171 protein-coding genes, 2 tRNA genes, 1 other RNA gene and 3 pseudogenes are annotated in these 179,164 nt (G+C 48.1%); 90 read left to right on the top strand and 87 right to left on the bottom strand.

Annotation, left to right across the window (positions count from 1 at the left end; translation table 11 throughout):
- Positions 1-149 precede the first annotated feature (149 nt).
- Positions 150-268, top strand: a pseudogene (gene yidD, locus NC994_RS11140) (membrane protein insertion efficiency factor YidD); the annotation flags it as partial.
- Here yidD and NC994_RS11135 read toward each other — a convergent pair.
- Positions 251-532, bottom strand: a complete 282-nt coding sequence (locus NC994_RS11135; protein ID WP_190435365.1) for a hypothetical protein — start codon at positions 530-532, stop codon at positions 251-253. The pseudogene yidD and the gene NC994_RS11135 overlap by 18 nt on opposite strands.
- A gap of 42 nt (positions 533-574) precedes the next feature.
- On the opposite strand from NC994_RS11135, the gene NC994_RS11130 reads away from it, so the two are divergent.
- The 6 genes from NC994_RS11130 (at position 575) to murQ (ending at position 4,754) form a co-directional block, all read left to right on the top strand.
- The gene (locus NC994_RS11130; RefSeq protein WP_190435324.1) at positions 575-1,087 is read left to right on the top strand and encodes a GNAT family N-acetyltransferase; all 513 of its coding nucleotides are present in this window, start codon (positions 575-577) and stop codon (positions 1,085-1,087) included.
- Positions 1,088-1,447: 360 nt separating this feature from the next.
- Entirely contained in the window at positions 1,448-1,693 is a 246-nt protein-coding gene (locus NC994_RS11125; RefSeq protein WP_190435322.1) for a hypothetical protein, read from the top strand.
- A 35-nt stretch (positions 1,694-1,728) separates the two neighbouring features.
- On the top strand, positions 1,729-2,064 hold the full coding sequence (locus tag NC994_RS11120; protein WP_190410305.1) for a DUF6176 family protein: 336 nt from the start codon (positions 1,729-1,731) through the stop codon (positions 2,062-2,064).
- Positions 2,065-2,411: 347 nt separating this feature from the next.
- A complete protein-coding gene (locus tag NC994_RS11115; protein ID WP_190435319.1) occupies positions 2,412-3,119 on the top strand; it encodes a M15 family metallopeptidase in 708 nt (235 codons plus the stop codon).
- Between the two features lie 228 nt (positions 3,120-3,347).
- Positions 3,348-3,740 carry a DUF3110 domain-containing protein gene (locus tag NC994_RS11110; RefSeq protein ID WP_190410303.1) on the top strand — a complete coding sequence of 131 codons (393 nt, stop codon included), beginning with the start codon at positions 3,348-3,350 and terminating at the stop codon, positions 3,738-3,740.
- A gap of 84 nt (positions 3,741-3,824) precedes the next feature.
- Positions 3,825-4,754: an N-acetylmuramic acid 6-phosphate etherase gene (murQ, locus tag NC994_RS11105; RefSeq protein WP_190410302.1), complete on the top strand. Its 930-nt coding sequence runs from the start codon at positions 3,825-3,827 to the stop codon at positions 4,752-4,754.
- 102 nt (positions 4,755-4,856) lie between these two features.
- Here the strand turns inward: murQ and NC994_RS11100 are convergent, their stop codons facing one another.
- Both NC994_RS11100 and NC994_RS11095 read right to left on the bottom strand, forming a co-directional pair.
- On the bottom strand, positions 4,857-7,520 hold the full coding sequence (locus NC994_RS11100) for an EAL domain-containing protein (RefSeq protein ID WP_190435317.1): 2,664 nt from the start codon (positions 7,518-7,520) through the stop codon (positions 4,857-4,859).
- A 380-nt stretch (positions 7,521-7,900) separates the two neighbouring features.
- The gene (locus NC994_RS11095; RefSeq protein ID WP_190435314.1) at positions 7,901-10,435 is read right to left on the bottom strand and encodes a PAS domain-containing protein; all 2,535 of its coding nucleotides are present in this window, start codon (positions 10,433-10,435) and stop codon (positions 7,901-7,903) included.
- 196 nt (positions 10,436-10,631) lie between these two features.
- On the opposite strand from NC994_RS11095, the gene NC994_RS11090 reads away from it, so the two are divergent.
- Positions 10,632-11,537: a sugar ABC transporter permease gene (locus NC994_RS11090; protein WP_190435311.1), complete on the top strand. Its 906-nt coding sequence runs from the start codon at positions 10,632-10,634 to the stop codon at positions 11,535-11,537.
- A gap of 21 nt (positions 11,538-11,558) precedes the next feature.
- Here NC994_RS11090 and NC994_RS11085 read toward each other — a convergent pair whose 3' ends face one another.
- A complete protein-coding gene (locus NC994_RS11085) occupies positions 11,559-12,152 on the bottom strand; it encodes an HAD family hydrolase (RefSeq protein WP_190435309.1) in 594 nt (197 codons plus the stop codon).
- Positions 12,153-12,243: 91 nt separating this feature from the next.
- Positions 12,244-13,203: a glycosyltransferase family 9 protein gene (locus tag NC994_RS11080; protein ID WP_190410297.1), complete on the bottom strand. Its 960-nt coding sequence runs from the start codon at positions 13,201-13,203 to the stop codon at positions 12,244-12,246.
- 95 nt (positions 13,204-13,298) lie between these two features.
- Between NC994_RS11080 and ispD the strand changes: the two genes are divergently transcribed.
- Positions 13,299-13,985 carry a 2-C-methyl-D-erythritol 4-phosphate cytidylyltransferase gene (gene ispD, locus NC994_RS11075; protein ID WP_190435307.1) on the top strand — a complete coding sequence of 229 codons (687 nt, stop codon included), beginning with the start codon at positions 13,299-13,301 and terminating at the stop codon, positions 13,983-13,985.
- Between the two features lie 2 nt (positions 13,986-13,987).
- Here ispD and NC994_RS11070 read toward each other — a convergent pair whose 3' ends face one another.
- Together NC994_RS11070 and NC994_RS11065 are read right to left on the bottom strand one after the other, a co-directional pair.
- Positions 13,988-14,431: a hypothetical protein gene (locus NC994_RS11070; protein WP_190435304.1), complete on the bottom strand. Its 444-nt coding sequence runs from the start codon at positions 14,429-14,431 to the stop codon at positions 13,988-13,990.
- A gap of 314 nt (positions 14,432-14,745) precedes the next feature.
- Positions 14,746-15,540, bottom strand: coding sequence for a glycoside hydrolase family 16 protein (locus NC994_RS11065; protein ID WP_190435301.1), 795 nt, complete (start codon positions 15,538-15,540; stop codon positions 14,746-14,748).
- Between the two features lie 490 nt (positions 15,541-16,030).
- Between NC994_RS11065 and NC994_RS11060 the strand changes: the two genes are divergently transcribed.
- Together NC994_RS11060 and nfi are read left to right on the top strand one after the other, a co-directional pair.
- Entirely contained in the window at positions 16,031-17,011 is a 981-nt protein-coding gene (locus NC994_RS11060) for a glycosyltransferase (RefSeq protein WP_242032530.1), read from the top strand.
- A complete protein-coding gene (gene nfi / locus NC994_RS11055; RefSeq protein ID WP_190410292.1) occupies positions 17,008-17,670 on the top strand; it encodes a deoxyribonuclease V in 663 nt (220 codons plus the stop codon). Before NC994_RS11060 ends, nfi begins: the two co-directional genes overlap by 4 nt.
- A gap of 98 nt (positions 17,671-17,768) precedes the next feature.
- Here the strand turns inward: nfi and NC994_RS11050 are convergent, their stop codons facing one another.
- The gene (locus NC994_RS11050) at positions 17,769-18,389 is read right to left on the bottom strand and encodes a serine acetyltransferase (protein WP_190435296.1); all 621 of its coding nucleotides are present in this window, start codon (positions 18,387-18,389) and stop codon (positions 17,769-17,771) included.
- Positions 18,390-18,974: 585 nt separating this feature from the next.
- On the opposite strand from NC994_RS11050, the gene NC994_RS11045 reads away from it, so the two are divergent.
- The 4 genes from NC994_RS11045 (at position 18,975) to NC994_RS11030 (ending at position 22,502) form a co-directional block, all read left to right on the top strand.
- Positions 18,975-19,526 (top strand): FHA domain-containing protein, encoded by a 552-nt coding sequence (locus tag NC994_RS11045; protein WP_190435293.1) that lies wholly within the window; start codon positions 18,975-18,977, stop codon positions 19,524-19,526.
- Positions 19,527-19,532: 6 nt separating this feature from the next.
- On the top strand, positions 19,533-21,542 hold the full coding sequence (locus tag NC994_RS11040) for an FHA domain-containing protein (protein ID WP_199299589.1): 2,010 nt from the start codon (positions 19,533-19,535) through the stop codon (positions 21,540-21,542).
- 199 nt (positions 21,543-21,741) lie between these two features.
- On the top strand, positions 21,742-22,050 hold the full coding sequence (locus NC994_RS11035; RefSeq protein WP_190410289.1) for a hypothetical protein: 309 nt from the start codon (positions 21,742-21,744) through the stop codon (positions 22,048-22,050).
- Positions 22,051-22,076: 26 nt separating this feature from the next.
- On the top strand, positions 22,077-22,502 hold the full coding sequence (locus NC994_RS11030) for a hypothetical protein (protein ID WP_190429611.1): 426 nt from the start codon (positions 22,077-22,079) through the stop codon (positions 22,500-22,502).
- Positions 22,503-22,634: 132 nt separating this feature from the next.
- On the opposite strand, the gene NC994_RS11025 is transcribed toward NC994_RS11030, so the two are convergent.
- Positions 22,635-23,120, bottom strand: a complete 486-nt coding sequence (locus NC994_RS11025; RefSeq protein WP_190435290.1) for a hypothetical protein — start codon at positions 23,118-23,120, stop codon at positions 22,635-22,637.
- Between the two features lie 98 nt (positions 23,121-23,218).
- Here NC994_RS11025 and hetZ point away from each other — a divergent pair, with 98 nt between their 5' ends.
- The 3 genes from hetZ (at position 23,219) to NC994_RS11010 (ending at position 27,747) form a co-directional block, all read left to right on the top strand.
- Positions 23,219-24,361 carry a heterocyst differentiation protein HetZ gene (gene hetZ / locus NC994_RS11020; protein ID WP_190435353.1) on the top strand — a complete coding sequence of 381 codons (1,143 nt, stop codon included), beginning with the start codon at positions 23,219-23,221 and terminating at the stop codon, positions 24,359-24,361.
- Complete coding sequence (locus tag NC994_RS11015) at positions 24,354-25,373, top strand: hypothetical protein (protein ID WP_190435288.1); 1,020 nt, start codon at positions 24,354-24,356, stop codon at positions 25,371-25,373. Before hetZ ends, NC994_RS11015 begins: the two co-directional genes overlap by 8 nt.
- 73 nt (positions 25,374-25,446) lie before the next feature.
- A complete protein-coding gene (locus NC994_RS11010; RefSeq protein ID WP_199299587.1) occupies positions 25,447-27,747 on the top strand; it encodes a DUF3488 and DUF4129 domain-containing transglutaminase family protein in 2,301 nt (766 codons plus the stop codon).
- Between the two features lie 142 nt (positions 27,748-27,889).
- Here the strand turns inward: NC994_RS11010 and NC994_RS11005 are convergent.
- The 3 genes from NC994_RS11005 to NC994_RS10995 all read right to left on the bottom strand — a co-directional run bounded on the left by NC994_RS11005 (position 27,890) and on the right by NC994_RS10995 (position 29,287).
- A tRNA-Leu gene (locus NC994_RS11005) sits at positions 27,890-27,971 on the bottom strand.
- A 94-nt stretch (positions 27,972-28,065) separates the two neighbouring features.
- Entirely contained in the window at positions 28,066-28,848 is a 783-nt protein-coding gene (locus NC994_RS11000) for an SDR family NAD(P)-dependent oxidoreductase (protein ID WP_190435285.1), read from the bottom strand.
- Positions 28,849-29,002: 154 nt separating this feature from the next.
- On the bottom strand, positions 29,003-29,287 hold the full coding sequence (locus NC994_RS10995; RefSeq protein WP_190410277.1) for a DUF427 domain-containing protein: 285 nt from the start codon (positions 29,285-29,287) through the stop codon (positions 29,003-29,005).
- Positions 29,288-29,487: 200 nt separating this feature from the next.
- Between NC994_RS10995 and recQ the strand changes: the two genes are divergently transcribed.
- The 3 genes from recQ (at position 29,488) to NC994_RS10980 (ending at position 32,976) form a co-directional block, all read left to right on the top strand.
- Positions 29,488-31,650 carry a DNA helicase RecQ gene (gene recQ, locus NC994_RS10990; protein WP_190435282.1) on the top strand — a complete coding sequence of 721 codons (2,163 nt, stop codon included), beginning with the start codon at positions 29,488-29,490 and terminating at the stop codon, positions 31,648-31,650.
- 209 nt (positions 31,651-31,859) lie between these two features.
- Complete coding sequence (locus tag NC994_RS10985) at positions 31,860-31,997, top strand: hypothetical protein (protein ID WP_190435279.1); 138 nt, start codon at positions 31,860-31,862, stop codon at positions 31,995-31,997.
- A gap of 166 nt (positions 31,998-32,163) precedes the next feature.
- Positions 32,164-32,976 carry a hypothetical protein gene (locus NC994_RS10980; protein WP_190435277.1) on the top strand — a complete coding sequence of 271 codons (813 nt, stop codon included), beginning with the start codon at positions 32,164-32,166 and terminating at the stop codon, positions 32,974-32,976.
- Between the two features lie 337 nt (positions 32,977-33,313).
- Here the strand turns inward: NC994_RS10980 and NC994_RS10975 are convergent, their stop codons facing one another.
- On the bottom strand, positions 33,314-33,703 hold the full coding sequence (locus NC994_RS10975; RefSeq protein ID WP_190435274.1) for a hypothetical protein: 390 nt from the start codon (positions 33,701-33,703) through the stop codon (positions 33,314-33,316).
- Positions 33,704-33,957: 254 nt separating this feature from the next.
- On the opposite strand from NC994_RS10975, the gene NC994_RS10970 reads away from it, so the two are divergent.
- The 3 genes from NC994_RS10970 to NC994_RS10960 all read left to right on the top strand — a co-directional run bounded on the left by NC994_RS10970 (position 33,958) and on the right by NC994_RS10960 (position 36,978).
- Positions 33,958-34,236: a hypothetical protein gene (locus tag NC994_RS10970; protein ID WP_190435272.1), complete on the top strand. Its 279-nt coding sequence runs from the start codon at positions 33,958-33,960 to the stop codon at positions 34,234-34,236.
- 175 nt (positions 34,237-34,411) lie between these two features.
- Positions 34,412-36,391, top strand: a complete 1,980-nt coding sequence (locus NC994_RS10965; protein ID WP_190435269.1) for a long-chain fatty acid--CoA ligase — start codon at positions 34,412-34,414, stop codon at positions 36,389-36,391.
- A 137-nt stretch (positions 36,392-36,528) separates the two neighbouring features.
- Complete coding sequence (locus tag NC994_RS10960) at positions 36,529-36,978, top strand: YlqD family protein (RefSeq protein WP_190414598.1); 450 nt, start codon at positions 36,529-36,531, stop codon at positions 36,976-36,978.
- Positions 36,979-37,052: 74 nt separating this feature from the next.
- On the opposite strand, the gene NC994_RS10955 is transcribed toward NC994_RS10960, so the two are convergent.
- Positions 37,053-37,568, bottom strand: coding sequence for a hypothetical protein (locus tag NC994_RS10955; protein WP_190414597.1), 516 nt, complete (start codon positions 37,566-37,568; stop codon positions 37,053-37,055).
- A gap of 198 nt (positions 37,569-37,766) precedes the next feature.
- Between NC994_RS10955 and NC994_RS10950 the strand changes: the two genes are divergently transcribed.
- Entirely contained in the window at positions 37,767-39,104 is a 1,338-nt protein-coding gene (locus NC994_RS10950; protein WP_190435266.1) for a dihydrolipoamide acetyltransferase family protein, read from the top strand.
- A gap of 75 nt (positions 39,105-39,179) precedes the next feature.
- Here NC994_RS10950 and NC994_RS10945 read toward each other — a convergent pair whose 3' ends face one another.
- Positions 39,180-39,671 (bottom strand): Uma2 family endonuclease, encoded by a 492-nt coding sequence (locus NC994_RS10945; RefSeq protein ID WP_347276940.1) that lies wholly within the window; start codon positions 39,669-39,671, stop codon positions 39,180-39,182.
- Between NC994_RS10945 and NC994_RS10940 the strand changes: the two genes are divergently transcribed.
- Complete coding sequence (locus tag NC994_RS10940) at positions 39,664-40,014, top strand: hypothetical protein (RefSeq protein ID WP_190435362.1); 351 nt, start codon at positions 39,664-39,666, stop codon at positions 40,012-40,014. The two genes, NC994_RS10945 and NC994_RS10940, sit on opposite strands and share 8 nt — an antisense overlap.
- Complete coding sequence (locus NC994_RS10935) at positions 39,972-41,654, top strand: GspE/PulE family protein (protein ID WP_190435261.1); 1,683 nt, start codon at positions 39,972-39,974, stop codon at positions 41,652-41,654. Before NC994_RS10940 ends, NC994_RS10935 begins: the two co-directional genes overlap by 43 nt.
- 72 nt (positions 41,655-41,726) lie before the next feature.
- Here NC994_RS10935 and NC994_RS10930 read toward each other — a convergent pair whose 3' ends face one another.
- From NC994_RS10930 to NC994_RS10920, 3 genes are read right to left on the bottom strand one after another with little or no spacing between them, the layout of a single operon-like run.
- Positions 41,727-42,104, bottom strand: a complete 378-nt coding sequence (locus NC994_RS10930) for a hypothetical protein (RefSeq protein ID WP_199299586.1) — start codon at positions 42,102-42,104, stop codon at positions 41,727-41,729.
- Between the two features lie 2 nt (positions 42,105-42,106).
- Complete coding sequence (locus NC994_RS10925; RefSeq protein ID WP_190435258.1) at positions 42,107-42,316, bottom strand: hypothetical protein; 210 nt, start codon at positions 42,314-42,316, stop codon at positions 42,107-42,109.
- A gap of 55 nt (positions 42,317-42,371) precedes the next feature.
- Positions 42,372-42,527: a hypothetical protein gene (locus NC994_RS10920; protein ID WP_190435255.1), complete on the bottom strand. Its 156-nt coding sequence runs from the start codon at positions 42,525-42,527 to the stop codon at positions 42,372-42,374.
- A 66-nt stretch (positions 42,528-42,593) separates the two neighbouring features.
- On the opposite strand from NC994_RS10920, the gene NC994_RS10915 reads away from it, so the two are divergent.
- From NC994_RS10915 to NC994_RS10905, 3 genes are all read left to right on the top strand, one after another.
- Entirely contained in the window at positions 42,594-42,842 is a 249-nt protein-coding gene (locus NC994_RS10915; RefSeq protein WP_190435252.1) for a helix-turn-helix transcriptional regulator, read from the top strand.
- Between the two features lie 88 nt (positions 42,843-42,930).
- On the top strand, positions 42,931-43,158 hold the full coding sequence (locus NC994_RS10910; protein WP_190414607.1) for a type II toxin-antitoxin system HicB family antitoxin: 228 nt from the start codon (positions 42,931-42,933) through the stop codon (positions 43,156-43,158).
- A complete protein-coding gene (locus NC994_RS10905; protein ID WP_190435249.1) occupies positions 43,151-43,375 on the top strand; it encodes a type II toxin-antitoxin system HicA family toxin in 225 nt (74 codons plus the stop codon). The genes NC994_RS10910 and NC994_RS10905 overlap by 8 nt, the downstream gene beginning before the upstream one ends.
- A gap of 194 nt (positions 43,376-43,569) precedes the next feature.
- Here NC994_RS10905 and NC994_RS10900 read toward each other — a convergent pair whose 3' ends face one another.
- Positions 43,570-46,752, bottom strand: coding sequence for an efflux RND transporter permease subunit (locus tag NC994_RS10900; RefSeq protein WP_190435246.1), 3,183 nt, complete (start codon positions 46,750-46,752; stop codon positions 43,570-43,572).
- Between the two features lie 78 nt (positions 46,753-46,830).
- Positions 46,831-48,189: an efflux RND transporter periplasmic adaptor subunit gene (locus NC994_RS10895; protein WP_190435242.1), complete on the bottom strand. Its 1,359-nt coding sequence runs from the start codon at positions 48,187-48,189 to the stop codon at positions 46,831-46,833.
- A gap of 186 nt (positions 48,190-48,375) precedes the next feature.
- Between NC994_RS10895 and NC994_RS10890 the strand changes: the two genes are divergently transcribed.
- Positions 48,376-49,383, top strand: a complete 1,008-nt coding sequence (locus NC994_RS10890) for a zinc-dependent alcohol dehydrogenase family protein (RefSeq protein WP_190435239.1) — start codon at positions 48,376-48,378, stop codon at positions 49,381-49,383.
- 2 nt (positions 49,384-49,385) lie between these two features.
- Here the strand turns inward: NC994_RS10890 and NC994_RS10885 are convergent, their stop codons facing one another.
- From NC994_RS10885 to lgt, 3 genes are all read right to left on the bottom strand, one after another.
- Entirely contained in the window at positions 49,386-49,997 is a 612-nt protein-coding gene (locus NC994_RS10885) for a hypothetical protein (RefSeq protein WP_190435236.1), read from the bottom strand.
- A gap of 166 nt (positions 49,998-50,163) precedes the next feature.
- Positions 50,164-51,018 carry a precorrin-4 C(11)-methyltransferase gene (cobM, locus tag NC994_RS10880; RefSeq protein ID WP_242032529.1) on the bottom strand — a complete coding sequence of 285 codons (855 nt, stop codon included), beginning with the start codon at positions 51,016-51,018 and terminating at the stop codon, positions 50,164-50,166.
- Between the two features lie 385 nt (positions 51,019-51,403).
- A complete protein-coding gene (gene lgt, locus NC994_RS10875; protein ID WP_190435233.1) occupies positions 51,404-52,288 on the bottom strand; it encodes a prolipoprotein diacylglyceryl transferase in 885 nt (294 codons plus the stop codon).
- A gap of 402 nt (positions 52,289-52,690) precedes the next feature.
- Here lgt and NC994_RS10870 point away from each other — a divergent pair, with 402 nt between their 5' ends.
- Together NC994_RS10870 and rlmN are read left to right on the top strand one after the other, a co-directional pair.
- Positions 52,691-55,600: an ATP-binding protein gene (locus NC994_RS10870; RefSeq protein WP_190435230.1), complete on the top strand. Its 2,910-nt coding sequence runs from the start codon at positions 52,691-52,693 to the stop codon at positions 55,598-55,600.
- Positions 55,601-55,628: 28 nt separating this feature from the next.
- Positions 55,629-56,756, top strand: coding sequence for a 23S rRNA (adenine(2503)-C(2))-methyltransferase RlmN (gene rlmN / locus NC994_RS10865; protein WP_190435227.1), 1,128 nt, complete (start codon positions 55,629-55,631; stop codon positions 56,754-56,756).
- A gap of 31 nt (positions 56,757-56,787) precedes the next feature.
- Here the strand turns inward: rlmN and NC994_RS10860 are convergent, their stop codons facing one another.
- Entirely contained in the window at positions 56,788-56,970 is a 183-nt protein-coding gene (locus NC994_RS10860; RefSeq protein ID WP_190414604.1) for a replication restart DNA helicase PriA, read from the bottom strand.
- Between the two features lie 698 nt (positions 56,971-57,668).
- Positions 57,669-60,005: a glycoside hydrolase family 31 protein gene (locus tag NC994_RS10855; protein WP_190435224.1), complete on the bottom strand. Its 2,337-nt coding sequence runs from the start codon at positions 60,003-60,005 to the stop codon at positions 57,669-57,671.
- Positions 60,006-60,454: 449 nt separating this feature from the next.
- On the opposite strand from NC994_RS10855, the gene NC994_RS10850 reads away from it, so the two are divergent.
- From NC994_RS10850 to NC994_RS10840, 3 genes are all read left to right on the top strand, one after another.
- A complete protein-coding gene (locus NC994_RS10850; RefSeq protein ID WP_190435341.1) occupies positions 60,455-61,291 on the top strand; it encodes a dienelactone hydrolase family protein in 837 nt (278 codons plus the stop codon).
- Positions 61,292-61,662: 371 nt separating this feature from the next.
- Positions 61,663-62,145 (top strand): flavin reductase family protein, encoded by a 483-nt coding sequence (locus NC994_RS10845; protein ID WP_190435219.1) that lies wholly within the window; start codon positions 61,663-61,665, stop codon positions 62,143-62,145.
- A gap of 116 nt (positions 62,146-62,261) precedes the next feature.
- Complete coding sequence (locus tag NC994_RS10840; protein WP_190435216.1) at positions 62,262-62,615, top strand: phenylpyruvate tautomerase MIF-related protein; 354 nt, start codon at positions 62,262-62,264, stop codon at positions 62,613-62,615.
- 221 nt (positions 62,616-62,836) lie between these two features.
- On the opposite strand, the gene NC994_RS10835 is transcribed toward NC994_RS10840, so the two are convergent.
- The 3 genes from NC994_RS10835 to NC994_RS10825 form a co-directional block, all read right to left on the bottom strand.
- The gene (locus tag NC994_RS10835) at positions 62,837-63,787 is read right to left on the bottom strand and encodes a pentapeptide repeat-containing protein (protein ID WP_347276939.1); all 951 of its coding nucleotides are present in this window, start codon (positions 63,785-63,787) and stop codon (positions 62,837-62,839) included.
- Between the two features lie 73 nt (positions 63,788-63,860).
- The gene (locus NC994_RS10830; RefSeq protein WP_190435208.1) at positions 63,861-64,817 is read right to left on the bottom strand and encodes a type II secretion system F family protein; all 957 of its coding nucleotides are present in this window, start codon (positions 64,815-64,817) and stop codon (positions 63,861-63,863) included.
- A gap of 70 nt (positions 64,818-64,887) precedes the next feature.
- Positions 64,888-65,040, bottom strand: a complete 153-nt coding sequence (locus tag NC994_RS10825) for a hypothetical protein (RefSeq protein WP_190435206.1) — start codon at positions 65,038-65,040, stop codon at positions 64,888-64,890.
- 62 nt (positions 65,041-65,102) lie between these two features.
- Here NC994_RS10825 and coaD point away from each other — a divergent pair, with 62 nt between their 5' ends.
- Positions 65,103-65,654: a pantetheine-phosphate adenylyltransferase gene (gene coaD, locus NC994_RS10820; protein WP_190414577.1), complete on the top strand. Its 552-nt coding sequence runs from the start codon at positions 65,103-65,105 to the stop codon at positions 65,652-65,654.
- A complete protein-coding gene (locus NC994_RS10815; RefSeq protein WP_242030367.1) occupies positions 65,564-66,274 on the top strand; it encodes an ATP synthase F0 subunit B in 711 nt (236 codons plus the stop codon). Before coaD ends, NC994_RS10815 begins: the two co-directional genes overlap by 91 nt.
- Positions 66,275-66,471: 197 nt before the next feature.
- Here NC994_RS10815 and cysC read toward each other — a convergent pair whose 3' ends face one another.
- Entirely contained in the window at positions 66,472-67,005 is a 534-nt protein-coding gene (gene cysC / locus NC994_RS10810) for an adenylyl-sulfate kinase (RefSeq protein WP_190435203.1), read from the bottom strand.
- A 121-nt stretch (positions 67,006-67,126) separates the two neighbouring features.
- Here cysC and gor point away from each other — a divergent pair, with 121 nt between their 5' ends.
- From gor to NC994_RS10785, 5 genes are all read left to right on the top strand, one after another.
- Positions 67,127-68,527: a glutathione-disulfide reductase gene (gor, locus tag NC994_RS10805; RefSeq protein ID WP_190435200.1), complete on the top strand. Its 1,401-nt coding sequence runs from the start codon at positions 67,127-67,129 to the stop codon at positions 68,525-68,527.
- Positions 68,528-68,818: 291 nt separating this feature from the next.
- Positions 68,819-69,400, top strand: coding sequence for a sigma-70 family RNA polymerase sigma factor (locus tag NC994_RS10800; protein ID WP_190435338.1), 582 nt, complete (start codon positions 68,819-68,821; stop codon positions 69,398-69,400).
- Complete coding sequence (locus NC994_RS10795; RefSeq protein ID WP_190435197.1) at positions 69,397-69,756, top strand: hypothetical protein; 360 nt, start codon at positions 69,397-69,399, stop codon at positions 69,754-69,756. The genes NC994_RS10800 and NC994_RS10795 overlap by 4 nt, the downstream gene beginning before the upstream one ends.
- Before the next feature lie 129 nt (positions 69,757-69,885).
- Positions 69,886-70,398, top strand: coding sequence for a Spy/CpxP family protein refolding chaperone (locus tag NC994_RS10790; RefSeq protein WP_190435195.1), 513 nt, complete (start codon positions 69,886-69,888; stop codon positions 70,396-70,398).
- Positions 70,399-70,431: 33 nt separating this feature from the next.
- Complete coding sequence (locus NC994_RS10785) at positions 70,432-71,052, top strand: YqiA/YcfP family alpha/beta fold hydrolase (RefSeq protein WP_190435192.1); 621 nt, start codon at positions 70,432-70,434, stop codon at positions 71,050-71,052.
- 579 nt (positions 71,053-71,631) lie between these two features.
- On the opposite strand, the gene NC994_RS10780 is transcribed toward NC994_RS10785, so the two are convergent.
- The 7 genes from NC994_RS10780 to NC994_RS10750 form a co-directional block, all read right to left on the bottom strand.
- Entirely contained in the window at positions 71,632-72,654 is a 1,023-nt protein-coding gene (locus NC994_RS10780; protein WP_190435189.1) for a hypothetical protein, read from the bottom strand.
- 865 nt (positions 72,655-73,519) lie between these two features.
- Positions 73,520-74,341: a peptidoglycan-binding protein gene (locus NC994_RS10775; protein WP_190435187.1), complete on the bottom strand. Its 822-nt coding sequence runs from the start codon at positions 74,339-74,341 to the stop codon at positions 73,520-73,522.
- Positions 74,342-74,491: 150 nt separating this feature from the next.
- A complete protein-coding gene (locus NC994_RS10770) occupies positions 74,492-75,772 on the bottom strand; it encodes a pitrilysin family protein (protein ID WP_190435184.1) in 1,281 nt (426 codons plus the stop codon).
- A gap of 111 nt (positions 75,773-75,883) precedes the next feature.
- Positions 75,884-77,152 carry a pitrilysin family protein gene (locus tag NC994_RS10765; protein ID WP_190435181.1) on the bottom strand — a complete coding sequence of 423 codons (1,269 nt, stop codon included), beginning with the start codon at positions 77,150-77,152 and terminating at the stop codon, positions 75,884-75,886.
- A gap of 196 nt (positions 77,153-77,348) precedes the next feature.
- A non-coding RNA gene (gene ssrS, locus NC994_RS10760) (6S RNA) lies at positions 77,349-77,530 on the bottom strand.
- A 218-nt stretch (positions 77,531-77,748) separates the two neighbouring features.
- Positions 77,749-78,921, bottom strand: coding sequence for a 5-(carboxyamino)imidazole ribonucleotide synthase (locus NC994_RS10755; protein ID WP_190435178.1), 1,173 nt, complete (start codon positions 78,919-78,921; stop codon positions 77,749-77,751).
- Positions 78,918-79,409 (bottom strand): pentapeptide repeat-containing protein, encoded by a 492-nt coding sequence (locus NC994_RS10750; RefSeq protein ID WP_190412943.1) that lies wholly within the window; start codon positions 79,407-79,409, stop codon positions 78,918-78,920. Before NC994_RS10750 ends, NC994_RS10755 begins: the two co-directional genes overlap by 4 nt.
- 121 nt (positions 79,410-79,530) lie before the next feature.
- Between NC994_RS10750 and NC994_RS10745 the strand changes: the two genes are divergently transcribed.
- Positions 79,531-79,881, top strand: a complete 351-nt coding sequence (locus NC994_RS10745; RefSeq protein ID WP_190412944.1) for a phage holin family protein — start codon at positions 79,531-79,533, stop codon at positions 79,879-79,881.
- Between the two features lies 1 nt (position 79,882).
- Here NC994_RS10745 and cobJ read toward each other — a convergent pair whose 3' ends face one another.
- The 4 genes from cobJ to NC994_RS10725 form a co-directional block, all read right to left on the bottom strand.
- Positions 79,883-81,835 (bottom strand): precorrin-3B C(17)-methyltransferase, encoded by a 1,953-nt coding sequence (cobJ, locus tag NC994_RS10740; RefSeq protein ID WP_190435175.1) that lies wholly within the window; start codon positions 81,833-81,835, stop codon positions 79,883-79,885.
- Between the two features lie 92 nt (positions 81,836-81,927).
- A complete protein-coding gene (locus NC994_RS10735) occupies positions 81,928-83,235 on the bottom strand; it encodes a C1 family peptidase (protein WP_190435173.1) in 1,308 nt (435 codons plus the stop codon).
- 273 nt (positions 83,236-83,508) lie between these two features.
- Positions 83,509-85,125 carry an NAD(P)H-quinone oxidoreductase subunit N gene (locus NC994_RS10730; RefSeq protein ID WP_190435169.1) on the bottom strand — a complete coding sequence of 539 codons (1,617 nt, stop codon included), beginning with the start codon at positions 85,123-85,125 and terminating at the stop codon, positions 83,509-83,511.
- An 83-nt stretch (positions 85,126-85,208) separates the two neighbouring features.
- Positions 85,209-85,400 carry a hypothetical protein gene (locus NC994_RS10725; protein WP_190435167.1) on the bottom strand — a complete coding sequence of 64 codons (192 nt, stop codon included), beginning with the start codon at positions 85,398-85,400 and terminating at the stop codon, positions 85,209-85,211.
- 12 nt (positions 85,401-85,412) lie between these two features.
- Here NC994_RS10725 and NC994_RS10720 point away from each other — a divergent pair, with 12 nt between their 5' ends.
- On the top strand, positions 85,413-85,973 hold the full coding sequence (locus NC994_RS10720) for a Uma2 family endonuclease (RefSeq protein ID WP_190435164.1): 561 nt from the start codon (positions 85,413-85,415) through the stop codon (positions 85,971-85,973).
- 85 nt (positions 85,974-86,058) lie between these two features.
- On the opposite strand, the gene NC994_RS10715 is transcribed toward NC994_RS10720, so the two are convergent.
- From NC994_RS10715 to NC994_RS10705, 3 genes are read right to left on the bottom strand one after another with little or no spacing between them, the layout of a single operon-like run.
- Positions 86,059-87,408, bottom strand: coding sequence for a GGDEF domain-containing protein (locus NC994_RS10715; RefSeq protein WP_190435161.1), 1,350 nt, complete (start codon positions 87,406-87,408; stop codon positions 86,059-86,061).
- A gap of 20 nt (positions 87,409-87,428) precedes the next feature.
- Positions 87,429-87,557, bottom strand: a complete 129-nt coding sequence (locus NC994_RS10710; RefSeq protein WP_277878246.1) for a hypothetical protein — start codon at positions 87,555-87,557, stop codon at positions 87,429-87,431.
- Positions 87,544-87,837 carry a hypothetical protein gene (locus NC994_RS10705; RefSeq protein WP_190435158.1) on the bottom strand — a complete coding sequence of 98 codons (294 nt, stop codon included), beginning with the start codon at positions 87,835-87,837 and terminating at the stop codon, positions 87,544-87,546. Before NC994_RS10705 ends, NC994_RS10710 begins: the two co-directional genes overlap by 14 nt.
- A 369-nt stretch (positions 87,838-88,206) precedes the next feature.
- On the opposite strand from NC994_RS10705, the gene topA reads away from it, so the two are divergent.
- From topA to NC994_RS10690, 3 genes are all read left to right on the top strand, one after another.
- Positions 88,207-90,879 carry a type I DNA topoisomerase gene (gene topA / locus NC994_RS10700; protein WP_190435154.1) on the top strand — a complete coding sequence of 891 codons (2,673 nt, stop codon included), beginning with the start codon at positions 88,207-88,209 and terminating at the stop codon, positions 90,877-90,879.
- Positions 90,880-91,071: 192 nt separating this feature from the next.
- Positions 91,072-91,302: a hypothetical protein gene (locus NC994_RS10695; RefSeq protein WP_190427668.1), complete on the top strand. Its 231-nt coding sequence runs from the start codon at positions 91,072-91,074 to the stop codon at positions 91,300-91,302.
- Positions 91,299-91,712: a PIN domain-containing protein gene (locus NC994_RS10690; RefSeq protein WP_190435151.1), complete on the top strand. Its 414-nt coding sequence runs from the start codon at positions 91,299-91,301 to the stop codon at positions 91,710-91,712. The genes NC994_RS10695 and NC994_RS10690 overlap by 4 nt, the downstream gene beginning before the upstream one ends.
- Positions 91,713-92,047: 335 nt before the next feature.
- Here NC994_RS10690 and NC994_RS10685 read toward each other — a convergent pair whose 3' ends face one another.
- The 5 genes and pseudogenes from NC994_RS10685 to NC994_RS10665 all read right to left on the bottom strand — a co-directional run bounded on the left by NC994_RS10685 (position 92,048) and on the right by NC994_RS10665 (position 96,860).
- Positions 92,048-93,709, bottom strand: coding sequence for an ATP-binding protein (locus NC994_RS10685; RefSeq protein ID WP_242030368.1), 1,662 nt, complete (start codon positions 93,707-93,709; stop codon positions 92,048-92,050).
- Between the two features lie 143 nt (positions 93,710-93,852).
- Positions 93,853-94,827 (bottom strand): ABC transporter substrate-binding protein, encoded by a 975-nt coding sequence (locus tag NC994_RS10680; RefSeq protein WP_190435148.1) that lies wholly within the window; start codon positions 94,825-94,827, stop codon positions 93,853-93,855.
- 50 nt (positions 94,828-94,877) lie between these two features.
- Entirely contained in the window at positions 94,878-95,081 is a 204-nt protein-coding gene (locus tag NC994_RS10675) for a hypothetical protein (protein ID WP_190435359.1), read from the bottom strand.
- A gap of 41 nt (positions 95,082-95,122) precedes the next feature.
- Positions 95,123-95,648: pseudogene (locus NC994_RS10670) on the bottom strand (hypothetical protein).
- A 102-nt stretch (positions 95,649-95,750) separates the two neighbouring features.
- Complete coding sequence (locus tag NC994_RS10665) at positions 95,751-96,860, bottom strand: AAA family ATPase (RefSeq protein WP_347276549.1); 1,110 nt, start codon at positions 96,858-96,860, stop codon at positions 95,751-95,753.
- A gap of 312 nt (positions 96,861-97,172) precedes the next feature.
- On the opposite strand from NC994_RS10665, the gene NC994_RS10660 reads away from it, so the two are divergent.
- The 7 genes from NC994_RS10660 to NC994_RS10630 are packed head-to-tail and all read left to right on the top strand — an operon-like array spanning position 97,173 to position 101,102.
- The gene (locus tag NC994_RS10660; RefSeq protein WP_190435144.1) at positions 97,173-97,508 is read left to right on the top strand and encodes an NADH-quinone oxidoreductase subunit K; all 336 of its coding nucleotides are present in this window, start codon (positions 97,173-97,175) and stop codon (positions 97,506-97,508) included.
- The gene (locus NC994_RS10655; protein ID WP_190435141.1) at positions 97,505-98,938 is read left to right on the top strand and encodes a cation:proton antiporter; all 1,434 of its coding nucleotides are present in this window, start codon (positions 97,505-97,507) and stop codon (positions 98,936-98,938) included. Before NC994_RS10660 ends, NC994_RS10655 begins: the two co-directional genes overlap by 4 nt.
- The gene (locus NC994_RS10650) at positions 98,935-99,324 is read left to right on the top strand and encodes a Na+/H+ antiporter subunit E (protein ID WP_190435138.1); all 390 of its coding nucleotides are present in this window, start codon (positions 98,935-98,937) and stop codon (positions 99,322-99,324) included. The genes NC994_RS10655 and NC994_RS10650 overlap by 4 nt, the downstream gene beginning before the upstream one ends.
- Before the next feature lie 8 nt (positions 99,325-99,332).
- Positions 99,333-99,584 (top strand): hypothetical protein, encoded by a 252-nt coding sequence (locus tag NC994_RS10645; protein ID WP_190435332.1) that lies wholly within the window; start codon positions 99,333-99,335, stop codon positions 99,582-99,584.
- Positions 99,581-99,862, top strand: a complete 282-nt coding sequence (locus NC994_RS10640) for a monovalent cation/H(+) antiporter subunit G (RefSeq protein WP_190435135.1) — start codon at positions 99,581-99,583, stop codon at positions 99,860-99,862. Before NC994_RS10645 ends, NC994_RS10640 begins: the two co-directional genes overlap by 4 nt.
- The gene (locus NC994_RS10635) at positions 99,859-100,446 is read left to right on the top strand and encodes a DUF4040 domain-containing protein (RefSeq protein ID WP_190435132.1); all 588 of its coding nucleotides are present in this window, start codon (positions 99,859-99,861) and stop codon (positions 100,444-100,446) included. The genes NC994_RS10640 and NC994_RS10635 overlap by 4 nt, the downstream gene beginning before the upstream one ends.
- A complete protein-coding gene (locus NC994_RS10630; RefSeq protein WP_190435129.1) occupies positions 100,443-101,102 on the top strand; it encodes a Na(+)/H(+) antiporter subunit B in 660 nt (219 codons plus the stop codon). Before NC994_RS10635 ends, NC994_RS10630 begins: the two co-directional genes overlap by 4 nt.
- 12 nt (positions 101,103-101,114) lie before the next feature.
- Here NC994_RS10630 and NC994_RS10625 read toward each other — a convergent pair whose 3' ends face one another.
- Complete coding sequence (locus NC994_RS10625) at positions 101,115-101,825, bottom strand: cytochrome b/b6 domain-containing protein (protein WP_190435126.1); 711 nt, start codon at positions 101,823-101,825, stop codon at positions 101,115-101,117.
- Between the two features lie 252 nt (positions 101,826-102,077).
- Here NC994_RS10625 and NC994_RS10620 point away from each other — a divergent pair.
- The 3 genes and pseudogenes from NC994_RS10620 to NC994_RS10610 form a co-directional block, all read left to right on the top strand.
- Positions 102,078-102,804 (top strand): annotated as a pseudogene (locus tag NC994_RS10620) (STAS domain-containing protein); the annotation flags it as partial.
- 119 nt (positions 102,805-102,923) lie between these two features.
- Positions 102,924-104,360: a cation:proton antiporter gene (locus tag NC994_RS10615; protein ID WP_190426611.1), complete on the top strand. Its 1,437-nt coding sequence runs from the start codon at positions 102,924-102,926 to the stop codon at positions 104,358-104,360.
- Positions 104,338-104,466, top strand: coding sequence for a hypothetical protein (locus tag NC994_RS10610; protein WP_277878942.1), 129 nt, complete (start codon positions 104,338-104,340; stop codon positions 104,464-104,466). Before NC994_RS10615 ends, NC994_RS10610 begins: the two co-directional genes overlap by 23 nt.
- Here NC994_RS10610 and ald read toward each other — a convergent pair.
- Positions 104,455-105,543 carry an alanine dehydrogenase gene (ald, locus tag NC994_RS10605; protein WP_190435124.1) on the bottom strand — a complete coding sequence of 363 codons (1,089 nt, stop codon included), beginning with the start codon at positions 105,541-105,543 and terminating at the stop codon, positions 104,455-104,457. The two genes, NC994_RS10610 and ald, sit on opposite strands and share 12 nt — an antisense overlap.
- 381 nt (positions 105,544-105,924) lie before the next feature.
- Here ald and NC994_RS10600 point away from each other — a divergent pair, with 381 nt between their 5' ends.
- The 6 genes from NC994_RS10600 (at position 105,925) to NC994_RS10575 (ending at position 114,472) form a co-directional block, all read left to right on the top strand.
- Positions 105,925-106,143 (top strand): TOBE domain-containing protein, encoded by a 219-nt coding sequence (locus NC994_RS10600; RefSeq protein ID WP_190410950.1) that lies wholly within the window; start codon positions 105,925-105,927, stop codon positions 106,141-106,143.
- A gap of 104 nt (positions 106,144-106,247) precedes the next feature.
- Complete coding sequence (locus NC994_RS10595; protein ID WP_190410951.1) at positions 106,248-106,418, top strand: hypothetical protein; 171 nt, start codon at positions 106,248-106,250, stop codon at positions 106,416-106,418.
- A gap of 247 nt (positions 106,419-106,665) precedes the next feature.
- Complete coding sequence (locus NC994_RS10590) at positions 106,666-106,959, top strand: hypothetical protein (RefSeq protein WP_190435121.1); 294 nt, start codon at positions 106,666-106,668, stop codon at positions 106,957-106,959.
- A gap of 27 nt (positions 106,960-106,986) precedes the next feature.
- Positions 106,987-107,421, top strand: a complete 435-nt coding sequence (locus NC994_RS10585; RefSeq protein ID WP_190435118.1) for a heavy metal-responsive transcriptional regulator — start codon at positions 106,987-106,989, stop codon at positions 107,419-107,421.
- The gene (locus tag NC994_RS10580) at positions 107,418-108,512 is read left to right on the top strand and encodes a WD40 repeat domain-containing protein (protein WP_190435115.1); all 1,095 of its coding nucleotides are present in this window, start codon (positions 107,418-107,420) and stop codon (positions 108,510-108,512) included. The genes NC994_RS10585 and NC994_RS10580 overlap by 4 nt, the downstream gene beginning before the upstream one ends.
- Positions 108,513-108,604: 92 nt before the next feature.
- Positions 108,605-114,472 carry a PAS domain S-box protein gene (locus NC994_RS10575; RefSeq protein WP_190435112.1) on the top strand — a complete coding sequence of 1,956 codons (5,868 nt, stop codon included), beginning with the start codon at positions 108,605-108,607 and terminating at the stop codon, positions 114,470-114,472.
- 6 nt (positions 114,473-114,478) lie between these two features.
- Here the strand turns inward: NC994_RS10575 and NC994_RS10570 are convergent, their stop codons facing one another.
- From NC994_RS10570 to NC994_RS10555, 4 genes are all read right to left on the bottom strand, one after another.
- Positions 114,479-114,679, bottom strand: a complete 201-nt coding sequence (locus tag NC994_RS10570) for a hypothetical protein (protein ID WP_190426623.1) — start codon at positions 114,677-114,679, stop codon at positions 114,479-114,481.
- Positions 114,680-114,701: 22 nt separating this feature from the next.
- Positions 114,702-114,785, bottom strand: a tRNA-Leu gene (locus tag NC994_RS10565).
- Positions 114,764-115,639, bottom strand: coding sequence for a M48 family metallopeptidase (locus NC994_RS10560; protein ID WP_190426626.1), 876 nt, complete (start codon positions 115,637-115,639; stop codon positions 114,764-114,766). Before NC994_RS10560 ends, NC994_RS10565 begins: the two co-directional genes overlap by 22 nt.
- 364 nt (positions 115,640-116,003) lie before the next feature.
- A complete protein-coding gene (locus tag NC994_RS10555; protein ID WP_190435108.1) occupies positions 116,004-116,423 on the bottom strand; it encodes a hypothetical protein in 420 nt (139 codons plus the stop codon).
- A gap of 9 nt (positions 116,424-116,432) precedes the next feature.
- Between NC994_RS10555 and NC994_RS10550 the strand changes: the two genes are divergently transcribed.
- Positions 116,433-116,603, top strand: coding sequence for a hypothetical protein (locus NC994_RS10550; protein WP_190435105.1), 171 nt, complete (start codon positions 116,433-116,435; stop codon positions 116,601-116,603).
- A gap of 24 nt (positions 116,604-116,627) precedes the next feature.
- On the opposite strand, the gene NC994_RS10545 is transcribed toward NC994_RS10550, so the two are convergent.
- A complete protein-coding gene (locus NC994_RS10545) occupies positions 116,628-116,984 on the bottom strand; it encodes an iron-sulfur cluster assembly accessory protein (protein WP_190410960.1) in 357 nt (118 codons plus the stop codon).
- Positions 116,985-117,282: 298 nt separating this feature from the next.
- On the opposite strand from NC994_RS10545, the gene NC994_RS10540 reads away from it, so the two are divergent.
- From NC994_RS10540 to NC994_RS10530, 3 genes are all read left to right on the top strand, one after another.
- Positions 117,283-118,935, top strand: coding sequence for a hypothetical protein (locus tag NC994_RS10540; protein WP_190435102.1), 1,653 nt, complete (start codon positions 117,283-117,285; stop codon positions 118,933-118,935).
- A gap of 136 nt (positions 118,936-119,071) precedes the next feature.
- Entirely contained in the window at positions 119,072-120,541 is a 1,470-nt protein-coding gene (gene zds / locus NC994_RS10535) for a 9,9'-di-cis-zeta-carotene desaturase (protein WP_190435098.1), read from the top strand.
- Between the two features lie 49 nt (positions 120,542-120,590).
- The gene (locus NC994_RS10530; RefSeq protein WP_190435095.1) at positions 120,591-121,037 is read left to right on the top strand and encodes an SRPBCC family protein; all 447 of its coding nucleotides are present in this window, start codon (positions 120,591-120,593) and stop codon (positions 121,035-121,037) included.
- 93 nt (positions 121,038-121,130) lie between these two features.
- Here the strand turns inward: NC994_RS10530 and NC994_RS10525 are convergent, their stop codons facing one another.
- The 4 genes from NC994_RS10525 to NC994_RS10510 all read right to left on the bottom strand — a co-directional run bounded on the left by NC994_RS10525 (position 121,131) and on the right by NC994_RS10510 (position 125,232).
- Complete coding sequence (locus NC994_RS10525) at positions 121,131-122,786, bottom strand: site-2 protease family protein (RefSeq protein WP_190435092.1); 1,656 nt, start codon at positions 122,784-122,786, stop codon at positions 121,131-121,133.
- Between the two features lie 27 nt (positions 122,787-122,813).
- Positions 122,814-123,053: a 2Fe-2S iron-sulfur cluster binding domain-containing protein gene (locus tag NC994_RS10520; protein WP_190435089.1), complete on the bottom strand. Its 240-nt coding sequence runs from the start codon at positions 123,051-123,053 to the stop codon at positions 122,814-122,816.
- A gap of 73 nt (positions 123,054-123,126) precedes the next feature.
- Entirely contained in the window at positions 123,127-124,632 is a 1,506-nt protein-coding gene (cobQ, locus tag NC994_RS10515) for a cobyric acid synthase CobQ (RefSeq protein WP_190410966.1), read from the bottom strand.
- A gap of 192 nt (positions 124,633-124,824) precedes the next feature.
- Positions 124,825-125,232, bottom strand: coding sequence for an Npun_F0494 family protein (locus tag NC994_RS10510; protein ID WP_190426582.1), 408 nt, complete (start codon positions 125,230-125,232; stop codon positions 124,825-124,827).
- A 248-nt stretch (positions 125,233-125,480) separates the two neighbouring features.
- Here NC994_RS10510 and NC994_RS10505 point away from each other — a divergent pair, with 248 nt between their 5' ends.
- Positions 125,481-125,921 (top strand): peroxiredoxin, encoded by a 441-nt coding sequence (locus NC994_RS10505; protein ID WP_190410968.1) that lies wholly within the window; start codon positions 125,481-125,483, stop codon positions 125,919-125,921.
- Positions 125,922-126,016: 95 nt separating this feature from the next.
- On the opposite strand, the gene NC994_RS10500 is transcribed toward NC994_RS10505, so the two are convergent.
- The 4 genes from NC994_RS10500 to NC994_RS10485 form a co-directional block, all read right to left on the bottom strand.
- A complete protein-coding gene (locus NC994_RS10500; RefSeq protein ID WP_190435086.1) occupies positions 126,017-126,406 on the bottom strand; it encodes a hypothetical protein in 390 nt (129 codons plus the stop codon).
- 135 nt (positions 126,407-126,541) lie between these two features.
- Positions 126,542-127,438 carry an ABC transporter permease gene (locus tag NC994_RS10495; RefSeq protein ID WP_190410970.1) on the bottom strand — a complete coding sequence of 299 codons (897 nt, stop codon included), beginning with the start codon at positions 127,436-127,438 and terminating at the stop codon, positions 126,542-126,544.
- A 62-nt stretch (positions 127,439-127,500) separates the two neighbouring features.
- Positions 127,501-128,520 carry an ATP-binding cassette domain-containing protein gene (locus NC994_RS10490; protein WP_190435082.1) on the bottom strand — a complete coding sequence of 340 codons (1,020 nt, stop codon included), beginning with the start codon at positions 128,518-128,520 and terminating at the stop codon, positions 127,501-127,503.
- A gap of 237 nt (positions 128,521-128,757) precedes the next feature.
- Positions 128,758-129,519 carry a 3'-5' exonuclease gene (locus NC994_RS10485; protein ID WP_190435080.1) on the bottom strand — a complete coding sequence of 254 codons (762 nt, stop codon included), beginning with the start codon at positions 129,517-129,519 and terminating at the stop codon, positions 128,758-128,760.
- A gap of 226 nt (positions 129,520-129,745) precedes the next feature.
- On the opposite strand from NC994_RS10485, the gene NC994_RS10480 reads away from it, so the two are divergent.
- On the top strand, positions 129,746-130,939 hold the full coding sequence (locus NC994_RS10480) for a pentapeptide repeat-containing protein (protein WP_190435077.1): 1,194 nt from the start codon (positions 129,746-129,748) through the stop codon (positions 130,937-130,939).
- On the opposite strand, the gene NC994_RS10475 is transcribed toward NC994_RS10480, so the two are convergent.
- The 3 genes from NC994_RS10475 to NC994_RS10465 form a co-directional block, all read right to left on the bottom strand.
- On the bottom strand, positions 130,936-131,112 hold the full coding sequence (locus tag NC994_RS10475) for a hypothetical protein (protein ID WP_190435075.1): 177 nt from the start codon (positions 131,110-131,112) through the stop codon (positions 130,936-130,938). The genes NC994_RS10480 and NC994_RS10475 overlap by 4 nt on opposite strands.
- The gene (locus NC994_RS10470; protein WP_190435072.1) at positions 131,109-132,095 is read right to left on the bottom strand and encodes a heme o synthase; all 987 of its coding nucleotides are present in this window, start codon (positions 132,093-132,095) and stop codon (positions 131,109-131,111) included. Before NC994_RS10470 ends, NC994_RS10475 begins: the two co-directional genes overlap by 4 nt.
- A gap of 112 nt (positions 132,096-132,207) precedes the next feature.
- Positions 132,208-133,134 carry a heme A synthase gene (locus NC994_RS10465; protein WP_190435070.1) on the bottom strand — a complete coding sequence of 309 codons (927 nt, stop codon included), beginning with the start codon at positions 133,132-133,134 and terminating at the stop codon, positions 132,208-132,210.
- A gap of 609 nt (positions 133,135-133,743) precedes the next feature.
- Between NC994_RS10465 and NC994_RS10460 the strand changes: the two genes are divergently transcribed.
- The 4 genes from NC994_RS10460 to NC994_RS10445 all read left to right on the top strand — a co-directional run bounded on the left by NC994_RS10460 (position 133,744) and on the right by NC994_RS10445 (position 138,472).
- Positions 133,744-134,835, top strand: a complete 1,092-nt coding sequence (locus tag NC994_RS10460) for a cytochrome c oxidase subunit II (RefSeq protein WP_190435068.1) — start codon at positions 133,744-133,746, stop codon at positions 134,833-134,835.
- A 131-nt stretch (positions 134,836-134,966) separates the two neighbouring features.
- Complete coding sequence (ctaD, locus tag NC994_RS10455) at positions 134,967-136,730, top strand: cytochrome c oxidase subunit I (protein WP_190410977.1); 1,764 nt, start codon at positions 134,967-134,969, stop codon at positions 136,728-136,730.
- Between the two features lie 83 nt (positions 136,731-136,813).
- Positions 136,814-137,443, top strand: coding sequence for a heme-copper oxidase subunit III (locus tag NC994_RS10450; RefSeq protein ID WP_190410978.1), 630 nt, complete (start codon positions 136,814-136,816; stop codon positions 137,441-137,443).
- A 201-nt stretch (positions 137,444-137,644) separates the two neighbouring features.
- The gene (locus NC994_RS10445) at positions 137,645-138,472 is read left to right on the top strand and encodes a pentapeptide repeat-containing protein (RefSeq protein WP_190410979.1); all 828 of its coding nucleotides are present in this window, start codon (positions 137,645-137,647) and stop codon (positions 138,470-138,472) included.
- 65 nt (positions 138,473-138,537) lie between these two features.
- Here NC994_RS10445 and NC994_RS10440 read toward each other — a convergent pair whose 3' ends face one another.
- Positions 138,538-140,433 (bottom strand): DnaJ domain-containing protein, encoded by a 1,896-nt coding sequence (locus NC994_RS10440; protein WP_190435065.1) that lies wholly within the window; start codon positions 140,431-140,433, stop codon positions 138,538-138,540.
- Positions 140,434-140,873: 440 nt separating this feature from the next.
- On the opposite strand from NC994_RS10440, the gene NC994_RS10435 reads away from it, so the two are divergent.
- On the top strand, positions 140,874-141,155 hold the full coding sequence (locus tag NC994_RS10435) for an HNH endonuclease (RefSeq protein ID WP_190435063.1): 282 nt from the start codon (positions 140,874-140,876) through the stop codon (positions 141,153-141,155).
- 26 nt (positions 141,156-141,181) lie between these two features.
- Here NC994_RS10435 and NC994_RS10430 read toward each other — a convergent pair whose 3' ends face one another.
- Positions 141,182-142,015 carry a tetratricopeptide repeat protein gene (locus NC994_RS10430; protein WP_242030376.1) on the bottom strand — a complete coding sequence of 278 codons (834 nt, stop codon included), beginning with the start codon at positions 142,013-142,015 and terminating at the stop codon, positions 141,182-141,184.
- A gap of 420 nt (positions 142,016-142,435) precedes the next feature.
- On the opposite strand from NC994_RS10430, the gene NC994_RS10425 reads away from it, so the two are divergent.
- Both NC994_RS10425 and NC994_RS10420 read left to right on the top strand, forming a co-directional pair.
- The gene (locus NC994_RS10425; protein WP_190435056.1) at positions 142,436-144,481 is read left to right on the top strand and encodes an elongation factor G; all 2,046 of its coding nucleotides are present in this window, start codon (positions 142,436-142,438) and stop codon (positions 144,479-144,481) included.
- Positions 144,482-144,580: 99 nt separating this feature from the next.
- Positions 144,581-144,769: a DDE transposase family protein gene (locus NC994_RS10420; RefSeq protein WP_190435053.1), complete on the top strand. Its 189-nt coding sequence runs from the start codon at positions 144,581-144,583 to the stop codon at positions 144,767-144,769.
- Positions 144,770-144,818: 49 nt separating this feature from the next.
- Here the strand turns inward: NC994_RS10420 and ctpC are convergent, their stop codons facing one another.
- The 4 genes from ctpC to NC994_RS10400 all read right to left on the bottom strand — a co-directional run bounded on the left by ctpC (position 144,819) and on the right by NC994_RS10400 (position 149,948).
- Complete coding sequence (ctpC, locus tag NC994_RS10415; protein WP_190410985.1) at positions 144,819-146,102, bottom strand: carboxyl-terminal processing protease CtpC; 1,284 nt, start codon at positions 146,100-146,102, stop codon at positions 144,819-144,821.
- Between the two features lie 256 nt (positions 146,103-146,358).
- On the bottom strand, positions 146,359-147,585 hold the full coding sequence (gene ispG / locus NC994_RS10410) for a (E)-4-hydroxy-3-methylbut-2-enyl-diphosphate synthase (protein WP_190410986.1): 1,227 nt from the start codon (positions 147,583-147,585) through the stop codon (positions 146,359-146,361).
- A gap of 410 nt (positions 147,586-147,995) precedes the next feature.
- The gene (locus NC994_RS10405; protein WP_190435050.1) at positions 147,996-149,441 is read right to left on the bottom strand and encodes a phosphoglucomutase/phosphomannomutase family protein; all 1,446 of its coding nucleotides are present in this window, start codon (positions 149,439-149,441) and stop codon (positions 147,996-147,998) included.
- 147 nt (positions 149,442-149,588) lie between these two features.
- Positions 149,589-149,948, bottom strand: a complete 360-nt coding sequence (locus tag NC994_RS10400) for a hypothetical protein (RefSeq protein ID WP_190411053.1) — start codon at positions 149,946-149,948, stop codon at positions 149,589-149,591.
- Between the two features lie 241 nt (positions 149,949-150,189).
- Here NC994_RS10400 and NC994_RS10395 point away from each other — a divergent pair, with 241 nt between their 5' ends.
- The 7 genes from NC994_RS10395 to psaI all read left to right on the top strand — a co-directional run bounded on the left by NC994_RS10395 (position 150,190) and on the right by psaI (position 158,576).
- Positions 150,190-151,029 (top strand): photosystem II manganese-stabilizing polypeptide, encoded by an 840-nt coding sequence (locus tag NC994_RS10395; protein ID WP_190410988.1) that lies wholly within the window; start codon positions 150,190-150,192, stop codon positions 151,027-151,029.
- Positions 151,030-151,446: 417 nt separating this feature from the next.
- The gene (locus NC994_RS10390) at positions 151,447-152,223 is read left to right on the top strand and encodes an RNA polymerase sigma factor SigF (protein WP_190410989.1); all 777 of its coding nucleotides are present in this window, start codon (positions 151,447-151,449) and stop codon (positions 152,221-152,223) included.
- A gap of 212 nt (positions 152,224-152,435) precedes the next feature.
- Positions 152,436-153,422, top strand: a complete 987-nt coding sequence (locus tag NC994_RS10385) for a hypothetical protein (RefSeq protein WP_190435047.1) — start codon at positions 152,436-152,438, stop codon at positions 153,420-153,422.
- A 38-nt stretch (positions 153,423-153,460) separates the two neighbouring features.
- Positions 153,461-153,727, top strand: coding sequence for a hypothetical protein (locus NC994_RS10380; RefSeq protein WP_190410991.1), 267 nt, complete (start codon positions 153,461-153,463; stop codon positions 153,725-153,727).
- 168 nt (positions 153,728-153,895) lie between these two features.
- Positions 153,896-155,179, top strand: coding sequence for a histidine--tRNA ligase (hisS, locus tag NC994_RS10375; RefSeq protein WP_190435044.1), 1,284 nt, complete (start codon positions 153,896-153,898; stop codon positions 155,177-155,179).
- A gap of 122 nt (positions 155,180-155,301) precedes the next feature.
- Positions 155,302-158,364 carry a hypothetical protein gene (locus tag NC994_RS10370; RefSeq protein ID WP_199299585.1) on the top strand — a complete coding sequence of 1,021 codons (3,063 nt, stop codon included), beginning with the start codon at positions 155,302-155,304 and terminating at the stop codon, positions 158,362-158,364.
- Between the two features lie 95 nt (positions 158,365-158,459).
- Positions 158,460-158,576 carry a photosystem I reaction center subunit VIII gene (psaI, locus tag NC994_RS10365; protein WP_190410993.1) on the top strand — a complete coding sequence of 39 codons (117 nt, stop codon included), beginning with the start codon at positions 158,460-158,462 and terminating at the stop codon, positions 158,574-158,576.
- Between the two features lie 117 nt (positions 158,577-158,693).
- Here the strand turns inward: psaI and NC994_RS10360 are convergent, their stop codons facing one another.
- From NC994_RS10360 to NC994_RS10335, 6 genes are all read right to left on the bottom strand, one after another.
- Positions 158,694-158,813 carry a photosystem II reaction center protein J gene (locus NC994_RS10360; protein ID WP_190410994.1) on the bottom strand — a complete coding sequence of 40 codons (120 nt, stop codon included), beginning with the start codon at positions 158,811-158,813 and terminating at the stop codon, positions 158,694-158,696.
- A gap of 47 nt (positions 158,814-158,860) precedes the next feature.
- Positions 158,861-158,983, bottom strand: coding sequence for a photosystem II reaction center protein L (locus NC994_RS10355; RefSeq protein ID WP_190410995.1), 123 nt, complete (start codon positions 158,981-158,983; stop codon positions 158,861-158,863).
- Positions 158,984-158,996: 13 nt separating this feature from the next.
- Complete coding sequence (psbF, locus tag NC994_RS10350) at positions 158,997-159,131, bottom strand: cytochrome b559 subunit beta (protein ID WP_190410996.1); 135 nt, start codon at positions 159,129-159,131, stop codon at positions 158,997-158,999.
- Between the two features lie 369 nt (positions 159,132-159,500).
- A complete protein-coding gene (gene psbE, locus NC994_RS10345; protein ID WP_190410997.1) occupies positions 159,501-159,746 on the bottom strand; it encodes a cytochrome b559 subunit alpha in 246 nt (81 codons plus the stop codon).
- 110 nt (positions 159,747-159,856) lie between these two features.
- A complete protein-coding gene (locus NC994_RS10340; RefSeq protein ID WP_190426782.1) occupies positions 159,857-160,861 on the bottom strand; it encodes a photosynthesis system II assembly factor Ycf48 in 1,005 nt (334 codons plus the stop codon).
- A gap of 99 nt (positions 160,862-160,960) precedes the next feature.
- Positions 160,961-161,296, bottom strand: a complete 336-nt coding sequence (locus tag NC994_RS10335) for a rubredoxin (RefSeq protein ID WP_190410999.1) — start codon at positions 161,294-161,296, stop codon at positions 160,961-160,963.
- 319 nt (positions 161,297-161,615) lie between these two features.
- Between NC994_RS10335 and ndhC the strand changes: the two genes are divergently transcribed.
- The 4 genes from ndhC (at position 161,616) to NC994_RS10315 (ending at position 165,179) form a co-directional block, all read left to right on the top strand.
- Positions 161,616-161,978, top strand: a complete 363-nt coding sequence (ndhC, locus tag NC994_RS10330; RefSeq protein ID WP_190411000.1) for a photosynthetic/respiratory NAD(P)H-quinone oxidoreductase subunit C — start codon at positions 161,616-161,618, stop codon at positions 161,976-161,978.
- A complete protein-coding gene (locus tag NC994_RS10325; RefSeq protein ID WP_206753379.1) occupies positions 161,975-162,721 on the top strand; it encodes an NADH dehydrogenase subunit K in 747 nt (248 codons plus the stop codon). The genes ndhC and NC994_RS10325 overlap by 4 nt, the downstream gene beginning before the upstream one ends.
- Positions 162,714-163,253, top strand: a complete 540-nt coding sequence (locus NC994_RS10320) for an NAD(P)H-quinone oxidoreductase subunit J (RefSeq protein WP_190435038.1) — start codon at positions 162,714-162,716, stop codon at positions 163,251-163,253. Before NC994_RS10325 ends, NC994_RS10320 begins: the two co-directional genes overlap by 8 nt.
- 528 nt (positions 163,254-163,781) lie before the next feature.
- Positions 163,782-165,179: a DNA phosphorothioation system restriction enzyme gene (locus tag NC994_RS10315; protein ID WP_199299592.1), complete on the top strand. Its 1,398-nt coding sequence runs from the start codon at positions 163,782-163,784 to the stop codon at positions 165,177-165,179.
- A gap of 203 nt (positions 165,180-165,382) precedes the next feature.
- Here NC994_RS10315 and dndD read toward each other — a convergent pair whose 3' ends face one another.
- Positions 165,383-167,368: a DNA sulfur modification protein DndD gene (gene dndD / locus NC994_RS10310; protein ID WP_190435032.1), complete on the bottom strand. Its 1,986-nt coding sequence runs from the start codon at positions 167,366-167,368 to the stop codon at positions 165,383-165,385.
- 58 nt (positions 167,369-167,426) lie between these two features.
- Positions 167,427-168,983 (bottom strand): DNA phosphorothioation system sulfurtransferase DndC, encoded by a 1,557-nt coding sequence (dndC, locus tag NC994_RS10305; protein WP_190435027.1) that lies wholly within the window; start codon positions 168,981-168,983, stop codon positions 167,427-167,429.
- Positions 168,984-169,132: 149 nt separating this feature from the next.
- On the opposite strand from dndC, the gene NC994_RS10300 reads away from it, so the two are divergent.
- Positions 169,133-170,308 carry a DNA sulfur modification protein DndB gene (locus NC994_RS10300; protein WP_190435024.1) on the top strand — a complete coding sequence of 392 codons (1,176 nt, stop codon included), beginning with the start codon at positions 169,133-169,135 and terminating at the stop codon, positions 170,306-170,308.
- Positions 170,309-170,329: 21 nt separating this feature from the next.
- Here NC994_RS10300 and dndB read toward each other — a convergent pair whose 3' ends face one another.
- Positions 170,330-171,418 carry a DNA sulfur modification protein DndB gene (gene dndB, locus NC994_RS10295; RefSeq protein ID WP_190435021.1) on the bottom strand — a complete coding sequence of 363 codons (1,089 nt, stop codon included), beginning with the start codon at positions 171,416-171,418 and terminating at the stop codon, positions 170,330-170,332.
- Positions 171,419-171,547: 129 nt separating this feature from the next.
- Here dndB and NC994_RS10290 point away from each other — a divergent pair, with 129 nt between their 5' ends.
- The gene (locus NC994_RS10290) at positions 171,548-173,149 is read left to right on the top strand and encodes a DGQHR domain-containing protein (protein ID WP_190435016.1); all 1,602 of its coding nucleotides are present in this window, start codon (positions 171,548-171,550) and stop codon (positions 173,147-173,149) included.
- Between the two features lie 121 nt (positions 173,150-173,270).
- Here NC994_RS10290 and NC994_RS10285 read toward each other — a convergent pair whose 3' ends face one another.
- From NC994_RS10285 to NC994_RS10260, 6 genes are all read right to left on the bottom strand, one after another.
- A complete protein-coding gene (locus tag NC994_RS10285) occupies positions 173,271-174,131 on the bottom strand; it encodes an endonuclease/exonuclease/phosphatase family protein (protein WP_242032528.1) in 861 nt (286 codons plus the stop codon).
- Positions 174,132-174,516: 385 nt separating this feature from the next.
- The gene (locus NC994_RS10280; protein ID WP_190435009.1) at positions 174,517-174,987 is read right to left on the bottom strand and encodes a DNA phosphorothioation-associated protein 4; all 471 of its coding nucleotides are present in this window, start codon (positions 174,985-174,987) and stop codon (positions 174,517-174,519) included.
- A gap of 240 nt (positions 174,988-175,227) precedes the next feature.
- Positions 175,228-175,476 carry a DUF4926 domain-containing protein gene (locus tag NC994_RS10275; RefSeq protein WP_190435006.1) on the bottom strand — a complete coding sequence of 83 codons (249 nt, stop codon included), beginning with the start codon at positions 175,474-175,476 and terminating at the stop codon, positions 175,228-175,230.
- 19 nt (positions 175,477-175,495) lie between these two features.
- A complete protein-coding gene (locus NC994_RS10270) occupies positions 175,496-175,855 on the bottom strand; it encodes a DUF6883 domain-containing protein (protein ID WP_190435329.1) in 360 nt (119 codons plus the stop codon).
- Between the two features lie 434 nt (positions 175,856-176,289).
- On the bottom strand, positions 176,290-178,236 hold the full coding sequence (locus tag NC994_RS10265; RefSeq protein WP_190435003.1) for a DUF3370 family protein: 1,947 nt from the start codon (positions 178,234-178,236) through the stop codon (positions 176,290-176,292).
- 247 nt (positions 178,237-178,483) lie between these two features.
- A complete protein-coding gene (locus NC994_RS10260; protein ID WP_190434999.1) occupies positions 178,484-179,065 on the bottom strand; it encodes an SAM-dependent methyltransferase in 582 nt (193 codons plus the stop codon).
- Positions 179,066-179,164: the final 99 nt, after the last annotated feature.

Below are 179,164 nucleotides of genomic sequence, written 5' to 3'. Positions count from 1 at the left end.
GATCACTTTCTGACGAAAGTCGTAACTGTAAGGTTTAGGCACGGCAGAGCAAACGGTAACAAGTCACAATTACACCTTCATTCTACGTCCTAACCATCTTGGCGGTTGCTATATCTTGCATTTGAGAGAGTTGAAGGCAATGAAACCTTATTAGCAGCTCCCTAATTTGGGTGGTCGGGGCTACCAGGTTCTGATTTCTCCGTTGTTTCCACCAGTTTGCCAGTTTCAACCCACTTGTTCCAAGTACGCTTTAGAGGCTATAGATCGATCCAAAGTCTGTGCCAAAATTTAGCGCTGTAGTTCGATTGATGGCGATCTCGCCTTGTCGCTTTTCCACAATCATCCAGTCGGGTGAGTCAACTGGAGGAAGTGCAGTTCCCGCATCATACATCAGACTTTGTTCAAGCAAACCCGAACCTTTTGTGAGCGTGAATCGCTTCTCGATTGGGGTTGGGGAAGCGATCACTTTCCCCAAACCAAAACAAACTTGACAAAGATGGGTTTCGCGCCAGCGCCGAATCAGTGAAACCAAGAAAACTTCGTAGAGTTCAAATCAGACAGGCAAACATAAAATATGGCGATCGCGATTCGTAACGCCCTGTCACAGGATTTCACCCAAATCGAGCAAATCTCAGTTGCAGCTTACCAGGAGTACGCACGCGCCCTAGCGCCCGGTGACTGGGAGGTGATGCAGGGGAATTTGTCCCAAGTCGCAAAGAGAGCCGAGGTAGCTCAGTTAATCGTGGCACAGGAGGATTGTCACCTCGTCGGGACAGTGGCGTACTTTGCTCCTGGTAAGTCTGACGGCAGGCTGTTTCCGCCCCAGTGGGCATCCAGTCGCTTGCTGGCAGTATCGCCTTCTCATCGCGGAAAGGGAGCCGGACGACTGCTCACCCAGGAGTGTATTCAGCGTGCAAAAGCAGACGGTGCCTGCGAAATTGGAGTGCATACGAGCGAGTTGATGACGGTTGCCAGAAAAATGTATGAGCGAATGGGATTTCAGCAGGACATCGAACTCCCATCTATGTTTGGTCTTCGGTATTGGCGTTACGTGCTACCGCTGACCAAAACGCACGAACCATGCTAGCGATCCAGAAAATCACCCGATCGGGTGAGTCCATAGGATGAGGTTTACTAGAACCGCTTCTTTTACACTAGGTAGGAAACTTCTATAGCCCTTCGGGGAGTAAAAGTTTCCTACCTAGTGTGGCAGATTAACAGGATGACCCATCTAAAAGCCGGTTGAACAGCCAGCCATTTCTGAATCGCTAACGGCTAATAATTCGTTGCTATTAGCATTCGCAAAACCAGAAATACATAAAGCTGCGATCGCCCAAGTTTATTAAAAGAACGGTTGAAAACACTGAATTTTTCTGGCTGGCGCGAACTGATAGCTACTTAGTTTTCCGGGTCATATTGTTAATATAAAAATTTTTGAGGGGTGAATATGTCTCTGATCCGCGACCTTGTACAACAGGCTCTGGCAACAGGTTATTTAACCATTGCAGCAGAAAATCAACTGCGACAGCTTTTAAGAACTAAGTATGGTCTGGAAGACTTCAACGCTTTCATGGCTTTACAGACAGCTGCAATGTCTGGTCAGGTGAAGCAAGAATCGCGGGAATTAAGAGGGTTACAGCAAACTTTCTGTAAAACGAATAAGCAACCTAACACGCAATACGCAATTCGGTAATTTTTCAATTTTATCCATCCATAAAGGGCAAGTTAATGGCGGACACCCAATGCTTAAAAATTCGGATTAAGCCAGGATTGACCCTCCCTGTAATTGGTTGGCTCAAGAACTTGAACAATCAATTGGATGAAGTGCGGGAATTGCTCAGGAACGAAGGAGTCATTATAGAATCCATCTTTCTCGAACGCAGCCAAGATGGGGACTATTTAATTTTGTATCAAAAGGCAAAAGATTTAAGCAAAGCTAGCGAAACATTCCATCAGTCAAGCTCTCCACTCGCCTTGGCTACTCAGAAATTCATCAGCGAAACTTGGGGAGACATCCAGCCCCTAGAATTGGTCATCGACTTAGAGGGGATGACAGAAGTTTAGGTATTGCGGAAATCAACTATCAAGATTACGCTGGATACAGCAATTTTTTGATGAACCGCGAAGTCGCGTTGGCGTAGCCTGCGCGTTAGCGCTTAGGACGCGAAGAAAGAAAAGAAAGAAGATTTTAAGGGATAAATTAAGATTGTTATTGTGGATTCTAGCACTGTTAATTTTTTATTAATAGTTATTTTCTAAGTTTGATATAGAGAAACGTTAGCTTTTAAATCTTTTTATCTCGTTATTTTGAAGCGTCGATTAAACTTGTCTAAAACTACTGATAAAAATACTGCATATTTTGAATATTTCACGCCAGACGGCAAAATAAGGTCAGTCTGAAAGAGCGGAATATGAAACCTTATCAGCAGATTGTAATTGTAGAGTGTGGTGAGCCGCTCACTGCCATTCCTTTGGAACAATTTGCGGTTGTCTCTCCCCATCCTTATGAAAAATTGGGTGCGACTTATGGCGATCGCTCACCTTATTATCTCCGTCAGGGTGTCCTCGAATCCCTAATTGCCGCCCAACACCAGTTAGCTGTCACGAATCCAGATTGGCGGATCGATCTCTTTGATGCCTTTCGACCCGTGGAAGTCCAGCAATTCATGGTAGATTACACCTTTGCTGAAGTGGTTCAGGCTCAAGGTTTAAACTTGATTGAGTTAACAGAAGCTCAGCGTCAAGCAATTTGGGAGATAGTTTATCAATTTTGGGCACCCCCCAACCTCGATCCAGCAATGCCACCGCCTCACAGTACGGGGGCTGCGGTGGATATCACCTTAGTAGACAATACTGGCAAGACGATAGATATGGGGGGAGAAATTGATGAAATATCAGCGCGATCGCATCCTGATTATTATGCCAATAGCATCCAGCCAGTAGAACAGCAGTATCATTCTCATCGGCAGCTATTAAATGATGTCATGCTCCAAGCTGGGTTTCGCCGTCATCCCAACGAGTGGTGGCATTTCTGCTTGGGCGATCAGATGTGGGCGTGGTTATGCAATCAAGAAAATCCCCATCATCCTGTGACTGCCCGTTACGGTAGAGTTGCTTGAGCTAGGAAAGGATATCTATGGCGATCTGAAATGTCTTAACATCTATTGGTTGGGGGTAATTTAGCTTTTTTGCTGATTTCCTCGCAATTTCATTTGAATCTTCTCTCTTGAATTTCTCTTTCCCTCTGTCTTTATTGCTCCGCATCGCTAGCTAGCAAAGGAAGAGCAACTAGACGTGATATCAGGGAAGCCAGTTAGATATCCTAAGTTAAGAATGGATAAAAAACGATGACTACATCTAGGCGCGTATTCGTTTTAATATTTAATCCTCGGACTGACAACGAGGGGATTCACTCGATTCAGATTGGCGATCGCAACTGGATACTCATGTTTGAATCAGAAGACGATGCGACTCGCTATGCGATGCTGCTAGAAGCACAAGATTTTCTCAGTCCCAGTGTTGAAGCCATCGATGCAGAGGAAGTCGAGGCATTTTGTGAGGGTGCAGGTTACGAGTGCAAGCTAATTCCGGAGGGATTTGTTCCCGAAGGAGATGCGGAACGTCTTTTTCTGGTTCCGCCAGAAACGAATCTGGAGGAAACAGACTGGAAACCAGATGCTCCGCAAGCGGAAGTTTCCGATCTAGACAGAATTCGCCGTCAATTAGAAGGACTGTTATGAAAGGATCGAGGATGTTAGCGATCGCGTAACCCATAGCGGCGCTTTCTTGGCAGGATGAACGATAAAAAAAATGAAGGATCGAGGATGAAGAATCTGGAGGAGCGGGGACATCTTTTAACAGAACAGGTTAATCCCAATAGCCAGAATCTCGACCAGATGAGTTCTCTGGAATTGGTAGATTTGTTCAATCAGGAAGATGCTCAGACGCTAGCAGCGATCGCAATCGCCAGAACTCAGCTCGCTGAAGCAATCGATAAGACGGCTGAGGCGTTACGTCACGGTGGACGCCTGTTTTATGTGGGAGCTGGGACGAGCGGGCGTCTGGGCGTCTTGGATGCAGCCGAGTGTCCGCCCACCTTTTGTACGCCGCCAGAACTGGTACAAGGGATTATCGCCGGGGGTGCGGGGGCGTTAATCCGCAGCTCAGAAGATTTAGAAGACAAAGATGAAGACGGGGCATCTGCGATCGCAACTCGGCAGATTACCCATCTCGATGTCGTTGTCGGCATCACCGCCGGGGGAACAACACCGTTTGTCCACGGTGCAATCCAAGCGGCACGTCAGCGAGGTGCAACCACGATTTTGATTGCCTGTGTCCCAGCCGAACAAGTTACCATCGATGCAGATTTAGATATTCGCCTAATTGTAGGGCCAGAAGTAGTGGCAGGCTCGACGCGACTGAAATCCGGAACCGTCACTAAAATGGCTTTAAATATCCTCTCCACCGGCGTGATGGTGAAGCTGGGCAAAGTCTACGGCAATCGCATGGTAGATGTCGCCGTTACTAATAAAAAATTGCACGATCGCGCCCTGCGAATGCTGCAAGACCTCACGGATTTAAATCGAGAAGACGCTGGATATTTGCTGGAGCAAAGTGGGCGTTCTGTCAAGTTAGCGTTGTTGATGCATTGGACGGGTTTGGAGAAGCAAGAAGGCGATCGCCTCCTTGCAGAACACAAAGGTAATCTCAGAGCAGCTGTTTCCAGCTACAACCACCCCAGCGACTCTCCCTAAATTTGAGATTTGAGATGTTGGAATTCTATTTCAACTCTCAAATTTTTCCCAGTTTCAACGGCTGATATTGCCTTGCCGATTTGAGGCAATTTTTGATTTTTATCACCACTGGGGCTGTGCTGCCAATAACGCCTCAGCTGCCGGTGCATCTACCGGCTTAGAAAAAAAGTATCCCTGTCCGTATTCACATTGCAGCCGCTTGAGCTGAAGCATCTGCTCTGCGGTTTCGATACCTTCGGCAACCACATCCATCCCCAAATTGTGAGCCAGCGTCATAATTGTCTGGACAATTTCCCAGCGATTTTCCTCATCCCCCATGCCGCTAATAAAGGAGCGGTCAATTTTCAAAGTATCAATTGGTAAGCAATGCAGACGCCCCAAGGAAGAATAGCCAGTGCCAAAGTCGTCAATTCCCACTTTCACTCCTAAGGCTCTGAGCTGCTCAAGCATAGCGGTTACGGCATCGGCATCTTCTAGCAAGCAAGTTTCAGTAATCTCTAGCTTTAAACTGCGAGTTTCCAAACCAGTCTCCCGAACAATTCGATCGATCTGCTGAACCATGTCAGATTGGGCAAACTGCATCGCAGAAAGATTTACGCCAATTGTTAATTGTTCATAGTTGGATGTTGAGGGTTCACTATTCTGAACGAATCTTTCTTGCCAAGCACGCATCTGGCAGCAGGCTTCGCGCAATACCCACCAATCCAGTTGCGCCATCAGTCCGGTTTCTTCTGCAACGGGAATAAACTCAAGCGGAGAAACTAACCCTCTCTTAGGGTGCTGCCAGCGCACGAGTGCCTCAAAGGCAGTAATTTTGCCGGTTGAGAGGGAGACGATAGGCTGGTAGTAAACCCGAAACTCAGAGTTAGGTAAAAGTTTTAAGTTTGGAGTTTGGAGTTTTGAATTTTCATCTTGTAAAGGAGAACTCAAAACGGAGAACTCAAAACCTTCCTTAGATAAAGCCCCAATTGCCAGACGCAGGTCGGTTTCTAATTGTAAAAGTGCGATCGCGCGTGCATGTAAAGTCGTGTGGAACACGGCATAACGCCCTTTTCCCATTATTTTTGCCTGAGATAGGGCAATGTCGGCATCGCGCAGCAAGTCCCACTCCGGGTTAAGTACGGGTTCTTGCCTCTTTTGAGTGTTGGGTGAAGGAAGGGTAGAAGGCGTGAGGAAGGGAATTGTCTTACCGTCCTGTCCCACTCTCCGATTCTCCGGCTCTCCGGCTCTCCGGCTCAGGGCAATGCCAATACTGGCGGCGGCGAATACTTCATGTCCATCGAGGTAAAAGGGTGATGCGAGGGCTTCGTGGATTGACTCGGCAACGCGGGTCGCGTCACCCAGTTGCTGAATCTCCTCCAGCAGGATCGTGAACTCGTCTCCGCCAAGACGTGCCACCGTATCTCTGGGGCGCATCAGAGTACAGAGCCGATGCGCGATCGCGACAAGTAGTTTATCTCCGACCGTATGCCCCAAGCTGTCGTTAATCACCTTAAATCGGTCGAGATCCACAAACAGTACCGCAAATAGATAATTTTCAAACTGATAGGTACGTTCTAGGGCAACCTCCAACCGCTCCATAAATAAGGTTCGATTAGGCAAACCCGTCAGCGAGTCATAAAGTTGCCGTTGCTGCTGCTGCTGCTCAATGTGTTGAAGCTGCGCTTTCATTCGCAGACGCTCTTGGATGCTCAAGCTCGCTGCCGTTAAACAAAATAATCCCACGGGTGACACTACCGGCATCAAGTAACTCACCCGCAAAAGCACTACACTGACAATGACCCAGCCGCTACAAAGACTAACGACTGCAATCAGCTGGTGTCTCGTCCGATAGCGGTTGAGCGTGAAGCCAAGCATTGGCCCGCCCAGCAACAGGAAACCCAGCAGCCACTTGGGGTCTGGGGTTTTCAGAAAGTTTTCTTGCAAGAGATTATTCAGAACGGTAGCGTGCAGGTGAATTCCACTCGCGGGTGGATGATTGTCAAACGGAGTGTTTAGAGGATCGAGAGCGGCTGCTGTGACGCCCACCATCACAATCTTTCCCTTGAATGCCGAGGCAGGCACTTTCCCCTGAAGGACTGAAACAAAGGAATAGTGCGGTGCCTGAAGCACCTCACCGGGCCAGTTCACGAGCAGCGGTTGATTCATCGGTGGGAGTTTTACCGGCTCTTTCACCAGTGAATAAACCTGGGAAGCCGCGATGCTTAAAAGAGGCACGCCTTCAAGTTGCGGTACAACTTGGCGAGTTAAACCATCGCTATCCTTGTGGTTGGCAATATGTCCGATTGCGATCGCGCTTTTACTCAATTCTGGAGTCGGACGCAAAGGGGTAGTTGTCCGATCCCACCCCTGCGCCAACACTACCTGACCCACTTTTTCCATCGCCACCGCCATCTGTGCATCTTCCGGACTACTTTCGGGCATCAGCACGTCCAATACCACCACACTAGGCTCTGCTGCGGACAGTTGATTCAGCAACTGGGTGTATTGCTTGCGAGGCCAAGGAAAGCGACCCAGTTCCGTTAAACTGGCATCATCAATGTCAATCAACACCACCCGTTCATCCCAAGGCATCGTTCCCCGGAGGCGGAATAAACCCCGATAAGCAAGCTGTTCCAGTGGTTGCCAAATCCCTAGCACCAAACCACTTGCAACGATTAAAGAAGGAAAAAAGAAAAAAGCAAAATTAGCAATAAAGGATTTTTTTTCTTTTTCTTCTACTTTTAAACTTTGAATTTTGGACTTTTCAGGGAATTGCCAGTTCATACATCTGCTGTTTTCCCAAAGGAGTCGCAACAGCGTTGATGCGACCGTTTATAACAATTTTGCTTAATGCTGCTAGGTTTAATTTTTTCCAACTCTCAATTTGGTAGAGACGCGAACTGACTCTTTCAGCGCTAGGCTAACGCCTCGCTGTTTTCATGCCCAAAGGGCTATACGCGATCGCCTTTAGTTCCCTTGCGAATTTAACCTCAATCCGAAATCTACCATCCAAAATTTTCTAAAAGGTTTTGTTAAATGGATACCCAAATTTGTAATTGCGCTCAACTGCAACAGCAGCATCTCAATTATAAAAATTGATTGGGAACCATCTCTATCCCCCACCCCCCTCCGCTGGAGAAAGGAAGACCGGGAATCATTTCCTTTCACCGGGCACTTGAGTGCATCGTTTGGTCAAACACCTCATACCGTCCCTTTCCTAGCGCTTTGGCACGATACAAGGCTGTATCGGCATCGCGCAGGAGGTCTTCAGGTCGATCGTAGCCGCTGCTGAGAACAATGCCAATACTTGCGGCAGTAAAAACTTCGTGTCCGTCGAGATAGAAAGGCGGTATCAGTTCTCGGTTGATTCGTTCGGCGATGCTGGTGGCGTGACTCAGGTCGTCAATAGCTTCCAAAAGCAGGGTAAATTCATCTCCCCCCAAACGAGCGACGATGTCTTCAGCACGCACGCAGGTTTCGAGACGGCGAGCGACGCAGCGAAGCAGCCGCTCCGCTAACGCCACCAATAATTTATCCCCAACCAGATGCCCCAAACTGTCGTTCACTTTTTTGAAGCCATCCAAATCTACAAACAGCAGCGCAAACTGAAAATCTTGACACTGTTTGGCTCGCTCCACCGCTTGACTGAGGCGCTCCATGAACAAAGCTCGGTTGGGCAAGCCGGTTAAGATATCATAAAACGCCCGCTCCCGCAGATGCTCCTTTGCCCGTTTGCGCTCGGTAATATCTTCCACCGTGCCTTCGTAGTAAAGCAGCGTACCTTCACAATCGCGCACCGCACGGGCATTTTCTGCAATCCAGATAATGCTGCCATCTTGACGGGAGACTGCGGATTCAAACTCTGAAACGGCATCGTGTTCTTGCAACAGGCGCGTAAACTCAGCACGCCGGTTTGGGTCAACGTATAGTTGCTGCTTAATATCCGTCAGACGCGCCATCAGTTCTGTCGGAGACTCATATCCATAAATGCGTGCCAGAGCGGGATTGGCACTAATATACTGTCCATCGGGCGTCGTCTGGAAAATCCCCTCAATTGCATTCTCAAAGATACTGCGATATTTGGCTTCTGCCTGCTGTAGAGCCTCTTCTGTCCGCTTGCGCTCGGTGATATCGGTGATGAAGCCTTCCAGTCCGAGGACTTTACCGGCGCTGTCACAAACTGCCGCTCCTTTTTCCCAAACCCATTTTTCTACACCTGATTTGGTAAGAATGCGATATTCCACAACATAGGGTTTTAGAAGCGTGATGCCCGTAGCGATCGCCTCTAAAACCTTGGGTAAATCCTCAGGATGAGTAATGGAATCATAAGACACCGCGCGATCGCCAATCAATTCTTCACTGTGATACCCAGTCAGCTTAAAGCAACCTTCACTAATGTAAGTCATCGACCACGCTGGGTCATTTCCACAAGAAAACACAATCCCTGGCAACGAGTCAATCAAACTTGCAAGACGGCGCTGGCTTTCCCTCAGGGCAGCTTCCGCTTGTTTTTGCTGCATCACGGTTCCCAGATGCGCTGCTACTGCTGACACCAGCTCAACCAGTCGCTTGTCCTTAGGGCGAGATTCAAACAGGAAGAAAGTGAGAACTGCCACTACCCGATCTTTAGAGAGAATCGGCACGGCAAATCCAGCTTTGAGTCCGCAATTTCTGGCGAACTGAGTCCGGATAAAAAATGGGGGCGGCTCAATCGAAGCATCGGGAATCCACTCTGGCTGCTTGGATAACCAAACTCGTCCCGGTAGCCCAATTCCCGGTGAAAACTTCAACATTTCGCTCTGCCGCCGGAACTCGCTCAGGGTTAGGGGCAGTTCTGATGGCAGGTTAGTCGGTTGAAGTTGATTTAAACCTTTCATCAACCTTTCAACCTCTAACGCTTGTAAACTTTCAACCTGTAGCTCTAAAGTGCTGCTGTACCATGCGGGAGTGCATTCTAAAACAGTACCGTCTGAGGTGGGTATCCAAGCTTCACCAAAATTCCAGCCGGTTGTTTCACACACTTGACGTAGCGCGACTGAAAGTGCCGTATGAAAATCAGGCGCAGCACTAATTGCCTGGGTTAGGATTTGCAACAGTTTAATTTCTTCTTCAGCCCGCTGGCGCTCGGATACGTCTATTGACGTATTCGCAAAGGGGTGTAGAGTGTTAGCGGGGCGGGGGTCTAAATCCCGATTAGGGATTGAAATCATGATCAAGCCCTCCAGCGCCAGCAGTTCTCCCGATTGGGAGAAAACTCCACAACCCTGTTCCCAGACAAATTTCTCTTCTCCCGCCGCTGTGATGATGCGGTAGACAAGCTGGAAGGGTCTATATTCTTGCACGGCGGCTTGTATGGCGTTCCACACCTGCTCTCGGTCGTCGGGATGAATCAGTTGGGCATAGCAGATTTCTCGGTTGCCAATGAGTTCAAACGGAGAGTAACCAGTGAGCTGATAGCAGTCCTCGCTGACCGCTTCCATTGTCCAGCTCTGGTCGTTGCGGCAACGGTAGGCCATGCCAGGTAAGTTACTCATCAGGGTTGAAAGGGGACGAACTCCGGATAGGGATTGTCCCGTTGAAACAGGGCACTCTTGTAATGCATCTTCTGTCTGCAACGTATAAGTCATTTCAAACGGTGTTCCCAGTCCCCTGATGTTTTCCTTGAGATCAACGAGATCAACTGGTTCTAACCGCTCCACTCTCGGCGTCTCCTACAGAAATAATGTAAAGCTGGGAGAAAGCTCGTCAGCTGCGGCGAGGCAGCGAATTGCTGCTCCTTTCAGGATGGTTAGTGTATATTAAACTACCCTGAAGTTTCCAACAACAGTAAAATAGACTACACTCGAATCGCTAATTGAAGGATTTCTAATTACTAATTGCTAATAGTTTTTTAATATGCAGCATTGGATGCCAAAAGATGGGATTTTCGCTAAACAAAGATTAACGCCTTATCTGTTTTTGCTGCCTGCTTTGTTGTTTTTGGGACTAACCGTTTTCTGGCCTGCCTTACAAGCGTTTTACCTTTCTTTTACGGAATATACTCTGATTGGTCAAGCGCCAGAATGGGTGGGTTTTAAGAATTTTCGGCGTCTGTGGACCGATACAGTGTTTTGGCAGACGCTGTGGAATACTCTGCTTTACCTGATTTTTGTAGTGCCGATTTTAGTTGTGGCATCGCTAGGACTAGCGATTCTGGTTAACCAAAAACTACGTGGAATTAGCTGGCTTCGGGCAGCTTATTACACACCTGTAGTCATTTCAATGGTGGTGGCGGGGATTGCTTGGAACTGGCTTTATGCAGAAAACGGTCTGGTGAATCAGGTATTAGTCAACACTAAAATTATCCCGTTTCTCCAAAATGGTATTCCTTGGCTGACTAGCCCGCGCTTTGCACTTTTTAGCGTGATGGTGGTGACGGTTTGGAAGGGATTAGGCTACTACATGGTGATTTATTTAGCTGGCTTGCAATCAATCCCAGCAGATGTCTATGAAGCGGCGGCGATTGATGGCTCAGACGGGATTGCTAAGCATTGGGACATTACGATCCCATTGATGAAACCGTATTTAGTGCTAGTGGCGGTGATTTCTGCGATTTCTGCCACGAAAGTATTTGAAGAGGTTTATATTATGACCCAAGGAGGGCCGCGAAACAGTTCTAAAACGATTGTTTATTATCTCTATGAGCAAGCTTTCCAAAATTTAGAGATGAGTTATGCTTGCACAATTGGATTGGTGTTGTTTTTGGCAATCCTAGGGCTATCAATCTTGAATTTAAAGCTATCAAACTCAATTAAAAATTAGAAATAAAATTAAAAATAATTTTTAATTATTCTGCTGGCAAATCCACTCAACCGCCGCGACTAAATCCGCTGCGATGAAATCCGGGCGAGTGTGGTGTTGATACTCGCCACCCAAGACGCGATCGCCAAATCCAGTCTGCACTAAAATCCCGGTACAACCGGCATTGTGTGCCATGTCGATATCGGTGGCTTTGTCCCCCACCATAAAACTGCGCGACAGATCCAGATCGTGTTCCCAAGCAGCCGCCACCAGCATTCCCGTATTCGGCTTGCGCCAGGTACTCCAGCGGCTGAATTCTGGATTTGTCCCTCCTTCCGGGGGACTGAGATAAGGGCAGTAATACAAAGCATCTAAACGCGCCCCTGCTTCAGCTTGCAAGAGGTGGCAGAGGCGCAGATGCAGAGCATCCACATGACTAGCCGGATAGTAGTCTCGGGCGGGGCCTGATTGATTGGAGACGAGACAGCAAAACATCTGCCGGTCGTTGAGCAGCCGTACCGCCTGAGCCACCCCCGGTATCAGGTGTAAATCCTCAACTTGATGGATATAACCGGCTTCGACATTGAGGACGCCATCCCGGTCAAGAAATACTGCTGGTTTGGCAGTTTTAGACATGAATTGAATCAACAGAGAATAGTTTGGAGGGGCGGGAAAATTAAAAATTAAAAATTTTGTTTTGCATTTTTAATTTTTAATTTTTCAGGATTTAACCGCCCCAGATTTGCTGGAGAACGTCTGCTGGGGGAATGTCGGCTATCGAGCGACTAGGGGATTGCAAACCGCGAACGCGATCGCTACTCGGTAGCAATTTTTTCGCTTCTGTCGGGCCAAACAGTGCAATCGTGTAAGTCCCAACGGCGACGGCTAAGTGCATGGGCGCACTATCCGTACACAGCATCAAGTTGGCACCAGCAATCATTGCCGCCAACTTCCCGATATCTCCAGGCGAAGTCACCTTTAAGTTAGGCGAGGACTGCATCAATTCGCTAACAAACGCCTTATCCTCAGGCCCTTTGAGGAGGACAATCGGTAAATCAGGCTGTCGCTGTTGAGTTTCTTGAATAATCTGCTGCCATTTCTTGACCGGATAGATTTTATCAATCCCTTTCGCCTGAGCCAAGGCGCTAGAACCGCCATGAATCAGAATGTAGCCAGTTTCCTGAACACCCAGTTGTTTTTGTTCTTTTTCTGCCCACTCAATATCTGGTTTAGGTACATTGACCGCCAGCGGTGGACAAGGAGAATTTATTCCTAAACCTTGCAGCAAATCGTGATACATATCAGCGGCATACTGCTCGGTTTTTAGCGGAACTGGGTTGGTGAGAAACCAGTTTCCTGGCCCGTTATAGCTAATTCGAGTGGGAATGCCGGTCAGCCACAGCAGCAGCCCTACACTCCACCTGCGCCCCAGAGATAGGGCGATATCATACTCGCGATCGCGGATTATACCCAGTAAATTTCCCCAGTCTGCTGGTCCGGTACGGTCTTTGAAGTCATAGGTGAGGATTTCATTAACCGACTTGCAAACCCGGTAGGCACCCTTTGCCCTGGGTTCTACAATGACATCAATCTGAGCTTCCGGGTAATACCGCTTCAGGTCATCCAGGGTAGGGAAGAACAGAATTTGGTCGCCAATCCCGCCGGGGACAAGGGCAAGTATTCGCATTACTGTTGATTGAGGTTACTTATCAGCTTCATTTTAGGGGAAGATATACTTAGCGCAACAAGGATTAACAAAGCGGTCAGCAAAAGAGGAAGCGTGTGCATTTATTGATTCCAGCAGCAGGGATGGGGCGTCGGATGGGGAGCGAGCGAAATAAACTCCTTTTGACGTTGCTCGGTAAACCCTTGATTCACTGGACTCTCCAGGCGGTTGAAGCTTCCCGTCACATCAGTTGGATCGGTTTAATTGCTCATCCAGATGACTTTTCTGACTTCAAGGAGATTCTCGCTGACCTCTCCCTCACTAAGCCCGTGCAATTGATCGTTGGTGGGTCAACCCGTCAAGAGTCGGTCTACAACGGCTTGCAGGCGCTCCCATCCGCCCACCACGTCTTAATTCATGATGGCGCTCGGTGTCTGGCGACGCCCCAATTACTGGATCGGTGTGCTGAGGAACTGATGAATTGTCCTGGCTTAATTGCAGCGGTGCCGGTGAAAGATACGATTAAAGTCGTGGATGCGGCTGGGTTCATTGAAAGTACACCCGATCGACAGCATCTATGGGCGGCTCAAACGCCCCAAGGTTTTAAAGTTGATTTGTTGCAACAGTGTCATACGGAAGCCCGACGCCAAAATTGGGAAGTTACCGACGATGCGGCTTTATTTGAAAAGTGCAATTTGAAAGTCCGGATTGTCCAGGGAGAAGAGACGAATCTGAAGGTGACTACGCCGGTGGATTTGAGCGTAGCAGAGTTTATCCTGCGCGATCGCTTACCAACAGGATGATATTAATAACGGCGTGACTCTGGTGCGCGATCTCTGTGAGCGCTCTCTTGCGGATCGGAGTTCAATTGGCTGCTGGGTTCATATTTCTTTTGAACCTCTTCCAGCTGCTTAGTAATTTGATTAATTCTTTGCTTAACCGTCTGAAAGTCAATATTGCGCCAATGAATAATCGTATTTTTTACTTTTTTCTGTTCTCTGTCAGCCACAGCTTGCATTCGCCCCCCCTCACAAATTTTTTTTAACCTGTCTTGTAAATTAATGTAACTTGTGATATTGAACAGTCCACTCCGTCTTGCGGAGGAAGCCAAAGTAAATATCTCCGTATCTTGTACCATTTTTAAGTCGGCGGTTTCAACCACGTCTAAAACGCTGAAACCCTTGCACAATCGGAGGTCGGGTAGAGCGTAAACGTAGGTGTGTTCGTGCCGTAAGGCTTGAGCTTTCAAGGGAGAGTAGCAGGGTAAACTGCCCTAGTGCTGGGTAACGCGCAACTCAATCGCCATGCACCCCGCGCCCAGAGGTGGCTCCCCAGCCTACACATCCGCGATTTGGATTAGTTTTTCACGAGAGCTTAAGATCGTTGTTGTTTCTTGTTTGCAACCGATGGACTTCTTAACCCCCCAATAAATTGGGGGGTTGGGGGAATCAATAATGTAGCGCCTCACAACCCAAATGGTATTCGTTTGTGTAGTCGCGACTTTAGTTGTCAGGCGTTTTTATTGAACCCAAAAAGTGAATTGGATTGACGAGAAAACATCTATTAAGCCTTTTTATAGATGCGGATATAGTCAACATCCAAGTAAGTCGGAAATAGGGTGGTGGTGAGAGGACATCCCGCAAAGCTGTTGCAGCTACCCACGAGATTGCCCACCGCCAGAACCATTGGAAAAGCATCAAACTTTTGCGTGGTGGTAAACTTTTGCACGCCATCGACGAGCCATGTCAAGCGTCCGGGTTCCCAAATTACAGTGTATTCGTGAAAGTCGTCGGTGTAGTTAGTTTCGTACAGCTTGGAAACTTCTGACTTCTTTTTACCATCCAGCAAATAGTGCTGGGTAAAAATATTTTCGTTAGGGATGTTTCCCCTAAGTTCAGCAAAGTCGATTTCCGGAGGCCATTTAAAGTCCTGTCGCCACAGCGAAATGTAACCTTGGGTACCTTCTCCCTTTTGAAAACGCGCCCGAACTACCCAACGCCCGTAAGTTTGAGCCGTAAGTTGGGTAAACCCGCCTGCGGTATAAGGAAACGTGACTCCATCCTTAGTTATGGTTTCCTTGGCAATTTTGAGGCGCAAGAGTCCGTTTTGTACAATCAGTGCTGAGTTTCCATTCCACCAGGAAACTGCTCCTGCTGTACTCGGTTTACCCCAGTATCGAACGTAATTCGCTTTATCGAGAGAAGTTGAGTTGAACTCATCTGCGAAGGTAAGAGTCCAACCCGGAATATTCGGAGCGCTTCCGGTCGTGGCAGTGATTGCAGAACCTGTTTGGCTCAGGCTCAATATTGGCACGAGCGGTAGCACAAACAGGAACAAAAACACAAGAATTCTTTTCATTTCGATCGTAACGAATTGTTCATGGCTGTTCCTTGCAGGGGATCAGCCTATTTACTCTTCTGACTTGTTGCGATCGCACCGGACACTATCAGGAACCGCCTGCTTGTCTGGGTAATGCTAACTGTCAAGGAATATATTGTTGTTTACGAGTAGTAACTAGATTTCACTCTCAGGAAGCTTCCGTAAATACTTGATAGAAATGTAGTAATATTTAAACAAATTAAGTAGAAATACTTCGATTAATCGCTCAATAATTTGTTGGTTGAAGCAGCCCCAGAGAGCAGCTAGAGTATCTAGCTAAGAAAATCAGCAAGATAAAGACCCAAATTAAATTTCATAGCTGCTAAATTTCAGTTGAAATGACGTTCTTTTTAATGGCAACAAAGCCATGTTGATAACTAAACACGACTCAGAAGCGGTTATACAGCACCCTGCTTTGGCATTCGCAGGCTTGCTATGGTGATTTCAGGTAAATATGAATTCCCACCCTATGACACAGCCCTTTCTGCCCAGGGTTTCCGTAATTGTCCCTATCTACAATGGTGAGGCGGACTTGCCAGACTTAATCGACTGCTTGCGATCGCAAACTTACTCTGCTGAGTCTGTCGAATATTTGCTGGTCGATAATAATAGTAGCGATCGCACTGCCACCCTTCTCCAGTCAGCCGCCGCCTCAGCCGCCGCTGACGGCTTAACCATTCGCCCGATTGCGGAAAACCAAATCCAAAGCTCTTACGCGGCTCGAAACGCCGGAATTCGGGCATCAACGGCTGAAATTTTTGCTTTTACCGACGCCGATTGTCGTCCTCAACCGCAGTGGTTGGCAGACCTGATTGAGCCGTTTGCCAATCCAACGATTGGCATCGTCGTCGGTGAAATTATGGCTTTGCCAGGGAACACCCTGTTAGAACAGTACGCTGACCGAGAAAATGTTTTGTCTCAAAAACATTCTTTAGCAAATCCGTTCTGTCCTTATGGTCAAACGGCTAACTTGGCAATTCGGCGGAAAGCTTTGGAACAGGTAGGTTTGTTTCGCCCTTATCTAACCACTGGCGGCGATGCTGACATCTGTTGGCGTATCCAACGCGAAAGTGACTGGCAATTGCATTTTGCGCCAACTGCTATTGTCCGCCACCGTCACCGCTCCACGTTCCAGGAACTTCAAAGTCAATTGCGTCGGTATGGTCGCTCAAATCGATACTTGCACGAACTGCATGGTGTCAAGCTGACAGCAAACCTGAGTCCAAAGGAATATCTATATCGATTCAGCCGGTGGTTGGTCAAGGAAGTGCCGGTGACAGGTGTGAAAGCGATCGCGGGGAAAGCCGCGCTTGTAGACTTGTTAAGGACTCCGATTAATTTGATCAATGTCCGCGCGAGAGCCGCAGGGCAAAATGAAGCTAGGCTTCCAGAAGCAGCCAAAGTAATTGAGTGGCTGGAAAAACCCCAGGATGTGGAAGTAAATCCATGAAAATCCACCAACGCCACGCATGGCCTGATACAGCTGAGGAAGCGATCGCTATTCAGCAACAACTGAGCAAAGAAGTGATTACTTCAGACCAGTTGGAATCGGTGCAGTATGTCGCCGGGGTCGATATGGGTTTTGAGGAGTCAGGTACCATTAGCAGAGCAGCCGTTGCTGTTCTGAGTTTTCCAGATTTACAGTTACAAGAGCAAGCGATCGCCTTCCGTCCCACTACGTTTCCCTACATTCCCGGATTTCTCTCCTTCCGAGAAATTCCAGCCGTGCTAGACGCCTTAGAAAAAGTCAGCATCACGCCTGACTTAATCCTCTGTGATGGTCAGGGGATTGCCCATCCCCGCCGATTTGGCATCGCCTCCCATCTCGGAGTTCTAATCGACCTTCCCACGATTGGCGTTGCCAAATCTTTGCTCGTTGGTAAGCATGATGAGTTGCCAGTTGAAAAAGGCGCATGGCAACCGTTGCGGTATCGCCGCGAAATCATTGGTGCAGTATTGCGGACGCGCACGGGTGTAAAACCCGTTTATGTTTCTAGCGGACATCGGGTGAGTCTAGAAACGGCGATTGATTATGTGATGCGTTGCACTACGAAATATCGCTTACCAGAGACAACTCGCATTGCTGATAAATTGGCGTCAAATCGATAATGCAAGCTTGAGGGGGATGCGATCGCCGTACAGATTGGTTGCCTAGGGCGATCGCTTCATAGAGCGCCTCAATATAAGCCTTAAATTCAATTCCTAACTTAAACCAATTCTTCTTTTACTTTGATGCCATTCTTTTTCACAATATAAGCGGGAACGCCGACAACTACACAATTATCAGGAACATTTTTAACGACAACTGCGTTAGCTCCAACCGTAACATTGTTCCCTATCGTTACTCCGCCAATTACTTTAGCACCGGCAGTAATGCGGACATTATCCCCGATTTTCGGACGACTGGTTTTATCTCTATAACCAATTGTCACTTGTTGATTAATCCAGCAATTTTCGCCCATGTCTGCCATAATGATTGTGCTGAAGCCATGCTGGATAAACAGTCCAGGACCAAAAGTAGAAGATGTATCGATAAAAAGGTAAGGACAAGATTTATAAAAATAACTGAATAAATACATAAATATCCTGGCGGATAAGTTTCCTTTAAATAATCGATGATAATACAAGTTCCTAAATTCTTTTTGACGATCCAGCAAAGAAAGTAAATTTCCTAAATTTGATTCGCCTTTCCAGCCAAATACGTTTACCCAACGCTTTACATCTGCATCAATAATTTCTTTTTCGCTGGTTAAAAAGAAAGGAATTAACAAAGGAGAAACAAAAATTATTCCTAGGTTATATAAAGTTTTTCTAAAAAAATCTTTCATGGGTGTTAGAGAGGAAATCTTAGTTAGCGTAAATCATAGCAAAGGTTTTTACGACATACCATAGTTTATTAAGAGGTGTTTCCAATCCGGGGATAATATGACCCCAACTAGATTGCAGTCATATTATCAACAATGCAACTACTTTTTTTAGGTTCAATCTAGGCGGTGAGGAGTCAGAAATCATCAACAGGGCAGGAGTTGACGTTTTCAGTTTCCCAACCTTGCAACTAAAAGAGCAAGCGATCGCTAATTGGTATCAACGCCAGCTATAATTTTATATTTTGCTTCCGTTGACAAAATTATTAAACTGTGCAAGCAAGGTGGTTGGTGCCACCATGAATGCCTAAAGTTAAACGAATTATACGAGAACGACATCGGGAACATAGACAAAGTTTGCCCATAAGTAACGCCTTCTCCTGAAGTAAAGTTGAGCAAAGATAGCGGCTCATCGTCATTTCCCGTAGATTTTCGTTTTTTTAAACTTCCTACACAATTTCAGATTTTTCTTCCAGGTCATGTTAGAAATCAGGACATTAAGACTTGAAGCAGTTTATAGAAAGAAACAATATATAAAGGCTAAGCAATATGAATGAATTAACTTTAGAGTGGCAAGAAGCCGGTCGGGGACAAACCCAAACAATTCACGATCGACAAATCGCTAAACATCCCGGTACTATCCGGATCGGTCGTGACCCAGCTCGATGCGATATCGTTTTGACAGATCCCACGGTATCTGGGCTGCACGTCGAAATATTTTTTAACCCACAGCAGCAAAGCTTTTACTTGCGGAACCTGCGAGAAAGTAATCCGCCGCTAGTGGATGGTCACACCCTCATCCAAGGCGAAGTGCCTCTGAGTCAGGGTAGCACCATCTGTTTAGGACAGATAGAAATCCAGGTGACAAAGGTTTCCTTGGCAGTGGTGGGCGTTCCTCCGACGGTTTTGTTGTCACCGCTGTCACCCGCAGCAGGCAAACCAGCCCCCACCGCCCCTAACCCAGCGGCTGTAACCTATGGTTTGGAATGTTCCAGTTGCCATCGCGTTTCACCGTATAACTTAATGAATTTGGGGTGTCCGTGGTGTGGCACATCCCTAGCAGCAGCATTGAGCGTTTTAGTCACTCCTAGCAGCAACTAATCAACCATGAATCCAGCACCCATGCGCCTTCGCCTCAGCTGGGACGATCCAGGAACGGGAGAACGGAAAGAACCGACGCTGGCAGTTCCAATCGCACTGGGACGGGAATTTAATCAGATGCCAGGGGAAATGAATGGGCATCGCGTCTCCCGATTAACCCTCAATAGTCTTGAGGTTTCCCGCTTCCACGCCCTGATTGATATGGACGCTGGCGGGTTGGTGGTTATTGACCAAAACAGCAGCAACGGCACCTTGATTAATGGACAACGTCAGACGCGCAGTGTTCTGGGGAATGGCGACTCGCTGCAAATTGGCCCTTATTACATCAGCGTTACCTTCGCTGCCAATCCACCTGCGTCGCCCCCCTCTGGCAATTCTCAGATTTTCTTTCACCCAGACACGGATCTCCCTGACCCCAGGATTAGTCATCCGGCACCCCTGCCTCCGCTTGCTTCCCCCGTGCAACCAGGGGGAACGGCAGCGTTTCCTCCACCGGCTTTTCAGGCGCAGCAAGTCGTCGTACAAGACCTCCATGCCACCGGGTTGCGAGTCGATGAAGTGGACTATGCCGCCGTTGGGGGCGGTTTGGGCAGCTTTGTCTGGGTAGATTTATTAAGAATTTACGGGGTGAAAAGCAGTCAGATTGTGGCTTTGGGAATGGAACCCCAACCGTATGCTCGTTACAAGCGGCTGTGCATGAATTCGCAAATTCCTCTGTACGAACGCCTGCGGTCAAATTCAGATTCTTGCCCCGATAATATTTGGGGTTGGCCTAGTTATGCCTTGCGGGAAGCTGGGCACGATTTGCTCAAGGGAAGCATAGGAACAGCATTCGGGTATTTGTGGCAGGTATTTGCCGAACCGGCTTTTGCCCAAACTTATACCCCTCGTGCGGGTAATGTCTTTGACGCCATTGATCGGGAAGCAAAACGGATTGGTTGGGAACAGATGTTTCGTTACGCCAGCGTCCGTTCGATTCGGAAAACTGAGGATGGACGATATGCGATCGCTTATTCTCGTACCAGTGCCAACCAGCGCGACCATGCCTTCTTAATCGCCCGCAACGTACAACTCGCCACCGGCTACCCGGCGATTCAGTTTCTCCCGGATTTGCAAGCTTACCGGGAAAAAACCAATGATTTTAAGTCCGTCGTCAATGCCTACGAAGAACATAACCACGTCTACGAGCATTTAGAGAAATTTGGCGGTACCGTGATGATTCGGGGGCGGGGGATTGTCGCTTCGCGGATCGTACAGCGAATTTATGAAGCGAGGGCAAAAAACCCAAATATCTCGCTGCTACATTTAATGCGATCGCCGAAACCCCAAGGCAACAAGTTTGGGCGATCGCAACGGGCTGTCGAAAATCATTACGAATTTCAACCCTTTAACTGGCCTAAAGCCACTTGGGGCGGTGAATTGCGAATCATGCTTGAAAAAGCAGCACCCGAACAGCGAAAGCGCCTACTCGCAGATTGGGGCGGCACCACCACCGCTGACCGTCAGGATTGGCGACGCATGGTTGAAGAAGGCATCCGTCAAGGCTGGTATCAAATTACCTTTGGGGAAGTGGAACGAGTCGAACGCAACCCTCACTCGTCAGGAATTGAGCGCACCGTTACCTATATTCAAGAAAAGGGATTAAAAGGACAAATTCGCCTCGAAGCTGACTTTATCATTGACGCCACCGGACTCGATGCCAAAGTCAAAGCGAATCCCCTCCTGAACGACCTTGTCACCCATTACAAACTCCCCCTCCATGAAAATGGGCGGATAGCTGTTGCCAACAATTTTGAACTTGTCGAAATGCGATCGCCGCAGGGTCGGATGTATGCTGCTGGTGCCATGACCCTCGGTGGGCCTTACGCCGCTGTTGATAGCTTCTTAGGGTTGCAATATGCAGCACTTTGTGCCGTTGATAGTCTGTCGGCAGCTCGTGCCCCCGGAATCCATCGATTGAACTTTTTGAGTTCTTTTGGGCAGTGGATAAAATGGGTCGCGAACCAAGCACCGTAAATTTACTAAATTTGCTCTGGGCACTCAACGGATTGTCAGAGTAGATTTCAGCAATATTGCTGATTCATCTAGAAGGGGGCAAGCAGAAAATATAGATAGATACTGAAAGAAAGTTGACTCCATCAATAACTGCCGTCATAGCCCTGAGCGAGCCAAAAATATGCGAGTCCATTGCACTTATCGGAATGGAGGCCATAAAGTGCGAAAACTCAAAATTTTTAACGAAGTTTTACCTGAAGTCAGGCTGTTCAAGTGTAAAGAAGCCGAGATGAGCAGCAGCTACCTTCTAGAAGATTTAACGATGAAGGAAATCGCTGACTACATGGGTTTTGGCTGTATTTCCGACCCCGAAGAAGCAAATGTCATGTCTGAAACGACAGGGTTGCCAATTGTTGGAAATTCTGTGTGGGTGAAATGCCCATCTAAGCTAGAAGTCGGAACAGTCTATGAAGGTCATTTACGCAAGAAAGAAACGTCCGGACTGCCCGAACTGAAGCTTGAAAACTGATGCGGTAAGTGGATTAAAAATTTACCATGACTCCGACACTCTTCGGTCGTTGGCAAACCCGATTATTTCTACTAGCAACACTGGGCACGTTGGTAACGTTGCCCTTTGCTTTGGGCGTCATTGGTCCCGGTGCCGACTCGCTTTTTTTCTGGATACTAGGGTATGTTGCGGTCTTTGGACTCGGCTGGGATCTCCTATATGACTATATCCAGAAATTCCGTTGGGATCGAGATTGGCCTGGAGCTTTACAGTTGCTTGCCGGTATTTGGGAAGCAGTTTTTATCGGGTTGCTGGTGAAAATATTTAGCTTACCGGGTGTAGGACGGGATCTGCCGTTGCAATGGTTTGTGCTGCACTACAGTCTCGTGTGGCTGAGCGTCTATCTGGCGTCGCATACCATCATGCGAATTTTATTTCCGCGTTGGCGTTTCCACGGGGGTCAGTTAATCTGACGAACGTTGCAGCGGATTGAATCCGGTTTATTAAAAAATCTAAAAATTAGCAGGGTTTATTCGGCGTTACACGCTCAAAGAATCATAATGATTCGTAGGGCGGACAACACCACCCTACAAAAAGCCCATGACTCAAGCGATATCGGGGGGCAGATTTCTGGGATTAGAGTTGAAGGAAGGCCAGTGTTGTTGCCGGTGTTCTTTAATCCGGTTCAGCAAATTTTCCCGAAAAATTTCAGCCCCGGTGGTACGATTACCGGGAGTTTCAAAGAAAATCGTGCTATCAACAATATCTCTGCCAACCATTTCAAACAAAATGTGAGTTACAGGTTCTGGCAAGGCAATAATTTCCGGATCTGGCACGGAAGAGAAAAGGTTGGCGTCTTCTAAAGTTGAAAAGGCGTGTATCACATTTTTTTCGAGATTAACTTGGGCGCGATTGCTAAGGGTCGTCAACAGCCAACCATCTTCCTGACTTTGGAGAATGTAATACTCGGAATGTTGCAGGCCAGTCGCATAGTCTACAAGAACGGGTGCAATTTCCGTAATCCACTTAGGTGGGATGCGATAGAGGGGCGCTTTATCAATCAGAGCTTGAATTTGTTGGTCTAAGTTCATAAGGACTATTTGGGGTCTTCTGCCGTTAACGTGTCGTAGTTGGGTATGCTAGGGTTTTGACAACAATCAGCCATTGTGGGGAAATCTACCAGAGAGTGGTGGATGCAATCTTTCAACTACTATTTAACGAACTCCGAGAGTCATCCAAGGCGTCGGAGCAGAACTGTCGTGAGGTTGCGGCGCGCATCTCTAGCGAAGTCGCCCGGATTTGCACTGAGAGTAAGCGCATCCAGGACTCAGGAGACATCGAAACCTGGGCAACAACACTGGCTCGTCTTCGCCTGAAACAATGTCTTCATTATTACCAAATGGGGGCACACCGGGGACGAGTAGAATTACACAGCACCCTCAGTGCGATTATCTATCGCTACATTACACCGTCGCAGGTGCCTACGAGCTACCAGGCGCGGCTGACTCTGATAGAAGATTTCTTACAGGGATTTTATGCTGAGTCCTTAAATGCATTTCGACGAGAAAGCGGAATGGGTCCGGCGTATCGTCCTCATACCTTGTTAGAACTGGCAGAGTATATGGCTTTTGCTGAGCGCTACGGCAAGCGGCGCATTCCTTTGCCCGGTCATCGCACTCAGCAATTAATCATCCTGCGGGCGCAAACTTTTTCGCAACAACAACCCCCGGAAACTTCCGTAGATATGGAGCAAGCGGCAGAGGGGTCTGCCACTGATTCCGACTCGGTTTGGAATGAAGCGACGGTGCAGCAGGTGCGGGAGGCGATGGTCGCTCACGAATCCGAACCCCTGGAAAAAAGCCTGCGCCAGACGGTGATTAAGGAGTTGCTGGCTTATCTGAAAGAGCGCCAGCAAACTGAATGCGCCGATTATTTTACTTTGCGCCTGAAAGATTTATCCGCCGGGGAAATTGAAGCAATTTTAGGTTTGACGCCGCGCCAAAGGGATTATTTGCAGCAACGCTTCAAATATCATTTGATTCGATTTGCTCTTTCCCAGCGCTGGGAACTGGTGCATCAGTGGTTGGAAGCGGATTTAGAACGGAATTTGGGTTTGACGCCGCAACAGTGGCAAACATTTCAAGGAATGCTGAGCCAAGAGCAGGCGGAATTACTACGATTAAAGCAACAGGGATTCCCAAACACAGCGATCGCTCAAACTTTGGGTTGTACGGTCTCCCAGGTTGAGAAGCGGTGGTTCAAGCTGCTAGAGATTGCCTGGGAAATTCGCAATCGTTCAGTATCCGGAGCAAGTGCATCTCAAGATGAATAGTGACCTAGACAACAATTCCGAAGCGATCGAAAACCGCTTTCTGGCAAGTCTGCTAGAGGATGGCGATCCTCTAGCAGCGCCACCACCCCAAGAGCCGCCTGCTCCTACAGACGACTTGGTGGCGGCAGAGCTGGAATTGGATGCGTTAGACCCACTGGATTCAGAAGACTTGAGCGTAGTGACCGACCACTTCGGTGAAGCGACCCAAGGCTGTCAACCACTCAACTTGGGAGGAGAAATACCGACTGTGCAAAATCGTTTCCATGCGCTTTTGAAGCGCAAACTACAAACAGAAATTGAACGGAATCCGCCCCTGTTTCCTTGGGAGACGGAAATTCGTAATTATGAACCTGACTATTCAGACAGCGAAGTAAACAGCTGGGTTCCCCTATGGGCACCGCAGCTCTCTAACTTCAGTCTGCCAGTCACCCTACCCGAAACGGTTTTAACACAACTGCTAAACTCTTGCCAGGAGGCGATGCAGTCGCCGCTGCAACAGGGCGCAAAAATGGTGCGTGCCGCCAGTGCCTTATTTCCAGGGCAACCCCAGGCACTGAACCAGTTAGCAGGATTGGTGCTGCTCTATCCGACCCGTTCTCCTCAAGAGCAGCAACTGTTTACAAATCGTTATGAAGAGGCAACAGACAGCCAACAAATGGCGCTGTCCTTATTGGCGGCTAGAGAAATCATCAACGCGCTGACGCTGCCTGTATCGCCGGATCGGCAGCCGGTAGAGCGGCAGTGGCAGACGACAGTTGGACTGATGACTCTCAGGGCGGAATATCAGTTAGAGGGGCGGGTTCCCAGATGCCGGATTGAGACGCGCTTGCCTCGCGGCGGTAGGTTAACCTTACGAACCCCGCAAGGCTCGGCAACGGCACAGCGCACTTATCCGGGCTATTTGAGTGTAGAATCCTTTGATTTGGAAGCCAACCAGACTTATCCTCTGGAGATTCAGTTTCAGGAACTCGATCGGCAACCGCTGATTTTTGCGATCGCGGTCGGTAACTAAATGGCGAATGGCGAATGGCTAACTGTGATAGAACAATTAGCAATGAGCAATTAGCGATTGACCAATCACCAGTATGCGGCGTCTACCAGTTTTTAATCAGTTTAGGCAGCGGCTAGCGGCGATGCCGATGCCCGAAACGGAAGAATCCATTCTGTTGCGGGTGCTGGTGCAGGCGCTCGTGGTGGTAGGAATCATTGCGACGGATGTGGCAGCCGAGACGCAGATTAGCTTGTGGGCTGTGCCGCTCAGCATTGCCGGTGCGACGTGGAGTTGGTATCGACGACGCGATCGCAATGTGCCAGTGAAGTTCTTACTGGCGATTGGAATGTTGGTGGCACTGGCAGTTTTCTTGAGAAATCTGTTCGGTCAATTGAACGATACCCGGCTGGTGCTGGCAGAGTTGTTAATTCATCTGCAAGTGCTGCACAGCTTCGATCTACCTCGTCGCAAGGACTTGGGCTATTCGATGGTGATCGGGCTGATTTTGTTGGGTGTTGCTGGGACAGTGAGTCAGACGTTCGCTTTTGCACCCATATTGCTGTTGTTCTTAGGCATCGGGCTGCCGGTGTTGGTGCTAGATTACCGTTCGCGGCTCGGTTTGGAACAATTAAAAATGAAAAATGAAAAATTAAAAAAGGGGAATTCCCCCATTTTTAATTGGAAATTTTTCACTATAAATTTTTTAGGGATTGTGGGACTGGGGCTGACCATCTTTGCCCTGATGCCTCGGTTTCCTAGCTATCAGCTACAAACCTTTCCTGTCAGTGCCCCTAGTAATCTCGCACAAAAGGATTTTCCCAGCAATAACCGTGGCATTGTCAACCCTGGCAAACAGGGTAACGGAGGTTCTGGTGGCGGGTCAAACCAAGACACTGGCCCTGGCAATGTAGATGATACCTTTTACTACGGCTTTAACAGCAAGATTAACCAGAACCTGCGGGGCGAGATGAAGCCCAAGGTGTTGATGCGGGTACGCTCCCAGTCAGAGGGATTTTGGCGGGTGCTGGGGTTCGACCGCTACACGGGTCAAGGTTGGGAGATTTCGCGCGACAATCAAACGCAGACGGTAGAACGTCCACCTTGGTCATACCGATTCTTTATCCCCAGACAGTTCATTACTGGGAAAACCAGGGAAGTAATTCAGACCTACACGGTGGTGTCTGATATGGCGAATCTGCTGCCAGCCCTGGCCTTTCCCAAGGAACTTTACTATCCCACGCAAAGAGTGGCACTGGATACAGAAGGTAGCGTGCGATCGCCTGGACTGTTGCAGGAGGGACTCACCTACACGGTGGTTTCAGAAGTCCCTTACCGCGATCGCACTCGCTTGGGGCAGGCGTCCACGGACTATTCCAAACCTATCCGAAATTACTATCTGCAAGTTCCTCCCCAAATTGCGGACAAAGTGCGGCAGCTAACGGAAGAAATCTTAGCGAAGTCCAGAAAACCCATCACCTCGCCTTACGAAAAAGCCCTCTACTTGGCTCAATATCTCAAACAAAACTACACAATTCCATCCGATCCCAATAGCTTGCCATTTTTGGGTGAAAATGAAGACTTAGTAGAAGCATTTCTTTTCAAATACAAAGGCGGCTATCCAGACCACTTTTCCAGCGTCCTCACGATCATGTTGCGTTCGATTGGTATCCCAGCGCGACTGGTGGGGGGTTTTTCTCCTGGCGAGTTCAACCCCTTCACTGGCTTATACATCGTCCGCAACACTGATGCCTATATGATGACGGAGGTGTATTTTCCGAGTAACGGTTGGTTTGCTTTCGATCCGATTCCTACGCATCCACTCATTCCCCCGTCGATTGAAGAAGACCAAACTTTTAGCGTGCTGCGCCAATTCTGGAAGTGGGTTGCTGGTTGGTTGCCTTCGCCAGTAACCAGTTGGCTGAATAACGTGTTCGGTGCAATTACTACCTGGCTGATTGGGGGAATCATCTGGCTGTGGGCACTGTTATCCAGGGGTTGGGTGGGCTTATTCGCCGGTCTCATCTTAGCCATTTGCCTAGGTTTCTTGGGCTGGCTGGCTTGGAATGGTGTGCGTGTATGGCTGTATCGTCGCTGGTTAGCGAAGCTGCCTCCAATGGAAAGTCTTTATCAGGAAATGTTGGCAAATCTACGCACTCAGGGATATGCCAAACATCCAGCCCAGACGCCCTTGGAGTACGCTTATCTGGCGTATCAACACCAGCCACCGGAATCTGCTAAGGCAATTGACGAGATTACCCAAGCTTATGTCAGTTGGCGCTATGGTAAACAGAATCCTAATGTGAATCAGTTGCGGCTGCGGCTGCGAGAGTTGAAAAAATCTCAGTTGAAGAAGCGTTGGCAGCAGCGCCAAGATTTAAAGCTGAAGACTCAATAATATTATTCCTGGCGCGATCGCTATTTGCCGTTGAACTGGAAATCGCGATGGCTTCGCCTCGGACTCCGTCCTACCCAACCCACTCAAAACAAAACCGAGGCTAAAAGCCTCGGTTAGTTACGGAGTTATCGATCGTCACTCATGCGGATGAAAGGACTTGAACCTTCACTTCTTGCGAAACTAGAACCTAAATCTAGCGCGTCTGCCAATTCCGCCACATCCGCTCATGGCGTTTACTATCATAGCAGAAACTATCGTCAATACCAGCATTTTATGAGATTTGTTCTTGCCCTCCCGATCAAGGGGGGCTGGGATGTTTTAGCCAGCCAGTAAGGATTCGGCACCATCAATCCACATTTCCGTCCCGCTAATCAGGCTGGAGGCGTCTGAGGCTAAAAATAGCACTAGGTTGGCAACTTGTTCAGAGGAGCCAGGTTTACCATCAGTTAGCGGGATTTTTCCTGCCGGATACTCCACGGGTTCACGAGCTTGTTCCAAGCTCCGTCGTTCGGTGCTTTGGTCAATATTGGTTTCTATGGCACCCGGACAAATCACATTGACGCGGATGCGGTGTTTGGCTAGTTCTAGCGCCACCATTTTGGTGAATGCGACTTGAGCCGCTTTAGTGCAGGAATAGGCTGTCGCACCGCTGTTGCTGAACATCCGCGTGCCATTGACGGAGGAGGTGATAATGACAGATCCGCCTTGTTTCTTGAGATGAGGCACGGCATATTTAACAGTGAGGAACGTGCCTCTCAGATTGACTTTAATCGTTTTGTCCCATTCTTCTGGCTCTAGCTCTTCTATCGGTGCCCAGACGCCATTAATTCCAGCATTCGCAAATACAATGTCGAGGCGTCCCCATTGATTTATTATTTGTTGCACCGCTTGTTGCATCTCCTCTGTTTCGGAGATGTCAGCGAGCACCGGGATGGCTTCTCCACCGGCTTGTTGGATTTGGGCAACGACTTCGTTGAGTTCGTCTTCAGTTCTTCCTAGGGCTGCGATTTTTGCACCTTCTTTCGCCAATAACACTGCTGCTGCTTTGCCGATGCCCGAACCCGCACCTGTAATCAGTGCTACTTTGTCACCAAGTTGCATTGCCCCTCCTCTACTTTGACCTGTTTCCTATTGATGGTTGAACAAAGGAAGGGACACTACATCCGTCTTCTGGAAGACGTAGTTTGGAATCGTGCAAGGTGATAGGTAATTCCTTCCAGGCTTGGGGGCACGGCAATGCCGTGCCTCCACTGGCTTATGCTTCGACTTTGACGCCTTTCCAGAAGGCAATGTATCCTTCAATGTTTTTGGCGGCGTCCTTGGCTTGGGGATAGTACCAAGCCGCATCTTTATTGACTTGCCCATCGACTTCGATGGAATAATAACTGGCTTTGCCCTTCCAAGGACAGCTGGTGTGAGTGTCGCTATCTTTGAAATATTGCTGGTTGATAGCATCAGCGGGGAAGTAGTGGTTGCCTTCCACGACTTCGGTGCGATCGCTTTGGGCTAAAACCGTACCATTCCAGATTGCTTTCGGCATGGGTTAATTTACTAATAGACTTTCCAAGTATCATTATGATTCGTAAAGCAGGCTCTCGTTAGCGCAACCAATTTCGGGCAGCAGTTTTGGATGCCCACAGCACTCTGAAACTCCCTTGCGGAGAATTCGGAATTTCTTCATTCATCCTTTTGATCCTGCGCGGATGCGCCGCTTTGCTAACATCCTTCATCCTTCGGAAGATGCCCCAGTTTCATTCTCTCGAACAGGCACTCAAACATTTCTTTGGTTACGACAGCTTTCGCCTAGGGCAACGTCAGATTATTGAAGAAGCGCTACAAAACCAGGATTTGCTGGTTGTGATGCCTACAGGCGGAGGAAAATCTTTGTGCTTTCAGCTACCTGCACTACTGAAATCCGGCTTAACCGTGGTAGTGTCGCCGTTGATTGCCTTGATGCAAGATCAAGTGGAAGCGTTACGTGATAACGGCATTGGCGCGACGTTTCTCAATAGTAGTCTCAGTTGGGGACAAGTGCGATCGCGCGAACAAGATATCCTCAATCGTCGCATCAAACTACTCTACGTTGCCCCAGAAAGACTTTTGGGAGAAAAATTTTTGCCCTTTTTAGATTTGGTGCAACACCAAATTGGAATTCACTCGATTGCCATTGATGAAGCGCACTGCGTTTCTGAGTGGGGACATGATTTTCGCCCGGAATATCGGCAATTGCGACAATTACGCCAACGCTATCCGAATGTGCCCTTTTTAGCCCTTACCGCCACCGCTACCGATCGCGTCCGTCAAGATATTATCCAACAGCTGGCGCTCAGGCAACCCAGTATTCACATTGCCAGTTTTAATCGCCCCAATCTTTACTACGAAGTTCAGCCAAAAGAAAAACAAGCTTACTCCCAACTCTTAAAGCAAATTCGCACAACTGAAGGTTCCGGGATTATTTATTGCCTCAGTCGTCGCCGTGTAGATGAAATTGCTTTTCGATTACAAAAAGATGGCATTTCAGCGCTACCGTATCATGCAGGGCTAGATGATGAAGAACGGACTTCCAATCAAACTCGCTTTATTCGAGATGACGTGCGAATAATGGTAGCAACGATTGCCTTTGGCATGGGAATTAATAAGCCAGATGTGCGCTTTGTCATTCATTATGACTTGCCGCGCAATTTAGAAAGTTACTATCAAGAAGCTGGAAGGGCAGGAAGAGATGGAGAACCTGCGCGTTGTACAGTCTTTTTTGGCTACGGCGATTTGAAGACGATTGAGTATATTATTGACCAAAAAACTGACCCGCAAGAGCAAAGGATTGCCCGTCAACAATTGCGACAGGTAATTGATTATGCGGAAGGAACAGACTGTCGCCGCACAATTCAATTGGGTTATTTTGGCGAACGTTTTGCAGGAAATTGCGGCAACTGCGACAACTGCCGTTTTCCTAAACCCCTGCAAGATTGGACAATTGAAGCGCAGAAATTTCTTTCTTGTGTCGCTAGATGCAAAGAAAGATACGGGATGAATTACATTATCGATGTGCTGCGCGGCTCAAAAAATCAGAAGATTTATCAGAATGGACATCAAGAACTTTCTACCTATGGCATCGGCACTGATAAGAGTGTAGAGGATTGGAAGATGTTAGGGCGATCGCTTTTACATCAAGGACTTGTCGATCAAACCACTGACGGTTATTCCGTCTTGAGGCTCAATACTTTAAGCTGGGAAATCTTGCGGCGTCAGCGTGAGGTGCAGATTGCTGTTCCGATTGTTACTGCAATTGATGAATCACCGCAAATGGCAGTAGAAGTAGAAATGCTCTATGAACAATTGCGCCAGCTTCGCAAACAACTCGCTGATGAGCAATCCGTGCCTCCCTACGTCGTCTTTGCGGATTCTACCCTAAAGCTGATGGCTCAGATGCAACCTCAAAGCTTACCCGAATTTGGCAAAATTTCCGGTGTTGGAGATTATAAATTAGCTCAATATGGTGAGCGATTTGTTGCTGAAATCCGAACTTATTGTAAAGAACAAGGAATTTTAAAGTCCACTTCTGTTGCGGCAATTCCTCAAAAAAATCACCCTAGCTACACCCAGTTAGCGACGCTGGATTTGTATATGCAAGGTTTGAGCATTGAAGAAATTGCTCTAAAACGTAACTTGCGGACAGGCACTATTTTAGATCATTTAGCTGAACTGATTTCGATGAACCAGCCTGTCGATTTAAACTCGTTAGTACCCGTAGAACGTCAAGAACCCATTTTAAAAGCGATTCAAGAGGTGGGTGCTACCTCACTCTCAAAGATTCGAGATTTTCTGGGTGATATCTATACTTTTGATGAGATTCGGCTGGTAAGGGGACTGTGGAAACGAGAAAATAAAGAAAGGTTGATTTAAATTTTTAACGCAAAAATACGCAGAGTAATCCGTTTGTTGAGATGCGAAGATGGCGGATGATATGTTATGGCGATCGCAAGCATCGCCATAACAGAAGATAGTCTCTCACACTCTGAAGCCGTTGGGTTCTTCGACAAGATAAAGCAAGAAAAGCGCTTCATGAGAGGTATTTAGGTGTGCAGTTGCATTTCAAGCAAGTCATCAAATAAGTGCAAAAAGACAACCACTCTGAAGCTGAATGCTGGCTCAATCGGGTGCAGCATTCGTCTGATAGTCAAGCATCGGTTAAAGACGCGACTCAGCCGTTGGTTGAGCGTCTAAAATTTATGGTTGAACGCTTGAGCTGAGGGAGTCAGGCGGCTTCGCCAACCTTTTTAACGCCAAGGACAGGAGCTTTCTCACTCATCTAGTGTTAAAACCAATAATATTGCCCGAATCCTCAAGGACGGGTGTGAAGTTAAGTTTAAGCTACTCAATGACGGATTTCGCAAGCTCTTTAGGAGAAGTTAAGAGATGACCCATCACGTCAATCAGCTTGGCGAAACTATCCCCCAAACGCTCAATGGATATGACCCCAACGTGTTTCCAGCATTTCATGAAACGCTGCAAACTCACTTTCCAGGGGCAGTCCCCATGAGCAAGTACATGAGAAAGACTTTCCAAAGCTTGAGCGCCTACGGTTTTTGTGACGAAAACACGATGGGAATGATCGCAATTTGTCGGGATGAAATTGCCGAACCCCTATTTATTGAAGTAATTCGATACTGGGGGAAAACTTTTAATTGTTGCAGCCTAGCCGGGTTCGTCATGATGGGGAAAACTGGGTTGGCTGCTGCGACTGACCATACTCCTATCGTTGATGGTGTCCGTCGTTTTACCTTCTATGCGATGCCCCATATCGCTATTTCTAGACATGGCGAGATTGGTAAGGTTTATCGAGATGGTGTCCAAAAAGTTTCCCATGCTTGTGGAGCATTAGAAACAGTCGTCAAAGAATTGGCATCTGGTCATCTGAAACTAGAAATGGATATGCAGGATATTGAACAAACAATAATCCGCCAGAAAATTCTTTCAGCCCTTACCTATGGCGACAAACCCGATTTGATAGAAATTACAAAATTCGCGTCTCAAATTATTTCCGACGATGTCGAAACCCTCTTAAACACTCTGGATCGCTCTGTGTTTAACTACGCCGTCATGACCGGAATTCAAATTCATGGCCCTTTAGGTACTCACTGGATCTATCCACAAGATTTTTATGTCGTCGGCTCTGACCTTCCTGGGGGGAAAGAACAGATAGAAGCATTTCAGCAGGCGCAAAATTAAAGAGGAAATGACAATGCGATTTTTAGATACAACAGTTGTATGATAAATCTGAAGTATTCAGTTTGGAATAGCTATAGGAGTGAGGAGCCAGGAGCCGAAATTCATAAGCTTCCTAACTCTTGAGTTTCGTCAGAATCGTCTGTTGTACTTACGTTACAAATAGCATTATATTTGTAACAAAGAGGGAAACCATGTTGAGCGCAACCTCGTCTGAGGCAACCAGATACCAAAATGCAGGAATCTCTCTTAAAGAAAAATCAAAAAGGGTGGATATTGTCCACCCTTGTTAATCATTCAGGCGCACTTAAAAAATAATTTCGGTGCTTACAGGTAACACCTACCAGAACTTCAACTGCTTACCAATCCAGTTTCCTGACTGATATACGCCATAAGCAGTTGCCGCAGCTCCACCAGCTAGGATTGCACCCATCACTACTGGTCCACCTACAGCCGAAGTAACAACCGCGGTTGCTGCTGCTCCAGCCACATTAGTTCCCATAGCGCCAGCAATTGCAGTTGTGACTCCACCCAGTCCCATTGATGAAACTGCGGAAGCCATGCCAGCGTAACCTGCAAGGGAACCTGCACCTGCGGCAGCAGCAGAAGCAACAGACGTTCCGACAATAGCAGCAGTCTGGATACCAGCCTTAGCCGCCTTTTCTGCCGATCTGTCACTTCCATCTAAACCATCGGTCAATCCATCGAATGCGTCTTTGAGAGGTGCCATAAGTTACACTGCCGTATCCTACAATAATCTAGGTCAGAAATTAAGCGAAATTTGTAACAGCCTAAAATATTTATTCTGAAATGTCAGTATATTTTTTAGAATTAAGTCCTTACACTGAACCCCTTGATAGCTTTATAAAGCTTTTTAAATATTGTTGCCATTGGATTTAAAGTTAGTGTTAAGCAATAGGTTAGAAAGTTAGTTTTACAGTGTTTTGAGCAGCAATTTTTAACAGAGAGAAGGCATTATGCTACATGAAGGCTACGTTATCAGGTTTTGACGATACAAAGGTAATAGAGGTGTATTTTGATAGCGATCGCAATTATCATCAGCACAACGAGAAATTGTTGATTGAGATTACGCTACTCAACATTTTTTACCAAACAGGAATGCGGCGAAACACCTCACAGATTGAGCGATCGCATTCTTTCGCTAACCCGTATTTAAATGCGATCGCACATTCGGGACTTGAAAAAATTTTATGGGTGCGGCTCTTTCAGTTTTTTTTGGGCACACAGATTTCCATTATCTAAGAATATACGGTCAAACAGCAATAGTCAAGTATCAATTATTACAAAATAATCCTGCGCGATCGCTCTGCACAGATAGCATAGACACAATCAATTCTGTCCCTAAAACCTGTTATTGAAGCAACAGAGGAGTATTTTGGAAAAAGAGCTGATTAACGATTGCAGCGATTAATAGAATATGTCAAAAGCCCCTAGTTCCTTCCAACTCAGCGAGCGAGACCGTGCTAACCTTAGCCGCATGGTAGATTACAGTTCGGTGGAATCTCTACCGGCTATCTGGCAGCTAGCGCGATCGCACTTTGGTAATACCATTGCCCTCCACGACCCCCACGCTCAACCAGAAGTAGTCATAAATTACACCGAACTAGCTCAGCAAATTCAACAGTTTGCCGCTGGGTTGCAGGCATTAGGAGTACAGCCAGAATCTCGCCTCGCTCTAATTGCCGATAATAGTCCGCGCTGGTTTATTGCCGACCAAGGGGCGATGACCGCTGGGGCAGTTGATATCGTGCGTAGCTCTCAGGCAGAGCGGGAAGAGTTACTATTTATACTGGCAGATAGCGGCAGCACTACTTTAGTGGTGGAAGACCTGAAGACGCTGAAAAAACTCAGGGAACGCCTGAACGACCTCCCGATTCAGCTAGTCGTCTTGCTCTCCGATGAAGAACCACCCGAAGAATCCACCCTGAAAATGCTGAACTTCTCTGGAGTCATGGCAGCAGGGGAAAATCAATCCTTGCAGCCGGTGAAGCAAACCCGAGAAATGCTAGCGACGCTTATTTATACTTCTGGTACGACAGGCAAGCCCAAAGGCGTGATGCTGACGCATGGCAACCTGCTCCATCAGATTACCAACTTGGGAACCATCGTTCAGCCGCAACCGGGCGAACCTGTCCTGACGATTCTCCCCACTTGGCACAGCTTCGGGCGCACTGGCGAATACTTTTTCCTCTCCCACGGTTGCACCCAGATTTACACGAGCATTCGCCACATCAAAAAAGACTTTAAAGAATTCCAACCCCACTATTTAATCGCTGTTCCCCGGCTGTGGGAGTCTATCTACGAAGGGGTCCAGAAGCAGTTCCGCGAACAACCAGCAAACAAGCAGAAACTGGTTAAAAATCTGCTAAGCATAAGTCAGCGCTACATTGAAGCTCGCCGTACTTGGCAAAACTTGCGCTTACAACCCCAACCTCCCTCCATGCAAGAACGGCTATTAGCTGGAAGCCAAATGCTTGCCTTGGCTCCTGCCCATGCGCTTGCCGAGAGATTAGTGTATGGAAAAATCCGAGAAGCCACTGGAGGCAAATTAAAGTACCTCATCAGTGGCGGCGGCTCCCTCGCCATGCACCTAGAAAACTTCTTTGAAATTATTGGACTTGAGGTGCTGGTGGGCTATGGTCTTACAGAAACATCCCCCGTCTTAACAGCTCGTCAGCCTTGGTGCAATTTGCGGGGTTCATCTGGGAGATTTCTGCCAGGGACAGAAATTAAAATTGTTGACCCCGAAACCCGCAAGCCCCTTCCGGCTGGGAGTCGCGGTCTGGTTTTAGCACGAGGGCCACAAGTGATGCAGGGATATTATCAAAATCCCCAAGCGACTGCCAAGGCAATTGACTCTGAAGGTTGGTTTGATAGCGGCGATTTGGGTTGGCTAACAGAGGCGAATGACTTAGTGCTGAGAGGTCGGGCGAAGGATACGATAGTTTTAACCAACGGCGAAAACATCGAACCCCAGCCGATTGAAGATGCCTGTCTGCGGAGTTCTTATATTGACCAAATTGTGTTGGTGGGTCAAGATGAGCGATCGCTTGGTGCGTTAATTGTCCCCAATCTGGAAGCTTTGCAAAAGTGGGCAGCAGATAACAATCTGCACTTGCGTCTTCCAGAGGAAACTTCTTTACCCAGCAATATCCCTACTGCATCCACTCAAGAAATTGACCTGAATAGTAAGATTGTTCAGGAATTATTCAAGAAAGAATTAAACCGGGAGGTGCAAAATCGCCCTGGTTATCGCCCAGATGACCGGATAAGTCTCTTCAAGCTAATTCTGGAGCCGTTCTCCATTGAAAATGGCATGATGACCCAGACGTTGAAAATCCGCAGACCTGTCGTAATGGAACGCTACCGCGATATGATCGACGGGATGTTTGCCTGATTTGGTCGGAAAGTTGGAAAAAAGCCTGAAGGATGAAGTGTAGTGCGAACTACACACACCGCCTTCATCCTTTAGCTCTCACCCTGAGCGCCTTTCCTACAAACCTTTACTCTTTAATTTTTCCAAGCAAAACGGATATGGATGTTTCTCAATCACACCTGCTGCTGAAGCGACCCGTTACAATCAAGGCCGTTGTTACTCCTCGTTGGAAAGAGGAAGCACAGCAGCAACTCCAGGCGCAAATTAACCAGCTTGACTCTCAGTTGCAACAGCTTGAAATGCAAGGACAGCGGGCAATCTCAGAAATTCAAAAGCAGAATCTGCAACCCCCTGGCCCTCAAGTGATGCAACAAATTGACAATATCCAAATCCAGGTTAATCAAAAGAAAAGCGAACTGCTTGAGCAGAAAAATCAACTTCTGCAACAGTTGCAACAAGTGCAGCTGATAGAACTCAACGACGAAGTGAATCACGGTCAGATTGAAGGCTTCTTTAAAGTAGAGCCGGGAGATAATCTGATTCAAAAAATGCAGGTAGAAATTCTCCTGCGCGATGGAATTGTAGAAGAAATTCGCGGGGAAATTTAATGCGAATGGTTAATGGCGAATGGCGAATGGGTAATTCGGAGATTGCCATTCGCCATTCGTCGATATTGGGGCATCTACTGACAATTTTGAGTTGACCAATCTTGATGACCTCGCCCCACATGACACTTGACTTGGGAACCAGCCCATGCCAATTTCCATTCCTTGGGTGTTTGAGCTGATGGGGAGGTCGGCACTAATTCAACACGATGCCTGATAGCACCGACAGAATCATCTGCAACGCCGGTTTGGGTAATCGTTACAACCGCTAGATTTTGTTGCGGATACTCAAGCGTAACTTCCCGCGTCCCCCCCTCGGATTCAGTTTGACCGAAGTGAGCAATTGCGATCGCTTTGGGGTCAGTTCCCTTCAAAGAGTTAGCGGACTTAATCTCTTGTAGCGGTATCGGTTTATACTTAGTTCGCTCAGCTTCTGCTACAGGTGCATTTTGGCTTACCTGTTGGGAGGATTGCTCAACACTTGGACTGCTGGCAGGCGTGGGAGTTGATTGAGTGCTGTTGCTGATGCTGCAAGCACTCAAGCCCAGTGCCATACCGACTAACACCACAAGGGATTTAAACTTGCCAGACATCGTTATAATAGAGAGTTTGAATTAGTTTTCTCTATCCAATTCTATTCAGCAGCACCAACGTCCGGAGAATTCGGCGTTGAAGGATACAAACTCAATAGACTGTTGTAGAGTCGGATAGTTGTAATGACCATCGGTCAAGATACAATTCAATCTGGCTTTAATCTTGTTTATATAGACTGTCGATTCGGAAGACACCCCATGATTCACGAAGTTTTCATGCCCGCCCTTAGTTCCACCATGACCGAAGGCAAAATTGTCTCCTGGGTCAAATCTCCCGGCGACAAAGTGGAAAAAGGCGAAACCGTGGTGGTTGTCGAGTCGGACAAAGCTGATATGGACGTGGAGTCCTTCTACGAAGGATATCTCGCCACCATTATCGTACCTGCCGGTGAAGCAGCTCCGGTCGGGGCTGCGATCGCGCTCGTCGCCGAAACCGAAGCCGAAATCGAAACAGCCAAGCAACAGGCTCCTGGTTCTGCCCCCGCAACGCCATCGGTAAACGAATCCGCTCCCGCTCCTGCCCAACCTACCGCAGCCCCAGCCACCGCAGCCCCAGTCCCTGTAGAAACGACACCAGCCGCCGCCCGTCGCAATGGACGCAGCATTGTCTCCCCCCGTGCCCGGAAGTTAGCCAAAGAGCTGGGCGTCGATTTGAGTACCTTGCAAGGCAGTGGTCCCCACGGTCGGATTGTCGCAGAAGATGTGGAAGCATTGGCGAATAAAGGTAAACAACCCGTCGGTACAACTGCCACACCGACAATGACGCCCGTGGCTCCCCCTCCAGTAGCACCCGTCGCACCCGCGTCACCTGCACCCGCCGTCAAACCCGCCGCCGCAGCTACCGCACCCGCCGTTGCCGTTCCCGGTAGCGTCGTCCCCCTCAACACGCTGCAAAACGCCGTGGTGCGGAATATGGTAGCCAGTCTGCAAGTGCCTACCTTCCGCGTCGGTTACACTATCACCACGGATAATCTAGATAAGCTCTACAAGCAGATTAAATCCAAGGGCGTCACCATGACCGGGCTACTTGCGAAAGCAGTAGCCGTAACCTTGCAAAAACATCCCTTGGTGAATGCCAGCTTCTCAGACCAAGGAATTCATTATCACAGTGCGATTAACGTTGCTGTAGCTGTGGCAATGGATGGCGGCGGCTTAATTACCCCGGTTCTGCAAAATGCCGACCAACAGGATATTTACTCTTTATCTCGCACTTGGAAAGATTTAGTCGAACGCTCCAGAAGCAAGCAACTGCAACCCGCAGAATACAGTTCTGGCACATTTACCCTCTCGAATTTGGGAATGTATGGGGTAGACAAGTTTGATGCCATCTTGCCGCCGGGAACCGGGGCTATCTTAGCAATTGGAGCGTCCCGTCCTCAAGTCGTCGCCACGGAAGACGGGATGATGGGCGTGCGCCGACAGATGCAGGTAAATCTTACCGCCGACCACCGGATTATCTACGGTGCTGATGCCGCTGCTTTCCTGCAAGATTTGGCAAAATTGATTGAAACCAATGCCCAATCTTTAACCCTCTAATTTAACCTTCTAAAAAGGGTGGGCAGTGCCCACCCTTTTTGTTTTTTGACTTTTAAAAATTAAATAATCCACACCTCACCCCAATAATTCATCGACTGCCACGCTAAAGCCTTGTAGCACAACTTGAGTGCTAGCAATTTCGCCAGAAATAAATACAAGTCGTTGATTTTGAGTCACTACAATAATCCAAAGATTATCAGGAAACACTAGCCAAACTTCCTCAGCACCAGATTGTAAATATTCTTGAGATTTAGCAATTACATCTTCAGCAATATCCGTAGGCGAAACAATCTCAGCAATTAGCGGGAAACTCCTGGGAAATACAGCAGGTTCTCCAAACTGGTTAATTAGTTCTGCTGTCAGATAAGCAACATCCGGAGAACGTCCCTGCTGATTAGTGCGGCAAGGAACCTCTGTATAAACTTCTCCCCCTTGTCCGCTGGAGTCTTTGTAAATTCTCCAGTAAGAGCCTAGTTTTAACTGAATCCGACTATGCTTGAGTGTCACTCCGTTTTTCTCCACCAATTCTCCATCCACCCACTCTGTATTATCTGGGGGATTGAGCATCCAATCTTTTAGTGAGTATTCCTTTGAGATAATAGAAGTTACCATTGCTATCTACTCGCTGTTACAATACTTGCCTTTATTATTACTTAGCGGTTTCTTTTCTCACTCTGGGCAGCAAAAAAATGGTGTAGGGCAAAGTTTGGAGCTTTGGAGCTTTCGCGATCGCATTCCCTCCATTACAGAGCGATCGCTTCGCCTTAGACTCCGTTTTACGTACACTTCTGATGTCACAGAGCGATCGCCTAAGTTAGGCTGGTGTAGTCTCAACCCCCAGCTGTTGATTTTTCGCTGGAAACAAGAATGCAAACCTCCCCTTCTGCTTCATCCGCTTGGCAACGGCTGAAAAATCGTGAAATTAACTGTGAAGAAGCGCTAAAACTCCTGGTAGACGAGCAAGGAACGCTCCACTTAGCTCTGTTGGATCGAGAAGTCAGTTACCGATTTTTTCGGGAATTTCCAGATAGAAAGTTTTTGCCTCCGGTGGTTCCGCTGCTGCTGTGGCGAAACTGTTACTACCTGGGAAGTCCGATGGCTCTTTCTGTAGAGGCGATTAGAGAATTGAGCGATCGCACCTTTACCGAGATCAAAATTATCCCGATTGCGGACAAGAGCTATCGCACCTGGTATCACACCCAAAACCTAGACCCCAAACGCATTTCCTCGACTCCCTTAGTGAATCCCCTCACGGGTGAGCAAGAGCAAGAAAACATCAGTGAAACAACTGAGCTATACCTCTCCAAAGCAGTTGACCAGATTGGACGGCTCAAAACCCTGATTTCGGGGGCATTGCGGAACCGCGCCAGCGATATCCACATGGAACCCGCGCCAGAAGGCTTGAGAGTCCGCTATCGCATTGATGGCGTCTTGCGGGACATTACCACTCTGCCAGTCGATGTCAGCCGCAAGGTCATCGTCGCCCTCAAAGTCATGTCTGAAATCGATATTGCCGAAAGCCGCCGCCCCCAAGATGGACGCATTGGAGAGAAATATGCTTCTGGCGAAGAATTAGAACTGGGAATGGATATGCGCGTCAGTACTCTTCCCTGCGTGGGTGGGGAAAAAGCGGTGATTCGCTTACTCCCGCGCAAAAACCCCTTTTCTAAAATCCAAAACTTAGGTTTCACTCCCACAACCCTCGAAACCTACAAAACCTGGTTGGAACAGCCCCAAGGGATGATAATCCTCACCGGCCCGACAGGGAGCGGTAAAACCAGTACGCTGTACACCAGTCTGCAATCCGTCGCCAGGGAACACGTCAATGTGGTGACGGTAGAAGATCCGGTGGAGTACATTTTGCCCCGCATCACCCAAACCCAGGTGAATGAAGCGGCGGGGATGACCTTTGCGGCAGGCTTGAGATCAATTTTGCGCCAAGACCCGGATATCATCATGGTGGGAGAAATCCGCGACCACGAAACCGCAGAAACCGCAGTTCGGGCGGCGCTAACGGGTCACTTAGTTTTTACCACGCTGCACACGAACGATGCTCCCGGTGCAATTCCCAGAATCAAAGATATTGGCCCAGATCCTGGCTTAATTAGTGATGCTCTGTTGGGAATTGTGGCTCAGCGCTTGGTGCGCCGAGTCTGTCCTCACTGTGCGGCACCCTATAAGCCAACGGAGAAGGATTTGCAGGTACTGAGTTTGGAACCAAGTCAGGCAAATTCAACCACCTGGCGCAAGGGTAAGGGCTGCGCCAAGTGTTTCAATTCTGGTTATCTGGGGCGAGAGGCAATTGTTGAGTTGTTGGATATTGATGATACGGTGCGCGAAATTATCTATGACGGCACGATGACGCAGCTGAATCGCTACCTACGGGAAATCAAATTTTTCTCTTTCGGTATGGCAGCCGCAGAAAAGGTAACAAATGGTATCACAACGGTTGAGGAAGTGTTGCGCGTCCTACCCCGCAGTGCCTTCTCGCGCCGCAAGTCTCTGGCTGGAAGCCGTCCGGAGCAGTTTACGCCGTTGGGTGTGGGATAGCGATCGCGCTTTTGCGGTAAGGCTAGATAAGCTTCGCTCTCGCGCTTCTCCACAGGTACTATTTTACTGACTTTAGGCGGCGCTTTCCTTTCCTGGTAAGCTGCCCAGATAGTCTCGGCGTTTTACCCAAAGTTGGCGCAGGTCTTCCATCATCTCTTGGTAGTAGTCGGAGAATTTCTGACTGTCTTCTTTAATCTGAAGTCCGAGTTGTTGCAGTGCGGTAGGGGTGTGGCACGTTTGAAATAAAAGCGCGATGGCATCCCACCAGAGTCGCAATTGACGATAACTCACAAATTGTCCGCCGCGATCTGTGCGATGTACAAAAAGTACATTTTGCCAACACTCGAATCGCACAATGAAGGATTCTGGTATTTTCAAGTATTTCGCCAAGAGTACAACAGTGAGGCGAAATGTTTTTGGCGGTTGAATCCGGCGAAACAGCGTTGTCATAATCAATTCACTCTAGGTTTAACTCTTGAGTCGCTGGTTTCTGGGGTTGTGTTGAAAATGATGGAGTAGAGAACGTTTGGAGTATTCGCTTTCAGAATTTGCAACTGCGCTTCGGCATCGCTGCGACGACGAAAACGGGCGATAATCAGCGATCGCATATTCGGAAGCGATCGCACGATGCACCACGGATGTAGTTTGGAGTAATACGTCATAAAACTCTCCCAGTCATAGCTGCGAGTTACTTAGTTATGGGTTTTGAATGGATATTTACAAGGCTGTCGCTAACAAACCCAGCCAAAGATAGCGATCATGCGATCGCGTGACAGTTATGTAAGAAACTAAAGTTAGGGCAGGCATCTTGTGAAGCTCTGAAGACGACTGAACCAGATGGTGGCTTTTGAGTGACTTCGTTCGCTTCTGCATCTATCTTATATAAGCACTCTTAGAATTTATTTGTCAAGCATCTTTATATAAGCATTTTTATAGTACATGACCAAAGACCAACAACAGCAAGAATACGATGGAGAGTCTCCTCTGAAGCGGCGGAGAGAAGAATTAGGCTTAACTCAGAGAGACGTTGCATTAGCTCTGGGTAAGACTGTCCAGACAGTTAGTAATTGGGAGACAGGGCTTTATGAACCAAAGCTTACTCCTCGCGATTTAAAAGCACTTTGTAGGCTGTTGAAATGGACGTTAGAAGAACTGCCCGATTACTTCGGTTCAGCGCAACTACAGTAGCGATCGCGTTCTTAAGGTGAAGAGTGCGATCGCGCATTTTAAACTAGATGTACAGGTAATGGGTAAAGTATCCAAAAAAGAAGTAAATATGAAAAAAAATCAACAATTTACTGCCATCATCGAACGAGAAGGGGATGGATATGTATCGCTTTGTCCAGAATTGGATATTGCCAGCCAAGGTGATACAGTCGAGCAAGCAAAAAATAACTTAATTGAAGCATTAGAGTTATTCTTTGAGGTTGCCGATCCTCTAGAGGTACAAAATCGCTTGCGGACGGAAGTTTTTGTTACCAGGGTAGAGGTATCTGTTGGGTAAGTTACGAGTTTTATCAGCGCGAGAGGTTTGCCAAATCTTAGAGCAAAATGACTTTTTGGAAGTACGGCAAAGCGGTAGCCATATTATCATGCAACGGCAAACAGATGAAACTACGATTACCGCTGTTGTTCCAAATTATGCGGAGTTACGCATTGGAACTTTACAGTCAATTATCCGCCAGTCTGGATTACCGCGTTCTCTGTTCGAGACGATGTGATGGCTAAAGTATATTCATCTTGATGTTTACGGTAAACGTGAAGATAAATCCAAGCTTTTGTTAGAAAATGACGTTTATACAGTTGACTGGATAGAGGATGCGATCGCATTCCACTACACAAGGGCGATCGCTTCTATAAAATAAAACCCCGTAGGTTGATACTTACGGGGTTTTAGTTGTGAAATGCACTCTAACTACTTTTTACCAACTGGGAATTTATCTTGTTCTGGGTTGGGAGTCGTGGGAAGCGATCGCTTCTCCTGTGACTTTGTTTTACGTACCTCCCCATTTTTGTGCCCCCGTTTTCTGCCAAATCCGCGCTTCGGCAGTTGCACAAGCCAGCGCTGCAAGTTGTCCACATAGGTAAATAGTACTGGCACCACCACCAGCGTTAGCAGAGTGGAAGTCGTGAAGCCGCCCATCAGCGCGATTCCCATTGGAGCGCGGACTTCAGCCCCTGCACCAATTCCCAATGCAAGGGGAATCGTTCCCGCAATCGTAGCTAGAGAAGTCATCAAAATCGGTCGCAGACGATCCATCCCCGCGGCGATTAGCGCCTGATATTGCGACTTGCCTTCCTCCTGGTTAATCAAGGTATAGTCCACCAGCAGGATGGAGTTTTTCGTCACAATCCCCATCAGCAAGACAATCCCAATTAGCGCATATAACCCCAATGCTTCTTGGGCAATCATTAAACCCAACAGTGCGCCGCCTAAAGAAAGAGGCAACGCCACCATAATCGTCAAGGGATGGAGGAAATTATTGTATAGCAGCACCAGGATGGCATAGATACACATAATTGCCAGTCCGATTGCCGAACCAAAGCGACCGAAAATCTCTTGCATAATCTCAGCATCCCCAGCCGATTCCTGCATGACTCCGGGAGGCAGATTTTTGAGGGCAGGTAGCTGTTGCACCGCTTGCACCGCATCTCCTAGAGCAAGACCCTGTAAGTTCGCTTGTACCGAGACCTGACGAGCGCGATTAAACCGATCGATTTGCGCCGGACCGCTGCCAAAGCGGATATCTGCCACCGACAGTAAGGGAACCAGATTCCCGTTTTGAGTGGGCACCTGAAGATTTTTGAGGGTGTCGATATCCTGCCGTGCATCGGGATTTATCTGGACTCGAATCGGAATTTGCCGATCGGGGAGGTTAAACTTAGCCAGATTCGCTTCATTGTCGCCAATGGTGGCAAGGGATGCAGTACGCGCGATCGCTTGCACTGTCACTCCCAAATCCGCCGCTCGTGCCGCATCGGGAATAATCAGGATTTCTGGTTTCACCAAACTGGCAGTAGAGGTTGCTTCCACTAAACCGGGAACGCTTCTCATCTCCTTTTCCAGAGCATCCGCTGCCAAGTTCAAAGCTTCAGGGTTTTCACTTTTGAGGACAATGGATAAATCCTTGCTCGTGCCTCCGGCTCCCTGGCTTTGGAAACTAATCCGCGCTCCCGGCACTTGGGAGAACGCTTGGCGCATTTGTTTCTCAAACTCCTTCTGAGGAAGATCCTCTCGTTGTTCCTTCGGCTTCAGGTTGACAAAAAGATTGGCAGTATTGACTTCTGTCGTTGCCAAGACACTCTCAACGGCTGGGCTTTGCTGAATTAACCGAGTTGTCTGCTGTACAACTTTTTTAGTATCTTCCAGCGTCGAACCGGGAGGGAGTTGCACGGCAACTTCCGAGAAACCAATGTCCCCGTTATCAAATAAACCTTTAGGAATAAACGGGACTAGCGCCAGACTGCCCAGGAAAAATGCCAGAGCGATCGCCATCGTTGTCAGGCGATGCCGCAAAGCCCACTTCAGCACAAAGCGATACGGTTGAAATCGATTTTTTTTCCGGCTGTTAGCGCCGTTCCCGTTCCCATTTCCGGGTGCGTGATTGGCGGGTGAAGTCTTCTTCGGTTTGAGCAAATAAGCGCCCATCATCGGGGTAATCGTCCGCGCCACCAGAGTAGAGAAGATTGTCGAGACAGCAACCGTCACCCCAAACGGCTGGAAAAACTGCCCCGGAATGCCACCCATAAACGCCACTGGCAAAAACACCGCGATAATCGTCGCCGCGCTCGCCAGCACTGCCAAACCCACCTCCGCGGAAGAATCTAAAGCCGCTTGGAAGGGCGTTTTGCCCATATCCATGTGGCGATCCATATTCTCAATTTCAACAACGGCATCATCCACCAAGTTCCCCACCGCCAGCGCCAATGCCAGCAAAGTCATGTTGTTGAGGGTGTAACCTAGCAAATATTGCACGGCAAAGGTGGGCAGCATCGACAACGGCAGTGCCACGGCAGTAATCAACGTGGCACGCCAGTTCCGCAAAAAGATCATAATCGTCAGCACTGCCAGCCCGGAGGCTTGGATCAAGTCATCAATCGTGCCTTCGTAGGATTCGCGGATAAAGTCAGCGCGAGTAAAGATGAGTTTTAGCTGGACATCCGTCCCCAGGGTTTTTTGCAGTTCTTCTACTTTCTGGCGTACCCCTTCTTCCACCGTCACCAGAGTGCTGCCAGTGCTACGCAAGACGGAAAAAGACACCACGGGCTGATTATTCAGTAGTGCCGCCTGCCGGGGGTCGGAAGAACCATCGCGGATCTCTCCCAGACTGGATAAGGGCACCGAACCCCCGCCCGGAAGGATAATCTCATAGTTTTGCAATGCCTGGACATTCGGCGCACTACCTAAGGTGCGAATGCTTTGTTCGCTACCCCCTAACTCTGCTCGTCCGCCGGGTAAGTTGACGTTGAGGGCGCGGATTTGGTCGTTGACTTGAGTCGCTGTAATCCCCAGAGCTTTCAGACGATCGGGATCGAGATTGACGCGAATTTCGCGGTCAACACCGCCAACCCGCTTGATTTGAGCGACTCCCTCTACCGACAGCAGGGCGCGGCTAATCGTTTCGTCAACCAGATTACTTAATTCTTCTACCGATTTTTGCTTAGAAATGACGGCGTAGTTCATAATCGGCCCACCGGAGAACTCCAGCCGTTGCACGATCGGTTCGTTGATGTCTGCGGGTAAACTTTGGCGAATTTGGGCGACCGCATTGCGGACATCATTCGTCGCGCGATCGCTATCTGTCCCCAATACAAAATTAACGACGGTGGTAGAGACGCCGTCGTTAACTGTTGAATTTAATTGGTCTATATTTCCCAGACCCGCGACAGCATCTTCAATCGGTTTCGTCACCTGAGATTCTAGTTCCGCTGGTCCCGCCCCTGCCTGGGTGACGGTAATCGAAACTGTTGGTAGATCGATATTTGGGTTGATATCAATGCCCAAACCTGTAAAAGAAAACCAACCTACCACGGTCAAAATCAAAAATAAGACCAGGGTAGGGACGGGTTTGCGAATTGACCAGCCGGAAATGTTCATAAAAGGCGAATTAAAAGATTAAAAGATTGCTGATTGCTCGTGGCTAATCGCTGATTTTCCTTCGCGATTAGCCATTGGCTATTGACTATTGATGACTCGAACTTTGTCGCCTTCTTTGAGATACCCGGCACCGGCAACGACGACGCGATCGCCTGGTTTTAACCCGCTCTTAATCTCCCTTGTGTCCCCGCTCGCCACTTCTCCTAGTTCTACCTTCCGAGCTTGAACCGTGTCTTCACCCGATAGCAGGAATACAATGGCACTACCATCCGGCTGAGGGAGTATCGCCTTGGCAGGTACCGTTACCCCGGTCGTGGTAGTAGTCGTAATTGCGGCACGGGCAAACATCCCCGGTCGTAAAGACAAGCTTTCCCCACTTGAAGGTTGGGGCAGATCAATCGTGACGGTTGCTTCACGCCTTTGCGCGTTCACGAGGGGCGCAATTTCTCTGACTCGCCCCTGCAAGCGAATGCGGCTATCGTTATCCGAGGTGATCGTGGCGGGTGCCCCAATTTTTACTTGCGGCAGTTGGATAGCAGGAAGTTGTGCCTCCAGTTCCAGTTGTCCGTTGCGGATGATGGAAAAGAGCGGTTTACTGCCAGAAGTGACATCCCCAATCCGGGCTATTTGCTGAATTTCATCATCTACTTTTGGTCTGGTAACAATGCCGCTAGCCGGAGCGCGAACCTGGGTTTGCCCTAGCTGAGTTTGCAGTTGTTGCAGATTTGCCGCACTGCTCCTGACCTCGGCTTCGGCACTATTGATATTCGCTTGGGCAAGGCGAACCTCTTCTCTAGCGGTTGCGGCAGTGGTGGCGCGAGCATCTAGCTCTTGACGACTAATCGCGCCTGCCTGAGCCAGTTGCTGATAACGCTGGAGGTTCCGTTGGGCTTCTGCAAGGGTGGCTCGGCTTTGCGCTAAAGCAGCTTGTCTTTGCCGGACAGCAGCTTGGCTCGATTCTAGCTGTGCCTTTCCCCGATCGAGTTGCGCTTGTAGGACGGAATTATCCAGAACTGCCATTACCTGTCCAGCTTCCACGGTTTGTCCCTCGTCCACCAGAACTCTCTGGATTTGTAAGCCGGTTGTCTGGGACAAAACGGGGATGAGTTCGCGGGCTTCTACTGTGCCGCTGGTTGTCAGAGTGCGGGCAACCACGGCGGATTGGGCGACAGTTGCGGTGACACTTTGACTGGGTGGTGCTGCCTGTTGCGTGGCATCTGGCTTCTTCGCAGTCTTAGGCTGTGAAAGCAGTTTCATTCCGCCTGCGGTGAGGGCGATGCCTATCCCTACGCCAAGTGCCACACCCTTCCAACCAGACAGACCTCTTTTTTTGCGGCTCCGCTTCCAGCCGTCGTCGGAGGATTCTTCGTCACCGTCCCAGGTTTCATCTAATTCATCTAATTCATTAACTTCTATCTTTTTTGGGGCTTCGTCCATCACCGCGCTCCCTCCACGCTTTCACCTTACTGGCGGCAACCTTTTGCAAAGAAATGTTGCAAGGGCTACTTTAACTATGATGCAAAATTTCTGGTAAAAGATGCGATCGCAATGTGACGCTAGGAACCCAGACTTGCGGTAGAGTTCTCAATAAAAGACCCTTGGCTTAGCAACAAGAACGACCTGATGAAAGCAGTTTTGATGACAGCATCTGGCGCACCGGAAGTCTTGCAACTTCAGGAAGTCCCAAACCCGACGATTGAACAAGACACAGAAATCCTTGTCCGTCTTCGGGCAGCGGGAATCAACCCGATTGACACCAAGTTGCGGCAGCGGGGCACCTTCTACCCAGACCAAATGCCCGCTATTTTAGGCTGTGATGGGGCGGGAGTCGTGGAAGCAGTCGGTTCTGGCGTCCAGCGGTTTAAGGTTGGCGACGAAGTGTATTTCTGTGCGGGTGGATTGGGGGCAAAGCTGGGAAATTATGCTCAAATGGCGGTTGTCGATGAGCGATTTGTTGCCAAGAAACCCACCTCTATAAGCTTTGCAGAAGCCGCTGCTGCCCCTCTAGTTCTGATTACCGCTTGGGAAGCCTTATTTGAACGGGGGCGACTAGAACCCAAGGAACGGGTGCTGATTCACGCGGGTGCTGGCGGTGTCGGTCACGTCGCCATTCAACTGGCGAAGCTGAAAGGTGCGGAAGTTTGTACTACGGTTAGTTCTCAGGACAAGGCTGATTTTGTCCGCGAATTAGGTGCCGATGAGGTAATTTTTTATCAGCAAACTGACTTTGTACAGGCGGTTCTAGATTGGACCGGAGGAGAGGGCGTAGACTTAGCCTTTGATACGGTAGGCGGGGAAACCTTCTATAAAACGTTCCCCGCCGTGCGGGTTTATAGCGATTTGGTGACGATTTTGGAGCCAGACCCCGCTTACTATAATTGGAAGATTGCGCGATCGCGCAATCTCCGGATTAGCTTTGAATTGATGCTAACCCCTGCATTGCAAGGACTTCTGGAAGCTCAACAGCATCACGCAGAAATTTTAGAACAGTGTGCAACCTGGATTGATGAAGGTTCGCTGAAAATTCATCTGGCTAAAACTTTCCCCCTAGAAGCCGCAGCCGCCGCCCACCAACTGTTAGAAGCCGGATCGATTACAGGTAAAATCGCCTTGGCGATCGAGGGTGAATAAAACTAACCCTCATTGCGTGGCTTCATTAGCTGCAAAAGTGCTGTCAAAGCCTTGTCTTCCGAGGCATTGACCCGGCGATCGAGCAAGGCAATGCTGACCGCTTTGGGAAGTGCGATCGCAGCGATGTCTGGATCGAGTCCTTCCAGCAATTGCTCAAGCGACTGGGGCACTTTCAATGCCGATCTGACACCGAGCAGCATGGGTTCTTCTAAACCGAGTGCCTGAAGCTGACGAGACCAAACTTCCCAGCTGATCCTGACTTCCGGTTCCGCCGCCTGAATCAAATAAGCCAGCAACCGCTGTAGTTTACTTTGTTGCTGGGGCGTTAGCTGAGGCTGGGAATGCTCTTTTGGGTCGGCATCGACAGTTTCTTGGTTAAGGTTGCTGACAATTTGCTGCCAGTCTTGTTTGTCGCACCCTTCTGGTTGGTCTACCGTCAGCGAAATGCTAATTTTTTGGTCTGAACCGGCGTTGAGGTGCGTGACTTGGGCACGTACACCGAGAAAGCCCAGCCACTGGGCAATCGTCCCAATCAGTGTGGAACGAGTTGCCTGACAGCTAGCGAGTAACCGGATTTGAGTGCGAACCATTGGGCGCACGATTTGCGAAAGCATAGTTTACAAAATTGCCTCGATTATTATCTGGTTATTAACGCTTCATCTGCATTGGGTGCTGTTACCAATCAGACTTTTCTCACCTTACATTTTGCACCGGGAAACTTCTTCCCTACAGGTGTAGGTTTTTGACGATTTGGGAGCGTTAAATATTCAAAACTTACCCTTACAAGGAGGAGTTGGGGGAGAGGTTCGCGGATTTCTGGCGAAACAGATGAGTATGTTCAGGATCGTACAGACGCGAACGACGTTTCGCTGTCGCCAAAGACTCTGGCGTATTTTCCACCGTCCCCAAGGCGGGACTAATCACATAAAGCGTCGTCCGAATCAAATTTTCCTGCTGCGTCACAGTTGCCATTTGATCCAAAGGAACCAGGAAGATTTTCTCATCAGGCCAACCGACTCGAAAGCAAATCGCCACAGGTGTATCGGCGGGGTAGTGCTGCATCAGTTTCGCTTGCGCGTCTTCGACGTGACGCGCCGCTAGATAAAGGCATAAACTTGCCTGATGCGCTGCTAGGGAGGCTAATTCTTCTCGTTCCGGCACCGCTGAAGCGCGTCCGCTAATCCGGGTGAGGATAATCGTCTGCACCAGTCCTGGCACCGTTAGCTCAACTTTGAGCTTGGCGGCGGCTGCCTGGAAAGCACTGATGCCGGGGACAATTTCAAAAGGAATGTCAGCCTCTGCCAAGGCTTGCATTTGCTCGAAGACAGCACCGTAGAGGCTGGGGTCGCCAGAGTGGAGGCGGATCACAGATTTATGCGATCGCACTCGTTCAATCATCACTGGCAGAATTTCTTCGAGGGTTTTATTCCCGGTGCGAATAATTTCCGTATCCGCACGCACCCCCTGTAAAATTTGCACCGGCACCAGAGAATCGGCAAATAAGATTACATCCGCAACCGCAAGTAGTTTCTGCGCCTTAACCGTCAATAAATCTGGATCTCCCGGCCCTGCACCGACAATGTAAACGGCTGGTGCCAGGGGAGACAATGATTCGCCAATAAATTTAGTCGCCAATTCAGACAAACCTCTTCTAGAGTGTGTAACTTATCAGTCATCTGTTGATCGTTCTGCAATTTTGTCAAAATTGCAGATTGCTTCTGATTCCCGTACAGCGGTAGCTATCTGCGCCTACCGAGTCAAAAAAATTAAATTGATTACGGACACTTTCCGGATTCGTTCCTCTTCCCCGGTAATTAAGGAATGGTAGATGCACCCTGGTTTTGCTCTAGAGTTTGACTCTAGAGCATTTTTTTTGGGATTTTTTGGGAATAAATTCTCCTGAAACCTGGCTTTTTCTACCAATTCACTTGATTAACGCGACACTTCAATTCTTAAAGCCCGATCGGAAAGACGGTTGAGGCATCTGAGGTGTAATCTCACCCCCGTGAAATCGGAGGATTCATCGTTGGGTGTTCTCGCTGGTAGCATTGTCATTACTAAAAGCTGACACGACATCTGGCAGAGAACGACGCAACAAATAAACCCAAGCCAGACCCGCCAATCCCAGCGCCATTCCCAGTAAACTGATTGCTTGTGCCATTCGCAACGGCCCCAGCATCAAGCTATCGGTGCGTAACCCCTCAATCCAAACGCGACCGGCGCTATAAGCCACCATGTAAACCAAAAACAGCGTGCCTGCCTTGAGACGTGGTCTCTTCAAATCCCGAAAAAACAAGGTCATCAGCAACCCAAACACCATTAAATTCCAAAGAGATTCATAGAGAAAGGTGGGATGGAAGTAGGCAAAATTTTGGTAATCGGGCGGACGGTTCTCGACCGGAATCAACAGTTTCCAAGGCAAATCGGTAGGTGCCCCGAAGGCTTCAGAATTGAAGAAATTGCCCCAACGCCCGATGGCTTGACCCAAAATGACAGAGGGCGCGACTAAATCGGCAAGTTGCCAAAAAGAGATTTTTTGGATTCGGGCAAAAATCAAAGCTGCCAAAGTGCCACCGATGATCGCCCCATGAATGGCAATGCCTCCTTTCCAGATGGCAATGATGTCACCCGGTCTTTGGGCGTATTGTTCCCACTCAAACAAAACATAGTAGAGTCGGGCACTGGGAATCGCCGCTACAACTAGCCAGAGTGCGAAATCGCCCGGTATATCTGGGTTGATGTGACGGCGGGACGCCAGATATCGAGAAAGGGTGACGCCAATTAATACGGCTGAGGCAATTAATAGACCGTACCAGCGAATGGTAAACGGTCCCAGCTCAATGAGGATTGGGCCTGGAGAGGTAAATTCAAATGCCAAAGGCAGAGAGGAAATATCAAGAAGCATCGGCTTTGATTGAGTTCCAGCGTAGCCCGGACAAGACTCGCTGCTAGCACTTCATAGTTTATCGAATGCTTGATTCAAGTCTTGCATAGCAGCAGCTAGATCGCGATCGCTCACACGCCTCTAGCTAATTCTCAGTCCCCTGGTCTCAGTTCCGTGGAAATCTGGACACGCTGACACCCCTTTGAAAGGGCAATCAACATTCAATCAATCAAATTACTGCTGACCCTTGCGAAAACTGTCAAATTGTGCAAGTAAACAAGTTTCACGATCGCAAGCAGCAAGATTAAGACAAATAGCGGTAGCGAGTACCGATCCGATAGATAGATATTGATATTGCAACTGTACTTATATACGACCGTGATGGCAGCACTCGCGGAACCATCACGCTGAGATCGAACAGAGATGACTGAAGACCGAATTACTCAAAATCCTATCGTTAAAAATCGTAATCTGCGCCTAAATCAGCGTTCATCTATGCACCTGCCGCGCAGCCTGAGTGCCTTAGAAACTTGGGGTTTTGGGTTCACAGGTCATCTAGCCTGGATTGGCACAGCCCCGCTAATTCATGCAGCATTAGGATCATCTGCCATCTTTGTGTGGTTGCCCGCAGCGATTGTGGGGATGCTGCTGAACCTGCAAGTGAAACGCTTAGGGGAACACTGGCCTGAAATATCGGGAGGAACTCCAAATTACACGACTAAGTTACTCAAAAACTATCCCGGTCTAGCTCGTTATGCGGCGATCGCGTACTTCATCGGCTGGGCAGGATATCTGCCAATCAACCCAATTATCCTCACGAATCTCATCAAGACTAATCTAGAACCTTTAGGGATTGATTGTCCGGAAACGGCTCTGAAAATAGGATTCACGCTGATTGCTTATATTGTCGCGTTCAGCGGCACGCGAGCTTTAGCAATCTTGCACACGTTTTTCATTCTTCCAGCAGTCGGATTCTTATTGGTGTTTTGTCTTCAAGGTCTAGGATGGTTAGCCTTCTCGCCCGCGAGTCCCGGATTTTTTCCTAGCACCTGGTCAACCTTAAACTTTGTGGATTGGGCAAAGTGGTCTTTTTTCGCAATTTACATTGCCTACGCCTGCGAGACAGCCTCCGCATTTGTCGCCGACAGCCGACGCCCTGGAGAAACGCTGCGATTTCTCAGCTTGGCAGCTTGGCTAATGCCGCCGGTCATTCTGGGCGGTTCTTGGGTACTCATGCGCTTGGCAACTGTACCAGACTTGGGCGAAGACACGTTCTTGAACTTTTTCACAGCAGCAAAGCCCTTCTGGGGCGAGTCAGCTTCCTTAATCGTGACCCTCCTGATCGTCTCTAGCTGCCTTCTCGCTTGCGCGACTGCGGTTTCTAATTCTCCTCGCATTTTGTACCAACTTGCCCTAGACGGACACCTTTCACCCGTCTTCGCGGTCGTCTCCCGGCAAGGCGTTCTGCAACCTGCCCTAATATTTTCCCTTGGCATCAGCTTGATCTATTTGCTTTGGGGAGATATTTCTCGAATTGTGGTAGTAACGGGTACTGGCTATCTTGTCGCCATTATGTCAATCCAGCTGGGCTTGTGGTTGCAGCGAGGCAAACCCGAAGTGCGCTGGCCTTGGTGGTCGCTGGGCTTCTTCGCCCTCGAGGCGGTTGTTCTGGTAGTGGGGGGTTTAAGTTGGAGCTGGCAAGATGTGCTAGTTGGGCTGCTGTCTCCGATCGCTGTTTTGGCTTGTGATGCAGCGATTCGTCGGATCGCATTTGAGCCTTTCCACCCAGCCTGGTGGATTGAGCGTTACCGGGTGAAAAGCTTTCAGGTCAAAGATTTTGTTGCCTTTCAGGTGATCGTCCTGATTCTATTGGTTTGTAGTGCGACGGCGATCGCCTGGGTGCTTCGGAACGGGATTGGGCAGATTTCTGGGAATGCCAGTAACAATCTTTTAGTCATTTTGCTGATGACGCTCGCTTTTGTAGCGATCGCAGTTGCCTGCTGGACTAGCTTGCCTCAAGTGGCTGCGATCGCTGAAGCACGAGAACACGCGGAAAATCTTTTTATCACTGCCCTAGACACGGTTCCGGATACCATTCTCGTTTTGGATGAGAGCGGCGCGATTCGTCAAGCCAACCCAGCCGCGGTTGCCCTTTTCGAGATGGACGCTCATCAGCTGATTGGGCGTCGCCTCAACGATTTCCTCTCTGGGTTAGCTGGGTCGCCTGAGATTTGGCAAAGTCGCAGCGAACAGACATTCCGGCAGGATGAAACGAGCTTACGCACGATCGAGGTGACGCTTTCCCACCGCTCGAATCGCCAGCTTCAAGAGTATATTGTCATCCTACGGGACATCACGGAGCGCAAGCTCTCCGAAGAAACATTGCAACAATCGGAAGAGACTGCTAGAAAGCAAGCGATCGCTCTAGAACAAACCCTGCGAGACCTGCGGCAAACCCAAGCTCAATTAATTCAAACTGAGAAAATGTCTAGCCTCGGTCAACTCGTTGCGGGTGTTGCCCATGAGATTAATAACCCTGTCAACTTCATCTACGGAAACCTGACCCATGTGGGTAACTACACTCAGGATCTTCTCGGTTTAGTTAACTTTTACCAGCAGGGTTATTCCTACACTGATCCAAACATTCAAGGCTTGGTTGAAGAGATCGATCTTGATTTTTTAATTGAGGATTTACCGAAAACTTTGTCTTCGATGAAAGTAGGGGCAAACCGCATTCGGGAGATTGTTCTGACTTTGCGTAACTTTTCTCGGTTAGATGAAGCCGAGATGAAACCTGTCAACATTCATGAGGGAATCGATAGTACCCTCGTGATTTTGCACAATCGCCTCAAGCAGAAACCAGAGTTTCCGCCGATTCAGGTTATCAAGCAATATGGCAACTTGCCGCTGGTGGAATGTTATGCCGGACAAATGAATCAGGTATTTATGAATATCTTGAATAATTCGATTGATGCTTTGCAGGAGCAAGATAAAGCGCGAAGCTCAGAAGAAATTAAAAACAAACCCAGCACTTTAACAATTTCTACCCAACTTTTAGACAAGAATTGGGTGAGAATCGGGATTAAAGATAATGGGCCGGGGATGAGTGCAAGTGTCCTAGGGCAACTGTTTGACCCGTTCTTTACAACAAAACCAGTCGGTCAAGGCACTGGACTGGGTTTATCGATTAGCTATCAAATTGTTGTAGAAAAGCATGGCGGAAAGATGAAGTGTCTATCGCGACCTGGGGAAGGTGCAGAGTTTCAAATTGAGATTCCGATCGGGCAAACTTATAAAGTGAACCCCAGCGTCGATCGAGAGGTTCTAGGATAGAGATCCTAGCGAAAACTTTTGATTATTTATGTCTGCTACGTCCCGCTCTCAGGTTCAGTCTTCTACAGACAGTCAGCATCAAAATCAGTTTGATGAAACTGCTCCCGTTGCTAAACAGCGGGTAACGAATAAAAACCCAGCCAGAACGATTCCTCCCCTTTTAGGGGCAAATTTAGCTGAATTAACCCAATGGGTGCTTGCTCAAGGACAACCGGCTTATCGGGGACAGCAACTGCATCAGTGGATTTATGAAAAAGGAGTGCGATCGCTTTCTGAAATTACTGTATTTTCTAAGCAGTGGCGCGACCAAGTAGCAGATGTCCCGATTGGACGCTCTACGATACATCATCGTTCTGTTGCTCCAGATGAGACGGTGAAGTATCTGCTGCGGTTGGCAGATGGTCAAATTATCGAAACAGTCGGTATTCCCACAGAAAAGCGCCTTACGGTGTGCGTATCTTCCCAGGTGGGTTGTCCGATGGCTTGCGACTTTTGCGCTACGGGGAAGGGCGGTTTTACCCGCAATCTCGCACGTCATGAAATCGTCGATCAGGTGTTAACGGTTCAGGAAGACTTCAAGCGACGAGTTAGCCATATTGTGTTTATGGGGATGGGGGAACCGTTACTGAATACGGTAAATGTTTTGGGAGCGCTAGAGATCCTGAATAAAGATGTGGGAATTGGACAGCGTTCGATTACGCTCTCCACTGTGGGAGTACGCGATCGCATCCTCGATTTAGCGAAACATCACTTGCAAATCACCCTCGCCGTTAGCCTCCACGCACCCAATCAGGCACTTCGGGAAAAACTTATCCCCACAGCTCAGCGATATCCCCTGGAAGATTTGCTAGCAGAATGTCGGGAATATGTTCAATTAACAGGTCGCAGATTGACGTTTGAATACGTCCTGCTTGCAGGTGTGAACGATCTCCCCCAACACGCGAATGAACTTGCATCCCGCCTGCGGGGATTCCAAACTCACGTCAATTTAATTCCCTACAATCCTATCCACGATGCTGACTATCAGCGTCCGGATTCTAATCGGATTCAAGCTTTTGTGGCAGCTCTGAAAAAACAGCATATTGCTGTTAGCGTTCGCTACTCTCGTGGTTTAGAAGCCAATGCTGCTTGCGGACAACTTCGAGCTTCTAAATAATTCAGTAAAAGCAATTCTTTGAGGATTGCTTCTACAGACGACTTGCATCAAGACCGGGTGCGTATGCTTCGATTACTCTCCCGGTTCGAGAACAAGTCACCATCAAGTAGTCACAAGTACGGCATTGTGTCCGCGTTAGCTGGCTGCTAGAAATGTAATGCCGTTCACCCGGACTGCCACAGTTAGGACAGCGAATTGCTTGGACGAGCTGCATTGTTAAAGTTTTCATGTCAGTAAGTTTTTTAAAACAAGAGAATTGCTAGATTTGACCCCGATACCATCCGGTAAAAGTGTAGCTAAAGTAACAATTTAGCTACATACAATGAGTGAAAAATCAATTTACCTTTCTAGACTATTATGGCAACCTTTTTGATAATTATCCATAATCAATTGAATGATTTATATGAATCATTCTTTAGGAATATGAGTCTATCTAGCTTTGATCCCCATCGTGAACTTATGCAAATGCGGGAGGTTTGCACAGGCCTTTAACATCGTTTAGACATTTCTGACGTGTTGATTTTGTAAAGTTGGGCAGTTATTTAGCAATAATTTATAGAAGTTCTCAACATCTATCAGAATTAAATTTACAGCTAAAATAAAATTCTCTGGTTAAACTTTATGTGGATTTAAGGTTTAATAAATTTTGGCATCTGTCTATAGAGATATTTAGTTTTTCACAAAATAGGGTTGAGCGAGAAGATTGCAGATAGGGGCATCAGCGATCGCTCTGATGGAAAGTAAAGGATGCCAAAAAAAGCGATTCACCCTCAAGAGCAAATCGCTGACCGTTAAGGATTGAAATTAAATCCGGTTGATCGCGCCTCCCATTAGAAGCACCTCCTCACTCCGGCTCCGGCTCCCCTCTCCGTGAAGGTCGAGGGTCTGGGTGTGAGGTTCTATCAAGCCAATTTAAAAAGTCAGTTGACGCGCCGTACTATCGTCAACAAAACGCTGTTCGCCAACACCAACTAGCTGGACGATGGTTTCGCGAGTGGAGGGCGTCCAATTGCCTTCACGGGCGGCAATTTCAACCCTCGTTTGTTGCCCTTGGGAATAAACGCGGTAGGTTGTGGTGGCAAAGGCACCCGTTTGATATTCAAACGTATGCCCATCATCTTCATAGAGCCTAAACTCGCCATTTCCAGGCCAGATGCGGAGGGTGAGTTCGTCAAGGGGACGCTCATCCGTGGATTGCATCACCGGCTGCATGGGGATTATCGCTCCCGCACGCACATATAGCGGCATTCGCTCTAACGGTGCATGAGCTAAGATATGCGTCGCGCCTTGGTAGCGTTCTCCTGTCCACCAGTCGTACCAAGTGCCTTCGGGAAGATACACGGCACGGTATTCTACCCCTGGTCGATAGATGGGTGCTGCCATTAGGGAAGAACCGAGCAATACTTGGTCGTAGAGTTTATAGGTTTTCGGGTCGTTGGGGAAATGATAGAGTAAGGGACGCAAAATCGGTGCGCCAGTAGTTGCAGCTTCCCAGAAAAGCGTGTAAATGTAGGGCAATAGCTGGTAGCGGAGATTAATATATTCTCGGCAGATGGCTTCAACGCGATCGCCAAAAACCCAAGGTTCGTGTCTTGCCGTACTCATTGCCGAGTGACCGCGCATCAACGGGTAAAGCATTCCCACTTGCATCCACCGGGCAAATAATTCCGCTGTGGCATTGCCAGCAAAACCGCCAATATCGGAACCGACAAACGCCACACCCGATAGTCCCATATTGCAGAGCATCGGCAGGGACATCTCCAGATACTCCCACAGCGATTGATTATCGCCCATCCACACCGACGACCAACACTGAATTCCGGCAAAACCGGAACGTGTCAGCACAAACGATCGCTCTGTAGGACGCAGCCGCTTCAGTCCTTCGCAAGCCGATTGAGCCATTGATTGCCCATACAGGTTGTGAGTTTCGGCATGGGTAGTGCGTTCTTCCGGCGAACCTTGGGGGGCATCTAAGGGAAAGGATATTTTATTCCCCGGATCGCCAAACGGGCGATCGTCTATCGCCGGTTCGTTCATATCGTTCCAGATACCCGCAACGCCAACTTCAGTTAGGCTTTTGTGCAAGTCGCCCCACCACTGGCGAACTTCCGGACGCAGAAAATCGGGAAATACTGCTTTGTCGGGCCAAACGTAGCCGTGGAATAGCTCACCCTCTGCCTTACGGATAAAATAGTCATTTTCTATCCCTTGGTCGAAGACGTGGTAATCGGCTTCCGGCTCGTACTTGACGCCTGGATCGATAATTGTCACCGTCTTGAAGCCATCCTGCGCCAAGTCATTGACCAATTGGGCAGGATCGGGGAACCGTTTGGGACTCCAGGTAAACACCCGGTAGCCCTTCATGTAGTCGATATCGAGATGAATCACATCGCAAGGGATGCGACGGTTGCGGAATTCCTGGGCAAGTTCTCGCACCACCTCTTCAGATTCGTAACTCCAACGGCATTGGTGATAACCAAGCGACCATTTCGGTGGAAGTTGCATCCGACCTGTTAGCTGCGTGTAGGTGCTAAGAATTTGCGCCGGTTCCGGGCCATAAATGATGTAATAATCCAGTTCATCGCCCCGCGTTTCCATCCGATAGACGCCCGGTTGTTCCGCACCAATGTCGAACTGGCTCCAAAAAGTGGTGTTGAAGAAGATACCGTAGGCGAGTTCTGGACGTAGCGCTATGAAAAATGGAATCGCCTGGTACATTTCATCGGTAAATGAACTGTAATCGAGGGCGTCAACTGTCCAGTTTGTTTGGACTTCGCTGAGTTTGTCGAGTAGCTTAGTGCGTTCGCCAAAACCGTAGAAATGTTCATCGGCTTCGATGCGCTTCCAGGCAGCGATCGCGCCCATCCGTCCAGCCATCCCCATTCCGGTGTCTTGCGCGAAAGGTCGCCCAGTTTTATCAAAACACTCGATCCGACACCCTTGGCGGTGGATGTACACCCGCATCTGCTCGGTTTCAATTTCTACTGCCGCGTCAGTTTCCCGAACTTGGAAGGGGACGACTGACCATTCTGCATCATCCAAGGTCACTGCCCACGAACGACGCGGCATCAATTCCCCATTCGGTGCCCAGCGCACTCGGACTAAGTTCGGTGCCAGGATGCTAATTGCAAGGCGCGAATTCTCACAATCGCCGTAGATTCCTCGATCGTGGCGTTCTATGGTTTTTAGCGTTCCAATTGTTGACCAAGATGTCCCTGTCGTAGGCAGTTTTCCAAAATATTGCGGCATCACCCCTCCCGGTAAACTGTGAATTTGAGTAGAAGCGATTGATGTGTCCCTACAGCTAGCGATCGCTAATGAGCAAAATGCTTTTACTCACCTCGATCCAGCTTGTAACAGTTGATCGGCTGCGGCTTCTTCCAGGGGGAAGGTTTTGCTGCGGAGAAGCAGGGCTTTGAGAAGTCCGTTTAACATAGATCAGGACTTACGCTCTCGTTATGGAAAAACGAACCGCCAAGGACGCCAAGGACGCGAAGGAATAAGAGTTTTAGAGAGTTATTGCGTAAGTCCTCATAGGTGTCAGCATCAATTCAAAGCGTATGGGATATGATTGCGCGATCGCGTTAGCGAAGCGAGGCGTTAGCCTAGCGCTGAAGGCTGCTGCCGAGAACATCGGCGGTTATCCCCGCCCAACTGATGCACAATCTAGACTTGAAGAAGTTTTTTGGAGAAAACTGCTGATGAAATTCACGCGCCGCGAATTTATCATGGTCTCTACGCTGGCGGCAGGGTTTGCCGTAGCAGTTCGCCCCATTTCTGCCCAAGTCATCACGACCGATAAGAAAGGCTTGGTGGCGGGTGAAGTGAAGATACCCGTAGAAGATGGGCAAATCCCCGCTTATCGGGCGATGCCTGCCAGAGGTAAGAATTTCCCCGTCGTGCTAGTTGTGCAGGAAATCTTTGGCGTCCACGAACATTTGCAAGATATCTGTCGCCGCTTTGCAAAACTGGGTTATTTAGCGATCGCGCCGGAACTCTATGCGCGTCAAGGCGATGTTTCCCAGATGAGCGATATTCAAGAAATTATCACCAAAGTAGTTTCTAAAGTCTCCGATGCTCAAGTTATGTCAGATTTGGATGCAACGGTTGCTTGGGCAGCCAAGTCCAGTAAGGGCAACACTGATAAACTGGGAATTACAGGCTTTTGCTGGGGTGGGCGAATCGTTTGGCTGTATGCGGCTCACAATCCCACGCTAAATGCTGGCGTTGCCTGGTACGGACGCTTAGTAGGCGAGTCTTTGCCCCTCATTCCCAAATATCCTCTCGACCTAGTTGATGAGCTGAAAGCGCCCGTACTGGGACTCTATGGTGGCAGCGATACCGGCATTCCGAACGAAACTGTCGAGAAGATGCAGGAGGCACTAAAAGCAGCAGACAATGCTTCGGAAATTATCCTTTATCCGGACACGCCCCACGGCTTTTTTGCCGACTACCGCCCCAGCTACCGCAAAGAGGAAGCAGAAGACGGCTGGAAACGCCTACAAGCTTGGTTTAAGAAGTACGGGGTTGCTTAGGAAGCGATCGCTCATTCTACGATTCGGTTGCTTTTAAGTCTACTTAAGCCCTGGCGATTGGAAATCGCGGCTATACAAACGAAGTCCGCCTTCGCGGACTAAGAAAAAATCAGAAGCTTTAAACCTGCGTTAGCGAAGCGTTCCGAAGGCTAGGCAGGTTTTGTCTGTATAGCTGCGGTTTCAACCGCCAAGCGTGAAGTCTTTGAACCTGTGAAGGCAGGTTTTGTCTGTATAGCTGCGGTTTCAACCGCCAAATCTTAATTTGATACTCATGTGCAATGCCATGCCCCTATGGAACTATCTCCAGATTGATGTTTCTTCCCAAGACATTGATAAACTAAGCGATGTATCAGTAGCTGTCAGGTAAAACTTTGCTAGACGAACAAGCCAAAAAAACTATTCTGCGTAAGATTCCTCACGGACTCTATATCTGCGGTGTCAAAGATGGCGAAGAAGTTAACGGCTTCACATCCAGCTGGGTGATGCAAGGCTCGTTTAAGCCACCGCTGGTTGTGAATTGCGTTAAGCAGGATTCTAAATCCCACGCCATGATCAAAGCCAGTGGCGTCTTTGCACTTAGTTTCCTGGATGAGGGACAGCAAGACTTAGCGGAAAAATTCTTCAAGCCGCAGCGCCGCGTCGGTAATAAATTTGAAGATGTGGAATTTTATCTAGGACAAGAAACCGGCTGTCCCATCATCTCCGACTCCCTTGGTTATGTGGAGTGTAAGGTTGTCGGTGCTGTGGAACACGGCGATCATACGGTTTATGTCGGGGAAGCGATCGCTGCTGGCGTCCACCGCGAGGGTAAACCGCTTTTACTCGAAAATACCCCTTGGCAATATGGTGGGTAATCGGTAATTGGTAATCGGTAATTGGTAATTGGTTAGTAGCAAAGGACTAATAACGAATGACTAATAACGATTACCCATTACCTAATCCCTTTTAAAAGGAATTAGAGTAAAAGATTATGCCGCTAATCAAAGTTCAAACTTCTGTTGATTCTCCCGATCGGGGTGCTGTCGAGGGATTGCTGAAAAGTCTTTCTGCTAAATTAGCCAAGCATACAGGCAAACCGGAATCTTATGTGATGACAGCTTTTGAGCCGAGTGTGGCGATGACATTTGGGGGGACTCTCGATCCCGTCTGCTACGTCGAAATTAAAAGTGTCGGTAGCATGAGTCCGTCGCAAACAAAGGCAATGAGCCAAGATTTTTGTCAGCAAATTAATGAGAAACTTGGTGTATCTACAAACCGGATTTACATTGAGTTTGCTGATGCGAAAGGTTCAATGTGGGGCTGGGATGGGTCAACATTTGGTTGATTAAATCCTACTTGATAACGCCCACACCTAGAAGGCTGGGGCTACACAAATAAAGTCCGGCTGCGTGGGCTAAGAAGGTGGAAATATTGGGGTTTGCAATTGGGTGCAGTACATTGTGACCTCTCCCCAACCCCTCTCCTCGTAGGAGAGGGGCTTTTCCCCTTACCTTCAAGGGAAGGGGGTAGGGGGTTAGGTTCTATATTTGATTCAAATAACAAGCATTATATTGGGGCGATCGCATCTGTCTCTCCCCCAGATTGCGTCCAATGTGCAGGTCTTTCCATATTGTCCGGCAAGACAGTTTTGCGATCTCCAAATGCTCTTTCGATTTGCGCTTGTTTAAGGTTTTGAGCTAATCCAAGGTTTACCCCTTGCACGTTAGCTCCAAAGAGGGATGCCCCTTGCAGGTTAGCTCCAAGGAGGAATGTCTCTTGCAGGTTAGCTTCACGGAGGGATGCCTCTTGCAGGTTAGCTCCAAGGAGTAATGCCCCTTGTAGGTTAGCTCCAAGGAGTAATGCCCCTTGTAGGTTAGCTCCGTTGAGGTTTGCTCTCTCTAAGTTGGTATTTCGTAAATAAAGCCTTTGATTGTTCGGGTCTTTTTCTACGTCGCGACGTCCGATAACTGTAAGTGCTGCTTGAATATCCGTAGGAATTTTTGGTGATTGCTCCTGCTGTATCTCTTCTTCCTTTAATTCCTTCAAAGGAGCATTCTCTCGCACAAAAGCAGTTAGCACTTCCATAATTGTCCAATGGTCTTTTACGGAATCTTTAGCAATTCGTTCTAGAGCGTAAATTCCTCCTAAACGGATAGAGATATTCTCAGAACCAAGAAGTTCAATAGCTTTAGTAAAGCGTTCTGTGATTTGCTTGTCTTGTGCGGCCTCTGCATTTTTTAGGGCAGCCTTAGCATTATCCAAAGCTGCTTCAGCACTTTTATTGGCAGCGATCGCGCTATCATCCATCGCTTTTGCTCGCTTCGCTGCATAGAAAACGTTAAAGAGGATTGCGGTTCCTCCAAAGGTTGTTGCAACAATTTTTAAACCTTCAATAACAGAGTTGACGCCCTGCCTTTTAAGCTCAATAAACTCCTTTGGAGTCAGGATTTTAGAAGAATTCTTGAAGTGTTCAATGGGTACAACATCAATTTGCCATAACCACAGGAAAACTATCACTCCTATAGCAATAAATGTAAGTGACAGAATTATAAGCCCTTTTTTTAATCCCTCTGTTTCATCACGCATAAAGTTATCCTGGCAGAGAGTTTATCAGCGAATTAATTGCTCGAATTGCGACTAAAAGCACTAAACCTCCAATCGCTAATAGACTCAAAGGACGCAAGATTCCCTCCAACTGCCTCAAACGTTTCTCTAAGTCGCTTTGGTAATATTGCTCCAATTTTCGCAGCGCCGCATCTAGATTGCCGGTTTCTTCACCAGTGCGAATATATTGGATTGCAAGTGGGGGTAACTTGGTTTGCAGACTCTCGGTGAGGCTTCTACCGAGACGAATTTGCCGAGCAGCTTTTGCTACGTGGGTTGCCATCTGAGGATCGGGGATGCGATCGCGCAACAATTCCAGCGCGGCGAGAATCGTCACCCCACAACTTAAAGGCAAGGACAACTCAGTAAAGTAAAGGAGCGATCGCGCTTGCATGACTTTATCCAAACCGGGAAGTTGCGCCGCCAACCGTTGTAAACCGCGTCCGGGAAAGCGAGAATTGAGGACAGCTACCCCAACCAAAAGCAATGCCAAACCAAAACTGCACAGCCAGAAACCAGGATGGGTAAGCTTTTGAGGATTTCGCTTGAAAAGTGCGGCGGCGAGTACCAAGAGACTCCAAATCAGCGAGATCGCGGCGATTCCCACCGAACGATAGAGGCGTTGTCGTTTGGCTTTGGCTTCCGCCGCCGTTGCCAATCTCTCAAAAGTCTCTGCTAGCGAGCCGCTGTATTCTGCTAACCGAATTAGGCTAATCGTCCAACCATCAAAATATCGAGCGTCTAGGGTCAAAGCAGACGCCAAATCTTGCCCAGAATCCACCGCTACACTGACTGTTTGCAGATAGCGCCCGAAGGGAGAATTGCGATCGCGCTCAACCAAATTTAAACTTTGCTGTACTGAAATGCCAGAATTCAGCAAAGTGGCGAACTGCTGAAAAAATTGAGCCTTTTCCTGGTTTTTCAACTTAATGTGTAGATTCACTAATCGGATTTTAGCTTTTGCTGATTTTTAGAGAGAACCTCTTGAAAGTTAAGGAGTGGCGATGGTTGCACTAATAGAGAGACTCTCTGCGATCGCAGCAGAGGTCGATTGCTGGCTCGTGTATGCCACCAGAAGAGGCTGCTGATGCGATGAATCCTCTTTGGTTGCGATCGCTCTCGTTTAGTGGTCGGTGCTTCTCGCCAAAACCGGAGACTTTTAACAATTCGTAGTTTTAGGGGTACTGTATGAGTACAATTTCCTTAAGCTAGCTCACACACCTCTTCCGTGATTGCAATCTATCCTGGCAGCTTCGATCCAATTACTCTGGGGCACCTCGACATCATTAAGCGCGGTTGTCGGCTTTTTGATGGGGTGATTGTTGCGGTGTTGCGGAACCCCAACAAAACCCCCCTGTTTACAGTACAGGAGCGCATCGAGCAGATTCGTCTATCGACGCGATCGCTGCCGAATGTAGAAGTTGACAGTTTTGACGGTTTGACGGTCAACTATGCCAGAATCCGAGAAGCGGGCGTGCTGCTGCGCGGTTTGCGGGTGCTTTCTGACTTTGAACATGAGCTACAGATGGCTCATACGAATAAAACTCTCGACGATCGGATTGAGACGGTTTTTCTAGCAACCTCTAACGAGTACAGTTTCTTAAGTAGTAGCTTAGTGAAAGAGATTGCCAGATTCGGCGGCTCTGTCGATCATCTTGTTCCCCAGCACGTCGCCTTAGATATCTACCGATGTTACGCCAAGACTCTTCCCGCCTCGAACCCGATAGTAATGGACGCTTCCCCGAAGGTGAATTACCCGACAGTGGATCGGGAAGTGTAGATATTCAGCGGGAACTCGACCGCATCGAAGAAATGATTCTTGATAGTACGCGCATTCCCTTGACTAGCCTGCGCTTAGTCGATGAGAATCCGTTACTCGATCAGCTGGATTTGGTGCGGATCAATCTGCCACCGGCTTTTCAGGAAGCTGAAGAAATTGTTCGCCAGAAGGAAGAAATTCTTTTGCAAGCGGAGGATTATGCACAGCAGATTATTGAGACAGCAGAACGCCGAGCCGATCAGATATTGGATGAAATGGGCTTGATTCGGCAAGCAGAACGGGAAGCGCAAGCGATCCGGCAGGCGGTGCAGCAGGAGTGCGACGCCATCCAAGAACAAACGATCGCAGAACTTGAACGGATGCGCCTACAAGCCCAACAAGAGCTAGAGCAGATGCGATCGCTTGCTCTCCAAGAATGCGAGGATATTCAAAACGGAGCGGATGACTACGCCGACCAAGTTCTCACGAATATTGAGCAGCAGCTCAACGATATGCTCAAGGTCATCCGCAACGGTCGGCAACAGTTACAAAATGACGCTCCGCCTCCACCGCCGTCGCGAACCCCTACAGTTAGAGAAGTAGAGGGAGAAAGAGGTAGAGGCGCAGATAAGAAGAAGTAGGTGTTGGGTGGGTGGTGCCCATCCACGATACTTTTGTGCTTTAGCTCTCAAACCTTCCTATTAGATTTGTGTAATTATCCATAATAAAAGAACCCCACCCCCAGCCCCTCCCCGCAAGCGGAGAGGGGAGCCGGAGCCGGAGCCGGAGCCGCAGGTGAGGGCGGGGAGGGGTTCCGCTTAATTGCGGTTTATCCTTACTAGAGGTAGCCCAGTTCTTCCAGCTTTCTCAAAACTTTTTCTGTGCTTTCCTCTATCGTTTCTTGGTCTGTGTGGCATTCAATTTGAGGATGGAGGGGCGACTCATAAGGGTCATCAATCCCAGTGAAGTTTTTGATTTCCCCAGACCGCGCTTTCTTATACAATCCCTTCACATCCCGCTGTTCGCAAACCGCTAACGGTGCATTCACATAAACCTCGACAAAATCTCCAATACGCGATCGCACTTCTTCTCGAATTTCTCGGTAAGGCGAAATTGCCGAAATCAGTACGACCACACCGTTCCGAGTCAGGAGATGAGCCACAAAACCAATGCGCCGGATATTCTCATCCCGGTCTTCTTTACTAAACCCTAAGCCTTTGGTCAGATTTTGGCGCACCACGTCTCCGTCGAGGATTTCCACCTTGTATCCGCGTTTCTGCAATGCTTGCGCCACTTCCTGGCTAATGGTGGTTTTTCCTGCACCGCTTAAACCTGTAAACCACACGGTGACACCACGATGCTCTCGATCCATTGTTCTTCGCTAAAACTGACGGTATTCTCATCCGACTTTAAGCGATCTGCGGAAAATGGGAAAGCAGGAGCATCATCGTTACATCTTTTAAACTAAATGAAGAAAGAGAGGACTTCCAGTCATGGCATTTGATTACGATTTGTTTGTCATTGGGGCGGGTTCGGGAGGATTGGCGGCTTCCAAACGTGCGGCTAGCTACGGAGCAAAGGTAGCGATCGCAGAAGGCGATTTAGTGGGTGGTACCTGCGTTATCCGGGGCTGTATTCCCAAAAAATTGATGGTTTACGCCTCTAAATTTTCCCATTTGTTTGAGGATGCCGCAGGCTATGGCTGGACTGTGGGCGAAAGGAGCTTAAACTGGGAGCATCTGATAACGACTGTCGATAAGGAAGTCCACCGTCTCAGCCAGTTGCATATTGGGTTTTTGGAAAAAGCTGGGGTGGAGTTAATCAAGAGCCGCGCCACTTTAATAGATCCGCATACGGTGGAAGTGGATGGGCGCAAAGTTACGGCTGACAAGATTTTAATCGCCGTGGGTGGGGAAGCCATCAAGCCGAATTTACCAGGGATGGAACACACCATCACTTCCCGCGAGATATTTCTCCTCAAGGAACAGCCGAAGCACATCGTCATTATTGGCGCTGGCTATATTGCCGTAGAATTCGCCTGTATTATGCACGGACTCGGATCGAAAGTCAGTTTGTTGCTTCGAGGCGATCGCATTCTCAAAGGTTTTGATGACGATATTCGCGTTGGCATTCAAGATGCCATGTCCCATCACGGCATCAACATTATCACGAATCTTACCGGGAAAGGCATTGAGAAAACCCCAGATGGTCTGAAGGTCGCCTTTACCGAAAAAGGCAAAGACGCGGATACAACCCTCACGGCAGACCAAGTTTTAGTCGCCATCGGTCGCGCACCTTTGTTAGGAAAACTTGGTTTGGAGAATGCCGGCGTTAAGGTTGTTAATTGTGAAGACGAAGATTTACCCAGATTGCATGGGTACAGCGTCAACTGTGCCATCGAAGTCGATGAGTACAGCCGCACCAACCAGCCGAATATTTTCGCTGTAGGCGATTGCACCAACCGGATCAATTTAACGCCCGTCGCCATTGGTGAAGGTCGCGCTTTTGCCGATACTGAATTTGGCAATAACCGCCGGGTGTTTAATCACGAAAATGTTGCCTCCGCCGTATTCACCCAGCCAGAAGCCGCTACGGTGGGAATCAGCGAAGCCGATGCGCGGAAAAAGTTGGGCGATGACAACGTGCAAATCTATCGCGCCCGGTTCCGTCCTCTGTTCCACAGTCTCACCGGCGCGGAAGAGAAGGTCATGGTCAAGTTAGTCATTGACAAAAACACCGACCGCGTGCTGGGCGCTCACATGGTAGGCGAGTATTCAGCTGAGGTGATTCAAGGAATCGCGATCGCAGTCAATATGGGAGCCACCAAAAAAGACTTCGACGCCACCGTTGGCATTCATCCTTCCACCGCCGAAGAGTTCGTCACTCTGCGATAAATTACGCTTACTTGTGATTTTGTTAACCCGCTTCTAAAGCCTTTTTAGGGCGGGTTTTTGGTAGCACTCGGTTGGCATCCTCCAAGCGCAGATCCTCGTCATCAAGAGTAGTGCGATCGCTCTTATTTCTCATTTTCTCGATAGATGCGATCGCACTTTCTCTAGTGATTCACCGCATAGATGCGCTGCTTGCCTTTGAACCTTTTCCCCAGATGCCCAGTCTAAAGCATTAGAAATCCAACAGTGGTAAGAGAGAGCCAATCGGTGCCAGCTGTACCAATCAATGCGCTAATGGGCGATCAACCCAACGAAAAACTCCATCTCGACACCGATGCTTACCTGGTCAAGCGGTGTCAAGAAGGCAACAAGCAGAGCTTTCAGCAACTCTACCAGCGCCATCAGCAGCGCGTCAGATCGACTCTTTACCAACTCTGCGGTACCTCATGCTTAGATGATTTGGTGCAAGAAGTATTCTTACGCGCTTGGAAGGGATTACCAAAATTGCGGGAAACCGCTCATTTTTCGACTTGGCTTTATCGCATTAGCTGGAATGTTGCTTCAGATCGACGGCGGCAATTTGCTGTAGAAACCCGAAATTTCGCATCTTTACAGCAAAGCGCTACCAATGCCTTCCCAAGTCAGCAGGAATCTCCCACTCTGATGCACTTACATTATGAAGATTTAGTGCAGCGCGGACTGCAACAGCTAAGTTTCGAGCATCGCGCCGTACTGGTTCTGCACGACTTAGAAGACGTTCCGCAAAAAGAGATCGCAAATATCTTGTCGATTCCAGTTGGCACAGTAAAATCTCGCCTCTTTCATGCTAGAACCTCCATGAGGCAATTTCTCCAGCAACAAGGAGTCCACCTATGACTCAGTTCCCCGATGATGACAAACCCCTGGTAGAGTTTCTGCGCCAACACCGGGGTCATATTCCTCCATCTGCACCCGATTTAGAGAGCCAGATTATGCAAGCAGTAGCCTCTGCGCCTCCACAGCCGCAATGGCGACAGAGGTGGATTTTACCCTCTGCCCTTGTTGCTAGTCTGTTAGTTACTTGGGCAGGATATCGCGTGCTGGTGCCTAACACTGCATCGACTGCATCCACAAACACCGCCGAACTGGAAGCATTTCTGGCGACGAACTGGGATAGTGTTGTCGCGGGTGAAACGCCCGCTTCGTCGAGCAGCCAAGATGCAGAAGCTGATTGGTTGCTCTCAGAAAATTAGCTTTTTTAGGGAATCGGTAATGGTCAGTTATCTTTAATCAGCTCATTGCGACTACCTCATCAAGAATGGCTAATTGCGTTTTAACGAATTACTAATTACTAATTACTACTAACGACGGAGATTGTTTTCATGTCCCTAAATCGTATTTCTCTGTTAGCAGTTCTCATACTATCTGTAGGGAGTGCGGTTGCTCTTGCCGATCCCAATCCCCAATCTTCTCAAACAATTGCCCAAAATTCGCCGGGTGCCCGTCCTCAAAGAGGCAACAAGGATGGACTCCTTCAGCAACTCAATCTTACCCCACAGCAAATGCAGCAAATGCAGGCGATTCGGCAGAAGTATAGAACCCAGATAGCGCCGCGCCAGCAAACTCTACGTCAAGCTCGGCAAGAGCTAGCGACACTGATGAATAGTACAGCTTCCGCCAGCCAAATTCGCTCTAAAAATCAGCAAGTTGAAGAGTTGCAGCAGCAGCTACAAAAGTTGCGGTTTGAAAGTATGTTAGAAATGCGAGAAGTTATGACTCCAGAGCAACGCGCCAAATTTGTCCAACTGATGCAACAGCGACGACAACAAAAGGGGCAACGGGCGGGGAAAAATAGAGGACAAGGATTTCCAGGTTCGCTGGAGCGAAATTTTTAGCGGTTGATACGCCGGAAACTACTGCCCAATTGGATGCTTGATTATCTTTATCTGCATGGATTTGCCTCTAGTCCCCAGTCAACGAAGGCGATCTATCTGCGCGATCGCTTATCTTCTCTGAAAATCCCCGATTTCAACCAAGGCGACTTTTCCCATCTGACGATAACTCGGCAAATAAAGCAAGTCGCCGCTGAATTTCCCCCAAACTCAATGCCTGTTACTGTCATTGGCTCCAGCTTGGGGGGTTTAACAGCGGCTTGGGTGGGAGAAAAATACCCGCAGGTTCAGCGGTTAGTGTTGCTAGCTCCCGCTTTTGAGTTTCTGACTCACTGGTTGCTCCGACTGGGGGAAGAACAGCTGCAACAGTGGCAGACAGAGCAATATTTGCCGGTATATCACTATGGCGAGAAGCGATCGCTTCCTCTGCACTACCAGTTCGTTACCGACGCCGTCCAATATCAAGACGAACAGCTACAGCGCCCCATTCCTACTCTGCTTCTGCATGGGCGTCACGATGAAGTGATTCCGATTGCAGCTAGCCGCAACTACGCCGCCTCACGCCCTTGGGTTAAATTTATCGAACTAGAGGACGATCACAGTTTAGGAAACGTCCTGCCTGAAATTTGGGACTTGATAAAAGCTTTCTGCCAGTAATACTAATTTGTTTAGCCACGCCTTTAGGCGTTCCGCTTCAGTATAAAAACTAAAACCCGCCTAGGCTACTGGCGGGTTTATGAACGAGCTATAAATGGTCAGGTTAGTCAAACGAAAGAGGAAAATTTCAAGAAAAGTTGACGAAACCAAAAACTAACTCTACTAGGGTGGACTTAATTCGCAACAAACCTTTTCTAACTATCTTGCATTCCCTACGCCGATTCAGGCAATGATCTAGATCCGCGACTTAACAGTTCAAATCAAAAAGAAGCGAATGAACTTCAGCGCGATCGCTACATTTATTAGAGAAATACAACCGAGATTCGGTGTTGCGTTGGATAAGAGCGGGAGACACAGGCTCGAATCCGAAAACTTAGTGTCGAAGGTTCTTACTTCGTTGTGCCTATATTTAAATTAGCACTTGATTCTCCAACCTCACTCGTTCGTTAAATTAAATTCATATCCCTTTATGTGTCGAAATCTTTAAAAATGCTAGTTCAAAAATGAAAGATTTGCGATACACCGATAACAAAGCCCCCTCCAATATTAGGAGGGGGCTAGATTGCAAAGTTTTAGTCGTTATTGACCCGTACTGCTTGACCCACCAGTTGTCGAACTGCTTCCCGGTGTGGTGCCGGTGGTTCCGTTGGTGGTCGAACTGCTTCCCGGTGTAGTGCCGGTGGTTCCGTTGGTGGTCGAACTGCTTCCCGGTGTGGTGCCGGTGGTTCCATTGGTGGTCGAACTGCTCCCCGATGTGGTGCCGGTGGTTCCATTGGTGGTCGAACTGCTCCCCGATGTGGTGCCGGTGGTTCCATTGGTGGTAGCACCGCTATTCGGTGTGGTGCCAGTTGGATTTTGGGTGCCTGGGGTGGTGCCAGAAGTATTCGTTCGAGTTGAGTTCTGACGCACTGAAGGCGCGGTTAGAGTTGTACTAGGACTTGATTGAGTAGTCCCAGAAGTATTCGTTCGAGTTGAGTTCGACGGTTGAGAAGGCGTTACGTTAATATTTGTCTGATTTCGAGTCGGTTGTTGCCCGGAACTCGGAGGAACTGTAATGTTTACATTTGGCGCTCTTTGAGCAGGCGGTGCGTTTTGTGTCTGAGGAACCTGAATCACCGTAGGAGCCTTCTCAACTGTGGTTCTTTCGATAATTCTCTCTTGTGTAGGCTGTTGAGAAGCGCCCGATGAAGACGTATCTGGTGCAGTTGAGTTCGGTGCAACAGAAGCTGAAGGTGAAGGGGAAGGTACGGGAACCACCACAGGCGCAGGCGCAGTGTACTCTTCTACCTGCTGATTTCGTTGGTTGAGGAAGTAGAGGGCACCGAGGGTCAACCCTAGCAGAGAGGTGAGGGCAATCCCTATCAACAAGCCTCTGGCGGCATTATTATTATCGCGGATTTCTTGTCCTTCCTCGTTGACGCGGCGCTCGGAAACGCGACCGTGGACATAACCATCTCGATAGGAGGTCACTTTGCCTGGGTCTACAGTGCCATTTCCGTGAACCGTGTTAGTTGGGCCAACCGGATTATGGGGAGAAACCGGCTGATTTGGGTTCTGGGGAACTTCACGGTTATCGTTGTTGCGATTTTGTAGGTTAGACATGAGTATTACTACAACTCCTGAATGGTTTAAAGGCAGAAAAGGATGTTTAAAACTGTTTATGGTCAGTAGATTTGAGCAACGCTGTCTCAACCAAGCCTAGCTAGGAAGGTTAGGAGCCTACCTCGCGCAGAGTTAGAAACATTGTTTTCAATGTCCCCTGTCCTGCTTGTTATTGAGGCGCTGGAACGAGTTCCTGAATTTCCTGAATATTTATCTACAGTTCTTTCAAAGATGGTTGTCTTTTTCTCGATGCTTTGAGAGGGACTGTCATTGGGAACAGGCACAGAGGGTAGAGAAGATTCATTTCGCTGAGCAACGAAGAACAGAGTTCCAACGAGGAAACTTACAATCGATGTGAAAGCAAGATTCATCAGCAAATTAGTCAAGGCATTGGTATTCTCATCAACGAGATAGCTCTGTTCCTGAAAACGACGTTCAGAATTGCGACCTTTAGGGTACTCATTCTGGTAGGAAACCCGTTCAGAATTGCCTCTACCCTGATAGACCGATTTAGGCCTTTGATTGTTATCGGTTCTAGGGTGGTTGTACATGAATGTCGATCGAACTCTTTGTGTCAATCAGGAAACCGAGAAGACCCTGATTTTTTTAGATTGATTGGCAACTACAAGCTAAGGAAGTTAATACTCAGCTGTCTTGTCCTTATAAGCAATACGATATCCGTTAGTCTTGCCTGAATCTCTCTATCTGAGAATGGATTGTCTCCTCCATCCAAGGATTGAGATCGAAAAATCGAAAGGAAGAAGTCCGTGAAAACAGCACGCAGTTGTTCAAAAAAGCGTAAAAAAACCGTTTTCATCAAGAAAACGGATTTATGTCATTTTATTTTTTTATAATTGCTATTTAATTAACGCAGCAAAACGTTCCAAGTCGCTGGACCCACTACACCGTCGGCGTCTAGCTTAAATCTTTGTTGAGCAGCTTTGACCGCAGTTTGAGTCGTTTCACCAAAGACACCATTCACCGTTCCTTTGAAAAAGCCAAGGGTTCGCAGGCGCTGTTGCAAACTGGTAACGGCTGGGCCTTGCGTTCCCAGCCTCAGAACTGGAAAATCGAGCTGTCTGGGCTGCTGCGGGTTCGTCCGTGTCTGAGAGCTAGGAGCAGCAGTTGTGGAACGGTTAGCGGTGGTTCTGGCAGCGGTTGCCGGACGGTTGGGGGTTCTGGCAGTCGTTGCCGGACTGTTGGAGGCTGGAACATTCACACTGGGACGGGAAGTTGCCGCTGGTCTGGGATTGGCAGCGGTGTTAGTCGTAGTTGGGACGGGAAAAGATGCTGCCCCAGTGGTAGAAATTGTTGAAGCTGAAGGAGACGGGATAACCAGTGGCGTCGCGGCTGCTGTAGATTCCGATGGTGGGGCGACTGGAAATAAACGCTTCCAGGTTTCTGCACCCACGATTCCATCCGGTGCTAAACCAGCGGCTTGCTGAAAACGGGAAACTGCGATCGCGGTATTTTCCCCATACACGCCATTTACGTCGCCATTATAGTAACCCAATAGTTTAAGGGCTGCCTGGAGTTCCGCTACTTCAGTCCCTTGGCTACCAGGTCGTAACGTTTGCCGGGTGACGGTTGCGGATGGAAATGTCTGGGCGATTTCTTTGGCATCACTGGGGATCGCCATAAAAGGTAAAAGTAAAAAGGCAAAAGGCAAAAGAATGTTTTTTTTCATTTTTACTTTTTCCTCTTGAGTTTACAAAAAGGCAAAAGGATGTTTTTTTCATCGCTTTTTCCTCTTGACTTTACAACGCGATTGGAAAAAGCGAAAAGGTTCAAGAAAAAATCTTTCATTTTTACTTTGTCTTTTTACTTTTTTCCTTTTTTAATTTTTAATGTCTAATTTTTCGGCTGGGCCAACGAGAGAGACATAAGGTTCGGTGAAATACCGGGAAGCCACTTTTTGGATGAACTCTGGAGTGACGCTGGTAACTTTTTCTTGAAACTCGGTATCAAACTCAATTCCCAGACCCAAAATTTCGTACCAGCCGAAAACTTGAGCCAGCTGAGCATTAGTTTGTTTGCCGAGAGCGTATTGCCCAAGCAGCTTGTTTTTGGCAGCTTGCAGCTCCCGATCGCTCAGTTGAGTGGTGCAAAGGCGTTCCACTTCAGTTCGCAAGCCTTCATAGGCGATCGCGGTGTTTTCCGGTGCCGTGCCCATATATACCACAAACTGAGAGGTTTCTAGCCGAGTCGGATAAAAAGCTGAGACATCGTAAGCCAATCCCCGCTTCTCGCGCAGTTCCACAAACAAACGGCTAGAAAGACCGTTGCCCAAGTAAGTATTGAGCAGTTTCAGGCAGGCGTAGTCGGTTTCTTGCACGGATGGCGCGACGTAGCCTAGCATCACGATTGATTGTTGCGTATCTTGTGGGGTAGCGCAAGAGATGGGTTCAGAGGTGATTTGGGGCAGACTGAGGGTAGGTAGAGGGGTGGTTCCACTCTGCCAATCTCCAAACACTTGATTAACCAAATCAGTGGCGTCTTGGGGAGTCAGGCGACCGGCAATACTGATAACTAGGTTATCGGGACGGAAATACGTCTGATGGTAATGCTGGAGGTCAGCGCGGCTTAAACCAGAGACGGTAGCTTCGGTGCCCAGGCTGGAGAATCCGTAGGGATGATTCTGGTACATGGCTTGCCGCAGCTGGTCGAAGGCGATGGTGAACGGCTGTTCCTGCTGGGAGCGAATATCCTGCAAAGCGAGACGCCGTTCCAGTTCCACTTCGGCTTCTGGAAAGCTAGGCGATCGCAATAATTCTCCTGCCAGTTGCAACATCTCCGGAAAATCTGCGGATACTGTTTTGAGACTCAGCAAGAAATAATCCGCAGCCGCATCAGCACCGAGACTGGCTCCCACTGACTCTACTTGCTCGGCAATTTCTAGGGAAGAAAGGCGATCGGTTCCTTTGGTGAGTACCGTGGATAGCAGGTGAGAAAGTCCCGCTTTTTCTCGTGGCTCCCACCGACCTCCAACCCGTGCAAAAATTCGACCAGCAATAATATCAGCCGCTGGATTTTCCACCGTAATTAATACGATGCCGTTGTCCAAAACACTGCGGTGGATAGTTGGGTTGGCGAGCGATCGCGTCACACTTTGAGTCATTCGTTGTAGAGTCCTTAGTCATTGATCGTCGGCGATGAGTCATCGATCGTGAGTGCTAGGAACAACTTACGACTCACTAATGACGAATGACTCATCACTCCTCTCCCCAAGCTAACAAGGTTTGAGGATTGTGACCGCATAGCGGTACGGGGAGAGATACTGCTGCGCCAGCTGCTGAAGTTCTGTGTTCTGAAAAGACTGTATTTTTTCGGGATAAGTCGTGGCGACTTCAGCCGCTGCAATGGTGTTGTAATAGCCATACAACCCCGCTAGCTGGCTGGGTGCTTCTGTGGAAAAAGCATAGTCATTCGACAGCAAGCGTTTACAGCGAGAAAGTTCTCCCTCTGAAACGGGAGCGTTTTGCAACTCGGAGATCGCATCGCCAATGATTGCCTCTACTCGATCGAGATTCTCTGGAGCGAGGCAGGCACTAATCGTAAACAAACTGGAATCCCGTTGTAGGGAGAAACTACTACTAATGTTCTGGACTAATTGCTGCTGTTCTCGCAAGTTTCTGATCAGCCGGGAAGACCGCCCTTCTGCCAACAGTACCGAGATCAAGTCTAAGCCGTAGGCATTTCGCAACTGCTCTACACCCGGCCCCACCCATGCCATCATCAGACGAGCTTGTTCTAGCCTAGGTAAGTGGATTTCCTGACGCCGAATTTCTATCATTGGAGGTTCGGCTTCGGCTTCAGCCAGGGGACAATACAGGGGCGGAGCGAAGTGCTGGAACGAGCGATTTACCAGTTCTAGTGCGGGTTCTTTCTCAACTCCCCCCACAATGACTACCGTCATATTTTCCGGCTGGTAGTGGGAGCGATGGAAGCGACGCATCTCGTCGGGCGATCGCTCCATCAGATGAGCTTCTGTTCCTAAGATGGGACGCCCGTAAGGATGGCGCTGGTAAATGCTTTCTGTCAGCGCTTGGAATCCAATAAAATCAGGATCGTCATAACTCTGGCGGATTTCCTCCAAAACTACATCGCGTTCCCGGATAAATTCTTCTTCTGGGATCGCCGCGTTTAAGAGAATATCTGCCAGAGCAGGCAAGGTATTTTCTAAATACTGAGCGGCTGTAACAATAAAGAAATGGGCGTAGTCGTGGCTGGTCGCCGCGTTCGTCATGCCGCCGGTATTTTCAATCACTTGGTCAAATACACCGGGCGGCAGTCGGTCGGTGCCTTTGAAAATCATGTGTTCCAGAAAGTGAGCCATTCCCGACCACTCTTCTGTCTCAGCGATCGCCCCCGCCCGCACCCAAACATCTACCACAACCACTGGTGTCGCTGGGATGTGTTGATAAATCACTGTTAAGCCGTTGTCCAGCTTGAATACCTCAGCTGGAAATTTTGAAGTAGTATTTAAGAGTTGCAACAAACTTTTTATTTTCTAACTCTAGTTAGATACGAATTCAATTATCCTAGCGCCTAACGCTAAATAATTATCATTTGTCGATCCAAAGTTGGCAGCTTTGCATCCATTATTTAAGAAATACAATCAAAATTTAAAACTTTCAGCCAAGTAAGATACAAAAATCCCCTTATCTCTTGGACAAGGGGATTTTAATTCTATGAGGTTCACCGCAACGCCGTTTTACCTCAGTTTATGACCTGGATAAACCAGGTGGGCACCTAATGTCTGACTTAAAGTTTCCGGGTACTTGCCCGGTCTACTGCTGTCAAAGCTTTTTGGTTCCCGTTAGAACAAGGCAAGATCAAAAAACGTTATTGGCAGTCACCAACGCCGCAGCCTAACCTAAAAATTATTATAGCAAAGGAGCTAGGCTGTCGGGGAGTGGAAGAATCTCATTTAGTTCCCTCCTGTGCTCACTCCTAACCCCTACCTCCCAACCTCTAACTCCTAACTCCTCAGCCCTCAGTCCTCAGTCCTCAGTGCTAACTCCTAACTCTTCAGCCCTCAGTCCTCAGTCCTCAGTCCTCAGTCCTCAGTCTTCAGTCCTCAGTCCTCTTCCCTCATTCCTCTGAATACCAGATAGATTCAATGATTTGAGCGATCGCTTCTGCCTCAGAACGGTCGGCTGTTTCTAGCAAAACGGTGACGTGACCGAGTTTTCGACCGGGACGAGATTCGGTTTTGCCGTACCAGTGGACGTGAGTGTGAGATAACTCAGCTAGCTGTTGCCGTTTGGCAAGATAATTGCTCTGAGAATGCTCGTAACCGAGTAAATTTACCATGACAGCACCCGCACTTTTGAGAGCGGGACTGCCTAAAGGGAGACCGCTGACGGCTCTAAGTTGCTGCTCAAATTGAGAAGTTTCGCAGGCATCAAGGGTAAAGTGTCCGGAGTTATGAGTACGGGGAGCAATTTCATTCACCAACACTTTCCCAGATGCGGTTAAAAATAGCTCAATGCCAAAGACGCCAACCGCTTGCAGGCTATCGAGAAGCGTATGTGCGATCGCTTTCACCTCTTGTTCCACCGTTGGCGTAATTGCCGCTGGCACCAAGACGCGCCGACACACTTGATCTACCTGCTGAGTTTCTACGACTGGGTAAGTCACCACCTCACCTGCGGCTGAACGAGCGGCAATAATCGCTAATTCTCGCTCAAAAGGCACAAATTCTTCTAACAACACTGGCGCATATTTCAGTCGCTGCCAAGTTGACTCTAGGGCGTGGCTATCTTTAATAATGAAGGTGCCTTGACCATCGTAGCCGCCGCGTCGGGCTTTTAGAACGACTGGAAAATCCATGTCTTTAAGGTTCAAGGGGTGAGTGAAGGATTTGGGAAGATTTACTTCATGATTCCCAACTTCTCCCTCAAGCGTCATAAAACTGGGAGTTGGCAAGCCGATATTTTCTAAATAGCAGCGCTGATCGTATTTATCTAACAGCGGGGCTAATACTTCCAGCCTAGGACGAAAGCAGACGCCTTGCTGGACAAGGAAATCTAAAGCGTTCAGGTTAATAAATTCGTTTTCAAAAGTAATGACATCGCAGCGAGACGCTAACTCGGCTGTAGCGGCAGCATCATCAATGGGGGCAAAAATGGTGGAAGATGCGATCGCAACCGCTGGATCGCGATCGCTGGGCGTCTGCACCACCAATTCAATCCCCAACGCCTCCGCTGCGCCTGCCATCATCCAGGCTAGCTGTCCGCCCCCAATTACTCCTACACGCTTCATCGACACCCCAAAGACTCACGAGTTGCGATACCAGTTTTAGAATTTACACCAGATGCTTTAATACAGAGTTCTTTTATTTGCGCCCCATCTAAAATTGCATCGGTGAAGTCCGCACCAGCGATATTTACACCGTCAAATATAGTACGCAATAGGATACTTTCCACCAAAACGGCATCGCTTAAATCCGCGCCGTTGAGTTTTACCTGATCGACCATTGCATTGGTTAAATCTGCCCCGTGTAAATTAGCATTCGTCATCACCGATGCACTAAAAATCGCCCCTTTTAAGTCCGCACCCTCAAAGTTAGCGAGTTCCATGTTGGCGTTGGAAAACTCAGCCACTTGCAAAATTTGACCGGAGAAATCCTTGGCTTTCAGTTCGGCATTGCTATAGGACAAGGGAGGCGGGTAGTATCCTGCTTGGGCTGGGAATGCCCAGATGAAAAGAACGATTGTTAGTAGGAACGCAGCGAGTTGCCGAAAGGTCATAGAAAAGCGCTTCAAAACACGCTATAGAGTTGGCTATCTTTCAAGTTAGTGTATTCTGAAATCCTTCAGGATGTGAACCAGACCCTTAAAATTGTGAGTAAGCGAGGTTTAAGGAAAGCTTATGCCATACTTTTTAGTGACTTGGCTACTTACAGCGATCGCGCTAATGATTACTGCATACATTGTCCCCGGCTTTACAGTCACAAATTTTCTGGCTGCGCTGGTTGCTGCGATTGTTTTGGGCTTAGTGAATGCAATTGTCAAACCCCTTTTGGTAATTTTGACATTGCCGCTGACGCTCGTGACCCTAGGGTTGTTTCTGTTTGTGATTAACGCCATCACAATTTTGATTGCTGGGGCGATTACTCCCGGTTTTAGTATCGCTGGTTTCGGGCAGGCTTTGATAGGTTCAATTGTTCTGAGTCTAGTGGCTAGTGGGCTAAACTTTTTGTTCAACAGAGAAGCCGAATAAATTAACGGATTTTGGCGTCAAAACCGGCGTCAAAACCCAAGTAGCCGCGGGGGGTAATCATCCAATCAGCGTGGGTGCGAGTGCTGCTATTGCCAATGAGTACCGTTGTCAGCATATCAATCGGAGTATCGAGTAATTTCTCAAGTGTAATCAGAGTAATTTCTTCGTCTTCTCGATAAGCTGATTTCACGATCGCTACCGGCGTGTGGCGATCGCGATATTGCAGAAAGATTCTTTGGGCGATCGCGATTTGTTGGGTGCGAGTTTGCGATCGTGGATTATAAAGTGCGGTAACAAAATCTGCTTGCGCGGCGGCTGTCAGGCGCTTTTCAATCACCTCCCAGGGGGTCAGCAAGTCGCTCAAACTAATCGCGCAGAAGTCATGCATCAAAGGCGCACCCACCCGCGAGGCTGCGGCTTGTAGGGCGGTAATTCCCGGAAACACCTGCACCCCTGGCGTTTTGCCATCCCAGCCTTTGACTTGGAGTTCTTCCATGACTAACCCAGCCATGCCGTAGATGCCGCAATCTCCAGAAGAAACAACCGCTACGGTTAAGCCCCAATTCGCTAATTCTATTGCTCGTTCTGCCCGTTGACGTTCCTGGGTAATCGGTAACGCTTCTACAATCTGTCCTGGACGCAGCAAAGGAGAAATCAGATCGATATATAGAGAGTAGCCAATAATGGCGTCAGCGCAGGATACGGCGGTTTGAGCCGCTGGAGTCATTTGGTCTAATTTTCCAGGTCCCGTACCTACTAGGAGTAAACAGCCCGTGCGACCTGTATATTCTCGTTCGGATTGAGCGATCGCTACCGTTACCGCCCCTGGTTGACCTTCTAACTTAAAAACTTGTTTTGCCACTTTCAGCAGTGCAATGCCTTCCGCCCCTACAGAAGCCGCATGAATTGCTGCGGCTTCTGCAACACTGGGCGTTCCGACTTCTGCTTCCACAACCGCTGAGGGAGTAGGAACGCTAACGGAACGCAGGATATCAGCCGGGAAAGTTCGCAAAGGCAAGTGGCGATCGCGGCCTAATTCCACTAACCCAACTTCATCGGCTTTAATGTCGATGGTGGCAATCCCTGCGATCGCTTCTTGGGCTAAGTGATTTTTCTCAAACACCTGCCCAATCGCTGTTTCTATCAATGCTTTCGAGGTTCCTCGTTCGCAGCCGATTCCCACCCACAAGACTCTAGGATGCCACTGGACTGTTGGCAGCCTTGATTCTGAGGAAAATCGTTGCTGGGTGGGGCTAATCCAAATCCTCGCCTGGGATGATTTTGAACGATCGGGTTCCTGGTTAGATTGAACCATCTCTGATTGGCTAGCGAGATATTCTGGAACCCTAAAATCAAATGGATGTTTCTCAGAAAGATGACTTTGCCATAAAGTAGAACCCGCTTCCTGAATGACTTGTACTCGTTCCCCTCTCGCCACTGCTGCACTAACGCCCGTCCAGTCTCCCTCGCCTCGATTCCAGCCAAAAGGAACGCCCAGCATATCCACTGCGGGTAGTCCTAAACCAGCGGAGGCACCCGTCAAGACTGGTGTTGCCCCAATCGTAAGGGCGATCGCTTGTGCCAACCGATCCGCCCCTCCCTGATGACCGCTACATAGACTAATAACAAACTGACTATTTTCATCTACCACGACCACTGCTGGATCGCTGGATTTATCTTGCAATAAGGGTGCAATCAAACGCACCACGGCTCCAGATGCCAAGCAGAAAACAAAGCCCCGATGTGTATTCCACAAGGTCGCTAGGTGGTCTTTGAGGGAACCGCGATAAACTTTGGCTGACGCGATCGCCCTTGCCTCTACAACATCAGTGAGAGACTCTGGAACCCAAAGAGTAGCACCCGTGGATTGACAAAGCGGCTGTAGTTTTTGGGCACCCGTAGGAGTGGTCGCGATCGCGGCTAATGGTTGAAAATCACCTAACAGTAATACCATCGATTGTCTTGAGTTGTTTTGTGAGAGCGATTATTTTGCGCGATCGCAAAGCGTATGTCCAAAGGGCTATGGCACTACTCGCTCTCCGGATTTTACTCTTCTTCGAGGGTTTCTGAGTCGTACTCTTCGTCTAGCTCCTCGACATCTTCATCGTATTCCTCTACAGCTTCTTCGTCTTCGTCGTATTCCTCGTCTTCGTATTCTTCCTCTTCGTCTTCTGCGATGGCTTCTATATCTTCTTTCTCTTCGAGGTATTCTTCGTCTTCCTCTTCTTCGACAGCTTCTTCGTCTTCGTCGTATTCCTCGTCTTCAGATTCTTCGTCTTCGTCTTCGGCGACGGCTTCTATATCTTCTTCCTCTTCGAGGTATTCTTCGTCTTCCTGTTCGACGTATTCTTCATCTTCTGCGACGACTTCTTCGTACTCTTCCTGCTCATCCTCGACGTATTCTTCGTCTTCGGCGACGGCTTCTTCGTACTCTTCCTCGTCACTGCCGATGTCGTCGTCTGAAATATCGAGAGCATCGCTAATCAGCGGGATAATCTCATCCAAAAAGGAGGCGTCATCATCACTCCAAACGCCCCGGCTATAGTCGAGGTCGGTGACGCTGCGAATCGTCCAGCAGTCATCGCAATATTCGGGATTGGTCATGTAGTCGTAGGGAATGTAACAGTATCCCTTGTCTCCCCAGTGTGCGCCCCAAGAATTGCGAACCACAAATACCCGATCTTTGTCCGAGTAGCCGACGCACAACATCGCGTGACCGCCTTGAGACTCCTCTCGCTCCGGGTTAGGCATGGGAATCCCCTTATTTCCCTCTCTCATGAACGAATCGAAAAGCTGTAACCCAAAGGCAAACGGATAACCCTCGGCTAGACAATGCTTCATGGCGTACAAATCCACGTCAATTCGCTCAGCATCGTCGATCAAGAATTGGGTTGCTTCCTCATAAGCTTGGTCGTGGGGACGGTGAAACAACCGCTCTGGGTGATAGGGCCAGGTTAACTCAGAACAAGCGCCCATCTTTCGCAATACCTGGATGCAATTGCGAAGTGTTGCCCCGGCGTCTTCTTCAATTTCTCCGGCGAGCGATCGCGCATTGTAATAAATAAACAACCGGCTTACATCCCCGGCGGTACCGAGTTGGCGCATTGCCAGGTACTCGTAGGCTCCCGCCATCGCATTCCCCGTGCAACTTCCCACGTCCCCCTGATCTTCTACCGGAGTCAGGTAGTGACGCAAATCGACTCTTGGCGGCAGCTTTTCGGCTTGAAATCGATGAGCCTCGTATTTCTTATCGTTCGCATCCTTTGTGTCGGGTCGATAGCCGCCTAATTTCAACTTTTTGCCGGTCGAATGCTGGACGTAAGCAAGTTTGGGCGAATAGCGAAGATTCGACATAAAACAACCTCTTGGGTCAGCTATCGTTTTATCTGCTCATCTATCTAGGGATAGATTTATGCGCTCATTCTAACTGTCCGCCTGATGAGCGTCCAGGGATGGGAAGCGCCAGTGGATGCGATCGCTCGAAAGCCGAAATACACGCTACATTTCGCCCAAATAGTCGAAACCCGGCTTCTTCAAGAAGCCGGGTTTTCCTAAGAAAGGACTTTTTACGTTTTTTAGGCGAGAGGAGTCCTGCTTATCCCTTGTCCTAACCTTGATGCCAGGATGTTAAATCTTGGCGCTGAAATCAATCTGAGGTTGAATTTGACTAACCGAGTCAGCCGCAGGAAGCATAGATTCTAAGGGAGCAAGGTCTTGCGTCGCTACTGTGTTATGCACCGATGCTTGCAGCATTGGCGTGCGGATAATTGAATTATTCGCCAGGGTAAACAACGGGTTAGACAAAATCCCTGCCAAGGATGTCACCACTAACGACACCACTAAAGTCACTTGCAAAGGACGCATTCCCGATATATTCCAGCGAATTTCTGGATAATTCTTCACGGCGTCAGACATTTCTTGGGGTTCTTTTACCACCATCATCTTGACGACACGGATGTAGTAGTAAATCGAGACGACGCTCGTGAGCAACCCTAGTAAGACTAAGCCGTAAACACCCGCCTGCCAACCTGCCCAGAACAGGTAGATTTTTCCGAAGAAGCCAGCCAAGGGCGGAATCCCTCCCAAGGACAGCAGACAAATACTCAAGCACAAGGTCAGAAGTGGGTCTTTCTGATACAGCCCCGCGTATTCGCTAATTTGATCCGTACCCGTTCGCAGGGTGAACAGAATCACGCAGGCGAAGCCTCCCAAGTTCATGAACAGGTAAACCAGCATATAAAACACCATGCTGGCATAACCTTCTTCGGTGCCGGTAATCAAACCGATCATGACGAATCCAGCTTGGGCAATGGAAGAGTAAGCCAGCAGACGTTTCATGCTGGTTTGGGTAAGAGCAACGACGTTACCCAGTATCATGCTCAAGACTGCGAGGGCGGTGAAGACAAAATGCCACTCTTGAGTGACGAGGGGGAAAGCTGTCACCATTAGGCGGATGGCGAGGGCAAATCCAGCGGCTTTTGAACCGACGGAGAGGAAGGCTACAACAGGTGTTGGCGAACCTTCGTAAACGTCGGGTGTCCATTGGTGGAAGGGAACGGCGGCAATTTTGAAGCCAATCCCGGCGATCGCAAAGACTAATGCAATCAGCAACCCTAAGGATAAATCGGCGTTAGCACTGGCAATGCCAGTGGCGATCGCGCTCAACTTCGTTTCTCCTCCCGATAGTCCGTACAGCAGCGAGACACCGTAGAGGAAAATTGCTGTACTCGAAGCGCCAATCAGCAGGTATTTTAACGCTGCTTCATTGGAACGGGGGTCGCGCTTCATGTATCCCGTCATCAGGTAGGACGAGATACTGAGGGTTTCTAAGGCGACAAAAATCGTCACCAACTCATCTGCACCACACAGAATCATTCCCCCAATGGTGGCGCTGAGCATAATCCCAATAAATTCTGCCAGGGAGGTGCCGCTTTGCTCTACGTAGCGGATCGACATCAAAATGGTGACGGCGGTAGACAAGGCAACGATGCCGCGAAAGACGACGCTCATGGCATCGCCGTTGAAGCTACCCAAGAAGCCGATGGTGTTCGTGTTCCCCCATTGATAGTACAAGGCGACGATAGAGGCGAGTAGACCCGCGATCGCGATATAGGGGGTGAAGCGCGAGGACGACCGTCCGATAATCAAGTCAACGACGAGAACTGCCAAAAGGGTGACAATTAAAATCCCCTCAGGCCAGATTGTCCCAACATTCAACTGGGCTGCAAGTTCAGCAAAACTCATGAGATATATAGTTTTGGGTATTTAGGCAGAGAGACTGAGACTCTTAATATTATTTAATTTTATGGCGTTCGGGGTTGCTTGGATTATTGATGAGGGCGATCGCTTTTGGCGTCATGAACCCCAAAGACGCTAAGAACAAGGAAAAAAGGCAGGAAAGAGGCGAACTGACTTGTCAGCGCAACGCGCGATCGCGCTGTCGCTAAAATCTCAGTATGGCGATCGCGTGTCTTCGATTCTGTAACGATGACGCCATTGATTTTTTCGAGATTCTGCAAGGGCAAAAACCGATGGTACAGTCTTCTTGGGCTACTGTAACTGATGAAGAATTGATGCTCATCAGTTCTAAAAATCCAGATTTACAATTTGAGCGGAACGCTGACGGGTCATTGGTAATTATGCCGCCAACTGGAGGAATTTCTGGGAATCGAGAGGCGAAAGCAGTGGCTTATCTGCTGAATTGGGTGGAAACTCACGATTTAGGAGATGTTTTTGGTCCCAGTACGGGGTTCAAGTTAGCGAATACAGCGATTAAATCGCCGGATGCTGCTTTTGTTGCTAAAGGACGCTTGGCAGAAGATTGGGATCGGCAAGAAGATAGGTTTTTAAATTTGGCTCCCGATTTTGTTATCGAAATTCGTTCTAAATCTGATAGTTTAGAAACGCTCCAGGCCAAGATGCGCGAGTATATCGATAACGGAGTACGTTTGGGATGGTTGTTTGACCGTCAAAATCAGCAAGCTTGGGTGTATCGTCCAGATGGCTCAGTTACCCAATATCCCGCTACAGCGGTTTTGAGTGGTGAGGATGTGGTGCCTGGATTTACGTTACCTGTGCGGAGTTTGCTGTAAGCGCGATCGCGTTTGGAGAAATGAACCCCTAAGGAGCAAAACCCACATTTTGTAGAGAAGCGATTTCTCGCATCTGGAGAGGGTTTTAGGTTTGTACAGAAAATTCTTCAGGATCGATTCCCCAATTCACCCAGCCAATCGCTTCACGCGCCGATTTCATATTAGGCGGAACGCGCAAGGCATGAATGTGTCCGGTACTGGGGCAAGTCATTTTTAATAAATATATTGGCTCTACATCGAGCTTATTATCTATTTTTAATAAGGTATATTCTTGCCAAAAATCTAATATAGTTGCTTGCAATTCCTGGCAAATACGGCTGTAGCCAATTACCTGTATTAATACTCGTCGCAGTTCCGCATTATCTTCTTTTAAAAGCCATTGAGGTTGCCACTGACTTGGGTGCAGTTTGCCGTATTCTTCTGGTAATGTTACGCCGTGATAGGAGTAAAAATTATATCCATCAGCAAATTGGATTGCCGGTTCTCCTTCGGCATGGAGGCGATTTTGGCTATCGAAAGAGATTTTTATAGGGCGTTCGCTGACTATATTTTGTGTATCAAAGTAGCGCCAAGTCCATCCTGCAAACTGCTGTAACTGCCAATAGGCTTGTCTTTGGGTGTCTCGATCAATGCCATTCAAAGCAGCAATAGACTTAACCGTTTCCCTTGCTGATTCAAATTGAGAAGTTACAACTAAAATATCAATCTTTTCTGTAATGGGGCAGGTTTTCTGTAACAAATTAACCGGATAATTCAATAAATTAAGTTGGAGTAAAGTATATTCCTCCCAAGAATCTAATTCTGTAGCTCGTAAGTCTTGTAAAAATCCACTAGCATCCTTGATTATTACTTGCTTGGATTCCGAATAAGTCTCTTCTAAAAACGATTCGGTTCTCATAGAGAATTGGATGGGACCTTCCACGCGATCGCGTCCGTTGGATTTAGCCTTATCTGTCTCAAGCTCGGCTACTTTAATTAATTCCTGCCAGTTTAATTCAGGCTCTGGAAAGCAAACTGCTACTCCCGCAGAGACAGTGCAACGATGAATGTAGTAATTCGGATCTACGTATAGTAGCTTAGCTCCTTCCCTAAGTTGCTCGGCTAGTCGCCTACAATCTTCTAGGGAAGTTTCTGGCAAAATTACTGCAAATTCATCACCTCCTTTGCGGCAGACTATCGCTGAGTTAGGAATATTTCTTTGTAAGAAGCTCCCCAATTCTTGCAGGAAGAAATTGCCTATTGAGAAACCAACCAAATTGTTGTACCTTTGAAACCAATCGATATTTAGCAGAATTAGACCTAATAATTGCTGACTTCTTTCTCGACACCCCTGCCACTGCAAGAATGCAAACATATAACGCCGATTCAATAAACCTGTGAGCGGGTCGCGAAATATTTGGTTAAATTGCAAATCATCAATCAGGAGCTGGTTCATTTATTCGGTGTAGGCTGCTTTTACCACTTCTGCGGCTTTTTGACGGTCGATTGGTTCGGTGGAAAGCGCGATCGCGCTTTCCACGTCTCCCGATAAACTGGAATCAGCGCTTCTTGTGACGTAAGTTTATCAATCTTAATCTGCGACATATCGCCATCCTTGAGGCTCGTATTCGCGCTGAATTCGCACCATCCATCTGCCTTGGGGAATAGAAATCGCCTTATGCTCCTCGTGGGTTAAAGTTGCCGTCTCTGAGAAGACGTGCAGATAAAGCGTGCCATCTTTCTCATATAGTTCCGCTTGTCCGTCGCTGATGCGGTGCTTGTGTCCCGTCACCTCGCCTTCGGCTAAAGTCAGGTGAGGTAGCTTTTGCCCCTCGGTTTGCTGTGCGGGGAACAAAATCACATCGCCTTGTCGAATGGGTTGCATCGGTTCTCCTCCAAATGCTGCTAAGCTGTTTCAGCCTGATGTTGGCATCCATTCTGGCACACCTCGAAATAGAAGGAGGTCGCCATTGCAATCCTCCATAAGTTAAACATTGAGATAGCTTTAAATTAAGCCTGGTGCAAACAGCTCTCTGGGTAGCGGCTCTAAAAAAGCGAGTTATCTTTGGGAGAGCGAATCGCCCCTAGATGCGATTTACCGCCATTCGTGAAACCGGCTCTCGTCAGACTTGGTACGCAAAATCAAGACTTCAGTCGTCGGTTTTCCGCATAAAATCCTCTTAATCGCTCTTGACATCTGACATAAAGTATTTAAATTAACTGTTCAGCCCAGCTGCTATTTCTCCAAGCTCCCATGTCAACCCTCGTTATCGTCGAATCTCCCACCAAAGCACGCACCATCAGTAAATTTTTGCCTTCCAGCTACCGGGTCGAGGCGTCGATGGGTCATGTACGCGACCTGCCCCAATCCAGTAAAGAAATTCCCGAAGCCTACAAAGGGGAAAAATGGGCGCAGCTGGGAGTAAATGTGGATGCGGACTTTGAACCCCTGTATGTCGTCCCCAACGACAAAAAGAAGATTGTCACCGCCCTGAAAAATGCCCTGAAAGATGCGGATGAATTGGTGTTGGCAACTGACGAAGACCGAGAAGGCGAAAGCATTAGCTGGCATTTGCTCCAGCTCTTGAAGCCAAAGGTTCCCATCAAGCGAATGGTATTCCACGAAATCACCAAAGAAGCCATCCGCGACGCCCTGAAGAACTGCCGCAATATTGATGAGCAGGTGGTTCGCGCTCAGGAGACGCGGCGGATATTAGACCGGCTGGTGGGATATACCCTGTCGCCGCTGTTGTGGAAGAAAATTTCCTATGGCTTATCGGCGGGACGGGTGCAGTCGGTAGCAGTGCGGCTGTTGGTAAATCGAGAGCGTCAACGTCGAGCCTTCCGCCAAGGCAGCTACTGGGATCTCAAGGCAAGTTTAAACAAAGACAAGACACCCTTTGAAGCGCGACTTGTCGCTCTCAAGGGGACGAGAATTGCCACTGGCAGCGATTTTGATGAAGCCACGGGACAAATTATTGCCGGACGGAATGTGATTCTGCTCTCGGAAGCGGAAGCGAGAAGTTTAGAGGCGCGACTGGCAGATAAAACCTGGACGGTGGCTGACTTAGAAGAGCGTCCGGTTACTCGCAAACCTTTACCGCCGTTTACCACCTCGACGCTCCAACAGGAGGCGAACCGGAAACTACATTTATCTGCCCGCGACACGATGCGAACTGCCCAGAGTTTGTACGAGCAGGGGTATATTACCTATATGCGGACAGATTCAGTGCATTTGTCGCAACAAGCGATCGCTGCGGCTCGCAGTTGTGTCGAGCAAATGTACGGTAAGCAATACCTCAGCCCGGAACCCCGCCAGTACACGACGAAAAGCAAGGGCGCTCAAGAAGCTCACGAAGCCATTCGCCCCGCCGGTAGCAGCTTCCGCACTCCCCAGGAAACCGGCTTAAGCGGTCGGGAATTCGCTCTATATGACCTGATTTGGAAGCGCACTGTCGCCACCCAAATGGCAGAATCTCGCCAAACTCAAATTACCGTGCAGTTGCAAGTCGAAGATGCCGGTTTTCGGGCTAGCGGCAAACGGATTGACTTTCACGGCTTCTTACGCGCCTACGTGGAAGGATCGGACGATCCTCATGCGGCACTAGAAGACATGGAAGTGATTTTACCAACTCTCAAAAAAGGCGATCGCCCGACCTGCAAAAAGTTAGAATCCATCGGTCACGAAACTCAGCCACCGGCAAGATACACGGAAGCTTCCCTCGTTAAGACCCTGGAAAGTGAAGGCATCGGGCGTCCCAGTACCTACGCCAGCATCATCGGCACGATTATCGAGAAAGGCTATGCCCAAATGAATGGCAACGCCCTCGTTCCTACCTTCACCGCCTTTGCCGTTACCAGTCTGCTAGAACAACACTTTCCCGATTTGGTCGATCCCAGCTTCACCTCTAAGATGGAGCAAACCCTAGATGAAATTTCCACTGGGGAAGCCAAATGGCTGCCATACCTGAAAAAGTTCTATCTCGGAGAAATGGGTCTGGCAACCCAAGTCAAGGAAAGGGAAAAGGGGATTGATGCCACATCTGCCCGTACTATCGAATTGGACGATCTCGGTGGGGCGAAAGTCCGGATTGGTCAATATGGCCCCTACATTGAAGCTGAAAAGGACTCTGGGCCAGTAAAAGCCTCGTTGCCTAAGGATCTGACCCCCTCAGACATCCACGCTGAGCTAATTGAGACGCTGCTACAGCAGAAAACAGAAGGCCCCGATAAAGTCGGCTTGCATCCGGAAACCGGCGAACCGATTTACGTGCTGATTGGCACTTACGGCCCCTACGTCCAACTGGGCGATGCCACGGAGGAGAACAAAAAACCCAAACGCGCCTCTCTTCCCAAGGGGGTCACGATTGAGGACGTAACGCTGGATATGGCAGTTGGCTTGCTATCTCTGCCGCGTACTTTGGGCATTCACCCCGAAACTAACGGCAAAGTCCAGGCAGGATTGGGACGCTTTGGCCCTTACGTCGTCCACGACCAAGGCAAGGAGGGCAAAGAGTATCGCTCCCTGAAAGCCAGTGACGATGTATTGACAATTGACATCGAACGTGCAATTGAGCTGCTAGCTGAACCGAAAAAGGGACGCGGCGCGACTCGCAGCAAGTCTAAGGCACCGTTACGAGAACTGGGGACTCACCCGACTGATGGGGAACCCGTGAATATCTACGATGGCCCTTATGGCCCTTACATCAAGCATGGGAAGACGAATGCTTCTGTGCCAGAAGGGGAATCTGTGGAAGGGTTGACGATGGAAAAAGCGCTGGAAGCATTGGCAGCGAAGGCAGGTTCCACAACAAAATCTAGTCGCAAATCAACTACTAAGAGTGGAACATCTACCAAAAAGACCACAACTGGGAAGACAACCGCTAAAAAGACGACAGCAACCACTAGCACTAAGAAAAAATCTTAGTTTCTTGCCGGTGAAGGGAAGCGATCGCTCTTTTCTCGAAAATGAAAGCGATCGCTTCCCTTCAATAGAGTGTTAGACAAAGTGCGATCGCTCTTATCGTTGCAGAGGAGGGGGGCGTGAAGCGTGAGCTATCCCGTAGGAAATCGCCCACACTATAATTACTGGCATCTGTGGAAAGCTGGAGTCGTTCCCATGTCGTTACAAGAACTCAAAGAGCAAGCTTTTAATTTATCTGTGAGCGATCGCCTTGCACTGGTCAATGCGATTATCCAATCTCTGCAAGACACTCTCAACCCACAACCAAACCGAAAAACCCTGATTAACCAGATGCGAGGATTGCTGAAGACAGAGCAGTCACCACTAACTGATGCTCAAATTCAGGCAATCTTGGAAGAACGTCGGGTGGAGAAGTATCTCCAGTGAGAGTCCTGATCGATACTAATTTTGTTTTAGATTATTTACTGGAGCGAGAGCCGTTTTTGCAAGATGCAGAAGCATTGTTTCAGGCGATCGGTTCTGAGCAGGTTGTTGGTTATGGTACTGCAACAACACTAACTGACATCTTCTACATTGCTAGAAGACAAACTCAGAGCGTTGAACGGGCAAGGCAGGTAATCTCTATTACACTGACAGTTATGGAAATTTGCCCCGTCGATCGTGCTGTCTTAGAGGTAGCTTTAACATCTGGTCTAAGAGATTTTGAAGATGCTGTACAGGTTGCTTGTGCGATCGCTCAAAGTTTAGATGCAATTGTTACCCGTGATACACAGGATTTTTCTAATGCAACCGTACCCGTGTTATCTGTTAGTCAGCTATTGGAACAGTTGAAATAGTTCTGTACTTTAACACTAATGCGATCGCTTCCCTTCAAAGAGTGTTAGACAAAGAGCGATCGCTCTTATCGTTGCTCAAGAGAGGAGATGCGTGAAGTGTTAGCTATCCCGCAGGGAATCGCTATCTGCCAACAGTTAATTCTCAGGTAGGAAGATGCCAGTTGCTTTCAATCCACAGTGCCCGTGCTTCAACTACGTGACATCCTCCTACACCGAATCGAAGATTACGGTGTAGGCTTCCTTACCTCGCGATAACGCTTTCCTGCTTATTTCCTAAATCATCGAAACGATTAAGAAGCCATAGTTATTAATAAAATCTGACATTTACTATTTCCTCATTCCCCCATTTTCCCAGCTTCTCTGCTTTTTTGTCGCACGGGAATTTCAATGATAAACTGCGCTCCTTCTCCGGGAGCAGAAATACATTTTAATTGACCGTTATGTTTTTCTACCACAAGCTGATAGCTAATAGATAATCCTAATCCCGTGCCTTTTCCTACTGGTTTCGTGGTAAAAAACGGATCAAATATCCGCTGTTGTATTTCTTGGTTCATCCCTGATCCATTATCGGCGATCGCTACCACTACCCAATCTGATTCATTAATGGAAGTGCGAATAAAAATCTGTTTTTTTTCATTACCTGTTGCTTCTGATAAAGCATCAATACTATTATTGATAATATTCATAAACGCTTGATTCAACTGCCCAGCATAACACTCAATCTTGGGTAAGTTTCCATAAGCTTTAATAATTTCAATACTGGGAGAATCTCTCTCCCCATTCAATCGATGTTTTAAAATTAATAAAGTGCTATCAATACCTTCGTGAATATCAACTTTTTTAAGTTCTGACTCGTCGTGACGGGCAAAGTTCCGCAAACTAAGGACAATCTGACGGATGCGTTCGCTGCCAACTTTCATAGAAGCGAGCATCTTGGGTAAATCATCAGCCAGAAATTCCCACTCCATCTCTTCAGTCTGTTCGACAATTTCACGAACGGGATTCGGATAGTGTTGCTGATAGAGATGAACCAGGCTGAGTAAGTCTTGGGTGTAGTCATTGACATAAAGAAGATTGCCGTGAATGAAATTAACCGGATTGTTGATTTCATGAGCAACTCCCGCAACCAGTTGACCTAAGCTAGACATTTTCTCGGCGTGAATCAGTTGTGCTTGGGTTTGTTTTAGCTTGTCTAAAGCTTGTTTTAGTTCTTCATTTTGGCGCAGTGTTTCTGTATTCTTCTGAACTTCTTCAGCCATTCGATCGAAAGCGATTGAAATCTGACTCAGTTCATCAGAGCCTTTTAAATTAGCACGGACTTCTAAATTTCCTTGCGCTAAGCTGTTACTAGCTGCAACCAGTTTGCCTACTCGCAAGTTCAAGGTTTTGTAAAAGAAGAACCAGAGAATGCTACAAAGCACGGCAAGAGCAACACTGTAGGTTAGCGATCGCTCTAAAGCATCGTTGTATGCCTGAGCTTTTAGCGACGAAAGGTCATACTCCAACAACAACACAGCTACCCTCGACGGTAGGATTTCTCCAGGCGAAGCTCCCAAAAGCACTGGATAAATTGCCCTGAGGGTTTGTCTATCGTCCGAGAAAATTACCTGCTTTGACTGAGTTTGCTGGACTTCTTTGATCGCTGATAAGCTGGAGGCTGCTAGAGTGTTGCTGATTAAGCGATTTTGCAAGTCAAAACGAGTTGACAAGAGTACTCGCTCATTTTCATCACAAAGCAAAGCTAACCGCAGATTAGGAGCGGGAGCAATCTGAGCGATCGCTAAATGGGCACCCTTACCTTGAGCCGTTCTGTACAAGTACTCTAGTAACGTTGCTGTTTGACTTGCAGAAAATTCAGCCTGCTGTCTGATAATCGTTTCGGTACGGGAGAAGGACTGAGAGACTTCCCGTTGAAACGAAACCAAACCTAACACACTGCCGAACACTAACAGAATCCCTGGAATCGAAAACCGCAGAGGAAAGGGGAAGCGATGCATAGGTAGACTTTTTGCAAAAATAGTTTTGCCTGGAGGCATGAACCACAGATTAACCCAGATAAACACAGATGAATCTGATATTAACTGTAGGCATCTGTGGTTTTTTCATAAAGGTATGTTGAGTGTTGCAATCGGTCTACGCTTTAGGGCTTGACATCTCTAACCAGTCTGTCATCGAGCAGAGGGTTAAGGTCTACGTCTTGTTTCAGTATGTTATTTTCAACCAAGAATTGGGATAACCGTTGGGTTCCCTTGAGCAACACAGAATTGGTTTTTCCCAAGAGTTTCTGGTTTTCCTCAAGGGTGACGAGCTGAAGCCCCTTGAGGGATGATAAGAATTGTTCGGGTGTGATTCCTTGTCGCCGTGCCATTCGACGAGCGGCATCTTCGGGATTTTTCTCAATATAATCGAGAGCGCGGAACCAACCCTGGATTAACACCTGCAATTGAGTAGCATGCGTCGTCAACAACGACTCACTGCCAATTAGCACATCGACTACTTCACCAGGAATCTGGCTGCTGTCAAAGAGTAACTTGGCTCCGGCGTTGAGTATATTGGAGCGGTATGGCTCAAAGGTGACAATGGCATCAACGCGACCTTGTTTGAACGCCTCCTCCTGCTCCGATAGCTCCACAGGGACAATCTTGACATCTTTGAGTGACAGACCGACTTGTTCTAAGCCACGGCTCAGGACAAATGGTGCCAGCATTGACCTGTCAAAGCCAACCCTGCGCCCTTTTAAACTTTGCAGATTCGCGATCGCTGGTTTAGCTACAATGGCGTCTGCACCATTAGAGATATCCATAATTAGCCAAGCACGGACATCTGGATGAGTCGGCGCTAATGGCAAAAACCCAGTCATCGGTGTGGCGCTCATTTCTACTTCACCGTTCCGGTAAGCTCTGTTTGGGTCGAAGTTGGGATACTCCACTAATTGAATCGGGGTTTTACCGTAGTATCCCAGTTCGCGAGCCAGAAATAGAGGTTCATACCCAGGCCAAACATTGGTACCAATCCGTAAGGGTTTCAGGGGTGCTGGGACACAACTGATTAGAATGAAGCTTGAGAGGGCGATCGCCACAATTAACAACTTCACAGGCAAAGTGAAACCTCTCATCTTTATTCCTCTGAGTGCAGTCCTAATAGAAAGCTCTTTTTACCTGAGTATTATCGAATACTTTTCAGGACTAGACTTTTCTGAGGAGCGATCGCCCCAGTAATCCTTGTGGTCGAACCAGAAGCATGATGAACAAGATAACCCTGCTCGGAGCCGTAAATCAAGCCTTGGTGCTGCAATCGGGCGATCGCTCCTTGGAGACTGCCTCCTCTAGACAGGTAATGCTTGTGAGCGATCGCTGTTATTAGATCCACGAACCCGAAACTGCGATCGCTTCCCTTCAAAGAGTGTTATTTTATCGCCTACCCTCTTTCCACTCTTCCCCACCTGGTAGCTGAACTAAATTCTCATCAATGATTGCTGGTAAAGTTTTTGCCGAAGGTTCATACGTTAAATCGAGCAATCTCTGAGCCGTCATTATTAAATCTGTTCTATCCACCGACGCTGCAAGTTGGCAAGGATGATAAAAATAATCCATAGCTTCTATATTTGCCGGACGAAGTGCTGCCTCAATTGCCTCTTCTAGAAAAGGCTTCCATTCATCTTGCTCGATGTAGTAAGACGTTTTATTCTCTTTGAGATTTAATGTTTGAATTTGCTGGAGAGAATCTGAAATTAAAGCTGCCCAGGAATTAGTTAAACACTGGTCAACTTGGTTTTGAATCAAGTGAGTCAGCATTGTGACCAGACACGCTTCGATATTACAAAGGATCGCTTGTTTACTCATGACTCATCCCCTCCAGCTCATGCACAATTGCCAAAGCATCTGCATAGGGTCCTTCTAAGATGCTAGTTCTTAGGTCGATTAGTTCTTGAGTTATAAATGCTACCTTCACAGATAGGCGTTGATAGGCTGAATATAGCATTCAGTCACCTGACATCTTGACTACCCCCTTAAGCGATCGCTCCCACACACTTTGGTATCAACTCAAGCGCTGGCGAAGCCACAAAGCAAACAGAGGCAGAGCCAGTCGATAGCCTTGTTCGGAGCCGTAAATCAAGCCTTTGTGCTGCAATCCCGCGATCGCACCTTGAAGACTCCCCCCTCTAGACAGGCAATGCTTGTGAATGTAATCTCGACTTTGCGGCTTGTCAGTGGGATCTAACGCCAGAGACTCCAACAGATGCGTCTGGTTAGCTGGAAGCAGCATCAGTAATGACTCGAAGACCATCGATAGGTCGGCTAGTAGTTCTTGGATTGCCTGCTGGACGTGCCAATCGCGAATTAGCCCGTCAGAAACTCGTACCGACTTGAGGCGTCGCACCAGTGCCGAAGCATCGCCTAAGTGTCCCTGCACCGCATTGACAAAGAGTTCCAGCGCTTGCGATCGCGGATCGAAAGTCAGCCCTTCGCCATGCAAAACTGCCTGAACCCAGGCAGCGACAACATCGTCCGATAAGGGAGCCAACTGCATGGTTTCCAAGCTGTTGCCTGGTTCATCAGGATGAAGACTAGTTTCTGCGATCGTGGCGATTAATACATAACTCACCTGAGTCTGACGCTGAATCTCGTTCCTCAAAAACGTTTCCCACATTCCATTGCGATCCCAAGAGCGAATGTGGGGGAAGCTTTCCAAAATCAGCACCACCCGTTTCCCCGAAGACTCCGCTAACTGTTGCAGGAGATAAAGTAATGCTTCAAATGCTTGCCAAAGCTGCTCTTTATTCTCTGCGCGAACGGGTTTCAGTCGCTGCCTGCCACTTGCTTCATCTTTCAGGACAAATAATTCAGATGCCTTGCGTTCAATCCACTCTCTGATGAAAGCTTGAGCCGTTGCACTTTGAAACGTCTGATCTATACTCTCGCACAGCAATTGCACGAAGCGCTGACCATCAGTAACCCGGATGCAGTCAACCTCCACGATTTTAACTCCAACTTCCTGAGCTGCCCGCCGTACCAGAGTCCGCCGTCCGCTTCCCGGCACTCCAGTAATTAGCAGGTCGCCATCACGCGCTAAAACCTGCGTAATTCGCTGGAATTGCCCTTGCCGCCCAACTAATTGAAACGGTGCTGATAAATCCACAAGATTCACGGCTTTAGCGTCCCGCTCCCAAGTGTAGAAACCTTCTGGCAGCAGGCCTTGACTCGTTGGCAAGCCGCCACCTGTATCGGTGGACGAGCCAGGGCTGAGGTTAAGCATTGATTTGCCAATCGATTCTGTCATACCGCTATTGCTGCGTGTTTTATCCTACCCGATCGCAAGCTCAAACCAACAAGTTAGTGTGGCATGAGTCTATAGTTTACCCTGGCACTTTTCAATAGTGTCAATACTTTCCGGCACTATTAAAAAGTGCTATATATCTTTTAGCACCATTTAACAGGCATTTACTCATAGGCAATTCCCGTGTTAGAAGCATTTGTCTTCGCAACAATCTTGTGCGGATTTCTCGGCATCATCCTTAAAAAGAACCTAGTTATGAAGATCATCTCTATGGATGTCATGAGTACAGGGGTTATCGCCTATTACGTGCTGATTGCATCGCGAGATGGTTTATTCACGCCCATTATTTCAGACGCGGCAAATGGGGCTTACGCCGATCCGGTTCCTCAAGCGGTCATCTTGACAGGGATTGTGATTGGCTTTTCGATTCAGTGCTTAATGCTGGTCGGTGTCATGAAGTTGGCACGGGATAATCCCACCCTGGAAACCAACGAGATCGAGAAGAGCAATACCCCATGAATACCATTACCCTTGCATGGATCGCACTACCGTTTTTCTTGGGGTTCACCATCTATCTGTTCCCCAAACTTGACAAAACCCTTGCACTGTTTACAGCTTTTGCTTCGGCTGCATATGCGTTGCAGCTATTTGTCGAACAGTCGCCCCTGAAACTAGAGTTACTAGATCATTTCAGCGTCACATTAATAGTCGATCAGTTAAGCGGCTACTTTATCTTGACCAATGCGCTGGTAACAGCCGCAGTCATCCTCTACTGTTGGCAAAGCGATAAGACGACTTTCTTTTATGCACAAGCCATCATTTTGCATGGCAGCCTCAATGCCGCGTTCGCCTGTGCCGACTTTATCAGTTTATACGTGGCGTTAGAGGTGAGCGGGATTGCCGCATTTCTCTTGATTACCTATACCCGCACCGATCGCTCGATTTGGGTTGGCTTGCGCTATCTGTTTATCAGCAACACGGCAATGCTGTTTTATCTGGTGGGTGCGGTGCTTGCCTATCAGACCAATCATTCGTTTAGTTTTGCAGCTTTGCGCGGGGCACCACCGGAGGCGCTTGCCCTTGTATTTCTGGGACTCTTGATTAAAGGGGGAATCTTTGTATCGGGATTGTGGCTACCGTTGACCCACTCCGAATCGGAGACACCAGTATCGGCGTTGCTGTCGGGAGTTGTGGTCAAAGCTGGAGTCTATCCGCTAGTGCGTTGTGCGCTGATGGTGGATGAACTCGATCCACTCATCCGGATTTTCGGAGTTGGGACAGCCCTGCTAGGCGTGTTCTATGCTGTCTTTGAAAAGGATGCCAAGCGGATGCTGGCGTTTCATACGGTTTCGCAGTTAGGCTTTATCCTCGCTGCGCCAGTCGTAGGTGGCTTTTATGCACTGACTCACGGACTGGTCAAATCGGCACTCTTCCTGATTGCGGGTGCTTTACCAAGCCGCAACTTCAAGGAACTGCAACATAAGCCGATCAATACAACCGTCTGGATTGCTCTGGTCATCGCCAGCTTCTCGATCTCAGGCTTTCCCTTGTTGTCCGGCTTTGGGGCGAAGGTGTTAACGACGAAAAATCTTCTGCCCTGGCAAGCGATCGCCATGAATGTTGCGGCGTTGGGAACAGCTATCTCGTTTGCCAAATTCATATTCTTGCCGCATAAACCGGACGGCGAGGATGTAGTAAAGCCTGGTTTCTGGCCAGCAGTGAGCCTGCTACTCGGTGGCTTGTTTGCGGCAAACGTTGTCTATTACGAGGCGTATAGCCTTGAGAATATCGTGAAACCACTGGCAACCATAGGCATTGGTTGGTTGGCGTATCTGTTGATTTTCAAACGATCCGTACTCAAGCTGCCCCGTGTTATGGAGCAATTTGAGCATCTGATCGGTGGGATGAGTCTCATGTTAATCCTGCTCTTTTGGATGGTGTTGCCATGATTGGGTATTTGAATCTGATATTGCGACTGGCCATCTGGTTTTTGCTAACTGCTAATCTGAGTCCGGCAAATATCATCATTGGTATCAGCATCGCACTCCTTTTACCGGGACGCCCCAAAGCCCCAGGACGATTGAAGGACTGGCTGCGGGCGCTGTGGGAAACGCTCGTGGCGATTCCGCAGGCATATAAGGAAGCCTTTGAAATGATCCTCCGTCCCCATAATTACGAAGATGTGACGATGGAACAAGTCAAACCTGGACGGACACCTGGACTCATCTTCCTGGATATATTTCTGATCACCTTTACGCCCAAAACCATTGTCTTGAAGTACCACGAAAATGGCTGGTACGAAGTCCACTGGGTGCGACGGAGGAGAAAAGCATGAACTTGGCACTGAACTGGGCACTGGTTGCGATGATTCTGGCTATGCTCATACCCATGTACGAGGCTTGGCAGGATGATGATATTTGGCAAAAAATGTTGGCATTTTCCAGTGTCGCCAGCAAGACATCCATCATACTCCTGGTTGTATCGGTCTTACGAGATGATTGGATGCTCGGTGTTGTAGGAGTCATCATCCTGAGTGTGGGTAATGCCGGATTAATGTTGTTGGCACAAATCCTTAAACGACTGAATCAAGTATGATTACCGCACTTAGTTACGCCTGTATCGGTATCGGAATTTTCTTCTGGTTTTGGGGAACCTTCCCCCTAATCGGCGATCGCTCGGTATTATTCAAGCTGCATACTCTTTCGGTTGCAGATACGCTAGGGAGCATGCTCATCATGGTCGGACTGCTCCTTCCGAAAGTACCTAGCGAATGGCCGTTGCTCATCCTTGGCATTATCACATTAGCAATCTGGAATACAGTGCTGGGGTATGTGTTGGCATACGGTTCCAGCAGTGGAGGAAATCAATCATGAATGATAGCTATATCTATGTCATAACCGCCCTGATGCCGTTGTCCGCACTCATGCTAATACTTCAGACCAATCCATACCATGCCCTGGTAATCCAGGGAATATCGGGAGCGGTAGCAACATTGGTATTTGCGGTTTTGGGGGCGGCGGATGTTGCTTTGACCCAAGCCTTGATGGGTACTCTGCTCGCGATTACACTTTATGCGATCGCGGTGCGTTCATCGCTGGTGATGCGTCTGGGTGTACTCGAAGACGGGGCGATCAAGACAGATGACGAGTCCCATTTAGGGCAACTGATGGATGACTTACGAACAATTTTCGGCAAACACTATATGCGTCTTGAGGTAATCCCGTACACGAATACGCAGGCTTTGCACCGGGCACTGATGGAAAAAGAAGTCCATGCGACCTGTGCCAGACGAGACTACGATAATCAAGACTTTGTAGCGAGTGAGGACGAACAAGAACCCTATCACACCACAACTAGGGTTCGACGCCTCTATGACATCATGCGAACCGAACTTTCGTCACCAGCAACAAACCTAACTTATGTAAATGCATCAGACTTAGGGGAGGAACAGAAATGAAATGGGTCTACATTGCAGCGGGGATAGCGCTGTTCGTCAAATTCCTTGTCATGCCCAATCCGGCACCGGACTTATCGTTCTCGATCGTCCAAACGCTTGTACAAGAGAGTGGAGTACCTAATGCAGTTACGGCTGTCATTCTCAGGAATCGGCTGTATGACACGATCTTTGAAGTAGTGGTATTTACGATCGCGGTAATGGGTGCCCATTATCTACTGGCGAATGAGAGGCCGTTCTGCGCGATCTATCAGTTCACCGATCAACCCTCGATTATTATGGGGCGTCTGGGAGCGACCATTGCTGCGTTGGTGGGTATCGAACTGGCGATTCGCGGGCATCTGAGTCCGGGCGGTGGTTTTGCGGCTGGAGTTGCGGGCGGAACGGCGATCGGACTTGTTGCAATTACCTCATCAACGGAGTGGATGCAGGAAATCTACAAGCGCTGGCACGCCGCTACATGGGAGAAGGTTTCGGTTCTTATTTTCATTGTCCTGTCAGTTATCACTCTAGCCGGATATGAATTACCGCACGGAGAGTTGGGCGCACTTTTCAGCGGCGGGGTTATCCCCCTGCTCAACATCCTAGTTGCAGTAAAAGTCGCGTTGGGTTCTTGGGCGGCTGTTTTGGTTTTTATTCATTATCGGGGATTGTTGTAAGAGATTATGCAGCTACTTAAAGAGTGGAACAATCCAAGCAGCAGTTAGGCTCATCAACACGAGAATCTCTAAAACTTTGAGAGGAAAGGACAGTTTCAACCACTCTTTAGCAAAAGTCGGTTGCCAACCAGACCACCATTGAAGAATATTTTCTCGCCACAAAGTGGGACTATCTTTAGGGCGGAACTGGTAACTTAATATTGACAAGAGAAGGGGAATTCCTCCTACCTTGGCACTCATTAAGAGATGCAAGGCGATACAGACAACCATCACTACCCATGAAATGAGGTGAGCATAATACCAACCATGATTAAGCTCTCCCCTTGGCAACCAATTTTCATCCATCATCTTGCCAGAGAAAACGGCAAAAGTCAGTGCCAAGATAGCAAGGGTGTTAATAACTCGATGCAGCGTGTACCACCATACAGGTTTACCCAACTGTCCAAGTTTTGCCACAAAATCCTGCTGGATAAGTCTTTTGTGTCCACGATGGAAAGCATATAGAGCAAATAGAGGAAATACAAGTAAGGCATATAGCCCAAACGTGCCATGAATTCCTTCTATTTCCTTTAACTCTGGCAAGGGAATTCTTCCCCATCGCCCATCGTAGACATCGTATGTCCAGAAAGCGGTCAAAATCGCAGCAATTACGAAAAGACCAGTAAAGCCATGCAGAATACGGAGAAGAAAAGGTTGATATGGCTCAGAGGGTTTTGCAGGCATGAACTGAAATTTTCCACTCATCTTCCACTCATTCAATTGTCTCACTCTGCGATCGCCTATCCAAAAAAGCCATAACCTATCAATTTAGATAGTGGTTGACGGATGCTTGGCAGAGTTTGAGAATAGGAGATCGCCTATTCTCCCTAGTCATGATGCTCCCCTAATGAAAAATCCTTTGAGGTTATGGGTGATTTACTCAATGATTTGAGGAGCGATCGCCTTTGAAGTAGGTTGACCTAAAATCCTTTCGTTGCCACCTCAGCGTTATCAGGTTTAACACGGGCGTTGGTGCTGCTGGTTGTAGTTTTGGGGGCTGCCAGACTTACCGAACCGATTTCGATGGCAGTGTTAACGGGGATTGCCCTTAGGGTCGGGATTGATATTCTCGACTGGAGTTTCCCTGAAGCGATCGCACCAGCGATCCCTCAAGGGTTCCCCGATCATGTACGGGGTGTTGTTCTTGACAGTGTTTGTGGATCTGATCGTGGCAGTGGGTGTTGGTGTATTTATTGCCAATATCCTCACTATTGAACGGTTGAGCAATTTGCAATCCAAGGAAGTCAAGTTGATTACCGATACGGATGACGATGCGCGGTTGACCAATGAACAGAAGCAACTGCTGGATAAAGGCAACGGACGTGTCTTGCTGTTTTACCTGACTGGTCCAATGATTTTTGGCTTGTCGAAAGCGATCGCACGGGAACACAATGCCATGAAGGAAGCCGATGCGTTGGTGATGGATCTTAGCGATGTGCCCTTGCTAGGGGTAACGGCTTCGCTGGCGATTGAAAACGCGATTCGCGATGCCCACGATAAGGGGTTACAGGTTTACATAGTCGGTGCCAGCGAGAAAATTCAGCGCCGCTTGCAAAAGTTAGGACTGTTCGATCTAGTGACCCGAGAGCATATCTTAAGCGATCGCACTGAAGCCCTGCGTCAAGCGGTTGATCTGGTTTACCGCAAAGAGATAGTTGCCTAATTCACCTGTTTGGAGGTTTGATGAATCGAGGCGATCTAATGCGTCAGAAAACTAGCTGGCAATCAATTGCCTCTCATTCAAATAAGGTTTGATTCATTTTTACCACCAAAACCTAACCCATGTTTTTGAACCATACAATGACAGCTTTAAGTTCTGGGATGGCATCTCTGATTGCTCCCATGCCCTTGTTAGCAACGGTAGAGGCAGAAAATTCACCGATTGTTCTGGCTGGAGTTCTGCTGAGTTTAGTCGTGATTTATATCGCCAGTAAACTCGGCGCGGAACTCGCTAAACAATTTGATTTTCCACCCGTTCTGGGTGAACTGGTGGCAGGGGTGATTGTCGGGGTATCTGCTTTACACCTGATCGTCTTTCCCGAAAGTGGACTGTCAGCCTCAGATTCAGCGGTGATGACCGTGCTGCAATGGATTAATCATCTGTCTCCCGCAGCCCTCACGAGCGTATATGAGTCCCAGAGTGAAGTCATTTCAGTGCTGGCTGAATTGGGCGTGATTATTCTGCTATTTGAAATTGGTCTGGAATCGGATCTCAAACAACTCAAAGAAGTGGGTTCTCAAGCTGCGATAGTCGCCTGCGTGGGGGTGGCAGTTCCGTTTGCCGCTGGTACCGCTGGCTTGATGATGTTCTTTCACACACCTGCAATTCCAGCAATTTTTGCAGGCGCTGCTTTGACGGCAACCAGCATCGGAATTACGTCCAAAGTGTTGTCTGAGTTAGGACAGCTTAAATCCAAAGAAGGTCAAATCATTGTTGGTGCGGCGGTGATTGATGATGTCCTGGGAATCATTGTCTTGGCTGTTGTCGCCAGTTTAGCCAAAACGGGTGAGATTGATGTTGCTAATGTCATCTACCTGATTGTGAGTGCAACAGCGTTTCTGCTCGGTTCCATTTTGTTGGGCGGCATCTTTAACCAAACCTTCAATGCGATTGTGGAGAAATTCAAAACCCGTGGCAATGTGGTTATGCCAGCATTTATCTTTGCCTTTTTCATGGCATTTCTGGGCAGCGCGATTCATCTAGAAGCGATTTTGGGTGCTTTTGCCGCTGGCTTGGTTCTGGATGAAACTGATGCCCGTAATGAGTTAGATGAACTAGTAAAACCGATCGCCGATCTACTGGTACCCATCTTCTTTGTGACGGTGGGAGCGCGAGCCGATCTAGGCGTGTTGAATCCGACGGTGCCTGAGAATCGTGCCGGAATTTTGATTGCCGCATTTTTGATGGTAGTTGCCATTCTCGGCAAGGTAGTGACGGGTTGGGCGGTGTTTGGTCAGCCCGGAATTAATCGACTCGCGATCGGAGTTGGCATGATTCCACGGGGTGAAGTCGGGCTAGTGTTTGCCGGAATCGGTTCTGCGAGTGGGGTTCTGGATAAGCCGTTAGAGGTATCCATTATTATCATGGTGATTCTGACCACATTTCTGGCTCCACCGTTTCTGCGGATCGCCTTTGGTGAGCCAGTCGAACCCCCAAGCAAGGGCGAACCTGCCAGTGAGCAATCAATTTTGGTGAGTGAATCTCAGCCTACGCCGTGAGGACGCTGGGGGCGATCGCTGTACCATGAACGCCACAGATCGCGATCGCCCCACTACCAACCTCTCGCCTATTTCCTTACCCGTAATGTCACAGTTAATCAGCTAAATCGGGAAACACTTCGCGGACGGCAGGATGAACCAGGCGGTGATTCTGCACGTTGATACCCCTTGCTAAAGCCGGGTCGAGTTCTAGAGCTTTCATCCCCTGGTTCGCCAGCTTCAGGACGTAGGGTAAAGTGCTGTTGTTCAGTCCCTGAGTGGCTGTCCAGGGAACGGCTCCCGGCATATTCGGGACGCCGTAGTGGACGACGCCTTCCTCGATGTAGATAGGATTGGTGTGGGTCGTTGGTCGCACCGTCTCGACACAACCGCCTTGATCGACTGCCACATCGACAATTACCGAACCGGGATGCATTTTTTGTACCAACTTCCGAGGGACTAAGATAGGGGCGCGACGCCCTGGAACTAAAACCGCCCCAACAAGTAAATCGGCTTCCGAAACGACCGCTTCTACTTGCAGGGAGTTACTGTAGAGCAGCTCAACTCTGGAGCCAAAGAGGGTTTCCAGATACGCCAACCGCTCGACATTCACATCCAAAATCTGGACGCGGGCACCCATGCCTACCGCCATTCGAGCCGCTTCGGTGCCAACGACACCGCCGCCTAAAATCACCACGTTACCCGGTTTGACACCGGGAATACCGCCCAGAAGAATCCCCCGACCTCCTTGATGGCGCTCCAAAAACTGTGCCCCGAACTGTACGGAGAGGCGACCGGCGATAATGCTCATGGGGGTGAGCAGGGGCAATTTTCGATCGGGGAGTTCTACCGTTTCGTAAGCGATCGCGCTGACGCCACAATCAATCAGATGCTCGGTCAACCCCCGATCGGCTGCCAAGTGCAAATAAGTAAACAGCATCTGCCCTTTCTGGAGAAACTGGTACTCTGGCTTCAGTGGTTCTTTCACCTTAACCACCAGTTCTCGGTTCCAAGCATCCTTCGCTTCTAGGACAATTTTTGCCCCGGCAAGAATATAATCTTCATCAGAGAAGCCAGCACCATTACCAGCCGCGGATTCTACAAAAATCGCGTGACCGTTTTCACTGAGTACCCGGACGCTACTAGGACTTAACCCTACCCGAAATTCACGATCTTTGGTTTCCTTGGGAACGCCAATTTCCATTTATATACCTCAAATTGCTCGGCTATCTATTGAATTGACTATAGGTGCCACACCTGGTGACTTGTTGCATTGGGAGTTACCTCCCTGAAGGAGCGAGTGAGAAATTGGACTGACAACTTCTCAAGTAAAACGGTTTTTGGTTTGGGTAATTCGCGCATCGATCGGGAGGGGCAGCCGATCGGGAATGAGGTATCGAATGAGGTATCGATCGCTCCCCTCTCCCTTTACTCCTGAAGTCTCTTTATTCCTGAAACTCTCTCTCGCCCCTGATCCCCATCATTACTTATTTATTTAGGAGTCCCAAAAATTTTCGGATTACTTCACAAAAATGCTGCAACAATCAAGACGGCTACCTTATCCAAAGGATTTGGAAACACCAATATGACGATGCAAATTAGCGGACGGAATCAACTCAGGGGTAAAGTGACTGCGATTCAACTGGGTGATATCCTCGCCGAGGTGACAATTCAGGTGGGAGATAACTTAATTGATGCGGTGATTACTCGTCGTTCGGCAGAAAATCTGCAAATTTCAGTTGGCGATGAAGTGAGTGCCCTGATCAAGGCGACCGAAGTCATGGTGATCAAAGAGGTTGATTAGCAACTGTGTTTGCTTTGCTCTTGACTCAAGGCTTAGCACCTCTACAATAGAAGACAATCTATAACGAATTGTAAACCTCTGAAGGGGCAAGGATTGCCAAAGCCATGACACAACTTCAACCTACGACCACTCCTAAGCTGGAAGAACCCAAGTTAGGCTTCAATGATTACGCAGAGCGATTGAATGGTCGAGCCGCAATGATCGGCTTTTTGCTAATGGTGCTCATTGAATATGTCACGGGTCAAGGAGTGCTATCCTGGCTGGGCTTGCAATAAAAAAGCGCTCTTCTTTTGTCTAGTCCTTCGGAATCGGCAACCCGTCCAGGCTTTCCTCGGTCTAGCACAACAAGTACAAGAATTTGTCTCAGGATACAGGATGTAGGGTTCTGCCCTTGCCGAAAGGTGGGATGAAGGATGAAGTTTAGAATCCAAAAATGATTCTGGCTTGTGCCGCCTGACTCCTGACTCCTGAATGAGATAACCTGAAATTAGATTAAAGAATAACGGAATAGAGCAAGTCGTGATGAATGCTTTGTGGCCTAGATTTTTAAAGTCAGCCTATCGTAAAGAGCCAATTTCCAGCTTTGTGGTAATCGTTGGTGCTGTAGATGCAGTGATTGGCGGCGTAGATGAAAGCTGGGGTTTGTTTAGTTTCGGAGTCTTGACAGTAGGGGCAGCGATCGCTCTGCGCTGGTGGCAAACGCAGGGGAAAGAAGTCGAACCAGTCCCCCAAACGGCAAAACACTTTCTTCCCCCCCCAACCTCTCGTCCTGTCCTGCCCATGCTGAGTAACTCCAAACACCATCCAAAACAGTAACCCTTTGGGTGGGAGCTTCCGAAAACCATGATTGGCACTTCTGTTTCAATTGAATGGCTTAAAATCGGTGAAGTTGCCGCTCGGAGTGGTCTGCCTGTCAAAACCATTCGCTATTACGAAGATATTGGTCTGTTAGCACCGACGGTGAAGCGGACACCTTCCGGCTATCGTCTTTTTAATCGTGAGATTGTTAATCGACTGGCATTCATCAAGCGATCGCAAGCACTCGGACTTACTCTCAGCGAAATTCAAGAAATTTTAACAGTTCACGATCGGGGGCAGTTACCCTGCGGTGCCTTGAAGCAGCTTTTGCACGCGAAAGTAGAGGCGATCGCAGACCAAATTGAATCGCTAGAAATCCTCAAGAGCGAGCTAGAAGGGCTAATCTCTGGTTGGCAAGACCGACCGCCCGCTCACCACATCGATCATACTATCTGCCCCAATATTCAATCAGCACCATGAAACCTCCGGCTCGGAAGGCAAAAGTAAAAAGGCATTTATACAAAGAAAAATTTCTGAGTTTTGCATTTTTACCTTTTAGCTTTTATTGTTTCGCCCTTACCAGTCAGCCTCTCCCAGCCGCCGCCAAAACAATAATCCAGGAAGCTGAAGCTGTTCCGTCTGCCCCAGCCCAAAACCTGCCTCCTGAAGCTTGGAGAAACGTTAAACTCCTCCGTACTCTCAAGGGTCACAACGCGACAATTGATTCCTTGACCTTCACTCCCGACGGGAAATTTCTGATCAGCGGTGGGAGCGATAATGACGGCAGAATAAAATTTTGGTGGGTGAGAAGTTGGAAAGAAGTGGGTAGCCTTAGGGCGCATAGTCAGGCAGTGATGACCCTTGCCATGAGTCCTAATTCAGAAATCTTGGCGAGTTGTAGCAATGACTCCTCGCTGAATTTATGGAATTGGAAGACTGGCAAATATACTCGGACTTTTCTGGATCATACGAGTAATATTCTGTCAGCGGCGATTACCTCGGATAGTGAAATGCTGGTGACGGGTGCTTTGGATGGGATTCGAGTCTGGAATTTGAGAACGCAGCGCCCGATTTACAACCTGGTGCGTTTCGATAACCAAACTTATGCAGTTGCCCCAAATCCAAATGGGGAGATTCTAGCAAGCGGCGGCAAAGATACTGCGATTAAGGTCTGGGATCTCCAGAATGGAAGATTTCTTGACTCATTGTCGGGACATAGCGGTGCAATCAGTACTTTAGCGTTCACGCCGGATGGAAGTACGCTGATCAGTGGCAGCTACGATCGCACCATCAAAGTCTGGGATTTTAATAGCGGACGATTGCTTTACACCCTTTCAGGGCATACAGGTTGGATTCGGGCGATCGCGATCGCTCCTTCTGGACAAGTTATGGCTACCGCGAGTCAGGATGGAGTCCGCTTGTGGAACTTGAGAACGGGCGAACTGATTGCTTTGCTGGTCGGACATTCCGATTGGGTGAAATCGGTTGCCTTTAGTCCTGACGGGCGAACTCTGGCGAGTGGGGGGTTTGACAGAACCATTAAAATTTGGCAAGTCGGCTCTGTTCCCTAAACATTCATTAAGTGTGCGATCGCGGCAACTTTTAGTTCGGTTTATGGGAAAACTAAGTTCAGTTCCATCTGAGACGAAGGAAGTAAACCAAAGTGTTGACTCACAATCGCGACAAAGGAAAGAGCCTAAACGGATACGAGTGGGCAGAGGCGGGTTTCTTCAATCTCTCGCTGGATCTGCTTTGTATCGCCGGACTTGATGGCTACTTCAAGCACCTGAACCCTGCCTGGGAAAAAACTCTGGGTTTTACGAAGGAAGAACTCTTAAGCCAATCGTTTATGGAGTTGGTTCACCCGGAAGATTGGGAAGCAACCATCACCGAAGCGCAGAAGCTTGCTACAGGCGCGGAAACAATCTCTTTTGAGAACCGCTACCGATGCAAAGACGGCTCCTATAAATGGCTATTATGGACTTCTGCGGTCTCCACTGAAGAAGGTTTGCTGTATGCAGTGGCTCGTGACATTAGCGATCGCAAAGCGGCTGAAGAAAAACTCCTCAATTTAAGAGCTGTCTTGGAGAATGCCGTCGAAGGAATTTCCCGGCTAGACACTCAAGGGCGCTACGTTACCGTTAATAAAGCCTACGCCAATGCAGCGGGTTACGAACCTGAAGAAATGATTGGCATGGAATGGCAGCGAACGGTTCATCCGGAAGAGATCGACAAGCTGATCGCTGCTTACCACAAAATGTTGGTGGATGGCAAGGTAGAAGCTGAAACGAGAGGCATCCGTAAAGATGGCTCTATTTTTTATAAGCAAGTGGTGATGATCTGCGATTACGACCAAGAGCAGCGATTTATCGGTCATCACTGTTTTATGAAAGACATCACCGAACGTCACCGAACCGAACAAGAGCGATCGCAATTAGCTAATCACATCCAATTGCTGCTGCAATCGACCGGGGAAGGCATCTACGGCATAGATTTACAGGGACGTTGTACCTTCATCAACAAAGCGGCGGCTCAGATGCTGGGATACCAGCCGGATGAAGTGATGGGCAAGGATATGCACGAGTTAATCCATCACAGTCGCCCCGATGGCTCCTTCTATCCCAGTGTTGAGTCTCCGATTTTTTGTGCTGTTCGCAACAGGAACAGTTGCCGAATCGACAACGAAGTTCTATGGCGGCGGGATGGAGCTGCTTTTGCTGCCGAATATTCGGCTTATCCGATTTTTGAGGGAGAGGAAATCAAAGGGGCTGTTGTCACCTTCGTTGATATCAGCGATCGCAAGTTAGCAGAGTCAGCACTCAAACAGGCGAATGAAGCCCTCGAAATCCGAGTCGAGGAACGCACCGCCCAATTAAGGCATACCCTCCAGCAGCTAGAAGACGAAATAACTGAGCGCCAGCGGGCAGAGAAAGCTTTATACAAAGAAAGAGAATTCTTAAATGCATTGCTCAATAACTTGGCAGACGGCATTGTCGCTTGTGACGCCAATGGAGTTTTAACGCTATTTAATCGAGCGACACAAGAGTTTCATGGGTTGCCGGAACAAGCTCTTCCTGCCGAGCAATGGGCTGAACATTTCGATTTATATCTGCCTGATGGGAAAACACTGATGAAAACGGAAGATATTCCGTTGTTTAGAGCGTTTCGGGGAGAGACGGTTCGGGAAGTAGAAATGATCATCGCCCCGAAGCAAGGAAAAATCCGCACCCTACTCGCTAGTGGACAAGCGATCGTTGATGCTCAGGGAAAAAAACTAGGTGCAGTTGTGGCGATGCACGACATCACCGAGCGCAAGGAAGTAGAAGCGGCTTTACAACAGAGTGAGTTACGACTCAACAGTATTCTAAATTGCCTTAAAGATTTGGTGTGGTCTATTTCAGCCACCACCTATAAAACGCTGTTTATGAACCCAGTGGCTGAGAAGTTTTATGGGCGGTCTTACTCGGAGTTCTTCAACAACTCCAACCTCTGGCTGGAGGTTATTCATCCAGAAGATCGCGAACTCGCCCTTGCCTATAACCACAGGGTTATGCAAGAGGGCAATGGTGAACTGGAGTACCGAATTATCCGACCCGATGGCGAAGTGCGATGGGTTTACAGTCGAGCCTGGATGATTTATGACGAGCACGGTACTGCTACCCGCATGGATGGTCTGTCCACCGATATCACAGATCGCAAGCAAGCCGAGGCAGCTCTGAGCGAAAGCGAGTCGCGGCTCAACAGCATTCTAAATTCGCTGAAAGACGTGGTGTGGTCTGTTTCAGCCAGCACCTTTGAAGTGCTTTACCTCAACCCAGCTACCGAGAGTGTTTATCAACGCCCAAGACAAGATTTCTTTGACAACCCCCAAGTGTGGTTTGATAGCATTCACCCCGAAGATCGCGATCGCGCCTTTGAATACAACCGTCAGGTTATAGTCGAGGGCAGCGGTGACATAGAGTACCGAATTCTCCGACCCGATGGCGAAGTTCGTTGGGTTCGTGACAAGAGCCGGGTGATTTACGATGAAACCGGGAAAGCTATTCGTATAGATGGTTTAACTTCTGACATTACCGAGCGTAAACAGGCAGAAAAAGCTCAGGCAAGACTGACCGCAATCTTAGAAGCAACACCTGACTTCGTAGGCATCGCCAATGCAGAAGGACGCGCCTTATACGTCAACAAGGCCGGTCGCCAAATGATAGGAATTGGTGAGAATGAGGATATCACAACGATGTATATCCCCGATTTCATGGCAGCTTCAGTCATCGACGGGATTCTGAACGAAGGGTGGCAGGCTGTTGTCAGAGAAGGTATTTGGAGTGGCGAATCAGCGTTGCAGCACCGGGATGGCAGAGAGGTTCCTATCTCCCAGGTATGGATGAGCCATAAATTAGAAAATGGGGAGGTTGAATTTTTCTCTACGATCGCCCGCGATATCACTCCTGCTAAGCGGGCAGAGGAAGCCATCCGCCAAAGCGAAACTAGACTTGCAGAAGCTCAAAAAATTGCCCATATCGGCAGTTGGGAATTCGATCTGGCGACTGGAGAAATCGCTTGGTCGGAGGAACTATTCCGCGTGTGGGGTATGGAGCCGAACCAACCCGTACCGACTTACGAAGAGTTGGTGCAAAAAATTTATCCGGATGACCGGGAAGTTTTTGTAAAAGCAGTTGAGCTAGCAATTACTGAAGGCAAGCCCTACGAATTCGACAATCGCACTTTGCGCCCTGATGGTTCGATTGGATATATGTTCTCCAAAGGGCAACCGATTATCAACTCTGAGGGTCGGGTCATCAAGCTATTTGGAACAGGACTAGACATCACCCAGCGCAAGCAACAAGAAGAAGCCCTACGACAAAGCGAAGAACTATACCGCGCCCTTGCCCGAAATTTCCCCGACGGTTCGGTGGCTTTATTTGATAAGGACTTGCGCTACCTGCTGGCAGATGGAAGCGAATTAGCCGCCATCGGGCTTTCCAAAGAACTTATGGAAGGAAAAACCCTATGGGAGGTTTTTCCTCCAGACACCTGCGAAACTGTGGAACCGATGTATCAAGCAGCATTAGCTGGTGCCATGACGGTTTCTGAAATCCCCTATGGCGAGCGCACCTATCTGTTGCAAATTCTGCCCGTCACCAACCAGCAGGGAGAAATCTTTGCGGGGATGACGTTGACGCAAAATATCAGCGATCGCAAACAGGCAGAGGAGGCGTTGCGGCAGCGGGAAGAACAATTGCGCCAGATTCTTCAGAATATGCCAGTTATGATGACTGCCTTCGATGCAGACGGAAACATCACTGTCTGGAACCGCGAGTGCGAAAGGGTTGCAGGCTACAGTGCTGCGGAAATTGTTGGCAATCCCAAAGCACTGGAGTGGGTGTATCCAGATCCCGCCTATCGCACATCAATGCTGACCATCTGGGCTGAACTTGGCAATAACTACCGTAACTGGGAATGGGAAATCACAGCTAAAGATGGAAGTGTCAAAACAGTAGCATGGTCGAATATCTCCGAGGGATTCCCCATTCCCGGCTGGACCACTTGGGGCATTGGTGTGGACGTAACCGAACGCAAAGCCGCTGAAGAAGCTCTAGCAGAGAAAGCTTGCTTAGCCGCGTTTCGTGCGGATGTAGACACTGCGCTGACTCAGGGCGATCGCTTGCAGGTGATACTGCAACGCTGCACCGAGGCTGTAGTCCAACATCTCGATGCCGCGTTTGCAAGGCTATGGACGCTTAACAGAGAGGAGAATGTATTGGAGTTGCAAGCGAGTGCGGGGATGTATACCCACCTTAATGGCTCTCATAGCCGCGTACCCGTTGGTCAATTCAAGATCGGCCTAATTGCCCAAGAGTGCCAGCCCCACCTGACCAACTCTGTGATTGACGATCCTCGTGTTGCTGATAAAGATTGGGCAAAAAGAGAGGGCTTGATCTCCTTCGCTGGTTATCCCCTGATTATCGAAAACCAGATATTAGGGGTTATCGCCATGTTTGCCCGGAAACCGCTTACCGAAGCTACGCTGGGGGCGCTAGAATTTGCAGCGGACGAGATTGCATTAGGTGTTAAGCGCCTACAGGCAGAGGAGGCGTTGCGACACTCGGAAGCACGATTTAGACAACTCGCTCAACGCGAGGCACTGCTCAACCGTTTGTCCAGCGATATCAGGAACTCCCTTGATGTCAGTACCATATTAGGAACGGCTGTGCAGGAGATCCGCAATTTGTTGCAGATTGACCGATGCCTGTTTCTTTGGTATCGACCATCAGCAGAACAACCAGTCTGGGAAGTGGTAAAAGAAGCGAAGATACCTACCCTGCCTAGCTTGCTGGGTCAATACCCAGCCCCAGCAAGTTCGCTAACTCAGAAGTTCACCAACTTGGAAATCCTCCAAGTTGACGATCTTGCAAACGCCAGCGATCCAGCCGAACAGGAACTCTATAGTGCTTCGGGCTACAATGCTATCCTATCGCTGCCAATTCAAGCTCCTTCTGGTGAGATTGGTGTGGTCAGTTGCATCCATCATCGTGGTTCTCGGTCTTGGAGTGGCTCGGAGGTGGAACTGCTGCAAGCGGTAACTGACCAACTCGCGATCGCGCTTTTCCAAGCCGAACTCTACACGCAAGCTCAAGACTCTGCACAGCAAGCTCAAGAAAAAGCTCACCAGCTACAGCAAACTTTGCACCAGTTGCAACAAACTCAAAGTCATCTGATTCAAAGTGAAAAAATGTCCAGCCTCGGTCAGATGGTTGCTGGTGTTGCTCACGAAATCAACAATCCTGTCAACTTCATCCACGGCAACCTCACCCACGCAAATCAATACAGCCAAGATTTACTGAATCTCCTCCAGCTTTACAAGCAGCACTATCCCAATCCAGTTCCGGAAATTCAAGATGAAATCGAGGCGATTGACCTTGATTTTGTGGTAGAAGACCTCCCGAAAATCCTAGGTTCGATGAAGATGGGGACAGACCGCATCCGTCAGATTGTCCTGTCGCTGCGGAATTTCTCGCGCTTGGATGAAGCCGCCATGAAGGCAGTGGATATTCATGAAGGGATTGATAGCACCCTCCTGATCTTGCAAAACCGACTGAGAGCCGCCCCCAACTATCCCAGCATTGAAATTGTTAAAGAGTATGGCAATCTACCGCTGGTGGAATGCTACGCGGGACAGCTCAATCAAGTGTTTATGAACCTGCTCAACAATGGGATTGATGCCCTAGAAACGCAGCCCGAACCGAGAATCATTACCATTCGGACTGAAGTGGGACGTGGGAAATCCCTTCCTGACCCTTATGTTTTGATTCGGATTGCTGATAACGGCCCAGGGATGACCGAGCCAGTAAAAGCTCGCCTATTTGATCCCTTCTTTACGACTAAACCTGTAGGGAAAGGTACAGGTCTGGGATTATCCATCAGTTATCAAATTGTGGTGGAAAAGCACGGTGGCACTTTAAAATGTGTCTCCAAACCAGGACAAGGAGCGGAGTTTTGGATTGAGATTCCAATTTCTCAAGGTCTAACTTAACTGGAATTATGCATAAAAAAAGAGAGGGAAGTTAATCTTCCCTCTCCTCGAATCTTTACTATTTTCAGATTCACCCTGGTCTTTTAGCTTCTTCCGCAACATCTTCTGTTGCTTTCTAATCTGTCTCGCCCTAGCGGAGCCACCTTTCCCTTTGTCGTTTCGTCCCTCTCGGCGGGGAGATTCCCACCGCTTGAGTCGTTGAGTCATGGTCGTTCTCTTGTGTAAAGAGTGGGCAGGGAGAGAATCGAACTCTCACGATCTCACGATCGTCAGATTTTGAGTCTGATGCGTCTACCAATTTCGCCACCCGCCCTTGGGTTTAGCTTCACTATTATAGCCTATCGAATGCTGTTGTAGCAAGGCTTGATATTCTTGACTGCTAGCCCAACGGTCAATTTCCCGCGCCCGCAGGACGGGTACTGGGTGGCTGAGTTGGGCTGTCTGCGCTTGTTTGAGCATTTCACCCAGCTGATTTTTACTGATATCGTCGTAAGCTCTCGCTTGAGCTAAAAAGGCTTCCAGATTCAGCTGCGGCGCAAGAATGGGTGAACCTCCAGCCAGTTTCATTAAGACGGAACTGACGACTTTAGAGTCTTGAGTGGCGAGAAGTGCAGCGCGATCGCAAGTAAATTCTGCACATCGCAGCCACTGTAGCATCTGTCCCCTCAAAGTTTCAGCGATCGCTGCACCCCAAGTCGGAATTAATCCTGCTGCTAACACCATAATATTGACGGGTGTCAGGTACACTCCATGCTCGCATTTTAGGTGTCCCAGTTCGTGGGCGATGACTGCCTGAATCTCTTCGGGTGTCAGCAAATCGATTAAAGAGGTGTGCAACACAATAAATGGCTGCTTTCCTCGCATGGCAAAGGTGTAGGCGTTTGGCGTGGGTGAGGAACGGACATACAGTTGCGGGGGTTCCAAATCTAATATTTGGCACGCTTCTAACAGTAGTTTATGCAGATGAGGCAGTTGTTGTTCGCCTACGAGGACGCCCGCCGCTATATTTTCCAAATAAAAAAACTGTTCTGCGAGGGGACCAAGCAGATTTCTGACCAGGATATCCATTCCCGGCAGTTGTTTTAAGGCGTTAGTCGCTTCTAAATCTAAGGGATGGCGAAATTTATCTGCCGAGAGACCAATTAAGGGTGTCCTTGAAGGCAACATGGAGGAAATCTCAAAAAAAAGAACTAAAACAAAAGAATTGATTGATGCGGTGCTAATCTCAGGGCGATCGTGAGATTAGATATCCCAAATTAGTATAGCGAGGGCGCTTTGTTTTTGTTTCTAAGCGGCGCATCTAACTATGATTTATTAATGCGATTTACAAAATATTGTACCTATTTTCTCTTCTTCTTCACCCAAAACTGGTATATTTTTATAATGGAATAGTTTTGCTTTTTTTTTAACGGCTAATATTTCATTATTTAAAACATATTATTCAGATTTAATTAAATAATTATATCCTGAAAAGCCCTAACTTCTTCAATATTTTACTTTCAAAGTTAGGGATTCTGAGGACAATTTCCAATTAGGTAAACAACCAGTTTTTTACCCGATTTAAACCCTTCCAGTCGGGTTTTCTCGCTAATCCATCCTCAAGACTTTCTTGGATATCGGGGCGTAATTCTGGATTAATCGCCAGAGAGCGCTGAGCTTCTTCAATGTGTTGCCGGACGCCGGTTTTCCCTTCTTCAAGCATCGCCAGAACTAGGTTAATGTGAGCCTGGGGATCTTGGGGATTTAACTTAACAGCTTTTTGAGCGGCTTTGTAGGCCAGAGTGGCTTGATCGTCCAACAGATACAGCCAGGATAGACAAATCCAGGCAGCAGTAAGTTTGGGGGCGCGATCGCAAATATCCTTGAAAACAGGAAGCAAAGTATCCGGGCCTTCTCCCGCTTTATAGCGTTCTAGGCCATTGTCAAAAAGGTCGTTAATTGGCTCGGTCATTTCTGAAAGATGAAAGATGTTAGCGATCGCGTAGCGGATGGCGGGCTAGATAGCGACGCTCTCTTCGCCGGATGCGTTATTTTACGGGGCAATGGGGGGTTGAATCCACCCTTATCTGGAAAGCAGGCGGGATACCTGCTTTCCAATCAGAAGTTTTTACAAACTGTAAGCCAAGCTTGAACTTAGACACCAAATGCAAATGACTTAGACTCCAAATGACTTACCGCAGCCACAGCTTTGAGCAGCATTGGGGTTTGTAAATTGGAAACCACCGCCAATCATGGCATCGCTATAGTCCAGCATCAGACCATAGAGGTATAGCATACTCTTGGGATCGCAGACAATTTTGAAGCCATCGTAGTCGTAGACTTCATCATTGTCCCGAATTTGACTAGGCTCTTCAAAATCCATCATGTACGACATTCCAGAGCAGCCACCTTGGCGGACGCCAACTCGCAGGCACAGATCCTTGCCTTGTTTCTCCCGCAGAGAGAGAACGTGTTTGAGGGCAGATTCGCTTAACTGGATGCCGCGTTTTTGCGATTGAGTAGCTTGTGTCATGGCGCTCTCGACTCCTAATTTGGTGTTTTATCTAGACGACTTGAGGAAGCCAGTCCACTAGGTCAATTTTATCGAAGATTCTTAACTTAACCGCAGACCGGCGAAGCGAAAAGCTTTTTATTATTTATGTTAACGATTAGGCGTTGGGGTTAGATAGAGCGATCGCGCAAGGATTGTATTGTGGTGCTTTCATCACTGCCAAGCATTAGTTTAGAGGAGGACGGCAGAGAGGCGATTAGTATTTAAAATGAGGATCTACAAAGCGCACGGTGTGTTGTTCCCCCAGTTGGCATAGTCTATGTCTGTTCTCACTCGCTCCACGTCTCGTCGGCTGCAAACTTTACAACAAATTCCTAGCGTCTGGGAAGGCGATCGCCGTCGATTATCTGCTGGGATGGCGCAAAGCTTAGAGTCGGATACTCAGACAGACAGCGAATGCATTGTTTGGGTGGATGGCGTCGAAGGAATGGTTCGAGCGATGGATGTCGTGACTTCCGAGACTGGGCCGGAAGCCGTTGTTCGCGCCCTGCTGCGAGCAATGGAACATCCCCACAGCCCTGCCAAGCCATCCCGTCCTCAGAAAATTGTAGTCCGACACAGAGAACTTCAGTTCTACCTGCGGGGTGTTCTTCAGGATCTAGACATTGCTGTTGATTATGTACCAGAACTGCCCCTGATTGACGAACTATTTCGCGGGTTCCAAGAAATCACCAGCACTCGCCCCCCCAAACTACCGCCTGAATATGCCGAGTTGCTGGTGCAAAAAGCTTATGAGATTTGGGACGATGCACCTTGGGAACTGCTTGCCGATCACCAGATTATCTCAATTGAGCTAAACCAGTGGGATGTGGAGACGCTGTACGCCTCGGTGATGGGGATGCTGGGCATGGAGTACGGCATTTTGTTGTATCGCTCTCTGGACTCTCTGAAACGGTTTCGCTCGTCGGTTTTGGCAAAAGAGTCTTTTGAGGAGCTAGAAGAAGCATTTTTAGGGCAAGATTGCTTGTTTGTCACCTTCGAGCAGGCTGAAGATTCCTTAGACGAAGATGAAGAGGACGAAGGCATTGATTTAGCTGACTTGCCGCTTTCAGAAATTCAACCCAATTTCGGAAATGTGCATCCGTTAGAGGGGATGCGACCCTTTTTATATGAGGAAGAAGCGATCGCAGTTTACGTGGCACTCGAAGCCCTCCATCGCTTTTTCCGAGCATCCAATCGGCAGCTGGCAGCAGAGAAATTCCCTACCTTGAGCAAACGCTACCGCATCGCCGCGCCGCTAGAGGCGGATCTGCAAAAATCGATTCCCGTTAAGGTGGCAACGGTTCCCGATGTGGCGACGGAACTGTTTGACATGGCAGAGGTGGCAGGGTTGGCAGAGGAGGAAGACAGCGATCTCGAAGAGATGATGCTGCCCCTGCGGGATGACTTAGTGCCCAAAGATTCTTTCCTCAGCTTGGGGATGATGACTTGGGAGAAAGTAGAGTTGCTGCGTAAAACCGTTGATTGCTATCAAGCGAAGGAAGCGATCGCGGCGGGAGAGGGAATGCCAGTGGTTTTGATTCAAACTTCCCGTCCCAAGGCAAAGGAATTGATTGAGCAAATCCAAAGCGCGGGAGGGTTGAAGGGAATTTGCTTTAATCCGGGAGAAGATCCTTTTGAAGGCGATCGCTATGACTTGGGAATTCTCCAAACAGAAAATGGCAATATGTACCTGTTTGGTGAATTTCAAGAAGACGATCCGATTCATAGCGAAGCTCGTCTCAAATGGGATCAGCGTTGTAAGAAAACCAAAGGCTACTGCGGCTTGATTGTGGCTAGGGGGCTAAAAGGCGCATCTAGGGGAAATCCTCAGCTAGGCGACATGATGGCTTTATTTGAAGCGCGATCGCTCTCTAGTAAAGATTTAGGATTGGGGTTGCTCCAGCTGATGCCTCAGTTTGAGTTCGAGTAAAGCGGCGAAGGGCTAGAGGAGATGGGACGCCGTGAGCGATCGCCAATCCCCAATTCCTTAATCCAGGCGATGAAAATCGGTAATCTTCTGCTGTCACCTGTTAAACTTTGTAAAGAAATTGAGAAGGACAGATGGCATGCGGGTTGCAATCGTCGGGGCAGGATTGGCTGGAATGGCAGCGGCAGTCGATTTAGTCGATGCCGGTTGCGAAGTCGAAATCTTTGAGTCTCGTCCGTTTGTGGGGGGTAAGGTCGGCAGTTGGGTGGATGCCGACGGCAATCACGTTGAGATGGGATTGCACGTCTTTTTTGGGAACTACTACCAGCTATTTGAATTGATGAAGAAGGTGGGGGCAGGTGACAATTTGCGCCTGAAAGAACATATCCACACCTTTATCAATCAAGGAGGCGTCACAGGTGCCTTGGATTTTCGCTTCATCACGGGTGCGCCTTTCAACGGATTAAAAGCATTTTTTACAACATCGCAGCTGTCATTGCAGGATAAAGTACAGAATGCGATCGCCCTTGGCAGCAGTACCATCGTGCGCGGTTTGGTAGACTTCGAGGGTTCGATGAAAACAATTCGCTCTCTCGATAAAGTTAGCTTTGCCGATTGGTTTCGCAGTCACGGTGGCAGTAATGGCAGCATCAAGCGGATGTGGAACCCAATTGCATATGCACTCGGATTTATTGATTGCGAAAATATTTCTGCTCGTTGTATGCTAACCATCTTTCAGATGTTTGCTGCTAGAACCGAGGCATCGGTGCTGCGAATGCTGGAAGGTTCTCCCGATGAGTATCTGCACAAGCCGATTATTGAATACATAGAAGCACGAGGCGCGAAAATTCACACTCGTCGCCGGGTACGAGAAATTCAATATACCGGCGAAGGCAACGAGACGCGAGTGACTGGCTTAGTGGTTGCTAAAGGCGAAACTGAAGAAACCATCACCGCAGATGCTTATGTCTGCGCCTGTGACGTACCCGGAATTCAGCGTGTTTTGCCGCAAGCGTGGCGTCAATGGTCGGAATTTGACAATATTTATAAGCTGGATACAGTGCCCGTCGCGACAGTGCAGCTGCGGTTTGATGGCTGGGTGACTGAGTTGCACGATGCCGAAGAAAGACACCAAGTGCATCATGCTGCCGGAATTGATAATCTGCTTTATACAGCAGATGCCGACTTTTCCTGCTTTGCTGACTTAGCTTTAACGAGTCCCTCTGATTATTACCGCGAAGGACAAGGTTCGCTGTTGCAGTTGGTGCTAACGCCGGGAGATCCGTTTATCAAAGAAAGTAACGAAGCGATCGCTCAACACGTCCTCAAGCAAGTACACGAGCTATTCCCTTCCTCCCGTGATTTGAACATGACTTGGTACAGTGTGGTGAAGCTGGCTCAGTCTCTCTACCGCGAAGCCCCTGGCATGGACCCCTATCGTCCTCCTCAGAAGACGCCGATCGCCAATTTCTTCCTTGCGGGTAGCTATACTCAGCAAGATTACATCGATAGTATGGAAGGGGCAACGCTGTCTGGGCGTCAGGCAGCAAAGGCGATTTTAGAAAATGTACAGGAATTAAAGGGTAAGAGCCAGTTGTCGGCAGTTTAGGGGAATAAACCGAAAAAACGCTGCATAGTGCGAAGGAAAAAAGAAGTAAATGGCTGAGTGGCTAGAGCATAGCGTGCAGGTAGAGGTGCCGGTTCCCATTGACGAGGTGTGGAACCTCTGGTCCGATCTGGAGCAAATGCCTCGATGGATGAAGTGGATTGACTCGGTTACAGTTCAGGATAATGACCCAACCTTGTCGCGCTGGAAACTTGCCACGGGTGGCTTAGAATTCACTTGGCTTGCCCGTATCGTGAAAAAGGTGCCTAACCAGATTATCCAATGGGAATCTGTTGGTGGATTACCCAATCGGGGTGCGATTCGCTTTTATGACCGGCACGGCAGTAGCATTGTTAAGCTAACGGTGGCTTACGCCATTCCAGGCTGGCTGGGCAGATTAATGGATAATCTCTTCCTGGGGCGCGTAGTCGAATCCACGATTCAAGCTGATTTGGATCGGTTTCGAGAATACGCGATTAAATCCCAAGGGAATACTTAGTAGTAATCACCCCTTCTTAAAAGCTGAGAGAGATTTTAGAGGGAGATATTAAGAAAAAGACGCAAATGCGATCGCATTTTCCATCTTCGCGGTTCAAGAACTTTGGGGTAGCAGCGTGACAAACGCAATCACCAATCCGCCAAATAAGCACATCAAATACACGCCTAACAACAACAGCCTGGTTCCCCAACTGGAATGGGATTCCCGACAGCGTTGGGCAATATCTTTGACCATTCTGTACTTCTGAGCAAAGGGTAGGGAACTGTAACCAGACTTGTTAAGCGTATGGAAAATAGCCATCAGTACGCTATCAGAATCGTCAGTTGATTGGGGCAGTTCTCGCCGCAGGATCTTCAGAATCTTGGCACTGCGAAAGCTAGCAGGGATGCTAAACGCAATTAAAAATCCGAGGAAAAGAAAAATACCAGTCCCCGGACTCATGCCGATAAAAACTAGCAACCCGACGGCGAAAAGTTTGAACAAAACATCGGTGTAGGGATGGCGGGAAAATATTAATAAATCTAGGATGCGTCCTCCATCCAAGGGCAAGATAGGAAGTAGATTGAAGTAGTTAATAATGACCAGAAAGCTGATTACTTCTTGCAACCCTAGGGAACGCTGGAGAGAATCGGGAATTGCCAGCGCGATCGCAACTCCTAAGATTATCCCTGGAACCGGCCCCGCCAGCAAAACTAGAAATTTTTCCCGAATCGTAGCATTTTCTTTGCGTCCGGAAGCCGCAGCACCAAATAAGGGCAAGAAGAAAATCGACGTATCTTTATAGCCGCATCCTCTCATTGTCAAAAAGTGTCCTAGTTCGTGCAAAAACAGGACGCCGACGAGAATCAGCAGTGTCTGCAAGTCGAAAAATGGCGTAAAGGAGATAGCAAACACGACCAAACTGCCAAGCAATAACCACGACTTTATCCCCTTCCTGGCGCGTCCCCGTTCGATTCGTTCCATCCGGCGGAATCCCTCCACTTCCACCGCCGAAGGAATCTCCACATACCGATAGGGTTCGGTTTTTGCCTTTTGCGTCCACTTTTTGACCAGAGTTGTATACTTGCCGCTATCCCGCCCCAGCTTAATCGCTGTTTTCATCGCAGCACTAAGATTAAGTTCTAGCAGTGGCGTTCCTTTAATCGGTGATAGCTGCCCTGATTTCACCAAGCTGTCTATGTAGGTGACATGATGCGATCGCAATGTCTCAATAAATGTCTTTGATGACATCGCGAGGGGCATTTTTGTAAGCGCCAAATGCTCAAGCTTGTCTTGATGGACTTGCCACTGTTCCTGGGTTTCTACCGCGTAAGGATCTTGGAGAATGGTATTGGGTATTTCCCCAATCACCCCGTAAGCCTGTCCATTCATTGTGTGTAACAGGACACCATCCTCAAAAAACGTAAGAAACTCGATCGTAAACAGCCTCACCGATTCCGGTAGGCTACGAATGTTTACATTGGCAAATGTTCTAAATGCCTCGTTGTATAGCACCATCCCCCAGCTTTTCGAGGCATCCAGGTAAATGTCATTAAAGCTGAAATAGGAATGGAACTGAAACCCTAGCTTTTCAAGTTCTGGTAACGGAATCTCAAATAAATCTTTGATATAAGCAGGGATTTCCTCGGCCCTCCGAATTTCGTAATCGATGTACTGTAGAGTCAAGCCTAAAAGTCGCTGAAAAAAAATCAAGTAGCGGCACGCTACTAGCAACCCATAGACTGCTAATCCGTAAAGCAAATATTCCATTAACGGCCCAATCCTGTGTGTAGTTTGCTACCAGACGGGGTCAACGTAGAGATTGATTGTTAATTGTTCGCACCCTGCCGGTACTGCTGTGATACAAGCACAGATGGTATGTCCGTCCGCTACCTCCACTTCGCAGGCGTGACACGAACCCATCAGGCACCCGGTGGGAATGAACACCCCAGCCCGTTCTGCTACCTGTAATAACGGTTCTCCTGCCTCAGCGTCAACCGTAATCTCGTCAGGTAAAAAAATTACACTTACGCTCATCAGTAGTTGGTAATGAGTAATGGGTATTTGCTAATGGGTAATGGGTGAAAAGCAATGACCCATTACCCATGCCTTAAGACAAAATAGGGTTTAAATCTAGGTGAGCTTCCACCGTATCTGCCAGCGAATCCAGAATGGTTTCTCGGTGTTCGCGGTAGTTGGCAACGCCTGTGGGGAGAGATGGAAGCCCCCGTTGCTGCCGTAGGTGATTTAACCAGGCTCTTCGCCAAGGGCCATTATCAAAAAGACCGTGGAGATAAGTGCCCACAACGGATTGAGTAGCATCGACAATCCCTAAACTCGGATCGTCAAATAGGGTTTTGTAGGAGTATTGCTTGGGTGCGTGTCCGGATGCCCCCATTCCTTCCTCTGAATCCAACAGCCGCGTGCGCCCTTGATGGATTTCATAACCGGCGACGGGTAAACCAGTTTGAGGATAGTTAGAAGTTACGAGTCGTTGGCGGGCAATTTTTTGGGCGGTAATTACGGTTTTTACGGGTAACAATTCCAGACCTTTGTAACGTCCGGTTTCACCTTCAATTCCTTCAGGATCGGCTAAAAATTTGCCTAGCATCTGGAAACCGCCGCAGATTCCCAGAATAGTACCGCCTGCTGCCGCGTAATTTTGAATTGCCTGCGCCATGCCGGTTTTTTGCAGCAGCATCAAGTCAGCGATGGTGGTTTTGGAACCTGGAATAATCACGGCATCCGGATGTCCCAAGGGTTCTCTGGGGCTAATGTATTTCACCGTAACGCTGGATTCTGCTTCTAGGGGGTCAAAATCGGTGAAGTTAGAAATCCGGGGAAGGCGGATGATGGCAATAGTGAGATCGCTGTGAGATTTGGTCGTGCGACGCTCAAACAAATCTAGGGAATCTTCGGCGGGCAAAGCTTGATCGATCCAGGGAATGACACCTGCAACGGGAATGCCGGTGCGTTCTTCTAGCCAGGTGATGCCGGAGTCTAAGAGCGATCGCTGTCCTCGGAATTTATTAATGACAATCCCCTTAATCAACGCCCGTTCTTCCTTCTCCAGCAACTCCAGAGTACCCACTACATGGGCAAAAGCGCCCCCCCGGTCGATATCCACGACCAGCAAGGTTGAGGCATTTAAATGCTTCGCTACCCGCATATTCGCCATGTCGCGGTGCTTAAGGTTAATCTCCGCTGGGCTACCCGCTCCCTCACAGACCAGTAAATCAAATTCTTCGGAAAGACGTTGCAGCGATTCTTCAATTGCCTGCCAACCTATATCAAAATACTGCTCGTAGTATTCCGCAGCACCCACTTGCCCGACGGATCTGCCCTTGATAATCACCTGGGAAGTCATGTCCCCTTGGGGCTTAAGTAAAATTGGGTTCATCTCCACCCAGGGCGTGACTCCCGCAGCCCAAGCTTGGACTGCCTGGGCATAACCAATTTCTCCTCCAGTGGGCGTTACATAAGCATTCAGCGCCATATTCTGCGCTTTAAAGGGAGATACTCGCCAGCCGCGCCGAGATAGAATCCGGCAAAGTGCTGCGGTTAGTAGAGATTTTCCTGCGTGGGATGTGGTTCCCACGACCATAATCGCTTTCATTTTAATAGTTTGGGGTTATAGGGAAGAGCAGGCAAGCAGGCAAGCAGGCGAAAGGCACAAAACAGGAGGGCAGGGAAAAATTCTTACTCAGTCCTCAGTCCTCAGTCCTCAGTCCTCAGTCCTCAGTCCTCAGTCCTCAGTCCTCAGTCCTCAGTCCTCAGTCCTCAGTCCTCAGTCCTCAGTCCTCAGTCCTCAAAACAACCGGAACCAACGATTTAAGGCATTATAGAAGCGATCGCTAAGAGAGGGGGCAGGCCACGAACCACCCTGAAGTTCCCATTTTTCAACCAATTGGCGTCCCAAAGGCGTGAGGCGAAAACTATCGGTGATTCCTTGACCATCCACCTCTCGCCGCAGAATGCCTACTTGAATCAGCCACAACAGGGAACTTTCTGCGCCTAGTTCCCGCACAGGATGGCGGGTGTACTGGTGTTGGACGCCTGAAGCACCAGCGATCGCTTGCAGGGGAACGCTGGTTGAGCGCATCGCTGCAAACAAAGGCAGGAGGAAGGGCGAACAGCGCATCGCTCGTTCGGCACGGGATACACTGCCAGGGGAATATTGAATCGACTGGGAGTTTTTTGCCTCAACAGAATTCATCTCTTCATCTAATGTCAGGAAACAGCAGAGGATTAAAAATTGCCATCTAGTCAATATCGATTATTTATTAACCGACTTTTAGCGATCGCACCCACAAGCTTTATGGTTTTAGCTGTAGACGCTCTCCGGCGCGTCTCGTTAGGAGACTGACTGCCGTCATCCACCTTAGCTTAGCCCAAGCGGAATTTTAAAATATTGTAAAATTTGATTTTCACCAAACAATCATAACTGAGCAGGAAATAGAATTTATGGCTCTAGCAGTCGGTACAACGGCACCCACTTTCACCGCCAAAGATACCAATGGGAACACTGTCTCGTTGTCTGATTTGGCAGGAAAAACTGTGATTTTGTATTTTTATCCCAAAGATGATACACCCGGCTGTACCAAACAAGCTTGTAGCTTTCGAGATGCCTATGCAGACTATCAAGGCAAAGATATTGTAGTCTTGGGCGTTAGCAAGGATGATGAAGCGTCTCACCAGAAATTCACCGAGAAGTTCAATTTGCCTTTTCCCCTACTGGCAGATGTCGATGGCAGCATTATCAAAGCTTATGACGTTGAAGGAAGTAGCGGTTATGCCCAGCGCGTAACTTACGTGATTGATGGCACTGGCAAGATCGTTCACGTTGATTCCAGCGTCAACACGGGTAGTCATGCTCAGGATATCTTAGCGGCACTGGCTTCTTGAGCCGACGACTTTAGTCTCTAGAAATAATCCGAGAAGCCCGATTTCCTTAAGGAAACCGGGCTTCTCAATCACAGGACTATTTGAATACTGATTAGTTATGGCGTCGAAGAGGCGGGTGTTACTGAGTTTACTGGAGTGACAGGTGCTACAGGTGCTGCCTGATTGGGAGTACCAAGAAGTTGTAGTTGTTGACGTCGGAACTGATCGGCGGCAGTATTCAGATTATTCTTCTGGTCAGAATTAAACTCGTCCATACTGCGAATGTTGCCCAAGGTGGCTCGATGCATCAAGTCAAAGACACCAGACGCACCGCCGTTATTCGTCCGAGAAAATGGGTCTGTATTTTGCTCTTGGAAAGTGTCTGCGGGACTGACCGCTCCTGGTTGCGACAGGGTTGATTGAGCCAGAGTCAATTGAGGCAGCAAGCAGGAGGCGAATCCCATGCCAGCCAGAACACCGAGAACCAGTTTAGTTTTTTTATTCATGACAATTTGGGGCGAAACACGCTACGAAAGTTGTGAGTTTTGAGTTTTGAATAAAGACGAAAAAATTGATCTCTATGTTCAACTTTATAACTCAAAACTCACTCAAGACTTGGTACTCATTACTCAAGACGATTCTTAAGCAAACCGACGACGCAGCAGGGGTTGAATTGTTAATAATATTACTGCATCAAAACCGAGAAGCACCAATATGGCAGTGCCAAAAGTTACAGTGCCCCAAGGAGCTTGCATTACTACGCTACTGAGTGCCCAATCACTGTGGAGATACAGATAACGAATTGGCTCAATCGCATAGCTGAGGGGATTGAGAGTTGCAACAACCTGCAACCAATTGGGCATGAAAGATAGAGGGGCGAGGGCTGTGCTGGCAAACAGTAAAGGCAGGTTGGTAACAAAAATTACAGCAATCAGCTCGACGTGACCGGGCAAAGCAAAAGCTAAACCCAAGCTCAAAGCGGTGACACCCAGAACCAGCAACAGAACAATCAATGCGATCGCGCCCAAGCCTAAAAGATTGGGTAAACCGGCTCCCAAAAAAGCACTGGCTGCAACAATCACTGCCGCTTGGATTAAGCTCAGCGTCACAATATAGATAGCTGAGGCAGCCACAATTGAGAATCGGGATGCCAGAGGAGCGACTAATAAGCGGTTGAGAAAGCCAAATTCCCGGTCAAACATCACCGGCAATCCAGCATTCAGTGCCCCGGCAAAGGCGGTAAAAACAATCACCCCGGCACCGAGAAATTGCCCGTAGCTCAAATCATTGCCAAAAATGCCTTGAGGAGCATTTTGAAACAGCGCCCCGAATAGAACCAGCCACATCAAAGGCTGGATAATTCCCGCCACGAGCGTCGAGGGACGCCGTTGCAATTGAATGAATAAGCGCTTCGTTAAAGCCAGAGTTTCTTGAATAAAGTCGCTGACGAGGCTGGATGCAGCACCGGCATTAGATTTACCAGCTGCCTCTGGCTGCAACCGGATATCAGGTTTAGGAGGCGTTATCGTACTGCTCATATTAATTTCAGATGTTGATGTTGGATGTAAGATTTTGGTCGCTTGGTGGTGTAAAAGCTGGCTTACCGCATATTCTGCTTTTTCTCTGCCTTCGGATCGCGGCTACCCGCTGCTGCAAGTTCTGCATCCATCAGGGTTCTACCCGTAGCCGCGAGGTAAACATCATCTAAGCTAGGTCTAGCTTGGGCAATGCCAAAAATCGGTAAATTAGCGGCTTGTAGAGATTGCTGTATCGTCATCAGCGCGTCGCTTTGGGGCGTCACTACTAAATTAAGGGAATTCCCCTGAGCGTTATTGATGATCGCTTCTTGGACAAAGGGCAGAGATTGCAGCATATTTTTCGCTTTCTCTGCTTCCTCAATAGGAGAAAATTCGCGGATACGCAGGGTGATGCGATCTCCTCCCACTCGATCCTTCAACTCAGAAGGCGTCCCAGCCGCAATCACCACCCCTCGGTCGATAATCGCCACCCGGTCGGCTAGAGCATCAATTTCTTCTAAATAGTGGCTAGTAATCAGCACCGTTGTCCCCGATGCTCGCAACTGGCGCAAGAAATCCCACACAACGACACGGCTTTCAATATCTAACCCCACGGTTGGTTCATCCAGAACTAAGACATCTGGCTGATGCAGCAACCCAGCAGCTAAGTCGAGGCGCTTGCGTAAACCGCCAGAGTAGGTGCCAGTTTTTTTATCGGCGTATTCTTGCAATCCCAAGATGCTCAGCACCGCCTCAATTCTCTGTTTCGCTACGGCACGGGGGAGGTGATACAGTGCGGCTTGCAGTTGCAAGAGTTCCCGCCCTGTCAGCACCTTATCTAAGGCTACCTCCTGAGCCACATAGCCTAAGCGTTGCCGTGCCCCCCTAGGGTTATCCACAACGGAGATGCCAGAAACTTCAATTTTGCCAGCATCGGGTGTTGTCAGGGTACACAAGACCCGCAGGGTTGTTGTTTTCCCGGCACCATTCGGCCCCAATAGACCAAAAATTTCACCAGGTTCGACCTGAAAGGAAACATTTTTAACGGCTTCTACTGAGCCGTACCGTTTCTGAAGCTTTTCGATTAAAACAGCGGGAGCCATAGATGTCCCAAATTAACAAATCTAAACACTATTTGTTTCTATTGTATTTCAATCCCTCATCAGGATTTATACTCCTACCGTGCTGGACTTCTCTACTTGAAAGGCGAAAAGTCCGTACCATCTCAGGACGATACAGCGCCAGACAATTATACGGATAAGCGATCGCGACCGTCCCCATATCTGAGATAGAGAAAGCGCGATCGCTTGATTTAACTAAATTGGGAAACTCTAGCCGGATTAGTGACAGAGTGCTATTTGCGTGACAGAGAAAGGAAGTTTTTTGCTATCATCCACAGCCATTGTTCGTTCCCAGCTCTTTCGCTCAGAAATCCACCTGAAACCCGCCTGTTTTGCCTGTTGACGATTGTCATAGGTTACAAGAGCTTTAAAAAGAGCTTTGGGTCTTAAAGCTCTTTCAAACATAGCTTGCAAGTTTTCCATGCGATCAAAAAGAGCTGCGATTAACTGGCAATCAGTTAGTGTCCTATGCGTTCCAAAAACTCCAATGTCATGAGCTGCTGCCAATTCGAGCAAAGATTGACCAGAACGGGTTTGACGAGGCCACTTGAAATCGTTACAAGTACATACCCAAGGAAGCGGTTCCCCTTCAAAGTTCAATAAAGTAGGTAATGTGCTTTTCCCATTTTTTGAGAGACCAAACCACTTCTTATCAAACTCGGCATTGTGCGCCACAATAACTTGCGCCATTTTTGCCATCTCAACGAGCATCCGCACTCCCCGATCAGCTTGTTCTGCTGTCATTTCCATTAGCGGTGCTGGTTTAATTCGGTTTATATGCTCTGCCGGATTACTCTGTGCAGGCAAAATTATTGAAAATTGCTCGATGGTGGTTTGGTGCTTCACCGAATAAAGGATTGCTCCAATTTCTATCACCTGGCCCGCGTTTACTTCCAGATGTGTTGTCTCTGTATCGACGATTAAAACCTGATCGGGCGTGTGAAGCCGTTGCTGAGGTACAGCTAATGGATTGTGGTTCATAATGGAGATAACAAATTAACTACAGGCCCCCAGCCTTAGAGCTGGCGGGCTTTTTTTTGGCAATTCTGCCCTTGACATCCACAGCATAACTTCGCCAATATCGCCCTGTCAACTATTTAAGTAGTTAGTTCTTTTACAATAATGTTCATAAGCGTGAGTAGTATCCGATATCATAAGTATAGTGAGACACGTCCTGATTAAGTCTCAAGTGGTAAACAAAGCGCTTATGAAAAAAATTCGCTGTAAGTTAAAGGATTTGATGGAAAAACGGGAGCTATCCCAGTACAAACTAGCAAAAGAGACGGGTCTTAGTATCAATGCCATCAGCAGGCTTTACAAAGGTGAGTTTGATCGAATTGACTGCAATACATCTGAAGTTTTATGCGACTACTTTGGCTGCGACTTATGCGAACTTTTTCCTCTAGAGGCTGATTCCTCAGAACGGATGGGAGAGGATGAGCTTCGGAAGCGATATGCAGCAGGGGAGAGGGATTTTTCAGGAGTAAACCTCAGCACTGCCAGCTTAATTGGGGAAAATCTGAGTGGGGCTATTCTAACTGGGGCTATGCTGACCTCAGCTATCTTGACTAGCGCAAACCTAAGCAAGGCAAACTTGGATCAGGCAGATTTGACAGGAGCATATCTGAAAAAAACAAACCTGAATGCAGCCACCCTAAGAGGAGCAAAGCTCCGTTTAGCAAGACTAGATGCGGCAAAACTTGTCTATGCAGAACTAACTGACGCAGACCTCAGCCAAACTTCTTTAGAAGATGCAGAGCTTCGTTGGGCAAACCTAAGTGGGGCAGTTTTAAGAGGAGCAAACTTAAATAACGCACAAATGGCTAGAGCGAACCTGAGAAAAGCCGACTTGACCAATGCAGAACTAACGGGAGCGCATTTAATGTGGGCAGACCTGAGTGAAGTAAAGGCGATCAGTGCTGCTCCTGAGGTGAGTAGTGCAAATTTTAGTAGTGCCGACTTGAGCGGTGCTAACCTCAGCAGTGCCAACCTGAGTGGTGTTGACCTAACAAATGTCAACCTCACAAATGCAAATTTGAGTAGTAGCAATCTGAGTCGTGCCATTCTGAATGGTGCTGACCTAACTGGTGCCATTCTAAATAGTGCCAATATGACCAATAGTATTTTAGAAAAAAGCTATCGGGGAAACACTACTGTGGTAGTAGCTTTGAGTGGTGCTGACTTGAGTGGTGCTGACTTGAGTGGTGCTGACTTGAGTGATGCTGACTTGAGTGGTGCTATCTTGAGTGGTGCTGACTTGACCCATACCAATCTGAGTGGTGTCAACTTAAGAAATGCTAATCTACAGAATGCTTCCTTGAACAAGGCTAAATTTAGGGGAGCAACAATGCCTGATGGCAAAATATTTAGCAGTTCAGAAGAGGAGTTTTCCGAGTTCTAGCTGTTAGGTTTAGATAGATTTTGCCGGTTGAGCGATCGCGCTAATTGTTGATAGAAATGCGATCGCATTCCCAATCCTTTCCGCAAGAGTTTAAACAGAGCGATCGCTTTCAACGCAAAAAACCCGCCTAGGCGGGTTTTTTGTTTAGACGCGATTTCTAATCGCGGGATCATTGCAAAATTGCGATCGCGCTAATGAATGTCTGTAGATGTTCGCCAACAAATGCGGTGAATTGATGCGTCACTGGTAAACTATCGACGACAATGCCGGTGCAGAGCAGCATCATGTAGAGGATAGAGTATTTAAAAAGCGATCGCGCGACCTGTTTATCTCCAGGTGACTGCAATAATTGCCATGCTTTCTTAATAAAGATACTCCCCAGGATTGAGGCAACAATGCCATAAACAATACCAGACGTGCCTAAAGGATAAACCAGCAGCAACGTCATCGGTACCATAATCAGGGTGTAAAGCCAAATTTGCCGAGTCGTGACCACTTCACCTTCAACCACTGGCAGCATCGGAATGCCGACTTTGGCGTAGTCATCTCGGATCATTAAAGCTAACGCCCAGAAATGGGGGGGTGTCCACACAAATACGATGGCAAAAAGCAGCCAAGCTGCCCAGCTTAAAGTGCCGGTAACAGCTGCCCAACCGACTAGCGCTGGGATCGCTCCTGCGGCACCGCCAATCACGATATTTTGCGTGGTGTGGCGTTTTAGCAAGTGGGTGTAGATGCCCATGTAGAAGACAACGCCTGAGATTGCTAAGAGGGCACTGAGCAGGTTAGCGAAGACGGTCAGCAAGGTGAAAGAGAGACAAGCCAGGACAATTGCAAAAATTAGCGCATCGCGGGACTGCACCCGACCGGAAGGAATCGGGCGGTGGCGGGTGCGCTCCATTGCATAATCGATATCGCGATCGTAGATGCAGTTGAGGGTTTGAGCAGATGCAGCAGCGAGAGTCCCACCCGCCATCGTCACCAATAACAACAGCGGATCTACCTGTCCATCTGATGCCATCCACATACTCGCCGCCGTTGTGATCAACAGCAGCGGGATAATTCGGGGCTTTGTCAGCTGGTAGTAACTCTGAATGACCTCTAGGAAGTTTTGGTGTCTGCGGGAGACATCGGTTCCAACTATCATTTCCTGCATTATTTATTTTTTCCTAAATTACTTAGCCTGCCGCAACGCGATCGCTCAAGGGTAAACGAGCGCAGGCTTTGTTTGTAGAGTCCCACCCTGAGGGGTGCGGATTGATGAAGAGCTATACGGAAGGGTTGGGAATGACACTGGCGCGATCGCGCAACGCCAAAACAGTAAAAGCAACAAGCGTTCCGAGTAAGGCGGCTCCGACTGCCTGGTGAGCGACGGTCAGTGGTTCTACTTGGAGGTGCAAGCGGAAGGTCGCCACACCGAGAATCACTTGTAACACCAGTAAACCACCACCCAGATTAGCCAGACGGCGCAGCATCGGGTGCAGTGCGGGTGTGCGCCATGCCAAAAGCACGACAGCAACGATCGCTAAAGTTGGGGGAACGACACCCGCAATGTGGCTATTCATCACCGTACACAACTCTTGCGCCCCAAAGCACTGATGGAGCGCCCAGCGAGAACCCACTAATCCACCCAGGAGGCTTTGTAGATAGACCAAAATTGCAGCCGTTAAACTCACCCACGGCAATTTTCCAACCGTGCCCGTGCCTTGATAAGGCAACAGTGCCGCGCCAATTATCAGGAGGGTCATGAAAAACAACAGTGCGGTTCCCAGGTGAGCAGTGACAATATCAAAACGCAGCAAGTGCGTTACGGTCAGCCCTCCCAAGACGCCCTGAAATACGACTAAAAAGAGTGCGAAGGTGGACGCCCAAGGCATCCATTTGGGGAGCGATAGCCGATGCCACCAGGAAAGAACTGCTAGCGCGATCGCGCCGAAGCCGATTGCTGCCGCGTCCAACCTGTGAAACCACTCCAGAAACACCTGAAGATTCATCTGCGAAGAAGGCACCAGTTGACCGTAGCATAGAGGCCAATCCGGGCACGCCAGCCCAGCATTCATCACTCTTGTGGCACTCCCAATCGCCATCAAAACCAGCGTAGCGACGCCCAGCCGAAACACCAAGCGACGGATCTTGTCCCTAGGGTGGGAATCCTCCGGAGTGCGAACATCCTGATGAAGGACGGATTCTGTCATAGCGTTCAAAAAGCTAATTTTTCACCAATCAAATCAGAGTATCCGCTCAATTCCAACCTAGCATCTGAATGGAGGAAGATGACCGGCTCTAGCTACCACTCTAATGACCCCGTTGCATCATCAGCCACCGCTTTAGGAATTTCTTCCAATTGCCGAGATTTGGCGGAAATTGAGGCGAATTAGGGCAATGCAATAACCTCTGCGGCTAAAATTTTTAGATTTCTTCTAAATCAAGTATTTCATTGTAAAAAAGAATACTGGTATTCAAAGAGAAAACCGCTAGAATCCAGAAGCAATCTTCTAGCTCTAAATCCCGAATCCCTGACAGGGCGGGAGACGCCTCCCAGGATTCATCCTAGCGGAAATGGCTTTGTCTGCTGGTACCTTTCCTGAAAATGGCGGCGATCCCAAAAAAATTCCAAAAGATAACTCAGATTGGCTCACCTTTATGGGATCTCTGCCTTACCGTGGTTAATGAGGCTCTTACTGATTTCCTAAGATCGAACACAAAGGCAGCTTCACTTCGAGGCAGTCTAGATAGACCAAATCGGTCTGGGCATCAGCCCACACTGTTTTGTTTAGAATTGCACCAAATCCAAGACAAAGCCCGTGAAAATCCCAAGCTCGATATTAACTTTACTGGTTGGCATTGTGCTGACCCTTGTCAGCCTGTGGTACGGTCAAAACCACGGTCTTTTGCCGATAGCAGCCTCTGAGGAAGCAACCCTAATCGACAGGCTGTTTAACGCGATGATGACCATTTCCACAGGTCTGTTCCTGCTGGTTCAGGGAATAATTATCATTGCGGCAATTAGATTTCGGCAACGTCCTGGCGATGATACGGACGGGCCACCCGTGCATGGCAACGTTCCCTTAGAAATTTTGTGGACGGCGATTCCAGCGGTGATCGTCCTGGGAATCTCGATCTACAGTTTTGAGGTTTATGGTCAAATCGGCGGACTGAATCCGATGGATCATTCGGTTGCTCACGCTCCGAGTCATCAGCAGGTTGCCAAAATGCCTGGAGCGGCGATTGCAGCTACCTTAACAGAGGCTGAAAACGCCACGGACACTGAAAATCGCAATCAGCAGCTGCAAGATAAAGTCTTAGAAGACCCCGCTACGGCAAAAGTCCGCAAGGAGCTTCCTCAACTGCGGGATTCAGCCGATGTAGGCGTAACTTCCGGTCGCATTGGTCCCACACCTGACAAGCAAGGACAAAATCCAGAATTTTATGTGAATGTTACGGGTCTACAGTTTGCTTGGCTTTTTAGCTACCCCGGAACCGATGTGACAGCGGGCGAATTGCATCTTCCGCTTGGACGGGAAGTGAAATTGAACATCTCGGCAAATGATGTTATACACGCTTTTTGGGTGCCTGAGTTTCGCCTCAAGCAGGATGCGGTTCCAGGACGCCAAACTGAGCTGCGGTTTACACCCAACAGACTCGGTGAGTATCCGCTCATTTGTGCGGAACTCTGTGGTGCTTATCATGGAGTCATGAAGACAACGGTCATTGTTCAGACCCCCGAAGATTTCCAGAATTGGCTTGCCGAGCAGCAAGAAGTTGCCAGTTCGGAGACTCTCGATCGGGCGGTGGCAGTAAACCCCGCAGAACGCTCAGATGCTGAGTTTTTGGCTCCCTACGCCAGTGAAATGGGGATCGATGCCGAAACTCTACACCCTCTCCACCACCACTGAGTAAGAGAGTGATGAGTGATGAGTGTTGAGTTGTGAGTTAAAAAAGTTCTCGTAAAAATCTTTTATTTAATTCAAAACTCAAAATTCAAAACTCAAAACTCTTCTGACCCCCCTTAACTTCTGAATTTGAGATGACACAAGTAGAGCTTCAAGAAAAAGCAAATCTACCAGCCCACGGTGAACAACCGAAGGTAACCCATTGGCGAGAATACTTTAGCTTTAGTACCGACCATAAAGTGATTGGGATTCAATACCTAGTCACGACGTTTATCTTTTATTTGATTGGTGGAGTCCTGGCAACAGCCGTTCGCACGGAACTGGCAACGCCAGAGTCCGATTTTGTCGCCCCAGATGTTTACAACAGCTTATTTACGGTTCACGCGACGGTGATGATCTTCTTGTGGATCGTGCCTGCGGGAACCGGCGGCTTTGGGAATTACCTGGTGCCTTTGCTGATTGGGGCAAGGGATATGGCGTTTCCGAGACTGAATGCGATCGCCTTCTGGATCATCCCACCGGCTGGGTTGCTGCTGTTGAGCAGTTTCTTAGTCGGGGCACCCGGTGCGGGTTGGACTTCTTATCCCCCCTTGAGCGTTGTCAGTGGCAAACCCGGTGAAGCGATTTGGATTCTCAGTGTCCTGATACTGGGAACCTCTTCAATCCTGGCAGCGATCAATTTTCTCGTCACCATCTGGAAGATGCGGACGCCAGGGATGGGGTGGAATCAAATGCCCTTGTTCTGCTGGGCAATGCTCGCCACTTCTGCATTGGCTCTCATCGCTACGCCAGTTTTAGCAGGGGCACTGATTCTATTATCCTTTGACCTGCTGGTGGGTACGTCCTTCTTTAACCCGACCGGGGGGGGCGATCCCATCGTGTATCAGCACCTATTCTGGTTTTACTCCCACCCGGCGGTTTACATCATGATCCTCCCCTTCTTCGGGATGATCTCTGAAATTTTGCCGGTTCACGCCCGCAAGCCGATTTTTGGTTATAAAGCGATCGCTTATTCCAGTCTGGCAATCAGCTTTTTGGGGCTAATCGTCTGGGCGCACCACATGTTTACCAGCGGCACCCCTGCCTGGTTGCGGATGTTTTTCATGATCACCACAATGGTGATTGCTGTCCCTACAGGGATCAAAGTATTTAGCTGGTTGGCAACCATTTGGGGCGGCAAACTGCGCCTGAACAGCGCCATGCTGTTCGCAATGGGCTTTATCTCCATGTTTGTCATCGGCGGCATCAGTGGCGTCATGGTGGCAGCTGTGCCCTTTGATATCCACGTTCACGACACCTACTTTGTCGTGGCTCACCTGCACTACGTCCTCTTTGGCGGCAGTGTTTTCGGCATTTATGCCGGATTCTATCACTGGTTCCCCAAGATGACGGGGCGGATGCTGAACGAAACTTGGGGCAAAGTTCACTTTGTCCTGATGTTGGTTGGCTTCAATATGGCATTCCTGCCGATGCACAAGCTAGGTCTAGAAGGGATGAACCGACGGATTGCTTCGTATGACCCGAAATTTACCACTCTCAACGTGATCTGCACGATTGGGGCATACATCCTCGCCGTCTCCACCATTCCTTTCATTGTTAATGCCTGCTGGAGTTGGATAGCGGGTCCCAAGGCACCTGATAACCCCTGGCAAGGACTGACCCTAGAGTGGATGACAACCTCGCCCCCGCCACCGGAAAACTTTGAGAAAGACCCAGTGTTAGCCACTGGGCCTTATGACTATGGGATGGGCGATCGCCGCACTCAAGTAGAGGTGCCCTTTGACGAGCCTCGAAATCCAGTCTTGGCTGCTGGCCCTGACTCGGCTCTCCGTGCCGATCCCGATCCCGCAGTGGCGGTGAATCCCGATGACCGCCAAGGAGAAAGTCACAATCGGTAATGGTAATCGGTAATCGGGAAACGATGACCTATTACCGATTCTCCACTACCCATTACGTATCCAACTCTTTCTAGAGGAGATTCATGCAAGGTTCAACGATTGACCCAGCGAAAACTGCCCTCAACTATCACCACAACTCAGAAGCGACTGTGGAAGCCCACGGCGTAGAACATCATGATTTCCGCATCCAGGGGCTGATTGTGTTTCTGATTGCGGAAGGCATGATCTTTGTCGGCTTATTTACCGCCTATCTCGCCTTTCGCGCTGTGGCACCCAGTTGGCCCCCGGAAGGAACGCCAAAGTTAGAGCTATTACTGCCCGGAATCAACACACTGATTCTGATTTCTAGCAGTTTCGTGATCCACAATGCAGATACTGCCATCAAAAAGAACGATGTGGCAGGTTTAAGGACTTGGTTTGCCGCAACTGCCTTAATGGGAGCGATTTTCCTGGGGGGTCAGGTTTACGAGTATACCCATTTGGAATTTGGCCTCAGCACTAACTTGTTTGCCAGCACGTTTTATGTTCTGACTGGTTTCCACGGTCTCCACGTTCTTTTAGGACTAGGGGCGATGATTGCTGTTTTGTGGCGCAGTTTAAAACCCGGTCACTACAGCAGCGAACACCACTTTGGCGTTGAAGCCGCAGAGATTTATTGGCACTTCGTCGATATTGTGTGGATTATTTTGTTCACCATCCTCTATCTGATTTGAATCTTTGTTTTTGCTTTTTTGACAAAGCTTGCCCCCAATTGGGGGCTTTTTTATGAGGAAAAGTTACTCTACTGATTGGAGGCGGGAAGGAGTCCTAAAATTTTAGATTTGGGGTTTGGGATTTTGGGTTGAAAATCTTAGACAGTCAGCGACTTTCCCGATTGAAAATCATGCAACTGTTCCGCAAATTGGTATGAATCGATGGACGCAGATGAACTACTGAGGAAATATGTAGAGGGCGAAAGAGATTTTTGTCTAGCCGACCTAAGTGGAGCCGACCTGAGTGGGGTAAATCTCAGTCAGGCGGATTTTAGTGGGGCCAACTTAAAAAAAGCTACCTTGAGTCGAGCGATTCTGAGCCGATGCACCCTAGCCGCAACCCACATGGAGGAAGCCGACTTGTGTGAGGCAGACTTGCGTAGAGCCGATTTGAGTGGAGCTGAAATGTTTGGAGCCTTCTTAATTGCAGCCAACCTGAGTTTAGCCGACTTGATTGGCACCGACTTGACGAAAGCCAATTTGAGTTTAACCGACTTGATTGGAGCTGACTTGATTGGAACTGACTTGAGTGAAGCTAACTTGAGTTTAGCCGACCTGCGGGGAGCTGACCTGAGTGGAGCTAATCTGAATGAGGCTAATCTGAGCGCATCCCATCTCTATGAAGCTGACTTGAGCGAGGCCAACTTGGAGGGAACGAACTTCCGTAGAGCGCTCTACAACGAACAAACTAAGTTTCCCGAAGAGTTTGATCCAAAACTAGCAGGAGCATTGTTGATTGCCCCGAATGTATTGCTGGCAGGGCTAGACCTGAGTAGAGCGAACCTTCCTGGGGTTAATCTGCGTGGAGCTAACTTGAGCGGTACTAACTTGAGCAAGGCAGATATGGTTTGGGTAGATTTGAGTGGAGCCAATTTGAGTGGAGCTAATTTGAGTGGAGCCAATTTGAGTGGAGCCAATTTGAGTGGAGCCGACCTCAGCGAAGCTAATTTGAGTGGAGCCATCATGCCGGATGGCAGCCTTCACGACTAGGTCAGATCAAACAGTGAGAGATTAGACAAGACTCGTAGGGTGAATCTCTGAAAGGATTTATGCTGTTAGCGATCGCTCCATTGTTTCTCAAACTGGGCATAAGCTTGATTAATTGCCTGCATTTGAGCTTGGGCATTGGTAGAAGGATTAACATCAGGGTGATACTGCCTTCCCAAACGTCGGTAAGCACGCTTAACATCATCAGCATCAGCGTTCCTTTCCACGCCTAAAACTTCCCACCATTCCCCAGATGGCACTGCGTCAAGTGTAGATTCACTCACGCCAAAGCATTTTTGCCAAATTTTCAGTGTGTTCTTCTCACCGCCACTCACCAGCGTCTGTCCATCGAAACTGAAAGCAACAGGATGACGCCCAGGCAGAGTATCCAGCAGTTCTCCATCTAGGTTCCAAAGTTTGATAGTACCGTCTCGGCTGCCACTGGCGAGGGTTTTTCCATCAGGGTTAATAGCGATAGAAACAACCCCAGATGAATGTCCTGTAAGAGTGCGAAGCAATTCTCCAGTCTGGAAATTCCACAACTTAATTGTCGCGTCTCCACTCCCACTCGCTAGAGTCTTTCCATCCGGGCTGAAGGCGACAGAAGTAACCCAGCCTGAATGTCCGATAAGGATGCGATGCTGTTGTCCACCGCTCAAATTCCAAAGCCTGATAGTTTGATCGGCACTTCCACTAGCAAGAATTTGGCTATCAGGACTAATCGCAACAGACAAAACCGCGTCAGAATGTCCATTAAGAGTGCTTCTTAGTTTTCCCGTATAGGCACCCCAAAGCCTAATCGTTTTATCAGCGCTTCCACTCGCAATAATTTTTCCGTCAGGGCTGAAGGAAACTGAGTAAACAAAGCCCGAATGACTGTAAGAGGAGTTTAAATAAAAGAAGGTGCGGAGAAATTCTTTTTTAGGCAGATTCCAGGTAGTAATTTTTTGGTCAAAACTGCCACTGGCAATCGTTTGACCATCTGGGCTAATTGCCACTGAAGAAACTTCCTGTCCTTGCCCAAAGAAGTTAAAAATCTGTTTTCCAGTCTTCAGGTTCCACAGGGTAACGATTCTATCATCACTGCCACTAGCAATCGTCCGATCATCGGAGCTGATGGCAATAGAATTGACTGAGGCTGAATGCTCTTTTAGGGTGTGTATGCATTTCCAGCCTTGAGGTGTCTGAGACTCAATTTTTGTCAATCCTGGTGCCATCTTAGGCTGAGAAGATTCCGGTTGAGGTAACGGTGTTTGATGAGTAGAAATTTTAGGCGTTACAGAGGGATTTAAATTTGGGTGAAATGTAGAAAATTTGGATGAAATATTTTTATAAGGTGCAGAATAATTTAGATTTAAAACAGTCTTCGCTGGTATTTTTGCTTTTAGCGCCTTCAACTCGCCTTCAATTTCTATAGCGGCAAATTTTTCCTCTAAAACATCACCTGCTAGCTTCTTATCTAGCGCTGCTAATTCTAGCTCTATAAGAGCATTAGTATAAGCTTCTTGCCATGATACTTTCTCTTCCATCCGCTCGAAAGCTTGATATGCGGTTTCCCCGCTTCCAGAGCCGTCAATCAGCTTCAATAAACCGTAAACTCCCAGCCCAAAAACTGCACCTGTTGCCGCAAAAGAACCCATACCAATTCCAACCGCTGTTCCCTTGAAAGCTAATCCCATGCCGCCAAAAACAGAGGAAAAACCTGCGCCGCCTACTGCACCAATTCCCATCGAACCTAAAGCGAAAGCATCTCCTTCTCCTATCGCTTTGAATGCTCCATAAGCAGCAGCACCAGCAACCGCGCCCGCTGCTGTAACGGGTGCCATGCCAATTCCAACTGCTCCGAATCCTCCGACTAATCCCATCCCACCAACTGCTGCGGAAACTCCAGCACCCGCCGCCGCGCCTCCGGTAACAAATGCAGCACCTGAGATAACATCATCTTGTTTATGGGTTTGAAACATTGCTTTTTTTGCTAGATGGCTGGGATAATTTGGCAACTGGAAGTTTCTTTATATACCTAGCACAAGCAAGTTTAGCCTTAAATCGTATTTTTACTGAATTTTAAATTTGTTTACAACAAATCCAATTAGTATTTGTTGCTATCTGAAATTATTTGTGAAGGCAAAAACAGTGTATTGAACCGCAAAGACACAAAGAACACGTTGGCGTTCGCGTAGCGGCGCGGATGTGCTTAGCCTGTGCGTTAGCGAAGCGGCTCTGAAAGAGCTAGCGCTTAGGAAGAGACAAAGAGGAACTGATTGGTTCACGAAGGAAATAGATTGCTATAGTCTCAATTTCATTGACGTTATGTTTTTAGTAAATAGCACATGAAAAGCGCCTCACTTTTTTCATCGACATATAATGATGTTAGATAGTCTTGAGTTATAAGCCTTATCAAAAAATGCAGTGTGAATTGTGTGAAAGAGAAGTGGAGCGGTTGACCGTCCATCACTTGATTCCAAGGCAGAAAACAAAACGGAAAAATGAAGATCCAGGACCGACTGCAAAGATATGTTCTGCCTGCCATCGGCAAATACATAATTTATTTGACAATACGCGATTAGCCCAGGAACTTAATTCTTTGGATAGGCTGAAGGATGAGCCGCAAATGGAGAAGTTTTTGTCTTGGGTGAAGAAGCAAGACCCGAATAAGCGGGTTAGAGTGCATCGGGGAAACAATTAAAGATTAAAAAACTAATTTTTAATTGTTTAGGGGTTTTGCGATCGCTTCAATAACTCCTCTGCATTAGAAGCCCACTGGGTATTCCCTTGGGCAGTGTAGAGTTGTTTGGCATATTGCAAAACTTGCTGGGCATCAGTGTAACGACCTTGGCGCAGAAAGACTAACCCGGCAGCATAGTAGGCATTGGGGTAGTTAGAATTAGCCTCCGCTGCCTTGCGAAAGGCTGCGAGGGCTTCGTCTAAATTTCCCTGATTCATCAGGATGGAACCGAGATTATAGTGGGCTTCTGGATATTTAGGGCTGATTTTAATGGCTTGCTGGAATGCTTTTTTTGCTTGGTTCAGGTTGTTCTGTTGTAGATAAGCAAGTCCCAGATGATAGGCAGGTTCTGGTGCGTTGGGACTCAACTGCATCGCTTGTTTAAAAGACGCGATCGCTCGTTCCTCATCTCCCTGCTGTTCCCTTACCAAACCTAGATTGTAATGAGCAACTCCCAACTGTGGGTTGAGTTCCAGTGCCCGTGACAAATAATCACCCGCCTGCTGCAAGTTGTTTCCCTCAAGCAGCGCTGCACCCAAATTGGCATAGGCGAGAGCAAAGTTAGGATCGGCTTGGACTGCTTGGTAAAAGGCATCCGCTGCTGGCTGCAATTGCCCTACCTGACGCAAAGCCAGCCCCAAGTTGTAATGTGCGGGTGCCAGTTTGGGGTCGAGTTTAGCGGCTTGTCGAAAAGAGGCGATCGCTTCTTGTGTTTTTGCTTGACCGATTAGCTGGAGTCCCTGATTCATCAAGTCCACTGCCGATTGAGCTTGAGCAATTTGTACCGGCGTCACGGGTGTCCCAGCCACCGCTGGCGTCATCCTCCCACTCAGTAACAGTATTAACCCTCCAGCTATCCATCTCATCTGCTGGTACGTTCTCATTCTCCGTGTCACCTCTTTACAATTGTTACGTTTGTCGCCACCCATTCAGATTTTCTTCTAACAAATTTGCGGTTATTTGTTGCATATATTCATAAAATTTATAGCTAATTAATACTGATTCATTCAACTTAAGTTTTTGCTGGGTTTGCTTTAAAAGAAATTGCAATTTCTCAGTCATTGCCCCTAGAACGCGCTAACCTCACATTCAGGGATACAAAATTCCATCTAACTGTTAACAGCGATCGCCATCGGCACGGGAGGGCAAAAATTCTCCAGAAGCTGCCAATGGCATCAATCCCGTATACCCATGCGATCGCTCACATCTCTACATCTTTTTTATTTTGTTGGGGGTGAATCATGAACGAAAAAGTCATGTCCGGGGTACGCAATGTTGCAATTGTTGGCCCCTATTTAAGTGGCAAAACTACGTTACTAGAAAGTTTGCTCTTCGTCACGGGTGCGATTTCCCGCAAAGGTCGCACTTCAGACGGTAACACGGTGGGAGATAGTTCCCAAGAGGCACGCGATCGCCACATGAGCGTGGAAGTATCAACTGCCAGCACCGATTACGACAGTGTCCGCTTCACCTTTGTCGATTGTCCCGGATCGGTTGAATTTGCTCAAGAAACCTACAATGCTCTGATTGGCGTCGATGCGGCAATTGTCGTGTGCGAACCCGTGAGCGATCGCGTCATGACTCTCGCGCCGCTATTTAAATTCCTCGACGACTGGGAAATTCCGCACCTAGTCTTCATCAACAAAATGGATCGGGCGAACAACAACTTCATGGACGTGCTGCACGCCCTAAAAACAGTCTCCAGTCGCCCCGTGATCCCACACCAGTATCCCATTGGTCAAGGCGAACAGCTCAGCGGCTTTATCGACCTGGTGAGCGAACAAGCTTATCACTACCATCCTGGTGCCGCCGCCGACCCGGTGCCGATGCCAGATAACCTCAAAGAGCAGGAACAAGCCGCCCGTGCCGAAATGCTGGAGGAATTGGCAAATTTTGACGACCACCTGCTAGAAGAACTGCTAGAAGAAATTAACCCCCCCCAAGAAGAAATTCTCCAAGACTTGAAGATGGAGTTAGGGGCAGATTTGATCGTGCCTGTATTCCTGGGCGTTGCCGAGCAAGATTACGGAGTGCGACCGTTGCTGGAAGCGTTGTTGCGAGAAGCACCCGACCCATCCACCACTGCCGAACGTCGGGGAATTGTTCTCCATGCCGATGCCCCCCTCGCGCAAGCGATTAAAACCTATTACACTCCTCAAGGCGGGAAAATCTCCCTGGTGCGGGTGTGGCAGGGCACCTTGACTGATGGAATTGTCCTCAATGGCGTTCGGACTGGTGGCTTGTATCGTCTGATGGGTCAGCAACAACAGCCGCTGACTTCAGCCGAAGCCGGTGAGATTGTCGTCTTGGGACGCTTAGAGGGAATTAAAACAGGCGATACCTTGACCGCTTCCGGCGACCCACTGGCGACCGAACTCCCCAAAGCCGAGCAAATGGCACCCGTTTTTGCTTTAGCGATTACGCCCGAAAAACGCAACGATGAAGTTAAACTCAGCAGCGCCATCACCAAGCTGCTAGAAGAAGACCCCTCCCTAGCTTGGGAACAACATGGAGACACCCACGAAGTCATCCTTTGGGGTCAAGGTGAAATTCATCTGCAAGTTGCCCTCGACCGACTGCGGCGCAAGTACAACCTGCCAATGACGACTCACCTGCCCCGCGTTCCCTACAAAGAAACCATCCGCAAACCTGCATCCTCGATTCACGGGCGCTACAAGCACCAAAGTGGCGGTCACGGACAGTTTGGTGATGTTTATCTGGATATCAAGCCGCTGTCGCGTGGCGAAGGCGTTAACTTCAGTCAAACAATTGTCGGTGGCGTCGTACCGAGACAGTATATCCCTGGCGTTGAGACGGGTGTTCGGGAGTATTTGGTACATGGCCCCTTGGGCTTCCCCGTGGTCGATGTAGCAGTGACGCTGACGAATGGTTCCTACCATTCGGTTGATAGTTCCGAACAAGCGTTTAAACAGGCAGCCCGGATTGCGATGCAGGAAGGAATGCCCAAGTGCGAACCAACGCTCCTAGAACCGATTACCGCGATTCAGGCGTGTGCCCCAGCCGAATTTACCTCTAAGGTTCTTCAGCTAGTCAGCGGACGTCGGGGACAAATTCTCGGCTACGAAGGGAAGTCGGATTGGCCCGGTTGGGATTGCATTTCTGCTTACTTACCCCAAGCAGAGATGCACAACTTTATTGTGGAATTGCGATCGCTTACAATGGGCGTCGGCTTCTTTCACTGGAAGTACGACCATCTCCAAGAAGTTCCAGACAAGCTGGTTGAACGCGCGATCGCAACTTCTGGAAACGGCAACGGCGCACATTAACTAGAAAAGTTATGAGTTTTGAATTTTGAATGAATTGCTCATCATTCAAAACTCATCACTAAGCTACTCTTCAAGGCGTTTTTTGCGAATCTTCACCGAATGACTGCTACACAAATCTGGTATATTGTCAAGCGCCAAGAAGGAAAATGCGAAATCCTCTCCAGCGAACAAGTCGAAGGAGAGGATAAATCAGCTTTTGTGGAACGATGGGGACCATTTGATTCCCAGTCGGACGCGATCGCTCGTCGCGTCGGCTTAATTCGCGCTGGAAAGTGCCAACCCCAATAAGTTATGAGTTTTGAGTTTGGAATTTTAACTCAAAACTCATAACTCAAAACTATTTCTGCGCCTGGTTCCCTCGCTGGGCGGCAATCCTCTGATTCAGCACTTCCAGCGCTTTAGCGTATTGAGGATCGTCAGCACTGCCGATTTTATTGCGATCGGCTTGCAATGCCTTGCGCTGCTCTTCCGTCATTTCCAGCACCACATCCGGCTTGATCCCCGCCTGATTAATATCGCGCCCGTTGGGAGTGAAATACTTAGCGATCGTCACCGCTAGTCCCGAACCATCCCCCAGCCCCCGCACCGATTGCACCAAGCCTTTACCAAAGGTTTTTGTCCCTACCAAAACAGCTCGCTTGTTATCCTGCAACGCCCCAGAGAGGATTTCACTAGCACTCGCCGAGCCGCCATCTACCAACACCACCAACGGTTTATCTGTGAGGGCGCGATTATTCGCTTTCTCTCGCTCCCTTTCGCCCTGACGATCCACCGTTGAGACAATTGTGCCGTCTTTTAACCACATCTGGGCAATTTCAATACTGGCGTAGAGTAATCCACCTGGATTAGAACGCAGATCCAGAATGTAGCCATTTACCTTCTGCCGTTCTAAACCCTTAATCGCATCTGCCATTTCCTTAGCAGCATTGGCGCTAAACTGATTCAGGCGAATGTAGCCTATCTCACCCGTAGGACTGTTCTGCTTGCTAGAGCGCACCGGATGGATTTCAATCCGCGCTCGTTTCAGAGGAAATACTAATTCCTTTTCGCCCCGCTGAATGGTCAAGGTTACTTGCGTTCCTGGTTGTCCTCGGATCAGGCGCACAGCATCATTGACATCCATGCCCTCGGTACTTTTGCCATCAATTTTAGTGATAGTGTCCTTTGCCAGAACACCAGCCTTAGACGCTGGTGTATCTTCAATTGGCGCAATAACCGTTAGCTTTTTCGATTTCTCATCTTGAGCGAGTTGAATGCCAACGCCAGTTAATTCCCCAGAAGTATCAATCTGCATGCTCTTGAACTCTTCCGGGTCCATGAAGCGGGTGTAGGGATCGTTCAGCTTTTTCAGCATCTCCCGGATCGCCTCATAGGCTTCCTTCTTGCTGGGGTAAGACCGATTCAGGTAGTCTTTACGAACTGACCGCCAATTGACTTTATTAAAGGTGCCATCTACGTAACTGCGGTCAATAATCTGCCATACTTCATCTACAAGTTCCTTGGGACTTTCACGAAAAAAAGCCTGACCTTGAGACAGATGAATACCAGCGCCCGTAACAGCAACAGTCGATAAAACCAGTGCTGTCGCACCGAGAACGAGCCCGCGTTTTGTAATTACCATGATCCTTTCTGAGCCGGGGGGAAACTACTGCCAAGGAATTACGCTAACTCTAGCACAGGCCATATATGGAAGCCGGAGAGCGCAATTATTTATCCAGCTGCACTAAGTGCAAGTCCGGAAGTAGAGAGTTTTGAGTTTTGAGCTGTAAAAACGCGATTTCTCGCGATTGAGTTTTAAATTAATGCTTTCCTCAACACTTATTATTTTGTGAGTTTTGAATTAACTTTTGTCTCGACACTCACCACTCAGCACTTACTTAAGGATCGACCCAACGTCCATCTGCCTTAATTAAATTAATCAACTCTTCAACTCCTTGAGACTCTGGCACTTTTTTGATTTCTTCTCTGCCACGATACAGAGAGATGTAACCGGGCTGTTTACCAACATAACCATAGTCGGCATCCGCCATTTCTCCGGGACCATTGACAATACATCCCATGACTGCTATATCCAGACCTGTAAGATGTTTGGTGGCTTCCCGCACTTCGTGCAGCACTTCTTCTAGATTAAACAATGTCCGCCCACATGAGGGGCAGGCGACATATTCCACCATCGTTTTCCGCAATCCCAGAGCTTGCAGAATGCTGTAGCAAACGGGAATCTCTTTTTCCGGTGCTTCAGTGATTGAGACTCGAATCGTATCGCCAATCCCATCAGCAAGCAGAGGCGCAATGCCTGCGGTAGACTTAATCCGTCCGTATTCGCCATCACCCGCTTCAGTGACGCCCAAATGCAAGGGATAATCCATGCCTAGCGCATCCATCCGCTGTGCCATCAGACGATAAGCGGCTAACATCACTGGCACCCGCGAGGCTTTCAGAGAAATTACCAGGTTCCGGAAGTCGAGAGATTCACAAATTTTGATAAATTCTAGGGCAGATTCCACCATCCCTTCGGGGGTGTCGCCGTAGGAAAACAGCATTCTTTCAGCAAGAGAACCGTGATTTACCCCGATTCGCATTGCCTTACCCTGATCTCGCAAGGAAACTACTAAGGGTTCTAAAGTTTCGCGGATTTTTTCGCCAATTTCATCAAATTCAGCTTGGGTATATTCCGTTCTATCCGCTTTTGGCTTTTCAAATACATACAACCCTGGATTAATCCGCACCTTATCAACGTGCTTGGCAACTTCCAAGGCAATCTTCATGCCGTTGTGATGCACATCAGCGACCAGGGGCACTGGTTGATAGGTTTGAGCTAATTTATGCTTGATTTCTGCTAAAGCTTTGGCATGACCGATACTTGGCACGGTAACGCGGACAATTTCGCAGCCAATCTCGTGCAGGCGGCGAATTCCGGCAACCGACCCATCAATATCAAGCGTGTCTTCATTAATCATCGACTGCACTACCACTGGGTAGTTGCCGCCAATCGTGACATTCCCCACCTTGACGGGACGAGTTTTGCGCCGCTTGATAGTGGTTTCAAAGGAGGGTTGACTGGAAGATGCACTGGTAGTGCTTGGATTGGGCAGGGTTTGCATAACCTTTTGTTTAATTTTGGCTTTCCTCTCTGTTTCTCAGATTGCCACAGAAAGGAGCAAATTTGGCTAAGTCCGTTTTTATCTGTTTATATCTGTTTAGTAGTAAGGAGGGATATTGTCAGCAGCAAGCCAACCGTTTTGACAGTCTCTATATCAGTGCTAAAATATACAACTTATATCCGTCTTTATATTGAATAGGAAAACCAAGACTTATATAAGCAAATGATGCAATTCTTTGGCATTCCGCATTCCTAATCATGAACCAAAAGGAGTGTTTAAAGTGTCTGGTTTACTCAGCATTGAAATTTATTTTTGCTTATTCACAAAAAGGAATCGGCTCAAGCTTGAGCCGATTCCTTTTTGTTGCGAAACTACGGGCATTGGGCACCGATGCAGATACTTTGTAGGGTTTAAACTGAATTCGCCCACTTGTTCGCCCACTCTAAGGTGTGATGAACTTGTTTCAGCGTTGGCGCTTCGCAGTACAACCGCAAAACGGGTTCGGTTCCGCTGAAGCGAATCATCAACCAACTATCATCGGCTAACCGGAACTTATAACCATCAATCGTTAGGCAATCAATTACCGACCGACCGGCAATCTCAGTTAAGGGTGTATTTTGTAATTGTTCTAGCAGGCGCGATCGCACTTCCATACTCGCTAATGGTAGGTCAATGCGGTCGTAGGCAGAATGAAAGCCAGTTTTCTCCTGCAAGCGCTGGTAAAGATCGCTGAGATCCATTCCTGATTGCGCGATCGCTTCAAGCAGATACAGCGCTGACAACAGCCCATCCCGTTCTGGAATATGATTGCCGTAGCCAATCCCTCCCGACTCTTCACCACCGACTAACACCTGAGTCGTTAGCATCCGGTCGGCGATGTACTTGTATCCAATAGGCGTCTCATATACTGGCAGATTGTACAGGGAGGCAACGCGGGGAAACAAGTCGGAACCACTCACTGTTTTAACGACTTCGCCCGTCAATCCCCGCCGAGATGCCATATGTTCGATTAAAATTGGGATGAGGATTTGGGAACTGAGGAAATTTCCCTGTCCATCGACAGCCGCAATGCGATCGCTATCTCCATCAAATACAAACCCCACTGCCAACCCATCACCGCTGCGGCGTCGGTGAGTCCGCATCTGCCGAAACATCTGGGAAAGGTAACGCGGCAAAGGTTCCGGCGCACTGCCACCAAATAAAGGATCGCGGGAACTATTAATTTCCTGGATTGGCGTTTGCAGCAGTTGTTCCAGTCCAGTTGCAGCAGCACCGTGCATCACATCAGCAAAGACAGCAAGCTTATGTTGGGCGATCGCATCCTGAATGCAAGTAATATCCACTTTCGCCCGTAGCGCTTCGCAGTAATTGGGCCACGGGTCGAACATCTCCAAGCTTCCCGCCATCGTCGAGTCAGGTGACGGTTCCTTCTCTAACAACGCTTCAATCTGCTGAGTAATTTCCGGGGGTACCGATCCTCCAAATGCACCCTTGACTTTTAACCCTAAATATGATCCGGGATTGTGACTAGCGGTTATCACCAAAGCTCCCAAAGCTCTCCGTTGATAAGCCGCCCAGCTGAATGCCGGTGTGGGGGCATAACTACTGCTCAGCAGCACCTCAAATCCGGCTGCTTGCACGACTTGGGCCGCTTTACGGGCGAACGTTTCCGCCATAAAGCGCCGGTCATAACCCACAATAATTGTGCGGCTACCCGTCGTCTCGCCATAGACATTTGCCAGGACTTGTGCCGCCAACGGTGCTACCAAAGCCACCCGCTCAAACGTAAAGTCTGCGGCGATGATGCCTCGCCAGCCATCTGTACCAAACTTAATCGGATTAACAGCAACCGGCATAAATTAAGCAGGGGGTTAGTGTTCAGAGATTGCATTAATAACTGGAGGATCTTAGCATTTGTTGTACTCTATAGCCCAATAAAGATTGACAACTTCACACGCCTAGAGCCACGCCAGTGAAAGAGTTTTGCCTTCAACCGTGTAACTTCAACCAGGCTGAGGTGGGTGAGTTTCTGACTCCAGTGGTAGAGGGTGTGAAGAATTGGGCGATTCTGCGGCTGAGAGCTTTTCCAACAGCGATCGCACCTTCATGCGCTCAATATAGGGCCAGCCGCCTTCTTCTTCCATATCCTTCAGCAGGGCATATAGAGCCTGACGATTATCCGGTAAAGACGCTTGAAACACAGTATCTCGAATCTCACGATGCCAACTTTCTAACGCCCGCAGCAACGCCAACAGAGCCAGAGTATCCCCCTGGCAAGTCTGTGCCAAAGCGCGAACAGAAGTAGCGATCGCTTGCAGTTCCGGCTTCAAAAGCCCCAATTCTAAATTCTGATCGCTGTTCACGCCATCCCCTTTACTCCGTTTGATCAACTCAACTTTAACCGAGTCTTTCACTGACTGGAATGGTCAATTTACACTGAGCTTCAGGATAAAGGCAACACAAAGCCTTGTAAAATTCACTGTAGAGATTCTGAGCCGAACCATTCCGAGCCTGATTAAGAATTTCACTTTTGTCTGTTGTAACTTAAGCCCAATATCAGATTCTACTGGTAGGGATTCCTAGATTAAATATTTGAGGTTGACCATGAGGTATCGCGCTTTCATCGTTGCCTTCCTAGCTTTGTGCTTGGGAGTATTAACTGCTTGTAGTGAAGGTCCAGCAGCTGCGACCAGTGTTCCCACTCCACTCACTTACGACCAAATTCGAGGCACCGGGCTTGCGAATAACTGCCCGCAACTGTCAGAAACGACACGCGGTGCCATTCCCATTCAGCCTGGACAGTCGTATGCTTTGACGAATCTGTGCCTACAGCCAACCAGCTTCTTTGTCAAAGAAGAATCTACAAACAAACGTCAATCCGCCCAATTCGTTCAGGGTAAGTTGTTGACCCGGTTTACTTCTAGCATCGACCAGGTGCTGGGTAAATTGCAAGTTGATCAAGATCGTCGTTTGACCTTTATTGAACAGGATGGTCTCGACTTCCAAGCCATTACCGTCCAGCTACCGGGTGGTGAGCGAGTACCCTTTCTATTCACGATCAAAAATCTGGTTGCCAAAAGCCAGCCAGGAATGGACAGTATTAACACCTCGACTGACTTTGAAGGCGAATTTAACGTTCCCTCCTATCGGGGAGCAGCTTTCCTCGATCCCAAGGGTCGCGGTGTTGTCACTGGTTATGACAATGCAGTAGCACTCCCCAGTCAAGCCGATCAGGAAGCACTGACACGTGCCAATGTGAAGCGTGCTGAAACCCTTAAGGGCGAAATTTCTCTCCAAGTCGCTAAAGTGGATAACGCCACAGGTGAAATTGCCGGTACGTTTGAGAGCGAACAGCCATCCGATACCGATCTAGGCGCTGGCGAAGCTAAGGAAGTGAAAATTCGCGGCATTTTCTATGCTCGGATTTCACCAGATCAGGCTTAAATCTGCTCGTTAGCACCGAGCCACGCGGCTTGGCTTTGCTTGCAGGTGAAGAAAAGGGGTTTGGAACCCCTTTTTTCTTTTCTTTAGCAAGGTCAGCATCTGCTGTTTAATCCTTCTGCCTACACTCCGCAATCATGTGAGTGATTCCCACAAGAGAGTTTCTCGGTGAAAATGCTGTTGTAATTGACCAGGTTCAGAGAATAAACTGAATTTTGAAGCGAGGAAAAGAAAGCAACTTATCGCAATTTGGGGAAAAAGCTACATTCCTGGGCGTTTCCCCAACTGCATTTGTTCGCTTTCCGGCTTAAAGTTTTGTTATCGCAACCTATGTTTAGTATCACAGCACCCACTTCAAAAACAGAATATAACTGAAACAAACGTTTTTAACCGGGCCACTCTACCAACTGAACTTCGTATATGTATAGCACTGCCACTCCTGAACTGAAGCATGAAAGCTTACGGCTGTTGCGAGAGTACCAGCAAAATCGTTTAGATACTGTTCGCAATCAGCTGGTAAAACTGAATTTTGGATTGGTGAGAAAAGAAGCACATCACTGGACTAATCAGTGTACAGAAAGTTACGAAGACTTGCTTCAAGTCGGCTGTTTAGGCTTAATTCGAGCAATTGAGCGCTTTGACTTGTCCAAGGGTCACGCCTTCAGTTCCTTTGCTATCCCCTATATTCGCGGAGAAATTCAGCACTATTTACGGGATAAAGGCGGCTCATTCCGCATTCCTCGGCGTTGGGAAGCACTGCACTATCAGGCAGTTTCTTTGACGCGGTATTTCCAGCAGAAGTACAACCGACCTCCTACCGATTCAGAGGTGGCAGCAAAGCTAGAAATTTCACAGGCAGAATGGCAGGAAATCAAGTTGGCCTTTCAAAACCGCGAACTTGTAAGCTTAGATGTACCCCTAGGGGATGGTTCGGAAGGTGAAACTTGCTTAGGTGAAATCGTCCCAGACCCGCAATATCGGAGTTTTCAGTTAGCGCAAGAAGACCAGCTTCGCCTACAACAAGCTTTAGTTCAGCTAGAAAAGCGAACCCGCGAAATCTTGGAATTTGTTTTCTTACACGACTTAACGCAAAAAGAAGTTGCAGAACGCTTAGATATCAGTGTTGTGACCGTTTCTCGGCGGGTAAAAAAGGGACTGGATGCACTGAAAAAGTCAATGGTAGGGATTGACGATTGATTCTTCCAACAACCGGAAACTGAGATTCCCGATTCCTGGAAGATAAGGAACACAAACGCGATGAATCGATCTCTGTCCACTAAACTGAATATATAGATGGGTGTTTTTGCACACATTTAATAAAATAAATTATCCGCATATATATTAGAACTGTTGAAAGCAAACAGGGAATTTCTATTGGCGGATGCAGGTAAAGCACTGGGAGACTGGTCATGCGTCAACATTCATGGATTGCGTTTTTGGGAATACTTGCTGTGTTAGCGGGTGGATGTTCACAGGGAGAGGATACGGCTGTAGCTCCTAGCCCTAGCATTGTTCCAGTTCCCGCTCCGTCTGCTGTACCTACTGCTTCACCATCACCCCTGCAATTTCCCGGGCAGACGGTTCCCCCACAACCGCCTCCCGTTCCTGGGCTTTCCGGCTTGATTCCATCTACTAACTCTGATGCACGCCTGCGAGGAATTCAGAAAGGGCGGCAAGATCCGTTTGCACTTGTTCCCCTGAAACCAATTGTGGAAGTGACACCAAACGAGACGGGTTCGGGTCCGCCTCCCCCTCCGTTTCCGGCTCCTGGTGTAGCTCCTCCTCAGGGTTTGACTCCTGGGCGTCGAGTGATTCCCGTACCACCACCCCTGCCCCCTGTCAGACCTTCCAGAACCGCTGGAGGCGGAGGGAATGCTGGCAGTCGGGGGAACGCAGGCGGCAGGACGACGATACGCCCCACTACCACTCCAGGTGCTAGAAATGGGAATGGGGCGACTGCGGGTAGGAGAAACGCTACACCTCCAGGGAACAGAAACGGTATAACTCCAGGTAGCCGGATTGCTACGGCTCCTCGGATTCCGGCTCCCGCGCCACTTCTACCCAAACTGCCACCGCTACCAGAACCAAACTTGGCAAGAAGTGTAGAAGTCACAGGAGTGGTTCAGGTGGGGGGTGAACCTCAGGCAATTGTGAGGGTACCAAACGAGCCAAGTCGCTACGTTGGAGTGGGACAGCGTTTATCTAATGGACAGGTGCTAGTCAAGCGGATTGAAGTCAATAATGGTGCTAGTCCGGTAGTGATTCTGGAGCAATACGGCAGAGAAGTTGCCAGACGGGTTGGGGAAAAACCAGTGGCAACGCCCGATCAACCCGGTACACCAACGGCTGTTGCTCCTGCTAAGAAACCAGGAATCAATGGCTCTCCTCAAGCTTAAACAAGTACCACGATTCAGTTGTTGTAGGAGTTGAAAGGGTGCAGACTACTGGAGGAGAAAACCTGCGGTATGAAATTCGCTTCCCTGGGTTACCCTTAGCGGTATATCGGGAAATTGCTGCCCATTTGTGTCAGGTGGGAGGGGTAGACGCAGGTTTGGTTCCCCAGCCTTCGGGGCAATCGTTCGACTATTATCAAAGCCAAGTTGGCGGTTTGTGGATTCAGTATGCAGAAGATGCCGATTTATTGAGTCGCCAATGGGTCACGCAGATTTTGGACTACTATAGTCAGCGCTATTGTCCTTAGGAGGAAAACCAATAAATTTTGGATTTTAGATGGGATTGAATCTAAAATCTTCAGTGTCATGAAGTTTTCGCCATTGCAATGACCTAACCCCCAATCCCCGAAGGGGGTAAAGTGAAAATCCTGGGGGTGAAAAACTCATGACACTCACTAAAATCTAAAATCTAAACAATGGGAAGCATTCAAGCGATACGGGGAACGCGGGATATTCTGCCCGAAGAAGTCGGGTACTGGCAATGGGTAGAATCGGTCGCACGGGATATTCTAAGCAGAGCGGCTTATCAAGAAATTCGCACCCCGATTTTTGAGCTGACGACGCTATTTGAGCGCGGGATTGGCGAAACCACAGACGTGGTAGGGAAGGAAATGTATACCTTCAAGAGTCGGGGGGAAAATCCCTATTCCATGACCCTGAGACCGGAGGGAACGGCTGGGGTTGTGCGCTCTTATATTGAACACGCTCTTGATGTCAAAAGTGGGATTCAGCGCCTCTGGTATTTGGGACCGATGTTTCGTTACGAAGCTCCCCAGAAGGGACGACAGCGCCAATTTCATCAGCTGGGTGTAGAGGTGTTGGGGACTGCCGATTCGAGGGCAGATGCAGAAGTAATTGCGATCGCAACCGATATTCTGCAAACCCTCGGTCTAAAAAATCTCCGCATGGATATTAACTCAGTAGGAAATCCTGAAGATCGACAGCGTTACCGGCAAGCACTGGTAGATTACCTGACTCCTTACAAAGAAGAGTTGGACTCGGATTCGCAGGTACGGCTGAGTCGCAATCCTTTACGGATACTAGATAGCAAGGATCGGCGCACGCAGGAAATTGTTCAAGATGCTCCCAGTATCTTGGATTATCTGAGTGCAGATTCTTGTCGCTACTTTGAGCAAATCCAAGCCCGTCTGGCTGATTTGGGGATTGCCTACCAACTCAATCCACGTCTGGTGCGCGGTCTGGATTACTACACCCACATTGCCTTTGAAATTATCTCCGACGACCTGGGAGCGCAAGCAACTGTCTGTGGTGGTGGACGCTACGATGGGCTGGTGGCAGAACTGGGGGGAGCGAAGACCCCAGCGGTGGGTTGGGCAATGGGCTTAGAACGCTTGATCATCCTGCTGCAACAGCTGCAAGAGCCACCCGCCCCAACGTTGGATTTTTACGTGGTTTCCAGAGGCGAGAAAGCAGAATCCCAAGCTTTACAATTGGCTCAAAAATTACGTCAAGCTGGGTTTAGCGTGGATCTAGACCTGAGTGGAAGTGCTTTTAAAAAGCAGTTCGCTAGGGCTGACCGTAGCGGTGCAGTTGCTTGCTTGGTTTTGGGAGAAGAGGAAGCAGAGAACCAAACTGTCAAGCTGAAGTGGATGGCATCGAAAGAGCAGAGTGCGATCGCTCAAAGTGAATTATTAGGAACGATCGAGGAACTGCGGCAGGAGATTAAAGTAAAAAGGTAACAAGAATATGAAGTATGAAGTGTGAAGTTTGGCGTGTAATAATACGTCACACTGTCTTTCAGCCGCGCCTCTAATAACTTCATCCTTTATACTTCATCCTTTATGCTTGCTGCTTGCCTCCTATGGAATACTGGCAATTTCTAATACAACAAGAGGGTGATTCTTCCTGGCTCTCCCTAGAGACGCCAAGTGTGGAAATCCAAGAAGGTCGGTATCGGGTGGTTGCTCACTCCAGCCGTCCCAACACCGAGGTGGAAATTCGCATCACCTATGACAGCACTGAGGAAGTTCCCCCCAAGCGGCGGTTTCAGAAGCGATCGCGCCGCACCAACGCCGAAGGCTTGATGGTGGTCATTCCCTTCACCTATCTCAAGTCGGGGCGCTGGGAGTTGCGCTGCTCTGGCGATATCATGTCAGATTTCCTCGGCAACACTTGGCAGCAGGCAATTCAATTCCAGGTTTTTCCAACCACCCCGGCAGATGCAGATGTCGATTTAGTTGGACACATGCGACCCGTTTGGAGTGCCCAGGTAGGTGTCGCCACCGAAACCGTCCAAGAATCATCCGCAGGTTCTGCCGCTGACCGCCCCGTTAACCCTGCCCCGACAACCACTGAAACGCTCACCGCCGACGTTGACCTTCCGAATCCAGTGCCTCCTTCCTCAGAGGACGAATCAGTGACAGAGGCGATGACTAATGCTGGCTGGGAAGAAGACGATGATGAGGCAGTCAATGAATTATTCCTCTCTTTCGGGGCATCGGAGGCACAAAGATGGGAGACGGCACTCAACCGCACCCCTCCAAAGGCGGCAGTGCCCGTCAGCCGCCTCGTAGAACACTCGCTACAAATGGTGGACGAAATCTTACAGGAAGTCGTCGATCCCGTCTGGCAAGCGTTTGAGCCGACATCTACGGCTCGTGGAGCTATCCCGCAGAGTGAGTTTTCCCGCGATTCCTTAACGTCTCCCCCTGTCAGTAACTCGTCGGAGCTTTCCTTTGCTGCCGCCGGAAGAAGTTACTCAGCAGAAACTGAGCCACCTGAAATGGATGAAGCACCGATCCGACTGACCCTCGATCGGGAGACGCTGGTCGTGCGTCGAGGAGAGCTGATTGCCTTCAGTGGACAAGTAGAGATCCTAGACAGTTTTAGGGATTTGCATCTTTTGCCGCCAGACGTACTGCGAATTGAAATGCGCGATCCGCAAAACTCACAAATCTTGGTAGATGTCCAGCAGCTGATACCCGAACAGGTGCCGAGTTTTTCTTTTAGCTGTAATTTAGAGCTGCCCGAAAATTGCCAAACCCGTTTGATTTTAGGAGAAGTCACGTTAATCGATGCGGCTGAGACAGTCTTGGTGACTCACGCCTTTACCGTGACAGCCGATTTGGAAGACTTGCTCGATGCGATCGCTCACGATAAACAGCACGCAAATTTATTGAACCCGCCGTTAGATTCCCTTTTAGGAGAGACACCCCCGATCGATTCATCTTTCCTCGATCTGGTGGAAACGGCAAAAGATACTCCGCCGCTGCACTTAGAACCTTTACCTAATAAACCCCTACCGGAGCAGATTGCTAAATCCGATCCTGCCATTGCAGCGCTTAAACCCCCGGAACTTCCAGCAATTGCTTCCGATACTGAGGCAACAGGGAACGGGGAGGCAACCGATAGCGATGAGCCTGAGGACATTCTCGCTTTGAGCGATCGCAATACATCAGTGACTTCTGAACCTCCGCCGGTGGTATCCCTTCCCCCGCAACTTTATCGACCCGATCCTGCCAATCCAGTTAATCGATCGCTTAAACTTCCGGTGATTTCTGATGCGATGCCTGCAACCGAGCGCATCGAGAATGGCGACACATCCGCTGCGAAAGAAGAAGATAAATCTTCTTCCCTAAATCCTCCCCAACCTCTTGATACCGCCCCTCCTGAAGGGGCTGCGCCTGATGTAGAGCAGTTATTTGATAATTTATTGAATCACTTAGCTCAGACTTGGCAGCGTCCGGAGGAACCCGATGGAACAGATGCCAGCGCTGATGCCGATACAGATTTGCATAGTCAGCAGGACGTAGGTGTTGAAGATGCTTCTGATATCGAGGGAGCAGAACACTCCGCCGAACAAAGAGAAGCGCATCCCTCCGTTAACTCTCAAGCATCGCCCTTAGATACGGCTTTTGCGACCCTGAAGCTGCAAGATCGTTTTTTGTCCCGGTTGAACGACCTGGCAACGGATGAGGAATCTTCAGCATGGCTGCAACCGGAAGAGGTATTTGCAACGGAGGAGGAATCTACCGAGGAAGCAGAGCCTTCAGCAGACCTGACCGAGGGCAGCGAAGACACTGACGTTGCGGATGATGACGTTGCGGATGGCACCGAAGCAACTGCCGCCGAGCCGCAGGGGGAAACGGATGACCGTTTGCCACCAATGCCGACAGACTGGGAACTTGTAGCACTATTGCTTGACCAACAACCTCCCCTCCCAGAGTTGGAGGAAGAATTGGGTGAAGATGGCGGTATTGCCAGCGATGCAACGAACAATTCCCAAGAGGTGGGAGCCGCCTCTGGTCAACTGCCAGCAACTCCGCAGAACCCGGTTGAGATGGCTAAGAATGTTTTATCGATGGCAGAGTCTGCGGTTAACTGGACAGAGCGAGAAATTGTGGTAGACGATGATCCTTCTGAACTCCCTCCCAGCACCAGTGGGCGAGGCGGGTATGGCTCGCGAGAAGCTTCCTCAAGGGGGGTACAACCAGGGCGATCGCGTTTTGCCAATGCGGGGCGGGGGGTTCCCCCAGAACCGCAGCCATCGTCGCTGGACGAGGAACCCGTGCCAGAGCCTGAGCTAGTTTTACCCGAAGGCGAACTGATTGCCGGACAACCGTTGGCTGTCCGCCTGACGTTGCGATCTGAGTCCCCCCGGCTCTATGTCAAGCTGTGGGTGCATGACCGCCAAACGCGATCGCTGCTGGATGGCCCGCGGTGGCTAGTCGATTTTATCCCTACTGGTTTAGAATCCCTAGAGGCAACGACTCAACTAACTGTGCCATTTGGGAGCGTAGAAATCCGTTTTGAAGCTGTCACGGTTGATACTTATACCCAACGAGAGAGCCATAAAGTAACCGTTGACCGTATAGTTATTCCCCCAGATTTGCCCAACTGGTCGCTAGATGAGTTTGCGGATTAGGCGCTTGTTAAAAATTTTTATGATTCGGTTTTTGGCTACCAATTCACTGTAAATTCAATTACGAAAGCTGTTTCATTAAAATAGGAAATTTAAAGATGGGAGCTTCATTCTTACCCTCAATCCTAGTGCCTCTAACTGGCTTGATCTTCCCGGCTGTCGCAATGGCCTTCTTGTTTCTTTACATTGAACACGAAGATCCAACGGGAATTTAAATTTAGCTGGGCATTAGTTAGGCAATGGAAAAAACCGCCTGTTCTAGTCAGAGAGGCGGTTTTTTTTGATGATTTGATGAGAGTTCTCTCAAATCTAGTTGATTACCCAGCTTTTCTCTACAAAGAGGAGCCTAGACCAGCGTAGGCACCATAGAAGAAAACACCTAGCACAGCGATCGCGCCCAGACCAGCGACGGTAGCTACAATCCACAACGGGATTCTTCCACTTCCAGACACAGCTTTTCCCTCCTAATTAAACTTAAAAATGATGCAGTCAAGCCCAGTTAGTTAAAGAAATAACTGGAAAACAGGATACCAAGGACAAAAACCAGTAGCAAGCCCAAGTAAAGAGAAGTACGGTTTAACTCAACTGGTTGATTATTGGGATTTGGACTCCGTTCTGGCATAATTAGGTTTCTCCTATCGTTGAATAAATTGCATAGAAGCGATCGCGCCCAAGAAAAAGATTGTTGGGACAGCCAGCGTATGAACCGCTAGCCATCTAACGGTAAAAATGGGATATGAAACTGGCTGATTGGGCGTATTAGTAGTCATGTTCTGCCACCTCTTTTAAACGACTTACTTGTTGAGACTCCCAATTCTTTTGATAGAAATGGGGCTTTTCGTACCGTAACGGGAAGGCTTTTCCTGCAAAAAGGGCTTCGTAAACCTATATTGAGCCTACTGACCCTTTGAAGTCTCCTCCAACCAGCTAGAGGTGATTCTTTTTCCAAACACTTCCGTATACCTACGGTACTTCACTACCGATGTATCAAACTCGATTCCCGTTCGCTCTTTAGAGCCGAATTGATGCGGTACTTTTAATCCCTTTTTTGCATCAAATCCAGCCAAAATTGCCCCGGCAATCCTAACACAAATAGGTGCTTTTATTTTCACACCCAGCGATGTCTAGAGACTGCCCGCTTATTTTATAAAATCCTCGATTTGTTGCTTGGATTCAAAGCGATCTTGAACAATCGGCACTTCCTGCCGAGTTTGGGTGTAATACTCGTTGGGGCGGGGTGTCCCAAAGGCATCGTATGCAAGACCTGTGCTAACAAATAGCCAGCCTGCAATAAATAATGCAGGGATGGTGATGCTGTGAATTACCCAGTAACGAACGCTTGTAATAATGTCCGAAAATGGACGCTCTCCAGTTGTACCAGCCATTCAGATTCCTCCTCTGACAACAATTAAAAGCTAACTTAATTATGATACGAAACTCGGTAGAGAGTCACAAGCAAAGCATTAGTTGTATGACAACAATCTTGCTTTCCTCTTCAAGCCGCTTGCGACGAACCTTCGTATTTCAACAAAACACCTCGCTGACCTATGATAAATCCTTGCTGGGGTGTTAGAAACATAATCCTGTAAAGATTGGAAGGGATATCCTCTATCTCGCGAGCTTTTTCCCAAGTTTTGCCGCCATCCAGACTCCGCAGCAAATTTCCACTGCCTCCTGATACCCAAACTTCCTCAGGTGTCCGGTATGCCAAATCGAGTAAACCCCAACTGGTGGATACCTCTGGATATTGTGCTTCTTCCCACTCGTCTGGCTTTTCAGGACTGCTAAATTGTAGCTGACCGCCCCGCGCCAGCATCCACAGCCGACCATCTTGTGCAAACCCCATATTCTCCACTCTTCGGGAGCTATTTCGATTATGGGGAACCCAGGCATCTAGACCCGGCTCCCAAGTGGAGTAGAAGTTACCTTTGGCAGACACCGCAACATATTTGCCATCGGGAGAGCGAGACATATTGCGGACAACGCCCACCGCTTCTTGCACCATCGCTTTCCAAGTCTGTCCTGCGTCTTGAGTGCGATAAATTGCCCCAACGTTGGTGCTCATCTCAGCGGAGTTCGGACCGAGTGCCACAATTTTATTTGGTGCCCCCGGTAACTTGTTACTCAGCGCGATGCGAGTCCAAGATTTTCCCCCATCTGTGGTGTGGAGCAAGATAGAGGGTTCGCCTGTAATCCAGCCTTCTTGATCGGCAAAACTCACGCCAGTAAAGCGGTATTGCCGATCTCCCAGTTCCAGGTTTCTAGACTCCCAAGTCTTGCCGCCATCCGTTGTCTCCAACAGTGTGGAGTCACTCCCCACAACCCAGCCATGATTGGGGTCGCCCGTAAAAGCGAGATCCTGTAAGTTTGCTTGTGTTGGTAGAGAAATGGCGTGCCAGGGGCTGTTGCTCACGGAAGGAACTTGACTGCAACTGGCGCAAAAGAGGACAACTGCCAACAATATTGCAATTTGTTTCAGCTTTCTCACAAATAAATTCATACTATCCAGAACTGGTGCGTGCAAATCTTCTACTATACGAGTGTTAATCCAGCGAATGCGGCGGGGATTCGCTTCATCTGTTGCAAGCTGAGGTTGGTTTTATTGCAAACCATAGAGACTGATAAAGAACAAGAAGCCCAAGGCTAATGCCCCAAAAATGAGAAGATTCTTCTGTCCTGGGGTTAAACGGTTAACGCCTAGACCATAGCTCAGATTTTCCTTGAATCCAGAGGGTGAGCCTACAACGCCAATGTTTTGAAACTGTGTTTTTCGCACCCCACAAATTGGACAGCGCCAATCTATTGGCAATTCTTCAAAGGATGTCCCTGAGGGAACGTTACTCTTACTATCACCTTTAGTCGGCTCATAAATGTAGCCACAGGCGCGACATTCATAGCGATCTAGTGGTTGGGCATCGACGGCTTGATTGCTCATGGCTCAAGATGAAATTGAGAAGCCAATCTTAAAATGTATGTTAAAAATTATGCCATAAGTAGGGGATTTTCTTAATATTGTTTAGCTTGCCTCTGCCTTGAGGAGAGGACTTCGCTGTCATCCCTCGCTAGCAGTAACGTTGTCCGCTTCAGTAGGAGCCTTGACTAGAAAAGCTGAACGGGTCAATCAGAAAACAGTATCGATGATCGACGTTCGCTGCCCCGCCACTAGCAACTTTGGCAGAGGCAGGCGCTTTATAATGTATAAATGTGAAGAAGTAATAACAGCCGTCCTTTCATCTGAGTGGTAGTACAAGATCGTGTTTGTCCTCAGTGGGTATGAGTATTTTTTAGGCTTCTTGCTAGCTTCCAGTCTGGTGCCGATTTTGGCGCTGACTGCCTCCAAGCTCCTGCGGCCCAGTGGTAGTAGTCCAGAGCGGCGCACCACTTACGAATCTGGCATGGAACCGATTGGGGGAGCCTGGATTCAGTTCAACATCCGCTATTACATGTTTGCGCTGGTTTTCGTCATTTTTGATGTTGAAACTGTTTTCCTGTATCCGTGGGCCGTTGCCTTCAATCGTCTAGGTGTACTGGCGTTTATTGAAGCTTTGGTCTTTATTGCAATTCTTGTAGTTGCTCTTGTTTATGCGTGGCGCAAAGGAGCCTTGGAATGGTCATGAAATCTAACGGTAACAGTGATATTGCTGCCTTTGAGGCGCAGCAGAAAGAGAAGATCCTTAACCCGATTGAGCGACCTTCTGTTACTCAAGAACTTTCTGAAAATGTCATCCTGACAACGGTTGACGACCTCTACAACTGGTCGCGGCTTTCCAGCCTGTGGCCTCTGTTGTTTGGAACCGCCTGCTGCTTCATCGAAGTGGCAGCGATGATTGGTTCCCGGTTTGACTTTGACAGATTTGGTTTAGTCCCCCGTTCCAGCCCTCGGCAAGCAGATTTAATTATTACTGCTGGCACGATTAACATGAAGATGGCACCGGCTCTGGTGCGCCTTTATGAGCAGATGCCAGATCCCAAGTACGTGATTGCAATGGGAGCCTGCACGATTACTGGCGGGATGTTCAGCGCTGATTCCCCGACTGCGGTGCGGGGTGTGGATAAGCTGATTCCTGTCGATGTCTATTTGCCTGGATGTCCCCCACGTCCGGAAGCGATCATGGATGCGATCATTAAACTGCGGAAGAAAATCGGGAACGATTCTATCCAAGAGCGGGATCAGTTTCAGCAAATCCATCGCTATTACAGCACCACTCACAAGATGCAAGCTGTAGAAACCATCCACGATGGCAAGTATTTACAGTTGGCAACTCGCCAAACTCCGCCGCAAGAGCTGGCGGCAGCGACGGGTATGCCTGTAGCACCAGCACTGTTGACGGCAGAAAAACAGGAGGAACGTCGTGGCTGAAGCAGAATCTCCAGCAGAATCTTCAGGGGAACCCCAAGCAAAATCCCAAATTGTGGAAGCGGGTAAGGTTTCCCTTTGGTTGAAGGAAAACGGTTTTGAGCATCAGGAACTAGAACGCGATCGCAGTGATGTTGAGATCATCAAAGTTGACCGGGACTTCTTGATTCCGATTGCTACAGCTCTCTACGCTTACGGATTTAACTACCTCCAGTGTCAAGGTGGATATGATGCGGGGCCGGGAGAGGAATTGGTTAGCTTCTATCATCTAATCCAAGTGAGCGACAATGCTGACAGACCGGAGGAACTGCGGCTGAAGGTGTTTTTGCCGCGAGATGACGCTAGAGTTCCTTCGGTATATTGGATTTGGAAGACGGCAGACTGGCAAGAGCGGGAAGCTTTTGATATGTATGGCATCGTCTATGAAGGACACCCGAACCTGAAGCGGCTTTTGATGCCGGAAGATTGGGTAGGCTATCCGTTGCGGAAGGATTATGTCTCGCCTGATTTTTACGAGTTGCAGGATGCTTATTGATTCAGGCAAAAGGCAATTAGTCAAAGAAAGACTTTTTCCGGGTTGACTTGTGGAAAGCACTCACTTTTTGTTTGAAGTGGGTGCTTATTTTTTTAGCGAAGGAACCGTAGCGATAGAACATGAAAGTGTCTCTACTTGAAATGAGGAACTCAAGCGAGGTTGTATCAAATATTACTGAAATTTAATGCGTATTGACCTATATTTTAAGAATGGGGATCTATGCGTCCAGGTAAATGATTTTTAAGTTAAGTAAGCAACGATTTTGGTGTAGTAATACTTAAGTTCGCTGGGTAGATAAATGCTGGGTAGATAAATAGCGATCGCACCCGATTACTCCCCTAAACCCATAAAATAAATCAACAGCTTGAATGGCAGGGGTACTGGCGCGTGAAGTTGTCGTCAAAGGGTGTTTATCAAGTCGAAAGTCAGGCAAAAAAGCAATCCTATCCCGTCTCTTCGCCAGTAGAGTACGACCTGCAACCGATTAACAGACTTTTAGCGGTTGCTGCTTCTAAGGGAACCTACCATCTGCATCCCTCAGAAGGGCATGAAACACCTCTGGGATGCCCCAGAATACCAGCATCTTTACAACTGCGGCAGTATCAGCAGGAAGCGGTTGCTAGCTGGTTTGCCAATCAAGGCAGAGGAACGCTGAAGATGGCGACGGGGAGTGGGAAGACGATTACGGCGCTAGCGATCGCCACCTCACTCTATCAAAAAATTAACTTGCAAGTTTTGCTGGTAGTGTGTCCCTATCGACATCTGGTGACACAGTGGGCGCGAGAATGCGAGAAATTTGGACTACAGCCAGTTTTAGCTTTTGAGAATGTACGAAACTGGCAGAGTCAACTATCAACGCAACTCTACAATCTGCGTTCTGGCAATCAACGGTTTCTCACACTGATTACAACAAATGCCACCTTGATGAGTGAGGGATTGCAATCTCAACTTAAATATTTTCCAGACAAAACGCTAATTGTAGGAGATGAAGCGCATAATCTCGGTGCAAGGCAGTTGGAGAAGAGTTTGCCTTCTAAGGTGGGGTTAAGACTGGCGCTGTCGGCAACACCGGAACGGTATTTTGATGATGAAGGGACGCAATCTTTATTTGATTATTTTGGCAGAGTTTTAGAGCCGGAATTTACGCTGAAAGATGCAATTCAACAGGGGGCGTTGGTGCATTATTTGTACTACCCTATCCTGGTAGAACTAACAGAGGCAGAAGCCCGTGCTTATGTAAAATTAACCGCTAGGATTGGCAGGGCGCTGTTGTTCCAGGAACGCGAGAACGGTGCTAGCAAAAGCAATTGGGAAGACCGTGAAGAACTCAAGCCATTGTTGATGCAACGGGCGAGATTAATTGGCGCTGCTACCAACAAGTTAACTGCTTTGCGCCAGTTAATGAGTAAACGCTTGGACACGACGCACACTTTATTTTATTGCGGAGATGGTTCTGTAGAAAGCACGCGCCAATTGAAAGCCGTTGCTAAAATTTTGGGAGATGAATTGGGATACCGAATCAATACCTACACCGCCCAAACGCCATTATCAGAAAGAGAAAATTTGCGGTGTCAATTTGAGTCGGGAGATTTACAAGGTTTGGTGGCGATTCGCTGTCTAGATGAGGGTGTAGATATTCCAGCAATTCAGAATGCTGTAATTTTAGCCAGTAGCAGCAATCCGCGCCAATTTATTCAGCGTCGAGGACGAATTTTGCGCCCTCACCCAGGTAAACAACGCGCCACTTTATTTGACATGATTGTACTGCCACCAGAGTTAGATCGGGAAACTTTGGAAGTAGAACGCAATTTATTAAGAAAGGAATTGCGGCGATTTGTAGAGTTTGCTGACTTAGCAGATAATGCGGGCGAAGCTAGAGTGAAGTTACTGGATTTACAGAGAAACTACGATTTAATGGATATGTAATGCTTTGGCCCAACAATATAGCGCTTCTCGTTTAGATGGAATACAGTTTAACCCCACCCCTGCCCCTCCCCGCAAGCGAGGAGGGGAAATAATTCAAAGCCTCTCTCCTAGGAGGAGAGAGGTTTGGAGAGAGGTCAAAATTGTAGTGCTTAAAAGTGAGAACCGCTATAGTATTCCTAAATTTCTATATCACCAGAAATATATCACCAGAAATAACCAGGTACTACGGTTGTCTGGCGATCGCTTGTGTCATACTTCAGCAGATACTCGTGAGCGATCGCATCCAATTCTCGCAACCTTTCGGCTTCAGTTTTGCCAACTTCAGTATCAGTCGATAATAGAATCACCTGATGACTTGCAGAGGGAAAATATCGCTCAACTAAATTCTGTCGGTGCGAAGAATCTAGTCGCCCAAGCGGTGTGTCGATTGCTACAGGTAAGTGGTGTCCAGCGACTCGTGCTAATCCCCATAAGAAAGCGATCGCTAGTAATTGCTTTTCTCCGGCTGAGAGGCGATGCTTTGGTACGGGTTGTCCCTGCGGATCGTAGATAGAAAGGCTGAAGGTTTGAGTGTCAATGGCTACGCGATGCACTAAGTCAGATTTGTGCAGAAGATAACGGAAACACTCGGTTACTTCTATTTCTAATTTATTGAGTTTTTTCAGGGTTAATTTTTCCCGAAATAGCTTTAGAGTCGCTTGAACTTTGGCGACGGAGGCGATAATGTGCTGATTATTTTTTAGCTTGATATTGTCTTCGCTATAGTCTGCTAACTCTTTTTTGGTTTTAGCGATCGCTCTCATTAATTCTTCACAACGGCGGGTAGCCATTTCATGAGCAACTTGAGCTTTTGCGACTGCATTATTCGCTTCTCTAACAGCGTCTTGTAGTTGTTGATACGCTTCTGGAGAAGCAGCAGCGGCTATCTGTCTATCGAGAGCATCTATCTCAATTTCTAGGTTTTCTAGTTCTTCTAGTTTTTCTTTGGCTCTAAACTTAACGGTATTGATGCCAAAACTTAATAAATTATCCAGTTCCTTGATTTCTTCTATTTCTGCTAATAACCAGGGACTTTCATTGGCGGTAATTTCTTGCTCAAGTTGTTGATTTTCTTGGTCTAGGAAAAATTTGATTTTGTCAAGTTCCTCGGAAACTAATGACAATTCGGAAATATAATTTAAGAGGCGATAGTCTCGTTCTATCAAAATATCCCGTGCGATTTTTTTCTGTTGTTGACGGCTTTCCTTTTCGGCTTGGGATTTAGCTTGTTCAAGCAGGGGAGAAATTAAAGTGAGAGGAAAGCTACCAGCAGCTAATTCTCGCAGCGCTTCCCGCGTTTTTTCTGCCTGGGTTGTGAAATGGTCTTTTTGTTTTTCTAGACGGTTGCGATCGCTTGCAAGTTTTCCACCTTCGTACAGGAATTTTTCAGAGGCTTCACGCTGCTTTTCTTCAGCCCTATCTAAGTTATTTCGCAGAGAACCTACTTCTTGGGTTGCAGTATCTAATTCATCTTTTTGTAAATTAAGTCTTTGTTCAATTTCTTCTAACGTAGCGAGTTCTTTAGCGCTAGCAATTTCTTTGCGCTTACGGCTAACGAGGATATCTAAATCGGCGGATAGACGTTCTGAGAGTTCTAAGCCTAATAGCGATTGAATTGCCCCTACAACTAAAGGGGGTGGAGTATCTAATTCGGCAAGTTCTTTTACCTGTTCGCCGTCAAACAAAAATAGATTAGAAATTCCCAGCGGTAGCAGGTTCTCGATGTATTCGTCCCAGGTGCTGGCAAGGGCTTTATCGGGCCATTCTTCATCTACTAGAATACCAAGGGTATCTTTTCCTTCTTTGGGTTCCTTTTCCCAATATCGGACAACTCTTAAAATAGTGGGTTTGTCGTCTTGAATGACTTCAAAAGCTAATTCAATTCGGGCTTTTTCTGTGGGTGGGGTGCTGCGGTTGACTGACTGGGTAAGAAAGTCGTTATAGCTTAAGTTGCCGCGTGTAGAACATTGGGCGCGAGAACCGTATAGGGCAAGGCGAATGGCGTCCATGAGTGTCGTTTTACCGCCGCCATTCATGCCGCCAATTAAGATAATCGGGCAAGTATTTTCATCTGTTTCGGGGCGGAGGTTGATGACTTGTCGCCCAAGGTAAGGGCCAAAATTTTGCAGGACGAGTTCGAGAAATATCACAGCTTATTGAGAATAGGTAATCGGTAACAGCTAATGGGTAATCGGGAATAAACAGCACTTAGTCATTAGCGTCATCTGCTTTTGGAGATGAAAATTTCATGCTTGCCCAAGTTAGCTGTTTCACTTTGTCAATATCTTCTTCGACAACAGCATTTTTCAAGTCGCGCTTATCATGGGCATTTTGAATTGCATCCTCTTTCGAGCGAGAACTGCTTTCAAAGCATTTATCCAATTTTTCGTAAACGCCACGCCGAGATTTTGTGTGATGCTGGCGTTCTGTATCTAGCAGTTTCGCCATCAGTTCTAGGTGCATTTCATCATTGCAGATTTCTTGTAGCACTTCCCACTCGTCAGTACCTAGGAGTTTCCTCTCAGCACCAGGACGAATGTCTTGGAACGATTCGCCTGTGACTTCTTCGTAAATACGCGGCAAGCTGTCATCAAATTCGTGCTTTTCTTCTAACCAAATGCGGCGAATTTCGCTTAATTCATCCTGGGTAATTAAGGTGATGTCGCGCATTTCTAGAGGTGCAGTGCGGCGAGTTTGGGTTTGTGCTTCTAAGACTCGTCTCAACCAATGTTCTCGCCAGTATTTTGTATAGGGGCCAGGAATTGGTTCAACTGAGGTTTCACCGTCTACATTGCGTTCAAAAAGTTCGACCTTACCATAGATTCGGCGAAAGTCTCTTTTGGGGCGATCATTCTCAATATCTAATTCATTACGGATACTTAGTAAAGGCTGCATCCATTCTTTCTCTTCATCATTCTGGATCATCGCCTCCATTGATTTATCTTTACTTACCATTGTGCAAACCCAACACCCAAAGCGAGAATCGCCACAACTAGGGGTGGAGGTGTCAACAACTAATGGACATTCATTATCTGCTGTTGCACCCCGGTACATTGTAAATAGATCCTTATTACTATTTCCCCAAGGATTTTCCCACTGATTGAGGTAAATCCATACCTCATCATTACGCCAGTCTTCAATAGGGCTATAAATCAAGGAATTAGGTAAGCGTGCATTAGGGCTAAGGCGATCGCGTACTCTACCTGCTTCATGCTTAGTCATTGTTGCTGCACGTTTGAGGCTTTCAGCCTTTCGAGTACCTAGAATAACAATAGTTTCACCGCTGACTCTAACCATATCGCGAATAAATTGGTTAACAGGCTGAATTTTCATGCGATCAGTACACCAACGAAATCCATTTCGAGGTGCTGGATAACCTTTACCTATTAAGTTCACCCAAAATGTGTCTTTTACTGCGGGATTAAGCAAATGAGGTTCTATTGGCATTTTTTGTTCTTTTGCAGCCACCTTCATCCGCTCTACAGATTGACGAACCCAAGCAGAAACTATCGGATTTTCTACCAGTGTGTCCGTTGTAATTGCATGAATTTCTTTAGTTCTTTTTTCTAATGGAAGTGCTGCGATCGCATTCCAGATTAGCTGCAATACGGTGGTAGAATCCTTTCCTCCACTATATCCAATTACCCAAGGTATTTCATCTAGACAATATAATTCTTGAATTTCTTTAGTTAACTTTTCTATATCCTCTATTAATTCAGCAATATTGCGAGGTGGGAAGAGGGGAATTTGTTGTGTATCTGTCATTAGTTAAACCTCATATTTTACTTTTTTGAAATTATTTGTATTTACGTGAATTTTAATTTCAATATTAAATCGTGTTCTGACTCGATTGCTTACCTTGTATAATCAGTAAATAGAAGATTGACCTGACAGAATTAATTGTATTGATTAATATGCCTGAAAACAACCCTCTTCAGCCTGAAGTAAACCAGCCTTTAATGGGTTTACTTGCGCCATACTTTGAGAAATATTATCGAGAGAAGTGCTATTTAGGACTGAGCTTTCAGCAAGGAAAGCGAACAATGATACAAATTAATGTCCCTGCTGACGACTTGCCAACTCTTCTCCAAACAAAACCATCTATTGGTAATGATCCTGATTCTGGAAAAAATCGTCCGGAGGTGAAGGGTCATGCTGAGGAAATAAAAGAATATATTCTAAAACGTGTTGAAAAGGGGAAACCTTGGGTTTTAGGTACACTGACGGCAAATGTAACTCCGGGCAAGATTAATATTATCGAATTAGGGAGGGGAATTTGTCTAGTAGTCATTCCTCGTGGCGTTAAGTTAGATATTACTGATGGGCAGCATCGTAAGCGGGCTATTCATGAATTAATTGAAAGTACACAAGGAGAGCTGATTGGTGATAATAACTTCCCTATTACTCTGGTTTTAGAAGAAAATTTTAACCAGTGCCAGATAGATTTCAAAGATATGGCGCAAACAAGGCAATTGGACAAATCTTTACTTTTATCATTTGGTGAATTTGAAGGTAGAGTTGGTATTACTAAAACTGTACTTGAAAGAGTGCCAATGTTTGAGGGGAAAACCGAGAAAATTAAAGGCAGTCCCGAAACTAAAAAGAGATTGATTTACACAACTAATTACATAGCCAAGCTAGTAAGCTGCGCTTTTGCTGACGATCCCAATAACGAGCTGAAAGATTATGATGTTGAGTCATCATCTGAGGCTCTGATCAGTTGCCTAAATCAGCTTTTTTCAGAATGCAGTCAGACAAAGCATATATTTGAGACAACTGCCGGAGAATTAACGATTGAGGAAGTTGGTGCATTTAAGGAAGAATGTATTTTAGGCAGAAGTGTTGGTCTAGAAATTTTAGGACACTTGCTATACTGCACCTATGATAAAAACAGGGATTATTTTGAAGCTGAGAAGATTTCAAAAATTGCTCAGCTTAATTGGTCAAAAGACAGCCATATTTGGGAAGGGAATATTGTTTTATCTAGCCCAGACCCCAAAAATCCAGGTAAATCCTACAGAATAACAGCCAGTGCCAGCGCTGTAAGAATGGCAATTAGTATGGCAAAAGCTAATCTGGGATGGATGTAAGCGCTCGCTCTTATCGTCTTTTCATTTCTCCCTCCTTATAAGACGGGCATTCTCTAACCGTTCCTCTTCCGGTGTCAGCGGCAAATTCAGGTGCTTTTTAATATAAGCACTCATCTGAGTGACACTGGTGCGGGATTTAGAAATCCCACCGCTAGACATAATTATCCCTTTCCAATCAGGATTAGAGCGCGACCAGTCGATTTGTTGCAAACCTTCTAGATGTGAGTCCCAGTTTTCCGGGTAAAGCGACAGCAAACTTGCTCCAACAGCGCCTAAACTAGCGATCGCGATCGCGTGACTATGCACGTAATCCCGCCGGATTTCGCCTGCACTGACCTTCCCGTGTAGAACTTGCTCCCAAGCTGGGATATAGCGACTAACTGCATTCCAGTAACGGACTGCTCGTTCAATCTGCTGTTCAGTCTCCTGGCGATCCGTTAGCAGGGCAAGAGTAGCATTATAGATGCTGTTGAGAGTAAATAGCTTGCCAGAGCGAGTAGGCAGCGTACTGCGTTCCGTATCCGTCAGGTTTCTAAAAACCTGGACTTGGTTGACAACTGACCGCACCCAGTTTGTTTTCTCGTCCCGATGATCGTAAAGAATATTTAGCGATGGATCGGCATCGACTGCATAGCGGTTTAAATCAATAAACATCTGCTGCGATCGCTTTAGACCAATATCTAAAAAGAAGATAACCGCGATCGTTTCATACCCCAGTTCGGGATTTTCCTTCAGTGCCATTTCCAACGCCGCCCGTCGATGTTGCCCGTCATGGATGGCAAACCGCGCATCCATCGGCACTTTCAAGCGTCCAATCTTCCGCGCTTCTGCCTCTGTACCTATCGGTTCAAACGTGATATCCGCGTCAATCGATGCCGTAATTGCCGAGAAAATGTAGTTAGTCGGATTGTTCAAAATATATCGGGCAATTTCTGGCACGCGGGTGCGGTTGAGCGATCGCGTTGTCCTCATTTCCGGCGGCATTTCCCCATCCTCCAACGGGAACAGCTTCGGGATAAATCGCACCGGACACATCGAAACGTAGTATTCTCGCCCTGCCTGAATTCCCCGAATCACAGGCAAAACGTACTCAAAGGAGGGGGTAAGCATAAATACCCAGCCTTATTTAGTTTTGGACACAATCTCAGTATACATAAAGTTTTTAAAAACTTAGTTTGACATAACAACTTTTGACTGATAGTTTTTAAAAATTAATTAAATTCCCCACTAAATCTGCCTATGAACAGCCCCACCAACCCTACAACTGACCTTGCTACCCAGATTTTGGAACGGGAAAACCAAGAAAAACAAGCGATCGCACTCCTTTTAGATAGATATCTGGCACGGAACGACCAATTCCTGGTTCAGAAGATAGAAATGGGCGGCACGGAGGCGTATATCGGTTCGGCAACTCTGGAATGGTTCGCCAGTCGCGTTCGATTCGCGTCTCGCCTACCGCTTTTCCGGCAAAAATTCGACCCAGAGAAAGACAATGTGGAAATCGACGCCGAGAGTATTGAAGAAATTCAGCAACGACCCCTAGATTGGTCGCGTCAAGCGCCCTTGACGCAGTATTTAGCAGCTCGAAAAACTCACAAATTCCCGCCAGTTCTAGTAGTTGTCAATCAACCTTGGGTAGACAATCCTAATGCTGCCGAGTGGGATGCAAGCGGACGGGCGATTAAATCTGCTGCTGATTTTATGGCACTAGATAAAGACGGCAAAGTAGGGTTGTTAAACGTTTCCCCAGATGTCACGATTTTTGCCTTGGATGGTCAACATCGACTGATGGGAGTACAAGGTTTAATGGAGTTACTTCAAACAGGTAAACTCCCACGATATAAAAAAGATAAAAAGCCTTCAGGAGCTGTTATTACAATTGACGATCTTAGGCAGAGCTATGAGATAGACCCGGCTTATTTGCAAAACTTAGCTAAAGAAAAGATAGGCATTGAATTTATTTCAGCCGTCGTTACTGGGGAGACGCGGGAAGAAGCACGACGACGAGTAAGATCCATCTTTGTCCATGTCAATCTCATGGCAGTACCTTTAAGTAAAGGTCAGATGGCACAGCTAGATGAAGATGATGCATTTTCAATTGTTGCCCGAAAAGTTGCTGTCACCCATCCTCTACTAAAAGATATTGACGGGCGCAATCCCCGCGTCAATTGGGATAGTGCAACAGTTGCCGCTAAGTCAACTGTTTTAACCACCCTGCAAGCGCTTAAAGAAATGTCTGAACGGTACTTAGAGTACAAGTTCCCCAAATGGAAACCCGTGGGGAAAAAAGGTTTAATTCCCATGCGTCCTGATGATGGAGAGCTGGAGGAGGGAATTGAGGAATTTAAGCAACTTTTCGATTATTTAACAACTCTGCTCAGCTTTCAAAGGTTAGAGAATGGCGCAGAAACCCCGGAAATGCGCCGCTTCAATTTTGAGAAAGGTGGAGGGGAAGGAAATATACTTTTCCGCCCGGTTGGGCAAGTTGCCTTAGCTCAAGCTTTAGGAATTTTGGTTTTTAAAAAGGGATTTTCGCTAAAAACTATTTTTGAAAAGCTTCAGAAATACGATGCGGATGATGGCTTCAGCGGCATGGAGTCTCCTAATTCTCTTTGGTATGGCGTTTTGTACGATCCGAATAAAAAGCGCGTTTCAGTTGCCGGAAAAGACTTAGCTGCAAGATTAATTGTTTACTTGCTGGGTGGTGTTGATGATGACATGGAACGTGCAGAAATTCGCCGCGCGGTAGCTGAAGGAAGAACAATCGAAGATAAAGCAATGGGATTTAATGGCAAGTTTGTAGAGCCAAGGCAGGTAGGATTACCGCCAATCTTATCTTGAGCTTTGCCGTCTAGATACGGCTTTCGTGTAACTGAATGAGTTCCTAAGTTCCAGACGCGATTAATTGCGCCTGGAACAAACTATCAAAATTGTCTTGACAGACTAATAGTGATTTTATGACTCAACCAGATTTGAGATAAATGAGTTCTGCTTCTACGGGTAAGTGATCTGAACCTGTTGTCGGTAAAACTTTGCTAGAGTGAGAACCCCAATGTTTTGAATACCCAATATAGTCAATTCTGAAGAGGGGATAATTTAATTTTGAAGTTGAGTTTTTAATCAGGAAGCTTAGTTCCCAGCCATGAGGCCAAGTCAAGCCAAAACCTAACCCTGATGTTTGGAAGGAATCTTGCATAACTGTTCTTAAATAATGATAGTCTTGCGACTGGTCTGTCATATTAAAATCACCAGCCACAATAAATGGCTTGGTTTCTTTCTGGAGCCGCTGCACTAAATCCTGAATTTCTGCCGAGCGTTTTGTGTAATCATAAATCGGGATAGTGAGGAAAGGCAAAATTTTCTGAGGACGAATCCAGGGAGAGATAACTTGAATGTTATAAACAACTACGTCTTGCTGATTAATTTGGGTAATCGCTCGTTGCTGAATTTCTTGATGACCCGCTAGGTGTAAATTTTCGGAGAAGAAAATTGGATATTTGCTGAGGATTGCCACGCTTTGGGCATAAACTTGGTAGGGGTAGGATGTCTGTAAGCGGGGAAAGGCTTTTTCAGTATGTCTGCGAACAATTTCTTGTAAACAAATGATATCGGGTTGTTGTTGTTGAATTAATTTAACTAAATTTTGGGAACTGGTTTTATGCCAACTACTGTTTAAGGATAAAATTCTGATATTAGGCTGGGAACCATTTGCTCGTAAAGCGTGAGGAGAAAAGTATTTCAGATGCAACCAACTGACCAGCAAGATGCAAGCAATCGATGAAATAATCGAGAACCATCGTTTTTTTATAATTGAAAATGCCAATAGTGGTAAAATTAATATCGGTGAAAAAATAAAAGGGATAAAGGTGCTAACAAAGCCAACAAGCCAGAAACTATCCCAAAATATTAGTCTCAGCAGGAAATACAAGACAATGAATCCTGAGTAGGCGTAAGCCAAAATTTGAGTGACTAACCTCAAAATTCGGCAAAATTTAATCGCAATCATTTCCTGGCTTGATTAAATTATTTTGTGTATCGTTGGATGTGTAAAAGATTTTCCCGACGAACCACGTTAGCGTTTGCGTAGCGGCGCGGATGCGCTTAGCTATGCGCGTTAATGCTCGCTAAGTACACGAGGGAGAGAAAAAATTTAATGATTCATGTAAATTAGCTAGATAAACTTGTCGGACGTAATAATAAAAGCTAACTTAAGTGAGAAACCTGCTGAGATCGAATTCCCCTTCTACTGGTTCTTCCTTATTCCGTTCAGAACTAAGTAGTAATAAAAGGGTGGCTGTATAGTCTACTGTTCCCCGCAACTCATCTTGTATAATCTCTAACCCTCCGTTGGCATATTCTTCAAAAATCCGGATGCGTTGTTCTTCGGAATTTTCATCAGTCGGGGAGAGAATTTTTATGTCTTTAGTTTCAGCGATCGCTAATAACTGGATTACCCGGTCGGTTCCTCTAGATACAAAAACCTCTAGCGCGATCGCACCCGGTTCCCTTTTGGAGATTTCCCCTAAAGGCGATCGCTTTTTCCGCTTCGCCCCCAAGGCTGCTGCAAACGCGATCGCATCAGCGTAGGTTTGGAAAGGGCCAGTTGTGCTATCAGATGCGACTAAGGCTTGCACCAAATCAGCTTTATCTTTCGCAATTCTGATTCTATTTGCACCCATTCTGTTAATGTTTTTTGCTTAAATACTGATAACGAATTGAAATAGCGATCGCTATTTGCAATCCTCTGCCTAAACAGATAGATCGTCTACTGCTATTAACCATCCTGGCACAGCGGGTTCAGCTTCAGCCACCTCACCATGACGGTAAACTTGCGGTTGTTCGGGATTGCTGGCACGATAAACCCGCACGATTTCCTCTTTAAGTACGTCTACATCCCATTCAGCAATTTGTTGTACCGCTTACGCTGAAATAATTTCAGGCTTTGAATTGGGAGATTCTGGTTCAAAACGCAAAATCATAATCTGCTCTGGACGTAGACCAATAGATTCATATGTACGTCCGCTACGATCGCTGAACTCTACTTCAAATGCCTTCCCACCAGCCAAGATTTCAACGACTGTGCCAACTTGACCACGCCACAGGTTGTACTGGGGAAGATCCACTGTAAGTGCTACTACGTCCAGCAACTTGATTGTAGTGGTTATCATCTCGTATCACCTCCAAATGCTATAAGGGATAGCAGGTCGTTAATCTTGGAACATCAGAATCATGTTCGACCATCCAGCCACTCCGAACAGTTGCACTTCTATCTTGCCATTCGAGCGTGAAATCTATAGTGTAACGTTGTCCAAAATCATCGCGCCGTCCTAGTCTAGCCTCCTGAGTTTTGACAACTTCAAGAAGGATCTGGCGCAAGTCCTCAGCATCAGCAGCAGTCATACCCAAAATTGATAGAAATAGCCGAGCTTTATGCTTGCCTTCATCATGATCTGGATTGAGGCAGTAGTCACGGATTTTCCGAATATCGACCACCGCATTCTCGGCATATGGAAGTAGATTGGCGACGCTAGCTTTCCTTTCTTCGATTCCTTCTTGAACCTTCAATAACGCAGCTAGAACATCGATACCGGAATTACGTACAACCTCTTCCTCACCTTCTGGGCAGTCATATACTACATAAGTCCATACGCCTGGATTACCTGCCTCTGCACTCGCACCTTCGTAAAAAGTAATTGTACCGTCCTCTTCACATTCATAATTAGCAGAATAGATATCTTCCCAGTCTAAAGCCGAACTTTTTCGTACACCCTGAATTTCGTCTAGTACGCCATCAATATGATTGGACTGAGTTTCAATCTGTACCAGACGTACTCCACTCCAAATATAGTTGTGTATCTCAAGAGGCATTAGCAGTTTTATCCTTGCGCTTGGTTGGGGTTTACAAGCTGAAATCTACATTGTTTTAATTCTCAACGCTATACGATAACCCTAAAGCACCATTAGTTAATAGTCATTGCGAGTTACCCAACTGTTCTCACCGTCAGTACCTGCGGGGGAGTCGAATCTGGAGGATAGAGAAAATCTACCTGTACAACTCTCTTTTCACCTGGCGGCATCTTTAGCGTTACCAATGGTTCTCCCGCTTGTCCGCGTCGCTGTACCAGATGCACGTAGCGCGTCTTTTCCACTCCATTATTATCGTTGTAACGCAACCTGACTGTGCCTCGAAAAAACACTTGCTTAGTGAGGGGATTTAAGAACAAAAGTCTATCGGTTCCTCCCTCATCTTTCAGGGGTGTTTGCACGGATACAGTAACAGTTTGGGTTTGATTAGTAGAGTTTTTTAGCGGCAAAGTGAGATTGTATTCCACCCCATAGTTGCTGTGGGCAAAATACGCCGTATCGGGATAGCGAACCAGCATCGGCGCACTTTGAATTTGCTTTGTGCCGAGGGTAATGAGATGCAGAGTGCCTAATACATAAGAAAACCCCTTCCCTGGCTGAGGAATCGTTAAATCTGAGGAATTAGACCCATCGGTCATTTGTGCTTGCCATTGTGCCCCTTGGGACACACCCGCTACGCGGCTAAAAACCGTAGGTTCTCTGGGAGGATCTAACGGTGTAGGAATTGGATCGCGTTTCCCTGCCAAACCGCCTGTATTCAGCAGCTTTTGCCATTCAGCCAAAGTAGGTGTCCTCTCGCTGCCATTGCCATTGCGGGGGGCATTCATGGCTAAATTGGCAACATAAATTGGGCGATCGCTCGACAACCGCATCATCGTGGTGCGACCATTCGATGAGGGAGCCTTCACCGGAATGGGCTGATTCATCAGCATTTGGCTTTGCCCCGGTGGAATTGTCACCTTTTGAGAGAATTTTTCCTGCCTAATTCCTCGCAGCACATCATTCATTGTCCGACTGCCAGGGCCAGCGTAGACGGTGCCGTTAGGATTATCCTGAATGTCTGGCAAGGAAATAAACGGCGCATCGGGAGTGGAAAGGTAACTGGCTGCTTGCAGCACTTCGACAGTGGCAGGTTGATCGCCAGGATTGTGCAAAATCACCCCTTGGTACAGGGTGCGCGTTTGCGAGGAATTTTCTGCCCTGGCGATGTGGTGAGAAAATAAATCAAATCGTCCCTGGAAAGGGAAATTTAAATGCGCTTCCGGCACCTGTTTGCCTGCTGGGGGGAAAGTAGACAGCAGAATGCCTTCAGTGGTCACGAGTTCGGGACTGTTGCTGTTAAAGGTGGGAACGGCATCCAGTTTTCCCGGTAAAGCCCGCACCTCCATCGGTTGGACTTCCACCCCGGCAATATACTGAGGCGGAATCGTATAAATGTTTAACGCCCGACACATCGACGCTGCCACTTCCCCTCGGGTGGCGCTGCGATTGGGATTGAACTGTTTGACATTCGGATAATTGACGACAAGGGTGCCCACGGCTGCGGAAGCGATCGCATTCTGGCCATAACTGGGAATCTGCGCCGCATCGTTAAAATACTGCCCTAGCGTCTGACTGACATTTTCCGGGATGGGATAATTCGCCGCACCTGCTATAACGCCGATTGCTTGCACTCTGGGAATGGCTTGACTCGGTTGAAAAATCCCGCCTGGATAACCCGAAAAAAAGCCTTTTTGATAAGCGGTTGCGATCGCTTTATTCGCCCAGTGACTAACAGGCACATCCTTAAAAGCTGTGCTGCTGCGCTTTACAGGCGCGTCCGGGAATGCATTCAACATCAGCACCGCCGCCTCAGCGCGTGTCACCGTTGCTTCTGGGCGAAAGCTGCCATCCGGGTAGCCCGTCACTAACTTTCTTTGGGCTAACTGAGTAATGCAATCTTTCGCCCAATGGCTTTGAATGTCAGAAAAAGCGGCAGTACTGGGCGTTGATAAACCCAACAGGGACACAAAAAGAACGGAAGTAACGGCAGGATTTGTCAAAAATTTGAGAGTTTTAACCATTAAAAGGCTTGAATATCAACGAAAGTCTTTGAAGCATTTTTAGACAAATTTGTTGCCAGCGGATAGCGATGCGCGATCGCCCTGTATCTAAAACGCTGATTCAGTAATCCTAGGGAGAATCTCTTTCCTGCTATAGGAAGGCAGTAATTTTCCCCTTTTCCTTGCAGGGAAGAGGACTGGGGGGTTAGGTTTTTGATTGCTAAATCAATGTTGTAGTAACATTGCAGGAGTGCTCCACCGACCAATTTTATTTATAAACTACGCAGCCATACATAAAAACTGGCTCGCTAGCCTCAATTGGTTTTGCCGATAAGTCAGCCTGCCACGCCTCAACTGGCAGGATACCATGCTCAGTTAATTGCCAGCGTCCCAGCAGCGCTCGGATCGTTTCGGGATTACGCATATAAACATGCGCCCCCATCGAGTCCAATAGTTCTAGCATTTCCGGATACACGATCCCCGCTTCACCATCAAAATCCAGCGCCAAAAAACTACCCGCCGGTGCCCAATCATAGAGTTGATCGAGCATCTGGGTCATAATTTCATCAGGGATAAAGGCTGCAACACCGACAAAAACCATACCTAAACGCCGAATTGACCCTAGCACTTGTGCAACAACCGATTGCTCCAGGGTATCCAGGTTTGTCGCATCGCAGAAGGTGTAGCCAGCGTTCGAGTTCTCGGCTAAAATCTCTTGACCCAGTTTGATATTTGCTCGATCGATATCGGTATAAAGAACCTTTGCTTGCGCTACAACTTCATGCACATTGCCGCAAGTTGGTAATCCGGAACCAAAAACAATAAATTGGTCAATGCAGGGCAAGCGCATCTCAAATGCTATTGACAAGCGGGTTGAGAGTTCTGATCAATTTGGGTTAAACAAGCAGCCAAAATCTTGAGCATGTAATTATTATCCATAGCAGCTCGG

The sequence above is a fragment of the Trichocoleus sp. AS-A1 genome (assembly GCF_039962015.1).
In the GTDB taxonomy this organism is placed as follows: domain Bacteria; phylum Cyanobacteriota; class Cyanobacteriia; order Cyanobacteriales; family FACHB-T130; genus FACHB-T130.
Note: the sequence above shows the minus strand (reverse complement) of the source record. Positions and strands in the feature narration are given on the sequence as shown.

What these genes read in the sequence shown, in the direction of transcription:
- NC994_RS11130 (WP_190435324.1), top strand. Translation starts at nt 575, where the DNA reads ATGGCGATCGCGATTCGTAACGCCCTGTCACAGGATTTCACCCAAATC.
- NC994_RS11125 (WP_190435322.1), top strand. Translation starts at nt 1,448, where the DNA reads ATGTCTCTGATCCGCGACCTTGTACAACAGGCTCTGGCAACAGGTTAT.
- NC994_RS11120 (WP_190410305.1), top strand. Translation starts at nt 1,729, where the DNA reads ATGGCGGACACCCAATGCTTAAAAATTCGGATTAAGCCAGGATTGACC.
- NC994_RS11115 (WP_190435319.1), top strand. Translation starts at nt 2,412, where the DNA reads ATGAAACCTTATCAGCAGATTGTAATTGTAGAGTGTGGTGAGCCGCTC.
- NC994_RS11110 (WP_190410303.1), top strand. Translation starts at nt 3,348, where the DNA reads ATGACTACATCTAGGCGCGTATTCGTTTTAATATTTAATCCTCGGACT.
- murQ (WP_190410302.1), top strand. Translation starts at nt 3,825, where the DNA reads ATGAAGAATCTGGAGGAGCGGGGACATCTTTTAACAGAACAGGTTAAT.
- NC994_RS11100 (WP_190435317.1), bottom strand. Translation starts at nt 7,520, where the DNA reads ATGAACTGGCAATTCCCTGAAAAGTCCAAAATTCAAAGTTTAAAAGTA.
- NC994_RS11090 (WP_190435311.1), top strand. Translation starts at nt 10,632, where the DNA reads ATGCAGCATTGGATGCCAAAAGATGGGATTTTCGCTAAACAAAGATTA.
- NC994_RS11085 (WP_190435309.1), bottom strand. Translation starts at nt 12,152, where the DNA reads ATGTCTAAAACTGCCAAACCAGCAGTATTTCTTGACCGGGATGGCGTC.
- NC994_RS11080 (WP_190410297.1), bottom strand. Translation starts at nt 13,203, where the DNA reads ATGCGAATACTTGCCCTTGTCCCCGGCGGGATTGGCGACCAAATTCTG.
- NC994_RS11065 (WP_190435301.1), bottom strand. Translation starts at nt 15,540, where the DNA reads ATGAAAAGAATTCTTGTGTTTTTGTTCCTGTTTGTGCTACCGCTCGTG.
- NC994_RS11060 (WP_242032530.1), top strand. Translation starts at nt 16,031, where the DNA reads ATGACACAGCCCTTTCTGCCCAGGGTTTCCGTAATTGTCCCTATCTAC.
- nfi (WP_190410292.1), top strand. Translation starts at nt 17,008, where the DNA reads ATGAAAATCCACCAACGCCACGCATGGCCTGATACAGCTGAGGAAGCG.
- NC994_RS11050 (WP_190435296.1), bottom strand. Translation starts at nt 18,389, where the DNA reads ATGAAAGATTTTTTTAGAAAAACTTTATATAACCTAGGAATAATTTTT.
- NC994_RS11045 (WP_190435293.1), top strand. Translation starts at nt 18,975, where the DNA reads ATGAATGAATTAACTTTAGAGTGGCAAGAAGCCGGTCGGGGACAAACC.
- NC994_RS11040 (WP_199299589.1), top strand. Translation starts at nt 19,533, where the DNA reads ATGAATCCAGCACCCATGCGCCTTCGCCTCAGCTGGGACGATCCAGGA.
- NC994_RS11030 (WP_190429611.1), top strand. Translation starts at nt 22,077, where the DNA reads ATGACTCCGACACTCTTCGGTCGTTGGCAAACCCGATTATTTCTACTA.
- NC994_RS11025 (WP_190435290.1), bottom strand. Translation starts at nt 23,120, where the DNA reads ATGAACTTAGACCAACAAATTCAAGCTCTGATTGATAAAGCGCCCCTC.
- NC994_RS11015 (WP_190435288.1), top strand. Translation starts at nt 24,354, where the DNA reads ATGAATAGTGACCTAGACAACAATTCCGAAGCGATCGAAAACCGCTTT.
- NC994_RS11010 (WP_199299587.1), top strand. Translation starts at nt 25,447, where the DNA reads ATGCGGCGTCTACCAGTTTTTAATCAGTTTAGGCAGCGGCTAGCGGCG.
- NC994_RS11000 (WP_190435285.1), bottom strand. Translation starts at nt 28,848, where the DNA reads ATGCAACTTGGTGACAAAGTAGCACTGATTACAGGTGCGGGTTCGGGC.
- NC994_RS10995 (WP_190410277.1), bottom strand. Translation starts at nt 29,287, where the DNA reads ATGCCGAAAGCAATCTGGAATGGTACGGTTTTAGCCCAAAGCGATCGC.
- recQ (WP_190435282.1), top strand. Translation starts at nt 29,488, where the DNA reads ATGCCCCAGTTTCATTCTCTCGAACAGGCACTCAAACATTTCTTTGGT.
- NC994_RS10980 (WP_190435277.1), top strand. Translation starts at nt 32,164, where the DNA reads ATGACCCATCACGTCAATCAGCTTGGCGAAACTATCCCCCAAACGCTC.
- NC994_RS10975 (WP_190435274.1), bottom strand. Translation starts at nt 33,703, where the DNA reads ATGGCACCTCTCAAAGACGCATTCGATGGATTGACCGATGGTTTAGAT.
- NC994_RS10970 (WP_190435272.1), top strand. Translation starts at nt 33,958, where the DNA reads ATGAAGGCTACGTTATCAGGTTTTGACGATACAAAGGTAATAGAGGTG.
- NC994_RS10965 (WP_190435269.1), top strand. Translation starts at nt 34,412, where the DNA reads ATGTCAAAAGCCCCTAGTTCCTTCCAACTCAGCGAGCGAGACCGTGCT.
- NC994_RS10960 (WP_190414598.1), top strand. Translation starts at nt 36,529, where the DNA reads ATGGATGTTTCTCAATCACACCTGCTGCTGAAGCGACCCGTTACAATC.
- NC994_RS10955 (WP_190414597.1), bottom strand. Translation starts at nt 37,568, where the DNA reads ATGTCTGGCAAGTTTAAATCCCTTGTGGTGTTAGTCGGTATGGCACTG.
- NC994_RS10950 (WP_190435266.1), top strand. Translation starts at nt 37,767, where the DNA reads ATGATTCACGAAGTTTTCATGCCCGCCCTTAGTTCCACCATGACCGAA.
- NC994_RS10945 (WP_347276940.1), bottom strand. Translation starts at nt 39,671, where the DNA reads ATGCTCAATCCCCCAGATAATACAGAGTGGGTGGATGGAGAATTGGTG.
- NC994_RS10935 (WP_190435261.1), top strand. Translation starts at nt 39,972, where the DNA reads ATGCAAACCTCCCCTTCTGCTTCATCCGCTTGGCAACGGCTGAAAAAT.
- NC994_RS10930 (WP_199299586.1), bottom strand. Translation starts at nt 42,104, where the DNA reads ATGACAACGCTGTTTCGCCGGATTCAACCGCCAAAAACATTTCGCCTC.
- NC994_RS10925 (WP_190435258.1), bottom strand. Translation starts at nt 42,316, where the DNA reads ATGACGTATTACTCCAAACTACATCCGTGGTGCATCGTGCGATCGCTT.
- NC994_RS10920 (WP_190435255.1), bottom strand. Translation starts at nt 42,527, where the DNA reads ATGCAGAAGCGAACGAAGTCACTCAAAAGCCACCATCTGGTTCAGTCG.
- NC994_RS10915 (WP_190435252.1), top strand. Translation starts at nt 42,594, where the DNA reads ATGACCAAAGACCAACAACAGCAAGAATACGATGGAGAGTCTCCTCTG.
- NC994_RS10910 (WP_190414607.1), top strand. Translation starts at nt 42,931, where the DNA reads ATGAAAAAAAATCAACAATTTACTGCCATCATCGAACGAGAAGGGGAT.
- NC994_RS10900 (WP_190435246.1), bottom strand. Translation starts at nt 46,752, where the DNA reads ATGAACATTTCCGGCTGGTCAATTCGCAAACCCGTCCCTACCCTGGTC.
- NC994_RS10895 (WP_190435242.1), bottom strand. Translation starts at nt 48,189, where the DNA reads ATGGACGAAGCCCCAAAAAAGATAGAAGTTAATGAATTAGATGAATTA.
- NC994_RS10890 (WP_190435239.1), top strand. Translation starts at nt 48,376, where the DNA reads ATGAAAGCAGTTTTGATGACAGCATCTGGCGCACCGGAAGTCTTGCAA.
- NC994_RS10885 (WP_190435236.1), bottom strand. Translation starts at nt 49,997, where the DNA reads ATGCTTTCGCAAATCGTGCGCCCAATGGTTCGCACTCAAATCCGGTTA.
- lgt (WP_190435233.1), bottom strand. Translation starts at nt 52,288, where the DNA reads ATGCTTCTTGATATTTCCTCTCTGCCTTTGGCATTTGAATTTACCTCT.
- NC994_RS10870 (WP_190435230.1), top strand. Translation starts at nt 52,691, where the DNA reads ATGACTGAAGACCGAATTACTCAAAATCCTATCGTTAAAAATCGTAAT.
- rlmN (WP_190435227.1), top strand. Translation starts at nt 55,629, where the DNA reads ATGTCTGCTACGTCCCGCTCTCAGGTTCAGTCTTCTACAGACAGTCAG.
- NC994_RS10860 (WP_190414604.1), bottom strand. Translation starts at nt 56,970, where the DNA reads ATGCAGCTCGTCCAAGCAATTCGCTGTCCTAACTGTGGCAGTCCGGGT.
- NC994_RS10855 (WP_190435224.1), bottom strand. Translation starts at nt 60,005, where the DNA reads ATGCCGCAATATTTTGGAAAACTGCCTACGACAGGGACATCTTGGTCA.
- NC994_RS10840 (WP_190435216.1), top strand. Translation starts at nt 62,262, where the DNA reads ATGCCGCTAATCAAAGTTCAAACTTCTGTTGATTCTCCCGATCGGGGT.
- NC994_RS10815 (WP_242030367.1), top strand. Translation starts at nt 65,564, where the DNA reads ATGTTACGCCAAGACTCTTCCCGCCTCGAACCCGATAGTAATGGACGC.
- cysC (WP_190435203.1), bottom strand. Translation starts at nt 67,005, where the DNA reads ATGGATCGAGAGCATCGTGGTGTCACCGTGTGGTTTACAGGTTTAAGC.
- gor (WP_190435200.1), top strand. Translation starts at nt 67,127, where the DNA reads ATGGCATTTGATTACGATTTGTTTGTCATTGGGGCGGGTTCGGGAGGA.
- NC994_RS10800 (WP_190435338.1), top strand. Translation starts at nt 68,819, where the DNA reads ATGGGCGATCAACCCAACGAAAAACTCCATCTCGACACCGATGCTTAC.
- NC994_RS10795 (WP_190435197.1), top strand. Translation starts at nt 69,397, where the DNA reads ATGACTCAGTTCCCCGATGATGACAAACCCCTGGTAGAGTTTCTGCGC.
- NC994_RS10790 (WP_190435195.1), top strand. Translation starts at nt 69,886, where the DNA reads ATGTCCCTAAATCGTATTTCTCTGTTAGCAGTTCTCATACTATCTGTA.
- NC994_RS10785 (WP_190435192.1), top strand. Translation starts at nt 70,432, where the DNA reads ATGCTTGATTATCTTTATCTGCATGGATTTGCCTCTAGTCCCCAGTCA.
- NC994_RS10780 (WP_190435189.1), bottom strand. Translation starts at nt 72,654, where the DNA reads ATGTCTAACCTACAAAATCGCAACAACGATAACCGTGAAGTTCCCCAG.
- NC994_RS10775 (WP_190435187.1), bottom strand. Translation starts at nt 74,341, where the DNA reads ATGAAAAAAAACATTCTTTTGCCTTTTGCCTTTTTACTTTTACCTTTT.
- NC994_RS10770 (WP_190435184.1), bottom strand. Translation starts at nt 75,772, where the DNA reads ATGACTCAAAGTGTGACGCGATCGCTCGCCAACCCAACTATCCACCGC.
- NC994_RS10755 (WP_190435178.1), bottom strand. Translation starts at nt 78,921, where the DNA reads ATGAAGCGTGTAGGAGTAATTGGGGGCGGACAGCTAGCCTGGATGATG.
- NC994_RS10750 (WP_190412943.1), bottom strand. Translation starts at nt 79,409, where the DNA reads ATGACCTTTCGGCAACTCGCTGCGTTCCTACTAACAATCGTTCTTTTC.
- NC994_RS10745 (WP_190412944.1), top strand. Translation starts at nt 79,531, where the DNA reads ATGCCATACTTTTTAGTGACTTGGCTACTTACAGCGATCGCGCTAATG.
- cobJ (WP_190435175.1), bottom strand. Translation starts at nt 81,835, where the DNA reads ATGGTATTACTGTTAGGTGATTTTCAACCATTAGCCGCGATCGCGACC.
- NC994_RS10735 (WP_190435173.1), bottom strand. Translation starts at nt 83,235, where the DNA reads ATGTCGAATCTTCGCTATTCGCCCAAACTTGCTTACGTCCAGCATTCG.
- NC994_RS10730 (WP_190435169.1), bottom strand. Translation starts at nt 85,125, where the DNA reads ATGAGTTTTGCTGAACTTGCAGCCCAGTTGAATGTTGGGACAATCTGG.
- NC994_RS10720 (WP_190435164.1), top strand. Translation starts at nt 85,413, where the DNA reads ATGGTACAGTCTTCTTGGGCTACTGTAACTGATGAAGAATTGATGCTC.
- NC994_RS10715 (WP_190435161.1), bottom strand. Translation starts at nt 87,408, where the DNA reads ATGAACCAGCTCCTGATTGATGATTTGCAATTTAACCAAATATTTCGC.
- NC994_RS10710 (WP_277878246.1), bottom strand. Translation starts at nt 87,557, where the DNA reads ATGTCGCAGATTAAGATTGATAAACTTACGTCACAAGAAGCGCTGATT.
- NC994_RS10705 (WP_190435158.1), bottom strand. Translation starts at nt 87,837, where the DNA reads ATGCAACCCATTCGACAAGGCGATGTGATTTTGTTCCCCGCACAGCAA.
- topA (WP_190435154.1), top strand. Translation starts at nt 88,207, where the DNA reads ATGTCAACCCTCGTTATCGTCGAATCTCCCACCAAAGCACGCACCATC.
- NC994_RS10695 (WP_190427668.1), top strand. Translation starts at nt 91,072, where the DNA reads ATGTCGTTACAAGAACTCAAAGAGCAAGCTTTTAATTTATCTGTGAGC.
- NC994_RS10685 (WP_242030368.1), bottom strand. Translation starts at nt 93,709, where the DNA reads ATGCATCGCTTCCCCTTTCCTCTGCGGTTTTCGATTCCAGGGATTCTG.
- NC994_RS10680 (WP_190435148.1), bottom strand. Translation starts at nt 94,827, where the DNA reads ATGAGAGGTTTCACTTTGCCTGTGAAGTTGTTAATTGTGGCGATCGCC.
- NC994_RS10655 (WP_190435141.1), top strand. Translation starts at nt 97,505, where the DNA reads ATGAATACCATTACCCTTGCATGGATCGCACTACCGTTTTTCTTGGGG.
- NC994_RS10650 (WP_190435138.1), top strand. Translation starts at nt 98,935, where the DNA reads ATGATTGGGTATTTGAATCTGATATTGCGACTGGCCATCTGGTTTTTG.
- NC994_RS10640 (WP_190435135.1), top strand. Translation starts at nt 99,581, where the DNA reads ATGATTACCGCACTTAGTTACGCCTGTATCGGTATCGGAATTTTCTTC.
- NC994_RS10635 (WP_190435132.1), top strand. Translation starts at nt 99,859, where the DNA reads ATGAATGATAGCTATATCTATGTCATAACCGCCCTGATGCCGTTGTCC.
- NC994_RS10630 (WP_190435129.1), top strand. Translation starts at nt 100,443, where the DNA reads ATGAAATGGGTCTACATTGCAGCGGGGATAGCGCTGTTCGTCAAATTC.
- NC994_RS10625 (WP_190435126.1), bottom strand. Translation starts at nt 101,825, where the DNA reads ATGCCTGCAAAACCCTCTGAGCCATATCAACCTTTTCTTCTCCGTATT.
- NC994_RS10615 (WP_190426611.1), top strand. Translation starts at nt 102,924, where the DNA reads ATGTTTTTGAACCATACAATGACAGCTTTAAGTTCTGGGATGGCATCT.
- ald (WP_190435124.1), bottom strand. Translation starts at nt 105,543, where the DNA reads ATGGAAATTGGCGTTCCCAAGGAAACCAAAGATCGTGAATTTCGGGTA.
- NC994_RS10600 (WP_190410950.1), top strand. Translation starts at nt 105,925, where the DNA reads ATGACGATGCAAATTAGCGGACGGAATCAACTCAGGGGTAAAGTGACT.
- NC994_RS10595 (WP_190410951.1), top strand. Translation starts at nt 106,248, where the DNA reads ATGACACAACTTCAACCTACGACCACTCCTAAGCTGGAAGAACCCAAG.
- NC994_RS10590 (WP_190435121.1), top strand. Translation starts at nt 106,666, where the DNA reads ATGAATGCTTTGTGGCCTAGATTTTTAAAGTCAGCCTATCGTAAAGAG.
- NC994_RS10585 (WP_190435118.1), top strand. Translation starts at nt 106,987, where the DNA reads ATGATTGGCACTTCTGTTTCAATTGAATGGCTTAAAATCGGTGAAGTT.
- NC994_RS10580 (WP_190435115.1), top strand. Translation starts at nt 107,418, where the DNA reads ATGAAACCTCCGGCTCGGAAGGCAAAAGTAAAAAGGCATTTATACAAA.
- NC994_RS10570 (WP_190426623.1), bottom strand. Translation starts at nt 114,679, where the DNA reads ATGACTCAACGACTCAAGCGGTGGGAATCTCCCCGCCGAGAGGGACGA.
- NC994_RS10560 (WP_190426626.1), bottom strand. Translation starts at nt 115,639, where the DNA reads ATGTTGCCTTCAAGGACACCCTTAATTGGTCTCTCGGCAGATAAATTT.
- NC994_RS10555 (WP_190435108.1), bottom strand. Translation starts at nt 116,423, where the DNA reads ATGACCGAGCCAATTAACGACCTTTTTGACAATGGCCTAGAACGCTAT.
- NC994_RS10550 (WP_190435105.1), top strand. Translation starts at nt 116,433, where the DNA reads ATGAAAGATGTTAGCGATCGCGTAGCGGATGGCGGGCTAGATAGCGAC.
- NC994_RS10545 (WP_190410960.1), bottom strand. Translation starts at nt 116,984, where the DNA reads ATGACACAAGCTACTCAATCGCAAAAACGCGGCATCCAGTTAAGCGAA.
- NC994_RS10540 (WP_190435102.1), top strand. Translation starts at nt 117,283, where the DNA reads ATGTCTGTTCTCACTCGCTCCACGTCTCGTCGGCTGCAAACTTTACAA.
- zds (WP_190435098.1), top strand. Translation starts at nt 119,072, where the DNA reads ATGCGGGTTGCAATCGTCGGGGCAGGATTGGCTGGAATGGCAGCGGCA.
- NC994_RS10530 (WP_190435095.1), top strand. Translation starts at nt 120,591, where the DNA reads ATGGCTGAGTGGCTAGAGCATAGCGTGCAGGTAGAGGTGCCGGTTCCC.
- NC994_RS10525 (WP_190435092.1), bottom strand. Translation starts at nt 122,786, where the DNA reads ATGGAATATTTGCTTTACGGATTAGCAGTCTATGGGTTGCTAGTAGCG.
- NC994_RS10520 (WP_190435089.1), bottom strand. Translation starts at nt 123,053, where the DNA reads ATGAGCGTAAGTGTAATTTTTTTACCTGACGAGATTACGGTTGACGCT.
- cobQ (WP_190410966.1), bottom strand. Translation starts at nt 124,632, where the DNA reads ATGAAAGCGATTATGGTCGTGGGAACCACATCCCACGCAGGAAAATCT.
- NC994_RS10510 (WP_190426582.1), bottom strand. Translation starts at nt 125,232, where the DNA reads ATGAATTCTGTTGAGGCAAAAAACTCCCAGTCGATTCAATATTCCCCT.
- NC994_RS10505 (WP_190410968.1), top strand. Translation starts at nt 125,481, where the DNA reads ATGGCTCTAGCAGTCGGTACAACGGCACCCACTTTCACCGCCAAAGAT.
- NC994_RS10500 (WP_190435086.1), bottom strand. Translation starts at nt 126,406, where the DNA reads ATGAATAAAAAAACTAAACTGGTTCTCGGTGTTCTGGCTGGCATGGGA.
- NC994_RS10495 (WP_190410970.1), bottom strand. Translation starts at nt 127,438, where the DNA reads ATGAGCAGTACGATAACGCCTCCTAAACCTGATATCCGGTTGCAGCCA.
- NC994_RS10490 (WP_190435082.1), bottom strand. Translation starts at nt 128,520, where the DNA reads ATGGCTCCCGCTGTTTTAATCGAAAAGCTTCAGAAACGGTACGGCTCA.
- NC994_RS10485 (WP_190435080.1), bottom strand. Translation starts at nt 129,519, where the DNA reads ATGAACCACAATCCATTAGCTGTACCTCAGCAACGGCTTCACACGCCC.
- NC994_RS10480 (WP_190435077.1), top strand. Translation starts at nt 129,746, where the DNA reads ATGAAAAAAATTCGCTGTAAGTTAAAGGATTTGATGGAAAAACGGGAG.
- NC994_RS10475 (WP_190435075.1), bottom strand. Translation starts at nt 131,112, where the DNA reads ATGATCCCGCGATTAGAAATCGCGTCTAAACAAAAAACCCGCCTAGGC.
- NC994_RS10470 (WP_190435072.1), bottom strand. Translation starts at nt 132,095, where the DNA reads ATGCAGGAAATGATAGTTGGAACCGATGTCTCCCGCAGACACCAAAAC.
- NC994_RS10465 (WP_190435070.1), bottom strand. Translation starts at nt 133,134, where the DNA reads ATGACAGAATCCGTCCTTCATCAGGATGTTCGCACTCCGGAGGATTCC.
- ctaD (WP_190410977.1), top strand. Translation starts at nt 134,967, where the DNA reads ATGACACAAGTAGAGCTTCAAGAAAAAGCAAATCTACCAGCCCACGGT.
- NC994_RS10450 (WP_190410978.1), top strand. Translation starts at nt 136,814, where the DNA reads ATGCAAGGTTCAACGATTGACCCAGCGAAAACTGCCCTCAACTATCAC.
- NC994_RS10445 (WP_190410979.1), top strand. Translation starts at nt 137,645, where the DNA reads ATGGACGCAGATGAACTACTGAGGAAATATGTAGAGGGCGAAAGAGAT.
- NC994_RS10440 (WP_190435065.1), bottom strand. Translation starts at nt 140,433, where the DNA reads ATGTTTCAAACCCATAAACAAGATGATGTTATCTCAGGTGCTGCATTT.
- NC994_RS10435 (WP_190435063.1), top strand. Translation starts at nt 140,874, where the DNA reads ATGCAGTGTGAATTGTGTGAAAGAGAAGTGGAGCGGTTGACCGTCCAT.
- NC994_RS10430 (WP_242030376.1), bottom strand. Translation starts at nt 142,015, where the DNA reads ATGACGCCAGCGGTGGCTGGGACACCCGTGACGCCGGTACAAATTGCT.
- NC994_RS10425 (WP_190435056.1), top strand. Translation starts at nt 142,436, where the DNA reads ATGAACGAAAAAGTCATGTCCGGGGTACGCAATGTTGCAATTGTTGGC.
- NC994_RS10420 (WP_190435053.1), top strand. Translation starts at nt 144,581, where the DNA reads ATGACTGCTACACAAATCTGGTATATTGTCAAGCGCCAAGAAGGAAAA.
- ctpC (WP_190410985.1), bottom strand. Translation starts at nt 146,102, where the DNA reads ATGGTAATTACAAAACGCGGGCTCGTTCTCGGTGCGACAGCACTGGTT.
- ispG (WP_190410986.1), bottom strand. Translation starts at nt 147,585, where the DNA reads ATGCAAACCCTGCCCAATCCAAGCACTACCAGTGCATCTTCCAGTCAA.
- NC994_RS10405 (WP_190435050.1), bottom strand. Translation starts at nt 149,441, where the DNA reads ATGCCGGTTGCTGTTAATCCGATTAAGTTTGGTACAGATGGCTGGCGA.
- NC994_RS10395 (WP_190410988.1), top strand. Translation starts at nt 150,190, where the DNA reads ATGAGGTATCGCGCTTTCATCGTTGCCTTCCTAGCTTTGTGCTTGGGA.
- NC994_RS10390 (WP_190410989.1), top strand. Translation starts at nt 151,447, where the DNA reads ATGTATAGCACTGCCACTCCTGAACTGAAGCATGAAAGCTTACGGCTG.
- NC994_RS10385 (WP_190435047.1), top strand. Translation starts at nt 152,436, where the DNA reads ATGCGTCAACATTCATGGATTGCGTTTTTGGGAATACTTGCTGTGTTA.
- hisS (WP_190435044.1), top strand. Translation starts at nt 153,896, where the DNA reads ATGGGAAGCATTCAAGCGATACGGGGAACGCGGGATATTCTGCCCGAA.
- NC994_RS10370 (WP_199299585.1), top strand. Translation starts at nt 155,302, where the DNA reads ATGGAATACTGGCAATTTCTAATACAACAAGAGGGTGATTCTTCCTGG.
- psaI (WP_190410993.1), top strand. Translation starts at nt 158,460, where the DNA reads ATGGGAGCTTCATTCTTACCCTCAATCCTAGTGCCTCTAACTGGCTTG.
- NC994_RS10355 (WP_190410995.1), bottom strand. Translation starts at nt 158,983, where the DNA reads ATGCCAGAACGGAGTCCAAATCCCAATAATCAACCAGTTGAGTTAAAC.
- psbF (WP_190410996.1), bottom strand. Translation starts at nt 159,131, where the DNA reads ATGACTACTAATACGCCCAATCAGCCAGTTTCATATCCCATTTTTACC.
- psbE (WP_190410997.1), bottom strand. Translation starts at nt 159,746, where the DNA reads ATGGCTGGTACAACTGGAGAGCGTCCATTTTCGGACATTATTACAAGC.
- NC994_RS10340 (WP_190426782.1), bottom strand. Translation starts at nt 160,861, where the DNA reads ATGAATTTATTTGTGAGAAAGCTGAAACAAATTGCAATATTGTTGGCA.
- NC994_RS10335 (WP_190410999.1), bottom strand. Translation starts at nt 161,296, where the DNA reads ATGAGCAATCAAGCCGTCGATGCCCAACCACTAGATCGCTATGAATGT.
- NC994_RS10325 (WP_206753379.1), top strand. Translation starts at nt 161,975, where the DNA reads ATGAAATCTAACGGTAACAGTGATATTGCTGCCTTTGAGGCGCAGCAG.
- dndC (WP_190435027.1), bottom strand. Translation starts at nt 168,983, where the DNA reads ATGACAGATACACAACAAATTCCCCTCTTCCCACCTCGCAATATTGCT.
- NC994_RS10300 (WP_190435024.1), top strand. Translation starts at nt 169,133, where the DNA reads ATGCCTGAAAACAACCCTCTTCAGCCTGAAGTAAACCAGCCTTTAATG.
- dndB (WP_190435021.1), bottom strand. Translation starts at nt 171,418, where the DNA reads ATGCTTACCCCCTCCTTTGAGTACGTTTTGCCTGTGATTCGGGGAATT.
- NC994_RS10290 (WP_190435016.1), top strand. Translation starts at nt 171,548, where the DNA reads ATGAACAGCCCCACCAACCCTACAACTGACCTTGCTACCCAGATTTTG.
- NC994_RS10280 (WP_190435009.1), bottom strand. Translation starts at nt 174,987, where the DNA reads ATGGGTGCAAATAGAATCAGAATTGCGAAAGATAAAGCTGATTTGGTG.
- NC994_RS10275 (WP_190435006.1), bottom strand. Translation starts at nt 175,476, where the DNA reads ATGATAACCACTACAATCAAGTTGCTGGACGTAGTAGCACTTACAGTG.
- NC994_RS10265 (WP_190435003.1), bottom strand. Translation starts at nt 178,236, where the DNA reads ATGGTTAAAACTCTCAAATTTTTGACAAATCCTGCCGTTACTTCCGTT.
- NC994_RS10260 (WP_190434999.1), bottom strand. Translation starts at nt 179,065, where the DNA reads ATGCGCTTGCCCTGCATTGACCAATTTATTGTTTTTGGTTCCGGATTA.